Source organism: Pseudomonas abieticivorans (genome assembly GCF_023509015.1).
GTDB classification, from domain to species: Bacteria; Pseudomonadota; Gammaproteobacteria; order Pseudomonadales; family Pseudomonadaceae; genus Aquipseudomonas; species Aquipseudomonas abieticivorans.
This window is the reverse complement of sequence record NZ_CP094975.1, coordinates 5,172,177-5,402,862: the sequence shown is the minus strand read 5'-3', so window position 1 is coordinate 5,402,862 and position 230,686 is coordinate 5,172,177. Positions and strand designations below refer to the sequence as shown.

The window sequence follows — 230,686 nt, the reverse complement described above, 5'->3', positions numbered from 1 at the left end:
CACCTGGCCCAACGTGCGCAGGCCCATGCGCGCAAAGGCGGTGGCCGCATCGCGGGGCAAACCGATGCGCTCGATCGCCAAAGGCGCCAGGGCATGGCCCAAGGCGTGGGGGCTGTCGATGGCGAGGCCGTCACGGGCATTGGCCAGCATGCGCGCCGCCGCAGGGTTGGGCGCCAGGCTGATGCGATGGCTAAACCCAAGCTCGGTCAGCTCGGCGCGCAAGCGGGCCTCGAACACCGGCCAAGGCCCGAACAGGCCAAGGCTTGCACCCACCTCCAGCAACAGCACCCGGGGGTAATGCAGGCTGACCTGGGAGCTGAAGCGGTAGGCCCAGGCGGCCAGGAATTGCTGCCAGTGCTCGACCTGCGCCGCGTCGTACTCCTCGGTGGCAAAGTCGCGGGTCATGGCATGGGCCGCAGTCAATAGCTGCCCAGGCTTGAGGCCCAGGGCGCGGGCCGCCGGGTTCACCGCCTGCAGCACGCGCCGCTGCGCGGGGCCGGTGACCAGCGCCAACGGCGCCTGGGGCGTGTCGCGGCGGCGCAACACCCCGTCGAGCGCCAGTTGTGGCAATACGATACAGGCCCAGAGCATGGCAACCTCAAGCCCCGCCGGCAAAAGCCAGCGGCAAGGCCGGGGCCAGGCCGCCACGGCACTTGAGCACGCGCAACTGCGCCGGGCGCACATCGATGGCGATGCGCAGGGCCGCCGGGGACGGGTTGTGCGCGGCCTGCTGCGGGCGGCAGGCAAAGGCCAGGGTTTGCCCGGTTTCGGCGGCCACCTGCAAGCGACGCAAGGCGCGGTCGTCGACGGTTTTCGGCCAGCACAACACCGCGCCGCAACTGCCCGAACGCAGGCATTGCTCGGCCGCCCACAGGGCGTCGGTGCCACTGGCGCTGATCAATGACACCTGGCGCAGGTCCACCCCCGCCGCCGCCCAGGCCTGAGGGTAGGGAATGAACGGGGCGCCCACCAACACGATGCGCTCACCGGCCTGGGTCAGCCGCGCCAGGGTTGGCCACAGCAGGCGCAACTCGCCGCTGCCGTCGCTGGGGATGAGGATTTCACTCAAGGCCCCCGCCGGCCAGCCTGCCGTGGGCAAGGCCCGGTCCAACAGCGCATGGCCGGTCGGCTGGGCGCTGACCGGCTGGGCCGGCGCGCGGCCTTTCCAGACCCGCCGCTCGTCCAGCAGGCCGTCGAGGCTGACCACGGCGCCCATCAGCGGCGCACCAGGCCGCAGAAGATGCCTTCGATCATGAATTCTTGCTCGGGGTCGACCACGATCGGCTCATAGGCCGGGTTGCGCGGCAACAGGCGCAGGTGCTCGCCCTTGAGTTCGAAGCGCTTGATGGTCACCTCGCCGTTCAGCCGGGCGACCACGATCTGGCCGTTGCGCGCATCAAACTGGCGCTTCACGCCCACCAGGTCGCCGTCGAGGATGCCGTCGCCGATCATCGAGTCACCCTCTACCTGCAGCAAAAAGTCCGGTACACGGGCAAACATGCGCGAGTCGAACACCAGGTGATCGCGCACGCCCACATCCGGGTCGATGGGCATGCCGGCCGCCACCCGGCCCAGCAGGGGGATTTCCAGAAGTTGCGGCTTGCTGCCGTGCTCTACCAGCCGAATGCCCCGCGCCTGATTGGCGGTGACCGCAATAAACCCGGCCTCGGTCAGCGCCACGATGTGCTTGCGCGCCACGCTGCGCGAGGCAAACCCGAAGGCCTCGGATATTTCCGCCAGGCTCGGCGGCTGCCCCCGATCGCCGATGCGCTCGCGGATGAAAGACAGGATGGCACTGCGTTTGGGAGATAAAATAGTCATGGAGTACATTTGTACTCCATTGGCAAATATTTGACCAGTGCCCTTGGTCAGGGCGCTTTTCCAGTTTCAGAATCTCCCTCATTGCGTAGCGAAATGCCCTACATATTTATGCTGTCTGAAGCCGTACCGTGCCCTTCCCCTCAAGAGAAAGGATTCCACGGCCATGGGTGAACTCTTCAATTGGCTGCTCGGCCGTCCCAGCGCGCCGCCTCCCCCGGTATACCCAGCCCCCGACACTCGCCCGATCCCACCCGCATCCGTGCAGAGCAACGCCAACCCGTTACCAGTGGTAAAAAACTGGAGCCATCCGTTCAAGGATTCGCGCCACCCGCTGCTGCAGTTGACCCATTTGGCCAAGGCTATGGCGGGCACCTACCCATTAGGGTTCAACGGCCTGTGGCACGGTGGCGTGCATTTCGACGGCGGCACCGCAGGCACCCTGGACCAATCCAGCGTGCACTCCGTGGCTGATGGCGAGGTGGTGGCATACCGGTTCGACACCCAAGCACCAACCACCGCCTATTTCGTCAACAAGCTCTCGGTCAATAAGCCCTTTTCGCGCAATTTCGTGCTAGTGCGCCATCGCCTGCAACCTCCAAAAATAAACGGCAACCCGCAGCAACCGCCCAGCCTGATCGTTTACAGCCTGTACATGCACATCCAGGGCTGGGGGGAGTATCAGGCAGATGCGGCTCAAGCTCGGCCGGTGTATTGGCCCGAGGGGGCTGTGCGCCATGTCAAGGCAACGGCCAATGACGCCTTTCCGCGCGACCCCGAGCGCAAGGGCCTAAACCTGCGCCACCAGGCCCTCCAAGGGACGGTCATCGGCAGCTTGCCGCCAGGGGCGCAGATAAAAGTGAGCGGCACCGGCGAGTATCGCAAATTGGAAAACGTGCTCGGCCCGCACGTTTTGCTGGATGAGCCGGGGGCCCTGCGCGGCTACCTGTCCATGAGCTTTCTACAGCCCGTGGAAGGTGACGAGTATCGCCTGCTGCGTGAACTGAATGTGCGCGCCGAAGCCAATATCCACAGCGCCAGCATCGGTCGGCTGCCGGCCGGCACGCAGGTGGCCGTGCGTGGCGAGGGCGAGTTTCGCTAGCTGGAGCGGGTCAACCAGTATGTTCATTTCGACGCCTTGCAAGGTATCCGCGAGCCCCTGGCCACAGACCGGGTGGTGGTGCCGGATGAACCGATCGCAATCAAGGCTGGCGACCTGATCGGCCACCTCGGCCAATACCACTGCGGCCTGGCCGAACAGCCGGAAAAAAAATTGCACCTGGAAATGTTCAGCGACGACGACGTCGAAGCATTCCTCGAGTCCAGCCGCACGTGGGCCAAAGAGCTGCCTGATAAAGAAATGACCTGGCTCAAGTTGACCAAAGGTACTGCCGTGGTACCCCATCAAGCCCATTACAGCGCAAAGCAGCCTCCCAGCATTTCGCCAAGCAGCCCACAAAGCGATGCCGACCTGCTCCTACCCAAGAGCCTGCTCGACGACTTGCCTGCCGATCAAAAAATTAGTGTACCAGCCACACCGGGTCGGGAAGCACACTGCTGGTATCGCCTGGAGGGGCTGTTCCATGGCGCCGACAAGCACCCGCTCGACGGCTGGGTACGTGAAGACGTGGGCATCACCCCTTGGGTCAGCCCGTGGTCATGGGACGGCTACGATGTCGTCCACGACTACACCCCACCTCGCACCCTACTGGCCTCGTTCCTACGCGGCATCAACTCCTTGACCGATGCCCGCTTCCCCTTGGCCGACAGCGGTGATAACTGCGCTATCAAAAATCGCCTCCACGCGTTGATCGATCCGCAGCGTGATGGCGCAATGAGCGCAGAGAAAATTCAGGCGGCGATCCAATTGCCCGCCCACGCCCAGTCCATTTCACAACTGATCGTTCAGATTGAAAGCGAGTGGTTCGACAAACCGCGCAAGTGGGACGCACTGGATGAAATGCTCGGCCATAGCGGCTCCACGCCGCACTTGAACTGGTTGGCGGAAAAGACGCGGATCAAGGCGTTGAGTTGGTGGGGTGAGGTGGCGGCGAAAGTCGGTTTGCCGGTGGATGGGAAGGTGTATCACTTTCATCCCATTGGGCTGTCTGGGCGTTTTGGCTCAAAGGTTATCAATATCATCACCTACCGGATCTATCATAACGGATTGATTGAAAAAGTAGTGCCGGGTAATGCGACTGAGGCGCAGCTAAGAGATGCCCGCTATCTTTATACTGACAACACAGGGCGGGAGTTTGACTTTGGGATATTTAAAGGTACCCAGGCTACCCGCTGGACAAAAAAAGATATCAAGGGCACTGAAACCATTTATCTGATGGATGCCTCAGATTTAGGTCGAAATCCGGAGAGGCAGTTTGGATTCAGATTTGTCACTGGTACTTCGAGAACATACCTTAGCCAATCCGCCCTTGCCAGCTTTATTGGCGTGCTAATGGAGTTAAACTATCAGGATGTAGCATCGACAGGATTTAGCGATTCCGATGGATCACCTGGCGCAAGCAAGTCCCATATAAATGGAGAAAACGGCGACTTTAGGTTTCTAAGAACAGATCACGATTGGAGTCAAGGAACCGATTTAAGCCTTCCAGACGGCGTCGCCGCCTTGGATGAAGCCAGGCAAACCAACATGAGCGAAGCGCTTTACAAGTTCGGCTGGAAACAACAACTGGCATGGACCTACTTAAAAGACAAGAAACCAAAAACTCTGCCCCGAACGATACATTTCGAAAACCACCATCATCACCTACACGTGGGCAAGTACGCCCCCGCCATAAAAGAAATAAAAAAATGAAAGCCATCTTCTTGCTCGCGACCAGCATCTCACTAGCAATAGTAATGGAATGCAGCGCACATACAGAACACAATGAGCGTTCAGTGAGCACGGTTTTTGTCGCCACTGAAAAATCAGAAAAGATGCAGCCCAACGAACATACCAAACTCTGCCTTTCCGATTTAAAAACAGCGGCATCCGACACGAAAGCGAGGAACGTAAGCGCTTTTCGGGAGTTTAATCATTACCCACCGACCCCTGGTGTTGACTTAGACCCACACAGCGTTGACCTATCAAAAGTAAAAAAAATAAGTATCACAGAAAAATGCCTAGAGCAAACCCCTCTAAGCTTCATCATCGAAACAGGAGGAATATCACACAATGGCAACGCTCGCGACCTCAACCCAATAAAAGCATGGCGAACCGACAACGGCTTTGCCGTAATTTATCTATATAAAGGTTACAAGGAAGCTGATGGCACGGGACATACAATCAACCTCTCAGCCGCTTTTTATAACGACGAAGGAATGCCTCTAGATTATATCGACAATATTTCAACATGGTACAATAACGAGGGAACCGTCCATATCCGCGACGCCGAACTGACAGATAGGAAGATCACTGTCAGCAAGGTAGTTTTTGACCCAGAGCGACTCACCCGAAACGGAAAGGTTTTAGAATACAGCCAACTCCATGACAAGCAAATAGTACTGGAGTTTGCAAACCATGAAGGACATTACATAGAGCAACCCAATACGCGAATAGACTATCCCTGATCACGTGAGCGATCAATTCACTTTCCTTTGCTGAGCGCTGAAAAAACTTGTTTGCAGAACGGGAAAAATGAACACTACACATTAACGCCAAAACACACAAAACACCTCAAAACGAAACAGCTCTCAAAAAGTACACGATTGAGCCACACGACCCCACCAACAAAAGCGGACATACATTCCTATGCTTATCTAACCCGAACCACCCTTATACAAAATCGCTTACCCCAGTGGGCCCCTCGCCTGGTCGCTCGGTCAATGTATCCTCCACCCCCAACGCATCAATCAACTGCCGCGCGTCATACGGCGCGCGCACTTTCAGGTCATTATCGAAATAGCAATACACCTCGCGCCCGGCGCGCTTGCGCGGGGTTTTGCGCTCGATCAACACCGCATCCTCAGGCTGCCCGCCCTGCTGCCAACATTCGATGCGCGCCTGCCAATGCTTGAGCGCCTTGGGCGTGTAGCCGCTGGCATAAAGTTCGGCGTCGCCATGCAGGCGCATATAGATGAAGTCGGCGGTCAAGTCCTCGGCATAGGGCCACTTGCCTGCCGTGTCAGCCATCACCAAGGCTACCTTGTAGCGCCGCAGCAGCGCGATGAACTCAGGCACCGCGAAGCTTTCATGGCGAATCTCCACGGCATGGCGCAGCGTGCCCCGCGCTTTGCCCAAATCCAGGTAGCCGGGTTTGCGCATGCGCGCATCGCAACCCTTGGCGCAGGCCAGCGCGGCCTTGCAGGTGTGGGGCAGCAAGCTGAGGAAGTGCTCGAACAGCGCCGGGTCGAACTTGAAGCTGGGCGGAAATTGCCAAAGGATCGGCCCCAGTTTTTCCCTCAACTGGAAAACCCCCGAAGCAAAAAAGTTCGACAGCGGTGTTTCCACCTCCCGCAGCCGTTTGACGTGGGTGATGAACCGCGGCCCCTTGACGCTGAAGATGAACCCCTTGGGTGTGTCGGCGTACCAGTGCGCGTAGCGATCCGGGGTTTGCAGCGCATAGAACGAGCCGTTGATCTCGATGCTGCCCACTGCCCGCGAGGCAAACTTCAACTCGTCCTTGTGGGTCAGCCCTTCGGGGTAAAAGTCACCGCGCCAAGGCGCGTAGCGCCAGCCCGACATACCGATGTGCACGTGATTCATCGCCGCGCCCGCCTTGCCTTGATAACGCTGTGACCGATCCCGGCAAACAGAGGTTCAGCGGATTATCTGACCTGCGGTACGCGCACCTCGATAACACTAACTAGTCTTAAGCCTCATCAATTCACCCCCCCAAGGCACCCCATGAAAACCCCAGGCCCCGACCACCCCATCACCCTGACCCCGTTCAAGGGCCGCATTACCGTGCGCTTTGCCGATGAGGTGGTGGCCCAAAGCGACCAGGCCATCAAGCTACAGGAAGCCAGTTACCCGCCGGTTTTCTACCTGCCGCGAGAAAGTGCGAACCTGGCGCTTTACCAGCAGTCACAACATCAGACTCACTGTCCTTACAAGGGCGACGCCAGTTACTACGACCTCATGGCAGGCGAACAGCGAAGCGCCAATGTGGCGTGGAGTTACGAGGCCCCCTACCCGGCCATGCAGGCCATCAAGGGTTACCTGGCGTTTTACCCCGACAAGGTCAGCTTTGAGATACAAGAACACGCCGACCCCGCAGGTTGATGCCAGGCCTGAAACTCGGTGAGCCACCCTCGTCCCCCATCGTCGCCATCGACGGAGCCGTCGGAGCCACACCTGATGACCAATCTTGCCAACGAAATGCTGCTGCCCTTGTCGACCCTTGAAGACCGCCAGCAGCGCTACCGCGACATCCGCCAGCACAGCGAACGGCTTGCCAGCCCCCTGAGCCCCGAGGACATGGTGGTGCAGTCGATGCCCGATGCCAGCCCGACCAAATGGCACCTGGCGCACACTACCTGGTTTTTCGAGACCTTCTTGCTGCAGGCACTGCATCCAGATTATCGGCCCTTCGATGCGGCCTTCGCCTACCTGTTCAACTCTTATTACGAAGCCTTGGGCCCGCGCCAACCGCGCCCTGAACGGGGCTTGATGACCCGCCCGGCAATGGAGCAGATCACCGCTTACCGCCAGTACGTGGACCTGCACATGCACAGTTTGCTGGCGCAAGACCTGGACGATCAGACCCTGGCGCTGGTCGAACTGGGCCTGAATCATGAACAGCAACACCAGGAACTGCTGTTGATGGACATCCTGCACCTGTTCAGCCGCTCGGCCATCAAACCCACCTACGATGCCCAATGGCCACGTGATGCCGCTGGCCGCCAGGGCCGCTTCAAGCCGCTGCACGGCGGGCTGGTGGAGATCGGCCACGACGGCGACGGCTTTGCCTTCGACAACGAAGGGCCGCGGCACAAGACCTACCTGCAACCCTTCGAGATCAGCGACCGGCTGGTAACCAATCAGCAATGGCTGGCCTTTATCGAGGCCGGCGGCTACCAGCAGGTCGGTTTATGGCTGTCCGACGGCTGGGCCCAGGTGCAGGCACAAGGCTGGCAGGCGCCGCTGTACTGGCAGCGCGACGGTGACGGCTGGGTGGAGTTGACGTTGCGCGGCCTGCACCCGCTGGACCCGAACGCGCCGGTGACGCACCTCAGTTACTACGAGGCCTGCGCTTTCGCCCAGTGGGCCGACGCACGCCTGCCCAGCGAGGCGGAGTGGGAACTGGCGGCCTGCAGCGGCCTGCTTGAGCAAGTCGACGACGTGGCCTGGCAATGGACCCACACCGCCTACTGCGCCTACCCAGGCTTTCGCCCCGCCGAAAGCGCGGTGGGCGAGTACAACGGCAAATTCATGGTCAACCAGATGGTGCTTCGTGGAGGCGCCAGCATCACCTCGCCCGGCCATTGCCGGCCCACCTACCGCAATTTCTTCACCCCAGCCTCGCGCTGGATGTTTTCAGGCCTGCGCCTGGCCCGCGACGCCCGGCAACCTGGGGCCTTTGAGGGCAACACCGAGTTCGCCCGCGACGTGATCGCCGGCCTGTCGGCGCCGCAGAAGTCGCTGTCGCCCAAGTACTTCTACGATGCGGCTGGCTCGCAGTTGTTCGAAGACATTTGCAAGACCCCGGAGTACTACCCGACCCGCGCCGAAACCGCACTGCTGACCGCCGTAGCCCGCAAGATCTCGGCCAACATCCCCGAGGGCGCCGCCCTGGTGGAGTTTGGCAGCGGTGCCAGCGACAAGACCCGCATGGTGCTGGACGCAGCCCCGCAGATCGGCGTGTACGTGCCCATCGACATCTGCCAGGACGCACTGGACAAGGCTGCCAGCGGCCTGCACGCGCTGTACCCCAACGTGGTCATTGCCCCCCAGGTCGACGACTTTACCCGCGCCCTGCACTTGCCGCCTGCCGCCAAGGGGCGCGCCCGGGTCGGCTTTTTTCCCGGTTCCACGATTGGTAATTTCACCCGCAGCCAGGCCGTGCAATTTTTGCGCTCGGCCCACACGCTGCTGGGGCGCAACGCCCGCTTCATTATCGGCGTGGACATGGTCAAGGAGCCTGCCACCCTGGTGGCGGCCTATGACGATGCCCAAGGCGTGACCGCAGCATTCAACAAGAACCTGCTCAAGCGCATGAACCGCGAGTTGCACGGTGACTTCCAGTTGGATGATTTCGATCACCTGGCGCAGTGGAACGCCGAACTGCAGCGCATGGAGATGCACCTGGTCAGCCGCCGCGAACAGGTGGTGCAGGTGGCCGGGCAAGCGTTTCACTTCAGCGAGGGCGAACGGCTGCACACCGAGAACTCGCACAAGTTCACGGTGGAGTCCTTTACCGAAATCGCCGCCCTGGGCGGCTGGCGGGTGTGCCAGCAGTGGGTGAGCGAGGCGCCGCAGGTCGCGTTGTTTTGCTTGTGTTAAGGCGGCGTTAGCCCTGTAGGAGCGGATTAATCCGCGAAGAATGCGATGCGGTGGGCCTGCTACACCGCGAAGGATTTCTTCGCGGATAAATCCGCTCCTACAGGGGTGGAACATCTGGAAAACATCGACACAGATCAAACGGTAGCAAACAGGTTTTTTTGAGCACCAAATAATCGAACCCAAGCTATGAGTGCCGCTCGTCATGCCGATCAAAACTGACTAAACTTTTGCTTCGCCCTCCTTTCACAAACAGTGTGAGACCTAACGCTCACACTCAATAAAAAGAGGATGTGCATCATGGCTAACACAGGCAAGTCCAACCCAGGCAATTTCTCTAACGACCGCGAAAAAGCATCGCAAGCCGGCAAAAAAGGTGGCCAGGCATCAGGTGCGGAAAATGCAGGCAACATGAGTAATGACCGCGCCAAAACGGCGGACAAAGACCGCGCCGACACTTCGAAAAAAGGCGGCCAAGGCAGCCACGGTGGTGGCCGCAGCTAACCACTGAGTCAGGGCCGGGGCATCATGCTCCGGCCGCATCAATGCCGGGGGATGCACAGTGAGCCAACACATTGTCCATTTCCATTGCCAGATCGATCAAAGTACCCACGAACGCCTGCGTGACCGTTGCCTGGAAGCCATTGACCAAGGCGCCACTTCGTTGTGGCTGAACATGTCCAGCTCCGGCGGCAGCACCAGTTATGGGTTCGCCGCGTATAACTTCATCAAATCCCTGCGCGTACCGGTACGGGTGATCAATACCGGCAATATCGAGTCCATGGGCATCGTCATGTACCTGGCCGGTGGCGAACGCCTCACAGCCCCCCATTCGCGCTTTCTGATCCACCCCATGAACTGGTATTTCAACCAGAGTTCGGTGGACCATTCACGCTTGCGCGAATACCTCTCCAGCTTAAACAACGACCTTGAGCGCTACGTGAATATCTTCACCGAAGAAACCCGTGACGCCGCGCAAAAGCTCGATATTTTCAAATGCCTGTCGGCCGAAGAAAAGGTCATTGCACCCGACGATGCAGTGTCGTGTGGCATCGCCCATCGCGTGGAACAGATCGTGTTCCCCGAAGATGCCATTCACTGGAAAGTCAGCGGCGAATAGCGCCGCCACGACCTTCGAGCGGCGTGTAGGACAATCCAACTGAATTTTTCCAGCACCACAGGATCATTTGAAGGGTCACTGGAAGGATTTCGGTATTTATGAACAACGCTAAACTCTACGTCATCGACTACACCCTGCACGGGGCGGCGAAGTCATTCATCATCCGCGCGCCCAACATGGACAACGGCGAAGCCTGGCATTGGGCGAGCTGTGACGCGGGCGTGGGCCGCATTGGAAAATTCGGCCGGGACCAGGTGAAAAAAACCAGCAAGCCGGTGGCGGAAAAGTTCGGCATTGAATCGGTGACTTGGCGGCAGGCATGAAGGCCGCTGCAAGTTGTGAGCTACACGCTGCAAGCTGATGTAGTCTTGAGCCTATCGTTCACAGCCTGCAGCTTGCGAGAGCCACCATGCCCACCGCGCTGACGTTTACCCCCCTGCTCGATTGCTCCGTGGCTGTACAAGCGCACGTGCGCGACCTGCGCAACCAACCCCAAGTGCGGCAATTCATGTACACCGAACATGAAATCAGCGAGGCCGAGCATCAGGCCTGGCTCAATTCGCTACGGGGCAATGAAAGGCAATCGGTGTTCGTGGTGATGGTTGACGAGCAGCCGGCGGGTGTTGTCTCGCTCAATGCCATCAACCGCGTCCACCACACCGCCGACTGGGCGTTCTACCTCGACAGCGCGCTTCAGGGCAAAGGCTATGGCAGCCAAGTGGAATGCTGGCTGCTGGACCATGCATTCGGCGAGGCGGGCCTTGCCAAACTCAATTGCGAAGTCTTGGCCAGCAACCCGGCGGTGATCCGCCTGCATCAGAAATTCGGCTTCAACCTTGAAGGTGTGCGCCGCCAGAACGTGCTCAAGCACGGTGAGCGCATCGACGTGATGCTACTGGGCATCACCGCGCCCGAATGGCAGGCAAAGCGCCCGCAACTATTGGACACCCTGCGACGCCTGGCACGCTAAATACCCCTTCGGCGGGGAACCTCACACGCTTTACGGGGGTCGACTCAAGTTCATACCCTGGCAAAGAGCGAACCCTCTCATGGAAAAACTATTGCCTGAGGAATGGCTCTCGCGCCTGTCCGAAACCTGGCTCAACACCCTGATGGTGGCGCTGGTGGCCGTGGCCGTGACCCTGCTGGTGCGCTGGGTGGGCCTGGCGATCCTGCGCAAGGTGGCCAACGGTTTTATCCTGGCTCGCCAACTGATCCTGCGTGCCGAACAACCCTCGCTGTGGCTGATGCCGGCCCTCACCCTGCAAGCGGTATGGACCTCGGCCCCCGATGACCTGCCCATGATCCGCAGCGTGCAACACCTCAACGGCCTGTTGGTGGTGGCCCTGGTGACCTGGCTGGGCCTGCGCTGCGTTACGGCGATCGCCGACACCGTGAGCATCCGCCACCCCTTGGACATCGAGGACAACCTCAACGCCCGGCGCATCCAGACCCAAGTGCGGGTACTGGTGCGCTGCCTCAATTCGCTGGTATTGATTTTCGGCACCGGCCTGATCCTGATGAGCTTCCCGGCCGTGCGCCAGATCGGCACCAGCCTGCTGGCCTCGGCGGGGCTGGCGGGCCTGGCGGCCGGTTTTGCCGCAAAACCTGTGCTGGGCAACCTGATCGCCGGGCTGCAGATCGCCATTTCCCAGCCTATTCGACTGGACGACGTGGTGATCGTGGAAGGTGAATGGGGCCGTATCGAGGAAATCAGCGGCACCTACGTGGTGGTCAAGATCTGGGACGAACGCCGGCTGGTGGTGCCCCTGCAATACTTCATCGAAAAGCCCTTCCAGAACTGGACCCGGGCCACTTCGCGGCTGATCGGCTCAGTGTTTCTCTGGGTGGACTACACCGTGCCGCTGGAGCCTTTGCGCGATGAGGTGCAACGCATCTGCGAAGAGATCCCGCACTTGTGGGACGGGCGCGTGTGCGTGTTGCAGGTGACCGACAGCAACGAACGGGCGATGCAATTGCGAGTGCTGCTCAGCTCCGTCGACTCGTCGCGCAACTGGGATGCACGCTGCCACCTGCGCGAGCGGCTGATCGCCTTTATCAATGGCCACTACCCCAATTGCCTGCCCATGCTGCGGGCAGAGATCGCCAGCAAGAGCGTGCCGCAGGTGCAGGAGCCCGAGGCGGCGGTGGACGTGGCGCGCCAACCGCCGGTTTGAGCAGCCCGCAGGCTTTGGTAAGCTGGCGGCCTACTCATGGAGGCTCAGAGGCGAGGATGTCTGTGTTCAATACGAAAGTAACGCTACCTTCGCGCATCGTGCTGTGTGCACAGGCGAGCGACGGGATGACGGATGCGGTGTTCCAGGAGCACCTTGAAAAGGTCTACCTCCAAGTCACGAAGGATAAAAACCCTATCCTGTGCAATTGCAACGTGACGCCCCGCCTCAAGCTGACCATCAGGCAGCGTAATCGATCGGATGGCACTACCCGCTATTATCTGGCGCGTTATCCAAAAACATCCGACAAACACGTCAAGTGCTGGTTCTACGCCCTGCCCAACGAGGCCAGTGGCCGTGCCGGGTATACCGACAGCGTCATTGAGGAAACCGAGGACGGCTTCAGCATTCGGCTTGCCCACCCACTGGTTTCCAGGCTAGCCAAAGGTACCCAAAAGGCTCCTGCTTCCACGCCAGCCACGCATACCGGGCCGGGAACACCGCGAAAAAACAAGATGACCACCCTTGGATTTCTCAATTTTCTGTGGGAACAGGCAAACCTGCATGACTCAGGGGACCTGTTGGCCAAAGAACGAAAGGAAGCCTCGGTTATCTGGCGTTTGCAAAACGCCACGCAACACATCAGCGCGGGTGATGAATCGGTCAGTGATCATTTCCTCGCACTGCCTACGGCGCCCACCAAGGAACACCGTGATCGTTTAGAGAAACTGGTCGAACGCCAAACGGCACTCAAGACCGACAAAGACCGCACCCTGTGCATTATTGTCGGTCACCTCTCAGACCTCTATGCCACTCAAATAACCTGCACGGGTGCCAAGCAGCTCGAACTCCAGTTGGTCATGACCAGCGCTCTGAGCAAGGCACTGAAGGTCGCTGGGGGCATTAGCGCCCAGGCGTTGACAGCACTGGCTACGAGAAAGGCCGCTCGCGCGGATGTGGTCCGCCTTAACAAGCAAAAGTACGATGAGAATCGGCCCGCCTTTACACCCAGCGAACAACTCGCGCTGGATGCCGCCCACGCAAGATCCGCGAAAGCACCCCACGCCATATTCTGCTGCCTGGCGTACCTGGAAAAAACCGCATCGGGCGTTGTTGCCAACGTCGTTGATGCCGCGATCATGCCCGTCAGCGCCCACTGGATTCCCTATGCGAGCAGTTTCGAACTACAGGTAAGCGATGAGTTGGTTCAGCAAAAACGCCACTTCATAAAGCCCTTGAGGTATGACGCCGCCACCGACCTCATATTCCCTGACTTCATCCTTAGCGACACCCAAACACCGACCCCCATGGAAGTGTTTGGCCGTACCGATGAAACGTATCAACAACGCAAGGCGGAAAAAACCGCCTACTACCAACAGCACTTTTCCACCTGCCAGTGGTGGCATTGGATTGCTCAAGGTGTTGGCAGCACGCCGATCATCCCGGTATTTCCACCCAAGGTATGAATGCCCACAGCGTGACCGGCGCTACACTTGCGGTGGCAAGGTTCGCGGCAAGGTTTCCAGCAACTCCAGCATCGCCAGCAAATTAGGCGAACGCAGCCCGCGCCGCCACGTCAGCCACGTCTGCATGCCGCGGAACGCTTCCTTCAGCGGCCAGGCGCTCACGTTGAAACTGCCCGGCATGCTTTCCAGCATGCTGCGCGGCATCAGCGCAAGCCCGGCACCTGCGCTGACGCAGGCGAGCATGCCGTGGTAGCTCTCCATCTCGAAAATTTTCCCCGGCGCGGCATCGTCGTCCACGAACCATTTTTCAAAATGCCGCCGGTACGAACAGTTGGCGCGAAAGGCGTAGATGGTTTCACCGTGCACGTCACGGGCGCAAGTTACCGGGGCATGGCCCTTGGCGGTAACCAGCAACATCTCTTCGTCGTACACCACCACGCCATCGAGTAACGGGTTGAGCGGGCCATCGACGAAGGCGGCGGCAAACCGACCGGCCAACACGCCGTCGATCATCTCACCGGAAGGCCCGGTGGACAGGCCCAGCTCTACCTTGGGAAAGCGTTGGTGGTAGGCCGCCAGCAACGGTGGGATACGCACCGCGGCGGTGCTTTCCAGCGACCCCAGGGTGAACACACCCGCAGGCTCGCCGCCCGACACTGCCTGCTTGGCCTCTGCCACCAGGTCGAGGATGCGCTTGGTGTAGTCCAAAAAACTGTAGCCGTTGGCTGACAGGCGCAGGCGCAGTTTCTCGCGGATAAACAAGTCCACACCCAATTCACTTTCCAGTTGCTTGATGCGCGTGGTCAGGTTGGACGGCACCCGGTGCACCCGGGCAGCGGCCGCAGTGATGCTGCCCTCCTCGGCCACGGCTTTGAACAGCTCCAGCTGTGTCAGGTCCATACATTCTCCAAACGTGAGCATTTGTGTCTTTATTATTCATTATTCAGGAAAGACCTGCCAGTCTATCGTGGCGCCATCTACTTGCACTTCCTAGGGAATACTGATCATGTCTTATGCACTGTCGTTGAACCCCGCCACTGGCGAAGAACTGGCGCGCTACCCCTTCCAGACCGCCGAGCAATTGGACCAGGCGCTGGCCCGTACCCACACGGCCTACCAACAATGGCGCACCACCCCCGTGGCTGAACGTGCCGCCGTGTTGGTCAAAATGGCCGCCGTGCTGCGCAGCGTCAGCGAGCCGATGGCGCGCATGATGACCCTGGAAATGGGCAAGCCGATCGCCCAGGCCCGCGCTGAAGTCGAGAAATGCGCCGGCCTGTGCGAATGGTACGCCGAGCAAGGTCCCACCCTCCTTGCCCCTGAAGCCACCCAGGTGCCGGACAACAAGGCCCACATCGAATACCGCCCGTTGGGCCCGATCCTGGCGGTGATGCCGTGGAACTTCCCGATCTGGCAAGTGCTGCGCGGCGCGGTGCCGATCCTGCTGGCGGGCAACACCTACGTGCTCAAGCATGCGCCGAACGTGATGGGCTGCGCCCTGTTGCTGGCCGATGCCTGGCGTGATGCCGGCCTGATCGACGGCGCCTTCGAGGTGCTGAACGTGGGCAACGACGGGGTGTCCAGCAGCATCAACGACCCACGCATCGCCGCCGTGACCGTGACCGGCAGCGTGCGCGCCGGTGCTGCCATCGCTTCCCAAGCCGGGGCCGCCTTGAAGAAATGCGTGCTGGAACTGGGCGGCTCCGACCCGTTCATCGTGCTGGCCGATGCCGACCTGGATGAAGCCGTGAAGGCCGCCACCATCGGCCGTTTCCAGAACGTGGGCCAAGTGTGCATCGCCGCCAAGCGCTTCATCATTGAAGACAGCGTGATGGCCGAGTTCACTCGCAAGTTCGTCGCGGCGGTCAGTGCGTTGAAGGTCGGTGACCCGCTGGTGGCCGAGAACTACGTCGGCCCCATGGCCCGCTTCGACCTACGCGATGAACTGGACGGCCAGGTGCAGCAGACCATCGCCGAAGGTGCCCGCGTACTGCTGGGCGGCGGCAAGGTCGAAGGCGTGGGCAACTACTATCAGCCCACCATCCTGGCGGACGTGACCCCGGACATGACCTCGTTCAAACAGGAGCTGTTTGGCCCAGTGGCCTCACTGATCACGGCCCGCGACGCCGAGCATGCCGTGGCCCTGGCCAACGACAGCGAGTTCGGCCTGGCTGGCAGCGTGTGGACGGCAGACGTGGCCTTGGCCCGGCAAATGGCCGCCCGCCTGGAAACCGGTGGCGTGTTCATCAACGGCTACTGCGCCTCGGACCCCCGCGTGGCGATTGGCGGCGTGAAGAAAAGCGGCTTTGGCCGCGAGCTGTCGCACTTTGGTCTGCTGGAGTTCTGTAATGCGCAGACCGTATGGGTAGATCGCCGCTAGGCTCTATCCGAAATGTATCCCAGCTCGGCCATGCTGCGTTGAAAACAGGCTCGCAATGCTCATGACAACCAGTCAACTGCGCTTACTCGCCCGTTTTCGCCTTGCCTGGCCTTCGCTGGAACACATTTCGTACAGAGCCAGTCGACCATTGGTCGCCCGGCCGGCACCATCGTCGTGGTGCGCCCCACCAATATAAGTATCGACTCACATTGGATGGAGACGCACCATGATCAGGAAAACCTTCACCACCCTGGCCCTTGCCAGCCTGCTGACCACCGCTTCACTGAGTGCTTTCGCCGCGACCGGTGAAGGTGTGAATGGCGGCTCCACCGCCGTGCCGCCAGGCGCCGACCCCCGCACCCAAAGTGCCGACCCTGGCCGCCAAGGCGGGGCCAGCATGGGCGACAACAACGCCACCGGCCCCGTGACCGGTGGCAATACCAGCACCAACGACAACGACGCCAGCTCCGGCAACCAGGGCGCAGGCGGCGGCACTGCGGGCGAAGGCGCCGGCGTCGGCAATGGCACGCAGTCCGGCGGTTCCCAAGGGGGCGGCGGTGCCAGCAAGTGAATGAGCACATTGAAAAAAGCCCGCGAACGCGGGTTTTTTTTCACCTGGCCAAATCAAAGGTAGGACAGTTACTTACAGTTTAGCGCTAGAGCAAAGGCTTCCCTGATGGCTACCCTACACAAAGAGCATAACCCCAGAGGTATATTTTTATTGTAAAATAAATAACCCCAGGGTTATGTTTAACCTGTCAGACAAGGAGTCCGACGTGCAGAGCAGACAACTGATCAAGGAGCTTGAAATGGCAGGGTGGGTATTGAAACGGGTCACTGGCAGCCATCACATTTTCAAGCACCCTTGGCACAGAGCCTCACTCCCGGCACCACACCCCAAAAAGGACTTACCCTTGGGCACGGTGAAAAGCATCAAGGCCCGGGCGGGTTTGCTATGAACGCCCGCTCACCCTCGCAGGAGAACGCCATGCAATATCCCATCTGTATCGAATGGGGCGACGAAGGTACCGCCATCGGTATCCAGATCCCCGACATTCCTGGCGCCGTCACCGCCGGCGATACCTTCGAAGATGCCTACAATGCGGCCATCGAAGTGGCGCACATCATGCTCGAAGAGATCGTCGCCGACACCGGCGAAGTGCCCATGCCCACCTCGGCTGCCCAGCATCGCAGCCACCCGGACCTGGCCAACATGGGCTGGGGCATGCTGGAGATCGACATTACGCCGTACCTGGGTAAAACCGAGAAGGTCAACGTGACCTTGCCCGGTTTCGTGGTCAAGCGTATCGACCGTTTCGTGCGTGACCACAGCGTCAAGAGCCGCTCCTCGTTCCTGGCCGATGCGGCACTTGAGAAGCTGGGCAGGGCCTGAGGCTGATCAACCCATCAAGGCTGCTGGCACCCGGCCTTGCGCCTCATGCACTGCGCGATGCGCCTGTTTATTCCTGGGAGTCATGGCTGGGCATAACCGGCGGCTGCGCAATGGCCGCTGCCAATACCCTGCCCAACTCCTCCACCGAGTAGGGCTTGTGCAGCAGATCGAAGCCGCCGGTGCCTTGCTGCGCCAACACATGGCTGTAGCCGCTGGTCAACACCACCGGCAGCGAGGGGTATAGCGCGCGAACGGACTTGGCCAACTCCAGGCCGCTGATGCCCGGCATCACCACATCGGAAAACACCACGCTGTAACGCTGGGCATTATCGGCCAATTCGGCCAACGCTTCGGCGGCGCACTTGACCCAGACGCTGGTGTAACCTAATTCCTGCAGGGTTTCGCTGGCAAAGGCGCCCACGTCCAAGTTGTCTTCCACCACCAGCACGCGGGCGGTGCCAGGCAGTCGCGGTGCGACCTGTGCGCTTGTCGCAAGCACCAGGGGTGCCTGGGGCGCCGAGGCCATGGGCAAGTACAGGGTAAAGGTGGTGCCGCTGCCCACGTCGCTGTCCACCAACACGTCGCCACCGGACTGCTTGGCAAACCCGAACACCTGGGACAACCCAAGCCCGGTGCCTTGGCCGAATGGTTTGGTGGTGAAAAACGGCTCGAACACCTTGGTCAGCGTGGCAGGCTCGATGCCGGTGCCGGTGTCGCTGACCGACACGGCGATGAAGTCCCCGGCCCGCTCGGCTTCCAGTGGGTGCCTTGGGATGCCGTTGACCGCCGACAGCGACAGGGTCAGGCGCCCCTGCCCGTTCATTGCATCGCGGGCATTGACCGCCATGTTGATCAGCGCCGTGTCGAACTGGCTGGGGTCGGCAAGAATGAAACACGGGGCCTGTGGCACTTGCACCGTGATACTGATGCGCGACCCGGCCAGGGTGCCGATCATTTCACGCAAGGCGGCGACACTGGCTGCCACATCGAACACTTGCGGTTGCAGGGCCTGGCGGCGGGCGAACGCCAGCAACTGGCCGGTCAGGCGCGCGGCACGCGACACGGTACTGGAAATCGCCTCCACGTAGCGCTTGCGCCGCGCCTCGGGCAGGTCGGGCCGGGCCAGCAGGTCGATGGAGGAGCGGATCACCGTCAACAGGTTGTTGAAGTCATGGGCCACGCCGCCGGTCAACTGACCCACCGCCTCCATTTTCTGCGCCTGGCGCAAGGCCTCCTCGGTGGCCATCAAGGCCTGGGTGCGGGACTCTACCTGCTGCTCCAGGGAATCGGTCAGCACCAGCAGGTTGATCTCGGCGCGCCGGCGCGCCTCCGCCGTGCGAATCCGCGCCGCCACCTCGCGGACAAAGGCGATGTCGCCTTCGGGCCAGTCGCGAGGGTGGGCATGGTTGAGGTACAGCAACGCCACCAGCCCACCTTCCTCGTGCACTGGCATGTTGATGAAGGCGTGGGCGCTGATGGCCTTGAGCGAATCGCTGGTGCTGGCCGTGCGTGGGTCATGGTCAGCGTTACTGACGAACACCGTGTTGCCACGCTTGAGGTCATCGATGTAGCTGCCATATTCACGGAAATTGAGCACGCCGGCGATGGTCTTGATGCCGGGGGCATTCCAGTCGCGCTCGATGGTGATGGTTTCGGCCAGCGGATCGATCAGCCCGTAGCCGACGCGGCTGACCCCCAAGGCGCGGCCAATGATTTCACAGGCGTTGTAGGCCAGTTCCACCGGATCGGCCGATTCGCTGATGCGGTGGGTCAGGTCGGCCAGGGCCAGGCGCAGGCCAAGCTCGTTTTCAGGCGGGGCAGGCAGCACCACAGGCAGCGCGCCGGAGCCCTGCAGCAACAGGGAAAAACCCTGGGCAAGGCCGTTGCCATCGCGCCACGCCAACAGCTCGATCAGTACCGGCACCTGACGGCCGTCGCCACACCGGCAACAGCCCTGGACCGTCAGTTGCCCTGCCGCCAGCGCCTGCTGCAACACCGCCGGCAACGGCCGATCAGCCGACAGCACGCGGCTGGCCGGGCCGCGGCGCAGTTCATCGGCGCGCCAACCCAGCCAATGCTCGGTGCCGGCGCTGATATCCATCACGTCACCGGCCAGGTCCAGGGTGATCAGGGCGACTTCGCCACGTGTACTCAAGGGGTGATCACCGTACGCATATCAGGTTGCTTTCAAGGGTTGGCAGTGTGTCCAATCTCTGGACAATGCTCAAGCGCAAAGGTTTTGAAAATACCACCCGCAGGCCCGTGGAACTTAGCACGAAGCTCGCCGGTCACTGGCGTAACGCGTGCGCTTTTCGCGACAGCTCGAGCCCTGGCGGGACCCTATCTTGGCACTCACCTCTGCACGTCGGAACGCCTTGTCCCTGGACGGCTTGAACTTTTTTTTGGCCGACGTGCGCGACGGCCTGGGCCCTTACCTGGCGATCTACCTGCTGGCGGTACACCACTGGGAGCCGGCCAGCATCGGCCTGGTGATGACCCTGGCCGGCATTGCCGCCCTGCTGACCCAGACTCCGGCGGGTGCCTGGATCGACCGCACCCGACGCAAACGCGCGGTGGTGGCGGCGGCCGCGCTAGTCGTCACCCTGGGCTGCCTGGTACTGCCCTTTATCAGTGGCTTTGCCTGGGTCACCTTGACCCAGTCGCTGAGCGCCGCCGCCGGGTCTATTTTCGCCCCGGCCATCGCCGCGATTTCGCTGGGCATCACCGGGCCCAAGGCGTTCGCCCAACGCACCGGGCGCAATGAAACCTTCAACCACGCCGGCAACGCCGTCGCGGCCTTGCTGGCCGGCGGCTTCAGTTACCTGTACGGACCGGTGGCGGTGTTTTACCTGATGGCCGCCATGGCCTGCGCCAGCCTGATCGCCCTGGCATGCGTGTCGGCCGCGGCCATCGACCACGACGTCGCTCGCGGCCTGGACCCCATCGCCGTGGCCGGCCCCGAGCAGCCTTCAGGGTTAAGCGTGCTGCTGCACAACAAACCCCTGCTGCTGTTTGGCGTGTGTTGCGCACTGTTCCACCTGGCCAACGCGGCGATGCTGCCCCTGGTCAGCCAGAAACTGGCGCAGACCAACCTGCAGGCGGCCACCCCGCTGACCTCGGCGTGCATCGTGGCGGCCCAGATGATTATGGTGCCAGCGGCCCTGTTGGTAGGTGCCCGGGCCGATCGCTGGGGGCGCAAGCCGTTGCTGTTGGCCGGCTTTGTGATTTTGCCGGTGCGCGGGGTGCTCTACACCCTGTCCGACGATATGTACTGGCTGGTGGCCGTGCAAACCCTGGACGGCATCGGCGCCGGCCTGTTCGGCGCCCTGTTCCCGCTGGTGGTCAATGACTTGACCCGCGGCACGGGGCGCTTCAATGTCAGCCTGGGTGCGCTGACCACGGTGTTTGGCCTGGGCGCTGCGTTAAGCAACAGCGTGGCCGGGTTGGTGGTCCAGCAGGCCGGCTACAGCGCGGCCTTTTTGAGCTTGGCGGTGATTGCCGCCGCAGCCTTCGGGCTGCTGTTGGTCGCCATGCCGGAAACCGCCTTTCTCAAACCTTCCCCTACCGCCCAGGCCGCCCCGGCCACCTGACGAGCCTTGCCGATGCCCTTACTGGCACCTTCTACTGTCATCTGGTGCGTGGCCGCCTTGGCCACCGCCGGCGTCATCCTGCGGCCCTGGCGCGTAGCCGAATGGGTTTGGGCCTTGAGCGGCGCCCTGATACTGGTGCTGACCGGGCTGATCCCGCTCGGCGCAGCCATGTCCGCGGTGGCCAAGGGCGGCGACGTGTACCTGTTTCTGATCGGCATGATGTTGCTGGCCGAACTGGCCCGCCAGCAAGGCTTGTTCGACTGGCTGGCCACCCGCGCCGCGCAGCATGCGCGCGGCTCGGCGCAACGGTTGTTCAACCTGGTGTTCATGGTGGGTATCGGCGTGACCGTATTGCTGTCCAATGATGCCACGGCAGTGGTCCTAACCCCCGCCGTGTACGCGGCGGCGCGGGCGGCCAAGGCCGAGCCCCTGCCCTACCTGTTTATCTGTGCGTTCATCGCTAACGCGGCGAGTTTCGTGCTGCCGATTTCCAACCCGGCAAACCTGGTGATCTTCGCCAGCCACATGCCGCCGCTGCTGGAATGGCTGGCGCGCTTTAGCCTACCGTCCATTGCGGCCATCGGCCTGACCTACGGCGTACTGCGCCTGACCCAACGCAGGCATTTGCAGGCGCCGTTGGCGCTGGACATCCCCTTGCACCTGCTGCCCCCAGGGGCGCGGTTGACGGCATGGGGCATCGGTTTGACGGCGGGCGTGCTGTTGCTCGTCTCGGCATTGGACCTGCCCCTGGGCCTGCCGACCTTCATCACCGGCCTTGCCACCGGCGCAGGGGTACTGTTGCGCCAGCGGGCCAACCCATTGCAGGTGCTCAAGGGTGTGTCCTGGGGCGTGTTGCCATTGGTGGCGGGGTTGTTCGTGCTGGTGGAGGGTTTGATCCTGACCGGCTTGATCGACCGCCTGGCGCATGCGCTGCAAGGCCTGGCCGAGCGCAACGCGGCGCAAGCCACCTGGGGCGCCGGGGTGGTGGTGGCGTTTGCCTGCAACCTGCTCAACAACCTGCCTGCCGGGCTGATCGCAGGGTCGGTGGCGCACATCGCGCCGCTGCCGGCGCACACCACCAGTGCACTGCTGATCGGCGTGGACCTGGGCCCCAACCTGTCGATCACCGGCTCCCTGGCAACGATCCTCTGGTTGATTGCCGTGCGCCGCGAAGGCGAGCACGTGAGTGCCTGGGCGTTTCTGAAACTGGGGGTGCTGGTAATGCCGCCGGCCTTGTTCGGGGCTTTGGCGGCGCTGACGATCACAGGTCATTGAGCCCAGCGTTTACTGCCAGCCAACCGCTGTTTTCAAGCAGCAAATGCGGCCATGCCCAGCGTGTTTTGGTGATTGTACCGAATGCTGCACCCGCCCTTGCCAGGCCGCCTGGCAGGTGGGATACAAGCGCCTGCGCCGGGCATTTTCCGCCTGGCAACAGGAGACCTTCGCCCATGTTGAACCCCACCGCCCTGCTGCTGGCCTGCGCCGATGGCAGCCCGGCCCCGACCGCTTTCCACTCCTCGGCCCTGAGCGCCAATGACCCCTTTGCCCGCGAGCGCAAAGTGGCCTGGCACGGCGACGACGGCATAGCCGCCGGCATCGTCCAGGCCAGCGGGACCTTCGTGGTAGACGCCTACCCCTATGCGGAAATGCTGGTGGTGCACGCAGGCTTCGTGACCGTGCAAAGCGAGACTGGCAGCCTGGAACTGGCTGCTGGCAGCAGTGCCGTGATCGGCCGCGGCACTGCGGTGCAAATTCAAGCCCTGGCCGGTAGCCTGTGGGCGTTCTGTGCCAATACCGCCGCCAGTGAAAACCAGCCCGGCCTGACCGCGCTCGACCCGCGCGCACTGCTGCAACCGTCGGCTGCGCCGGAGCCTGCGATCCTGATCGGCCACACGCCCCAGTGCCGCGCCCAGGGCGTGTATGAAGACAGCAACGAGCTGCGCATCGGCGTCTGGGATTCAACCCCCTACCGCCGCCACGGCCGCCCGCACAAACTGCACGAGCTGATGCACCTGGTGGAAGGCAGCGTCACCCTGCAGGCACCCGACGGCAGCGGCCTGGTGGTGAACCCCGGTGACACGGTGTTTGTGCCCAAGGGCGCGGACGTGGCGTGGATCAGCACGGTGTATGTGCGCAAGTACTATGCAGTGATCTGAAGCCCCCCACACTGATTGCGTTCACACTGTAGGAGCGGATTCATCCGCGAAAAGGTCAACGCGGTATGCCTGATGCGCCGCAACATGGCCTTCGCGGACCGCCTGCATACAGGGCGGGCGACTTGGGCTATTTACCGCGCATCGCCGCCACCAACTGATCGACGTTGTAGCGGAACATCTTCAGGTAAGTAGGCGCCGGGCCGTTGGCCGGCGACAGCGCTTCGACATACAGCTCACCACCCGGTTGCGCACCGCTGGCCGCGGCAATCTGCTTGACCAGGCGTGGGTCGCCGGAGTTCTCGAAGAAGTAGGCGCTGACGTGCTCGGCCTTGATCTGGCGGATCAGCTTGGACACATCGGCCGCCGACGGTTCGGCTTCGGTGGAAAAGCCCAACGGCGACAAGAACGTCACGCCGTACGCATCACCAAAATAACCAAAGGCATCATGGCTGGTCAGCACCTTGCGCTGCGCCGCCGGGATGGCTTGCACCTGGGCCCGGGCATAGCTGTCCAAGGCCTGCAACTGAGCGATGTACTGGTCACCGTTGGCCTGGTAAACACTGGCGCCGGCCGGGTCGGCCTTTTTCAGCGCGGCAATGATATTACGCACGTAGATCACGCCATTGGCCGCGCTGTTCCAGGCATGCGGGTCGACGATCTGCGCGCCGTCCTCCTCCATGGTGCGGGTCTTGATGCCGTCGGACAGCACCACCGGCTGGCCCTTGTAACCGGACGCGGTGATCAGCCTGTCCAGCCAACCTTCCAGGTGCAGGCCACTGACGAACGCCAGGTCTGCGCCTTTCAAGGCCTGGGCATCGGCCGGGGTAGGCTCGTACACATGCGGGTCGCCATTGGGGCCGATCAGCGAGGTGACGTGCACACGATCGCCGCCCACGCTATGCACCATGTCGGCGATCACCGTAAACGAGGCCACCGCCTCCAGTGGCTTGGCCTGCGCCAGGCTGGCAAAGGCCGACAGCGCCAGTGCCGCGAGTGTTCCTTTCAAAGTGACGTTCATGAGTGTCCTTCAGTTGGCCAAGTGAGGTTGGGGAAACAGCCGGCGCAGGATTCCACTGCGGCCGAAAATCAACGAAAAGGCATAGAACGCGCTGGCGGTGAGCACGATGGTGGGACCCGATGCCACGCCTGCGTGATACGAAATGATCAGGCCAATCAGCCCGGACAAGGTGGCCACCACCGTGGAAATGATCATCAGCGCGCTGAGCGAGGTAGCCCAGAAGCGGGCGGCGGTGGCCGGCAGCATCATCATGCCCACCGCCATCAACGTACCCAGGGCCTGGAAGCCGGCCACCAGGTTGAGCACCACCAGCAACAAAAACAGCACGTGGTACAGCGAGCCCCGCCCGCCCACCGCACGCAGGAAGCCTGGGTCAAAGCACTCCAGCACCAGCGGGCGGTAGATCAAGGCCAGCAGCAGCACGGTGAACGAGGCGATGCTGCCGACCATGTAGATGGCCGTGGAGTCGATGGCCAGAATGGTCCCGAACAGCACGTGCAGCAGGTCGACGTTGGAGCCGTGCAGCGACACGATCAGCACGCCGGCGGCCAGGGACGTCAGGTAGAAGCTGGCAAAGCTTGCGTCTTCACGCAGCGCCGTCAGGCGGCTGACCAGCCCGGCCAGCAACGCCACCGCAAGGCCGGCGATCAGCCCGCCAAAGCCCATGGCCGGCAACGACAGGCCACCGAACAAAAAGCCCACCGCCGCCCCCGGCAGCACCGCGTGGCTCATGGCATCGCCCACCAGGCTCATGCGCCGCAACATCAACAACACGCCCACCGGCCCCGAACCAATGCCCAAAGCCAGACAGGCCACCAGCGCGCGACGCATGAAACCGAACTCCACGAAAGGTTGCACCAAGGTGCTGTAAAGCATCATGACTGCGCCCCCTGGTCGAGCGCGCACAACTCGGCGTCGGCACTCCAGAACTCGGCCATGTTGCGCGCGCGGCGCAGGTTATCCACGCTCAGCACCTCGCCGGTCGCCCCCCAGGCGATCACCTCGCGGGCCATCAGCAAGGTCTGCGGGAAGTGCTGGCGCACTTGCTCCAACTCATGCAACACGGCGATCACCGTGCGCCCCTGGCCGTGCCACACGCGCACCAGCTCGAGCAAATCCTGGGTGGTGCGTGCATCGATGGCGGTGAAAGGTTCATCCAGCAAAATCACTTGGGCGTCCTGCAGCAGCAAGCGGGCGAACAACACCCGCTGGAACTGCCCTGACGACAGCGAGCCAATGCTGCGCCCCTCGAAGCCCTCCAGCCCCACCGCCCCCAAGGCATCCTGGGTGCGCTGCGCCTGAGCACGGCTTAGCCCGCGAAACGCGCCGATGCTGCCCCATGCGCCCATGGCCACGATGTCGGCGACACTCAACGGAAAGCTGCGATCGATCTCCGCCGCCTGCGGCAGGTAACCGAGCTTGCGCGTGGCCAACTGGCCGCGATCAACCTTGCCGGCAGCCGGTTTCAAGGTGCCAGCGATGGCCTTGATCAGGGTCGATTTGCCCGCCCCGTTCGGCCCGACGATGGCCGTCAGGCTGCCGGCCGCGAAACGGCCACTGAGGTGATGCACGGCCGGCCGGCGTTCGTAGGCGATGGTGAGGTTGTCCAGGGAAATGGCCGCGCTCATGGCACCGCTACCGCCCAGGTGATGGCCAGCCACAACAGGGCAAGCACAGCAACAGCCAACAGCAGGCGCTTGCCGGCAGACAGGGCCAGCGCAGAGCCGGCAATGGAACGTACGGTGGGAGCTTTCACAGGATCGGTGACTCGATGCGATTTGTTACACTATAACATCCTGTTTCTATTTATTTCATGAAATCTGCACGCACCGCGCAAAACCGTGCGATAGACGCCCGCGCCGAAACACCGAAGCAAAGATCTGCTGCTACGCTTCGAGCATCAGCTCCTATTCAAGAGGCCGCCATGCCCGATCAGACGCGCGAAATGCACCAGTGGAACCAGCGGTGGGTGCTCAATGGCGATCATCTGCAATGCGCCACGTGCGCAATTTGCCAGTGGCCATGGAATGCCGGGGTGCCGTTCAGGCATGCCGAAGGCTGTGCCTTGAAACCTGCGCAGGCGCAGTTCCCGTGGAAGGAGTTGGCGTTGATCATGGGCCGGCGGGTGCAGGCCAATGATGATTGAAGGTGGGCACCTGGCGTGAAATCCAGGTGCCCCACGCATCAGCCTTTGATAAACGCCAACAATGCCGCGTTGATCACATCGGCATTCACCGCGCACATGCCATGGGAGGCCCCTGGGATGATCTGCAACTGCGCATCCGGGATCAGCTGCGCCGAACGCTTGCCCGACGCATCGATCGGCACGATCTGATCATCGTCGCCGTGCAGCACCAGGGCCGGCACGTCAAACTTCTTCAAGTCTTGGGTAAAGTCCACCGCCGAGAACTGCTCGATGCAGTCGTATTGGCCCTTGACGCTGCCCTGCATGCCCTGGCGCCAAAAGGAGTCGATCTGGCCCTGGGAAACCTTGGCACCGTCGCGGTTGAAGCCGAAAAACGGCATGGCCAGGTCCTTGAAGAATTGCGAGCGGTCATCGGTCACGCCCTTGCGAATGCCGTCAAACACCTCGATCGACAGGCCGCCAGGATTGCCGGCGGTTTTCAGCATCAAGGGCGGCACGGCGCTGATCAGCACGGCCTTGGCCACGCGCTTCGTGCCATGGCGGCCGATGTAGCGCGCCACCTCGCCGCCGCCGGTGGAATGCCCCACCAGCACCGCATCCTTCAAGTCCAGGGCTTCGATCAACGCCGCCAGGTCATCGGCGTAGGTGTCCATGTCGTTGCCACCCCAGGTTTGCCCCGAGCGGCCATGGCCACGGCGGTCATGGGCGATCACACGGTAGCCCTGGCCGGCCAGGAACAACATCTGGCTGTCCCAGGCGTCAGCGCTCAGCGGCCAGCCATGGGAGAACACGATCGGCTGGCCAGTGCCCCAGTCCTTGTAGAACAACGGGGTACCATCGGGGGTGTTGATAAAAGGTTGAGTCATGGTCGGCGCCTCTGGGTGTATGGAAGGGTTTCCCCATCTTGCACGGGCGTACGTGACATAAATTGAACGGGCGTGTGCAAAAGGCGTGAGGTGCGAGGAGTGTAGGCGCCAAACCACGGCGGCGTGCCTGATACACTGTCAGCGTCCTTTTTGCCCCACAAGGCCTGCCATGATCAACATCCGCACCATGACCGCCGCTGACTTCCCGGCGTTCTGGCCCACCTTCAGCGCCGTGGTCGGCGCCCAGCAAACCTACGCCTACGACCCGGCGCTTACCCAGGCGCAAGCCCAGGCGCTGTGGCTGGACCTGCCCCTGCACACCCTGGTGGCCGAGGAAGACGGCGTGCTGCTGGGCAGCTATTACCTCAAGGCCAATGCCGCCGGCCCCGGCAACCACGTGTGCAATTGCGGCTACATGGTCACCGAGGCGGCACGGGGCCGGGGCGTGGCGCGGCTGATGTGCGAGCACTCGCAGCAACTGGCCCTGGCCAGCGGCTTTTTGGCCATGCAGTTCAATTCGGTGGTGTCCAGCAATGAAGTGGCCGTGGCGCTGTGGCACAAGCTGGGCTTTGAAACCGTCGGCCGCCTGCCCCGGGCCTTTCGCCATGGGCAGCTGGGCCTGGTCGATTGCCTGGTGATGTACAAGTGGCTGCAGGCGCCGGCCAAACCCTTGTTGATCGGGCGCAAAAACATCGAGTCGGTGGTGTCACGCCCACGGCGCGGGCGATAGGCGCGCAGGCGTCACGGGGTTTGACGCGCGGGGTGCTTGACTTCATTCTGTATTTGGCGCCTTTATGAGCCAACTCAACGGTTTGCAGCGCTTCACACCGCGCCCACCGGCCGGTCTAACAGCGGGTAGTGAGTCACGCCCTAAGGAATAAAGTATGGCATCAAGACACGTCATCAATGCTTCGGTCAGCCCAAAAGGCAGCCTGGAGACGCTGTCCCAACGCGAAGTGCAGCAACTGAGCGAAGCCGGCTCAGGCAGCATCTACACACTGTTCCGCCAGTGCGCCCTGGCCATCCTCAACACCGGCGCCCACATCGACAACGCCAAGACCATCCTTGAGGCCTACCAGGATTTCGAAGTTCGCATCCACCAGCAAGACCGCGGCGTGCGCCTGGAACTGCTGAACGCCCCCGCCGACGCCTTCGTCGATGGCGAAATGATCGCCAGCACCCGCGAAATGCTCTTCAGCGCCCTGCGCGACATCGTCTACACCGAGAACGAGCTGGACAGCCAGCGCATCGACCTGAGCAACTCCCAGGGCATCACCGACTACGTGTTCCACCTGTTGCGCAACGCCCGCACCCTGCGCCCGGGCGTCGAGCCCAAGATGGTGGTGTGCTGGGGCGGCCACTCGATCAACAGCGAAGAATACAAGTACACCAAAAAGGTCGGCCACGAGCTGGGCCTGCGCCGCCTGGACGTGTGCACCGGTTGCGGCCCGGGCGTGATGAAGGGCCCGATGAAGGGCGCCACCATCGCCCACGCCAAGCAACGCATCAGTGGCAGCCGCTACCTGGGCCTCACCGAGCCTGGCATCATCGCCGCCGAAGCGCCCAACCCCATCGTCAATGAACTGGTGATTTTGCCCGACATCGAGAAGCGCCTCGAAGCCTTCGTGCGCGTCGGCCACGGCATCATCATCTTCCCGGGCGGCGCCGGCACGGCCGAAGAGTTCCTCTACCTGCTGGGCATCCTCATGCACCCGGACAACGCGCAACTGCCGTTCCCGGTGGTGCTCACCGGCCCGAAAAGTGCCGCGCCGTACCTGCAGCAACTGCATGCCTTCGTCGGCGCGACCCTGGGCGAGGCCGCCCACCGCCACTACCAGATCATCATCGATGACCCGGCCGAAGTCGCCCGGCAAATGACCGCGGGCCTCAAAGAGGTCAAGCAGTTCCGCCGCGAGCGCGCCGACGCCTTCCACTTCAACTGGCTGCTGAAAATCGAAGAAAGCTTCCAGCGCCCCTTCGACCCCACCCACGAAAACATGGCCAGCCTGCAGCTGCGCCGCGATTTGCCGCCCCACGAACTGGCCGCCAACCTGCGCCGCGCGTTCTCCGGCATCGTCGCCGGCAACGTGAAAGACAAGGGCATCCGCCTGATCGAGGAGCACGGCCCGTACGAGATCCACGGCGACCAGGCGATCATGCAACCCCTGGATCACCTGCTCAAAGCCTTCGTCGACCAGCACCGCATGAAGCTGCCCGGTGGCGCGGCCTACGTGCCGTGCTACCGCGTGGTGACCTGACCCGAGCGCCCGGCGCACCCTGCGCCGGGCTTTCCCCCTGCTCAATCACGCGAGGGTGGCCATGAAAACCATCGTCAGCAAATGCACCGTCCCAGCCCTCTCCAGCGTCAACCAATACGTCCAAGGCGCCGACTTCGTCGACTGCCAAAGCGCGCGCGTGGTCGATGTGCAGCGCACCGCCCTGGGCCATGCCCTGACCATCATGGCCGCCACCCCGGCCTGGATCGACAGCCTGATGAAACTGCGCAACCGTGCGGTCAAACTGGTGGGCTTGAAGGACCTGGGCGGGTTGAAACGCATCGATTTGAAACGCGACGAGGCCAGCTACCAACCGGGCCAGCGGATCGGCATCTTCACGCTGGTGTCCAGCACCGACGACGAGGCGCTGATGGTGGACCGCGACAAACATCTGGATGTGTATGTGGTGCTCAATCGGCTGCCGATTGATGCCGATGGCAGCAGGACCGTGGTGTTGTCGACGGTGGTGCGTACGCACAATCTGTTGGGCAGGGTGTACATGGTGCCGGTGGGGCCGATGCATCGAGTGATTGCGCCGCGCACGTTGGCGAATATCAATGGGTGATGGTTGCTTGTTAAGGCTTGCGACGACGTCTGGTGTAGGAGCGGATTTATCCGCGAAGCATTCCCCGCACATTCCCCTGAAATAACGCGCTGACCTTTTCGCGGATAAATCCGCTCCTACAGGGGGTGCGTGGCCGTTTCGAAGGCCACCAGCGGGGCAAAAAAAAGCCGCCATCACAAACGCGATAGCGGCTAAAACATTTCACCAAAGAGAGCAAACAGGGAGCTGGCCTTCGACGCAGGGCATGCATCGCCGGCCTTCTGTTCACTGGAAACAATCCTAACAGCCGCCTAACGATCCCCGTCATCGTTTCTATTGATATTCATTATCAATGACTTAGCTCGCGGCGGTTTTCCTCAGCATCACCGGGATGGACAAGGCGATCAGCGCCGCGATCACGCACAGCATGCCGGCCACGAAAAACGCTGGCGTATAGGTGGCCAGCAACGTGCGGGTCAGCCCTGCGCCATAGGCGGCGAAGGCTGCGCCCAGTTGGTGGCCGGCGAACACCCAGCCGAAGACGATGTTGGCGCGCTCGCCGCCGAACTTCTGTGCCACCAGCTTGACCGTGGGGGGCACGGTGGCGATCCAGTCCAGGCCATACAGCACGGCGAAGAACGACAAGCCATACACGGTGAAATCGGTGAACGGCAACAGCATCAGCGCGATGCCGCGCAAGCCGTAATACCAGAACAACAGCCAGCGGTTGTCGAAGCGGTCCGACAGCCAGCCGGAGCCCACGGTGCCGAAAAAGTCGAAAATGCCCATCATCGCCAAGATGCCGGCCGCGGTGGTGGCCAGCAGGCCGAAGTCACCGCACATGCTGATGAAGTGGGTTTGCACCAGGCCGTTGGTACTGGCCCCGCAGACGAAAAAGGTCAGGAACAGCACCCAGAAGGTCCAACTGCCCGACACGTCGCGCAGCACCTTGAGCGGGCTGATCAGCATCTGCAGCAGGCCGCCCGGATTGCGTGGCGCGGGCAAGACTTCTTGCTCGCCGTACAAGGGCAGGTTCATGTCCACCGGCCGGTCGCGCAGCAGTGCAATCACCGCCAGCACCACCAGCGCCATGGCACCGCAGATAAACAGCAGGGCCATGCGCCAGCCATAATGCTCGGTCAGCGCCGCCATCAGCGGCATGAACAACAACTGCCCGGTGGCGGAACTGGCCGACAGCAACCCCACCACCAGGCCCCGCCGGTGGGAAAACCAGCGCGTGGCTACCGTGGCGCCCAGCACCATGGCGGTGAGCCCGGTGCCGATCCCCACCACCACACCCCACAGCAATACCAGTTGCCAGAAGCTGTTCATGAACATTGAGCCGAGCAGGCCACCCAGCACGATCACCAGCGCCGCCAGCACCACCCGACGCAGGCCGAAGTAGTTCATGAAGGCCGCGGCAAACGGGCCCATCAGGCCATACAGCATGAAGCGGATGGCCAGGGCCGAGGAGATCTGCGCGCTGCTCCAGCCAAACTCCTGCTCCAGCGGCTTGATGAACACCCCGGGCGCACCCATGGCACCGGCCATCACCAGCATGGTCAGGAAGGTGACGGCGGCCACCACCCAGCCATAGTGAACCTGGCGCCGCGCCAGGCGGCTTGCAACCAACGTAGACAACATGGAGCGTTCCTTATGCTTGCGGGGCGTACTGCATCTCGCCGTTGCCGAATGACCAGTCTTCGCGTTTCACGTCCACCAGGCTGATCCACACGTCCTCTTTACGCAAGCCGGTGCGCGCGTGGATGCCTTCGGCCACGGCCTGGTAGAAGGCTTGCTTGACCTCGACCGTGCGCCCGGCATTCCAGGTGATCTGGATAAAGACGATATCAGGCGTATAGGTCAGCCCCAGATAGCCCTCGGCCGGGTACACCAGTTCGTCGCTGGCATGGCGGTTGATCACCTGGAATTTGTCGTGGGGCGGCACATTGGCTGTGTCCAGCATGGCCTGGTAAACCACGTCGCTGATCGCAGCAACGGTTTGGGTGGGGGTATCGGCGGCGACGTCGATTCGGGCAAGTGGCATGGTGATGCTCCTGGGGCGGCTTAAAATAGATGTCGACCAACCTTTATTTAATAGATGTTTTACATCATGTATTATGACTTGGCAAGACAGGCGAATCGTCGCCATATATGATCGTAGTCATGTATTTCAAGCACCGTGCGAGGTCAGCATGCCCAGGGTTTCCAAGCAGCAGAGCGAACAGAACCGCGCCACCATTACCGAAACCGCCAGCCGGCTGTTCCGCCAGCGCGGCATGAATGGCGTCAGCCTGGCCGAGGTGATGAAGGCCAGCGGGCTGACCCACGGCGGGTTCTATGGCCACTTCGACTCCAAGGAAGCGTTGGCCAACGAAGCCTGCGCCAAGGCCTTCGAGCTGTCGGCCAAAGCCTGGCAGGAGCGCGTGGGCGCGCACCGTAAAAAGAGCAAGGCGCGCCAGGCCATCATCGACCACTACCTGTCCGACGGCATGCGTGCCCGCCAGGCCGAGAGCTGCCCGGTGATTGCCTTTGGCGGCGACCTGCCGCGCGAGCCTGAGTCATCGGCCCTGCAACAGACCTACGTCCAGGGCCTGGAACACTTGCTGGCGACCTACCAAGGCACCCTGGACGATCCCGACGCCGACAGCACTCGGCAAACCGCCTTGGTCGAGTACGCGCTGATGGTCGGGGCCATGACCTTGGCGCGCGCCACCGAGGGCTCAACGCTTGCCGATGAGTTGATCAAGGCCACCAAGGCCTTCTTGAAAACGGACCGCCCAACATGAGCCTGACGTGCCAGACCCTGCCCTCCCCGGTCGGCGAGTTGACCCTGGTCGCCGACGGCCCGCACCTGGTGGCCGTGCTCTGGGAGAACGACAAGCCCGGTCGCGTACGCCTGGGCCCGCTGCTGGCCGCGCCCGACTGCCCGGTGTTGGGCCAGGTCGCGCGGCAACTCGACGAATACTTTGCCGGCAGTCGCCAGCAGTTCGCGCTGGCACTTGCCTTCAAGGGCACCGAGTTTCAAAAAAAGGTCTGGCAGGCCTTGCTCACCATCCCCTTCGGCCAAACTCGCAGCTACAGCGACATCGCCGTGCAGATCGGCCACCCCCAGGCCGTGCGAGCAGTGGGGGCGGCCAATGGGCGTAACCCCATCTCTATCATCGCGCCCTGCCACCGGGTAATCGGCGCCAGTGGGCAGCTCACCGGTTTCGCCGGCGGGCTGGCGGCCAAGGAGCGTTTGCTGATGCTCGAAGGGGCCTTGCCCGGGCGCCAAAGCGAGCTTAACTTTCTGTAAGCTTCAGTGGGCGGGGGCGACGATACGGAACTTGATGTTGATGTCATCGGACACCACGCTGGAACTGGCCCACTCGCCCTCACCGATCTTGAAATCGCTGCGATTAAGCAGGAAATCGCCGTCGAACACGCCGATGTCATTGCCCGGTTTCAATTCCATGTGCAGGGTAATGTCGCGCGTCTGGCCCTTGAGGGACAACTTGCCGGTCACTTCATAGTGGTTGTCGCCCAAGGCTTTGGTGCTGACGGCCTCGAACACCGCCACGGGGTAATCAGCGGTGTTGAACCAGGCAGACTCCTGCAATTGGCTATTGGTCTCGGGGCTGCCGGCGTCGATGCTGGCCAGTTGGATGATCAGCTTGGCATGGGCGGTGGCCAGGTTGTCAGGGTCGAAATCCAGGCTCGCCTCAAAGGTGGCGAAGCGGCCATATACGCTGTTGCCCATCACCGAATAATTGAAGGCGATCTGGCTGGCCGTGGTATTCACCCGGGTGTACTCCACGGCCTGGGCAAAGGGCATGAAGGCCAGCATGCCCGCGAACAGTAAAACTCGGCCCATGACCTTCTCCCGCGCGCACAAACCTTAGGTTTAGCACCGTTTGGCGGCATGCCGCAGGCTTTTTCGTGGGGAACGTGAAAGCGCTACGGCAGCAGAATCACCTTCTGACTGCTGCCCCCATTCACTTCGGCATACCGCGCCACCCCTTCAACCAACGGCGACGCCTGTAAATCCACCGGCAACGGCAGCAAGCCATCATCGAAATGCTGGCCAAAATGCTCCAGCATCCGCGCGCACTCGGCGCAGGTGTACAGCAAGGAGTTCACCCCCACCAACACGCCGCCACGGCGATAGAGGGCCAGCGCAGGCAGTTGCACCAGGCCGTCCACCGGTGCGGCAATGATTGCCAGCCGGCCAAAGGTGGCCAAGGCCGACACCGCCGCCGGCAGCCAGGCGCCGGTGGTGTCGAAGACCACTTCGGCACCGCCCTTGAACACCGCGTCCACTTGCGCCCCCAGGGCGTCTGCCGCACCCAGTACCAGGGTGCGGTAGCCCGCTGCCTGCAACCGCGCGGCCTCTGACTGGCGGCGCACGGCCACCAGCACCTCGGCACCGCGGGCGCGGCCCAACGCCATGGCAGCGTCGCCGACGGCACCGGAGCCAATCACCAGAAAGCGCGTACCCGCCGCCACTTGGCTGCGTTCCAGCGCATCCCACGCAGTAGTGTACGGCACGCCCAGGCTGGCGGCCTGCACGAAGCTCAGGCTTTTGGGCATCAGCGCCACCCCGTCGGCCGTCACGGTCAGGTACTCGGCATGGCTACCGTCGTTCATGAAGCCCAGGTTCTTGCCCGTGCCCCATACCGATTGCCCGAGCAAATGCGCCGGGCCTTCGACCACCACGCCGGCGAAATCCCGGCCTGGGATGCGCGGCAGAGTGGTGTAGGGAAAGCGGCCCAACACGTTTTTCACGTCGCTGGGGTTGAGCCCGGCAGCTTTGATCTGAACCAATATCTCACCTGCGGCGGGTACCGGCTTTGGCACATCGACCAGGGCCAAGGCGGCGAGGTCGCCGGTACGGGAAAATTGCAGTGCTTTCATGAGGGTGCCTAAGGCTGTTGACGATGGGTTCAGTCTATGGCCTGCACACCGTGGCATCCGGCCAATCACTTCTGTCTGCCGGCCATCCAGTACGGCTTATGCTAAGGCAGCTAATCATTCAACCACCGATTAAAAAATGTTTCACACACAAACTTGCAAGGGCGAAATTCGCTGCTAACTTCAACTAGCGATTCCTTGGGGGTTATTCTCCCTCGCCGCTGCATTGGATTAAGGCGTTGAAGAATACTATGGACAGATTATTCACCCGCACCGCGCTGGGCGTGGCGTTGAGCCTCCAAGCTGGCCAATTTGCCCTGGCCGACAATGCCGATACCGCCAACAAAAGTAATAACCCGCTGAACTTGGCGCCGGGTCTTAACCTGCAGGACTATTACACCCCGCAGTTATATAACAGCAACCTCCATACTAACGACACGCTATTACGTGGCACTTTGCCAGTTGCCCCGGGCGACTTTATCGGCGTGCCGCAATTACTGCGCGCCACCTTGCCGATCAGCACCCGCCCCGACCCAAAAGGCGGCTACAGCACGGGCATGGGCGACCTGAACCTGTTCGACATCTTCTTGCTCAAGACCGAAGGTGTGCAACTGGGCATCGGCCCGCAAATCACCGCGCCCACCGCCGCGCACGACGAACTGGGCACCGGCAAATGGCAGGCGGGCCTGGCGGCGATTGCCATCGACGCCTCCCCGCGCGGGTTGCTGGGCGCCCTGGTGCAATACCAGAGCTCGTTCGCCGGCGACAGCGACCGCGAACATGTCGAATCCGCCACCTTCCAGCCCTTTGTCATTCACAACCTGCCCAAGGGTTGGTACCTGCGCTCCACCGGCACGTGGACGTTCGATCTGAAAAACGACACCCACTACATCCCCATCGGTTTGGGCGTGGGCAGGGCCTGGAAGGTGGGCGTCAATATTTTCAACGCCTATGTCGAGCCCCAATGGACGGTGCAACACGAAGGCGCAGGCGTGCCGCAATTCACGCTATTTGCGGGCATCAACGTCACCCTCGGTAAATGATTGTCGCGTTAACAAGGATCCGTTCACATGAAGTCTTTGAACCTGTTGTTGATCCCGTCACTGGCCTTGATGATCAGCGCACCGGCACTGGCCGAGTTCAGCGCCACCCCCAGCGAAGCCGAGGCACTGGCCAAGCAAGCCTACCTGTACGGCTTTCCGGTGGTGGAGATGTACAAGACCCTCTACGCCCAAGCGGTGGATAAGGACGGCCCCGACTACAAGGCACCGTTCAACCAGATCGGCAACACCGCCCGGGTGTTCACGCCCAAGGACACGGCATTCATCACGCCCAACTCGGACACGCCCTACTCGTTCGTGTGGCTGGACCTGCGCGCCGAACCGCAAGTGCTGACCCTTCCGGCGGTGGACGGCAGCCGCTACTACTCCACCCAATTGATCGACCTGTACACGCAGAATTTCGCCTACCTGGGCACCCGCACCACCGGTAACAAAGGCGGCCACTTCCTGGTGGCCGGCCCCCATTGGAAAGGCCCCAAGCCTGCCAATGTCGACAAGGTCGTGCGCAGCGAAGGCGACATCGTCTATGGCCTGTATCGCACCCAATTGTTCGATGACAAGGACTTGGACAAGGTCCAGCAAATCCAACAGGGCTATAAGGTTCAACCGCTCAGCGAATACCTCAAGCAACCCGCGCCGCCCGCCGCCCCCGCCATCGACTGGCCAGCGCCCCAGGCCGACATGAGCGACAGCCCGGCGCTGTTCCGCTACCTGGATTTCATGCTCGGCTTCGCGCAACCGGTGGCCAGCGAAACCGAGCTGTTCAAGCGCCTGGCGAAAATCGATGTCGGCCCAGGCGCTGCCTTTGACGAAAAAAGCCTGAGCCCCGAGCAATTGGCTGCCTTGCAGCGCGGCATCGAAGCCGGCAAGGCCGAATTTGCCGATTTGAAGAAGACCAAGATCGACACGCACCAGCTCACCAGCGGCGACTTCTTCGGCACCCGTGAGCACCTCAAGAACAACTACCTGTACCGCTACGTGGGCGCCAACATGGGCATCTTCGGCAACTCGGCCGCCGAAGCCAATTACCTGGGCTACTTCACCGACGCCAAAGGCCAACCGGCCAACGCCGCCAAGCAGAACTACACCCTGCATTTCAAAAAGGGCGAGCTGCCCCCTGCCAAGGCCTTCTGGTCACTGACGATGTACGACGCCAAGACCAAGCTGCTGGTGGACAACCCACTGGATCGCTACCTGATCAACTCGCGCATGCTCGGCCAGCTGCACAAGGACGCCGACGGCGGCCTGACCCTTTACGTGCAGCACGACTCGCCCGGAACAGACAAGGTAAGCAACTGGTTGCCGGCACCGGACGGCCCGTTCTACGGGGTGTTGCGCGTGTACATGCCCGGGCCGACATTGGCCAATGGCCAATGGAAACTGCCGCTGCTGATCCCGACTGCCCGCTAGATTTTTGAAGGAGCAAAACCATGGGGTACCGTACGCATTTGGGTCGACTGACCGCCCTCACCCTGGCCGCCACACCGTTGGTGAGCCAGGCCGACAACGCCCGCGACTGGCAAAACACGCCCACTGACCTGAACATGGTGTTCGGTTATTACGCATTGGTGGACACCAACACCCCGATCGACACCTCGGTGCCATTGGACGGCCTGTCGCTGAATGCCGACGTGTACATTTTTCGTTATGCCCGCTCGTTCTCGGTAGACGGGCGCAATACCGCCATCCAGTTCCTGCAGCCCTACGCCGACCTCAGTGCCTCGTTCGACAATGCGCAGTTTTTCAGCGGCACCAAGCACAACAGCGGCATGGGCGACAGCCAGGTGGTACTGGCCCACAACTTTTTCGGTGGCCCGGCCCTGAGCGCCGAGGAGTTCATGAACTGGAAGCCCGAGACCTTCCTGTCCGGCGCCGCCTGGCTGACCGTGCCCACCGGTGACTACGACAAGAAAAAAGTCATCAACATCGGCGCCAACCGATGGGTGTTCAAGCCGGAGATCGCCTTCGGCACCCCCATTGGCCCTACTTGGCTTGAGTTCAACACCTATGTCTCGCTGTACGGCGACAACGATGACTACCTGGGCAACAACAAGCTTGAGCAAAAACCCCTGTACGCCGTGGAAGGACACTACAGCTACACCATTAACCGCGCCCTGTGGGTATCGCTGGACGCCACCTACAACGTCGGCGGCGAAACCCGCATCAACGGCGACTGGCAAGACAACAAGAAGGAAAACTCCCTGGCCGGCGCCAGCCTGGGCTTCATGTTGTCACCCCAGTTCGGCGGATTGGTGGCCTATTCCGACACGGTGTCGGAGCGCGAAGGCTCGCCTGACGTGAACGTGTGGACGTTCCGCCTGCAATACGTCTGGTAACCGGGAGCGCACCATGAACTACACCCGTATCGCGTTGCTGCTGGGCCTGTGCCTGGCCGGCAGCGCCCATGCCCAGGCACCAGCAGAAATGGATAGCCGCGCCCTGGGCGTACTTGAGACCATGGGCCGCTACCTGCACGCCCTGCCCCATTACGCCTTGAGCGCCGAGAGCGCCACCGACCAGACCCTGGAGACCGGCCAGGTGGTGGAGTTCCATCACCGCACCGACGTGCTCACCGTGCACCCGGACAAACTGCACGTCAGCGTCGACCAGGGCACGTCGGCACGGCAGTTCTTTTATGACGGCAAAAGCTTCACCTTGTACGACGGCCATTACGGCTACTACACCAACGGCCCGGCGCCAGCGACCATCGATGCGTTGCTCGATGACATTGCCGACCGCTACGGCATCGAACTGCCACTGTCGGACCTGTTCCGCTGGGGGCCGACCACGGCCAAGGACGTGGGCATCAGTGAAGCGTTGGTGATTGGCGACGAGCGCCTGGGCGCCTACACCTGCACCCATTACGCCTACCGTCAGCCCGACATCGACTGGCAGCTGTGGGTGCGCACCGGTCCCGACCCGCTGCCCTGCCGCCTGGTCATCACCCGCCGTGACACCCCTGAGCTGCCGCGCCACAGTGTCGACTTCAACTGGGACCTGAAGGCCCAGATCCCGGCCAATACCTTCACCTTCATCCCGCCGGCCAAGGCGCAGCAGGTGCCCCTGCGGGTGATTCAAGCGCCCGTGCCAGCGCCTGCAGGAGAGCAGCCATGAAACCCATGCGCCTTCTGCTGACCGCCGGCCTGATCGTCAGCCTGCTTGACCCCCTGGCCGCCAACGCCTGGCAAATGCGCGGCGGTGGCGGTGGCCGCAGCTTCGTGATGCCGCATGGTGGCAACTTCCATGGCGCACCACCGCCCGCGCCTCGGCCAATGCCTGCACCCCAGCCGCACCCCATGCCTTCGCCGCAGCCACATCCGATGCCCGCGCCGCAACCGCATCCCATGCCGGGGCCACAGCCGCATCCGATGCCACCTGGCCCGGCGCCGCACCCGATGCCGCCGCCCGGTCCGCACCCCGGCCCCTACCCAGGACCTGGCCCGGGCCCGCATCCGATGCCGCCGCCCCCACCACCGCCGCCACCGCATGGCGATGACTGGTACCACCCTTGGGCCGCTGCCGCCGTCGTGGCCGGCACCACGGCAGCCATTATCGCCGTGGGCACCCGGGTCACCACCATCCCGGCCGATTGCGTGTCGGTGGTGGCCAATGGCGTGGCCTACCAGCACTGCGGGCCCACCTGGTACCAGCCGCAATACGTGGGCAGCAGCGTGCAATTCATTGTCGTGCATTCGCCATGGTGACCCTATGAGCACACTCGATGACATCAAGGCCTTGCACGCAAGCGTCGCCGAAGGCGTGCTGGGCCAGGACGCGGTGATCCGCCAGGTGCTGCTGGGCCTATTGGCCAATGGGCACCTGTTGCTGGAGAGCCTGCCGGGGCTGGCCAAGACCCGCACGGTCAAGGCACTGGCCCGGCACCTGGATGCCCAGATGAGCCGCATCCAGTTCACCCCTGACCTGCTGCCTTCGGACATCACCGGCGCCGAAGTGCTGCACCAGGCCAACGGGCAGAACCAGATCCAGTTCCAGCCAGGGCCCTTGTTCGGCAACCTGATCCTGGCCGACGAGATCAACCGCGCCCCGGCCAAGGTCCAGGCCGCGTTGCTGGAAGCCATGGAAGAACGGCAGATCACCGTGGCCGGCAAGAGCCATGTGTTGCCGCCGCTGTTCATCGTGATCGCCACGCAAAACCCCATCGAACAGGAAGGCACCTACCCGCTGCCGGAGGCGCAGATGGACCGCTTTTTGATGAAGGTACTGCTCGACTACCCCAAGCCTGAAGATGAAGCCCAAGTGCTGCGCCTATTGCGCAACGAAGAGCAGGCCGCCGAGCTGGCGTCAGCGTTCAAGTTGGGCCAGCAAGTGATTTTTGCGGCGCGCGAGGAGGTCGCGGCGATCAGCGTGGCACCGGCCATCGACCGTTACCTGATCGACCTGATCAACGCCACCCGCCACCCCGCCGACTACGACGCCGACCTGGGCCGCTGGATCAACATAGGAGCCAGCCCTCGCGGCGGCATCGGCCTGGACCGCTGCGCCCGCGCCGATGCCTGGCTCAAGGGCCAAACCTTTGTCACGCCCGACAACGTGCGCGCGGTGCTGCACCCGGTGCTGCGCCACCGCCTGCAGTTGAGCTACGACGCGGTGGCCGACGGCATCAGTGCCGACGCCGTGCTGGATCGGCTTCAGGAAAAAGTGGCCCTGCCGGCCTGAGGAGTGCGTGATGCAGGTGCCCGAGCAGGCGGTAGACGGGCTGGTCTATATTTCGCTGAGCCAGTTGATGGGCTTGGCCGAGCAAAGCCGTGGCTTGAGCTTTTTGGCCCGCCAGCCGCGCCACAGCCTGTTGGCCGGCAACCATGCTTCGCGCTTGCGCGGGCGCGGCCTGAACTTTGACGAACTGCGCCGCTACCAGCCGGGCGATGACCTGCGCCACCTGGACTGGCGCGCCTCGCTACGCACCGGAAAAGCCGTGGTGCGCAGCTTCACCGAAGAGCGCGACCGCCCGGCCTTGATCGTGGTGGACCAGCGCATGTCGATGTTTTTCGGCTCCAGACGCAGCTTCAAGTCGGCCTTGGCGGCCGAGCTGGGTGCGCTTGCGGCGTGGATGGTATTCAACAGTGGCGACCGGGTTGGCGGGCTGGTGTTCAACGACCAGCGCATCGACAGTGTCGCCCCCTTGCGCAGCCGCGCCCGGGTGCAGGCGTTGTGCGCGCACCTGGTCCAACACAATCAGCAACTGTCGGCCAGCAATCCCGACAGCGAGGGCGAACAGCAACTGGACAACGTGCTGCAGCGTTGCCTGGCCTTGGCCGGGCACGACCATTTGATTTGCCTGATCAGCGATTTTGCCGGTGCCACCCCGCGCACCTTGCAACTGCTTCGCCAATTGCGCGCGCACAACGATGTGCTGGCCTTGCAGGTGTATGACCCCATCGCCCTGAACGTACCCGACAAGGGGCGGTTGCTGGTTACCCAGGGGCAACTGCAGATCGAGCTGGCCGTCGGCAAACGCCAGGTGCACAAACCCCTGGGCGAGTTCCTCGGCGGGCGGCTGCAGGAAGTCGCCAGCCTGTTGCGCCGCAGCCAGGTGCCGCTGCTGATGTTCAGCACCGAGTTCCCGGCCCTGGAACAACTACGTTCGGAATTGGGGAGGCAACAATGAACCCCTGCAGGAGCGGATTTATCCGCGAAAAAATTACCGCGCCGTACCTGATGTACCGCAGCGCGGCCTTCGCGGATAAATCCGCTCCTACAGCCGCACCCCCGACGCCCTGTAGGAGCGGATTCATCCGCGAAAAAATTACTGCGCCGTACCTGATGTACCGCAGCGCGGCTTTCGCGGATAAATCCGCTCCTACAGCCGCACCCTCGCCCCCCTGTAGGAGCGGATTCATCCGCGAAAAAATCGCTGCGGTATGCCTGATGTACGGCGGCGCGGCCTTCGCGGATAAATCCGCTCCTACAGCCGCACCCCCGCCCCCCTGTAGGAGCGGATTCATCCGCGAAAAAATCGCTGCGGTATGCCTGATGTACGGCGGCACGGCCTTCGCGGATAAATCCGCTCCTACACAGCGGCCTGACATTGAACAACTGCGGGAAATGGCCCTGCCGCCCGCCATCAGCTACACCCCCCAGACTTGGGGTTGGGCCGCTGTGGCCGTGCTGTTGATCATCGCGCTCATCGCCTACGCCGCCTGGCGCCTGTGGCAGTGGCGGCAAAACCAGTACCGCCGTGACGCCCTGCTGCGCCTGGCGCAAATCGAACGCGCCGGCACCACCGGGGCCCTGCGCGAACTGCCTGAGCTGCTCAAGCGCGTCGCCCTGTCCATGCCCGGCAACCCGGCCGTGGCCACCTTGCAGGGCGAGGCCTGGCAGCAGTTTCTGCAGGCCCACAGCAAACAACCGCTGCCAGCCGACTTCAGCCAGCAACTGGCCCAATTGGCCTACGCACCGCTGCCGGCCGATCTGGCCACCCGCCAACTGTTGCAGCACAGCCGCCAATGGGTGGAGGGCCACCATGTGGCAACTTGAAGCCCCGTGGCTGCTATTACTACTGCCCGCCGCCTGGCTGGGCTACCGCTACCTGCCCGAATACCGCGAGGCGCGCAGCGCCGTGCGCGTACCCTTTTTCGCCGCCATGAGCCGCGCCATCGGCCAGCGCCCCAGCGCGCCAGGCCTTCGCAGCAACCGCTGGCAACAACTGCTCAACCTGCTGGCCTGGGCCCTATTGGTACTGGCCGTGGCCCGCCCGGTGTACGTGCAAAAGCCCATCGAGCAACACCAGCCGGTGCGCGACCTGATGCTGGCCATCGACCTGTCGCAGTCCATGCAAACCACTGATTTCAAGAACGCCGCCGGGCAGCAGATCGATCGCCTGAGCGCCGTGAAACAGGTGGTGCAGGGTTTTATCGAGCAGCGCAAGGAAGACCGCCTGGGCCTTGTGGTGTTTGGCAGCGCCGCCTATCCGCAAGCGCCCTTGACCCTGGACCACGCCAGCCTGTCGCTGCTGCTGGCGCAGACCGGCATCGGCATGGCCGGGCCCAACACCGCCATCGGCGACGCCATCGGCCTGAGCCTGAAGTTGCTGGACCAGGCCCACGAACAACAGAAAGTGCTGATCCTGCTCACCGACGGCAACGACACCAGCAGCGCCATCACCCCCACCCATGCCGCCGAAATGGCCGCAGGCAAGGGCGTGGTCATTCACACCATCGGCATCGGTGACCCCTCGGCCGAAGGCGAAGCGAAGGTCGACCTCGACGCCCTGCAAAAAATCAGCAGTGCCACCGGTGGGCGCTTCTTTCGCGCCGACAGCCGCGATGCCCTGAGCCAGGTCTATGCCACGCTGGACGCCATCACCCCGCACCAGGTCAACACCTTGAGCCACCAGCCCAAGCGCGAGCTGTTCTATTGGCCGCTGGGCGCCGCGCTGGTGCTGCTGACCCTGTACCACTTGGGCGCCCTGTTGGGCAGCCGCTGGCAAGCGGGGGCACGATGGACATCGACCTGAACGCCCTGCACTTACTGCGCCCCTATTGGCTGCTGCTGATAGTGCCTGGCATCCTGCTGCCCCTGGCGTGGCGTAACCACCATGACCTGCAACGGCGGCTGCGCGGCAACATCGCCCCGCACCTGCTGGCGCACCTGATCATCAAGACCCACGAGCAGCAACGGGTGCGCCCGGTGCACCTGCTCGCCGCCCTGTTGATCATCGGCGCCCTGGCTGCCGCCGGGCCGACCTGGGAGCAGGACCGCCCGGCGTTCGTCGACAACCGCGCGCCGCTGATTTTTGCCTTCGACCTGTCGCCCTCCATGGACGCCACCGACCTGGCCCCCAGCCGCCTGGAAGCCGCCAAGCACAAGGTGCACAACCTGATCGAACGCCGCGGCGGCGCGCGCACCGCCTTGCTCGCCTACGCCGGCAGCGCCCACTTGGTGCTGCCACCCACCGATGACCCGGCACTGCTCGACACCTTCGTGCAGGCCCTTTCCACCGACCTGATCGCCAAACCCGGCAAGAACGTGCTGGCGGTGATCAGCCAGGCCCGGCAATTGATCGATGTCGAAAAGACCCCGGCCACCCTGGTGCTGATCACCGACGGCGCTGACAACAGCCAGTTCGACGCCTTACCCAAGGCACTGGGCGATGCGCCGCTGCAAGTGCTGGTGCTGGCTGCCGGCAGCGCCAACGGCGGCATCATCCGCAATGCCGATGGCCAGCCGCGCACCGACGACAACGGCCGCCCGCAATTGGGCGCCTTCGACAAGGCTGGCCTTGAGCAATTGGCCAAGGCCCTGGATGCCCCCCTGGGCAGCCTGACGCTGGACGACAGCGACCTGGACTGGATCGAAGGCCATGCCCAACAGCACTTTCAGGCCGCCAGCGACCCCGACCATCAGTTGGCCTGGAAGGACGCCGGTTACTGGCTGTGCTGGCCGCTGCTGCTGATCGCCTTTTTCAGCGTGCGCAAAGGCTGGAGCCTGAACTGGGTGGCCGGCCTGGTGCTGGCGGTGAGCCTGGCGCCCAGCCCGGCCCAGGCCGGCGCCCTGGCCGATGCCTTCATGACGCCCGACCAGCAAGGCCGCTGGGCCTTCGACCACGGCCACTACCCGGCCGCCGCCGCCCATTTCAACGACCCTTACTGGAAAGGCGTCGCCGCCTACCAGGCGGTGGACTACGACTTGGCCCTGGCCAGTTTCGCCAGGCTGGATACGCCGCAAGCGTACTTCTACCTGGGCAACATCTACACCCGCCGCTATAAGTTCGACCCGGCCATCGCCGCCTACCAGCAGGCACTCAAGCTGCAACCCGACTTCCCCGAGGCCCAGGCCAACCTGGCCCTGGCCATCGCCTTGCAAAAAGACACCGACTCGGCGCAACAGAACGCTCCAGACACCAAGGCCGACGCGGTGAAATTCGACAATACCCAGGACAAAGGCAAGAGCCAGACGGTGCAAACCCAGCAGGCCGCCAGCGACGCCCAATGGCTGGAGAACCTGACCACCTCGCCGGCACGCTTTCTCAAGCACAAGTTCGCCCTGCAGGACCTGGCCACGCAAGGGGCCACGCCATGAAGCCATTGTTGCTGCTGGGCCTGTGCCTGCTGGCCCGCTTTGCCTGCGCCGAACCGCTGCTGCAGGTACAGGCGCACCTGGTGCCGGCGACCGGCGTCGTGGTCGGCCAGACCGTGGCACTGCAAGTGGATGTGCTGACCGACACCTGGTTCAGCAGCGCCCCGCAGCTGCCCACCCTGGACCTGCCCGGCGCACGGGTGCTGCCCCCCGACGACCAGGCCCAGCACCTGACGCTAAAGGTCGATGGCAAAACCCTGTTCGGCATGCGCTACACCTGGCGCATCACCCCGCAGCAAGCGCAGGCCCTGCGCATCCCGGCGTTGACCATACAGGCCACGCCCGGCCAGGCCAGTGCGCCGTTGAGCGCGCGCAGCCCGCCGCTGCAACTTGAGGTAAGCCTGCCTGCCGGCGCACCGGTCGGCAAACCGCTGCTGGTGGCCCAGGCCCTGACCTTCACCCAGCAAATCAGCTACAGCGCCACGCCGCCCAAGGCCGGCGACAGCGTGACCCGCACCTTGACCTTACAGGCCGAGGGCGCCCTGAGCCTGTCGTTGCCCACGCCCACGCTGGCCGAAGTCAACGGCTTGAGCCGTTACCTGAAAACCCCGCAGGTGCTGGCCCTGGACGACGGCCGTGGCCACGTGCGTGGCGGCCAGCGCATCGACAGCGTGACCTACCGTATCGACCAGGCCGGGCGCTTTGAATTGCCCGCCATCAACCTCGCCTGGTGGAACGTTGCCAGCCAGCAGATGGCGACCGCGCAGCTGCCCGCCGTCGCGTTCCAGGCCGCCGCCGCCACGAGCGCACCACCGGTGTTTTCCATCCGCGAAGACCTCAAGCAATTAGGCAGTGGCGCGCGCTTGCACCTGGCGCGCTATTGGCTGGCGCTGGCCAGCCTGCTGGCCCTGGTCGCTGCGCTGGTGTGCGCCGCCCGCGCCTTCATGCCCCATGCCGCGCACTGTCGGCAACAGGCGCGCCTGCACTACCGGGCACTGCGCAAGGCCCTGGCGCCCCGTGAGTTACGCCCGCTCAACCCTCGACTCGACAAGGAATACCCATGAGACGCCTCGCTAACCGTCGACAACAACTGGCCCTGGCCTGCCTGCTGACCCTGCTCTGGCCGCTCTCGCTACTGGCCGCAGAGCCCTTGCCCTCCTGGCGCGACGGCCCGTCCAAGAGCGCCATCGAAACCTTCGTCAAGGCCGTGACCGACAAGGGCTCGCCCGACTACGTGGCGCCGGCCGAACGCATCGCCGTGTTCGACAACGACGGTACTTTGTGGAGCGAACAGCCGGCCTACTTCCAGATCCTGTTCGCCTTCGACGAGGTCAAGCGCATGGCCCCGCAGCACCCGGAATGGAAAACCACGCAACCGTTCAAGGCGGTGCTGGAAAACGACCACAAGGCCCTGAGTGCGACCGGCATGGACGGGCTGATGAAAATAGTCGGCGCCACCCACACCGGCATCAGCACCGAAGCTTTCATGAAAAACGCCAAGGCCTGGCTGGCCAGCGCGCGGCACCCGAAAACCGGGCGGCCCTACACCGAGATGATCTACCAGCCAATGCTCGAATTGCTGGACTACCTGCGCCAGGAAGACTTCAAGACCTACATCGTCTCGGGCGGCGAAGTGACCTTCATGCGCGCCTTCGCCGAGAAGGTCTACGGCATCCCACCGGAGCAGGTGATCGGCACCACCTTCGTCACCGCCTGGCAACCGGGCGCAACGCCGTCGATCTTGCGCACGCCCAAGCTTGCGCACAACGACGATGGCCCCGGCAAACCGGAAAGCATCGACAGCATCATCGGCCGCCGCCCGTTGCTGGCCTTTGGCAACTCCGACGGTGACCTGCAGATGCTGCAGTGGACCGCCGCCGGCAGTGGCAAGCGATTCGTCGGCCTGGTGCACCACACCGATGCCAAGCGCGAGTGGGCCTATGACCGCCAATCCAGCATCGGGCGCCTGGACAAAGCCCTTGATCAAGCGAAACAACAAAGCTGGACTATCGTAGACATGGCGGCCGAGTGGCGCAGGGTGTACCCCTTCGATGCCCCCGCAGATGAGCACGTGCAATGAGTGTACCGAGCGTTAAAGCAGTGATGCAGACAAGAACGTCGCCTACGGGCGGCTCATATCGCGAAAGGGAGGCAAGTCATATGACTCGCATACGCAAGTGGCTACCGAAACTCGCCGTGGTGGCGGCTTCGGTCATGGGGTTGGCAGCAGCGGCCGGGGCGGCCGAGAAGCCCAATATTCTGGTGATATTCGGGGATGACATCGGCCAGACCAACATCAGTGCCTACGGGCAAGGAGTGGTGGGCTACAAGACGCCGAACATCGACCGCATCGCCCACGAAGGCATGCTGTTCACCGACTACTACGCGGAAAACAGCTGCACCGCCGGGCGTTCAAGCTTTATCACCGGCCAGTCGGTGCTGCGCACCGGGCTGTCTAAAGTAGGCGCCCCCGGAGCACCGGTGGGCCTGCAGGACCGTGACATCACCATCGCCCAGGCACTCAAGGGCCTGGGGTACGCCACGGGCCAATTCGGCAAGAACCACTTGGGTGACAAGGACGAGTACCTGCCCACCAAGCATGGCTTTGACGAATTCTTCGGCAACCTGTACCACCTCAATGCCGAAGAAGAACCCGAGCGCCCGTACTGGCCACAGGACCCTAACGACCCTTACGTCAAGAACTTCAGCCCACGCGGAGTCATTCACTCGTTCGCCGATGGCAAGATCGAAGACACCGGCGCGCTGAACAAAAAGCGCATGGAAACCATCGACGACGAAACCACCGGCGCCGCCCAGGAGTTCATGAAGAAACAAGTGGCGGCCGACAAGCCGTTCTTCGTGTGGATGAACACCACGCGCATGCACGTGTTCACCCACGTGCGTGATTCGATGAAGGGCCAGAGCGGCATGCCCGGCAACGAATACGCCGACGGCATGCTGGAGCACGACGGTGACGTCGGCAAGCTCTTGCAAACCATCGACGACTTGAAAATCGCCGACAACACCATCGTCGTCTACACCACCGACAACGGGCCCAACCAGTTCTCGTGGCCGGACGCGGCGACCACGCCTTTCCGTAGCGAGAAAGATTCGAACTGGGAAGGTGCGTTCCGGGTGCCGGCAATGATTCGCTGGCCGGGCAAAATCAAGCCCAACACCGTCGGCACCGAGATGTTCTCCGGGATGGACTGGTTCCCTACCCTGCTGGCCGCCGCTGGCGATCCGGACGTGAAAAACAAGCTGCTCAAGGGCTGGTCGCCAAGCACCGGCGGCAAGAGCTTCAAGGTGCACCTGGACGGCTACAACCAATTGCCTTACATCACCGGCCAGCAACCTAAGGGCGCACGCGACGAGTTCTACTACTTCAACGACGACGGCGACCTGGTGGCCATGCGTTGGGGTGACTGGAAAGCGGTGTTCTGCGAACAGCGCAAACCGGGCGGTTTCGAAGTCTGGCAAGACCCCTTCGTGTGCCTGCGGGTGCCGAAAATCTTCAACCTGCGCATGGACCCGTATGAGCGCGCCGACGTTGTCTCTGACCAGTACAACGACTGGTTGGCGAAAAACGTTTACCTGACCGGTATCGCGACCATGAAGGCCTCGATATTCCTGCAGACCTTCGTTGAGTACCCGCCGAGCCAACACCCGGCGAGCTTCAGCATCGACCAGGTGCGCAAGCAGGTTGACGCCAAGATCGAACAGAAAATGAAAGAGCAAGGCACCAAGCAATAAGCGCTTTACCGGGATGGGGCCTTCAGGGCCCCATCACGGGCAAGCCTGCCCCCTGCACATGTACCCGCTTTATTCAGAATTTAAGGCATCGCATGACCTCTACTCCCGCAAACGCCCGCCGCAGTGCCGTTGCAACCCCCGTGAATGGAATCACCTTGTCGGCCCTGGTGCTGCTGGTGTCCGGCTGCGCCGCGCTGGTGTACCAGGTGCTGTGGATCAAGCAACTGTCACTGGTGGTGGGCGTGGAGGTGTACGCGATTACCACCGGCATCAGCGCGTTTTTCGCAGGCCTGGGCCTGGGTGGTTATTATTTTGGCCGCTGGGCAGATCGCCTGGCCCGCCCCGTGGCCCTGTATGCCGGGCTGGAGGTGGCCGTGGCAGTGCTGGGCGTAGCCTGCACCTGGTTGTTGACACCGGCGGCCGAATGGTTCGTGCGGCTGCAGGCCCAGGCCGGTTTGCTCGCCTGGCTGCTGCCCTTTGCCCTGGTCGGCGTGCCGGCGTTTCTGATGGGCGGCACCCTGCCGGTGCTGATCCGCGCGCTGGCCTTGGCGCTGCAAACCACCGCCCGCGCAGGCGGCCTGTTATACGCCGCCAACACCGCCGGGGCGATCGTCGGCACCCTGCTCGCCGCCTTTGTGTTGATCCCGCTGCTGGGTATCCGTGGCAGCGCCCTGGCGGCCGCCGTGCTCAACCTGATCGCCGCAGGCCTGGCCCTGGCATTGCTACGCCAAGCAGCGGTACCGGTGGTGAGCGGGCAGGCCCAGCCGCGCAGCGTCGAGGCGCGCCTGGCATTGCTGCTGTACGCCATCGCCGGCGGCGTGGCACTGGGCTATGAAGTGGTGTGGTCGCAGTCCATCGTGCAGTTCATGAGCACCCGCACCTACGCCTTCGCCGTGGTGCTGGCCACCTACCTGCTGGGGTTGGTGCTGGGCAGTGCCCTGGTGGCCCGGCGCAGCGCTCAGGTGCGTGACCCCTGGGGTCTGTTTGCCCTGCTGATCGCCGGGGCCGGGTTGATCGCGCTGGTCGAGATCGCCCTGCTGGGCCGCTGGCTGGTGGTGCTGCAAACCCAGGCCGAAGCCTTCGTCACCCTGCTGGGCGGCGACGAGATGGCCGGCATGCTCTCGCGTTTCACGGTGGCAGCCCTAGGCGTGGTATTCCTGCCCACCCTGCTACTGGGCGCCGCCTTCCCGCTGGCCTTGCGCCTGAGCGTTAGCCCAGGGCACGTGGGCCGCGACGTGGGCGCGGTGCTGGCGCTCAATACCCTGGGCGGTATCGTCGGCGTGCTGCTCAGCGGCCTGGTGCTGGCGCCCTGGCTGGGTCTGGTGCGCAGCCTGGGGGCGCTGGCGATTATCGCCGCGCTGATCGGCGTGGTTGCCGTGTGGAACCGCGCCAGCGTTGCCAAGGGCCGCCGCCAGGCCGTGGTGGCGCTGGCCCTGGTGTCCCTGGGCGTTGCCGTGCTGGCGCCAGTGGACAAGCTCGCCGGGCTGCTGTCCGGCGCCCGCACTGGCCACCTGGCGTTCTACCAGGAGGGCCGTGGCGGCACCGTCGCGGTGGTCACCCAAGGCAACGCCGCGCGTACCTTCAACCGCCTGTACATCCAGGGTGTCAGCAACACGGGGGATGCCATGCCGTCGCTACGCTACATGCGCATCCAGGCGTTGCTGCCGTTGTTGATCCATACCGGCGAGCCTAAATCGGCGCTGGTGATCGGCTTTGGCACCGGCATCACTGCCGGTGCGCTGCTGCAATACCCAGGCCTTGAGCGCCGGGTAGTGGCCGAATTGCTGCCCGGCGTGGTGCAAGCCGCGCCGCTGTTCAAGGGTAATTTCGGCGCTGGCAGCGATCCGGCCCTGGAGGTGCGCCTACGCGATGGCCGCCGCGAACTGCTCGGCAACCCCCAGGCCTACGACTTGATCACCCTGGAGCCGCCGCCGCCCTCCGCCGCAGGCGTGGTCAACCTGTATTCACGGGACTTCTACCAATTGGCCGCACGGCGCCTGGAGCCCAACGGGCTGGTCGCCCAATGGCTGCCCCTGCCTACCCAGAACCTGGAGGAGAGCCGCTCGCTGGTGCGCAGTTTCCTCGACGTGTTCCCCTACGCCACGTTGTGGACCAGCGAGTTCCACGAAACCCTGCTGGTGGGCTCGCTGGCCCCGATCACCCTGGACGCCGACATCATCACCGCGCGCTTCAACCAACCGAGCGTGCGCGACGCCTTGCAGGCCGTGGGCATCAGTTCTGCACCCGCGTTGCTGGCCACCTGGCTGACCGATCGCCAGGGCCTGGAACGCTTTGCCGGCGATGCCCCGGCGGTGACCGACGATCGCCCGCACATCGAATACGCGCCCTGGGTGCGCCCGGGCGAGATCACCCGCACCCTGCCGGCGCTGCTCGGCCTGTACCAGCCGCCGCCGATCAACAATGCAAACCCGATGTTCAATGAACGCCTGGCCACCCATACCCAGCGCCTCAGGCTGTTTTATCGCGCCAGCCTGCACGCCTACCAGGGCGAACGCAGCGCCTGGGCCCGGGACATGCAGGCGGTGCTGGAAGAGGACCGCACCAACCCCTACTTCGACTGGTTCATGGGCAATGCGCGTTGAAGGCTTGACAGGCACCGCGCACGCGACAAAGCTGCCTGGGTGATTCAGGCAGTTCACAGACATTGGAAGTCGCTATGCCCACAAAAAAACAACACCCAGGCCGCACCGATTCCAGCCCTCACCGCACTTCGCACAACCTCATCTACAGCCTGATCGCCGGCCTCGCCGTGGTGGCGGTGATCGGCTTGTGGTGGTTTATCCAGGCACCGCCCCCAGCCCCCGTGGTCGTCAAGGCCAGCCCGCCAGCAGCCGCCGCCCGCCCGGTGCCGCCACCTGCGGCACAGTGGGTGGACGAAAGCACCTGCCAGGGCTGCCACGTGCAACAGGTCAAGGACTGGCAAGGCTCGCACCACCAGATGGCGATGCAGGCGGCCACCCCCGCCACCGTGCTCGGCGACTTCAAGGACGTGACGTTCAAGGGCGACAAGGAAGCCGTGCGTTTCTTTGAAAAAGACCAGGCGTTCTGGGTCAATACACCCGGCGCCAATGGCCAGCCTGCCGACTTCAAGGTGGCCTATACCTTTGGCGTGGCGCCGTTGCAGCAGTATTTGCTGGAGGCCGAAGGCGGCCGCCTGCAGGCCTTGGGCGTGGCCTGGGATACCGAACACAAGCGCTGGTTCCACCTGTACCCCGGCCAAGGCGTGAACTTCAAGAACCCACTGCACTGGAGCAAGCCTTCGCAAAACGCCAACTTCATGTGCGTGGAATGCCACACCACCGGTTTCAAACGCAACTTCGATGCCGCCAGCAACACCTTTGCCAGCCATTGGAACAGCCTGGGCGTGGGCTGCCAGGCCTGCCATGGGCCTGCGTCCAATCACCTGGCCTGGGCGGCCAAGCAGTCACCCGTGGCCAACGCGGGCTTTGAGGTAAACCTGGCGGCCAAGGACGCCACCAGCGAAATCGAGACCTGCGCCCGCTGCCACGCCCGCCGCGCGCCACTGGACGACGGCTACGCCAATAAAAATCGGCTGATGGACGACTACCTGCCCGCCACCCTGACCCGCGAGTTGTATGCCCTGGACGGCAAGATCAAGGAGGAGGTGTTCGAGGACGGCTCGTTCAAGCAAAGCAAGATGTTCGACAAGGGCGTGCGCTGCAGCAACTGCCACAACCCCCACAGCAGCGAACTGAAGGCCAGCGGCAATGGCGTGTGCCTGCAGTGCCACAACACCGCCGGCAAAACGCCTTATGACACGGTCGACGGGCGCGGCTTGCAGGCCAAGAACTACGACTCGCCCGAGCACACCCATCACCAGCCCGGCCAACCCGGTTCCCAGTGCGTGGATTGCCACATGCCCGGCAAGCTGTACATGGTCAACGACTACCGCCATGACCACGGTTTCAGCCTGCCCAACCCCCCGCGGGCGCAAAAGCTCGGCACCCCCGATGCCTGCCTCGGTTGCCACCAGGACACGGCCGCCAGCAAGGTCAGCGAACAATTTCGCCTGTGGTACGGCGTCGACAAACCCCAGCCACCGCGCTACGACGAAGGCTTGTGGCTGATCCGTGGCGGCCAGCCCGGCGGCGCCCAGGCGTTGACCACGTTGCTGCAACAAAACAACCTACCGGCCATTCGCCGGGCCACGCTGCTGGCCGAAGTGCCCACCTACCCCACGCCACTGTCGCTCAAGTTGGTGGGCCGCGACCTGCAAAACCCCGCGCCGCAAGTGCGTGAAAGCGCCGTGCATGCCTTGAGCGCCCTGGTCGAGCCGATGCAGCGCAGCGCTTATCTGGTACCGCTGCTAAGCGATCCGGTGCGCGCCGTGCGCATCGCCGCCGCACGCGATCTGCTCAACCCCGGGCTGGTCGGGCTGGGTGTGGCGCAACCGGCCTGGGACAGCGCCATCGCCGAGTACGAAGCGGTGCAAAAAGCCTTGGCCGAACGGGCCGAGGCCAACCTCAACCTGGCCATGTTTTACCAGGCCAGCGGTCGCTCCAGCGAAGTGGAACCGGCCCTGCGCGCAGCCATTGTGCGCGATCCGGACTTCCTCCCGGCCACCGTCGCCCTGGGCCAGTGGCTGGACAACCATGGCCGCGGCAGCGAAGCCACCACGCTGCTCGATCAGGCCGTCAAGGCCCACCCCGAGTCCGGGTTGCTGCTGCACACCCGCGCCTTGCGCCTGATCCGCGCCAAACAGATGCCCGAGGCCATCGCCAGCCTGCGCCAGGCCGCCACGCTTGAACCGGACAACGTGCAATACAGCTTCGTGCTGGCCATAGCCTTGCACGACAGCGGCCAGTTGCAACCGGCCAACGACACCCTGCAGGCCGCCCTGGCGCGCCACCCGGCCAACCGCGACCTGCGCCTGACCCTGGCGCAGTACTACCAGGAACAGGGCAAGGGGCAGGCGGCGCGGCAACTTCTGCAAGCGCTGGCGCAGATCAACCCAGACGATCCGGTGTTGCAACCCCCACCAAAATGATGGGCTACGCTCTCCCTGACTCACACAGGGAGAGCGTCGCATGTTAAAAAAATGGTTGTTCGCCAGCACCCTGGCGACCGCAGTATTACTGGCGTTTGCGCTACACGCCAGCGCAGCCCCAACGACGGCGCAAACGCGCGAAATCGCCAAGCAGGCCTATCTGTTCGGCACGCCCATGGTCGACACTTATCGGGTGATGTACGCGTTCTCCATCGACAAGGACAGCCCGCAATACAAAGGCCCGTTCAACAGCATCCTGAATATCTCGCGGGTGTTCACCCCAGCCGACACCGCATTTGTCACGCCCAACTCCGATACCCCTTACTCCTTCATCGGCCTGGACCTACGCGCCGAGCCCATCGTGATCCATGTGCCTAAGATGGAAAAAAACCGCTATTTCGTGTTCCAGTTGATGGACCTCTACACCTTCAACTTCGACTACATTGGCACCCGCACCACCGGCAACCAGGGTGGCACCTACCTGATCGCAGGGCCCCGTTGGCACGGCAAAAAACCGGCCGGCATCGACAAGGTCATCGCGGCCGAAACCGACCTGGTCTCGGTGGTAGGCCGCACCCAGTTGTTCAACCCGGCTGACCTGGACAACGTCAAAAAACTGCAAGCGGGCTACACCGTACAGCCGTTATCAGCGTTTGCAAAAAGTAAGCCTCCCAAGCCCCCCGCCGACATCAAATGGATCAAGCCAATCGCCGCCAGCAACGAGCGCACCAACCTTGAGTTTTTCAACCAGTTGGCCTTCTTGTTGCAGTTCGCACCCACCCACCCCAGCGAAGCGGCATTGCGCAAACGCTTCACTGAAATTGGCATCGTGCCCGGCAAACCGCTCGACCTGAGTGCCCTGCCGCAAGCCCAGCAGGCGGCGCTGAAAAATGGCATGGAGGACGGCCAGAAGCAGATTGACGCCTTGCGTAAGTCCCTGGGTGGCAAGACCGATACGCTGTTCGGCACCCGCGCTTTCCTCAAGAATAACTACGTGACCCGCGCCACCGGAGCGCAAATGGGGATCGGTGCCAACTCTCGCGAGGAGGCGATGTACCCTATCTACGACAACGACGCCACGGGCCAGCCGCTAGACGGCAGCAAGCACAAATATCTATTGCGCTTTGCCAAGGGTCAGCAGCCACCGGTCAACGCCTTTTGGTCGCTGACGATGTACACCCTGCCCAGCCAACTACTGGTGGACAACCCGCTCAACCGCTACTTGATCAACTCGCCCATGCTGCCGGGGCTGGCCATGGATGCCGATGGCGGGCTCACCCTGTACCTGCAACACGAAAGCCCAGGCAAGGACAAAGAGGCCAACTGGCTGCCCACCCCCAATGGGCCGTTCATGGCAGCCATGCGCTATTACTGGCCCAAGGCAGCGCTGCTGGAGGGCAGTTGGAAATCGCCAAAGATCGAGCGCGTGGATTGAAGCCTGGCTATTGTTGCGCGAGGCGCAATGAATATTTACCGGAAGATAGCTAGCTAACTAGCTACCTCCCGCCTATCATCACTGCTGTCAGGAACGCGAAGCCCTGACTGCCCTTTGAATGGCCAACACCGGCGTACCCCCGCCCATGGTGCTGGCCATTTTTTTTGGCCCAGCACAAATGTGCGAGCGAGCTTGCTCGCGATGCGCCGCGTGGGCGGCGCGCGGTCTGAAGGGCAGCAAAAAACCCCAGGCATGCACCGGTTGGCCCTGTTGCGATCGCAAGGCAGACCTTTGTGAGTGCTTGTTCCAATAATCTTGAGATCGAGCGCCGCTCGCACGGCGCATCGCGAGCAAGCTCGCTCCCACCTCTATTGCAGCATGCCTTGGCCTGCCTTGTTACACCCTCACCCTTCCTGCCGGGTGCATCAGGCGCAAGGCGCTGGCCAGGCTGCCGCCCAGGGCAAAGGCACAGCCCAGCCACAGAGCCACTTGGGGCCCGCCGTTGTAGAACAGGTGGAAGCACAGCGCAACCAGGGAGGCCCCCAAGGTTTGCCCCGACAACCGCGAGATGGCGACGATGCCGCTGGCCCCGCCACTGCGCTCGGGCGGGGCGCTGGTCATGATGGCCTTGAGGTTCGGCGACTGGAAAAAGCCGAAGCCGGCGCCGCACAGGGCCATGCGCCAGGCAATGTCCAGGTCGCTGGCGCCCACGCTGAGCAGCGCCAACGCGGCCATGCCCAGGCTCATGGTGAACAGCCCGATGCCCGCCAGCAGCCCCGGTGCCACGCGGTCGGACAAACGCCCGGCCACCAGCGCCATCAACGCCACCACGGCCGGCCAGGGCGTCATCAGAAAGCCGGTGGCCACCTGACTGTGGCCCAGTTCGGTTTGCAGCATGAACGGCAGGGAGACAAACGCCAGGCCTTGGGCGGTGAACGAGCAGATCGCCGTGGCGCTGGACAGCGCGAACACCGGGCGGCGGAACAAGTCCACCGCCAGCATCGGCGCCGGGTGCCCGGCTTGGCGCTTGAGCAGCAGCACGCCGCAGGCCAGGGCCGCAGCCAATTGCACACCGGTCAACACGCCATGGCCGCCCTGCACCGCCGTGCCCAGGCCCAGCACCAAAAACGAAAACAGCCCGGAGCAGAGCACTGCGGCCGTGCGGTCGAACGGGTGGACCGCCCGGTCTATATGCGGCAGGTTACGCAGCCCAAGGCCCACGGCAAGCAGGCCTAGCGGTACATTGATCAGAAACAGCCAATGCCAGGTGGTGACCGACAGGATGGCTGACGCCACGGTCGGCCCGGCGGTGAACGCCAGCCCGACCACCAGCGAGTTGTAGCCCAAACCCCGCCCGAGCATCTTCGAGGGGTAGATGTAGCGCAGCAAGGCGGTGTTCACGCTCATGATCGCCGCCGCCCCCAGGCCTTGCACCACGCGCATGGCCGCAAGCGTGGGCAGTGACCAGGCCAGCCCGCACAAAAGTGACGACACGATAAACACCAGCAGCCCGCCCAGGTAAACGCGGCGGTGGCCCAGCACCTCGCCCAGGGAGGCGAACGGGAGCACCGTGGCAACCATCGCCAACTGATAGGCGTTGACCACCCAGATCACTGACGCCGAGTCGGTTCCGATGCCGCTGGCCAGGGTCGGCAGGGCCGTGTTGACGATCGCGGTGTCCAGCGTAGCCATGCCCACGGCAAGGGAAATAGCAATCACGGCGGGTATGCGTTGCTGGCTGGGCAAGCCGTCAGTTAAAAGGGGCATTGAGGCAGGTCATCCCTTGAAGGCAGTCAAACCGTAGAGACTACCGGGGGGGCGGATAAATTTCATCGCCCATATGCCAGGCAGCGCAATTATTCATGTGCTACCCACGCCCTGGCGCGGCTCCGTGAGCGCCTCGCGCACGCGGCTGGCCAAGGCCTCGGGGCTGTAGGGCTTACTCAGCAACAAAATCTCGGCGCCCCACTCATTGTTTTCGGCGATCAGGTCGCGGGTGTGCCCGGATGTAAACAACACCGGTACCGGTGGGGTACAGGCGCGTGCCCAATGGGCCAGGTCTGTGCTTTTGATCACGCCCGGCATCACCACGTCGGTGAAGATCAGGTCCACCTCAAGGCCGCCCCGCAGCAACGCCATGGCCTCGTCGCCATTGGCCGCCTCGTGCACCTGGTAACCCAATTGCTGCAACAACTCGACCGCGGCATTGCGCACCAAGGCGTCATCTTCCACCACCAGTAGCGTCTCGCTGCCGCCGGTCACCGCCTCGTCCACAGGCGCGTGTACCTGCGCCTGGGGGGCATGGCTGCGGGGAAAGAACATCTGCACCCGGGTGCCTTGGCCCACGCGGCTGGTCAGGTCGATAAAGCCGCCACTCTGCTTGACGAAGCCAAACACCATGCTCAGACCAAGGCCGGTGCCATGGCCCTGGGCCTTGGTGGTGAAGAACGGCTCGAAGGCTCGCGACAACACATCTGCCGCCATGCCGCTGCCAGCGTCCGTCACGGTCAGGCAAACGTGGTCGCCGGGGTGCAGTTCCTTGCCCCGGCAAAATTCACCGTCCAGCACTCGGTTTTCACCGCTGATCCAGATCGTGCCCTCGCCGCCCATGGCGTCGCGGGCATTCAGGGCCAGGTTGAGCACGGCATTCTCCAACTGGTTGCGGTCGACCCGCAGGCTCCAGGGCTCGACCGGCATCTGCACTTCCAGGTGGATGGTTTCGCCCAGCGCTCGTTGCAACAACTCGCCCAGGCCTTCGTGCAGCGCCGGCAGGGTGTATACCGCTGGCGTCAGTGGCTGGCGCCGGGCGAATGCGAGCAGTTGCGAGGACAGCTTGGCCCCGCGGTCCACCGCGGTGATCGCCGCGTTCACGCGCTTTTGCACCACCGGGTTATTGGCTTCTTGCCGGGCCAGCAGGTACAGGTTGCCGGCAATCACCTGCAAGAGGTTGTTGAAGTCATGGGCAATCCCACCCGTCAGGCCGCCGATGGCCTCAAGCTTTTGCGATTGACGCAATTGATCCTCGGCGGCCGAGCGCGCACGCACCTCTTGCGCCACCCGTTGCTCCAGGGTCCGTGACAGGGCGATCAACGCTTGCTCGGCCATCTTTTGCTCATGGATATCGACAATCACGCCGGGGAAGCGAAAGGGTTGGCCGTGCTCATCCAGTTCGCAGCGCCCGCTGGCCAGTACCCAGATATAGCCGCCCTCTGGGCGACTGATGCGGTACTCGGCGCGAAACGGGCCACCCTGTTGCGTGGCGGCATTTATCAGCAGGTTCAGGCGTTCGAGGTCGTCGGGGTGCACCACCTCGGTGACCACCTCAATGGGCAGGCCATCCTGTGAAAGCTCGAGGGGGTGCGAAAACGTGCGGGCAAAACGCTCGTCGCCCGACACCCGATTACCCGTAATATCCCAGACGAAACAGCCCAGCAGCGACCCGGCATTCAACGCCAGTTGCAGGCGTTCGTCGGCGGCCCGGTAGCCCTGCTCCGCCACTTGCCGGCCGCGCTCGGACAACACGTGGGCAGTGGTTTCCACCACGATGGCCATCACCCCGGCCGGCGCCTCATCGTCACCCGCCACGGGGCTGTAGTAGAGGTCCATCCAGACGTCTTCGGGCCGGCCGTTGCGCAGCAACACCAAGCCTTCGCTGAAATAGGTGAGCGTGCCACCGGCCAGGCAGGTGTCGACCACGTTGCGGTTGAACTCGGCCACTTCTGGCCAGCCCATCTCCACCGCTTTGCCCAACAGGTAAGGATGGCGAGCGCCGGCGAACAACGAATAGGCATCGTTGTAAATCATGTAGCCTTCGCGGCCCCAGAGCATCACCACGGGCAACGGTGAGGCCAGCAGGAACTGCACCGCAGTACGCAAACTTCTGCCCCAATCCGATATCGCGCCCAGGTCTGTGTGAGACCAGTCGTAGGTGCGAATCCGTTCGGCCATCTCGCTGCTCCAGCCGGAACAGCCATGGTTGTGTGCTAAAAAGTCCATCGAACGGCTCAATTGGAATACGGGCTGGGGAATGGGAGCAATAGTGCCAGTAACGCCTTGGGTTGCCTACACATTGGCTTTAATGCGCTTGCGCATCTGCGCGGTGATGCTCTGCCGGGTCTTGGTAAGCTCCGCCCACGGTGCATCGCCCACCTGCGCCTGGCGCTCATGCACATTGGCGATGTTCCAGCGATTGGCCTGCTTGATCTCGGCCACCTCCTCGCGGTAGATCGGCACCGACACCGGCAGGCCCTCGCGGGCGCGGGCGGCCCAGGTGCAGATGGTGGTGGCGCCCAGCCCGTTGCGCAGGTAGTCGATGAAGATCTTGCCCACGCGATTCTTGGGCCCGGAGACGGCCGAAAAACGCTCGGGCACCAATTTGGCGATGTGTTGCACGATGGCCTGGCTGAACGCCTTGACCTCATCCCAGCCCTGTTTGCGCGTGATCGGCACCACGATGTGCAAGCCCTTGCCGCCGCTGGTTTTGAGAAACGACACAAGGCCCAGCTCATCGAGCACCGTCTGGGTCAGTTGAGTGGCCTCCACCATGGCCTTCCACGGCAAGGCCGGGTCGGGGTCCAGGTCGAGAATGAAGCGGTCTGGCCGCTCCAGGTCCTTGGTGGTGGCGTTCCAGGTGTGCAGCTCCACGGCATTCATCTGCACCGCCCCCACCAAGGCCTCGACGTTGTTGATGACCATCGCCGGGTGGCCGGCCTGCGCCTTGTCGATTTGAGTGATACCGGGAATGGCCAGGTGCTCGGCGTTCTTCTGGAAGAACAACTCACCGGCGATGCCATCTGGGGCGCGCACCAAGGCCACCGGACGGTCCTTGAGGTGGGGCAGGATCCAGCCCGAGGCACGTAAGTAATACTCGGCCAACTGGCCCTTGGTGATGCCGCTGCTGGCGTCGATCACCCGGTCGGGGTGGGTGATGCGCACGTCGCTTGGGCTGATGGCTTTTTTGCTGGCGGATGCGGCAGGCATGGTGGGTTTCTCCTCGGTGATGGCCCGGGCCGGTTTATCGGTGCGCAGGCCATGAAACACCGCGTGGCGCACCGAACCTTCCTGGGTCATTTCGGCGAAGGCCACTTCGGCCAGCAACTGTGGCTTGAGCCAGTGCACGCCCTTGGCCTCGACGCCCTTGGGTGGGTTGGCCACTGGAATCTTTTTCACCTCCAGCGCCACCAACTGCTCATGAATGCTGCGCAGGGTGGTCTCGTTGAACCCCGTGCCGACTTTGCCGGCATAGCGCAACTGGCCGTTGGTTTCGTCATGCAAACCCAGCAACAAGGCACCAAACGCACTGCGGCTGCCCTTGGGCTCGGTAAAGCCCACCACCACGAACTCCTGGCGGCGCGTGCACTTGAGCTTGATCCAGTCGCTGCTGCGGCGTGATACGTAAGGGCTGCCCAGGCGCTTGCCAATCAGCCCCTCCATCTGCATTTGGCAGGCGCTGTTCATCAGCGACTCGGGCGATTCGTCGAAGTCGTCGGAGAAGCGCAAGGTGTGGCCCTTATAGCCCTTGAGCAATTTTTTCAGCGCGCCTCGGCGCTGCTCCACCGGTGTCTGGCGCAGGTCCACACCGTTGAGGTAAGGCAGGTCAAACAGGTAATAGAGGATGTGGCTGCTGTGCCCGGCCTCGAAGGCGTTTTGCAAGGCCTGGAAGTCCGGCACGCCTTGCTCGTTGGCCACCACCATTTCGCCGTCGAGCCAGGCTGACGCCAGGCCCAGTTTGGCCAGGGCCTTGGCTTGTTCCGGCATTTTCGCCGTCCAGTCATGGCCGTTGCGGGTGAACAGGCGCACCTGATCGCCCTCGACCCGCGCCATCACCCGGTAGCCGTCGAACTTGATCTCGTAGCGCCAATCACCCTCGGGGGCTTGGTCCACCAGGGTTGCCAACTGCGGCTTGAGGGTTGCAAACAACGCCGCCTTTTGCCCCCCCGTGATCTGGGTGCTGCGCGATGGGCGGGACGGCGCCGGTTGCTTCACCTCTTGCTTGGGCGCCGCCGCTTTGTGCCGGGGCACCAGGGTGCGCTCGCTGAGCACGCTGTCGGGCTGCGCCTGGAGCACATCGTATTGGTCCTGCGGCCGCGCTTGGTCGTCGCCGTGCTTGATCAGGAACCACTGCTCCTTTTTGCCCGGCATGTGCGTGCGCACCAGGTTCCACAGGCCCGCAAGCTTTTCGCCCTGCAGCTCGAACTTGAGCCGGCCCTTGGCGTAGCTGTCGGCGGGGTCACCCTGGGGCACCCACACGCCGCGGTCCCAGACGATCACCTCGCCGGCCCCGTAATGCCCTTCCGGAATGCTGCCCTCAAACGTCGCGTAGTCGAGCGGGTGGTCTTCCACGTGCACGGCCAGGCGCTTAACCTTGGGGTCCAGCGACGGCCCCTTGGGCACCGCCCAACTTTTCAGGGTACCACCCAGCTCCAGGCGAAAATCGTAATGCAGGTGCGAGGCGTCGTGCTTCTGGATGCAGAATTGCAAGGCGTGGGCGGTCTTGCCCGAGCGCCGCCGCGCCTTGGCACCGGAGGGCTCCGGGGTGGCCTCGAAGTCGCGCTTGCGCGCGTAATCGTCCAGCGCCTTGGTCATCATCGTGCCTCACGCTCAGGGGTATCACACTTTGAACCTGGCCTTGCGCGCTTGTTCAAACAAACACGGCATACATCACGATGTGATATAAATAGCCATCAAAAAAATCCAGCATTGGTACACCCCTTGAAATCACTGCCCCCTTCCCTGCTGCGCTGGTTGCGCAGTTTCGTCCCCGGTTCCCTGCACGTGACGCGCCGCGAAAGCCTGCGCGCCTGCGTGGGTGCACTGCTGGGCATTGCCCTGACCAGCCTGATCACCACCTGGGCCGTGGGCCTGAGTTCCGACCTGCCGCTGTTGATCGCGCCCATGGGCGCCTCTGCCGTGCTGTTGTTCGCAGCCCCGGCAAGCCCCTTGGCGCAGCCGTGGGCATTGATCGGCGGCAACTTGCTGGCGGCGCTGGTGGGCGTTACCTGCGCACTCTGGATAAGCGACCTGGTGATTGCCGCTGCCGTGGCTGTGGGCAGCACCATCGCACTGATGCTGGCGCTGCGTTGCCTGCACCCACCGTCAGGCGCCGTGGCCTTGACCGCGGTGCTGGGCGGCCCGTCGATCCATGCCGCCGGTTACCACTTCGTGTTCGACCCGGTGCTGCTCAACTCCTTGGCCCTACTGGGCTGCGCGCTGGTTTACCATGCACTCACGCGCCACCCCTACCCCCACGCCCACGCAACGCCTGCGGTGAGCGCCACCGCCCAGGGCAGGCTCACCCACCAGGCCGTGCGCCAAGCGCTGGAGCAAGTCTTGGAGGAGCGCGACGAGTTGCTGGACATCGATACCGAAGACCTGCAAACCATTATCGAGCAGACCCTGGCTCGTACCGATGCCCTCATGCCCAAGGCGGCCTGACCCATGCCCGATACCGACCCGCTACACAAGCAGGATTTCGAAGCGCTGTCGGAGTTTCGCTACCAGTTGCGACGCTTTCTGCGCTTTAGCGAAGAGGCCGTCCAGGCCCATGGGGTGACCCCGCAGCAGTACCTATTGATGCTGCACACCCAAGGCTTTGCCGAGCGTCACTGGGCCACCGTGGGCGAATTGGCCGAGCGCCTGCAAATGGTGCCCCATGGTGCCGTCGCCTTGGTCAAACGCTGCCAGGCCCAGGGCCTGGTGCAACGCCAGCGCGGCGAACTGGACCGTCGTGAAGTGCAGGTCAGCCTGACCGAGAAAGGTTGGGCGGTGCTGGCAAAGCTGGCCGCCATACACCGCGAGGAACTAAAGACTTCGGGGAATCGCCTGCGTTTGCCGTTCTCCGGCTAGCTGTTTGCGGGTGCGAAAAATTTTACGGAACTGGCACATTGCCCTCTCGGTCAGAACCCCATCTTTTGGAGTGATGACATGCAACGATTGCACAGTTTCGAAATTCGCTACCGCCTGCACGGTCGCCATCATCGGTTTGTTCAGAGGGACTCATTGATGAGTGACGCCGATGCGGTCTATTACGCCTCGCTGCACTCCGGCGTAGGCTTGGCCACTGGCTTGAGCTTCGAGCGCAGCACGGCCAGCGCCATGAAACAACAGGCGCTGGCTATCGGGCTGGACCAGGTCAGTTGGTCGCCCCTTCCCCTGTAACGGGGTTGCAGTGCTGCACCGCTGAACGGATGTCCCGACGCCTCAGCTCGCCGAACTCAGGAAAGGCAGTGCCAAGTACAGCTTGATGACGATCGCGTTGGTGATATCAATGAAAAACGCCCCCACCATCGGCACCACCAGAAAGGCAATCTGCGAGGGGCCATAGCGCTGCGTCACCGCTTGCATATTGGCAATGGCGGTGGGCGTGGCACCCAGCCCGAAACCGCAGTGCCCGGCGGCCAGGACTGCCGCATCATAGTTGCGCCCCATGACCCGGAACGTCACGAAAATAGCGAACAGGGCCATCATCAACGCTTGCGCCGCCAAGAGGATGAAAATCGGTAACGCAAGCGCGGCCAGGTCCCAGAGTTTGAGCGACATCAACGCTATGGCCAAGAACAACGACAAACTGACGTTGCCCAGCACGGACACTTCACGTTCAAACACCTGATGCCAGCCCAACGCCGACAGGCCATTGCGCAGCACTACGCCGACGAACAAGACACACACGAACGTGGGCAACTCAAACGCCGTGCCTTGAATAAACCCACTCAGGAATGTACCCACCTGCAGGCTTATCGCGAGCAACGCCAGGGTCTCGATAAACGAGAACGACGTGATCATGCGTTCCTGGTTCGGCTGTTCGAAGCCCTTTGGCAGGCGCGGCTCCACTTGCCCACCGCCAGGTGTCTGGACGCGCTTGATGAGCAGGCGAGCCACCGGCCCCCCAATCAAACCACCCAGTACCAAGCCAAAGGTGGCGGAGGCAATGGCCAGTTCCGAGGCCGAGGCCACACCATATTTCTCGCTGAATACCGCCCCCCACGCAGCGCCCGTGCCGTGCCCGCCCGACAAGGTGATGGAGCCGGCCAACAACCCCATGAGCGGATCAAGCCCCAATGCCTTGGCCAAGCCGATACCCATGGCGTTCTGCACCAACAACAGCGCCGTTACCACCAGCAGGAAAATACCCAGTACCCGCCCACCCTTCTTGAGGCTGGCAAAGTCTGCGTTCAAGCCAATGGTGGCAAAAAACGCCAACATCAAAGGGGCCTGCAAGGAAGAGTCGAATCGAACTTCGATATCGGCAAGCACGCGTAACGCCAACAGCAACATCGCGACCACTAGCCCACCGGCCACAGGTTCCGGAATGTTATAAGTGCGTAAAAAGCCGACCCGAGCGACTAGCCCACGCCCAAGCAAAAGTACCAAAGAGGCGGCCACTAACGTTGAATACAAATCGAGTTGAAGCATTGGAACAGTCCTCTCTATTTCATGAAGAAGCGGACTCGCTCCTTGTTCCCGCCTGTGGATGGGATGTCGTATCCTCACCCCTGTTTAGTATTGGAGTTTCAATGTTCAGGACGGATATTAAATTGAATCAAAGAACACGCTTGATCGGCCGATTGACTAACTTCTGTGTTTTTCAAAATACTACCAGTGACGAACGCGCAGCACCTTACCCCAATCACCACGAACTCTCTAGGCACGCGACACTACTATTATGTAACATTTTTAAAGTGTTACGAACGACCGTCGATGAGTTCGTAATACCGGCGCCTTAAGTTACAAAACATTTCGATATTATCGATGCTCCGCTTGCTGAATGCCCGTAAAAGCCCCCATGCTAAAGGCCACTTCTTTCCAAGGCCGTGCGTGCTGATGTCCGTCCCCCTGCCCCGCTCAACCAGCAGCACGTTGCACCGGTGCGCCATGGCCCTGTCGCTGACCGTGTGTGTGAGCCTGGGCGCCCAGGCAGCGCAATTTCTAAGCGTGGAGCCCCTGCCCGGCCACGGTACGCTGCATTACTACAGCTCCCTGACACCGGGCACTGCGGCCAGCCGCGCGCTGATCGTGTTGCACGGCCACCCGCGTGATGCCCAGCGCACCTTTGAGGCGGGGCTGGCCACCCAGTCTTCGCCACTGGTGATTTCGCCGCTGTTCCAAGTGCCGGCCGCGCAAGCGGCCAAGTGCCAAAGCCCAGGTGAACCGAGCGCACAGCCCGGCGACCTGCTGTGGTCTTGCGGCGCGTGGCTGGCCGGGGCGCCCGCCAGCAATGCGCCCCAAGTCACCGCGTTCAAGGCCATGGATGCGTTGATTGCCGAGGTGCATCGGCAATGGCCACAGGTCGACCAGATTACCCTGGCCGGCTTTTCGGCCGGGGCACAAATGGTGCAGCACTACATCGGCTTCGCCGCCATGGCCCCCAAGGGGGTGACGGTGCGCTACGTGGTCGCCGACCCCGGCACCTGGCTGTACTTCAGCGATCAGCGCCCCTACCCGAGCGCGGACTGCCCGGCCTTGAACCAATGGAAATACGGCACCGCGCAATTGCCCGACTGGCTGGGCCGCAGCGCCGAACAGGCCCGCGCGCAGTACGCGGCGGCCGACATACATTACCTGCTGGGGGAATTAGACCAAGGCACCGGCAAGGGCACCGCCAACCGCGTGCTGGACCGCAGCTGCGCGGCCATGGCCCAAGGCCCGTATCGTTTGCAGCGGGGGCAGGCCTATGCCCAGCAAGACCCCAACCACCCGCTGACCCTGGTGCCCGGCTGCGCCCACGACGTGCGCTGCGTGTTCCCTTCGGCTGCCGCGCGCGCCGCTTTCAGCCACTAAGCATTCAAGAGCAATACGATTCGCGCTGGTCCTCGATCAAGGTCAACGCCGCCGCCCAGGCCATGGCGATGATCGTCTCGATGCCCTCGCTTTCGAACTGCTTGGCGGTGTGCTCGCACACCTGGGGCGAGGGATAGGTCAGTTTGCTACCGCCGGCCAGGGCCTGGATCTGAGCCTGGCAGGCACGCTCCAGAAAGTGGATCTCGTGCCAGGCCTCGGCGACGTTGCCGCCCCCCACCAGCAGGCCGTGGTTGCGCAATATCATCGCCCGGTGCGGGCCGAGGTCGGCGATCAGCCGCTCGCGCTCATCGAGCGACAGGGCAATGCCTTCGTAGGTGTGATACGCCAACTTGCCGTGAAACTTCAGCGCGTGTTGGCTGATTGGCAACAACCCCTGTTCTTGGGCAGAGACGGCGATGCCGGCGGCCGTGTGGGTGTGGATCACGCAGTTCAGGTCCGGGCGCGCCATGTGCACCGCCGAGTGGATCACGAAGCCTGCGGCGTTGACCGCAAGTGCCTGCCCGGCGGCATCCACCGCCTTGCCATGCTGGTCGATCAATACCAGGTCACTGGCACGCATGCGTTCGAACAGCACACCGTAGCGGTTGATCAAAAAATGGTGCTCGGGGCCCGGCACACGCAGGGTCAAGTGGGTGTCGATCAGATCGGTCATGCGAAAGTGCGCGATCATGCGGTACAGCGCGGCCAAATCGCAGCGGGCCTGCCATTCGACATCACTGATGGTTTCGGGCTTGCTCATTGTTGTTGTCCTGAGGCTGGGTCGGGAGCGCTCTGTGGCGTCTGCCTGTTTTATCCTCCTGGCGGCCCGGCGCCGTCAATCGATGTCCTTTTAACTCCGCCACCATTGACTTGCTGAATGACTGGCTATATATACAGCCATACCCGTCAACGGTACAACGGCCTGAACCCTATGCGAATCATCGAAAAGAGCGGTGCCTTGGTGCGTACCCTCACCCCGGCCGAACAGGTGCTGGTGGAAGGCTTCGTCCAGGGCCAACTGGAAGGCCACCGCCTGCTGCAGGCCAACCAGTGGCTGCTTAAAATCCGTGGCCAGGGCCAGTGGCTGGCGTGCGATTGCCAGCCAAAGGCATTGCCGGTGATGAACGTGACGCTCAACAGCAGCACCGGCACGTTGTTTTTAAAGAACAACCCGGGCACCGCCGAGCATGCGCCCGACTGCCCCTTCATCAAGGATGAACGTGACCCGGGTGCACCGCTTAACGATCAAGACGCCTTGCCCGCTGCCTGGTTGCCACCGGACATGCCGCTGCGGCTGATCGGTGACTTTCGCGCAGCCCAAGACGGCGAGAGCACCGGCAACGGCAGCACTGCCCAACGCAAGGAACAGCACCGCCTGCTGTCCTTGCTGGTGACGCTGATCGAAGCCAGCGGGCTGAACGTGTTTGCCTCGCACCTGAAAAAAGACCTGACCCAGCAGTTCGCCGACCTGCGCGGCGTGGCGGCGCGTTACCCCTTGGTTGAGCGTGTACCGGCCAGCCATTACCTGGAAACGCGCATCGACATGAAGCACATGATGATGCTCAAGGGGCGGCTCAAGGACTCGACGGCCTTCGGCGAGCAGCGCCGCCATGGCCTGCTGCTGGACTGCGTGAGCGACATTCGCACGCGCAAGGTGCTCAACGAGCGCAGTGCCAACGGTTTTGACTTCCAGGGCCACCACCTGCTGTGGGGCGGTGCCCGTACCAGCGGCCCGTTGCTGGCCTTGGCCATTTACTCACCCACCACCGCCGGCAGCCAGTTTTACGAAATGGTCCACGTGGCCACGGTGCCGGTATTGTCGCGCGGGCACTTGTTTCCCGTTTACCGGGACGAGGAACGCGAACCGCTGAAAATGCTGGTGTCGTTGATCGACTGGATGGCCAGCAAGGGCGTGGCGGTGATCATGCGCCGCCCGGTGATAGGCGGCGAGGTGATGGACGAGTTGGTGCTCAGCTCCGACCGCGACCGAGTGCTGTCGGTGTCGCTGATGAAAGAGCCCCTGGGGCCGGAACCAAGCAGCGACACCTTCAAGCGCCTGGCCGATTTCAAGAGCCTGGACACCTTTGGCAAGTACGTGGCCGGGTTCTTCATGCGCGAACGTGATTGACCGCCCCTGCAACGCCCCACCGATCCCCGTAGGAGCGGATTTATCCGCGAAGGCCGCACTGCGGTATGCCTGATTCAATGCGGTGAATCTTTCGCGGATAAATCCGCTCCTACAGCGCCCACACCCGCATCACATCCCGCGCCCGGTCGCGCAACAGGGGCGCGGCATTGCGGCATGCCTGCTCCAACGTCATGGGCCCGCTGGTGACGGAAAACGCCGCATGGATGCCGTGCTCGTACAGGTGCTCGTACCCCTCGCCCAAGGTGCCGGCAATGACGATCACCGGCACGCCCTGGGCCTGGGCCACGCGGGCCACGCCCAAGGGGGTCTTGCCATTGAGTGTTTGCGAGTCCAAGCGCCCTTCCCCGGTGATCACCAGGTCGGCGCCGGTCATGGCTTCGGCCAGCCCCGTCAGTTCGGCCACCACTTCCACGCCCGGTCGAAAGGTGGCGCCCAAAAAGGCCTTGGCCGCAAAGCCCATGCCCCCGGCAGCGCCACTGCCCGGTTGATCACGCACATCGTGTTGCAACGCCTGGGCGCACAGGTCGGCGAAATGCCCCAGGGCGCTGTCCAGTGCCAAGACTTGACCAGGGTTGGCACCTTTTTGCGGGCCGAAGATATGCGAAGCACCGTTAGGCCCGCACAAGGGGTTGCTGACGTCCGCCGCCACCTCAAAACGCACCTGCGCCAGGCGCGGGTCCATTTGCGCGACGCACAGGCGCCGTGCCTGGGCCAAGGCCAGGCCACCCTTGGCCAAGGGCCGGTCTTGGGCGTCCAACAACCCCAAGCCCAAGGCCCGGAGCATGCCGGTACCGGCATCGTTGGTGGCACTGCCGCCGATCGCCAGGATGATGCGCTTGGCGCCGGCATCCAACGCTGCGCCAATCAACTGGCCAGTGCCGAATGTGCTGGTCAACGTGGCGTCACGCTCGGCGTGCTTGAGCAATTGCAGGCCACTGGCCTCGGCCATTTCGATGATCGCCGTGGCGCTGTCGGCCAACCAGCCCCACCGCGCCAGCACCGGCGCGCCCAGTGGGCCCTCGACGCTCAAGCTACGGCATTGCCCATCGCAGGCGGCCAGGATAGCGTCCATGGTGCCTTCACCGCCGTCGGCCATGGGGCACTGCACGATCTGCGCCTCTGGCAAGGCCTGCGCCACGCCTTGGGCAATGGCCGCGGCCACACCTGCGGCGCTCAAGCTGTCCTTGAACGAGTCTGGGGCAATGACGATTTTCATGATGACGGCTCCGATTCTTGTTGTAGCCCATGTTGCCAGTGACTACCGCGACCGGCGTCTGGCCGCTGCACAAGGGCGGCCCGGCATTATTGTTCATTCCTACAAAGCCCTTTCAGGGCGCGGCCGGCAATAGCTGCACGCCCAGGTACAGGGTCAGCATGCCCTCCAGGCGGTTGGGGTCCACGCCACTCAACTCGGCGATGCGCTCCATGCGGTAGCGCAGGCTGTTGCGGTGGATACCCAACGCGTCGGCGCAGGTCTGGCTCTGCCCATCGTGTTCGCACCAGGCGCGCAAGGTGCCCAGCAACTGGCCGTTGCTGTCTTTGGCAATGATCCTGCGCAGTGGCAGCAGCCATTCGTCCAGGGTGTCGTCGCCGCGGTGGCGCCACAGCATGGCCGGCAGCCGATAGCGGGCCAGCGTCAGGCATTGCTCGGCGGGCAGCACGTCGCGACCATAGGCCACCAGGTCGCGCACCCAGCGATAGCCACGGCGTAGCGCCTCGAGGTTGTCGGCAGGCAACGCCAAGGCCATGCGCTGCACACTGAAGCCTGCGCCGGCCAATTTAGCCAGCAGGCGTTGCGCATCGAACGCCGGGCCAGGCGGGCACCACAACAGCGAACCCGGCGCCGGGCTTACGCACCAACTGTCGGGGTAGCGGCCCATCAGCCAGGTGGCCAGGCTGTCGCCGCCCTGCCCGCCGGTCCATTCGAGCAGGCACGGGGTACGTGCCAGCTGCGGCTTGAGCCCCAGTTGCCGGGCCTCTTCGAGCAGCCGCTGCGAATCGCCGGAAGACCCCAGCAGCAAGGCCAACAGATCGTCGCAACGTTGGCGACGCCACTGCTGTTCGACCTGCTGGCGGCGCTGGCCCAGCAACATTTCGGCGGTCATGCGCACCAATTGCGCCGAGGTGCGCAACTGCTCCGGGTCGCCGGTCAGGCCCAGCACGCCGATCAATCGCTCGTCGAGCATCAACGGCAGGTTGACCCCGGCCTGCACGCCTTTGAGGCACTTGGCGGCCTGCGCGTCGATCTCCACGTTGCGCCCGTTTGCCAAGACCAGTTGCGCACCTTCGTGGCGGGTGTTGATGCGCTCCGGTTCACCGCTGCCCAGGATCAGCCCCTGGCTGTCCATCACATTGACGTTGCACGGCAAAATGGCCATTGCCCGGTCGACGATATCTTGCGCCAGGTCATGATCCAGTTCGAACATAAGCTCAGCATCCTCGGCATTTTCTGTATTGTCGCACTACGCGGGATCCGCCGCCCTGTGCAACCGCACAAAGACAGCTCGCGCACAGTGGTCGAAACTCTTGTAGTGACCAACGATCACGCACTACACCATAAAAATAGAGAGAAACCCATGTCTGCAAGCCTCGCCTCCCCCACGGGCACCGACAGCACCCGGAACGCGGTGTACAGGCGCATTACCCTGCGCCTGATCCCCTTCATCTTCATCTGCTACCTGTTCAATTACCTGGACCGGGTGAACGTCGGGTTTGCCAAGTTGCAGATGCTCGACGCGCTGAAATTCAGCGAGACCATCTACGGCCTGGGCGCCGGTATTTTCTTCATCGGCTACGTGCTGTGCGGCCTGCCCAGCAACCTGGCGCTGAACCGCTTCGGGCCAAGGCGCTGGATCGCCTTCATGATGATCAGTTGGGGCTTGCTGTCGACCTGCCTGCTGTTCGTCACCACGCCCATGGAGTTCTACGTGCTGCGCCTGTTTACCGGCGCGGCCGAGGCCGGTTTCTTCCCAGGCATCGTGCTGTACCTCTCGCAGTGGTTCCCGGGGGCACGCCGCGGGCGAATCATGGCCCTGTTCATGTCGGCCATCCCGGTGTCGGGCTTGCTCGGCAGCCCGTTCTCCGGCTGGATTCTCAACCACTTCGCCGTCGGCCAACACGGCCTGGCCGCCTGGCAGTGGATGTTTCTGATCCAGGGCATCCCCACGGTGATCCTTGGCTGCCTGGCGTATTTCCTGCTCAGTGACAGCTTTGCCAAGGCCACCTGGCTGACCGCTGGCGAGCGCCAGGTGGTGGAACACGACCTTGCAGAAGAGGCGCGCAACAAACCGGTGTACGCCAACGAATCGCTGGGCGCGGTGTTCGCCAACCCGCTGATCTGGACCTTGGGCTTTGTCTACTTCTGCATCCAGAGCGGCGTGTACGCGATCAACTTCTGGCTGCCGTCGATCATCAAGAACCTGGGCTTCAACGACGCCTTGGTGATCGGTTGGCTGAGCGCCATCCCCTACCTGCTGGCGGGCGTCTTCATGTTGCTGGTGGGCCGCTCGGCGGACCTGCGCAACGAACGCCGCTGGCACCTGGTGGTGCCGATGCTGATGGGCGCCGTGGGCCTGGTGATCGCGGTGAACTTCGCCACCACGCCAGCCATTGCCATCCTGGGCCTGACCATCGCCACCATGGGCGCCCTCACCGGCCTGCCGATGTTCTGGCCGCTGCCCACCGCCTTCCTGAGCGCGGGCGTGGCTGCCGGGGGGTTGGCGATCATTAACTCGGTGGGGCAAATGGCAGGCTTTTTGAGCCCTTACCTGATCGGCTTCATCAAGGATTCGACCGGGTCCACTGATGCGGCACTGTATGCGTTGGCGGCCTTGATCGTGGTGGGCAGCCTGGTGGCGTTGAAGGTCAGTGCGCGCAGGGTTTAAGGGCTGGCATCCCTTTGCAGAACTGTGTAAAAAAGCCTGAAGGTTTTTCATCGTCAGTTCAGCAAAGGGACGTCATTCAATGAATTATCGCGCACTCGGCAACAGCGGTCTCAAGGTGTCCAGCCTGACCCTGGGCACCATGATGTTTGGTGAACAGACCAGCACCGAAGACTCGCTGCACATCATCGACAAGGCCTGGGACCAGGGCATCAATTTCATCGACACCGCCGATGTGTACAACACCGGCCGCAGCGAAGAAATCGTCGGCGAAGGCATCGCCCGCAACCGCCACGATTGGGTGCTGGCAAGCAAGGTGGGCTTCGGCCCGGTAGATGGCGTGCCGAACCGCGCAGGCCTGTCGCGCAAGCATGTGTTCAATGCCATCGAAGCCAGCCTGACGCGCCTGGGCACCGACTACATCGACATCTACTACCTGCACCGCGATGACCTGAACACCCCCCTGGACATTACTGTGAGCGCAATCGGCGACCTGCTGCGCCAAGGCAAGATCCGCCATTGGGGGGTGTCCAACTTCCGTGGTTGGCGCATTGCCGAGATCTGCAACGTGGCCAAGCAACAGGGCGTGGATTTGCCCGTCGTCAGCCAGCCGCTGTACAACATCGTCAACCGCCAGGTGGAAACCGAACAGCTGACTGCTGCCGCCTACCACGGCCTGGGCGTGGTGCCGTTCAGCCCCCTGGCCCGTGGCGTATTGAGTGGCAAGTACACGCCTGGCGTCGCCCCCGACAGCAGCAGCCGCGCGGGTCGCCAGGACAAGCGCATCCTGGAAACCGAATGGCGGCAAGAATCATTGGAGATCGCCCGCAAGATCCAGGCCTACACCGAGGGCAAGGGCGTGGGCATCGTCGAGTTCGCCATCGCCTGGGTGCTCAATAATGCGCTGGTCAGTTCGGCCATCGTCGGCCCACGCACCGAAGCGCAGTGGGACACGTATGCCAAGGCCTTACAGGTGTCGGTCAGTGCAGAGGATGAGGCGTTCATCGATTCGCTGGTCACGCCGGGGCACCCTTCCACCGCTGGCTACAACGATGTCAGCCATTTCGTCAGTGGCCGCATCGTGCGCTGATTCAGCGCAGTGCAAAACCTGAGTCATTGGCCGCCGGTTTTTTCACGACGGCGGCTGCAACTTTGATGATGACCTCGGACTCATAGACGACAAGTGGGGGCCGGTCATTGCCGCCAGGCTTCTTTGTATCGGACATTTTGAACCTCCTTGTAGGAATTTTCGTACATTGCACCTCAAGAACCTTGCGTTGCCAACTGCTAGAAATGACAGTTTACAATCGTGAAAAATAAGAGTTCCCCTATTTTCACCACCTGCGGCCACGTAAATATTCGCCCCAATAGCTGAATAATACTTATAAATCAAAGGCCTAAATGCCGTTCCCGAACCTCGCCCGCACCCACCCACGACTGACCAGCGCCGCGATAACTGGCGCGTTGATCGGTTTTTTTCTTCCATTGGACCCGATGATGCGTACGCTTGTCGGCTGGAACGCAGGTATTTGGCTGTATTTGTTGTTGTTCGGTTGGCTGACCGTGACCGCCAAAGCCGCCAAGGTCAAACGCACCGCCCAGGTGGAAGACGAAAACGCCGGGCTTGTGCTTTTCACGGTGTGCCTGGCCGCCATCGCCAGCCTGGCCGCCATTGGCGTGGAGCTGGCCGGCAGCAAGGCCCTGCCCCCTGGCACCCGGACGCTGCACTACGTGCTCACAGGGCTCACCATCGTCAGTTCCTGGCTGCTGATCGGGGTCATCTTTGCTCTGCACTACGCCCGGCTGTTTTACACCGATCAGGGCAAAGTGCCGACGCTGAAATTCGCCGACGAGGAGAAAGCCCCCGACTACTGGGACTTTCTGTACTTCTCGTTCACCATCAGCGTGGCCGTGCAAACCTCGGACGTAGGGGTGGCCTCCCGAGCATTGCGCCGGGTGGTGCTGGGGCATTCGCTGATCGGCTTTGTGTTCAATACGGCGATATTGGGCTTTTCGATCAATATCGCCGCAGGCTTGCTCAATTGAGCGCTTGCCCTAGCCCTTTAACTGCGCCCAGGCCTCATCGGGGCCCACGTCCGATGGGCAACTAAAACCCTCCCTACACGCCTGGGTCGAGCCAGGCGCCACCAGCGAGAGTTTCACATAATCGAGCTCGGACACACCGTAGCCGCCATCGGTCTTGGTCAGCTCGCACACCACCGAGGCCGACCCATCGGGGTTGGTACTGCCCGGCATTTCAGGCTTGGGCATGGTCGCGATGGGCACGATCCACTGGTCGTAGGACTCGATCAGAAACTCGACGTATTGCCCCGTCAGGTCGGCGGCAACCAGCACCTTTTCAAAGGTGTTGACCATGCCCGCCACGGGGTGGACCAGATTGGTGGACTGGTAGCCCTTCCACTGAACACCCAGGGTGTCGCCCACCTCGAACCGGCTATCCATGGGCACGCGTACGCGGATGCCCAGCCAGGGACGGTAAGCGGTGCAACAGTTGATGTAGAAGTTGTTGCTACGGTCGGGAAACTGCGGGATAGGCAGGTTGGGCAACAACGCGCTCCTCACCACGACCGCAGTATTGCGCGACTGCTGTGGGTTGGTGCCATTGGTGATGGTGTAGTACACCGGCACCGGGCTGCTCGCGCCGTCGATCAGCGCCCAAGGGATGATGAACGCAATCGGCTTGAACTCGCTATCCCCCGCCTGCACGGTGTACTGCGCACCGGGCACGGGCGCGCCGGCCCAGAACAGTTGCATGACCTCGTCAGGCTGGGGGTTTGCATACAGCAGCACCGTGGCCGTGGCAGGCAGGTTGATGTCTGCCGGGCGGATGAGGTTGAGCACCGGGTTCGCACCGCCGCCATACACATCGACCAGCGCCAGGGCCGGGTTGATGGGATCGGGGTCGGGGTTGGGCGGGCCTGGGATGCGCAAATCCACATTGAAGGTATTGGCCGGGGATGGCGGTTCGCTCGCGCCGCGGCGCACCCGGTAGGTCACGGTGGCGCCATAGGGCGCATCCTCACCGTAGGCCCGAATCGTACTCCACGGCACGCTGAACTCCACCGGGAAGGCACTCGCCCCCGTGACCGGCACGGTCCCCAGATCAGTGCTGTTCCAACTGGCGGTGACCTCGTCGCCTGGCTCCGGGCTCGTATAGGCATCCACCAATACCCGCACGCCCGCAGCCGCATCGGCGCGATTGATCAAACCGTCGACGTCGGCCAGCGGCACGCGCGGGCGCAGCAGGTCGGCGGGGGGTTGCGTCAGCGCTACCGCAACGCGTTCGACCACCGACTCGTCATTCTCGTTACCCGCCCGATCAAACAGCACGTAGGTGGCGTTGAAATTACCGTTACCCTTGCCTCGGATCATGTCACCGGTGAACGTCACGATGATCGGATCACCGTTGACGTGGCGCGGTTCGATGGTCAGCGTCGTCACCGGTGTTTCTGCATCGATGGCCGACACGATTGGCGAGAACCAGTAGCACTCGACCCGATCCTGCTCCTTGAGGTCTGGCCAGCGCGGTACTTGTGCCTGCACCTGGTCGCTGTTGGCGGCCAGGTAGGCGTCGGTCACGCCGCCTGCGATGACCTGCGCAGGGAAGATGAGGGGCCCGCCACGCGCGCCGAAGTTAGGGGCTTCCTTGTCAAGGTTTACCCATATCGGATCTGAAATTGCGGGGTTAGGGAGAGGCTCCAGATAGACAACATAGTGCAACTTGAAGATCCCGGGACGAGATAGGTCGATTTCCGGAATCGTGAAAGTTTGCGGGAAGTCCCCTGCCTGGGGCAAGTGCAAGCGCACTTGCGCTCGATAAATGTCGTCCCAAAAAAATTCGATCCGGTGCCATTCCGCAATGCCTGGCGCCCAAAAATTGGGCAAGGTTATGCGTAAAGACTGCGTTTGAAAAAGGCGAGGTAGCAACCAAGCGGTTTCACCGCTCAATGGAGCAAGGCCGTCGGGGATCTCCGGCCCGCTCAGCAAGCGCCCGACCGAGCCGTCAGGGAAGGGAGTATCTGTCATGATAACGCCTCTATCTCATAGGGAATTGAACCCCATTAAATAGCCCTGCCCGATGCTCGGTAACTGTCATAAATACCAGTTAAGACGAACGGTCTATAGCCACTAAAACAGCGGCCCCATTGTTAAGCCTGCCTCACCAGGCGAACCTGACCCCGATATTGCCGCCCCAAGGCTGCTCAACCCCATTGCCATTGCTGTAGTCGAAGTCTGCGTGTACTTGCGCACGCTCGGACAGTGACAGCGCAACGCCGAAACCCAGCTCACCACGCGAGCCTGACAGATCATTGTTGAACACATTGTTATTGACCTGAACCTCGTTGTTTTTCGCAAACTCATGCACCCATGCCGCCTTCACGTAGGGTTGCAGGTAGCGCCCAGGGCCCAGGTCGTATGTACGGCCGACCGTTGAGCCAACCTTACTCAGCAAAGACCGCGCACGATCTCCCTGCGCCTGCATGCCGTTGTCCAAAGAATAATTGCGCCCTTGGATGACCACGCCGGAAACCTGCCCGAAAGGTTCGATGAAGTACTGGTTCGACAGTGCAATGTGCCTTCCGAATTCGACCGAGGCGCCCACACCGGAATTGTCATATTTGCCATCACTGATAGAGCCATCACTTAATGCGACATCGGCCTGGTTACTGAAGCGGTTAACCTTGACCACGCCATCGAAGTAGTAACCGTTTTCTGGGTCCAGCCAAGTTGAATAAAGGCCTGCATAATAGCTGTGGACAGTTCCGGATGTACCGCGATCAAGGTCTAGGTCCGACTTGCTGTAGCCGCCCAATACCCCGATCAACCATTGCCCATCACCCCATGGCAGGGGTGCATCGGCGCCCAAGGAAATCCCTTGCTGGGTTTGCTGGTAGCCGACCCCAGAAGCATCGGAAATATTGTATTTGTTACCGTAGGTGCGAACCCAGCCACCTGCCTGCCCGCCATTGAGTCGCAACTCGCCCATGCGACTACGAAGTGATGACAACTCGCCATACCAGACCGTTGGCGCCGTATTGAACAAAGCGATCACTGACCGAGCGCCAGGTGTCAACGCGGTGGTGGCCTCCAGGTACCAATCGTTGTCATGGCGCGCAAGGTTGTATTGGAAGGCACCCAGATCCACAGTGCCCCCCACTAAACTGAACTGGGCATTGCCGCCTCCGGTCTCGACGACCTTAAGGCTGGTGTTCGTCTGAGGTTCCGCGCCACTACTGCTGAAGGCCAGCCCATACTGGCCGTTGGCTTGGCCGCTGACGGAGAGAAGGTCCTTGAGCCCGCTGACAAAATCGCCGCTCATGGCGAATGTCCCGGCGCCTTCAAGGCTTTGCAATGACAACTGGTAAAACTGCGCGGTGGTCCCTAACGCCACAGTGCCGCCACTCATGGTCAGCGCGTTGACTGTGCTATCGCCGGTCAAAAGCCATTGGGCATTGCGCTCGACCGTCAGGCCGCTGACGTTACTCATCTGCCCGGTCAATCGCGCCTGATCTTGAAGGATGACAGTGGTGCTGCTGCCCACTTCATTCACGACATTACCCTCCACCGCACTGTTATTGACGCTCAACAGCGCAGTGGAGCCGCCTGCCACCGAAAGCAGGTTGCCATCCGCCCCCTTGAGCGTGGATTGGTTATTCACCTGAATGCTCGCACTGGCCCCCTCGACCACGCTGATCGCAGAGCTTGCTTCACCCACTGCCTGGCTATGATCCAATACCAACGAGCCTTCGCCTTCGAAAAGGCTGCCATCGAAACTGACACCGCTTTCACGCCCCCGCAAAACGCTGTTGTCACTGGCGCTGACAATGCCCCCGCCTTGAATAGCCACCCCGTCACCCTCGCTGGCACGCACGGTGGAGTTGCTTAAATTGAGCGTGCTGCCGAGGGTGACCACAGCGCCGCTGGTCGTACCGGTGATGGTGCTGTCCGCTACATTCGCGCTGGAGCGCACGGTAGAGCCGGCAACGCTAGCCACGCGTATGCCGATGCCATTGCTGGCCATGATGGTGGAGTTGGCAATCGTCGCATTACTGGAGGAAAGCCCCAGCCCAATGGTTGCCGCGCCCTGGGTATCAACCGTACTGTCCGTCAAGATGACGGTAGAGTCCTGTGCCAAAATACGCTCGGCACTGGCGCCAGCGCTCAAATTGACGGTAGAAGCTGCCTGGCTGCTGACCCACGCAACTTTGCCGCCGGCAGTCACATCCAACTGCGACTGAGTAAATAAACTGTAATCCAACCCCGTTGCGGTATTCACGGTTCGCTGTTCGTTAACCAACACCTCTGCGGCCCGGGACGTCGCAGTAAAACCACCGGCGAACATGATCACCGCCGCACAACAAACCGGGAACTCCTTCCCCTTGATAAATGTATACATGACACTGCACCCTGTCAGTTAGCTTCGCTTATGAACTATTGAACCTCATCGAAACAGCCTCATGAAAACAAATATTCATGCACACCAAGAACGAGCTTTTAATTGCATCGAACGGTATCTGCCACTCCAACTTAGGCGCACATCATAAAGCGACATGGGCATACCAAATGTAAGAATATTCCCACAGGCTCGTGGGAATATTCTTTTTGCCAGGTTTATTCTAACGAGCCCAACTACACTGAGCGCTGTGTTTTGCCGCCAACAACATTGCCCTCATCAAAACTGGCGCGGCAGGCGGTGGCCGACGTGCAGAAGCAACCCGCGGCGTTCATCAATGCAATCCACACTTCGGTCGTGGACGACTCCTTCTCACTGACTGGGTTAACCTTGGTCAGTTTGATTCTTGCCCGCAGGAAACCAGCCCCCAATGGCACGGTACCAATAGTCTGGACACTGCCGGCAAACGGGATAGTCCGGGTAAACCCTTCGCGCGCCTCCGCAGCCGTTAATGTCACGGCCAAACTGCCCTCGGAGCCGGGAATCAACGCGTCCGCCCCATAGTCCCAGCCATCCCAAAGCACTTCCACCAAATCGTTGGCATCGAAATTGTCCAGATCACCGTCGACTCTCACGCGGACACCGTTCCAGGGTGCCTGAGCACAGGCGATAAGATCGCTGTATTCGCCCGCTGCATCTGGAAAGCTGGGGGGGGACAAGGTTCCAATCGAGAATGTCGAGATCAAAACCTGCTCAATCGGGGAGAGATTATCATTGGGAATCGTTGGCGAACCGTAACGATACTGCAAGGGAACATCCGGGCGCTGCCCTGCGGCTGCGATCAAATCCTTGTCCAAGACAAAATCAAATTTCTGCCCGGCCGCCTCAGTGCCATCGAACACATAGCGTCCAGCGGGTAACGGCACTTCCACGCCATCCCAAATCAACTGGATGTATTCATCTAGTACCGGGGAAGGTCCCGGGGCAGGCCACAGCGTTACGCTGACATCTGCGTCCAAGTCCTTGTCCGCCGCCAACAGTTGGTTAGCAGGGGATGCGGGAATGCCCCGACCCTGCAGAACGGGAATGAGCAAGTTGGGGTTGATTGGATCAGGGTCTGGGTTGGGAATGCCCGGCACACGCATATCCACGGTGACCGGGAAGTCGTCCGAATCCCAATTCTGCCGACCCCGCACAATCTTGTACCAGGCATTGACAGACTTGGGCCCAAGACCGCCCTCGACAAGGTTGCCGTAAGTCACCAACCCACTGAGAGGGAATTCACTCGCCAAAATCGGGGTGACCGTCCTGATTTCCCGAGTGCCCCAGTAAATAATAATGGTATCGCCGCCCGCCAGCCACTCATCGTAGTGGTCGACCTCAACAGTGGTTGGGAAGAACGCATCTTCACGGTCGATAAGATATTCTGGTGGCTCAGCCAAATCGACTCGCGGAGCCGCCGGGTTCAACGGCTGGGCGCTCAAGGACAAGTCGAATGCGACCACTGGCGAGTAATTGGGGTTAAAGTTCCCCACCCGATCACGCAACCGGTAGCGGGCGTACAACGTGCCATCCTGAAAACCGCGCAGGGCGGCGCCCGGAATTTGCAGGCGCAGCGGGTCAGTGACCACCACGACCGTCTCAGTGGCAACCTCCGCACCGTTCAATGACTCCTGCGAGCTCAGATATACGATCCCTATATCGCCGATTCGCTTGTCATTGTAGGTGGGGATCGTTACCGGGAAGGCATTGCCGTTGGCGTTCAAAAAATCTTCAGTGACGGTGAACACACCGCCCAAGTCCAGTGGGTTGAGCTCTTGACCTGCGTGGGGGGGCATCAAGTCGACGGTGCAGATGGTGGTGTCTGAATCGACATTGTTATCGTTGCCCGTGACCACTTTATAGTTCAGGCGATAAGCCTTGGAGCTTTGAAAACGCTCGATGTCCGCAGTGAACTCCAATGGGAACGAGTTGGGTACTTCGCGAGAAGGAATCTGTCGAGTAAAGATGGGATCACGTTCATCGCCGTCCACGAACACGGTAAGCGTATCGAACCTATTGGGGACTGGCGATGATTCCCACGCCGTCTCGATCATCAACCTCAACGGCTCTTGCAGCTTATCCAATGGTAATAAATTGACATGCCCATCGCCATTGTCGGCCAACGCATCACGCACCACGATGTTCGGTACAACCGTCACCGCATTTGATTGAATAGACAATTCGTCACGCTTGGTTTGACGCGCGTTAGCCGCCAGTGTCTTTATACTTTCAATTTCACCGGGCGTGTATTTTTTGAACATATTCATCGTCAGTACTCCGTTACGATCAAGAGGCAGTCGGACGCCGCAGCGTCTGAGTGCAGGTGCGAAAATTGCCATGTTTAGATTCTTTCAGCGATTCCGTTACCGCTGCATCATTAGAGATTCAATTCGGTAAACTGCCTACTGTTAGAAATGACAGTTGACGACACTTTTTCTTGTATAGGCGACCAACGGTCGCTGGTTAAAGGGTACTCAAACAGCAAGCGCCCTGGGCACAGGTCAAGGCACCAAGGCCAGGATCAAGGCTTTTTCGATCGAGCCTACCGTGGCGACATTTCCGGCACGATCCTCCAGCATATAGGTGGCATACAGCGGGCCATTGGCAAAAGCGCGCACATGATCACCCGGCACGGGAAGGTTGATGGGGCTGCTGAAGTCGCTCGCTTGAGCCGTGGCCACTTGAAGCCCACGCACCCCTTGTACGGTGCTGAAATACAGGACGGCTGTGTCGCCTGGCCGTTGCTCCGTGTAGGGCGGCACGGCCGTTGGGAGGCTATTGGCGTGGGCGAGCAGCAAGGCTTCGTCCACCACGGTCACGCCGAAGGTTTCCAGTGGGTAACCCGACTGATTGCAATTGGGCGCCGTTGTGTCAACGGTGAAAATGCTGGGGTCTCCATTCCTCACATTACCTGCGCCATCTATCACTTCATAGGTCAGAACATGTTGCCCCTCACGTCGAAAATGTTCACTCAGAAGAGTGATCGACAGGGGAAACTCCACCCCTATTAGCCCTGCTGGATAGGAGCCAATGAAAACCGGGGAAAGTAAGTCGTTATCAAGGTAAACACTCAACCGGTCAAAACGGCCAGGAATTGGCGATGATGGCCAAGCCGCCGGCACCGCAACGTTTAAATTCCCCCCTAACGCCGCCACTGGCAAAAGATTTTCTAAGCCATCGCCATTATTTGGCAGCGCGTCGACGATGCTGAGTGGTGGAGCCCCTGCCTCAGTCACGGCTGCTCTCGAGTTGACCATTTCTATACTCCTTTACTTGAAAAATAAGCGAGCGCGTGCAGCAACTCAGCGCCAGTGCCCGGGTTAATAATTCGGATGAAGCTCTTTTATTTAACTGTCTGTTCGGCGCGCTGCCTACTGTAAGAAATGACAGTTCTGCCCCCCCTTCTTGTATACTCGACGCACGGCAGGGCTTGACAGCCCGGCCCGCCTGGTGTCTTCTGAAACCGGTTTCAACCGTATTCGACGCCGCCTGGCGATAAGACCCATAAGAGGAATCAGGCCCGTGAGCAGTACCCCTGCCCTGCACCGCCCCCGCGTGACCATGCTCGACGTGGCTGAACGCGCCGGCGTGTCCAAAGCCAGCGTCTCGCGCTTTATCGGCGATGACCGCGCATTGCTGTCCGACGCCATTGCCCTGCGCATCGAACAGGCCATCGACACCCTGGGCTACCGCCCCAACCAAATGGCCCGCGGGCTGAAACGCGGGCGCACGCGCTTGATCGGCATGCTCATGGCCGACATTCGCAACCCCTACTCCGTGGCCGTGATGCACGGCGTCGAAACCGCCTGCCGCCGCCACGGCTATAGCCTGGTGGTGTGCAACACCGACCGCGACCCCGAGCAGGAACGCCTGCAACTGGCAGCCTTGCGCAGCTACAACATCGAAGGGCTGATTGTGAACACCCTGGGCAAGCACTTGGACGAGTTGCGCGAGCTGCACGCCGAACTGCCGATGGTGCTGGTGGACCGCAAGGTCGACCATTTGCCCAGCGACCTGGTGGGCCTGGACAACGACGGCGCGGTGCGCATGGCCCTGGAGCACTTGCAGCAGCGTGGCTACCGCGACCTGGCGCTGGTCAGCGAGCCCCAGGACGGCACCAGTTCGCGTACCGAACGCATCAGCGCCTTCACAGCCCTGATCGGCAAAAACAAGGCCCTGCGCGGCCAAGTGCTGCAAACCGGCGAAGACCTGGCCGCCAGCGTGCAAAGCTTCATGGTCGCACCCGGCCCCGGCCCCAAGGCGCTGTTCTGCGCCAACGGCGTGGCGGCGTTGGCGACCACCCTGGCGTTGCGCGAACTGCATTGCACGCTGTTTGCCGACATCGGCCTGATCGCCCTGGATGACCTGGATTGGTACCCGCTGGTGGGCGATGGCATCACCGCCCTGGCCCAGCCGACCCACGACATTGGCGTGCGCGCGTTCGAGTGCCTGCTGGGCCGCCTGCGGGGCGACACGTCCCAGGCGCAGAGCCTGGACCTGCCCGCGCAACTGATCGTACGCGGCTCTACCCCGCCGAAAAAATGAACCCCGCACTGGCCGTCACCGTCAGTGTTATTGATCAATATGTAACCGGTTTCAGAGGCCAATAATAATGAATCTCTACCCCGTGTCCATCAGCCTGTCCAGCTACGGTGCCGACCTTGTTCGCGAACAAGGCCAGGCGGCCTTCATCGACGTCTTGAAGCGCGCCGGCGCCAGCATCATCGAACTGCGCGAAGAGCTGTTCACCGAGGTCGACCTGCCAACCCTGAACCAGGCCATCTCAGCACAAGGCCTGGCGTGCGTGTACTCCTCCCCTATCGAGTTGTGGCAAGTGGAACGCACTGCCCCCAACCCGCTGCTGGCCGCGACACTGGCCAAGGCCGCCGACGCTGGCGCGCGCTGGTTGAAGGTGTCGCTGGGGGTGTTTACCGCCCAGTGTGATTTCGCCGCGCTCAATGCGCTGTTGGCGCACCAGCCGGTGCGCCTGTTGGTGGAAAACGACCAGACCAACCCCGGCGGCCACATCGAGCCCATGGCGGGTTTCTTCGCCAAGGCGCGTGAACAGCGAACGCCGGTGGGCATGACCTTCGACATCGGCAATTGGCAATGGCAGGCGCAGTCAGTGCAAGGCGCTGCCCGGCAACTGGGCCAGTACGTCGAATACGTGCACTGCAAGGGTGTCAAACGCAACGCAGCCGGCAAGCTAGTGGCCACCCCACCCGATGCCCAGGACCTTGAGGACTGGACGCAACTGCTCGGCAGCATGGCCCCGGGGGTGATGCGCGCCGTGGAGTTCCCCTTGGTGGGCGACGACCTGGTGGCCGTCACCGGCGAGCAGGTGCACACCTTGGCCCGCCTGGGCCAACCGGCGCAGGAGGTGGCCCGCCATGGCTGATCTCGACATCCTGTGCTTTGGCGAAACCATGGCCATGCTGGTAGCCGAACACACCGGTGACCTGGCTGCGGTCAGCCACTACCACAAGCGTATTGCCGGGGCCGACAGCAATGTCGCCATTGGCCTGTCGCGGCTGGGCTTCAACGTGGCCTGGCTGAGCCGCGTGGGCCAGGACTCCCTGGGCCGCTTCGTGGTCGACACCCTCAAGGGCGAGGGCCTGGATTGCAGCCACGTGGGCCTGGACACGGCGCACCCCACCGGTTTTCAATTCAAGTCCAAGGTCGAGGATGGCAGCGACCCGGTGGTGGAATACTTTCGCAAGGGCTCGGCCGCCAGCCACCTGAGCGTGGCCGATGCCCACCCTGCCCTGCTTGGCGCCCGGCACTTGCACGCCACCGGCATCCCCCCGGCACTGTCGGCGAGCACCGCCGAGCTGTCACGCCACCTGATGCAAACGATGCGTGGCCAGGGCCACAGCGTCTCGTTCGACCCCAACCTGCGCCCGTCGCTGTGGCCCAGCCAGACGCGCATGGTCAGCGAGATCAACGCGCTGGCCAGCCTGGCCGACTGGGTGCTGCCGGGCCTTGCCGAAGGCCAGTTGCTGACGGGCCATGAGGCCCCTGCGGACATCGCTGCCTTTTATCTGGACCGCGGCGCCGAGGCCGTGGCGATCAAGCTGGGGGCCCATGGCGCCTATTACCGCACCCAGCAGGATGCCGGCTTCGTGGCCGCCTGCCGGGTGGATAAAGTGGTGGACACAGTGGGCGCCGGTGACGGCTTTGCCGTGGGCGTGGTCAGTGCCCTGCTGGAAAACCTGGGGTTTGCCCAAGCCGTGGCCCGCGGCAATTTCATCGGCAGCCGCGCGGTACAAAGCCAGGGCGACATGGAAGGCCTGCCAACCCGCGAGCAACTGCAATCGGTGGAAAAGCTGCGAACTGCCTGACCCGTTCAGGCGTCATAGCTTTACGTACCGGTTGCCCATAACGACAAGATGCTCGGGAGCAAGACCATGCACACCCTGAAATTGGCCACCCGCCGTTGGTGGTACATCATGCCGATCGTGTTCATCACCTACAGCCTGGCCTACCTGGACCGGGCCAACTATGGTTTTGCCGCAGCCTCCGGCATGGCCGACGATTTGAAGATGACCCCTGGCCTGTCCTCGCTGCTGGGGGCGCTGTTTTTCCTCGGCTATTTCTTTTTCCAGGTACCGGGGGCGATTTACGCGCAGAAAAACAGCGTGAAGAAGCTGATCTTCGCCAGCCTGATCGCCTGGGGCGTCCTGGCCAGCCTGACCGGCATGGTCGACAGCGCCTATTGGCTGATCGCCATCCGCTTTATGCTCGGTGTGGTCGAGGCCGTGGTGATGCCCGCCATGCTGGTGTACCTGTGCCACTGGTTCACCCGCGCCGAACGCTCGCGGGCCAACACCTTCCTGATCCTGGGCAACCCGGTGACCATGCTTTGGATGAGCGTGGTCTCGGGCTACCTGGTGCAGCATTTCAGCTGGCGCTGGATGTTCATCGTCGAAGGCTTGCCTGCGGTGATCTGGGCGTTTATCTGGTGGCGCCTGGCCGACGATAAGCCCAGCGAGGCCAAATGGCTGAGCGAAGGCGACAAGCAAGCCCTGGCCCAGGCGCTGGAGGCCGAACAGGCTGGCATCAAGCCGGTGAAAAATTATGCTGAGGCCTTCCGCTCGATCAAGGTGATCGTGCTGTCGATCCAGTTTTTCTGCTGGAGCATCGGTGTGTACGGCTTCGTGCTGTGGTTGCCGTCGATCCTCAAGCAAGGCGCGCAGATGGACATGGTCGAAGCCGGCTGGCTGTCGGCCCTGCCCTACGGCGCCGCAGCCCTGGCGATGCTGGCGGTGTCCTGGGGCTCGGACAAGATCCAGCGGCGCAAGCGCTTCGTCTGGCCGCCACTGCTACTGGCGGCGTTGGCGTTTTATGGCTCGTATGCGCTGGGCAGCGAACACTTCTGGTGGTCGTACTGCCTGCTGGTGATCGCCGGGGCCTGCATGTACGCGCCCTATGGGCCGTTCTTTGCCATCGTTCCGGAAATCCTCCCGGCCAACGTCGCCGGGGGCGCCATGGCGCTGATCAACAGCATGGGCGCCCTAGGCTCGTTCGGCGGCTCCTACCTGGTCGGCTACCTCAACGGCAGCACCGGCAACCCCGGCGCCTCGTACCTGCTGATGAGCGGCGCGCTGCTGGCCTCGGCCATCCTGACCCTTTGCCTGAAAACCAAAGACGCCCGGCAACCGGCCCTCCCGCCGCACCCCACCCACGCGTGAACAAGGCCTATTCATGAAAAAGCATGTTGTGCTGTACAAAAAGCTCTCGCCCGAACTGCTGGCCCGCCTGCAGGCCGAGGCCCAGGTAACGTTCGTTGACACCACAGGCCCCGAAGGCCGTGAACGCCTGCGCCAGGCCCTGCCCCAGGCCCACGGTTTGCTGGGTGCCAGCCTGAAGCTGGACGCCAACCTGTTGGCCGGTGCCAGCCAATTGCAAGCGGTGTCGAGCGTCTCGGTGGGCGTGGACAATTACGACCTGGCCTACCTCAAGCAACGCGGCATCGTGCTGACCAACACCCCGGACGTGCTGACCCAGACCACGGCCGACACCGGCTTTGCCCTGGTATTGGCCGCCGCCCGCCGGGTCGTGGAGCTGGCCACCCTGGTGCGCAACGGTGAATGGACCAAAAACATCGGCCCGGCGCAGTTCGGCACCGACGTGCACGGCAAGACCCTGGGCATCATCGGCATGGGCCGTATCGGCGAGGCATTGGCCCAGCGCGGGCATTTTGGCTTCGACATGCCGATTATCTACAACAGCCACTCGCCCAAGCCCGCCGTGGACCAGCGCTTCAACGCCCGCCACGTCAGCCTGGACAGCCTGTTGCAGCAAGCCGATTTCGTCTGCCTGACCCTGCCCCTGACCGCCGAGACGGAAAAACTGATCGGTGCCCGCCAGTTTGCCCTGATGCGCCCGGGCAGCATCTTCATCAACATTTCCCGGGGCAAGGTGGTGGACGAAGCGGCGCTGATCAACGCCCTGCAAAGCAGGCAGATCCGTGCCGCCGGCCTGGATGTGTTCGAGCGCGAGCCCTTGGACCCGCACTCGCCGCTGCTGCAACTGGACAACGTGGTCGCCACGCCGCACATCGGCTCGGCCACTGAAGAAACCCGCGAGGCCATGGCGCGTTGCGCGGTCGACAACATGATCGCAGCATTGCGCGGCGAGACACCGCCCAACCGCGTCCAATGATATCGCCCCCCTGTAGGAGCGGATTCATCCGCGTAAGCCGCGACGCGGTATGCCTGATGAGCCGTGGCGGCCTTTTCGCGGATGAATCCGCTCCTACACAGGCACGCCTGGGATTCACCCTGCGGATTCATCCGCGAAAGCCGCGACGCGGTATGCCTGATGCACCGTGGCGGCCTTTTCGCGGATGAATCCGCTCCTACACAGGCACGCCTGGGAATCACCCTGTAGCGGATTTATCCGCGAAAGCCGCGACGCGGTATGCCTGATGCACCGTGGCGGCCTTTTCGCGGATGAATCCGCTCCTACACAGGCACGCCTGGGAATCACCCTGTAGGAGCGGATTTATCCGCGAAAGCCGCGACGCGGTATGCCTGATGCACCGCGGCGGCCTTTTCGCGGGGGAATCCCGTCCTACTCAGGCACGCCTGGGATTCACCCTGTAGGAGCGGATTCATCCGCGAAAGCCGCGACGCGGTATGCCTGATGCACCGCGGCGGCCTTTTCGCGGATGAATCCGCTCCTACACAGGCACGCCTGGGAATCACCCTGTAGGAGCGGATTTATCCGCGAAAGCCGCGACGCGGTATGCCTGATGCACCGCGGCGGCCTTTTCGCGGGTGAATCCGCTCCTACACAGGCACGCCTGGGATTCACCCTGTAGGAGCGGATTTATCCGCGAAAGCGGCGACGCGGTATGCCTGATGCACCGCGGCGGCCTTTTCGCGGAGGAATCCGCTCCTACACAGGCACGCCTGGGATTCTCCCTGTAGGAGCGGATTCCTCCGCGAAAGCCGCGACGCGGTATGCCTGATGCACCGCGAAAGCCGCGACGCGGTATGCCTGATGCACCGTGGCGGCCTTTTCGCGGATGAATCCGCTCCTACACAGGCACGCCTGGGATTCACCCTGCGGATTCATCCGCGAAAGCCGCGACGCGGTATGCCTGATGCACCGCGGCGGCATTTTCGCGGATGAATCCGCTCCTACACAGGCACGCCTGGGAATCCTGAGAGGCACGCAATTTCAAGACAGTTACAGGGGGCTGATCACTGCTCCAATATTTCCACCGCGCACGCTGCGATCCGCCGGCATGCCTCCTCCAGCCGCTCGCTGTCCAGCACCAGCCCCAGGCGCAAATGCCCCGCCGCGCTGGGCCCGAACGCCTCGCCTGCCAATACCGATACGCCGTGACGCTCCAGCAGGCGATCGGCGAAGGCCTGGGCGCCGATCCCGGTTTCACGGATGTCGATCATCACGAACATGCCGCCGTCAGGCTTGAGTGCGCGCAGCCCCGGGCAACCTTCCAAGGCCGCGCACACCCGGTCGCGGCGCTCGCGATAGGTGTCGCGCATGGCGTCGACTTCCGGCAGGTGACTGTTGATCGCCACTTCGGCTGCGTGCTGGACGAAGTCCGGCAGGCCATAAAGCATGCACAGCGCCAGGTGAGTGAGGTGATCGGCCAGCGCCTGCGGGGCGATCACCCAGCCGACACGCCAACCACTCATGGCGTGGGACTTGGACAGGCTGTTGATGGTCGCCGTGCGTTCGGCCATGCCCGGCAGGCTCGCGGGGCTGATATGTTCGCCTTCATACAGCAGCTCGCTGTAGACCTCGTCGCTGATCAACCACAGGTCGTGCTCGATGCACAGCGCTGCCAATTGCTCCCAGGTCGCCCGTGGCAGGCTGGCGCCGGTGGGGTTGTGCGGGCTGTTGATCAACAGGGCCCGGGTCTTGGCGGTGATGCGCGCGGCCACATCGGCGGCCTGCACCCGAAAACCCTGCTCGGGCCGCACCGGGACCGGCACGATGGTCGCGCCACACGCGCCGAACACCGCCTCGTAGGTGACGTACATGGGTTCGGCCACGAGGATCTCATCACCGGGGTCCAGCACGCAGTGTGCCACCGAATACACCGCGCACTGGGCGCCGGCCAGCACCAGCACCTCGCCCGGGTCAACCAGCCGGCCGCTGCGCTGGCCGTGGTGGCCGGCAATGGCCTGGCGCAGCGAGAGGTTGCCGCGCACCTCCGAATAATGGGTGTCGCCGGCCTGCAGGCTGGCCACGGCCGCCTCGACGATCGGCGCCGGGGTGTCGAAGTCCGGATCGCCGACCGACAGCAACAACACCTCACGGCCCTGCGCCATCAGTTCCAGGGCGCGGTAGTGAATGTTCCAGGCGGCGGCACCTTCGCCGGCGATTCGTTGGGTCAGGGCTGAATAACGCATGCTGTTCTCCTTACGCATGAACGCGGTGCCTGACCCTACCACTGTGCGAACCAGGCTTAAATCACAAAGCGTGCAACCATGCCGCTCAGGTCCACGGCCAAGCGCGACAGTTCGTGGCTGGCCGCGCTGGTCTGGTGGGCGCCGGCGGCCGATTGGTTGGCCAAATCGCGAATGTTCACCAGGTTACGGTCCACTTCGCGGGCCACCTGGGCCTGCTCTTCGGAGGCGCTGGCGATGACCAGGTTGCGCTCGTTGATCAGCGAGATGGATTCGGTGATCTGCTGCAGCGCTGTGCCGGCCTGGCGGGCCAGGTCCAAGGTGCTCTGGCTGCGCTGGCTGCTTTGCTGCATCGACTGCACCGCTTCACCCGTACCGTTCTGGATGCCGGCGACCATCTGCTCGATCTCGCGGGTCGATTGCTGGGTGCGATGAGCCAGGGCCCGAACCTCGTCGGCCACCACGGCAAAACCACGCCCCGCCTCACCGGCTCGCGCAGCCTCGATGGCGGCGTTAAGCGCCAGCAGGTTGGTCTGTTCGGCAATCGCCCGGATCACATCCAGCACTTGGCCAATGTCGCGCCCTTGCACCGCCAGGCCCTCGACCAGCACCGACGTCTGCTGCACGTCCTGGGTCATGGACTGAATCGCACCCACGGTATCGACCACCCGATCACGGCCCTGCACCGCCACCTGGCTGGACTCCTGGGAGGCCTGGGAGGTGGACACCGCGTTGCGCGCCACTTCTTCCACCGCCGCAGTCATTTCGTTGACAGCGGTGGCCGCCTGTTCGATCTCGTTGTTTTGCTGGGCCAAGCCCTTGGAGGCCTCTTCAGTAACGGCGCTCAACTCTTCGGCAGCCGAAGCCAGCTGGGTGGCGGAGCCTGCAATTTGCTGGATGGTGTTGCGCAGATTGCCCTGCATGTCAGCCAAGGCCGCCAGTAGCCGCGCCGGCTCGTCACTGCCACGGGCATCGATGGCCTGGGTCAGGTTGCCCCCGGCAATCGACTGGGCCGCCTTCACCGCCAGGTTCAACGGGTTGACGATACTGCGGGTCAGCAACAGGGCCAACAAAACGGTGGCCAAGCAGGCAAAGACCGACACCACCACCACGCCCCAATTAGCCGCGCTGTAATCTGCCGCCGAGCTGCTGTTGGCCTGTTGCGCACTGGCGCGATTGATGGCAACCAGACGATTGAGCTGATCGCCCATCTTGTCGGTACCGTCCTTGATCGCGCCATTGATCAGTGCGCGCATCTCGTCGACCTTGTCTTGCTGCGACAGGGCTAGCATCTGGCTCTGAGCATTCAAGTAGTTAGCCAGGGTATTGGAGAACTCACGATAAAGCGCGGCCTCTTCATTGCTTTGTGGCAAACCTTCATAATTGGCTTGGGCTTTCTTGATATTACCCACTAGTTCGTTAATACGGTTTTGCGTCTCCAGCAGCGCCGAGGGGTCGCGATTGACCAGCGTGCGAAACGAGACAATACGTAAACGCAGTACCCCTTCAACCAAATTACCCAGATAGCCCACGCTGGGCAACGCGTTGGTTTGTACATCAACCGCTGCTTGGCGGATCAGCGACATGCGGTTGGAGGAGAAGATGCCCAAGGCCACCACCAGCAAGGCGATGAAGGCAAATCCAAGGAAGGCGCGCGGCGCGATATTCAGGCTTCGTAGGCTCATGGCGATACTCTCAAATGGAGACGGCAAGCATCCATGCCATTGATCCAATGCACTGGCGAGCGCGTCCGGGTAAGCCACTGCCATACTCCGGATATCGGCTAAACTTTAGAAACATGAGTTACTTATTGAAAATATTTAAAGCTGGCCAACAGCGTAAAAATATGAACTTAGCGCGCAAACGTTGGCTTAAACGTTTAAGCCGAAACATGGCGTAACAGTGGCACTTCCATTGGTCGGGCATTTTATGACGTGGATCAAAAAACTGGACTTAAACTGCCATAACTCTTAAAAAACACGCATGCCGTTCACACGCCGATGCTATTTTTAACTTCAGTTTTGCGCTCGGCTCACCCTTGCAAAGGCCCCCTGCCCGCACCTCATTCACGGTTGCGAAAAGTTGCACGACGCATAAGGTAGGCACCATGAACAAAATGACCTTTCCCAACGCCTGCCAAGTCATGCGCTGGCATTTCCACCCGATGGGTTTCGAGGCGAGCATGGACGCGCCCAGCAGCATGATCGCCCGGCTGTTTGATCGCGCCAGTGGCGAAACCCTGATTGCCATCGCCGGGCTGCCGTGCGCCACGGTCATGAATGCCGCCGACGTTGAGCGCATCATCGAGGCCGTGGAGGCGGAACTGGAAGCCTTTATTCCGCCGCACTCATTGTCGGCACTTGGCTGATCAGCGCCTCTTTGCCGAGGGGGAAGGTTGCGGTGAAGGGGACCTGAGCGTACGCACATCCTCGAAAAACGCTTTATCACCCGCGACCTGGTCACTGGCCTTGGCCACCCCCGGGTTGTCTTGGGCCGGCTCATCGATGTACCAGTAACAGTGGCTCACCGCCCGCGTGACCGCCACGTAAGCCAGGCGCAATACCTCTTCCTTCTGCGCGTTGTCGTAAGCCTCGCTGTCCCCGGCCTTGCCTAGCCCCGCCAAGCGGTAGGCCTGGTTCTTCCAGGGCGAGCGAGTCACGTGCTGGCAGTCGCCCAGCAAGAACACCGCGTCGGCTTGCAGGCCTTTGGAGCTGTGGTAGGTCAGTTGCTTGAGTCGCCGGTCCTTGGCGGCCAGCGCCTGTTCCTGATGGATGAGCCCTTGCAGATAGGGCCCGGCCAGCGCGCGATCGCTGCCCTTGCGGTACAGCAGCAGGATCGAATCGCCGGCCTGGTAATGCGCGGTGATGCGCTGGGCCATGGCCTCGTCGTTACGGTCTAGCACCCTGACCGGGATCAATTCACGCTCGCCGCCTGCGGCCTTGGCCTTCTTGCCGGTGATGGCCGGCGCCGGGCGCACCAGGTGTTCGGCGGCGTCGATGATGTATTGGTGGCTGCGGTAATTGTCGCTGAGCATCACCTTGGTGGTGGCTGGCGAGGCGAACTGCTTGGGGAACTCCATGAAGTACTTGGGCGAACTGCCGCGCCAGCCGTAAATGGACTGCCAGTCGTCGCCCACGCACAATAGTGACGAGTGCTGCGCCGCCCAACCGGTGTGCAACTGCGGCCCGCGGCTGCGGATCTCGCGCAGGCAGGCACGCAGCCAGGAAACGATCTGCGGCGACACATCCTGGAACTCGTCGACCATCAGGTGCGACAGGCCACGCAGGCTGTCATTGCTCAGTTGCTTGAGGTTTTCCGGGCTGGTTTCGCCAAACAGGGCGAACATGCGGTTGTAGGTCATCACCGGAGGCGACTGCTGCAACAGGTGCGCCTCGAAGGCTTTCCAGTACAGGCTCAGCGCTTCGAAGAAATACCGGTCGCTGTCCTCGCTGGCAAAGCTCATCTGGCCAACGGTGGCGGACACGTCCAGGCCCAGGTTCTCGATAAACCCGGCGGCGCCCACGAAGCAGTCCAACAGCGGCGCGGTCACCAACTCGCCCTTGACCTTGTAGTCGAACCCCGGCCCCGCCACCGCATCGCCGGCCAGCGATTGCAGCAGGCGCTTGGCGGCCGCGTAGTTTTCCAGCCAGATCACCGGTTTGCTGCAGAACGCCTGGAACAACGTGCGCTTGATCACCCACTCGGCCCACACCGGCAATTTGGCACCGTTGCGCTTGATCTGCTGGTTTTCACCGGGGTCGAAGCCCAGCACCACCCAGGCGTCCATTTGCGCGATGTAGCCATGGCAGTGGAAAGCGCTGCCATTGATTTGCACCGGCGTACGGTTGGGCTCGATACCCTTGATCGGCCACGCTCCAGCGGCAAACCACAGGTCTTCGATGGTGTCGCACAGCTCTTCGTCACGCTTGGAGGACAACTCGGTCACCGCCACGCGCTTTTGCACGTCGGGGTGGTCGCGGTCCAGCTCTTTGAGCTGCAAGGCCTGGCGGCGCAGCGTGGCGATCAGCTCGGCGAAACGCTCGCTGCTGCCCAGCAAGTCGCGGTAGCACAGGTTCATCTGCTGGCGCTGGGCGTCGTTCAGGCGCAAGTCGAAGGGGTTGCTGTCGCTGTCCTCCTCCCCCGCGGTGGCCTGGTTGCTGAGGTTCTCGAATGCGCGCAACTGGCCGAAGCCCGGCAGGCTGCGCACCATCGGGAAAATCCGCGAGTGGAAGGTGCGCACCACGTCACGGGCATCCTTGAGCGCCAAGGCGTAGCCCCACAACGCGAACACCTGGATCAGCTTGTTGATGAAGTCTTTGCGTGACTCGCGGGTAAAGGTAACCACGGTCATGGCGCCCAACTCAAAGCCCAGGTAATGGTTAAGCAATAGCACCCGCAGCACCAGCGAGGTCGACTTGCCCGCCCCGGCCCCGGCAATCACGTAGGTGGCAGGCGTTTCGCTGAAAATCATCTTCCACTGCGCCGCGCTCGGCTGCGCATGGGCTGGCAGGCGCTGCGCCACGTCGGCCTTGATGCGCTTTTTAAGCTCGGCGGTCAGGGGCAGCTTCCAGTCGTCGAACAGGTAGTCATCCACCCCCGGCACGCCATGGCCTTCGGGGCGGGTGTCACGAATCAGCAGCACTTGGCGGCCCTCTTCGTAACCGTCCACCCGGCCCTCGTCGTAACCGTCCTTGACCCCTTCGGCGTGCCCGTTGCGCTGGCCCACGGCATGGCCATGGAACCAGGAGTCGCGATGCTGGGCCCGCAGCCGGCTCAAACCGCGGCCCAGCAAACGGGCGGTCAAGCGCTTGAACAACGACAACTGGGCAGGTGGCAACAATTCGGGCGGCTGCTGGAGCGGGGATGACGGCACGCGGACCTCATGAGGTGTCAATCGACAAACCTCATGTTCGCCTGATTCCTCACCTGAGGCCAGCTATTGCTTGCATATCAGCCATTTAGCGGACGAACCGGAGACATCGTCCCACTTGAAACTATCGATGAAGCTGATCATATCATCAAAGATTTTACGCTTTTTTTCGATAGGAAACCGGCCGATCATTAAGCCTTGAAAGCCCATCAACTCAGGAGATGACCATGCTTGAATTACGCCCCTTCAAATCCCTGGGCGGTGCCAACCACGGCTGGCTGGATGCGCACCACCACTTCTCGTTCGCCGAGTACCACGACCCCAAGCGCATGCACTGGGGCAACCTGCGCGTTTGGAACGATGACGTCATCGCCCCCGGCACCGGTTTCCCGCAACACCCGCACCGCGACATGGAAATCATCACCTATGTTCGCGAAGGCGCGATCACCCACCAGGACAACCTGGGCAACAAGGGCCGCACCGAGGCCGGCGACGTACAAGTGATGAGCGCGGGCACCGGCATTGCCCACAGCGAGTACAACCTGGAAACCAGCGCCACGCGTATTTTCCAGATCTGGATCATTCCCGATGAAAGCGGCGCGGCACCGTCGTGGGGCGCACGGCCGTTCCCTAAAGGTGAACGCAACGAAGGTTTCGTGACCTTGGCCAGCGGCAAGCCCGATGATGACGTGAGCCTGCGCATCCGCGCCAACGCACGCCTGGTGGCCGCGACGATCAAGGCCGGCGAAACCGCCGAGTACGTGCTGGCGGCTGGCCGCAAGGCATACTTAGTGCCAGCCAAGGGCGTGATCGAAGTCAACGGCCTGCGCGCCGAAGCCCGCGACGGCATCGCCGTGCAAAACGAGCACAGCCTGCGGGTCACGGCCTTGGAAGACGCCGAGATCGTGCTGGTAGACGTCGCCTAAGCACAGCCCCGAGCAGCGGCAAAGCCAGCGTTGGCAACAACGAAATTGGCTTTCCAAACAAGGGGCTAAAGTGCCATACCTCATGGTATTATGCCGCCGCGGTCCCGTACCGCCATCGGGTGAAACGAACTTCGAGCCTCACAAAACCCACTGCACGCACCATAGCGCAGGGGCGAAGCTTCGTCGGATCCATTCAATCCGCCACCCCGTGAAGTACAAAAGAATTAGTGTCACCCAAGTAGCTGAATCCAATAATGAACAAAAAGTCAGCACAGGTGGGACATATCAGCGAAGTCGATAGTGTCCTATCGACTTCATGTCCAGCCTCACGTGTTTGCCGAGTGCGTAAACCTTTGTCGACGGTATCTAGCCTGCCGTGAAAAGGTGCACCTCTTGGTCAGGCAGGGCGGGCGGACGGCGTTTATTAGAGGGATACACTGTGTTGAACAAAATGAACACGGCCTTGTTTGGCCTTGCGCTGTCAATGACGCTGGTGCCTGTGCACGCAGCCGAAACTAAAAAAGTCGATGTGTTGTTGGTTGGCGGCGGCATCATGAGCGCCACCCTGGGCGTGTGGCTCAACGAACTGGAGCCGGATCTGACCATGGAAATGGTCGAGCGCCTCGATGGCGTAGCCCAAGAAAGCTCCAACGGTTGGAACAACGCCGGTACCGGGCACTCCGCCTTGGCCGAGTCGAACTACACCCCCTACGGTAAAGACGGCAAGATCGAGATTACCAAGGCGATCGAGATCAACGAGGCCTTCCAGGTCACGCGTCAGTTCCTGGCCTGGCAGGTCAAGTCGGGCGTCTTGAAAAACCCGCACTCGTTCATCAACTCTACCCCGCACATGAGCTTCATGTGGGGTGACGATAACGTCAAGTTCCTGAAGGCCCGTTACGAGGCGCTGCAAACCAGCCCATTGTTCCGTGGCATGCAGTACAGCGAAGACCAAGCGCAGATCAAGCAGTGGGTCCCACTGATGATGGAGGGGCGTGACCCCAACCAAAAGATCGCTGCCACCTGGTCGCCGATCGGTACCGACGTCAACTGGGGTGAAGTGACCCGCCAGTACGTCGCTGCCCTGCAGACCAAGCCTAACTTCAGCCTGAAGCTTGGGAGCGAAGTCGAAGAGATCACCCGCAACAAGGATGGCGGCTGGCACGTCGAGTACAAAAACCTGAAAGACGGCACCACCCACGGCACCGACGCGAAATTCGTGTTCATCGGCGCTGGCGGCGGCGCGTTGAAGCTGCTGCAAAAAGCCGACATCCCTGAAGCTCGCGAATACGGCGGCTTCCCGGTAGGCGGCTCGTTCCTGGTGACTGATAACCAGGACATCGCCCTGCAGCACATGGCCAAGGCCTACGGCATTGCCTCCACCGGCGCACCGCCCATGTCCGTGCCGCACCTGGACACCCGCGTGCTGGACGGCAAGCGCATGATCCTGTTCGGGCCATTCGCCACCTTCTCCACCAAGTTCCTCAAGCAAGGCTCGTACCTGGACCTGCTGTCGACCACCACCACGCATAACGTGTGGCCGATGACCAAAGTGGGCGTTGAGCAGTACCCGCTGATCGAGTACCTGGCCGGCCAGTTGATGATGTCCGATGACGACCGCTTCAATGCACTCAAAGAGTACTTCCCACACGCCAAGAAAGAAGACTGGCGCCTGTGGCAAGCCGGCCAGCGCGTGCAGATCATCAAGCGCGATGCCGAGAAAGGCGGCGTGTTGAAGCTGGGCACCGAAGTCGTGTACGCCCAGGACGGCACGATGGCTGGCCTGCTGGGTGCCTCCCCAGGTGCCTCGACTGCAGCCCCGATCATGATGGGTGTGCTTGAGAAGATCTACAAGGACAAGGTCGCCACCCCGGCCTGGCAGGAAAAGCTGCACCAGATCGTGCCTAGCTATGGCACCAAGCTGAACGACAGCCCTGCCGCCGTACAGAAAGAATGGAACTACACCGCCGAGGTGTTGCAACTCAACACCCCACCGGTGATCGACCAGACGGTAACCGTGCAACCTGCGGCCCAAGACAAGGCAAAAGCAAAAGAGAGCAATCCTGCTGCTGACATGGCCTTGTAATCTGTAACTGAAAAAGCCCCGCGCAGCCTTGGCTGCGCGGGGCTTTTTTGTGCCCTAGCGGAACCTGGGCAACGGCCGATCAACCTTCAGCGACGTCAGGGTCCTGTTGACCAACTGCTCCTCTGCCTCTACCGCCTTCAGGCTGTCGCGAATCTTCAGGGCGGCGGGCGAATCGCCCTGGCGGTCGATCCAGTCGGCGATGACCTTGCAGGCCGAAGTCAACTCGCTTTGGCGGTGATTGATGACCGTGAGCAACGTGGTGATGTTTTCTTTGTCATACATGGCGGCTTCCTCTGTTCTGCGAAGCAAGTATAGCAGCGGGTTCGAAAAGCCCATGGCGAGCTGAACACCCCCATGCTTCCAGGCGCGCTCGCAGGCGACCGGGGGCCTGGGCCGTCAAAGCTTGAAGGTGCCCACCAAACCCTGCAGGTGAACCCCAAGGCGCGCCAACTCGATGCTCGAGGCGGCGGTTTCTTCGCTGGCCGCCGAGGTTTGCTCGGAGATGTCGCGCACGTTCAACACGCTGCGATTGATCTCTTCGGCCACTGCCGCCTGTTGCTCGGCCGCCGCCGCGATCTGCTGGTTCATCGACTCGATGGACGACACCGAGCGGCTGATGTTCATCAGTGAGGAACCGGCGCGGCGGGTCAACTCGACGCTGCTGTCGGTCAACGTGCGGCTGTTCTCCAGGATGCTGGCCACCTGTTGGGTACCGCTTTGCAAACCGCCGATCAAGGCCTCGATCTCCTCAGTAGAGGCCTGGGTACGCTGCGCCAGGCTGCGCACTTCATCAGCCACCACGGCAAAGCCACGCCCTGCCTCACCGGCACGCGCCGCCTCGATGGCAGCGTTGAGCGCCAGCAGGTTAGTTTGCTGGGCCACCGCCTTGATCACATCCAGCACGGTGCCGATCTTGTCGCTTTCACGCTTGAGCTCACTCATGGCATCGGTGGAGTTGCGCACCTCGGTGGCCAGGCGCTCGATCTGGGTCATGGCCTGGGCCACCACCTCGTCGCTGTCGCGGGCATCCTGGCTCGCCGTCACTGCCGCGTGGGATGCCTGTTCGGCATTGCGCGCCACCTCTTGCACGGTGGCGGCCATCTCGTTCATGGCGGTGGCCACTTGGTCGGTCTCGACTTTCTGGCTGTTGACCCCGGCGCTGGTCTGCTCGGTCACCGCCGACAGCTCTTCGGCGGCGCTGGCGATCTGCACCACGCCGTCGCGGATACCACCAATCAGCCCACGCAGGCTCACGGTCATGCTCTGCATGCTGGTTTGCAGTTGCCCCAACTCATCACGGCGGGTCACGTTCAGGTCATGGCTAAGGTCACCACCGGCCACGCGCTCGGCAGCCTTCAGGGTGTCCATCAGCGGGCCCACGATCAACCGGGTGATCAACCAGGCGGCCAAAATGCCGAACACCAACGCCAAGGCCGCGGCCCCACCCAGCCACAGATTGGCCTGGTTCACGTCATGATCACGCTTGGTGGTCTGCCCGGTCGCCAGCTGCTTGCTGGCCTCCAGCAAGCTGGCAATGTCGGTATTGAGCGCATCCTGGGCCTGGCGCGATTTATCTTCGCTACCGGCCACCCCGATGGCCTGGGAGAAATCCTTGAAATGGGCCCGGTACTGGTCCAGCGCGCGATCGGCTTGATCCACCCATCGCAGGCTTTCGGGTGTTTCCAGTTGCGCGCGAACATCGTCGACATGGCGGTCCAGGATGTCGATGGACTTGACCACGCCACTGGCATGCTCGCCATCGGGTTTCAGGGTGTAGGACAGGCGCGCAATGCGCAGGTCGCGGGCTTGCTCGTTGAGTTTGGAAATTTCCGCCAGCTTGTCACCGCGGTCACTCAGCGAGCTGAGCCCCTGCCACCCGGTGAACGCGATCAGCACCGTCAGCGCCAACACAATCGCAAAACCCAGCGTGAGTTTTGCCCGAACGCTGATATTCCCCAGCCCTTGTGTGATCGATCCCAACATCAAGCAGTCTCCGCCATAAAAAGTGTCAGTGTGCGAGGGCGGTCCGGCGATTGTCGGGCCCCTCCATGAGCAATGAGCAGTAGCGCTACGTGATTGCCATGATATCAAACTGACACTATCTAAATCGGGCGGTTCCAGACCCATGTCGAAAGATTTTAAGTTTTTGTCGAATAATCGTAACTATCTGCTACCGAAAGGGTTTTTCAGGAGCAGCTGCTCGCGACAGCCCCAATCGAGTCGATAGGCCGAGCCTGATCTGATCTTGATCTTGATCTTGATCTGCTTTTGATCTTGATGGTGTGCCCCGTAAAGCGCCCGGGCCGACTGGAGGCGTCGCTCAAGGGGCGGCCCGCAGGGCCCGAGGCGTAGCCGAGGGAGACGGCAGCCGGCAAGCTTCTATAGCCGGTGCCGTCTGCCCCTTGAGCGACGCCGGAAGGAGGGGACCCGCAGCGCAGCGGAGGGCCCAAGCAGGGGCAAGCCCTTTTTGCTTACTTTTTGTGGCGTTTGACAAAAAGTAAGACGCCGTAAGGGCGGACAGGTGAAGTGGCCTCTCCCGAAATAATGGATATGCTCACGACCCTCAGAAGCGGGATTCGGATGCCTTACACATATCCATTGGTTAGGGTGATGCCGAATCACCTTTCCGGCCTTACGCCGGCTCACTTTTTGTCAAACGCCACAAAAAGTAAGCAAAAAAGGCTTGCCCCTGCTTGGGCCCTACGCTGCGCTACGGGTCCCCTCCCTCCGGCATCGCTCAAGCGGACGACGGCCCGGAATAGAAGCTCCTCCGGCTCCGTCTCCGGCGGCTACGCCTCCGGCCGCTTGATCGACGCCTCCAGTCGGCCCGGGCGCTTAATGGGGCATACAATCAAAATCAAAAGCCAAGCAGATCAAGAGCAGATCAAGAGCAGCCGTGATCCTGATCCTGATCTTGATCCTGATCTTGATCTTGATCTTGATCTTGATCTTGATCTTGATCTTGATCTGCTTTTGATCTTGATTGTATGCCCCGTAAAGCGCCCGGGCCGACTGGAGGCGTCGATCAAGGGGCGGCCCGAAGGGCCCGAGGCGTAGCCGAGGGAGACGGCAGCCGGCAAGCTTCTATAGCCGGTGCCGTCTGCCCCTTGAGCGACGCCGGAAGGAGGGGACCCGCAGCGCAGCGGAGGGCCCAAGCAGGGGCAAGCCTTTTTTGCTTACTTTTTGTGGCGTTTGACAAAAAGTAAGACGCCGTAAGGGCGGAAAGGTGATTCGGCATCACCCTAACCAATGGATATGCCCACCGTCCTCGGAGCATGCTTCAAAAATCATGTACATATCCATTACCAAGGGCGCGGCCACTTCACCTTTCCGGCCTTACGCCGGCTCACTTTTTGTCAAACGCCCGGTGTGCCGGCCCAGCCAAAAAATAAGCAAAAAAGGCTTGCCCCTGCTTGGGCCCTACGCTGCGCTACGGGTCCCCTCCCTCCGGCATCGCTCAAGCGGACGACGGCCCGGAATAGAAGCGTCTCCGGCTCCGTCTCCGGCGGCTACGCCTCCGGCCGCTTGATCGACGCCTCCAGTCGGCCCGGGCGCTTAATGGGGCATACAATCAAGATCAAAAGCCAAGCAGATCAAAAGCCAGAGCCAAAGCCGAAGCAGAGCCAGAGCCAGAGCCAGAGCCAGAGCCAGAGCCAGATCGGGCCATCAGTTACCCCGAGACCTGGTCCTTGCCTGCCGCTTTGGACTGGTAGAGGGCTCGGTCACAGCGCGCCACCAATTCGGCTTGGGTCTCGTTGTCGGCGCGCTCCACCACGCCCACGCTCAGGCTCACCTTGAAGTGCCCCGCCGCGAGCCACGCCTGGCGGATTTTCTGTGCCACCACGCGGGCAGCGTCCAGGGTGCTTTCGGGCAATACCACCATGAACTCGTCGCCACCCCAGCGGGCCACCAAGTCCACCTCACGCACGCAGCCCTTGATGCTATCTGCCACACGCATAAGCGTCTCATCACCTTGGGCATGGCCATGGGCGTCATTGATCAGCTTGAAATCATCCAGGTCAACCAGGATCAGCGAAAGCGGGTGGCGGAAGCGATTGGCTCGCTCGCACTCGTGCAACAGCACGGTTTCCAGGCGGTAACGGTTGGCAACCCCAGTAAGGGTATCGCGCTCGGCCAGATGGCGGTTTTCGTCGAGTTGAAGCTGCAACTGCCGGTTGACCTCGGACAGCTCACGGGTACGCTGCGCCACCACCGCTTCCAGTGACTGGGCACGGCGCTCCAGCTGTTCGACCAAAAGCTTGCGGTCGTGGATGCTGCGATGGGCGCCGAACATGCGCGCCACGCTGCCATCGGGGTTACGCGCCAGCACCTCGCCGCGGTCTTCGATCCACAGGTAGCTGCCGTCCTTGCACAGGCAGCGGTACTCCACTTGGTACTGCGGGGCGCGCTGATGGATGTAGGCGTCGAACGCCGCCATCACCCGTGGAAAGTCATCCGGGTGGATCACCTTCTCCCACGTGAACACGGTATTGGCCAAGGCGTGGGGCGAGTAGCCGAGCATCCGGTACCAGCCCGGGTTGCGGTAGACAAAACCACTGTTGGCGTTCCAGTCCCAGATCCCGTCACTGATCAGCTCAAGAATGCTGTGCAACATGTCCTCGTTGAGGTCAGCGGCATCGATCTTCAACCCGTTATTGGATTCCTCGTTCATCGCAGCGCTCCTGCTGACCTGAAATAACCCACGGGGAATTTAGCAGGTCGAAGGTTGAGGCGACAGCCAGCAACTGCGTTCGCTGATCGCACACATCCGCCTCAAACGGTTAAAGCCCTTGCGCCTGAAGGCGATAAACCACTCAGCGGACCCTTCTGACAACAACAATCCAGAAGCGCCTGGCCCCCTTTGGGTAGGTGACGAGTTCGCACACACTTTCGATCCCTGGAGTTGGTCGTCATGCTTGCTCATCTGAAAATTCGTACGGGAATGTGCGTGATTTTGGCGCTGTTCGTGGTTGCACTGCTGTTTTCCACCGTCAGCGCCTGGCGCGCTGCCGAAGAAAGCGATGCCCAGGTACAGGAACTGCACCGCACCGCACTGCAGGCCGACCGCCTGAACAACGCCTTGCTGATGGCCATCCGTACCAGCGCCAACGTGTCGTCCGCCTACTTGGAAAACCTCGGCGGCCAGAGTGAAGCGTCCAAGGCGCGATTGATTCGCTCGCAAGACATCTGGCGCTCGGCCATGGAACTGGTCAACCATTACGCCGCCACGCTGGCTCCGCAAAACACCGCCTTGGGGCAGCAACTGGAAAGTTCGTTCAGCGAGTACGGCAAAGCCATCGACGGCCAGCGCTCGGCCACCAGCAACAATGACTTGGCGGCCTACTTTCGCGCCAATCAGGACGCCACCGTGGCCATGGGCAAGCTGCAGGAACAACGCAACGCACTGATGCAGGCGCTCAACACCCGCAGCGAAGCGTTGATGGCCACCACCGATACGCGCCTGAACCAGGCGAAGATCATCGCCAGGGTGCTGTTGCTCACCACCGTGTTGCTGGCGGCCCTGTGCTGGACCTTCCTGACCGCCCGCGTGCTGCGCCCCTTGAGCCTGGCTGGCCAGCACTTCAAGCGTATTGCCGGGGGCGATCTGCGCGAACCGATCCAGGTGCAAAACCGCAATGAAATCGGCGAGCTGTTTGCCGAACTGAGCCGCATGCAGGACAGCCAGCGCCAGACCATCGCGCACATCAGCGCCTCGGCCCAGCAATTGGCCAGTGCCGCCCAGCAGCTCGATAGCGTGACCGAAGAGGCCAACCGTGGCGTGCAGCAGCAAGACCAAGAGCTGGAACAGGCCGCCACTGCAGTCACCGAAATGACCACCGCCGTTGAAGAGGTGGCGCGCAACGCGGTATCGACCTCCCAAGCGGCCGAAGCCTCCAACGCGCTGTCCCAGCAAAGCCGCCAGCAGGTGCAGGACACCATCGACGGCACCCATGCCATGGCCGCGGACATTCAGGGCAGTTCTGAACTGATCCAGACCCTGGCCGGCGAAACTCGCGACATCGGCAAGGTGCTCGACGTGATTCGCGCCATCTCCGAGCAAACCAACCTGCTGGCCCTCAACGCCGCCATCGAAGCGGCCCGTGCAGGGGAAGCCGGCCGCGGTTTTGCGGTGGTGGCCGACGAGGTGCGCACCCTCGCCCACCGCACCCAGCAATCAACCCGCGAAATCGAGGCGATGATCGCCCGCCTGCAAAATGGGACCGAGGCGGCCGTCAGTTCCATGCGCTCAAGCACCGAAAAGGCTCAGGTCAACCTCACCCTGACCCAGGCCTGCGGCGAGGTGCTGGAGCAGATCTACGCGGCCATCGGCGAGATCAACGAGCGCAACCTGGTGATCGCCAGTGCCGCGCAGGAACAATCCCACGTGGCGCGGGAAGTGGACAGCAACCTGATCAACATCCGCACCCTGTCGATCGAGTCGGCGGCGGGTGCCAGCAAAACCCGGGCGGCCAGCCAGGCGTTGTCGGGGTTGGCGGGTGAATTGAATACGCTAGTGGCGCGGTTCAGGGCGTAGGCCTCAAGCATCACTGCGTTTTCATTGCCTCAACGCGAAAGCCCGCGCTGCACCGCGTACGACAACGGCAACGTCAGCAACAGCATCACTGCAAGCGTCACCATGGCCACCGGCACCCCGGTGGCATCCCCCAGCCGGCCGAACACCACCGGCGCCAGCGCGCCGCCGCCGATGGTGCCGGTGTAGAACAGCGCGAAGGCTTGTTCGCGCTTGTCTGGCCCGGCCAGATCCGGCACCACGCCGTACAGTACCGACGAGGTGCCGTTCAAGGCCAGGCCCAGCAGCGGCAGCATGGCCATCAAGCCGAAATAGGGTAAGAACACCGCCAAGATGATCATCAGCGAGGTGGCCGACTCGGTCAGCCATACGGTTTTCATCATGCCGATGCGCGCCCCCAGGTAGCCGCACAGCAACTTGCCGAACGCGCCCCCGATGAACAGCAGTGTCAACGCCAGGCCAATGCCCGCGGTGCCGGCGCCTTTACTTTTCAGCAAAAACGGCAGGAAGGTCAAAAAGCCCATGCGCACCGCGCTGTCCAGGGCGCCGGTGGCCAACAAGGCACGCAGGCCGCCGGGCGAACCTGCGCTGGGGGCGGTGTTGGCGGCTTTTGATGAACGCACGTGGGCCGGCTCGCGCGCCGGGATCAGCCACCACAACAGGGCCGCTGCGGCCAGGCCAAGCAGGCCCATCAAGGTGACGCTGGTACGCCAGTCGACCACGATCAGCAGCAGGCCGATCAAGCCAGGCAACAGGGTCTTGCCAATGTCGCCAGCAAAGTTGTACTGCGACAATGCCTCCTTGACGCCACCGCCAGGCTCATAGGCATCAGTGATCAGCGAAGACGCCAACGGGTGCTGGGTACTGGCACCCAGGCCACCGACCATCAGCGCCAGCAGCAGCACGGTCAAGCCACCTGCCTGGCCCACCAACAGGTAAGCCAGCCCCGCGAGTGCAGTACCGCCGACCAGCAGGCGCTCGCGCCCCCAGCGTTTGGCGGCGCGGCTGGCCAATAGCTGGAAACCGGCCATCATTCCTGAATAGGCACCGCGCAGCAGCCCGACCTGGGCCAGGCTCAGGCCGAACTGCACCTGCCATATCGGCAGCAATACGTAGATCAGATCGGTCAGGCCATCGTGTACCGCGTGGGCGCTGCAACCGGCGAGCAAGGCGCGGCGGCGTGTGTTGGTCTGCATGGCAGGTTGTTCGCGCAAAGCTGCTGGGTTGTTCATCAGGTCGCCAGGCTTTTTATGGGTTTATCACTGAACACTGGGAAACATTTGGCAACATCATGGCGATCCAAAGCCCAGGACACAAGGCGAATAAGGCAGTCTGACAGGCCATGGCACGGTACAACTCACTGTGGGAGCAGAGCTTGCTCGCGATGCGCCATGGCCTGTGTGCCTGGGGTGAATCTTCATTTCCCCTCAGGCTGCTTCGCCGCCCTTGTAGACCAACTGGTAGCCGATCCCGAACACCGTCTGAATAAGCGGCACCTCGAACGGCTTGTCGACCGCCTGGCGCAACAAATACAAGTTGGTGCGCAGGCTGTCGCTGTTGGGCGGGTAATCGCCCCACACCGCCTGTTCCAGTTCACGCCGGGTGACCACCGCCGGGCTTCGGCGCATCAACAGTTCGAGCATTTTCAGGCTGGTGGGCGTCAGGCGTAGCGATGTGCCCTGGCGGCTAACGTGCAGCGTGTCCAGGTCATAGGCCAGGTCATGGATACTCAGCACGCGCGAGTTGCGCCGCTTGAGCCGCCACACCAGCGCCTCGATGCGCGCCATCAACTCGGCCAACGCGAATGGCTTGACCAGGTAATCGTCGGCACCGGACCTGAAGCCTTCCAGGCGATCGGATAAGGCATCGCGCGCCGTGAGCATGATCACCGGGGTGTCTGCGCGCGAGCTTTCGCGCAAGCGCTGGCATACCTGGGTGCCGTTGATGCCGGGCAGCATCACGTCCAGTATCACCATGTCGAACGCCCGGGTGGCCGCCAAGTGCAGGCCGGTCAGGCCATCCTCGGCGCCGGTCACCTGGCAGCCGCGCGACTGCAGGTACTCGGTCACGTTGGCGAGAATATCGCGGTTGTCTTCTACCAGCAGAATCTGCATGCCGCCTTCCTTCTCATTGTTCTTTTGTTCATTGCGTATGCGCACTCACCGTTTCCCGAGCCCTGCCCTGGCGCAGGCGCTCGAACCACAGGTAGACCACCGGCGTTGTATACAGCGTCAGCACCTGCGACACCAGCAGGCCGCCGACAATGGCAATGCCCAGGGGCTGGCGCAACTCCGACCCAGGACCATGGCCGAATGCCAAGGGCACTGCGCCCAGCAAAGCCGCCAGCGAGGTCATCAAAATCGGCCGCAAGCGCAGCAGGCAGGCTTCACGCACCGCCTGCGCGGGGCTCATGCCGCTGGCCTGGGCCACCAGGGTGAAGTCCACGATCATGATCGCGTTTTTCTTGACGATGCCGATCAACAGGATAATACCGATCATGCCCAGCACCGACAGGTCATGGCCACTGAGCATCAACGCCAACAACGCGCCAAAGCCTGCCGAAGGTAAGGTGGAGATGATTGTCAGCGGGTGGATGGCATTTTCGTACAGCACGCCCAGTACGATGTACACCGTGAGAATCGCCGCCAGGATCAGCCAGGGCTCGGACTTAAGCGAGTCCTGAAAGGCCTGGGCCGCGCCCTGGAAGCTGGCATTGACGGTGTCCGGCAAGCCGGCTGCCAGGGATGCCTGGTTGATCGCCCCGACTGCCTCGCTCAGGGCATGGCCAGGCGCCAGGTCAAAGGACAGGGTAATCGCCGGGAAGATGCCCTGGTGGTTGATGACGATGGGCACCAGCTCCCGGTGGATGCTCGCCAGCATGTTCAGCGGCACCAAGGCACCGTTGTCGGCCCGCACGTACAGGTGCTCCAGGGTCGACAGCGACACCTGCCATTGCGGGTCCAGTTCCAGGATCACGTGGTTCTGGTCCAACTGGGTGAACATCGTCGCCACCTGGCGCTGGCCGAAGGCGTCGTACAGCACGTCGTCGATGGCCTGCACCGACACGCCCAGGCGCGAGGCCGTGGCGCGGTCGATCTGCAGGGTGGCCTGGGGGATGCCGCTCTGCTGGTCGGAGGTCACATGCACCAGCTGCGGCAGGGCTTGCAGGCGCTTGAGCAGTACCTCGCTCCAGTGGTTCAGTTCGGCGGTGTCGGGGTCTTGCAGGGTGTATTGATACTGGGTCTTGCTGGCCCGGCCGCCGATCTGGATGTCCTGGTTGGCCTGCATGTACAGCTTGATACCCGGCACCCGGTTCAACGCCGGCTGCAGCCGCGCGATGACCTGGGCGGCGCTGGCCGTACGCTCGGCAAACGGCTTGAGGTTGACCATCATCTTGCCTTGGCTGATGGTGGGATTGGCACCAATCCAGAAGTACACCTTGGCCACGGCCGGGTCCTGGCGCACGATCTCGGCCAGGCGCGAGACATCGGCACGCATGGCCGCCGGCGATGCATCGGGCGCGCCCTCGGCGATGGCGGTGATCAAGCCAGTGTCTTGCTGGGGGAAAAAGCCCTTGGGTATGCCGGTGTACAGAAAGCCTGTGGCCACCACCGTGGCAATCGCCACGGCCAGGGTCAGGCGCTGATGGCCGAGCACCCAGTCCAGGCTGTCGCGGTAGCCGTCTTGCAGGGCCATGAAGGCGCGCTCGCAAGCCTGGGCCAAGCGCCCCTCCTCGCCCGCCTCGGCGTGGGGTTTGAGCAACCAGGCGCACAGCATGGGTGTCACGGTCAGGGAAACGATGCACGACATCACGATCGCGACGCTCACCGTCACGGCGAACTCACGCATCAGGCGGCCAACAATGCCGCTCATCAACAGGATGGGCAGAAACACCGCGATCAAAGACACGGTCATCGAGACGATGGTGAACGCCACTTCGCGCAGGCCCTCCACCGCCGCCTGCAACCGCGACTTGCCCATCTCCAGGTGGCGCACGATGTTTTCCATCACCACGATGGCGTCGTCCACCACAAAGCCCACGGCAATCGCCAGGCCCATGATCGATAGGTTGTCCAGGCTGTAGCCCAGCACGTACATCACCGCGAAGGTGGCCAGCAACGACAGCGGGATGGTCATGGCCGGGATCAGCGTGGCCGTGGCCTTGCGCAGGAACACGAAAATCACCACCACGACCAGGGCGATGGACAGCAACAGGGTGAACTGCACGTCGTTCACCGAGGCCTGGATGGTTTGGGTACGATCGCCCACCACCTGCACCTGCACGTCGGCCGGCAACGACGCCATCAGCGTGGGCAGGCGTGCCTTGATGTGGTTGATGGTGTCCAGCACGTTGAAGCCCGGCTGCTTGTGGATGTCGGCGATCACCGTCGGCTGCCCGCCGATGTCGGCCGACTGCTCGGTGTCTTCGGCGCTGGCCACCACCTCGCCCAGGTCGCTGAGTTTGATCGGCACGCCACTTTTGTACGCCACCACCTGGTCACGGTAGTGCTGGGGGTCGAGCAACTGGTCGGTGGCCCCCAGGGTGATGGAGCGGCCAGGGCCATCGAGGTTGCCCTTGGGCTGGTCGAGGGTGCTGATGCCGACGATGCTGCGCACATCCTCCAGCGTCAGGCCGCGGGCCGCCAGGCGGTCCGGGTCGATGCGGATGCGCACGGCTGGTTTTTGCTCGCCGTGGAAGTCGATCATGCCCACCCCAGGCATCTGCGACAGTTGCTGGGCCAGGTAGTTGTCCGCGTAGCGGTCCAGCTCCGGCAAGGTACGCACCGGCGAGGTCAAGGCCAGGGACAGCACCGTGGCTTCGGTGGGGTTGACCTTGTTGAAGGTCGGCTGGCTGGTCATGGTCTTGGGCAGGTTGGAGCTGGCCGCATTAATGGCCGCCTGTACATCCTGCGCCGCGCCGTCGATGTTGCGCGACAGGTCGAACTGCAGGGCGATCTGGGTTTTGCCGGCGGCGCTGGACGAGGTCATGGAGGTCACCTGTGGCACGGCGGCAAAGGCCCGTTCAAGCGGTGTTGCCACGGAGCTGGCCATGGTCTCGGCGCTGGCCCCGGAAAGCTTGGCGGTGACCTGGATGGTGGGAAAGTCCACGGTCGGCAGCGGCGCCACGGGCAGGTTGAAATACGCCGCGCTACCCAACAGCAATACGCCCACCGCCAATAGGCTCAGGCCCACGCGACGCGGGATCAGGCTGGCCAACCCGTTCATCGCCCTACCCCCTCGTCGCTGGCCTGGGCCATGGCGTCGCTGTCCACGCCGGTGACTTTGACGCCCGGAGCGATGCGCGACTGGCCCACGGTGACCACGGTCTCACCGGGCTTTAGCCCATCGCGAATCCATTGCTGGCCATCCACCACGACATTCGATGCACGGACCTTGCGCGGTTGGGCCTGCTGGTGGGCATCGACCACGTACACGTAATCGCCGTCGCGGCCCAGTTGCACCGCGCTGACGGGCACCACGGTGGCGCTCTTTTCGGTGTCCAGCAGCAACCGCGCGCTGACCAGCTCGCCGGGCCACAGTTGGTTCTGGCCATTGTCGAACTGCGCCTTGAGCTGCACTTGGCCGCTGGCCGTGGCCACTTGGCTGTCGATGAAGCTCAAGCGCCCACGGGTGATCTCACGGCTGCCGTCACGACTCATGGCCACCACCTGCAACGGGTGCTTGGCGTTTTGCGCGAGGATCTGCGCCAAATCGTCCTGGGACACGGCAAACGCCACGGTGATCGGGTTCATCTGGGTCAGCGTCACCAAGCCACTGGCCTCCGCGCCGTGGACGATGGCACCCACGTCCAGCAAGCGTTGGCCGGTGCGCCCGGTAAAGGGGGCGCGCACCTCGGTAAAACTCAATTGCAGGCGCGCGTTTTCCAGCGCCGCCTGGTCGGCCTGCACCGTCGCGACCTGTGCGGCCAACTGGGCCTTGTAGGTGTCCACGTCCTGGGTCGGGCCGGCTTTCGCGTCGGCCAAATGCACCGCACGGTCCAGGCTGACCCGCAGGTTGGCCAGTTGCGCCTGGTCCTTGGCGACCTGGGCCTGGGCCTGGGCCACCTGGGCCTGGTAGGTGCGCGGGTCAATCTGCGCCAACAGGCTACCTGCCGTCACCATCTGGCCTTCTTCGAACAGCACGTTTTGCAGCTCGCCGTCGGCGCGCACGCGCACGTTCACGCTGTTGAGCGGTTGCACGTTACCGATCGCCGACAACCACACCGGCAGGTCCATCTGGCGGGCGGTTTGCACATGCACCGGCACTGCCTGCGCTTGAGCCTTGGGGGCGGCAGCTTGGGCATATTGCAGCCAGCCATAGTGACCGGCGCCGATGGCCAGCAACGCGGCCAGGCCCAACAGCGACACGCGCAGGGTACGGGAGGTGGGAAGGCTCATGGCTGGGCATCCTGGGTGACGGGGTTGGAAGCAAGGGCAGTGCCTGGCGCGGCGGTAAAGTCGCCGCCCAGGGCGCGAAACAGGCCCACGGCGGCTTGCAAGTGCTGCAGGCGCACTTGCAACAGGGTGTCTTCGGCCTGGTACTGGGTACGCTCGACGATCAGCAGGGTCTGGAAATCCGTGGAGCCCAGGCGATAACGCACCTGCGCCAGGCGCGCCGCTTCGCGCGCCGAGGTCACTGCGGCCTGGTTCAGCGCGTAGCTTTTGTCCAGCTCTTGGGTGGCGCTGATTTGGGTTTGCACGTCTTGCACCGCCTCGATCACCGACTCTCGGTAACTGGCCACCAGCTCACGCGCATGGGCTTGGTCCAGGTGCAATTGGCCTTTGAGTTGGCCGCCGGCGAACACGGGCTGGCCGAGGGTGCCGATGGCGCTCCAGACCTGCCCGCCGGCCAGGGTGTCGAGGCCACCCAGCAGGTCCAGCGACAGGTTGGGCAAAAAGGCTGCGCGAGCCACGCCAACGTCGAAGTTCGCCGATTGCAGGCGCGCCTCGGCGGCCTGGATATCTGGGCGCTGGCGCAGCAGGCCGATGGGCAAGCCGGCCGACGGCGCGGGCACCTGCACGCTGTCCAAGGCGGTGTCGTGCAGGCTGAAACCTTGCGGGGATGCGCCGGTCAACACGGCCAGTTGGTACAGCGCCTGGTCACGCTGTTGGCGCAGCGGCGGCATGGCCGCCTGGAAGGTTTGCAGGGCGTTGCGTTGTTGTTCAACCTCAAGGTTGGACACCGCGCCCTGGCTGGCTTGCACCTGAACCAGGTCCAGCACTTGCTGCGCGTCATCGGCGATCGATTGCGCCAGCTTCAGCCGTTCCTCCAACGACAAGACCTGGAAGTAGGCGTTGGCGATGTCGGCGCCCAAGGTCATGCGCAGGGTCTGGGCGTCGAACACGCTGGCACGGGCCAAGGCCTGGGCCGAGTCCGCCGCGGCCCGCTGCTTGCCCCAGAAGTCAACCTCGTAGGTGGCCTCGGCGAACACGCTGCGCTTGGCCGTGGTGCCATAGTTGTTCTGTCGTTGAAAGTTGCCGCCCAGGTTCCATTGCGGGTACTGCGCGGCCCCCGCGACCTGCGCCGAAGCCTGGGCCTCGTCGATGCGTGCCTTGGCCGCCTGCAAGCTGAAATTGCCGCCCAGGCCCTTATCGACCAGTTGGTCCAATTCGGTACTGTGGAACTCTTGCCACCACTGGCCGCCGGGTGCGGGCGCACTGTTCAGCGCCTGCCCTGCCGTCCAACTGCCGGTCACCGGCACGCTGGGTTGATGATAGGTTGGCACCAACGAGCAACCGCCCAGGGCCACGGCGAGCCACAGGCAACAGGGTTTGAGCAGGGCTAACCGCAAGGGTACGGCAGACATGGGCGTGGGGTTCTCCGTCAAGGCCTGTGCGGACGATGTCCACGAATGCCCCAACGGTAACGCCGCCTCGCTGGCACGGCGTTCCCCGGCAGGTAAACTTAAATTTAACCGGCGCTGACCGCGGCTTCGTCAAGGCTATAGCCTGCCCCGGCCACCGTGCGAATCAGCGACCGTTCAAAGCCGGCATCGAGTTTGCGGCGCAGGCGGTAGATGTGTTTGTCGATGACGTTGTCATTGGGGTCGAAGGCATAATCCCAGGCGCTTTCGAGCAGCATGTCGCGGGTCACCACTTCGCCGCTGTGGCGCATCAGCTTGGCCAGCAACAGCGACTCGCGGTGCTGCAGGGCAATTTCGCGGCCCTCGCGCCGGGCGGTGCGTGCGGCGCAATCGAGCTCTAACTGGCCCACCCGCAACACCTGCCCTGCGCCCTGGGCGTGGGTCTTGCGCAGCAGCGCATCCAGGCGCGCCAGCACCTCGACAAAGGCATAGGGTTTGGCCAGGTAGTCATCGGCACCGGCGCGCAGGCCTTCGACGCGTTGCTCGGTGGACGCCAAGGCACTGAGCATCAGGATCGGGGTGTGCAGGTCATCGGCCCGCAGTTGCCGCACCAGCGCCAGGCCATCGAGGCTGGGCAGCTTGCGGTCGATGATCAGCGCATCGTAGATACCCTCCTCGGCCATCTCCAGGCCCTGGCGGCCATCGGCGACGCTGTCCACCACATGCCCGCTTTCACTCAGGCCACGCACCAGATAACCTGCTGCCAGGGTGTCATCTTCGATCACCAATATCCGCACGGCCATGTTCCTGTATCTAAACTTTAATTTAGCAAGCGACGACCTGCCTGCCGGGCCGTAGTGGGCACACTATGCCATCTGCCGCCGAGGAAAGCCCATGACACATGTTCTGGTTGTCGAGGACGACCGCACCACCGCCCGCGAAATCGAAGCGGCCCTGCAGGATCACGGTTACCAGGTGACCGTTGCCGAAGATGGCCGCCAAGGCATCGTTCAGGCCCTGAGCGCAAGCTTCGACCTGGTGGTGCTGGACCGTATGCTGCCAGGTGCCGTGGACGGCCTGGGCGTGCTGACGGCCTTGCGCGCCTCGGGCGTGACCACCCCGGTGCTGATCCTCAGTGCCCTGAGCGCGCTGGATGAGCGCGTGCGTGGGCTACGCGCCGGCGGCGACGACTACCTGACCAAACCCTTCGAGTTCATTGAGCTGACCGCGCGCCTGGACGCCCTGCTGCGCCGTCGCGGGCTGCCGGTGAGCGCCGAGCAACCCAACCAGTTGAAGGTCGGCCCCCTGCTGATCGACTTGCTGCGCCGCAGCGTGACACGCGGTGAGCGCCCGGTCGATTTGCTGCCGCGCGAATACGCTCTGCTCGAACACCTGGCCCGCAATGCTGGCCAAGTGGTCACCCGCACCATGCTCTTCGAGGCCGTGTGGAACTACAGTTACGACGAGCGCACCAACGTGATCGAAGTGCACATCGGCCGCCTGCGTCGCAAGATCGACGCCGACGGCGAAACGCCGCTGCTGCAGACCATTCGGGGAGCCGGCTATGTCCTCCGTGCGCCTGAGTGAAATCCCCCGCACCAGCGGCTTTCGCACCGGCCTGATGTTCCTGGGGTTGTTTGGCTTTTCGTTTCTCGCGCTGTTTGGCTACATCTACTGGCAAACCGCGGTGTACCTCAAGGCCGAGGCCGACGTGGGGCTGTACCGCCAAGTGGAAAACCGCCGCGTGCAGTCGCCCCCATTGCGCCTGGAGGAAATCCGCAAGCACGCCCGCCAGGATGTCGAGGCGCGCCTGCCCCATTCGCTGTTCGACGCCCAGGGCAACTACCTGGCCGGGGCCATCCACCAATTGCCGCCAATCAAGGCCTACGACAAACCTGACGAATTCCGCTGGCTGGGCCCCCACCAGCACCATCGCCCTGTGCGCTTCATCGTCCACCGCCTGGAAGACGGCAACCAATTGTTGGTGGCCCAGGACGTGCACGATATCCATGAGTTCGACGAGTTGCTGGTCAATGCCCTACTCTCGGGCGGCGCATTGCTGTTGCTGGTGGGCCTGCTGGGGGCGATCTGGCTGGGCAACTCCACGCGCCTGCGGCTCAACGCCCTGAGCAACGCGATAAAAAGCATCATCGAGGGCGACCTGAGCCGGCGTCTGCCGGTGCGCGGCAGTTTTGACGACATCGACCGCATCGCCTCGGTGGTCAACGATATGCTTGATGAACTGGAGCGCTTGATGAGCGAGGTCAAGGGCGTGTGCGACGACATCGCCCACGACCTGCGCACCCCGCTGACACGCCTGATCGCAGGGCTTGAACGGGCCCAACGACGCGGCCTCAAGGCCCAGGACTACGCCCAAACCCTGGACGCGGCCCTGACCGAAGCCAAGGGCCTGCTGATGACCTTCCGCGCCCTGCTGCGCATCTCCGAAATCGAGGACAGCGCCCGCCGCAGCCATTTCGCCGCCGTGGACCTCAACCACATCGCTGCCGACGTCGTGGAGTTTTACGAGCCCCTGGCCGAAGAACGGCAGATCGACCTGCTGCTGACCTGCCAGCCCACCGAGGCGATGATCGCCGGCGACGCCCAACTGCTGTTCGACGCCACCTGCAACCTGGTGGACAACGCCATCAAATTTTGCCCGGACCAGGCCCGCGTGCACGTCACGGTGCAGGCCCAGGGCGACCACGTGCTGCTGCAGGTGGCCGACACCGGCCCCGGCATCCCGGCGCATGAACGTGAAGCGGTGTTTCGCCGCCTGTACCGCAGCGAAAGCAGCCGCCACACCGTGGGCAACGGCCTGGGCCTGAGCATGGTGGCCGCCGTGGCCCGCCTGCATGACCTGCAACTGGCGGTGAAGGACGCCGCCCCCGGCTGCATCATCGAACTGAGCGGCAAGGCCTTGCCCGCCGGACATATCCCGCAACATATGCTGTAGATGTTTTTACGAAATTTTACCTTTTGCCTTGTTAGTTTTCGCCGCCTCGGTGGGGCGCAATGCCCGTCGGCAAAAACAAGACAAAAGGAAATGTTCCCATGGGCTTCGTCAACACGGCACCTGCACGCTTTCTGTGGCTGGTCACCGGCACCTGGCTGGCGATCTTCGCCGTCACCCGCAGCGTGCTGCTGTTCAGCCACCTGAGTGAAGCCGGCGGCCCTGGCCTTGCGGTGTACCTGACGGGGTTGGTGTACGACCTGGCCTTTCTGGCCTACGCCGCCGTGCCCTTGGCGCTGTACGCGCTGTTGTGCCCGGCGCGCCTGTGGCAAGCCCGGGCGCACCGGCTGTGGCTGCAAGGCCTGCTGGCCCTGAGCGTGTTCCTGATGCTGTTCGTGGCCGTGGCCGAATGGCTGTTCTGGGACGAGTTTGGCGTGCGCTTCAACTTCATTGCCGTGGACTACCTGGTGTATTCCGACGAGGTGCTGAACAACCTGCTGGAATCCTACCCGATGGGCACCCTGCTCAGCGCGCTGGCCGTGGCGGCGGTGGTGGTGAGCCTGGTCCTTCGTCGCCCCCTGCAACGCACGTTCGCCGCACCCGTGGGTGATTGGCGCCAACGCCTGGCACTAGTGGCCAGTGTTGCCGTACTGGCCGGCGGCTGCGTGTTGTGGGTAGACCAGGACCAGCCGCGCGGCCGGGGTGGCAATGCCTACCAGAACGAGTTGGCAAGCAATGGCCCTTACCAGTTCTTCGCCGCCTTTCGCAACAATGAACTGGACTACGGCCAGTTCTACGCCAGCCTGCCCGCCGCGCAAGCGGGCGCCTTGATCCGCAGCGAACTGGCCCAAGGGACCGGCCCATTCGGCAACCCCGACCCGCTGGACATCCGCCGCCAGGTCACTGCCGACGGCCCTGTGCGCCGCCCCAACATCATCCTGGTGACCATCGAAAGCTTGAGCGCCAAATACCTGGGCAGCAACGGCGACACGCGGCAACTGACCCCCAACCTGGACTTGCTGCGCAAGCACAGTCTGTATTTCAGCAACTTCTACGCCACCGGCACCCGCACCGATCGGGGGCTGGAAGCCATCACCCTGTCGATGCCGCCCACCCCGGGCCGCTCCATCGTCAAACGGGTGGGTCGTGAAAGTGGCTTTGCAAGCCTGGGCCAACAGTTGCAGCACGTGGGCTACGACCCGGTGTTCGTCTACGGCGGGCGCGGCTACTTCGATAACATGAACGCCTTTTTCAGCGGCAACGGCTACCGCGTGGTCGACCAGAGCAGCGTCAACGAGGCCGACATTCACTTCAAGAACGCCTGGGGCATGGCCGATGAAGACCTGTACACCCAGGCCCTGAAACTGGCCGACGCCGACCACGCCAATCAGGTGCCCTTCCTGCTGCAACTGATGACCACCTCCAACCATCGGCCCTACACCTTCCCCGACGGGCGTATCGATATCCCCTCGGGCAACGGCCGCGACGGCGCAGTGAAGTACACCGACCATGCCATCGGTCAATTCCTGCAACAGGCGCGCAGCAAGCCCTGGTTCGACAACACCCTGTTCGTGTTCGTCGCCGACCACACTGCGGGCAGCGCCGGCAAGGAAGACCTGCCGGTGACCAACTACCAGATACCGCTGTTCATCTATGCGCCAAAACTGATCCCTGCGCGCGAAGATGCGCAACTGGCCAGCCAGATCGACCTGGCGCCTACCCTGCTGGGCCTGCTGAACCTGAGCTACACCTCGACCTTCTTCGGCCGCGACCTGCTCAAGCCCAGTTCACTGCCGCCCCGGGTGGTGATCGGCAACTACCAGCACCTGGGCCTGTTCGACGGCCAGGACGTGGCCATCCTCAGCCCACGACAAGGCTTGCGCCGGCACGACCAGGCGCTGAGCCAAAGCCAGGAAAGCGTGGTCAGCATTGACGACCCCCTGGTACGCCGGGCCATTGCGTATTACCAGGCGGCCAGCCATGGGTTCACGCAAGGGTTGTTGGATTGGGTGGTGCCTGCGGCGCCGTGACCGACACACGGGCGGCCTGGCGTCCCGCTTCATCCGCGCAAAGGCCGCCGCGAGCACGGGCAGCCTTTTTCACCCGCGCCCCCCTTGTAAAAGCCGCCAGCAAAACCTGCAAAACTGGTATTTCTGCCAGTAGCCGCCAGGCTTTTCGAGGTATTGAATAAGTGTCCATTGCCTAAAAAACACGGACACGCCCCCCATGAACATTGCCCGACTATTCCCTCGCTCGCGCCTGCAGGCCTTCAACGCCCCACTCGCCTCTCTGTCGGCGGAACAACTGCACCGGGCCGCCATCCCTGTTTCACCCCGCCTGCTGGCGCCGCTGGGCATCCCCATCGGCGAGAACATCCCGGTCATCGTCGACGACGGCCTGGGCAATGAGGTGCCGGGCCAGGCCGGGGTCAACATCGCCCTGCTGTCCAGCGGCAACGGCCTGCTGGTGCGGGTGCCCACCTGGTTGACCATGAACCAGGGCGACGTGGTCCATGTGTTCTGGGGCAGCAATTCGGTACCAGCGGTGTCCAAAATCCTCGAGCCGGAAGACGTCAACAAAGAAAACTTTCTGTACGTGCCGCACGCCGTCATCCAGGGCGGCCAGGCCAGCGTCTTCCACCGGGTGATCCGCACCGACGGCGGCGTGGCCGATGAGTCCACGCCCATTCAGGTGCTGGTCAAGCTCACCCTGCCCGGCGGCTACGACCCCGTGGCCGGCGAACCTGGGCATCAAAACCTGCTGCCACCCACGGTACCGGTCGACAAGGTGCTGCCAGAGCATCTGGTCAGCGGCCTGGACATCACCCTTGCGCGCTACCAGAACATCCGCATCCGCGACACCATCACCCTCAGTTGGGGCGGGCAGCCGGTGACCTACACGCTGACCCAGGCCGACATCGACGGCAACGCGCCGATCATCGTGCACGTGCCCGGCAGCGTGATCCGTGAGGCCAGCGACAGCCTGCGCCTGGAAGTCATCTACAAGATCATCGACGAGGTGCAAAACCAGTCCATCGACGGCAATGACCTGCCGTGGTCGATGGCCCGCTACGTCGAGGTGGAGGTGGGCCAGGACCTGCTGGAAGAGCCGTACAGCGAAGAGTTTTACCAAGCGGTCATCGACCTCGACGTGCTCGGCACCCGCGACCTGGACATTGAGATTTACCTGGCGCCAAGTCAATTCACCCCCGGCGATTCCGTGACCCTGACCTGGGCCGGGCGCACCGTCGACGATGCCCCGGTGGAGTTTGACCGAACCCAGACCGTGCCCGCTGGCCGGGTCATGCATTTCATCATCGAAAACGCCGAGGCGCGCAAACTGCCCAGTGGCCGCGTGCGCCTGAGCTACACCCGCACCAAAGCCAGCAACGGCAGTGTCAACCGCTCGCGCAGCGCCACCTGGCGCATCGTCGGCCAGGTGCTGGAGCTGCCCGCGCCCAGCGTACTCGAGGCTCGCGGCAGCGCGCTCGACCCGTCACTAACCTATGCCACCGTGCAGATCCCGCCCTGGCTAGGCATGTACGCCGGCCAACCCCTGACCATGATTTGGACCGGGACCACGCTGGGGGGTAGCCTGATCTATTTCGAGGACCATACCGCGGTGTCGAGCAACGAGGTCGATACCCTGATCGACCGCCTCACCTTCGCCAAAGACATCTTGCCCCTGGGCGGCAGCACCGTGCAGGTCTACTACCTGGTGACCATCAACGGCACCGTGCGCCAATCGGACGCCTTGACCCTGAACGTGGGTATCGTCCCGGGCACCTTGAAAGCCCCGAGCGTGCTAGAAGAGTTCGACGGCTACCTGGACCCTGAAAAGCTCATCGGCAACCGCGCTACCTTGCTCATCGAGCATGATGGCGTCATCCGGGCCAACGACAAACTAACCGTCTACTGGACCGGCAGCACCACGCGGCTGTACTCGGACAACACCCTGGCCGGCAGCGGTACCAGCAGCCAAATCTACATCCCCATCTCACAGATCAGCCCCAACCTCAATGGCCTGGTCATTGCCCTGTACCGCGTGGAGCGCGCCGGCGCGATCATCGGCACCTCGCGGGAATTGATCCTGCCCGTGGGCTCTGGCACCCAACAGCCGTGGTTGGCGCCCACTGTGGAGGATGCCAGCAATCTGCCGGCGAACCCGCTCGACCCGATCATTTCGGGGCCGCCGGTGCAGGACAACACGGCAACCGTCGTGGTGCGTGACAGTCGGATTTTGGCAGGCGATACCGTCGGGGTGGCGTGGATTTTGCCCGACGGCACTGGCCTGTCCGTGCCCTACCAGAACGCCGTGGCCGGCAGCGCGGGCCTGCCGGTGCCGGCGCTGGTGTTGACCCAAAGCATGGGCAGGATCGTGCAGGTGGGGTATGCGATTTACCGCGAGCCTGGGCAGCAATTGATCGGCACGTCAGCGGTGCTGGCATTGCAGGTGCTGCAGATGCCCTTCGGTGAACTGCCCGCCCCTGCCATAAGCGAGGCCGACGCTACCGACGTTCTGGACCTGGGCACATTCCAAGGGGATGCCACCGTCACCGTCGCCAAGTGGCCTCGCAGCGCCACGGGGCAACGGGTGTGGCTGGAGGCCCATGGCACCTTGGCGTCCAACAATGCCGCGATCAGAATTGAGCTTCTCACTCGGCAAATCACCCAGAACGAGGCCACCAATGGCTTGAGGGTGGCCTTTTCGCGCAACACGCTTGAATCACTCAAAGAAGGGACGCTGACCCTCAAGCTTTGGGTCGCGTACAATGGCGCCACCAGCAGTACCGAGGCCCTGGCGTTCCCCGAGGCCACCTTTACCTTGCGCCAAGGGCTTGTGAGCTTACCCGCGCCCACCGTCGTCGGGGCGCCCAACGGCAGCCTCAACCCGATCGACGCACTGAACGGTGCGACCGTGCGGGTGACCTACGCCGACATGCGCACCACCGACACCATTACCGTCACCTGGACGGGCACCCCAGGCGCGGGCACGCCCGTTATCGGCAGTAAACCCGGCCTGCTCGCGGGCACCGTGGAATTCGCCATCCCGGACAGCGCAGTAGGGGCAAACGTCGGGGCAACGGTCAGGGTGCGCTACAGCGTGTTGCGCGGCAACACACCCCTTGATTCGGCAGAATTGCCGTTGGCCGTCTCGACCATCCCCGCCACCTACTTGCCCAAGCCGGCCATCATTCAAACCAACGGCGTGTAGCCGAACAGGGCGCCGAGCCAAGCGCCCTGCCTCGTTGCCAGCCCCTGCAGGAGCGTCGGTTTGCCGCGCCTGCGGGGGGCTGGCCAAGGCACGCAAGCCTTGATCCAAGCGCCTCTGCCATGTTAAGTCTAAAAAGGAAACCCAAACTTCACGCAGGAAACCCCCTTTACCCATGCTCGGAATCACACGTATCCATCGCCCTGAAGGCTCACTGTCCGCCGCCCTGATGGCGCACCGTGAGCCTAACGTAAAAGACGGCGAACACGCCGCCACAGGGCCTGTCACTCCCCTCTGCACCCTCCTCGCCTCACCCCGCCGGCAACGCGTTTTGCCAGGCATTTGCACCGAACGGCGTCTGCGCCACGTGCCTCAACCTGCCTATTTCTGATCGTCAGCCTGTGCGCTGGTGCGTCAACCCGTCGCTTTTTTAAAGGAGCGTTTGCTCGCCCGGCGTTTGTGCCCGGCCAGCCCTCCCCCGTCACAAGGAGTATCAGCCCATGATTTTTTTCCAGGGGAAAAGAATATTCAGCGCCATCTTCGACATGGACGGCACAATGTTCGACACCGAACGCTTGCGTTTCAAGACGCTCAAGCAAGCCTCCAGCGAAATCTTCGGCAAGCCCCTCAGCGAACAGACCCTGATCGGCTCACTGGGCCTGAGTGCCAAGAAAGCCGAAGCCCTGGCCAAGGCCCACAACGGTGAAGACTTCCCGTATGCGCAAATCCGCCAGCGTGCCGACGAACTGGAACTTGAGTACGTGCGCAACCACGGCGTGCCGATCAAGGCCGGCCTGCTGGAAGTGCTGGAGCGCTTGCGCAAGTGCGGCCTGACCATGGCCGTGGCCACCTCCAGCCGCCGGGCCATCGCCGAGGAGTACCTGATCAACGCCAACGTGCTCAAGTACTTCGACATCACCGTGTGCGGTGACGAAGTCAGCCAGGGCAAGCCCCACCCCGAGATCTTTTTGCGCGCCGCCAGTGCGCTCAATTGCGAGCCCGACCGCTGCTTCATGGTGGAGGATTCGGAAAACGGCCTGCTCTCGGCCATCCGCGCCGAAGGCCAGCCGATCCTGATCGAAGACATCAAGCCGCCTGCCGCCGAGGTCAAGGCCGGTGCGCTCAAGGCATACGCCAGCATGCATGAGTTTCTCGCCGACCTCAGCGAATGCATCCCGCACCTGGGCACGCCCGAACTGAGCGAGCCGTTTCCGCAAGCACTGAACCAGTTTCGCGTGGGCATCCATGGTTTCGGCGCCATCGGCGGTGGCTACCTGACCCAGGTATTCTCGCACTGGGACGGTTACACCCGCCCTTGCGAAATCATCGCCGCTACCCGCTCGCGGATGCTGCGCGAAACCGTTTCGGCATTCGGCCGTTATAGCGTGCGCTATGGCGCCACGTCCTTCGACCAGACCATCGAAAACCTGCGCATGATCGACATGGACGACGCCGAAGCGGTGATCAACCTATACGACGTGGCCGAGATTGTCGGCCTGAGTTTGCCCGAACAGGCCATCCGCCAACAGGCCCACGTCATCGCCAAGGGCCTGGTGCGCCGCTTTGAACGCCGTGGCCGCGAGTTGACGATATTGATTGTGTTGAACAAGGTCGGCGGCGCCGCTTTCGTTCGCCGGCATGTGCAAGCCGAATTGGCGCTGCTGTGCTCGCAAGACATCAGCCGGCAAATCCTCGACAAGACCCATTTCGCCGAAACCGTGGTCAGCCGCATCGTCTCCAAGATCAGCAACGACGCCTTGGTGCGCCAGTTGCGAATCAAATCGCAGATGTTCCAGAACAGCATGGAAGACGAAGCCCCTGCGCGGAAAAAACCCAGCACGCCGGTGCCCGAGTACGAACGCCTGATCGGTCGCTTCCGGCCCTTCGCGCAATCGAGCAACGCGCTCAGCCAATTGCACCTGATTTTGTTCAACAGCGAGCCCGACATGCCGCTGTACGTGGAGCGCGGCAGCGATTTGCTGGAACGCTTGCGCCAGGTGAAAACGGTGGACGACATCGCGCAGATCCAGGTGATCAAGAACCGCCTGTGGAATGGCCCCCACGCGATCATCGCCTGGTACGCGAGCCTGCTTGGCTATTCCTGGGTGGGCCAGGGCATGGGCGACCCGCGTGTGGCGGCGCTGGCCGAACGCTTGATCCGGCAAGAGGTGGCACCGGCCCTGTTGGCCGACAATGAGCAGATGAACGAAGCCGTGGCCGGGTTCGCCCAAACCTTTCTGGAACGCTGCAAAACCTCATTCAAAGACCCCTGCGCCCGCGTGGCCCGCGACCCGCTGCGCAAGTTGCAGCGCGACGAGCGCATCCTGAGCAGCATTGATTTGGCCAACAAGCACGCCATCGATACCCCGGCCTTGGCCTACGGCACGGCATTGGCGATTCACTACGCCCTGCGCGCAAGCGACGGCAAGGACCAGGAGTGCCTGGTGATGAGAAAGCTGTACGAGGAGACGGGCAGTGTCGAGGCGGTGCTCACCCATACGGGCAGTTACAACGGCAAGCCCTACCTGGGGATGGACCCGGTCAATGATGCGGTGTTGATCGAGACGATCGCGGGGCATTTCGAGCGTTTGAAAGCGCCGGACTCGGGGCACTGGGAGTGGCCATTGCTGGCCACGGACCGGTAGCCCTGCCCACCCCAGCCCGCTGCCAGGGCTGGGGTGTGCGCCTTAGGCCGACAAATGCTCGTACAGAATGGTCGCGCCCACCAACATCAACACCACCCCGCCAAGGATCTCTGCCCGCTTGCCCACCACGGTGCCCAGCACCCGGCCCAGCATGACGCCAATGGTCACCATGGTCATGGTCGCCAGGCCAATCGCAGCGGCCGCCACAAAGATGTTCACGTCCACGAACGCCAGGCCCACCCCCACCGCCAGTGCATCAATGCTGGTGGCAAAGGCGGTGACCGCCAGAATCATGAAAGAGTGCTGCGAAGGTTTTTCCTCTTCCTCATCGTCGTGCTTCACGCCGTTGTAGATCATGTGCAGGCCCAGCACCAGCAACAAGCCGAAGGCGATCCAGTGGTCCCAGCTTTCCACCCAGCGGGTGGCAGCGTGCCCGATGGCCCAGCCGATCATGGGCGTGATGGCTTCGATCACGCCAAAGATCAAACCGGTGCGCAAGGCTTCGATCAGGCGGGGTTTGTGCAGGCTGGACCCTTTGCCGATCGCGGCGGCGAACGCATCGGTGGACATGGCCAGGGCCAGGAAGATAAGCGAAATAGGATTCACGGTGTACGTCCAGTCGGGCTATGAGTCAACGACACCACCACACGCCCGACTTTAGGCATGGAGGTGTCGCTGGTCTCACCAACCACGAATGGTGTTCGTACCACGGCAGGTTGCCGAGAATGTTGATACGAACGCTGCCAAAAGGCTTGGCAGCAGGTTACTCCCCAACGAAGTGGAGGATAATAGTCAGGGCAACATGAAAAATATGTTAAAGCCCTGAAAAAAATCAGATTTTAGTGTGCGCCAGGGCATAGCGCCGGCAATGCTCCAGGTAACCCTGTTCATGGCTGCCCACCAACTGCACCACACTGGACCACAGCCAGGACGGCGCCTCCAGGGTTTTTGAGCGGTTGAGTTGCAGGTCGCTGATCCAGGCTTTGCGGGTAACCTTGTCCATTTGCCGGGCGTGGGCCTGGCCCACCACGGTGGCCAGGTAACCGGCCGCCTGCATGGCTTCGCGCGCGCTGAGTTGGTCCAGTTCCAACTTCATGTCCTGGGGCAGCAGTTCGCGAATGAAAAACCCACGGTCCAGCAGCCGCGTCGCCAGCATCCGCTCACCCAGGCCCGGTGACAGGTGCCGAGCGCCCTCCACCACCCGACGGCCGTTGTCGCGCGGCATGTGGGCCCGGGCCGAACGCGGCGCGGCGGCACCAACCGCCTCCTTGATGTCGATCAGGCAATAGTCTTGCTCGTCATCGTCGCCCACGCCCAACAGCACGGCGTAGCGTGACAGGCCAAGCGAACTGCAGCCCTTGACCCAATAAGCGCAGTCGAGCATTTGCACCTCGTCATCCTTGGAGCGGCCTTTGAGCGCGGTCACCAGGCTGTGAATTTGCGTCGTGGCGCACAGGGTTTTCAGGGCGCTGCGCTCGGCTCGGGACAGCGACCAGAAGTGCTTGCCCAAGGGGATAGTCGGACGTGTGTCCTCGATGCGCTCCTCGGCCAAATGCTTCCAGGTGCGCTGCACGGCGCTGCGCATGCTCGCCTTCACCTGAGCCGGGCGGGTGGGTTGTTCACCGTCGTTGTCTGCAAAAGCCTGCTCATAGCCGCGCATCACCTCTTCAAGCATGCGTGCAGTGGTCACGCCGGGCAAGTCGGAGCCACGCGCGGCGGTGGCCAGCGACAGCGCCAGGCGCACCAGGTCGTGGGCGGGGTTGCCGATCACGGTCTGGTCCAAGTCGCGGATATGAATATCGATGCGGCCTTTCAAGTCGCCCGTGGGGCCCAGGTTGCCGGCGTGGCAGTCACCGCAAATCCACACCGGCGGGCCCTTGGGCAAACGCCGGCCGGATTGGCTGTGCAACCATTCGTAGAACTGCACCGTGCTGCCCCGCACGTAGGCGTGGGCCGACCTCGCCATTTTCAGAGTGCGCAGTTGCGCCAGGGGTTCCTGTCGAGCGGACGGGCGAGGTGTTTTCATGGGGTGTTCTTAAGGCGGAGGAACCCGGTTGACCCCTGGCGCGGCCAGATGTTTCAAAATATTACAATAGCTGCTCGCCCGGACGGCTTGTCAAAACCGAGGCTTGAGGGTTTTCCACTGCGGCTTATAGCGCTGCATTTGCCGCACATCGTCACGCTGGCGAATCCCGCACGTCAGGTACTGGTCATGCAGCTTGCCCAACTGATCATGATCAAGTTCCAGGCCCAACCCCGGCGCGCGGGTGATTTTCACGCAACCATCGACGATCGGCAGCTTGCCGCCTTTGATCACCTCTTCGTCCGGTTCCTGCCAGGGGTAATGGGTGTCGCAGGCGTAGTCCAGGTTTGGCACCGAGGCGGCCACGTGGGCCATGGCCATCAGGCTGATACCCAGGTGTGAGTTGGAATGCATCGACACGCCGACGTTGAAGGTCTGGCACATCTTGGCCAGCGCCTGGGTGTCACGCAGGCCGCCCCAGTAGTGATGGTCGGCGAGCACGATTTGCACGCTGTTGAGCTCGATGCTGCGGCGAAATTCGTCGAAGTCGGTGACCACCATGTTGGTCGCCAGCGGCAAGCCGGTGCGTGTATGCAACTCGGCCATGCCTTCCAGGCCCGGCGTCGGGTCTTCGTAGTATTGCAGGTCGTCACCCAGTAACTCGGCCATGCGGATGGCAGTGTCCACCGACCAGTTGGCGTTGGGGTCGATGCGCAGCGGGTAGCCGGGAAAGGCCTTTTTCAGGGCCTTGATGCAGGCCACTTCGTGCTCGGGCTCAAGGGCCCCGGCCTTGAGCTTGATGCTTTTGAAACCATACGCCTCGATCATGCGCCGGGCCTGGGCAACGATCTGCTGTTCACTTAAGGCCTCGCCCCAGCTGTCCGGCTTATAGGGCGCGTCGATGTGCTGCGCGTACTTGAAAAACAGGTAGGCACTGAACGGCACTTCGTCACGAATCGCACCGCCCAGCAAATCCACCAACGGCACATTCAGGTAATGGGCCTGCAGGTCCAGGAAGGCCACTTCAAAGGCTGAGTAGGCGTTGCTCACCGCCTTGCTGGCGTGGGAACCGGGGGCCAGTTCCGCGCCGGCCAGGCTGTCGGTCTTGTTCGCCGCCACGGTGGCTTGCACCAGGCGGCGCAGGTGGTTGAGGTTGAAAGGGTCCAGGCCGATCAACTGATCCTTGAGTTGCAACTGGATCGCCAGCGCCGGGGCATCGCCGTAGCTTTCGCCCAGGCCGATGTAGCCGTTGTCGCTTTCAATCTCGATAATCGAGCGCAGCGCGTAGGGTTCATGAATACCACTGGCATTGAGCAGCGGTGGGTCACGAAACGCGATGGGGGTGACGGTGACGCGTTTGATTTTCAAAATAGCAACTCCCAGGGTCCAGGGCTTAATGAGTAATGGCAGGCTTGGGTGCCGACAGCGGGCCAGCTTGGGGGCGTTGGCGGCCGGTGCCAGGGGCGGTGCGCGCGAAAAAGATCACCACGGCCGCCACCAGCGAGGTCGCAGCCAAGCCGTACAGCCCACCCTCGATGGAGCCGGTGCTTTGCTCCAGCAAACCGAAGGCGGTGGGCGCGACGAAGCCGCCCAGGTTACCGATGGAATTGACCAGCGCGATCACCGCCGCAGCGATGCGCACATCCAGGTAAGCCTGGGGGATGGGCCAGAACAGCGCCGAGGCGGCTTTGAAACCAATGGCGGCAAAGCAGATGGCAACGAAGGCGAACACCGGCCCGCCGAAGGTGGACATGAACATGCCAATGGCCGCCACCACCAAGGTCAACGCGACCCAGGCCTGCTGGAATTTCCATTTGCTGGCCATGGCCGCGAAGCCATACATCGCAGCAATGGAGATGATCCAGGGCACCGAGTTGAACAGCCCCACTTCCAAGTCGCTCAAGCTGCCCATTTTCTTGATCATGGTCGGCAGCCAGAAGGTCGCGCCGTAGATGGTCAAGGTGATGGAAAAATAGATGAAGCAGAACAGCGCGATCTGCTTGTCGGCCAACAGCTTGAACATCGACGGTTTGGCCACTTGTACTGCTTCACGGGCACGCTGTTCTTCGGCAATGGCGTTGACCAGCACCTCCTTCTCTTCTTCGCTCAACCATTTGGCCTCGCGGGGGTGGGACTGCAGCCAGAACCAGACAAAGCCGCACAACACGATGGAGGCAAAGCCCTCGATCAAAAACATCCACTGCCAACCGTGCAGGCTCAGGCCGCTGACATTAAGCAACGCGCCGGACACCGGCCCCGAGATCACCGAGGCGATGGCCGAACCGCTGAGGAACACGGCCATGGTTTTGCCGCGCTCAGAGGCGGGCAGCCACTGGGTGAAGTAATAAATGATGCCCGGAAAGAACCCCGCCTCCGCCGCGCCCAAGATAAAGCGCAGCACGTAGAAGCTGGTTTCACCGCGCACGAACGCCATGGCCATGGCCGCGGCGCCCCAGGTGAACATGATGCGGGTGAGCCAGGCGCGGGCGCCAAAGCGCTGCAGCAGCATGTTCGACGGCACTTCGAACAGTGCGTAACCGACGAAAAACAACCCGGCGCCCAAGCCGTAGGCGGCAGCGCCAATGCCCAGGTCGGTTTCCATGTGGCTGCGCACGAAACCGATGTTCACCCGGTCGATGTAGTTGACGATGAACATCACCACGAACAGCGGCAACACATGGCGCTTCACCTTGGCGGCCGCTTGGGCAAGCACCGTGGGTGGCGGACTTTGGAGGGTTTTCAAAGGCGACTCCCGTCATTGTTTTTTTAGGGACAGGCCGATCATGGACGCGCGCATTGATCCCGTCTAATCTAAACTGGCATTCGATTGATACCAGGATTAGATCAATGTTCGAGCTGACACAGCTCCGTTGCTTCACCACCGTGGCCACCGAGCTCAACTTTCGCCGCGCCGCAGAACGGCTGAACATGACCCAGCCACCGCTGAGCCGGCAGATCCAATTGCTGGAGCACCACCTGGGGGTGGCGCTGTTCACTCGCTCCACCCGCAGCGTGGCCCTGACGGCCGCAGGCCGTGCCTTCTTTGTCGAAGCGCAAAACCTGCTGGAGCGCGCACAGCAGGCCGCCGTGACCGCCAGGCGCTTTGCCGAGGGCGACATCGGTTCGGTCAACATCAGCTTCGTGGGCAGCGCGGTGTATGAGTTTTTGCCCAAGGTCATCGCCGAGGCGCGACTCAAGCAACCCCACGTCAAAATCGACCTGGCGGAAATGAACACCTACCAGCAACACGAAGCGTTGCGCGCCAACCGGATCGACTTGGGTATCGCCCGCGCGCCGTTGCTGGAAACCGGTTATGCCACCGAATGCCTGGTGCGCGAGCCCTTTGTGCTGGCCGTGCCCAGCGCCCACCCGCTGGCCACTGCGCACACAGTGAGCGTGCAGCACCTGGACGCCCAGCCCTTCCTCATGTACTCCCACGCCGCCTACCCGCCGTTCAACGAACTGCTCACTGGCATGCTGCGCTCCGCCCGCGTGGCCCCCGACTACGTGCAATGGCTAGGCTCATCGCTGACCATCCTGGCCCTGGTCAACGCCGGCATGGGCCTGGCCTTGGTGCCACGTTGCGCCACCAGCGTGGTGTTCAAGCACGTGGTGTTTCGCGAGATCGAACTGGGTGAAGGGGTGCAGAGCGAATTGCACCTGATCTGGCGGGAGAACAACGACAACCCGGCGTTTGCAATGTTGCTGGAAGGGATCAGGACCGCGGTGCGGGAGGGGTGGGGGACCTGAGGGGCGGCAGATCCCGGAGACTATTCAGGCATAGTGGAAGCGGCACTGCAAAATAGTCAGCACGCCGTTCTCGTAGAGATACACCAGCCGATGCTCCTTAGTGATTCTTCGCGACCAGAAACCAGAGAGATCGCCTTTCAACGGTTCGGGCTTGCCTGTGCCTTTGAAAGGGGTACGAAGGCATTCATTGACCAAGGTATTGATAGCGTCGAGGACCTTGGTATCAGCCTCGCGCCAGTGCAGATAGTCATCCCAACCATGGGGCGTAAAAGACACCCTGACGCCCTGACGCGCGTTAGTCTTGTTTTGCTGTTTCGCTTTCATCATCAATCAGAAGTTCCATCGCTACAGCCGCTCCGCCCTTGAGCTGTTCAATGGATTCACGCAACCGAGTCGCGTTAGCCGATGAGCTCAGCAAATAGAGCGTTTCGGTGATCCCGTTGTAATCGTCCAAGGACATCATCACAACGGGCTCGCCACGCTGGCGTGTGATAACCGCCGGCTCATGATCTCGGCAGACATCATCCATTGCTTGCTTCAGGCCGGCGCGAGCCTGGCTGAAAGTCAGTACATGCATATTCTTTCCTTCCTGGGCTAAACCCAGGCCTCCCAGCCTTTGGCTGTCAGGTTTGAAGGGGGCCCAAGCTAAAGCGTTGGGTTGAAAACGTCTGGCTTATGCTAGACGCAATCATTGTACAAGGTTCTGTACATCCATGTAAGTCGAAATGGAGCGTGTACCCAGTGAGGAGGCACGGAGTATTGGGCTAAATCTCTGTGGTTGCAGTCAGCCCGTGAGAAACTCTGCGTAGGACTACTCCGAAAGGCGGCGCAGCATGGGCCCTTTCGCGAGTCGGCCGCACCACACGCCATCCAAAGACCAGTTGCACATAGCCCCCACCTTCGATTCAATCCCCGCTCCACCGATTGACCCAGGAAGGCGCCATGCCCGCAGAAACCGATTACCAGGTGATCACCGAAGACGAACTGGCCAGCACCGCCCTGCCCGCCTTGATCAAGGCCCGCCAACGGCCGTTCTCGTTCACCGGCATCGATTTCAGTGGCCAGGACCTCTCGCGCCTGGACCTGAGCGGCACGCGCTTCGAGCGTTGCCAGTTCAGCGAAACCAACCTCAGTGCCGCTGACCTGAGCCAAACCCATTGGCAAAGCTGCCGCGCGGGCCTGGCCGTATTTCGCTCGGTCAACCTGGAAGAGGCCCGGTTCAACCAGTGCGACCTGAACAACACCCTGTGGCAAGGCAGCAAACTGGCCCAGGCCACGTTCCAGGGCTGCAAGTTGACCGGCGCCAACTTTGCCGACACCCGCACCCTGGGCCTGACCTTCACCGACTGCGTGCTACGCAGCGCCTGCCTGTCGGGCATGTCGTTCTACAAGAACACCCTGCACAACCTGGACTTCGCCGAAGCCGACCTCAGCTACTGCGACTTCCGCCAGGCAGTGTTCGTCGAGGGCGGCAGCCTGTCGCTGGCGCGGGTGAACAACGCACGCTTCGATCAGGCTGACCTGCGCGAGGCCAGTTTGCACGGGCTGCGCCTGACCGACGCCAAGCTGTTCAAGGGTGCGATCATTTCCAAAGCCCAGGCGGGCATGCTGTTGGCGGGCCTTGGACTACAAGTTCACTAGGCTTCACAACTATTTCTGCTTTGGGTGTGAGGTGTTTGCGCTCGGCGCCCGTGTAGTGAATGTAACGAAATCTAATTCGCATTCACTACCGGCAGAGCACCCGCATGACATCCAGGCAGCAGCAGGCAACAGCCCCCCACACCCTTCCCGCCCTTGGCTACCGCAGTGCCTGCGCCAGCGGCGTGCTGATGCTCAGCCTGGCGCAACCGCTGTGGGCAGCCGACAGCCTGGAACTGGGCGCGGTGAACATCGACAGCACCCGCACCAACCCTACCACCACGGAAAAAAGCCAGGTCAGCTACCAGGCCGTGGCCTCCACCGTGGCCACCCGCACCGAACAGCCGCTGATCGAAGTGCCGGCCTCGGTGAACGTGGTCACCCACCGCGCCATCGAAGACCGCAGCCCGCAGAGCCTGGACGAGGCCATCAACACCGTGAGCGGGGTCAAGCAGGGCAACACCCTGGGGGGCACCCAGGATGCGATCATCAAGCGTGGCTTTGGCACCAACCGCGACAACTCGATCATGCGCGATGGTATGCAATCGGTGCAGGCCCGCAATTTCACCCCCACCACCGAGCGCGTGGAGGTGCTCAAGGGCCCGGCCTCGATGCTGTATGGCGTGCAAGACCCGGGCGGGGTGATCAACGTGGTCACCAAAAAGCCGCAACTGACCCAGGCCACTTCGGTGTCAGGCTGGGGCACCAGCTTTGGCGGCGGCGGCGGCCAGTTCGACACCACGGGGCCGGTGGGTGACACCGGGCTTGCCTACCGGTTGATCTACGACAAGCAGCAATACGATTACTGGCGCAACTTCGGCAGCACCGACCAGGAAGTCGTCGCGCCGTCGTTGTCCTGGTTTGGCGACGACACCACGGTGACTGCCGCCTACGAGCACATGGAATACTCGGTGCCGTTCGACCGTGGCACGCAAATCAACACCACCACCGGCAAGGTGCTCGACATTCCGCGCTCGCGCCGCCTGGACGAACATTTCAACATCACCACCGGCCGCTCCGACGCCTTCAACCTGACGGCCGAACATCGCCTGAACGACCAGTGGACGCTCAAGGCCGGTTACGGCTACAGCCGCAACTACTACAACGACCACCAATCGCGCTACATCTCGGCCAACTTCACCACCGGCAACGTCACCCGCCGCGGCGATGCCACCCGCGATGCGCTGCAAGTAGCCCACACCGCCACGGTCAATGCCCTGGGCGACCTGGAGTTCGCCGGTATGCGCCATGAACTGCTGGTGGGTGTTGACTACATGAAAAACGACCGCACCCTGGGCGACCTGATCCGCAACGTCAACGACACGGGCTTCAATTACAACGACCCGGTGTACGGCCAGGTGCCGGTGCCCAGCCGCGTGAGCGCGGCCAACAGCGACCAGACCGACCTGCTGCACACCCACGCGCTGTTCGTGCAGGACGCCATTCACCTGACCGACCAATGGATTTTGCAAGCTGGCCTGCGCTACGAGTCCTTCACCGAGTACACCGGCAAGGGCCGGCCGTTCGTGGTGGGCGCCGATGTCGACCGCAGCAAGGCCGTGCCGCGCCTGGGCCTGGTGTACCTGATCCAGCCGGACTGGTCGGTGTACGGCAGCTACACCGAGTCGTTTCGCCCCAACACCTCGATCGCCAGCGTGATCGGCGACCTGGAGCCCGAAGAGGCCAAGGCCTACGAAATCGGTACCAAGTTCCAGAACGACTACCTGACCGCCAGCCTGGCGGCGTTCACCATCACCAAGCAAAACGTGCAAACCAGCGCCACCTGCGGCACCGAAACCTGCACCCGGCTGGGTGGCGAAGCGCGCTCGCGCGGCATCGAGTTGGACGTGACCGGCCAGCTCGACGAGTTCTGGAGCCTGAGCGGCAGCTACGCCTACACCGACACCGAATGGACCAAGGACCCGATCCTGCAGGGCCAGCCCCTGGACGGCGTGTCGAAGAACACTGCGGCGCTGTACCTGACCCGCGACTTCGGCCAGGTCGGCATCGGCGACCTGCGCGCCGGCGTGGGCGGCCGCTACATGAGCAAATGGGGCGCCAACGATGGCTCGGGCACCGAGTACTGGTTGCCTTCGGCCAAGGTGGCCGATGCCTTCGTCAGCTACAAGATGAAACTTGAGCAAAAAGACCTGACGCTGCAGTTGAACGTTAAAAACCTGTTCGACGAAACCTACTACGTGTCGAGCAGCGGCCTGGGCTCGCCGGCGATCGTGATTGGCGAGCCGCGCCAGGTAATCGCCAAGGCGACGCTGGCCTTCTGATGCTTCGTGTACCCGGGGGCGGCCCTCTGCGCCCCATCATTCAAGGACTGTTCATGAATAGCCTCTTCACGGGCGCCGTTGCCGGCACCCTGCTGCTCACCAGCATTGCCCACGCCGGCCAACTTGCGCCCTACCAGCCGCAACCGATCGACGTCACCCCAGGTGCCCCTTACCTCACCGACGACGGCGCCATCCGCATCGGCGGCGCCGAGCACGTGCGCTACATCGTCGAGCGCTTCAACGCTGCATTGAGCAAAAGCCACCCCGCCTGGCGCTTCCAGGACGAGTCCAAGGGCACCACCAGCGCCGTGCCCCTGTTGACCCATGGCGTGACCCTGTTCGGCGCCATGGGCCGCGAGATCAACCCGCTGGAGATCGCCGCCTACCGCAAGATCGTCGGCAGCGCGCCGCTGGAGATCCGCATTGCCCTGGCGGCCAACGACACCTCCCAGCACCTGGCCACCTCGCTTGCGGTATACGTCAACCGGGCCAACCCGCTCACCCAGGTCAGCGCCGAGCAAGTCAGCCGCGCACTGAGCGTCGGCAACCCCACGGGCGATCTGTCCACCTGGGGCCAACTGGGCCTTGGCGGTGACTGGCGCGAGCGGCGCATCCACCCTTACGGCACGCCGCAGTTCACAGGTTTTGGCACCTACCTGCAAGGCAGCCACCTGCAGGGCCGTGCGCTGACGCCCAGCTACGAGGCCTACGGCAACACCCAAGCCATCCTCGCCCGCCTGGCTGCAGACCCGGCCGGCCTGGCCGTGGCCGCCATTGGCCTGGCCAACCAACAGATCAAGCAACTGCCCATCGTCAACCCCAAAAACGGCAGCCTGAGCACCGGTACCGAGGCCCAGGTGCGTGACGGCAGTTATCCCTACGGGCGCTTCCTGTACCTGTACTTGCGCCGCGAACCGGGCAAGGCGCTCGACCCGGTCGCCCGCGAATACCTGCGCTTTGTACTGTCGCGCCAAGGCCAGCAGATCATCGCCAGCCAACCCAAGGGTTATTTCCCCTTGAGCGCCGAACAAGCCCAGGCAGAACTGGCCAAACTCGATGAGGTAGCCCCGCAATGATCGGTTTTATCAAACGCAACACCTGGTGGGCGCTAGGCGCCTGCCTGGCCATTAACTCAGCCCAGGCCGATACCCTGCAACCGCCCGCCAAGGCCAGCTACCTGACCGCCGACGGCGCCATCGCCATCATCGGCAACGACGGTATGCAAACGCTGATCGAACAGCTCAACGCGCTGTTCATACGCCAGCACCCAGGCTTTCGTTTCGCCGTTTCGGCCCAAGGCTCATCCGTGGGCCTGCCAGCGCTGACTGCCGGCGCCACGGCCATCGCGCCGCTGTCGCGCGAACCATGGTTGGGCGACCTGAACGGTTACAAGCAAGTGTTCGATCGCCCGCCACTGGATATTCGCATCGGCTACTCAGGCTTCGGCCCGCGCGACAACGGCAAGACCCCACCGGCCGTGTACGTGCACCCGGACAACCCACTCAAGCAATTGACCCTGGAGCAACTGGCCCGCCTGGCCACCGCCGGCCAGCCCGGTGGCGACCTCAACACCTGGGGCCAACTGGGCCTGACCGGCGACTGGGCCCAGCGGCGCATCCACGTGTACGGCCTGCGCGATGACGGCAGCTTTGCCACCAACCAGCGCCTGGACCGGTTCGCAGGCTTGCCCTTCAGCCCGCACTACGAACCCCTGGACAACGCCGCCGCCGTGCTCAAGGCCGTGGCAGGCGACAGCCACGGCATCGGCCTGACCGGCTGGTTCGCCGCTGGCAAGCTGGCCCCCACCCTGCGCATCGTGCCGTTGAGTACCAAGGCCGGCGAGCCGGCCCACGGCCCAAGCCTTGCCGAGGTAGGCAAGGGCCAATACCCGCTGTCCTCCTACCTGCACCTGTTCGTCAATGCGGCACCTGGGCAACCACTGGCGCCGTTCATCAAGCAATACCTGCGCCTGGCGCTGAGCGACGAAGGCCAGGCACTGGTGCGGGCGCAAACGGACAGTGCCGAGGGGTACGTGCCGTTGGATGCGCGCCAGTTGGCGGTGGAGCGCAGCAAGCTCGACGGGCTATAGGCGGCCGCTCCAGCAGCCCACTGCGCGCTGCAGCCCAGGAGACCTGCATTTCACACTGCGCCAGTGATTTTCTGGCAGTCTATGGCCGTCGAGCCGTTTACTGCCAAAGAGAGAATCACCATGCAGCACGTCCTGCTGAACCGCTGGTGCGCGGGCCTGTTCGCCCTGTTGCTGTGCATTGCCCTGCCGACCCATGCCCAGGCGGCCGCGCCCAAGGCCGGCACGGCCAGCGCCCTGCCGGTGTTGGCCGACGGCGCGGATCTGGAAGCGCTGAATGACCAGTTGGACCTGATTCGCCAGAAAGTCACGGTAAGCGCCAATGACGACCTGCTGTCCAGTTTGCGCCAGGCGGCGATGCAGGTGCAGAGGCAGGCCGACGGCCTGGTGGCACAGCGCACCATCGATCTGGAAAAATTGGGCGATCAACTCAAGGTGCTGGGCCCGGCACAGGAGGAAGAGGCCCCCAGCCTGACCAGCCAGCGCCGCGCATTGACGACGCAGAACACGGCCCTGCTCGACGACCAGAAGCAGGCCACTACCCTGAGCCAATCGGCGCGGGACCTGGCCACGCAAATCGTCAACCTGCGCCGCAGCCTGTTCAACTCACAGATCAGCACGCGCTCTGCCAGCCCCTTCAGCCCGGTGTTCTGGTCCAACCTGATCCGCCCCACCGACGACGACCTGGGCCACTTGCGCAGCCTGGCGAACGACGTTGGCAATGCGCTGGATACGGCACTGGCACCCGGTAACCGCGGGCTGTTTATCGCCTCGCTATTGATGGCCGTGCTGGTGTGGATAGGGGGGCGGCACCTGCTGGAACGTTTGTTGATGTGGGCGATGGTGCGCTGGCTTCCCGAGGGCCGCCTGCGCCGCAGCGCCCTGGCGCTGACCGTGGGGCTTGCCACGGTGATCACCATTGCCGCCGCCACCGGCCTGCTGCGCTGGGGCCTGGTCAACAGTGCCGTGCTCAGTGACGATGTGCTCAACTTGATCGACCAGTTGCTGACGCTGGTGCTGTTCTGCGCCTTTATCGTCGGGCTCAGCCGGGCCCTGCTGATGCTGGCCCACCCCTCCTGGCGCTTGCCAAAAATCCCCGACGAGATCGCCGAAGCCCTGCGGCCCGTGCCAGTGGCGTTGGCCCTGGCACTGATGATCATCGGCACCCAGGAACGCATCAACAGTGTGATTGCCAGCAGCCTGGCCTTGACCGTTGCGGTCAACGGCCTGACGGCACTGGTGGTGTCGCTGGTGTTTTTCTTCGCGCTGTGGCGTTACCACAGGGCCCGTCATCGCTTCGAGCTTGAGCGCCTGCCGGGCGTGGCCGGGCTGATTCCGTTCGTGGTGACGGTGTGGGTCGGCGCGACCCTGCTGGCGTTGCTCAGCGGTTACCTGACGCTGGCCTACTTTCTCACGGTGAAACTGCTGTGGATGAGCGTTGTGGCCACCACGGCCTACCTACTGATCGCCTGGTTCGGCGACGTCTGCGAAACCCTGCTTTCACCCAAGCAACCCGGCGGCCTGGCGCTGGCGTCGGTGCTGGGCCTGTCCACCCGTCACCAAGCCCAGGCCAGTACGGTGCTGGCCGGCATCGGCCGCACCCTGATGCTGTTTGCCGCAGTGTTGCTGGCATTCATGCCATCGGGCTCCAACCCCAGCGAATTGTTCGAGGGCATCAGCCAACTGGACCTGGGCAACAAGACCCTGGGTAACCTGAACATCGTGCCGGGTGACATTTTGCTGGCCCTGGTGTTCGCCGTGGCGGGCCTGCTGGCTATCCGCGTGTTGAAAAACTGGCTGAGCGAGCGGTTGCTGCCGGAAACCAACATGGATGCCGGCATGCGCGCCTCCCTGGTGACGCTGGTCGGCTACCTGGGCTTCGTATTGCTGGGCATCGTGGTGATGTCCACCTTGCGCATCAACCTTACCAGCCTGACCTGGGTGGTGAGCGCCTTGTCGGTGGGCATCGGCTTCGGCCTGCAGGCAATCGTGCAGAACTTTATCTCCGGTTTGATCCTGCTGACCGAACGGCCGGTCAAGGTGGGGGACTGGGTCAGCCTGGCTGGCGTTGAGGGTGACATCCGCCGCATCAACGTGCGCGCCACCGAAATCCAGATGTCCGATCGCTCCACGGTGATCGTGCCCAACTCGCAGTTCATCACCCAGAACGTGCGCAACGTGACCATGGGCAATGCCCTGGGGGTGGTCGGCATAACCCTGACCTTGCCGTTGGAAACGGACGTGCTGCAAATCCGTGACCTGCTGCTGCACGCCTTCACCGAGCACGAGGCAATGCTAAAGGCCCCGGCCCCATCGGTGTCGTTCAAGGACCTGACCAACAACGGCTTGATCATCAGCGTCAGTGGCTATGTGAACAGCCCACGCTCGGTATCGGGGGCTCGCAGTGACCTGCTGTTCACGATCCTGGGGCGCTTGCGGGACATGGGGATTGCGTTGTCTTCGCCCCAGAGCATGGTGCTGCGTAATGAGGAAGTGGCCAAGGTCGAGGGGCCAGGCTTGCCCTCAGCCCCGCCCTCTCCCGGGGGGAAAGGGGGCTAAAAACAGATCGCGTTTATAAACCAATTGGGGTGAGGGCCGCCGTCATGAGGAAGCCCGCATCCCCTCGATCACCGCGATCAAATCGTCATACGCCACCGGTTTGCCCAAGTGCCGGGTAAACCCCGACTCGCCGCTTTTGTTGATGTCGGCCTGGGTGCCATACCCGGTCAGCGCAATGCTTGGGGTGTGCTTGCTGGTAGGCAATTGGCGCAGCGCATGCATCAGTTGATGGCCGTCCATGCCTGGCATGCCGATGTCGGAGATGATCACGTCATAGCACTCGCCCTTCGCCGCCTCCAGCGCCTTGTGCGGTTCGGCGTAGGGGCACACCTGCGCATCTTCCATTTCCAGCAGCAGGGTCAAGGCTTCCAGCACTTCGGGGGAATCGTCCACCAGCAAAATCCTGACCCCGGCCAGCCGCCCGGCCATCTCTGCCGGCGCGCTGCTGCTCGGCGCCTCTGCGGCATGAATGCTCAGCGGCAAGCTGATGGTAAAGGTGCTGCCCAACCCTTCGCCTGGGGAATGCACTTCGACGGATCCGCCATGGGCCTCGGTGAGTTGCCGCACCAGTGACAGGCCAATCCCCAGGCCCTCACGATGATGTGCGGAATGCGGGCTATCGCCCTGGTCGAACAAGTCGAAAATTTTGCCCAACTGCTCACCACTGATGCCGGGGCCGTTATCAATGACTTTCAATTTGGCGTTATCGCCATAACGCTCGGCCACCAACTGCACTTGGCCCTCGGGCGGGGTGAACTTCAGCGCGTTGTTCACCAGGTTCCAGATGATCTGCTCGACCCGGGTAGGGTCGGCGTCAATGATCAACGGCTCGGCCTGGGGGTCGGGCAGCTGGAGCACAACCTCGGCGCCCTGGCGATCAACCGCCAACACGCGGTAAATGTCCTGCAGCAGGGCCACCAGGCTCACGGTGGCACGCTTGAGTTGCAGCTTACCGGTGCGCACCCGCGCCACGTCCAGCAGGTCGTCGATGATCCGTGCCTGGCTGGTCACGGCGTCGCGGATGGTCTCCACGGCGCGCGACGCATTGCCATTGCGGTGCATCATCGGCAGGCGACGGAGCATCTCGGCGTTCAGCTGGATCAGGTTGAGCGGGTGCTTGAGCTCGTGGGACATCACCGCGAAAAACTCGTCCTTGAGGTGGCTGGTGTTTTGGGTGTCGGCAAGTTTTTGCGACTGTTGCTGCTGGATCTCGATATGGCTGGTCAAGTCGCGGGCAATCATCACGAAGCCCTGCACGCTGTCGCCTTGCAACGAGGTCACCTCGCAACTGCAATAGAACCGCGTGCCGTCGCGACGTATGTGCCAGCGCTCGTCCTCGACCCGGCCATTGTGGCGGGCATTGGCAAGCTCGGCATGCGGCAACCCGGCGGCGCGATCCTCCAGCGTGAACAAGAAATCCATCGGGCGCCCTTCGGCTTCGGCCTTGGGGTAGCCAAATATCAGTTCGGCGCCGGTGTTCCAGCTGGTGATCACGCCCTGTTCGTCTTCGACGATGATCGCGTAGTCACGGGTGTTCTCCGCCACCAGGCGCATGCGTTCCTCGCCCAGGCGCAACTCCTCCTCGGCCTCGCGGCGCTTGGTGATGTCGATGAACGTCAGCACCATGCCGTCGATGTAGTTTTCTGCCGAGCGATACGGCAACAACCGGGCGATGTACCAGCGCCCATCGGCACTGCTGACTTCGCGCTCGATGGTGCTCAGGGTATCGAACACCGTGGTCGCGTCCTTGACCATTTCGTCGTAGGCCAGGCGGTGGGTGATGTCCAGCAGCGAGCGCCCGGTGTCCACCGGCAGCATGCTGAAAATATCAGTGGCACGGGGGGTGAACCACTTGATGCGCAGGGTGCGGTCGACAAACACCGTGGCGATTTCGGTGGAGGCGATCAGATTGGTCAGGTAATCGTTGATCTTGTCGGTCTCTTCCACCTTGGTCTTGAGCTCGGAGTTGACCGTCAGCAACTCTTCGTTAATCGACTGCAATTCCTCCTTGCTGGTTTCCAGCTCTTCGGTGGCCGAGCGCAACTCCTCGTTGATGGCCTGCATTTCTTCGTTGGAGGCCTTGAGCTCTTCGCTGGAAATTTCCGACTGCTCGATGGTGTCCTGCAACTGCAGCTTGGTACGTTGCAAATCACGCTCAAGGCTGGACAGCACCTGGTTTTCCGAGAGCGCCACCGACCTTGCGTCGGTATCCGCAGCGTCCACTTCGGTTTCCTCGAACAGCACCAGCACGCACTCGCTTTCGGTTTCTGCGTCGGCATAAGGGTGGGCGGTGATGTCCACGTGAAAGTGGCGGCCATCGCGGCTGAGGCTGATGTGCCGCGAACGCACCACGCTGCCGCTCTGGTGTGCCTGGAACAGCGCCGTGCGCAACTCCAGGCGCAGTTCCGGTAGCACCAGGCTCACCAGGTTACGGGTCATCTCGCCGGCCACGTGGCGCAAGTAGCGCCCTGCCCCCTCGCTCATGTGCATGACGTCGGCGTTGCTGTCCACCACCATGCTGGACGGCGTGGTGTGCTCGATGGCGCGCTGGTGGATGTCGGCGAACGACAGCTTGCGTGGCGTCGGCACGGCGGGCGCGCTGAGGCTGGTGCTGGCACGGGTGTAGCCGCCACGGGGCATGCTGGGCATGCGCCGGGCCGTGGGAATGCCGGTTCGGGCGCGGAAAATACGGTTCTTCTTGTCCACCGCGGTGAACAGGTCGGGGCACAGGTCGGCCGACTCCGAAGAGCCCAAAAACAGAAAGCCGCCCGGGTTCAGCGCGAAGTGAAACATCTGCAGGATTTCACGCTGCACGTCGCGGTCCAGGTAGATCAGCAGGTTGCGGCAGACGATCAAATCGATCTGTGAGAACGGCGGGTCGGCCAGCAGGCTGTGCTTGGCAAACAGCACTTTTTCACGGGCCTCCTTGCGCACCCGGTACACGCTCTCTTCCTTGATGAAGTACTGGCGCAGGCGCGAGGGCGGGATGTCGGTAACGATGGCTTGTGGGTAGGCACCCGCACGGCCAACGGCCACGGCGCGTTCGTCGATGTCGGTGGCAAACACCTGGATCTTTGCCGTCGAGCCGCAGACCAGTTGCTGATCGTTGAGCAGCATGGTCAGCGAATAGGCTTCCTCGCCCGTGGAGCTGCCAGCCGACCACACGCGCACCTCTTCGCGGGCCTGCCCGATGGCATCGCTGTGGCTGAACAGCAGCGGCAGCACATCGCGCTCCAGCGCCTCGAAGGCCTCGCGGTCACGGAAGAAGTTGGTCACGCCGATCAGCATGTCCGCCAGCAGCGCCTTGGTCTCGGCCGGGTTGGCCAGCAGGTATTGATAGTAGGCGCGCAGGTCCGGCTGGGCGGTCACCTGCATGCGCCGTTCAATGCGGCGCAACACGGTGGCGCGTTTGTAGTGCTTGAAATCGTGCCCGGTACCGGCCCGCAGTTGAATCAAAATCTCATGCAGCAACTGCTCGGCCATCGCGGCCTCATGCTCATTGCTCGGCGCCATGGCAGCCGTGGCATCAATGTCTGCGGGTAACTGGATGTGCTGCGAATTGCGCCACAGGTCGATAATTTTCTGCGGCATTTCCACCACGGGCAAAACAAGGTCGACCATGTGCGTGGCGATGGCGGCCTGGGGCATGCCATCGAATTCGGCGTCATCGGGCGACTGCGCAAAAGTGATGCCGCCCTGCTCCTTGATCCGCGACAGGCCCACCGCGCCGTCGGAACCTGTGCCCGAGAGCACCAGGCAAAAGGCCCGCTCCTTGTGCACATCGGCCAGGTCGCGAAAAAACAGGTCGATGGCCACATGCCCCCCGCGCCGGGGTTCGGGCGTGGCCACGTTCAAGTAACCGTCGCTCATCGACAGGGTGTGCGCCGGCGAAATCACGTAGACGTGATTAGGCTCGATCGCCACGCGTTCGGTCACCTGCACCACGGTCATGCGCGTGGTTTCCTGGATGATCTTGCCGGCGATGCTCTGGTGGTCGGGGGACAGGTGGAAGATGATCACGAAGGCCATGCCACTGTCGGACGGCATGTGCTCGAAAAAGCGCTTGACCGCCTGCAGGCCACCGGCCGAAGCGCCGATCCCGACGATGGGAAACGCCAGGTGGCTGGGCTCAGGTTCCGCTCGCTGAGGGGCGTTGGGCGAGGGTTCGCGGGAACTGGCCATGGTTTTCCTTGAGGCAGCAAAGAGAGATCGGCGAACTGCTGCACAGCACGCGGTGTAGATGACTTTTCATAGTAAATCCGAATGCGGCCAAGGGCGACCGAAATTCGCTCGCGGGGGCGCTCTCAGTGTACCGATTTAAGTGCACTGATTTACTAGCCAATACCTGAATGGGCAAGCTGTATGGGAGGTGGCAAAGCTGGGACATCGGGTTCGGTCTTGAATTCAATGAGCACCGGAATATCTGGGCCCGGCGACGGAAAAGATTGAACCCCCAAACCGCACTCCACCTCCATACCTGTAAAGCGCAGCCCCATGGAGGAGAACGATCATGACCCTGCACGCCGTCGCCCCTCTCAACGAACTGCCCGAGGACCGAGCCACTCGGTTCGAACTGGGTGACCTGGCCGTGGTGCTGGTGCGCCAGGCGGGACAGGTCAGCGCCTACCAGGCTGACTGCCCCCATGCCGGCGCACCACTGGAGGACGGCGCGGTGTGCGAGGGCTTTCTGATCTGCCCCTGGCACAAGGCGGCATTTGCCATAGACGATGGGCGCGTGTGCGAGCCGCCCGCCCTGGTCGACCTCAAGCGCTATGCAGCCCGCGTGGTGGGCGATACGGTGTGGGTGGACGACCAGCCCATGGCGAATCGACCCACGCCCACCCGGCCCGACAAACGCTGCCTGGTGGTGATTGGCGCGGGCGCCGCGGGTACGGCGGCCGTGGCCACCTTGCACAGGCAAGGCTTCGCCGGACGGCTGGTGTGGCTGGACCGCGAACCGCAGCCGGCCTACGACCGCACCGCATTGAGCAAATTCGTGATCGCCGGGCAGCTGCCACCCCACGAGGTCCCGCCGCTGTTGGACGAGGACGCGCGCCAAGCCGCGCACATCCAGCAGGCCGAGGTGAAAGCCATCGACATCCAGGCCCGCACCCTGCACCTGAACGACGGCCAGGCACTGACCTATGACGCGGCCCTGCTGGCCACGGGCGGTATCGCCCAGCGACCGGACATGGAAGGCGCCACGCTGCCCGGGACTTTCGTGTTGCGCTCACGTGCCGACGCCGAAAAGATCCTCGCAGGCGCCAGCCCCGGCTCCACGGCGGTGATCGTTGGGGACAGCTTCATCGGCCTTGAAGCGGCCTCGGCCTTAAGCGAGCGGGGGTTGAAGGTGCACGTGGTCTCGCGCCATGCCGTGCCGTTGGCGCGCCAAGTGGGCGAGCGTATCGGCCAGGCACTCAAGGCGTTGCACCAGCAGCACGGCGTGGTATTCCATGGCCCTTGCGAGCCCGTACGCCTTGCCGGCAATGACCACGTGCACGCCGTGCACCTGGACGACGGCACTGTGCTTGCGGCCGACCTGGTGCTGTTTGGCACGGGCGTCAAGCCGGCCACCGCCTGCGTGCAGTCCCTGCGCTTGGCTGAAGACGGCTCGGTCAACGTCGACGCCCATTTGCGCGCCGCCGAAGGGCTGTGGGCCGCAGGCGACATCGTGACCTTCCCGCTGGCTGGCAAACCGGTGCGTATCGAGCACTGGCGCGTGGCCCAGCAGCATGGCGTGCTGGCCGCCTTGAACATGCTGGGCGAGCGACACCGCTACGCCGACGTGCCGTTTTTCTGGACGTACCACTACGGCCAGAACCTTGAAGTGCTCGGCCACGCCACGGGTTGGAGCCGCATCGTTTACCACGGCGAGCCGGAGCACGGCGCCTTCATCGCCCTGCTGTGCGAGGGCGAACAGGTGGTGTCGGTGGTGGCCCGCGACGAGTCACGCGCCATGGCGGTGTTGGCGCAAAAAATGAAACGCGCGCTGACCGTGCCCCTGGCCCTGGCGATGATAAAAGCGGTGCATCGATGACCGGGCGGTCGTTGGCCGTGCGCAAAATTCTCGAACTCCCGGCCAATCCCCTCCTCCAATCCATACACCCCTTGAGGATCACACCATGAGCAATCAAGACCGCGACGCCGAAAACAACCCACCCACCGACACCTCGGGTAAGCCTGTCAACGTGGTGCAACGGGACCTGCAGGACGCCGACGATGACACCAAGGCGGTGGACGAAGTGATCACCCCCTCCTCCACCCGCACCAAGGAGCAGGACGCTGAGGCACTCAATCGCAAGACCGCCGAGATCGAGCGCAAGGTCGCCGACGGCAACTGACGCACCCCGCCGCCGTTGGTTTGATCAGGGATCAACCTGGGCCATCAACTCAGGCACCGATTCCTGGCGTTTGGCATAGCGCTGGGCCAGCACCGCGCAGACCATCAACTGGATCTGGTGGAACAGCATCAGCGGCAGGATCAACACGCCGATGGTGCTGCCGGCGAACAGCACCTGCGCCATCGGCACGCCGGTGGCCAGGCTCTTTTTAGAGCCGCAAAACAGGATGGTAATACGGTCTTCCTGGCTGAAGCCGAACAGCTTGCCCAACAGAGTGGAGGCCGCCAGCACCAACGCCAGCAGGATGCAGCACACCACCACCAGGCCGCCCAGGTCCCACAGCGGGATTTTGTGCCAGATGCCTTCGTTGACCGCCTCGCTGAACGCGCTGTAGACCACTAGCAGGATCGAGCCTTGGTCGACGAACTTCAGCCAGTTTTTGTTGCGGCCTACCCAGGCGCCGATCCAGCGCCGCGCGATCTGCCCGACGATAAACGGCAGTAGCAGTTGCACGCTGATTTTCAGGATCGCATCCAGGGTGTTGCTGCCCTCGCCGTGCACGTTCAACAGCAGGGTCACCAGCAACGGCGTCAGGAAGATCCCGAACAGGCTGGAAGCCGCCGCGCTGCAAATCGCCGCCGGGATGTTGCCGCGTGCCAGGGAGGTGAAGGCAATCGCCGACTGCACCGTGGCCGGCAAGGCGCACAGGTACAGCATGCCCATGTACAGGTCTTTGCCGATCAACGGCGACAGCACCGGCTTGAGCGCCAGGCCCAGCAACGGGAACAGGATGAAGGTCAGGCTGAACACCAGCAGGTGCAGGCGCCAGTGGCCAGCACCGGCGATGATCGACTCGCGCGACAGCTTGGCGCCGTGCAAGAAAAACAGCAGGGCAATGGCCAGGTTGGTCAGCCAGCTGAAACCGACCGCGACCTGGCCACTGGCGGGCAGGAAGCTGGCGATGATCACCACGCTGACCAGGGTCAGGGTGAAGTTGTCGGGTAAAAAACGAGGGCGCTTCATCGGTATTGATATCCGGGGGTTGCCAAGAACATGAAGACGACTTTAACGTGCCTGTCGATTACCGACTAACGCCAATGAGCCAGCAGATGCCGCCTAAAGGACATGACAAGAGTATCAGGCGCAGCGTCCCTGGGCTTCCCAGCCTGCCACGCCCGGTGTACGGGCGCACCGAATCGCTGCCCAATCGCGCGCTGACCCGTCGCCACAGCCACCCCTGGGTGCAACTGTCATACGCGGTGCAAGGCGTGCTGGAAGTGCAGACCAGCGCCGGGCGCTTCGTCGCCCCGCCGGAACGCGCGGTATGGATCCCGGCGGGCATGCCGCACCGGGTGTTCAGCTCGCCACGCACCGAGATGCGCAGCCTGTACCTTGATTGCAGCGTGACCGGTTGGGCGCAGCCGCGCTGCCATGTGCTGGGCGTGAGCGACTTGCTGCGCGAGTTGATACGGGCGTTCAGCCTGATCCCGGTCGAATACGACGAGGGCAGCGCCCACGGGCGCCTGGCCCAGGTGCTACTCGACCAATTGGCCGCCGCGCCACAGATCGACCTGATGCTGCCCCTGCCCCAGGACGCCCGCTTGCAGCAAATCTACCGCAGCCTGCAGCAACACCCCGAGCAGGCAACCACCTTGGGCCACTGGAGCGAGGTGCTGGGGGTGACCGAAAAAACCCTCAGCCGGCTGTTCCTGCGCGACACCGGCCTGACCTTCCGCGCTTGGCGCCAGCGCCTGCGCCTGCTGGGGGCACTGACGCCGCTGGAACAGGGCGCGCGGGTGACCGACGTGGCATTGGCCTGCGGGTATGACTCGACTTCGGCGTTTATTGCCGCGTTTCGCCAGCAGTTTGGCGAAACGCCGGGGGAGTTCTTTCGTTAGACCTGGGTTTGATCTGATAGAGCGCGTCGTTCTTTTCGCGGATAAATCCGCTCCTACGGGGTGACGGGTGCCGGTAGGAGCGGATTCATCCGCGAAAAGGCCGCCGCGGTGCATCAGGCATACCGCGTCGCGGCCTTCGCGGATAAATCCGCTCCTACGGGGTGACGGGTGCCGGTAGGAGCGGATTTATCCGCGAAAAGGTCGCCGGGGTGCATCAGGCATACCGCGTCGCAGCTTTCGCGGATAAATCCGCTCCTACGGGGTGACGGGTGCCGGTAGGAGCGGATTTATCCGCGAAAAGGCCGCCGGGGTGCATCAGGCATACCGCGTCGCAGCTTTCGCGGATCAATCCGCTCCTACGGGGTGACGGGTAGGCCGGTAGGAGCGGATTTATCCGCGAAAAACGTCCCCCTTCAATTACCTTACCAAGACCCAACGCCTGCATCTGACGAGGCTCTACAACCACGTGGCCTGACCGAATGAAAAGCCATACACAGCGGCCAGGGAAGTTTTTTGAATTTTTCAGCGCGGCCTCAATCAACCTTTTATGTAAAAAAGGGAGGTCGCTATGGCGCAGCTTTACGTTATCGAGTACTTGCTACACGGCGAGCCAAAATCATTCGTGATTCGATCGGATGCGATGAACAATGCCGAGGCGTGGCATTGGGCAAGTTGTGATGCAGGGGTGGGGATCATCCCGAAATTTGGCCGGCAGAAAATCAAGCAAGTGAGCAAACCCATGGCCGAGCGCTATGGCATTACCGAGGTGCGATGGCGCTTGACCGGGGCGCCGCCGCCAGCGCTGCGCTCGGAGGGCACGGCTGCAACGTGAAACCTTTTGCCCCGGCGTTCGTCGGGGCAAGGCTTGCCTGACAGGCCGTACCTGATTCCTATCGGATAGGTAGCGGCAAATTCCAAGTGCTTGGTTTATTTCAAATTTCCCGTCGCCCACCGTCACAGTGGCGATCAAACCTGCGACAAACGCTGATCGATAGCCCGCAATACCGGCCCGTACCCCAGCCAATCCAACCTGTGTACAGCCTGGCGAATCGTTTGCAAAAAGGCTGGAGTCGCCGTGCGCGTGGCGCGGGTCAGCCACTGCACCGCCTCTTCGCGCCGCCCTTGGCCGATCAGCATCGTTGCGTAGCTGCACTGGCCACGAAAGTCACCCGCCAGGGCCGCGCGCTGGAACCACTCGAAGGCCACCGCCAGGTTCTGCGGCACCACCCAGCCCTCTTCGTGAAAACGCCCCACCAGGTTCATCGCCTTGGCATGCCCGCTGTCGGCGGCACGCTGGTACCACGCCAGGGCCTGGGGCATGTTCTTGTTAACGCCGCGGCCCTGGCTGAGCAGGTTGGCGTAGTTGTACTGGCCCCAATCAAGGCTGCGTTCGGCGGCCGCCTGGTAATGGCGTGCGGCGCCTGGCAAGTCGGGGGCGCAGCCCCAGCCCAGTTCCAGGCAACGGCCCACCATGTTCAAGGCACCCAGGTGGCCGGCACTGGCGGCGATGCGAAACCAGCGCAGGGCCAGCGCCGCATCCTGGCCAATGCCGTGGCCGTCGAGCAGCGCCTGGCCCAGCCGCGCCTGGGCCTCCAGGTTGCCGGCAGCCGCCTGGTCCAACAACAACCGGGCCACGGCGCCACGGCCCTGCACGCCCAGGCGCAGGACGGGATCGGCCAACATCAGAAGCGGTACTCGCCAGTGACGGTGGCACCGCGGCCGTCACCCGGTAGGCCATAGCCTCGGCCGTTGTACTCGCTCCAATAGTGCTTGTTGAACAGGTTGGTGATGTTCAGGCGCACGTCCATGTCGCGGTTGATCGCGTGGGTGAAGGCCATGTCATGCACCACGTAGTCGGGCACGGTGGTCTTGGTGGCGGAACTGGTGACCGAGTCGGCGCCGGTGCCGGTGCCTTGGTAGATGTCCACGGTGTCGACGTACCGCACGCCGTAGCTGAGGCTGTTGTCGCCCGGCAGCTTCCAGGTGTTCCAGACGCTTAAGGTGTGCTTGGGCGTGTTGGCGATGCCGACGCCATCGTCAGAGCCTTCGTTGGCGGCCTTAAGCGTCTTGCTGTCCTGGAAGGCGTAGCCTGCGTAGATCGACCAGTGCTCGGTGATGTTGCCGGCCACGCCCAACTCCAGGCCACGCACGCGTTGCTCACCGCCCACGTCGAGGGTGGCGCCGGTGTCGTCGTCGGTGTAGGTCAGGCTGCGCTTGGTTTCGTACAGGGCGGCGGTCAGGCTCAGATTCTCGTCGAACAGGTCCCACTTGGTGCCCAGTTCGTAGGTCTTGCCGCGCTGGGTACTGTCGCCGGTATTGCTGCCGGTCTGGGCAATGGCGGTCAGGCTGTTGGGTTGGCGGGCGTTGGCGTAGCTCAGGTAAATACTGCCGTTCTCGACCGGCTTGTAGACCAGCGCGGTGTGCACGCTGTTGATCTTTTCCGAGGCCGACGAATTGCCGCCGTCCACCCAGGCGGCGGTTTGGCTGCTGCGCGAATAGTTGCCGGTGACACGCGACTCGTAGTGGTCCTGGCGACCGGCCAAGTGCAGTTGCCAGTGCTCGTCGAACTTCAGGGTGTCGAGTACGTAGAAGGCCTTGTCGACCTGCTCGGCAGCGATCTCGGAGCTGGTGTAGGTGTCGGCCGAGTACGGGTACTTGGACCAGGTGTTGCTGGCCGAGGTCAGGTTGTTCATCTGCGTGGCGTCGGCGGCGGTGAGTTTGCCGATGTTCGATTGCAGGGTTTGCTTGCTGTACTCCACGCCCGTGACCAGGGTGTGGCCGATGCCGTAGGTATCGAAGTTGAAGGTCAGGTTGCTCTGGTCGCTCCAGGTGGCGTTGGTCTGGTCGCGCGACGGGGTGTTGATGGTGCGTCGGTACACGCCCTTGTTGGCATGCACGCCGGGCGCCGGGCTGTTGGGGCCGTAGTAGGTGCCACCAGGGGTGGTCACGAAGTAGTCGTGGTCCAGGTGGAAGTAGGTCAACTGGTTATCGAAGCTGACCGTGTCATTGAAGTCGTGGGCGAACTTCAGGTTCAGGCGGTGCGACTCGTTGTTTTCCTTGTCCAGGTTGCGCCAGCCCCAATAACTGTTCCAGCCGGCCAGGCGGTGGGGGGCACTGCCATGGGTGCCGTTGACGGTGGGGATGCCGTAGTCGGTGTTGCCGTTGTCGTGCAGGTATTCGTAGGCAAGGGTGAAGCGGGTGTCGGTGCCCAGCCCCAGGGCCAGCGACGGCGCAAAGCCGTTGCGCTCGCGTTGTATCCAGTCACGGCCGTTGACGCCGCCCTTGTAGCCCACCACGTTCAAGCGAAACGCCGCGCCTTCGCCCAGGCCGTCGATGGTGTGGTTGATGTCCAGGGTGGAGCGCTTGTAATCGGCAGTGCCCACGCCCACGTCCAGGGTGTTGAAGTCCTTGAGCTCCGGGGTCTTGGTCACCAGGTTTACCGCGCCGCCGATGGCGCCCACGCCCCAGCCTGAGCTGCTGGAGCCCTTGAGCACTTCCACCTGCTCGGTGTTGAACAGTTCGGAGTGGGTGTACTTGGCCGGGTCACGCACGCCGTCACGGTAGATGTTGCCGTCGGCATTGAAGCCGCGAATGTTGATGCTGTCCCCTACCCCACCGCCGCCTTCGCCGGAGTTGAAGGTGATGCCCGGCACGTTGCGCAACACGTCTTTCAAGTCCTGGGCGTTCTGCTCCTGGAGCACACGCTTGGGCACCACGCTGATGCTTTGCGGGGTGTCGCGCAGCGCTTCGGTGAATTTGCTGCCCGACAGCCGCTCGGTCTGGTACGGCGTGCCATTGTCCTGCGCCGCGTCGATCACGGTCTGCTGCAGTTGCAGGGTGTTGGGCACTTCATCGGCGGCGTAGGTCAGGCCGCTGAGGGTGGCGACAGCCATGCCTAAGGAAACGTCCAGGCGGGGGTGAAGGGCGGTGGGGCGGTTCATGAGGTTCTCGCACTTGGAAGGGGAGCGGGTTAAAGTAAACGGCAACGATTCGCTTTCGCGCATTCTGCGGCATGGCTTCTCAAGTTCTCGTTAAGAAGATTTCACCCCTGACACATTCACCTTCACGGCCCTACCCATGCGCATTCTGGTAATCGAGGATGACCTCGACATTCTCAACAACATCACCCGCTACCTGAGCCGCCGCGGCTACATCCTCGATTGCGCGGAAAACGGCGCCCAAGGCCTGGAGATGGCCCGCAGCGGCGAGTTCGACCTGATCGTGCTCGACCTGATGCTGCCGCGCCTGGACGGCTACACCCTGTGCCGGCGCCTGCGCGAGCACAGCGGGCGGCGCACGCCGGTGATCATGGTGACCGCCCGCGACACCCTGGACGATCGCCTGGAAGGCTTCGAAGCCGGTGCCGACGACTACCTGGTCAAGCCCTTTGCCCTGGCCGAGTTGGCCGCCCGGGTGAATGCCCTGTTGCAGCGCAGCAGCCCCCAGCAATCGGCCGTGCTGCAAGTGGCCGACCTGCGCCTGGACACCGCCACCCTGGCGCTGAGCCGTGCCGGCCAGCCATTGAAACTGCCACCGGCGCCCTTGCGCCTGCTGACCGCCTTGATGCAGGCCAGCCCCGCCGTGGTGGCGCGGCGTAAACTCGAAGAGCTGCTGTGGAGCGACTCGCCGCCCGACAGCGACAGCCTGCGCACCCACATCCATCAACTGCGCCACGTGGTCGACAAGCCCTACCCCCAGCCCCTGTTGCGCACCGTGCACGGCATCGGCTACCGGCTGTGCGCCGATGGCTGAGCCACGCCGCTTCAGCCTGGGGCGGCGGCTGATCCTCACCTACGGGCTGGTCAGCCTGCTGACCGGCGCCGGGGTGCTGGGGCTGTCCAACTTCAGCCTCAACCGCCTGGAAATGCGCCTGCAAGACATCGACATGGGCATCGGGATCCAGCGGGTGCGCAGCGAAATCGCCAGCGGCGGCGCGGGCCGGCCCGGTCGGTTTTTTGCAGGCTTACCCGGCTCCCCAGTGTTCCCGCCGGACTTGCGGCAATTGGCGCCCGGCTTCTACAAACTGATGCGTGGGCAACGCCTGTGGCACGTGCGGGTGTTGGACGACGGCCCGCAGCGCTTTTTGTTGATGCGTGACTACACCGACTACGAACATGGCCAAACCACCATGCTGATCGTCGGCGTGATCAGCCTGGGGGGCATTGTGCTGCTGGCGGTGGCGCTGGGCCTGATCACCAGCCGGCGCCTGGTGCGGCCCATCGAGCGCCTGGCCGCCAGCATGACCGAGCGCAGCGGCCAGCCGCCGTCCAGCCGCCTGGCGCCGGATTTTCCAGCCAACGAAATCGGCACCGTGGCCCAGGCCTTCGATGACACCTACAACCACCTGGAACTGGCGTTGCAGCGCGAGCGGCTGTTTACCGCCGACGTCGGCCATGAGCTGCGCACGCCAATGATGGCGGCGCTCAGCGCGTGCGAAGTGCTGCAGGATGAGGAGCCACTGAGCCCCGATGCCAGCGCGCAGCTGCGCCGCATCCAAGCCTCGATCCAGGACATGCGCCAGCGCCTGGACACCTACCTGATGCTGGCCCGCGGCGAACGCGACTGCCTGGGGTTTGCCCATGGCACCCTGGCCGACACCGCCGCCGAACAGGTCGCCCACAGCAATGCCCAGGCCAGGCGGCTGGGCCTTGAGTTACAACTGCAGCAGCTACCAGACGAAACCGAACCACACGGCTACCCCCTGCCCTTGCTGCGTACCGTGTTGGGCAACCTGCTGCGCAACGCCCTGCAGTACGCCGGCAGCGGCAGCCAGATCCACGTGCGCGTGGGCGCAAACTGGCTGGAGGTGGAAGACAACGGCCCGGGGGTGCCGGCCGATCAGCATGGGGCGATCTTCTTGCCGTTTACCCGGGGGTCGCAACCCAGCGTTGATAACCTTGGGTTGGGCTTGTCGCTGGTCAAGCGGATCTGCCTGCATCAGGGCTGGACCATCGACGTGAGCTCGCCGGTGGGTGGGCCGACGTGTTTCCGCCTGGTGTGTTCGGTTTGAGATCGGGAGGGCTGGGGTGAAGGGCGTTGCGCCGCTCACAAAAAAACCCGCTGCCACCCCAAAGGGCAGCAGCGGGTTTTTCAGCTAAGGCGACTTACTTGCTGTCTGGCAGCGCGTAAGCGATCACGTAGTCGCCACGGTCAGCCGACTGGCGAGCACCGCTGGCGGTGATGACCACGTACTGCTTGCCGGTTTTCGGCGAGACGAAGGTCATCGGGCCACCTTGGCTGCCCACGGGCAGGCGGGCTTTCCAGGCTTCTTCACCGTTGGCCGAGTTGAAGGCGCGCAGGTAGTAGTCCTGGGTGCCGGCGATGAACACCAGGCCGCCTTGGGTCGACAGCGTGCCGCCCAAGGTTGGCATGCCGATCGGCAGTTGCAGGTGCATCTTGATGCCCATGGGGCCGGTGTCCTGCACGGTACCCACCGGTACCTGCCAAGCGATCTTCTGAGTCTTCATGTCGATCGCGGTCAGGGTGCCGAATGGCGGTGCCTGGCAAGGGATGCCGGCTACCGACAGGAAGCGGTTCTTGTTCACGGCATACGGGGTGCCCTTGAGCGGTACCGCGCCCATGCCGGTGTTCAACGCTTCGCCACCGGAAGAGGCCTTGGCGTCTTTCTGTTGCGGCACCATCTGGCTCCACAGGCCCAGACGCATGTCGTTGACGAAGATGAAGCCGTGCACCGGGTCAGTCGACAGGCTGCCCCAGTTCATGCCACCCAGCGAACCCGGGAAGCTCAACGAGACGTCGGTACCCGGTGCGGTGTACAGGCCGTCGTAGCGCATTTTCTTGAAGGCAATCCGGCACAGCATCTGGTCGAACGGGGTGGCACCCCACATGTCCGACTCGGTCAGGGTTTGCGCGCCGATCTGTGGCATGCCCACCGATTTTGGCTGGGTCAGCGAGTACGGCTCGTTAGGGATGTTGGACGCCTTGACCGGTACTTCTTCAACCTTGGTCAACGGCTGGCCAGTGTGGCGGTCCAGCACGTAGATCTGACCGGCCTTGGTACCAATCACAACGGCCGGGACTTTGCTGCCGTCAGGCTTGGCGAAGTCGATCAGGCTTGGCTGCATCGGCAGGTCGAAGTCCCACAGGTCGTTGTGCACGGTCTGGTAGACCCACTTCTCTGCACCGGTGGTGGCGTTCAACGCCAAAATCGAGGCACCGTACTTGTGGTTCAGGGCGGTACGTTCCACACCGTAGATGTCGGTGGACGAGCTGCCCATCGGCAAGAACACGGTGTTCATCAGCGGGTCGTAAGACATCGGCGCCCAGCTGTTCGGCGTGCTGCGCACATAAGTGCTGCCATCAGCCGGGGCTTTTTTGTCTTCAGGGTTGCCTGGGTCGAATGCCCAGCGCATGGCGCCTGTGACCACGTCAAAACCGCGGATCACGCCACCTGGCATGTCGGTTTGCACGTTGTCGGCGACACGGCCGCCCACCACCACGGTGGTCCCGGCCATCAGCGGCGCGGAGGACAGCTGGTAGTAGGAGTCCGGGACGTTACCCAGGCCAGCCTTCAAGTCGACCTGGCCATGGGTGCCGAAGCCCTCGCACAGTTTGCCGGTGTCGGCATCCACGGCGATCAGGCGTGCATCAATGGTGTTGGTCAGCAGGCGGCGCTCACAAGCGGCGCCGGCAGGCACGGCAACGGGAGCGGCCGGGGTGCTGCCATCGGTTGGGCTGGCTACGGCTGCGGTTGCGTCGAAATACGCCAGGCCCCGGCAACGCTGCCAGACAGCCGACTTGGCATTGATTTCGTTTTTCCACAGCTCTTTGCCGCTGTCGGCGTCCAGCGCAATGATGTTGTTGTGCGGGGTACAGATAAACACCTTGTCGCCCACTTGCAGCGGGGTCATCTGGTCTTCGGCACCGTTGCCGTCGCTGATGGCGATGTCACCGGTGTGGTAGGTCCACACGGGCACAAGCTTGGCGACGTTGCTGCGGTTGATCTGGTCCAGCGCTGCGAAGCGGCTGCCACCTTCGTCGTTACCGTAGTGCTCCCAGTTCTTCTGCGCCTTGGCCGGGTCGACCTTGGTCAGGCCAGGGCCGTCGCCAGTGGGGGCCACCGAAGCGTGGGGCTGGAACATGCCCCAGGCACCGACCACGATGCCGATCAGCAGCAACAGGCTCAACGCGTAGCCACCGTTGCCGGTCAAGCCGTTGACCTTGCGCAGGCTTGGGTAGGCCAAGGCCACCACCAAGCTCAACACGGCCAGGGCGAACAGGCGCGACACCAAAGGCCAGAACACCCAACCGGCGTCGACCACCGCCCAGATAATGGACAGCACCGCGACCAGTGCGAACAGCCAGGCACCGGCCAGGCGCTGTTTGAACAACAGCACGGCGGACACCAGCATGCCGAGGCCGGCCAGCACGAAGTACAGGCTGCCACCCAGGGTGGCGAGGTAACCGCCAAGGCCTGTGAAGAGTAAGCCGAAGAGCAGAACGCCAAGGCCGGCGACCCAATTGGGCCAACGGGCAGCGGATGCCGAAGGTTGTGATCTAGTCATGTTGTGCATGATCCTACTGACGCATGAACGTGTGTGGGGAAAGGTAAGCGTAGTAGAGGCGACCGCGTTTTGGGCGGTTGTCTGGACGCACAAGCCCTGGAAGCCGTGCGACGCCGCAGCCACATTACCTGGGGTGACAAGTACGAATAACGCCTGAGCAGGCGTTAACTAATTAGTTAGTTCGTATTGCAAGGATAACAAAAAACGCAGGGCCTGCGACAAGTTGTCATTCTCGAAGGGGGAAAAACACTGTTGTGGCGTTTGTAACAATCAGGCCAGCCGCCCGCAGAATCGGGCTCGGCTGGCCTTGACCTCAGGCGCTGACGGCAGTCTGTGTGCCCAGCGTTGGTGCATCAGCCTCTTGCGCCTGGCGCTGATCGGCATCGCGGTACTGCAGGTAACTGCGCTGGATGGCGATCTGGTCGGCAACGTATTTGGCGTCGTGCCACACGCCCCAGATGAACGACGAGCCACGGCGTGACTGCCACGGCAGGCCAAGGAAATAAATGCCATGCTCGGCAGACACGCCGCGCTGGTGCTGCGGTTTGCCGTTGGCGTCCAGGGCGTTGGCCGGCAGCCAGCTGTAGTCCACGGCAAAGCCGGTGGCCCAGATGATCGTGGTCACGCCCGCCTCCACCAGGTCCAGTTCGCGCAATGGCTGGCGCACGCACTCGGGGTCGGCAAAGCGCTCGCGCGCCTCGGGTTCCAAGGGCAGGTCCAGGCCGTTGCGCTCGATGTAGGCATCGGCGGCGTCCAGCAATGCCAGGTAGTTCTCGTCGCCGCGGTTGAGGTTGTCGACCAGGTCAGGCCGGAACGTCGCCGTGCTGCCCTCAAAAGCCTGGGTCAGTCCCACCAGGATCATGCCGCGATGGGCCAGGCCGCGAAAATCCACGGTACGCCCGCCATGGGCGCCGCTGACGGCGATGGTCACGTGCTCGCGGCCCGGCTTCATGGCCGCAGCGTCCCACTCGCCGAGCACCCCCAGCCACCAGCAGAAATCACGGTTGCGGTAGGCGCGTGGCGGGCGGTCGTGCTGGCCTACCGAGAGGTAGACCTGGCGGCCGGAGCGCTGTAATTCATCGGCGATCTGCACACCCGAGGAACCGGCGCCCACCACCAGCACCGCGCCTGCCGGCAGTTGCGCCGGGTTACGGTAGTCGGCCGAGTGCAGTTGCGTGACGCCGTCGATCTGCGGCGCGATGGCCGGGATCACCGGGCGCTGGAACGGACCTGTGGCGGCCACCACCCGGCGGGCTTCGATCACGCCGTCGCTGGTTTGCACGGTAAAGCCTGGGCGGCCGACATTGCGCTGCACGCTTTTGACTTCAACGCCGGTGCGGATGGGCGCGTTGAACTTACGCGCATAGGCTTCGAAATAATCGGCCACGCGTTCCTTGGGGGCGAAGCCGTCGGGGCTCAGGTCGTCAAACTCAAGGCCGGGGAAGCGATCGTGCCAGGCCGGGCCATTGGCAACCAACGAATCCCAGCGGCCGGTGCGCCAGCGCTCGGCGATGCGGCTGCGCTCCAGCACCAGGTGCGGTACGCCCAAGGTGCTCAAGTGTTCGCTCATGGCGACGCCGGCTTGACCGGCGCCCACAACAAGCGTGTCTATTTCGATTTTCCCAACGGTCATGGCTCTGTCCTCCAGCGATGCGGTTCGCTGCATTCTGTTCAGATACCGGGGTGAGCGAAATGATGATTTTTGTGGTCGCAAGGCAGGAAAAACCTTGGGGTCAGCTTTCCAGCAGGCCGTGGCACAGCAGCCCCAGCACGCTGCGCATGTGCCGGGCGTGGGCTGGCGTGTCGGGCGTGGCCTGGGTGGCCAGCTGAATGAAGGCAAGATTGGCGTACTGGTTGAACAGCGTGGCGGCCACCTCGATGTCCACCTGGGGCTTGACCTTGCCCTGGCGCTGGAAGTGCACCAGCAAGGCTTTGGTTTCGGCGATGACTGCCGCATTCCAGGGCCCGAACGCTTCCGAAAACTCGCCGGTGAACAGGAAAGGGGCCAATTCGCGCCACAACGACGCCGGCATGGCGCGCAACTGATAGGCGGTCATCAGCCCCTCCAGCTCACATAGCGCATCGAGCGGATCGCACGTTGCGCCCAGCCGCGAGCGAGCTTCGCGCATCGCCTGCTCGTCGGGTTGCTTGAGCAAGGTCAGCAGGATCTCTTGCTTGCCGCCGAAATAGTTGACCACGGTGGGTGCCGAAACACCGGCCTGCTGGGCAATCTGTTCCAGGGTGGTGGCGACAAAGCCATTGGCTTTGAACAGCACCAGGGCGGCATCGGCGATCAGCTGGCGGCGCTGTTCTTTTTGTCGTTCTCGAAGTCCGGTCATGGGGGCTCTGCACGGCGCTGTTGAATCGGTTCAGGCTACGGAGATTTATTTTTAACCACAAATATTTTCTTTACAAAAATATTTTTAGGTGCCAAATATTAACCACCCTACCCGGCACTCATCAGGAGCACGGACATGACCACCGCCCCCCGCAGCACCCAGGATTTCCAGGCCGCCGACGCCGCCCACCACATCCACGCCTTCGTCGACCAAAAGGCCTTGAACGAGGAAGGCCCGCGCGTGATGGTGCGCGGCGACCGCCTGGCCCTGTGGGACAACGACGGCAACCGCTACCTGGACGGTATGTCGGGCCTGTGGTGCACCAACCTGGGTTACGGCCGCAAGGACCTGGCCGCCGCCGCCACCGCCCAGTTGGAACAGCTGCCGTACTACAACATGTTTTTCCACACCACCCACCCGGCGGTGATCGAGCTGTCGGAGCTGCTGTTCAGCCTGCTGCCCGGCCACTACAGCCACGCGATCTACACCAACTCCGGCTCCGAAGCCAACGAGGTGCTGATCCGCACGGTGCGCAAGTACTGGCAGGTGATGGGCCAGCCCGAGAAGAAAATCATGATCGGCCGCTGGAACGGCTATCACGGCTCCACCCTGGCGGCCACCGCGTTGGGCGGGATGAAGTTCATGCACGAAATGGGCGGCACCATTCCCGACGTGGCGCACATCGACGAGCCGTACTGGTACGCCCACGAGGGTGACCTGAGCCCCGAAGCATTCGGCCTGCGCGCGGCCCGCCAGTTGGAAGAAAAAATTCTCGAACTGGGCGCCGACAAGGTCGCAGCGTTTGTCGCCGAGCCCTTCCAGGGCGCCGGCGGCATGATCATCCCGCCGGCCAGCTACTGGCCGGAGATTCAGCGCATCTGCCGCCAGTACGACGTGCTGCTGTGCGCCGACGAAGTGATCGGCGGGTTTGGCCGCACCGGCGAATGGTTCGCCCACCAGGCGTTGGGCTTTGAGCCGGACACCCTGTCCATCGCCAAGGGCCTGACCTCTGGCTACATCCCCATGGGCGGATTGATTTTGAGCCGGCGCATGGCCGACGCCCTGGTGGAACGCGGCGGTGTGTTCGCCCACGGGCTGACCTACTCCGGCCACCCAGTAGCGGCCGCCGTGGCCATTGCCAACCTCAAGGCGCTGCGTGATGAAGGCGTGGTCAACCAGGTGAAGACCGACACCGGGCCGTACCTGCAGCAGTGCCTGCGCGAGGTGTTCACAGACCACCCCTTGGTGGGCGAAGTACAAGGCATCGGCCTGGTGGCCGCGCTGCAATTTGCCGAAGACAAGGCCACCCGCAAGCGCTTTGCCAATGAAAACGACATCGCCTGGCGGTGCCGCACCATCGGCTTTGAAGAAGGCCTGATCATCCGCTCCACCCTGGGCCGCATGATCATGGCACCGGCCCTGGTGGCCACCCGCATGGAGCTTGACGAGTTGATCGACAAGACCCGCATCGCCGTGGACCGCACGGCGCGCGAGTACGGGCGCCTGTAAACCACACCGCCCCCTGTAGGAGCGGATTGATCGGCGAAAAACCCACCGCGGTGCCCCCTCCGCACCGCGGTGTTTCATTTCATGGATACCTGCAACCCAACCCATCTTTTACCTAATCAAGCACCACAAAAAACCTCGTTTCGCCCTCCCCCCCGCATCGACAGAATGGTGCCATCCGCAATCACCGAGTGAACCGCCCATGGCCACCCCGACCCACACGCGCATTCGCATGTTCAACACCAAAGAAACCTACCCCAACCAGAACCTGGACAACGACCTGTGCCAAGCCGTGCGTGCCGGCAACACGGTGTACGTGCGCGGGCAGATCGGCACCGACTTCGAAGGCAACCTGGTGGGCCTGGGCGACCCACGGGCGCAGGCCGAGCAGGCCATGCGCAACGTCAAGCAACTGCTGGAAGAGGCCGGCAGCGACCTCAGCCACATCGTCAAGACCACCACCTACCTGATCGACCCGCGCTACCGCGAACCGGTTTACCAGGAAGTCGGCAAATGGCTCAAAGGCGTGTTCCCGATCTCCACCGGGCTGATCATTTCCGGCCTTGGGCAGCCTGAATGGCTGATGGAAATCGACGTCATCGCTGTCATTCCCGAATAACCAGGAGGCACATACCATGACGTTTTCCATCGTCGGCCGCTGCGCCGAAACCGGTCAACTGGGCATCGCCATCAGTTCTTCCAGCATCGCCGTGGGTGCTCGCTGCCCGTGGCTGCGGCCGGGCGTGGGCGCGGTGTCCACGCAGAACATCACCCTGCCCGCCTTAGGCCCGCAGGTGCTCGACCTACTGGAAAGCGGGCAGCTACCGGCCCAGGCGCTGGACCAGGCCCTGACCAGCAACGGCTACAGCCAATTCCGCCAGATCACTGCCATCGACCATCTGGGCCGCACCGCGCATTTCAGCGGCAGCGAAACCCTGGGCACGCACAATGCCCTGGCCGGCGAGCAGTGTGTGGGCGCCGGCAACATGCTGGCCGATCGCGCCGTCATCGAAACACTGGTGCACACCTTCGAACACAGCGGTGGCCAGTTGGCCGATCGCCTGTTGGCGGCCATGCAAGCGGCCGTGGCCGCCGGTGGCGAAGCAGGCCCGGTGCACTCGGCGGCCCTGGTGGTGGTGGGCGAGCTGACCTGGCCCATCGTCGACCTGCGGGTGGACTGGGCCGATGAAGACCCCATCGGCCAGCTGGAACAGTTGTGGACGGCCTATCGCCCCCAGATGCAAGACTACATCACCCGCGCCCTGGACCCGACCAAGGCGCCCAGCTATGGCGTGCCTGGGGATGAATGAATGAACCGCAGCCGTGACCTGCTGGCCCGGCTGGTGGGGTTCGACACCACCAGCCGCGAATCGAATTTGCAATTGATCGAGTTCGTACGCGACTACCTGGCCGAACATGGCGTGCCGTGCGCACTGATCTTCAACGTCGAGCGCAGCAAGGCCAACCTGTTCGCCACCTTGGGCCCGGACGACCGCCCGGGCATCGTGCTGTCGGGCCACACCGACGTGGTGCCGGTGGACGGCCAAGCCTGGACCGTGCCGCCCTTCGCACTCAGCGAACGCGAGGGCAAGCTCTACGGGCGCGGCACCGCCGACATGAAGGGCTACATCGCCTGCGTGCTGGCCGCCGTGCCGGCCTTGCTGGCCGCGCCGCTGCGCATGCCGGTGCACATTGCCTTGTCCTATGACGAAGAAGTCGGCTGCCTGGGCGTGCGCTCGCTGCTCGCAGAACTTGAGCAGCGCCTGCACAAACCGCTGCTGTGCATCATCGGCGAACCCACCGAGCTCAAGCCGGTACTGGGCCACAAGGGCAAGCTGGCAATGCGTTGCGACGTGCACGGCGCGGCCTGCCACTCGGCCTACGCGCCCCAGGGCGTCAACGCCATCGAGTACGCCGCCGAGCTGATCGGCGAACTGGGCCGCATCGGCTCGCGCCTTCGGGCGCAGCAAGACACGCGCTTCGACCCGCCCTTCAGCACCGTGCAAACCGGCGTGATCAGCGGCGGCAAGGCGCTGAACATCGTGCCGGCGGACTGCCGCTTCGACTTCGAAGTGCGCGCCCTGCCCGCGCAAGATCCTCGTCAGGTGGCCGAGCAGCTAGAGCGCTATGCCCAGCAGGAAGTACTGCCCAGGATGCGTGCGGTCAGTGCCGACAGCGCCATTCGCTTTTCCGAGCTGTCGGCCTACCCGGGCCTGGCCACCGATGCCCATGGCCAGGCGGCGCAACTGATCGCGCAGTTCTGTGGCAGCAGCGATTTTACCACCGTGGCCTTTGGCACCGAGGGCGGCCTGTTCGATGCCATCGGCATCCCCACCGTGGTGTGCGGGCCGGGCAGCATGGACCAGGGGCACAAGCCCGATGAGTTTGTCAGCCTGGAACAGTTGCAAGGCTGTGACGCAATGCTGGGGCGCATCACCCAAGCCCTGCGCCGTTGACCTCAGGTGCCCACCTTGGGCGCCAGTACTTCCCGGCAATGATCCACAAACAACTGCGCCGGCTTGGTCAACTGCGAGCGGCGCAACCAGGCCGCCGAGAGCCCGGAACCGGTCACTTGCTCGGCCAGCGGCACGCACACCACCTTCTGCCCGTCGTAGGTGTACTCCGAATGCGGCCGGGTGACCAGGATCGAAAAGCCAAACCCACGCCCTACCATGCCCCGCACCATCTCGATGGACGGCGAGCTGAACAGGATGTTGGGGGTCAGCCCGCGCTCCTCGAAAATGCTCACGAAGTAGGTACGGCTAGGCTGCACGTCCAACAGCACCATGGGCTCGAGCACCAGGTCGTTGAGCGACACCTTGGCCTGGTGAGCAAAGCGATGCCCTTCGGGCAGCAGCGCATAGGGCTGCTGCGGAGCCATCAGTGGCGCGGTGTCGATGGTGCTGTCCAGGTCGTGTTCATACAGCATGGCCAGGTCGATGCTGCCCGAGGTCAAGGCCTGAACCAGTTCCTGCTGCTCGCCATCGCGAATGCGGATTTCCACTCCCGGCCAGCGGTCACGAAAGCCTGCGATCAGGCGCGGCAGGTACAGCGGCGCCACCGTCTCAAAGCACCCGATGTCGATTTGCCCGGCCACCACGTCGTTATCGGCCAGGGCGTTTTGCTCGAATTCGTGAGCCACCCGCAGCAGCTCCTGGGCCTTGCGATAGAAGCGTGCACCACTGGGGGTCAGTGAAACACCCTGGGCGTGGTGGCGAATGAACAACTGTACGGCAAAACTTTCTTCCAGGTGCTTGATCGCGGTGGAGACCGAAGGCTGCGCGATGTACAGCTTGCGCGAGGCTTCGGCGACGCTGCCGCACTCCACCGTAGTCACGAAATATTTGAGCTGGCGCAGGTTGTAAGCGGCCATGGCGTCCTCGACGGGGGTGGCTGGATCGTGCGCGTTATTCTGCGTGGTTCGCGCGACGGGCGAAACAAGCGATTTCTTCAAGCTTGATGCTAAAAAAAATGGCCTGCCCAACTTCGCCCGAGCGCACCAAAGCGGTGCGCTGCGGGTGAGCTTTTTTATCGATCAAGACCACATTTTTACTAATTTCCTGCCTGTGCCGCTTGGCCCACTATCGGCCTCACTGATCATGGACATGGCTGCTGACCCGGCCATTTGGGAGACTGCAGTGACCGACCTGAACCACTGGCAAAGCCTTGCACGCACGCAGCGCTTGATCGCGACTTCAAGCATTGACGGGCGCGCCCACGCAGCCCTTGAAGGGCAGACCTTCGCGGTCATCAACCCGGCCACCAACGCCTTGCTCGCCCACGTCGCGGCCTGCACCGACGCCGATGTCGACCTGGCCGTGGGCGTAGCCCGCAGTGCTTTCGAAAACGGCCCCTGGGCCCGCATGGCACCACGCGAACGCAAGGGCATCCTGTTGCGACTGGCCGAGCTGATCCTGGCCCATCGCGAAGAATTGGCGCTGCTCGACTCGCTGAGCATGGGCAAGCCGGTGATGGACGCCTACCAGGTCGACGTGCCGGGCGCCGCCCAGGTGTTTGCCTGGTACGCCGAAAGCCTGGACAAACTCTACGACCAGGTGGCCCCCACCGGCCCCGGTACCCTGGCCACCATCACCCGCGTGCCATTGGGCGTGATCGCCGCAGTGGTGCCGTGGAACTTCCCGCTGGACATGGCCGCCTGGAAAGTCGCACCGGCCCTGGCCGCCGGCAACAGCGTGATCCTGAAACCCGCCGAGCAGTCGCCCTTCTCGGCCCTGCGCCTGGCTGAACTGGCGCTGGAAGCCGGCGTGCCTGCAGGCGTGCTCAACGTGGTCACAGGCCTGGGCGAACAGGCTGGCCGCGCCTTGGGCCTGCACCCGGACGTGGACGCACTGGCCTTCACCGGCTCCACCCAGGTGGGCAAGTACTTCATGCAGTACTCGGCGCAGTCCAACCTCAAGCAGGTGTGGCTGGAATGCGGCGGTAAAAGCCCGAACCTGGTGTTCGACGACTGCCAGGACCTGGACCTGGCTGCCGAAAAAGCCGCCTTCGGGATTTTTTTCAATCAGGGCGAGGTGTGCTCGGCCAACTCGCGGCTGTTGGTGCAACGCTCCATTCACGACGAATTCGTCGAGCGCCTGGTCGAAAAAGCCCAGCAGTGGCAACCCGGTGACCCGCTCGACCCAGCCAGCAAGATGGGCGCCATCGTCGACGCGCAACAGGCGCAGAACATCATGGGGCATATCAGCCACGCCCACGCTGAAGGTGCCCGCTTGGTCGCGGGCGGTGAACGGCAGGTGATCAATGGCTCGAACAACTTCATCCCACCCACACTGTTCACCGGGGTGACCGCCGACATGCGCCTGAGCCGCGAAGAGGTCTTCGGCCCGGTGCTGGCCATCAGCGCTTTCGATGACGAAGACCAGGCCGTGCGCCTGGCCAATGATCACATTTACGGCCTGGCTGCCTCGCTATGGAGCGATGACCTGAACCGCGCCCACCGCGTGGCCAGCCGCCTGAACGCCGGTACCGTGTCGGTGAACACGGTGGATGCGCTGGACGTGTGCGTGCCCTTTGGTGGCGGCAAGCAATCGGGTTTTGGCCGCGACCTGTCGCTGCATGCCTTCGACAAGTACACGCAACTGAAAACCACCTGGTTCCAACTGCGCTGAACGGTCGCGCCACTGCGGCCCAGAAACTGCTTGTGCAGTGACAAAGCCGGCTGCCAAAACGCCGGCACGTCCAGCTTCAACCTTGATGCCCCCTGCCCGCAATTGCTGCCCGGGTTTTAAACCTGGGCACTACAGAGTGATCGAACGCATGAATAACAACGACTCCAGACCGGCAACCCTTGAACTGAGCACCATCCAGCCCATCGCGCACGATCAGCGCCATGGTCGTGCCCGCGACCTGTTCACCATCTGGTTCGGCTCCAACATCATGTTGCTGACCGTAGTCACCGGCGCCCTGGCGGTGACCGTGTTCAAGCTGCCGTTCATGGCGGCCATGCTGGCGCTGATCGCCGGCAACTTGATCGGTGGCATCTTCATGGCCCTGCACTCGGCGCAAGGCCCGCAACTGGGCGTGCCGCAAATGGTGCAGACCCGCGGCCAGTTCGGCTCATACGGCTCGTTGCTGGTGGTGGCCCTGGTGGTGATCATGTACCTGGGCTTCTTTGCCTCCAACCTGGTGCTGGGCGGCCAGTCGCTGCACAGCCGCTACCCGCTGTTCAGCACCAACCAGGGCATCGTGCTGGTGGGGGTGATCAGCGTGATCGCCACGGTGTTCGGCTACCGGCTGATCCATGCCTACACGCGGGTGATGTCGTACCTGTCGGGCGCCATATTACTGCTGTGTTTCATCTGGATCGTCGGCGTGCACGGCTTGCCGGCCGACTTCCTGCAGCGTAACGCGTTCAACATCCAGGGTTTCCTTGGCACCCTGTCGATCGCCGCCCTGTGGCAGCTGGCCTACGCGCCGTATGTGTCCGACTACTCGCGCTACATGCCGGCAGACACCGGCAGCCGCTCGGCGTTCTGGTCCAGCTACTGGGGTTGCTGCCTGGGTTCGATCCTGCCCATGGCACTGGGGGTGGTGGTGGGCTTGTGCGTGGAAGGCGACATCATTGAAGGCTTGATCGAAATGACCGGCGGCCTGGCCACCCTGGTGGTCGCGGTGTTCTCGGTGGGCATCGCCGCCACCAACGCCATGAACCTGTACTGCGGCACCCTCTCAGCCATTACCGTGGGCCAGACCCTGGTGCCGAAATGGTCGGCGGGCGCCCTGTCCCGCGCCGTGACCGCGCTGGTGCTGTTCTCGATCTCCCTGGCCCTGGCGCTGCTGGGCCAGGATGACTTCATGGCCAACTACACCAACTTCATCCTGTTGCTGCTGTACGTGCTGGTACCGTGGACGGCGATCAACCTGGTGGACTACTACCTGATCGCCCACGGCAGCTACGACGTGGACTCCTTCTTCCGCCGCGACGGGGGCATCTACGGCTACTTCAACTGGACCGCCGTGGGCTGCTACGTGCTGGGCATCCTGGTGCAGATCCCGTTCATGGCCACCGAGCTGTACACCGGGGTGATCGCCAAGGCCATGGGCGGTGCCGATATTTCCTGGATCGTCGGTTTGCTGGTGATCTCGCCGGTGTACTACTTCGCCAGCCGCCTGCGTCGCCAGCCGGCATTCAAGCCTGCCGGGAGAAACGCATGAACACCGAGTTCGACTACCTCATCGTCGGCGCCGGCTCCTCCGGCTGTGTGTTGGCCAACCGCTTGAGCGCGGACCCGGCCGTGAGCGTGTGCCTGATCGAGGCCGGCAGCCACGACAACAGCCCGCGCATCCAGACCCCGGCCGGCACCATCACGCTGTACAAAAGCAAAAAATACAGCTGGAACTTCCTCTCGGCACCGCAAAAGCACCTCAACAACCGTACCATGCACACCCCGCGCGGCAAGGCGCTGGGCGGCTCCAGCTCCATGAACAGCATGATCTACATTCGCGGCCACGCCAGTGACTACGATCGCTGGGCCCAGGCCGGCTGCCCCGGCTGGGACTGGAACAGCGTGCTGCCGTATTTCAAAAAGTCCGAAAACAACCGCCTCGGCCAGGACCCACGCTTGCACGGCACCGTGGGCGAATTGAACGTGGAAGCGGCGCGCGACCCCAACCCGGTGTCGGCGTTGTTCGTGAAGGCGGCGCAACGGGCCGGCTTGCGTCGCAATGATGACTTCAATGGCGCGCAGTTCGAAGGCTGTGGCCTCTACAACCTGACGCAAAAAGACGCCAAGCGACTGTCCAGCTACCGGGCCTTCGTGAAGCCGATACTGGATCGGCCCAACCTGACCGTGGTCACCGACTGCTCGGTCGATAGCCTGATCCTTGAACAGAAGGTCGCCAAGGGTGTGAACGTGCGCGTGCAAGGCGTGCAAAAGGCCTTGACCGCACGCCGCGAAGTGCTGCTGTGCGCCGGTGCCATCGGCAGCCCGCAGCTGTTGCTGGCCTCCGGCATCGGCCCGGCGGCCGAGCTGGAACAGGCCGGCGTGCAGGTTGCCCATGACCTGCCCGGCGTGGGCAAGAACCTGCAAGACCACCTGGACGGGCTGATCACCATCCGCTCCAAAAGCCCGCTCACGCTGGGGTTTTCCCTGGGCTCGCTGCCCAGCATTCTGATGTCGCCGTTGCGTTACCTGTTCGGTAAAAAAGGTTGGCTGACCACCAACTACGTCGAGGCCGGCGGCTTTGCCCGCACGCCCCTGTGCGGCGAGGTGCCCGACGTGCAATTTCACTTCGTGCCGGGCTACCGCAGCCACCGTGGCCGGCTGTTCGAATGGGGCCATGGCTACGCCCTGCACACCTGCATCCTGCGCCCCAAGAGCATCGGCGAGATCCGTTTGCAGCGCGGCGGCCAACTGGCCATCGATTTCAACTTCCTGGCCGACCCCGCCGACGCCCAGGTGTTGATCGAGGGCTTGAAACTGGCGCGGCGCGTCCTGGCCGCCAACGAATTCGACGGCATCCGCGGGGTCGAGATGCTGCCGGGCAAGCAGGTGCAAACCGACGAGCAATGGATGACCTACGTGCGCGAATACGCCGCCACCGTGTTCCACCCGGTGGGCACCTGCAAGATGGGCGTGGATGCGCTGAGCGTGGTCAGCCCGCAACTGAAGGTACACGGCGTGCAAGGCCTGCGCGTGGTCGACGCCTCGATCATGCCGACACTGGTGAGCGGCAACACCAACGCGCCGTGCATCATGATCGGCGAGAAAGCGGCCGAGATGATCCTGGCCCCGACGCGCGCCCCCGTAGGCGCGGATTTATCCGCGAAGGCCACACCGTATACGGCCTGATGCACCGCAGCGGGCTTTTCGCGGATCAACTCTACAGGCGATCGCATTCCTTCTGTAGGAGCGGATTCATCCGCGAAAAGGTCACCGCAGTGTGTCAGGCAAATTGCGTCGACTGCTTCGCGGATGAATCCGCTCCTACAGGTGGGGGCGATTTTGTGCGCGATAGGCCCGCCCGAGGGACAAAGCTTTTTCCTCATCAGCAACCACATATTTCCTCGTTTTCCTGCCCCCCGATATCAGCCACCATCAACCCTGCCCCACCGAGGCAAAAGGTCCGTCAGAGACCGCACGCGCAACACGTTTTTGGCGTTCAGCCCCACTGCCCCGAAATACGAATTAAAAAACCATCATTCCGGGAGTGTTCAATGATCAAGTCTTTCGTATCGCGCTGCATGCGTCCGCTGGCCCTTACCGCCTTGGCCGCAGGTGTCGCCAGTGGTGCCCAGGCCGGGACCCTGTCGATCGGCCACACCACCTGGGTGGGCTACGGTACTTTGTACCTGGCGCAAGACCTGGGTTACTTCAAGGACAAGGGCCTGACCGTTGACCTGCCCACCATCGAAGAAGCCTCCATGTACATGGCCGCCCAGGCCTCGGGCAAGTTGTCGGGCTCGGCGTCCACCCTGGATGAAATCCTCAAGTACCGCCCGCAGTTCTGCTTCAAGGCCGTGGCCGCCCTGGATGAAAGCCATGGCGGGGACGGCGTGCTGGTGGGCAAGGACGTCAACAGCCTGCAAGACCTCAAGGGCAAGGCCGTGGCCGTGAACGAGGGTTCGGTGAGCCAGTTCTGGCTGAACTACCTGCTCAAGAACGCCGGCATGAAAATGAGCGACCTGACCATCCAGAACATGACCGCCGACGACGCCGCCACCGCGTTCATCGCCGGCCGCGTGCCTGCCGCCGTGACCTGGGAGCCGCACCTGAGCACCGTGCGCAACAAGCAGACCGGCAAGGTGCTGGTCGACAGCAGCAGCACCCCTGGGGTGATCGTCGACGTGGTGGCGCTGAGCTGCGATGTCATCGAAAAACAACCCGACGACGTCAAGGCGCTGGTGGCCGGGCTCTACAAGGCCGTGCAATACACCCAGGAGCATCCCAAAGAGGCCTACGCGATCATGGCCAAGGGCGTGGGCGGCTACCTGGCCGACCCGGCGGAACTGGCCGCGGCGGCCAAGGGCGTGCGTTTCTATGACCAGGCCATGAGCGAAAAACTGTTGGGCAGCAATGGCAGCACCGGTGATGCCGCCGCGGTGATCAAGCTGGCCAACGAAACCGCCAGCGAACTGCAGGGCAAGCCGTACAACGTGAGCTACAGCGACCTGATCGACAACCGTTTCATCAGCCCTAAATAGGAACCCAGGTCATGTCCAAGCGCAATTCGTGGCTCAACCGCTGCCTGACGCCCAAGACCAGCTTGCCCATCCAGGTGATCTGGAGCGCCAGCGCCCTGGCCTGGACGCTGTTGATCGGCCTGTGGGCCTTTCTCTCCTACGGTGGCGTGGTGCCGGCGATGTTCTTGCCCACCCCCGGCGCAGTACTGGAGGCCGCGATGCGCCTGGCGCGTGACGGCACCCTGGGCCCACATGTGTGGGCCAGCGTGGAAGTGGTGATGGTCGGCTTTGTGATTTCGTCCGTCGTCGCCGTGCCCATTGGTTTGCTGATGGGCAGCTTTCGCGTGGTGCAGGCGTTCCTCGAACCCTTGGTGAACTTCATCCGTTACCTGCCGGTGACCTCGTTCGTGCCGCTGTTCATCCTGTGGATTGGCATCGGCCTGGAACAGCGGGTATCGATCATCATTTTCGGGGTGTTCTTCCAGCAACTGGTGATGATCGCCGACGTGTCCAAGGGCATCTCCAAGGACCTGATCAACGCCTCCTACACCTTGGGCTCCAGCCGCGCAGACGCGGTGATCCACGTCATCGCCCCGGCCTCGTTGCCGGGGGTGCTGGACACCCTGCGCGTGACCATGGGCTGGGCCTGGACCTACCTGGTGGTGGCCGAACTGGTGGCGGCCTCCAGTGGCCTGGGCTACCTGAGCCTCAAGGCCATGCGCGGGTTCCAGGTGGATGTGATTTTCCTGGCGATCGCGGTGATTGGCCTGCTGGGCCTGATCACCGATCAACTGTTCCGATTCCTACGTTTGAAGGTGGCCGCATGGGCTCAGTAACCGCAACGTCCCCTCGGCTGGTCACCCCGTTGAACCTGGCGGCCAACGGTGCGCCCAGGCTCAAGGTGGACAATGTCAGCCTGCACTACAAGACCCCCTCGGGCAGCACCTTCACGGCCTTGGACAAGGTCTCGTTCGAGGTGCCCGACCAGCAGTTCGCGGTGCTGGTGGGCCCCTCGGGGTGTGGCAAGTCCAGCCTGCTGTACCTCACCGCCGGCCTGGCCGAGCCCTCGTCCGGGGAGATTTACGTCGGCGGCCAACAGGTCGACGGCCCCGGCGCCGACCGCGGCATGGTGTTCCAGGGGTATACCTTGTTCCCTTGGCTGACCGTGCGCCAGAACATCGAGTTCGGCTTGAAACGCCGCGGCATGCCGGCCGGCGAGCGCAAGGACATCGTCGAGCATTACCTCAACGAAGTCGGCCTGCAGCGCTTTGCCGACAACTTTTCCAAGCAGTTGTCCGGCGGCATGATGCAACGGGTGGCCATCGCCCGGGCCTTGGCGAACGACCCGCAGATCTTGCTGATGGACGAGCCCTTCGGCGCGCTGGACAGCCAGACGCGGTTGCAGATGCAGCAGTTGCTGTTGAAGGTGTGGGAGCACAGCAAGAAGACCGTGCTGTTCGTGACCCACGACATCGACGAGGCGATTTTGCTGGGCGATCGGATCTTCGTGATGGGCGCACGGCCCGGGCGAATCAAGGAAGTGCTGGACGTGCCGATCGGGCGGCCGCGCAACCTGGACATGGTGATGGACCCCGAGTTTATCCGGATGAAAAGGAATATCTTCCATTTGCTCCACGACGGGCCCCAGGAGCATTGAAACCGGTGGCAGGCTGCGGTAAACGCAGCCTGCCACTACCCCTCCCGACACCACCACGACTGCGCATACAACGCCCCCTCGACCTCCTCGATCCCCGTCAAATTGAACCCCGTGGTCGACATCCCGGTCAGCATCGCCTCCAGCAAATCAGGTATCGGCGCGCTCCCCAGCGGATCCACCGGCAACACCCTCGCCACGTTGGTTTCGCGGCCCAGGCACGGCACCTTGCAACGGGCCAATTGCAGGTCGCCCTTGACCGGTTGCATGGCACGCACGGCTGTCGCCTCCAACGCCTGGCCAAGGTGGCGGCGCCGCGTCACAAGTAACTGCATGGCTACCCCTGCAGCCGGTTCAACGCGGCCCTCAAGCGGTCGCGCTCGCCGGTCAGTTCATCGGCCATGCGCACCAACTTGGCAATGCGCTGACGGCAGTGGCGCACCTCCTGGTAGGAGTCGGCCAGTTCGGTTTCCAGCAAGGCGCACTGTTGCTCGTAGATCTCCCCTCGGGTGGGCAGGCCCAAGGCGAAGGCTTCATCGTCGGTGGCATCGTTCATCGGGGCTACTCGAAAATACTGTATATGCACACAGTATTATCCAAGCGGATTTGTTCGGTCAACGTTCCCGTGCGCGCCGTCATGGGTGAGTTGACGAATGGAGGTCTGGTTGAACATGCTAGATGCCCGGCCTCGAAGGCCCCCTCCCCTGCATGGAAGGTTTGTGTTGGACAGCATTGCGCGCAAGAACCGCCTGAACCACGTCGCCGAACTGGCGGGCGTCAGCCTGAGCACCGTGGACCGGGTGCTCAACGAGCGCGGCAGCGTGTCGGATGCCAAGCGGCGCAAGGTGCTCAATGCCGCCCGGGCGCTGGGGCTCAAGCGCTTGCTGCCCTCCCCCGTGCATGGGTTGCTGCGGTTTGACGTGCTGATGGTGGACAGCACCACCGACCATTACCGCCGTGTTGCCGCAGCCTTTGCCCGCCAGGCCCAATTGCTGCGCGCGCGCCTGGTGCTGCAACGCCAAACCTGGGATGAGCGTAACCCGCAACAGTTGCTCGACTTTATCGCCACGCCCAAGACTGCCCGCCAGGGCCTGATCGTGGTGGCCCACGACCTGCCGGCCATCCGCACGGCGCTGCAAGCGCAAATCGACCAGGGCGTGCCGGTGGTGTTGCTCACCAGCGGCCTGTCAGGGCTGCCGGGGGCCACCTACATTGGCATCGACAACCGGGTGGCCGGGCGCACCGCCGCGCGCTTGCTCAGCCAATGGGTATTGCCCAGCGCCGGGCGCGTGCTGTTGATCACCAACTCGCTGCTTTACCACGCCCACCAGGAACGGGTCGAAGGTTTTCTGCAGGTGCTGCGCGAGCGCGCGCCGGGGCTGGTGGTGACAGGGCCGGTGGCATGCCATGACGACGACCTGCAAACCGCACAGGCGGTGCGTGATGCCTTGGCCGGTGGCCAGCCCCTGGCGGCCATCTACAACAGTGGCAGTGGTTCGGCAGGCATCGGCAAGGCGTTGCTGGAACAGCCCGCCCGGCCCGTGTGGATCACCCACGAGGCCAGCGAGCAACACGCCGGCCTGCTGCGCGAGGGCCTGCTGTCGCTGGTGCTCGACCAAGACCCGGAATGCCAGGCCGAAGCCGCCATCCAGCACCTGCTGTACGCCAACGGCGACCTTGAGACGCCGGCCCAGGTCAGCCCTCAATTGCGTATCGTCATCGACGAAAACCTGCCCAACTGAATGGTTTTTGACGCAAACACGTCAATTTGTTAATGGCGTGGCGAGTTGTCGCACCCTAGACTCGCCTGCGCCGGCCGATAGGTCGCCCCTCCCCCTCTTTGCGTGGCAGTTGCCGGGCACCGTCGCGCCTCCAATTCCCCTTTCACACAGGATTTACTATGCAACGCAGAAGCTTCCTTTCATCGGCGTTGGCATTGGCGGCGGCCTCCACCCTGCCGGCTGCGCGAGCCGAAGTGGTCAGCGGCGGCCAGCCCTGGGAGCCGGGCAAGGTCAGCCTGCCGCCCCTGGCCGCGCCGCGCCAGGGCGGCCTGGCGTTTTTCACCCAGGCAGAACTGGACACCACCGGCGCCATCGCCGACCGCTTGATCCCGGCCGATGAGCTGAGCATCGGTGGCAAGGAAGCCGGCTGCGCCGTGTTCGTCGACCGCCAGTTGGCCGGCGACTACGGCAAAGGCGCCACCCTGTACCGCCTGGGGCGCTTCGTCAAAGGCACCCCCGAGCAAGGCACCCAGTCGCCATTGACCCCGGCCGAGCGCTGGCGCAACGGCCTTGCCGCCATCGATGCGCATTGCCAGCACGCTTTTGCCAAACCCTTCGTGCAGCTGGATGGCAGCCAGCAAGACGACCTGCTGCGCGCCCTGGAAAGCGGCAAGTTGGACCTGGGCCCCAGCGTCGAAACCAAAGAGTTGTTCGAGCAGATCCTGGCCAACGTGCGCGAGGGCTTTTTTGCCGATCCTATCTACGGCGGCAACAAGGGCATGGCCAGCTGGAAAATGATCGGCTTCCCCGGCGCGCGCTATGACTTTCGCGACCTGATCGCCAAGAAGGGCCAGAAGCTGCAGATCATCCCCACCAGCCTGATCGACAACACCCTGTAACCGCCTGAAAAAATGTGAGCAGTGCGGCCCGCCGACACTTGCCGTTATGTCCGTGATTGACGCTGTATTGAAGAGGTATTGTGCATGGCCACTGTACGCCCCAAAGCCGACGCTGTGATCGTCGGCCTCGGCTGGTGCGGCTCCCTGATCGCCGAAGAGTTGACCCGTGCCGGGCTCAACGTGGTCGCGATCGAACGCGGCCCCTGGGTCGAAACCGCCACTGATTTCCCGCCCTCGGTCGACACCGACGAGTTGCGCTGGGACACCCGCCGCAGCCTGCTGCTGCCACCGGCGATCGAAACCACCACCTTTCGCAACAACCGTTCGCAAACCGCGCTGCCTACCCGCGACTGGAGCTTGAACGAGTTGGGCTACAACGTCGGCGGTTCCGGCACCCACTGGGCCGGCATGGCCTGGCGCTTCTTGCCGTTCGATTTCGAGCCCTACAGTTACACGCTCAAGCGCTACGGCAAGGCGCAACTGGCCGACGGCCTGATCGTGCAAGACTGGGGCGTGACCTACGATGAGCTGGAACCCTTTTACGAGCGCTTCGAGCGCATCGCCGGGGTGTCGGGCAAGGCCGGCGTGCTTAACGGCGAGAAAATCGAGGGGGCGAACATCTTCGAGGGCAACCGCAAAAGCGAATTCCCACTGCCGCCGCTGGCCACCACGCGCCTGACCGACCTGTTCACCGAGGGCAGCAACACGCTGGGCCTGCACCCGTTCATGGTGCCGGCCGGCCAAGCCTCGCAGGCCTACACCAACCCGCTGGGCGTGCGCATGGGCCCGTGCACCTACTGTGGTTATTGCCTGTACTACGGCTGCGGCAACTTCTCCAAATCCAGCCCCAATGCCTGCGTGGTGCCGGCACTGATGCAGCGCAGCAACTTCACCGTGCTGACCGAGTCGGCCGTGTTGCGCGCCAACCTGGCCGAAGACGGCAAGACTGCCACCGGCGTGACCTACCTGGACCGCAACAACCAGGAATGGGAACAGCCCGCCGATATCGTGATCTTCTCGGCGTTCCAGATGCAAAACGTGCGCTTGATGCTGCTCTCCAAGATCGGCACGCCGTACAACCCCCAGACCCGCGAGGGGGTGGTCGGCCGCGCCTACTGCTTCCAGACCGTGTCGGGTGCCAACCTGTTTTTCGAAGACGAGCAGTTGAACCAGTACATTGGCGCCGGCGCCTTGTCGGCCCAGGTAGATGACTACAACGGCGATAACTTCGACCACACCGGGCTTGGCTTTATCGGCGGTGCTGGCATCCTCGTGGTGGCCCGCGGCGCACGCCCGATCGGCAACGCCGACGCGGTGCCCCCGGGCACACCGCGTTGGGGCAGCGACTGGAAAAAAGCCTACACCCACGCCTTCCAGAACGGCACGTTCATCTTCGGCCAGGGCACCAGTTACTCCCACGTCGACAGCTACCTGGACCTGGACCCGGAATACAAGGACGCCCACGGCGACCCCTTGATCCGCGTGACCTTCGACTACAACGACAACGACCGCCGCTCGGCCAAGTTCATCGAGGACAAGAGCGTGGAAATCGGCAAGGCCATGGGCGCCAAGATCGTCAACGGCTTCGACTCGGCAGCCATCAACTACGGCCCGTACCTGCCGGCCAGCGACCACACCATCGGTGGCGCGGTGATGGGGCTGGACCCGCGCACCAGTGCCCTGAACCGCTATCAGCAGAGCTGGGACGTGCACAACGTGTTTGTCCTGGGCGCGTCCTCCTTCCCCAACAACGCCGGCTATAACCCCACCTCCACCATCGGCGCCCTGAGCCTGTGGACGGCCAAGGCCATCCTGGAACAGTACCTGGCCAAACGTGGCCCATTGGTGGAGGTACCGGCATGATCATGCGCAAACACCTGGCTACCGGCACTTGCCTGGCGGCCCTGCTGCTACTGAACCTGGGCACGGCCCAGGCCGCCGACGCGATCGCCAGCCCCGGCCAGCAAACCGATACCGGCCTGGGCATCAACGCCCCGGCTACCACGCAAGACCCCGCCGTGACCCGTGGCCGCTACGTGGCCATTGCCGGTGACTGCGCCGCGTGCCACACCGACCCGCACCAGGGCAAACCGTTCGCCGGTGGCTATGCCTTGGAAACGCCGTTCGGCAAGCTGTTGGCCAGCAACATCACCTCGGACAAAAGCACCGGCATCGGCGCCTGGACCGAGGCCCAGTTCACCCGCGCCGTGCGCGAAGGCCGTGGCCGCGACGGCGAAAACCTTTACCCGGCCATGCCCTACAACGCCTACGTGAAAGTCAGCGACCAGGACATGCACGACCTCTGGGCCTACATGCAAACCGTGCCGGCCATCGACAACAAGGTGGTGTCCAACCAGTTGCCGTTCCCGTTCAACATTCGCTTGATGATGATGGGCTGGAACCTGCTGTTCTTCGACAAGACGCCGTTCGTGCCCGTGGCCGGCGCCAGCGCCCAGGTCAACCGTGGTGCCTACCTGGTGCAAGGGCTGGGGCATTGCGCAGCCTGCCACACCGCCAAGAACTTCCTGGGTGGCGACAAGGGCGCAGCCTTTTTGCAGGGCGGCGACCTGGCCGGCTGGCATGCGCCCGAGATCACCGGCAACCGCTACGTGGGCGTGGGCGGCTGGTCGCAGGCGCAGATCGTGCAGTACCTGAAAACCGGCAGCAACGACATTGCCGTGGCCTCGGGGCCGATGGCGGAAGCTGTGACCAACTCCACCCAGCACATGACCGATGACGACCTGCTGGCCGTGGCCGCCTACCTGCACAGCTTGCCAGGCTCCAGCACCACCCGGCCCGAACCCTTGCCGGCCACCGACAGCGCCATGAAACAAGGGGCCAACGTGTACGCGGTCAACTGTTCGGCCTGCCATAACAGCGACGGCAAAGGCATCAACGGCATCGCTGCGGGCCTGGCCAACAACCCCGCGTTGCAATCGGCCAACGCCCAGACGCTGATGACCACCGTGCTGCAAGGCGGGCGCGGCGCCGTGACGCTGAACAACCCCACCAGCGGCGCCATGCCCAGCTTCGCCTGGAAGCTGTCCGACCAGCAAATTGCCTCGCTGCTGACCTACACGCGCAACAGCTGGGGCAACGCCGCCTCGGCGGTCAGCGCGGCGCAAGTAGCCCAAGTGCGCAAAGACCTCAAGCTGCCAGCGCAACTGGGCGCCAGCAACGCTTCCAACTAAAGGGAATTGACCATGCAACGTTCCACAGCCCGCCGCCCGCGCCAGGCCCTTACCCTGCTGATGTCGGTCTGCGCCGCGTCCGGTTGGGCCATCACCGCTCACGCCGCCGATGCCTTCGCCGTCGACTCGCCCTGGATGACCGGCGACTGGGGCGGCTTGCGCACCGAGTGGCTGAACAAGGGCATCGACATACAGATGGGCTACACCGGCGAATCGGCGTCCAACGTGAAGGGCGGCTACAGCCACGACCGCGTCACCCGCTACGCCGACCAGTTCAACCTGGGCGCCAACCTCGACCTGCAAAAACTGCTGGGCTGGAACGATGCCGCCTTCAGCATTTCCCTGACCAACCGCAACGGCGACAACATCAGCGAGAAGGTCAGCGACCCACGCGCCACCAGCCTGGGCTCCACCCAGGAGATCCAGGGGCGCGGCAGCGTCACCCGGCTCAGCGAGCTGTGGCTGAGCAAAGGCTGGTTCGACGACCGGCTGAACATCAAGGCCGGTCGCTTTGCCGTCAGCGATGACTTTGCCGTCGAGGATTGCGCCTTCCAGGGCCTGGCCTTTTGCGGATCGCAACCGGGCAACTATGTCGACAGCATCTACAACGGCCCCATCAGCCAATGGGCCGCACGCGTGCGCTACCGCTTGAGCAGCGAGGTGTACGCGCAAATCGGCGCCTTCAACATCAACCCCTCGGATCTGGATAACGACAACGGCTTCAAGCTCAACGGCAGCGGCACCACCGGCACCCTGGTCCCGGTCGAGCTGGTGTGGGCGCCCACGGTCAACCAACTGCCGGGCGAATACCGCATCGGTTACTACCACAGCAGCGCCAATGGCACCGACGTGTACAAGGACGCCAACAACCAGCCCGCCGCGATCACCGGCAACGACTACCGCAGCGACAGCAGCCGCCACGGTTTCTGGCTGGTGGGCAAACAACAACTTGACCTCGGTGGGCGGCGACACCTCCCGCGGCCTGACCCTGACCGCCAGCGCCACCTTCCAGGACCGCGCCACCACGCCGGTGGACAGCTACCAGAAGCTCAGCCTGGTGTACAAAGGCCCGTTCGACGCCCGCCCCACCGACACCCTGGGGTTTGGCGTAGCGCGCATCCATGCCAGCTCGCTGTTTTTGCGTAACGCCAAGACGGCCAATGCGCAGAGCGGCCTGGGCTACGACGCCGCCGGGTACATCCCCGAACAGCATAGCGAGTACGCCACGGAGCTTAACTACGGCATCCAGGCCACCAAATGGCTGAACGTGATGCCTAACCTGCAGTACATCAAGCACCCAGACGGTGTGCGTGAAGTCGATAATGCGTTGGTGGTGGGCTTGCAGGTGCAGTCGCAGTTTTAGCCACGCCCACCCTACTGTCGGCCGTATCCGCCTGTGTAGGAGCGGATTTATCCGCGAAAAATACACCACGGTAGACCTCATTCACCCCGTCGTGCTTTTCGCGGATAAATCCGCTCCTACACAGGCCGGGGTCAGGTCCGCAACAACCCCTCCACCTGCTCGATACTCGGGATGCCCTGCCCGGAATGCGCCAATGCCAGCCACGCGCGCACTTTGGGGATATCAAAGATCTGCCCCTGTTCCATCAGCGACAGCACCAGTGCATCGGCAATGCGGTAGTGCCCGCACTGCGAACATTTGCACTCCTCCCAGCTCCCGGCGCATGGGATGCGCTCTGCAGGCCCTGCGCAAATAAGGCAGCTCATTCAATGCTCCGTTTCTGATTATTGTTGCCATCGGCGACATCACTCTTTTCAATCGACCGGCAGATCGCCGGGTAATTCGATCGCCCATTGACTTCCCTGCTTCAAACTCGAATCGCCGGGAACGATCTTCGGCGAAAAGCAGGTTATAACCTAGGTAAAGTGCTGCATTCAATCGGATTGACGGCAGATGAGCCGATGGCGGCCTCTCCCGCCACAGTCCGATAATCGCACCGATTTCGCCGCAGACGCTCCCCGAAACGCCCCACTTGCGGCACGCTATAGGCCATGACGACAAGCGCCGCGCAACGGCCGCCTGGCGCCTTGGCCGACTGCGTGTCGGCTACGCTAATAACAAGGGAAGAAGACGTGGCCATCCGCTGGCCCGTGCCTTGATCCACTCACACTCCAGGAACAACCAGGAGCTCGCTTTGATCAATAAAACGTTTGAGTCCATCGCTGCCGCAGTGGAAGGGATCGCCGACGGCTCCGTCGTCATGGTAGGTGGCTTCGGTACCGCCGGCATGCCGTCGGAACTGGTCGATGGCGTGATCGCCACCGGCGCCCGCGACCTGACCATCATCAGCAACAACGCCGGCAACGGCGACCTGGGGCTGGCAGCACTGCTCAAGGCCGGTAGCGTGCGCAAGGTGATCTGCTCCTTCCCGCGCCAGTCCGACTCTTATGTGTTCGACGAACTGTACCGCGCCGGCAAAGTGGAACTGGAAGTGGTGCCACAAGGCAACCTGGCCGAGCGCATCCGAGCGGCGGGCTCGGGCATCGGCGCGTTCTTCTCGCCCACAGGCTTCGGCACCCTGCTGGCCGAAGGCAAGGAAACCCGCGTGATCGACGGGCGCAACTACGTGCTGGAAATGCCCCTGCACGCCGACATCGCGCTGATCAAGGCCTACAAGGGCGACCGCTGGGGCAACCTGGTGTACCGCAAGGCTGCTCGCAACTTCGGGCCGATCATGGCCATGGCCGCCAAGACGGCCATTGCACAGGTCAACGAGATCGTCGAACTGGGTGAACTGGACCCCGAGCACATCATCACGCCGGGCATCTTCGTCCAGCGCGTGGTTGCCGTGCAGAGCTACCCCATTTCTTCGTCCGCCAAAGCTGTTTGAGGCCTGCCATGACCGTCATGAAAAAACTTTCGCGCAATGAAATGGCCCAGCGCGTGGCCGAAGACATCCTTGAAGGCGCCTACGTGAACCTGGGCATCGGCGTACCCACCCTGGTGGCCAATTACCTGGGCGACAAGGAAGTGTTCCTGCACAGCGAAAACGGCGTGCTGGGCATGGGCCCAAGCCCGGCAGCGGGCGAGGAAGACGATGACCTGATCAACGCCGGCAAGCAGCACGTGACGCTGTTGACCGGTGGCGCGTTCTTCCACCACGCCGACTCGTTCTCGATGATGCGTGGCGGCCACATCGACATCGCCGTACTGGGCGCCTTCCAGGTGTCGGTCAAAGGCGACCTGGCCAACTGGCACACCGGCGCCGAAGGCTCGATCCCGGCCGTGGGCGGCGCGATGGACCTGGCCACCGGCGCACGCCAGGTGTTCGTGATGATGGACCACCTGACCAAGACCGGCGAAAGCAAGCTGGTGCCCGAGTGCACCTACCCGCTGACCGGCATCGGCTGCGTGAGCCGGATCTACACTGACCTGGCCATCCTGGACGTGACCCCCGAAGGGCTGAAAGTGCGCGAGATCGTCGCCGACATCAGCTTTGACGCACTGCAGGAACTGAGCGGCGTGCCGCTGATCAAGTAACCGCGCCCCAAGGCCGTGCTCCCCAGGGGGTACGGCTTTTCAGACGGCAAAAAAAAACCCGCCGAAGCGGGTCGTTTTTCTCATCAATTGCCCTTCCAACATCCTGTCGGTTGCCATCATGGCGAGGGTCGATCTTCCGTGACCGCCGAAACGCTGCCTGCGTTTCGGTTGATGGGGCTAATGTACGGCGTGGCGGGCGTTGGGTATACGGCCAAAATGCTGAAGTACGTGTAAGCCTTTAGCTATCCCCAAAGCTAACCCCCCCCTTCCAACAAGCCATGGCGTGGGAGCGAGCTTGCTCGCGAAGCGCCGCACGGGCGGCGCTCGGTTTCATGGGCGCCAAAGCACCCCAAGGCAAGCACCTGTCAGCCCCAGCGCGATTTCAAGACAGGCTGACTGGTCTCGCGTCAAGAGCCCCCAGCTAGAACCGCAGCAAAGCTGCCAAAGGCTAGCCGATGTTGTTGCATTGCCCTGCAGATCGCGCTCCGTCACACGGCGTTTCGCGAGCAAGCTCGCTCCCACAATGGCCTGCGCAATTGAGCCGAACCAGGCATACAAGTCTGACACCCCAACCCAACAAGCCATGGCACCTTGACCTGTTAGATCGAGCGGTCAGCCAGCCGCATTGGTACTCAAAGGCACCATCCACCGCGCCAATACCCCGCGCTGCAACAGCCAGCCATCAATCGAAAATTTGCCCGCCCCGGTCAACATCACGCCGCCAAACACCACCAGCAGCATCATCACGTACTCCCAGCCGCCGCCACCGGGCGAGGCCCAGGCATAGCCGCGGCTCCATTCGCCGCCAAACCCCAGGGTGGCCACCAGGAAATAGACCAGGCTGACCGCAGCCCCTAGCCTTGCAAACAACCCGAGCCCTACGCTGATGGCCGAGGCCAGCTCGATCAGCCCACCCAGCACCACGAACAACGCGGCGCCCTGAGTAATGCCCAGGCCCTCAAAGCCGTGCTCCAGCGTGTGAAACGAACCTAAACCGGCAAAGATTTTTTCGCTTGCATGGCACAACTCATTGAGCCCGAAACACAGGCGCACGAGGGTCATCTGCCACAGTAGCCTGCCCAGCCATGCCCCTTGCCGGCTTTGGTTGCGGCGCGTGTCACTGACCACGCAATCGATAAACTGCAACAGCAAGGGGATGGCCGTGAAGCTTGCGGCCCACACCAGCACCTGCGCGCCGTTCATGGCGCCCACGCGCCAGCCGATCAGGAACGCCAGCAGCGAGATGAGGTAACCGACGGTGAATACGCGCGGGGTGATCAACACCGCCGAGACCAGTGCCAGTGCCAGCCACAAGGTGCTGGACCAGGCGGCAAAATCCGGCAGCGTGTGGTCGATCAAACTGCAATACAGCGCGGCGAAGAGGGTTGCGGTGAGGCCGGTGACGGCCAGCCACGCCGGTGTTCGCGTGGGTTTGAGGAGGTTGTAATCGGCGGCGTAGGCTCCGTCGACGACGGCAGGTTGCACGAATGGAGTGTTCATCGAATGACCTTGGTTGGGAAACCAGGCTCGCCCGGCCACGTAAGCCGGGCGGGCTCCAGTGCTTATGGGAAAGTTGCGGCCAGGTCTTCAGCCAGCTTTTGCTCGGTCAGGTCGGTGGCACCGCTAATGCCCACGCTGCCGACCACCGCACCGTCGTGCTTGAGCACCACCCCGCCCACCGCTGGCAAAATGCCCGGAATGGTGCCGATGGCCAGGTTCTCTTTGCGGGCCAGGTCATAGAAGGTGATGGTGTTGATGGCAAAGCGCGCCGCCGAGGTGGCCTTGGCCATCGAGGCATCCACGCAACCTGCGTAGGCACCCTGCATGCGAGTGAATGCGAGCAAGTGGCCGTCGGCATCGGTAACGGCGATGCAGATGTTCATGTTGCGCGAGGCGGCCAACTGCGTGGCCCGCTCGGCCAATTGCAGGGCGGCGGCGGTGGACACGTTGGGTTGGTTCACCACTTGGGCCGTGGCAGGGGCCTGGGCCAAAGCAAGGGCGGGCAGCAAAGCGGTCAAGGTCAGGGCAGCCAGTGTCAGTGTTGTTTTCATTGTTGAACGTCTCTTGGGTTAAAAATGGGCAACAGTTTCCCTGCCCCGCTGGCGAACACGCAGGTCATGGAAGGGATACGGGTGAAAATCGGCGAGCGGTTTAACCGGGCAGGGGCGCACCGACCAGTGCTGGCACCGCCTCGCGGCTACCGAGTGCCGGCGGCAGTTGCACCTTGTAGATCTTGAACGGCAGTTGCAGGCCGTTGACGCCGCCTGGTCCCCGATTGGCGGCCATGCGCGCGCTCTGTGGCACAGGGATGTACAGCTCGCGTTGGCGCGAGATGAACAGCGCATCGGGGTTCCACAAGCGCGGGTCCTCGACCACCACCCGCAGGGTGCCGTCGGGCGACAACACGGTGACCCGTGGTTTGTCGTATTCGGCCAGGTACAGGTTGCCGGCGCTGTCGATGCCGGTGCCGGTCAAGGGGCCGGTGTCGTAGACAAACTGCACCTGCTCGCCCAGGGCTTTTTCCGTGAGCTGGGTATCGCGCAACCCGGCGGTGGGCACCCGCCACAACGGCCCGCTCAGTGCCTGGTAATACAGCCACTGGCCGTCGGGGCTGATCTCGATGGGGTCCGAATGCACCTGGTGGTCGCTGCCATCGGGCATCAACAGCACCTGGCCGTCTTCGCCGATGGGCCGGCGTTCGGGCAGCATTTTGGTCGACGGGTGATCGGCCAGGCGCCGCACCGAGGCACCGGTGCGCAGGTTGACGACGATGATCGCGCCCAAGCCCGAGTCGGTCACGTAGGCATGCTCGGCGTCCAGGCGCAGGTCGTTGAGGTTGGCTCCCGCCGGCAGCACGCTGGGCGGCAGGCTGATGCTGCGCAGCAGCTTGCCGGTGTGGGTGTCGAACTGCAGGATTTTCTGCGCCGGGTTGATGCCCTGGGGGCCGGCGTCCTCGCCTTGGTCGATGGCCCACAAGGTATCGTCGTCGAAGATGTGGATGGTGTTGACCTTCACCAGTGCCTGGGCGCCGGGCTTGCCGGGCGCCCAGTTATTCCACTGGCCGCCCGGGAATGGCTTGAGGCTGCCGTCGGGCAATACCTGGGCAATGGATGGGGTTTTCTCGAAGCCCGGCCAGCGTGGCAGGCCCACGAACAGGCGCCCGTCCGAGGTCAGCGCCACCGCGTTGCACAACCAGTCAAGGCTTGCGACCTCGGTCAACGGCTGGCCTGCCCGCAACAGCGCAGCCGCATGAGCCAGTGGGCCGCCCGCCAGGGCAAAAGCACCACCGGCGATTACCGAGGCACGGCAGAAATGTCGTCGATTCAGCATATTTTTATTGTCCTTGTGAGGTGAAACGTAAAACCGTTGTGTCAGCGCGCCGGCAAGCCTGGCGCCAGTTTTTGCTCTGGCGCCGCAGCGGCGGCGTCGTCAGGGCGATGCAAGGGCCCGACGATAAACAGGTAGCTGATGAAGGCCCCTGCCGCATTGAGCGCCACATAAATCAAGGCGCCGTTGAACGAGCCCATGGACTGCACCATGTAGCCGATGACCACCGGGGTGACGATGCCGGCCAGGCTGCCGAAGGTATTGAAAATCGCCCCGTTCATGCCCGCGCTGCGCTTGGGCGAGACGTCGGCGATGATCGCCCAGCCCAGGGCGCCCATGCCCTTGCCGAAAAACGCCAGGGCCATGAACACCACCACCAGCGCGTCGGTCTGCACGTAGTTGCACAGGATCATGCTCATGGACAGTGCCATGCCGATGAAGATCGGCAGCTTGCGCGCCAGCGTCAACGACAGGCCCTTGCGCAGCATCCAGTCCGAGACCAGCCCGCCGCTGATGCCACCGATAAAGCCGAAGATGGCCGGCACCGCGGCCAGCAGGCCGGCGTTGAGGATCGACAGGCCGCGCTGCTGCACCAGGTACACCGGAAACCAGGTCAGGAAGAAAAACGTCAGGGTGCTGATGCAAAACTGCGCCAGGTAAATACCCAAGAACATCCGCTGGCCCACAAGGGCCCGGGCGCTGGCCCAGGTGTCACGCCAGTTGTGCGGCTGGCCGGTTTGCGTGGGTTGCTCCTGCAAGCTGGCGCCACCGCTGCGGATCTCGTCCAGCTCCACGCGGCTCAGCGCGCCATGGTTCACCGGCGCCTTGATCCGCACGATGAACACCGCGCCGATGGCGACCCCGACCACCCCCATCACATAGAAGATCCACGGCCAGCCCCAGCGGGTGGAGATCCACGCCAACAAGGGGGTGAACACCACCGCGGCAAAATACTGCGAGGCATTGAAGATCGAGGTGGCGGTGCCGCGCTCAGCGGCGGGGAACCACATCGAGACGATCTTGCTGTTGGCCGGAAAACACGGCGCCTCGGCCACCCCCACCAGAAAGCGCAAGGCAAACACGGCGAAAAACGCCACGCCCACCGGCATCAACGCGACGCTGCCAATGGCGGCAGTCAGCAACGACCAGGCAATGATCGCCACGCCCAGCACCTTGATGCTGCCAAAGCGGTCGATGGCAATGCCGCCCGGTAATTGCAGCAGCATGTAGGCCCAGGCGAACGCCGAGAACAGCCAGCCCATTTCGCCATGGCTCAGGCCCAGTTCCAGGGACACACTGGCACCGGCCACCGACAGCGTGGCGCGGTCGCCCTGGTTGACGATCATCATGATGAACAGCAGCGCGATCACTTCGTAACGGCGATGCTGGGCAATGAAGCGGCGAAGAGAATCTATTTTTTTCATTGTGTTCTCGATCCCGGACAGCAGTGGTCAATCAGCGATGGGTTTCCCGGATGATGGCGTCGGGGCGCTGCTTTATTTCCGGTCGCAGTGCCGTGCCCAAACCAGGACGGGTGGGCGCGGCCGCGAACCCTGCGCTGATCTCGGGCAGGTGGGTGACCAGCTCGCCATACCAGGTGGACAACGACGCCCGCACCACTTCCTGCAATACCGCGGTGGGCGCATGCAGGCCCAGTTGCAACCCGGCGAACAAGGCCACCGGCCCGGTGCAATCGTGGGGCGCCAACGGTTTGTTGTAGGCCTGGGCGAGCGCCGCGATCTTGCGCGCCTCGGTAAAGCCACCACACCACACCAGGTCCAACATCAGGTAGTCCAGGCTGCCGGCGTTGAGCAGATCGCGGTAGGCCACGCTGCCGCCCAGGGTTTCGCTGGCGCAGATTGGCACCCGGGTGCGCCGGCGCAGGTCGGCCAGCGCTTGGGCGTCGTCCATCTTGCACAGCGGGTCTTCGACCCAGTAGGGCTCGAACTCTTCCAGCGCCTGGCAGATGCGCAGCGCCGCCGCGCTGTCCCACAGGCTGTGCAGTTCGCACATGATTTCGATGCGATCGCCCACCGCCTGGCGGATCTGGCGAAAGGCTTCGACCCCTTGGCGTACTTCGGCCAGGCTGATGGTATTGGCACCCGCTTGCCGTGCAAACCGGTCGAAGGGCCAGATCTTCATGGCCGTGTAGCCCTCCTCCACCAGGCTTATGGCCAAGGCGCCGGCGTCGCGGCTGAAGGCCAACTGGTCGTCGTAGGGGCCTTGGGTGCGGTCCGATTCGCCGATTTCACGGCGCGCTCCTTGCTGGGTGTTGAAGTCGTAGCCGGCGCAGGTGTTGTACACCCGGATGCGATCGCGACAGGCGCCGCCGAGCGCTTCGTGGATAGGGATGCCGTGGCGCTGGCCCTTGAGGTCCCACAGGGCAATGTCCACCGCACTGGCGGCGCGGATCTCGGCGCTGGCGCTGTGGTAGCCGACGTAGGGGGTGGTGAGTTCCAGCGAGATGGCCTCGATCTGCCGCGAGTCACGACCGATCAAGCCAGGGGCGATCAGCTCGTGTACTGCCGCTTCAACGGTGGCGGCGCCACGAAAGGTTTCACCGAGGCCAATCAGGCCTTCGTCGGTTTCGATTTCAAGCCATATCAGCTTGGGGCGTTGCGGCAGGCGCAGCGTTCTTACGCAGGTGATCGTCGACATTGTTGTTATTCCCGAGACTGCTTCAGGGGTAATGGTATCGTTACCATTTATGCTTTTAACGCTAATCCTCGAATTGGCGCAAGGCAAGCGCTAATTATCTAAATGAAGGAAAACCGTCAAATGGTATCGATATCATATAGCCGCACCACAGCGTCCCCCCGGGGGAACGCTGTGGTGCGCGCCCGGGGGAAACTCAGGTCAAAACATCAGCCGTGCTCTCGCGCTGCACCAACACAAAGCCAATATCCCTGACCGCCCCAGCACTGCCCTGCCCCTGCAACCGCTCCAGCAACATCTGCGCTGCCGTGTCGCCCATCAGCGCGCCATCGATTCGCACCGTGGAAAGTGCAGGAAAGGTATGGGCCGCAAAACTCATGTCGCCAAAGCCCATCACCGCCAACTGCCCCGGCACTTGAATGCCCCGCGCCGCCGCTTCGGTCAGCACGCCGTGGGCGATGGTGTCGGAGGTGCACACCACGGCCAACGGCGTACCCGGCTCAATGGCTTGTCGGGCAAGCAAGGCGCTCAACCCCACGCGGCCTTGGGCCAGCGTGGGCGTTCCCTGGAAGATCTGCTGGTGCACATCGACAATGCCGCTTTCTGCCAGTGATTGGGTAAAACTGGCCGCCCGGCGCAAGCCGCGTGGGTCGTCCACCGCCAGCAAGGCAAACTGCCGATAGCCTTGGCCGAGCAACTGGCGGGCCACCCCGCGGCCGGCCTGCTCATGGGAAAAGCCCACCAGCATGTCGATGGGTTCCGGGGTCAGGTCCCAGGTCTCCACCACCGGCACCCGGGCGGCGCGCAGGCGGTTGCGGCTGGCGGGCGTATGCAGCGTGCCGGTCAAAATGATGCCGTCGGGTCGGCGGCTGAGGATCACTTCCAGCAGCTCCTGTTCCTGCTCGCGCTCATAGCCCGAAACCCCCAGCAGCACCTGGTAGCCCGCCTTGGCCAGGCGCTCGTTGATGGCCTGGAAAGTGTCGGAGAAGATCGGGTTGGTGACCATCGGCATCACCACCGCCACCAGCCGGCTGCGGCTGGACTTGAGCGCGCCGGCCAGGCGATTTTGCACATAGCCGGTCTGTTCGATGGCGCGCTGCACCTTCAGCCGCGTGGCGCTGCGTACCGTTTCAGGCTGGTTGAGGTAGCGTGACACGGTCATCGGCGCGACGCCGGCCAGGCGCGCGACATCACTCAAGGTAACCGCGCCGCGCGAGGGATCGTTGTGGTCTGGTGGCATGCCCGCCATGGTGTCGTGGGTTCCCGCGCAGGTTAAGAATGCGTTGTGCAGCGGATGCTATCAGGTGCAGCCGCTTCACAGTGATTGCGTTGACGTAAAACCGTCAAAGCGTTTGTGGCGTGGTGAAGTGTCGCACCCCTAGAATCGCCGGGCGTGGCCGTGCCATCCCGTCTGGAACGGGGCCTGAGCACTGCCCGTCCTGCAGCGGCGTACTGCACCGTGAGACCTGAGGAATTCATCAACATGAACAGACGAGACGCCTTGATCTCGCTCGTGCAACTGACTGCACTGGGCGTGGCCGGCACCGCAGGGGCGAGCGTGATCACCGCCCGCACCCCGATGCCCGTGGGCACCCGGCCGGATGCCCTGCCCAAACCGCCGCGCGCAGGCGCCCTGGTGTTTTTCACCGCGCAAGAAGCCCGGGAAGTGGCGGCGATATTCGACCGATTGATCCCCGAGGACGAACTGGGCATGGGCGCCAGCGAAGCCGGTTGCGTGACCTTTATCGATCGCGAGCTGGCCGGCGATTTCGGCCAGGCCGCCAGTGTCTATCGCCTGGGGCCCATCGTGCCCGGCACACCCGAGCAAGGCCCGCAGTTCAAGCAAACGCCAGCCGAGCGTTACCGCACCGGCCTCAAGGACCTGGCCGCTTACTGCCAGGCCCAGCATGGCAAACCCTTCAGCGAACTGGACGGTGACACCCAGGACGCGCTGTTGCGCACCCTGGAAAGCGGCACGCTGAAACTGCCCGCTACCGGGGCTGCCGACTTTTTTGCCCTGCTGCTGCAAAACGTGCGCGAAGGTTACCTGGCCGACCCGATGTACGGCGGCAACCGGGGCATGGTGGGTTGGAAGCTGATCGGTTTTCCCGGCGCGCGCTATGACTACCGCCCCTACCTCAACAAGAAAGGCATGGCGCTGAACATCGAACCGGTGAGCCTGCTCGACAACGCCGGCTAGCGGCGCACCGCCCTCCCCTGCACGCCCCCCATTTTATTGCGAGTCGAGTACACGGCCCTGCACGGCACTCGGCTGCGCGCTACACAGGATTGACCCATGGCAAACGCAAGACCTAAAGCAGACGTGGTGGTGATCGGCCTTGGCTGGTCGGGCTCGGTGATCGCCGAGGAACTGGCCCGCGCGGGCCTGAAAGTGGTCGCCATCGAACGGGGCGCCTGGCGCGACACCGCCACCGACTTTCCGCCGTCTGTGGACACCGATGAACTGCGCTGGGCCACGCGCAAAGAGATCCTGCAACCGCCCAAGCTTGAAACCTACACCTTTCGCAACAACGCCTCGCAGCAAGCGCTGCCAGTGCGCGAGTGGAGCAACCTGACCCTGGGTTATAACGTCGGCGGCGCCGGCACCCACTGGGCCGCAGCCTCCTGGCGCTTCAACCCGTTCGACTTCCAGCCTTACAGCAAAACCATCGAGCGCTACGGCAAGCAGCAGTTGGTGCCCGGCCTGCAAGTCCAGGACTGGGGCATCACCTATGACGAGCTGGAGCCGTTCTACGACCGCTTCGAACGCATTGCCGGCACCAGCGGCCAGGCCGGGGTGATCAAGGGCCAGATCATCCCCGGCGGCAACCCGTTCGAGGGCTCGCGCAGCCGTGATTTTCCGACACCGCCGCTGGTGCCCAGCCGCTGGAATGACATCTTCACCCAGAAGACCACCCAGATGGGCCTGCACCCCTTCCCCGTGCCGGCCGGTACCATATCGCGCGCCTACGTCAACGCCCTGGGCGTGCACATGGGCCCCTGTACTTACTGCGGCTATTGCCAACTGTTCGGCTGCGGCAACTGGTCCAAAAGCAGCCCCAACGCCTGCGTGGTCCCGGCGTTGATGCGCCAGCCCACCTTCGAGGTCATGACCGAGACCGAAGTGCTGCACATCAACAAGGCGCCCGACGGCAAGACCGCCACCGGGGTGACTTTCGTGGGCAAGGACGGCGTGGTGGGCGAGCAACCGGCCGACATCGTCATCGTCGCCGCCTACCAGCTCGACAACGTGCGCCTGATGCTGCTGTCAGGCATAGGCGAGCCGTATGACCCGCGCACTAAAAAAGGCGTGATCGGCCGCAATTACAGCTTCCAGACCCTGTCCTACGCCTACCTGTGGTTTGAGAACGAACACCTCAACCCGTTCATCAACACCGGTTGCCTGGCCATCCAGATCGATGACTACAACGCCGACAACTTCGACCACAGCGGGCTGGGCTTCATCGGTGGCGCAGGCATTCAGTCGCTGTCCAACAACGGCCTGCCGATCGGCATGGCCGGCGTGCTGCCCAAGCAAGCGCCTACCTGGGGCAAGGGTTGGAAAAAAGCCTTCCAGCACAGCTATCAGAACTGGGCGATGGTGCAGGGCCAGGGCACCAGTTACTCCCATCAAGACATGTACTTCGACCTGGACCCCACCTACAAGGACAACTACGGCCGGCCGCTGATGCGCATGACCTTCGACTACAACCTCAACGACAAGCGCTCCGGCGAATTCGTGCGACAAAAATGCGAGGCCATCGCCAAGGCCGTGGGGGGCACGCACATCGAGTCGTACAACTTTGCCGACGACCACTACACCCCGTTCCGCTCCAACGATTCGTCCCACACCATCGGTGGCGTGGTGATGGGCACCGACCCGAACACCAGCGCCCTGAACCGCTACCAACAGAGCTGGGAGGTGCACAACGTATTCGTGCTGGGTGCCTCGTCGTTCCCCAACAACGGCGGTTTCAACCCCACCGTCACCATCGGCGCGCTGGCGCTGTGGACGGCCAAGGCGATCAAGGAACAGTACCTGAAAAGCCCAGGCCCCCTGGTTCAGGCATAAGGACGCACCCCATGAAAAACACGATAATCGCAGGGCTGGCCATCGTCGCGGTGGTAGGTGTGGGCACGGCGCTTTACCTCAATGGCAGCACCCGGGCAGACGATGCAGGCGACAACCAGATCCGCGCGGCAGAGGCCTCTGCGCCGGACCCCGCGGCCATCCAGCGCGGCGCCTACGTGGCCGTGCAGGGTGACTGCGCAGCCTGCCACACAAAGCCTGGCGGCCAGGCGTTTGCCGGTGGTTATGGTTTGCAGACGCCGTTTGGCGTGATCAACTCGACCAACATCACCCCAGACACCGACACCGGTATCGGCAGCTGGACCGAGCGTGATTTCATGCGCGCCGTTCGCCATGGCAAACGCAAGGACGGGCAACTGCTTTACCCGGCCATGCCCTACAACGCCTACGTGAACATGAGCGACGGCGACCTGCATGACCTCTGGGCCTACCTGCGCTCACTGGCCCCGGTCAAGCAAGCACCCGAGCCAAACACCCTGGGTTTCCCGTACAACATTCGCCTGGCCATGCTGGGCTGGAACCTGCTGTTCTTCAAAAACGCAGGCTACGTGGCCGCGCCCAAGCAATCGGCGCAATGGAACCGCGGCCGCTACCTGGTCGATGGCGCAGGCCACTGCGCCGCCTGCCATACCGCCAAGAACGCCTTGGGCGGCGACACCTCGGCCTACCTGCAAGGCGCCGACCTTTTGGGCGGCCATGCACCGGAAATCACCAACGACCCGCACCTGGGGCTGGGCCATTGGAGCGGCGAACAAATACAGCAATACTTGAAGGTGGGCAGCAACCACCAGGCCGTGGCTGCCGGCGCCATGGGCGAAGCGGTCGAGCATTCGACGCAATACCTCAATGACGCGGACCTGGCCAGTATTGCCCTGTACCTCAAATCCCTGCCAGGTTCCGGCACGCAAGCCCCGGCCGCCCTGTCGGCCAACAGCCCGGTGATGCAGCGTGGTGCCCACGTCTACGAAACCCACTGCATGGCCTGCCACAACGTGCAGGGCGAAGGCATCAACGGCATGGTGCCGGCATTCGCCGACAACCCAGGCATGCGCGCCAGTAGCGGCGCAGGCCTGATCAGCGCGGTGCTCAAGGGCGGCCGCGCGGCGGCGACCGAAGGCAACGTGACGGCTGCGGGCATGCCTTCGTTTGGCTGGAAGTTAAATGACGGGGATATTGCGGCGGTACTGACCTATGTGCGTAATAGCTGGGGTAATGCGGCGCCTGGGGTTAGCGCGCAACAGGTGGCCAAGGCGCGGGCGGCGTTGGAGGTGGGGCCAGTGATGGCGGGGCCCGGCTAATGGGCAGCAGCGGCGCGAGGCCCCGTTTTGCCAAGTGGTTGCGAAAAACATGGAATTATGACTGTAATACCTAAGTCATCCCTCTCGTGGAGTTCACCATGAAATACGCAGCCTTCGGCAAGACAGGCCTCAAGGTGTCCCAAGTCGCCTTGGGCACCGGTAACTTCGGTACCGGCTGGGGCTACGGCGCCGACCCCGCCGCCAGCGAAGCGATTTTTAACGCCTACGCCCAAGCCGGCGGCAACTTCATCGACACGGCAGACATCTATCAATTCGGGCAATCGGAGACACTGCTCGGCACGTTGCTTGAGGGGCGACGCGAGGAATTCGTGCTGGCCAGCAAGTTCACCAATGGCGCGGCCGCCGAGGCCAATCGGCTGGTGACAGGCAACAGCCGCAAAGCCATGGTGGCCTCGGTCGAGGCCAGCTTGAAGCGCCTGAACACGGATCGGATTGATATCTACTGGGCGCACCACCCCGATGGTGTGACGCCCGCCGAAGAGCTGGTACGCGGCTTTGAAGACCTGGCACGCGCCGGCAAGATCCTCTACGCGGGCCTTTCAAATTTCCCCGCCTGGCAACTGGCCCGCGCGGTGACCTTGGCCGAGTTGACCGGCGCGGTGCCGATTGCAGCCGCACAGTTCGAACACAGCCTGGTGCATCGCGAGCCCGAGGCGGATCTGTTTCCCGCCTGCCAGGCACTGGGGCTGGGCGTTGTCACCTGGTCACCACTGGGCGGCGGCATGCTGACCGGCAAGTACCGGCAAGGTGAAAAAGGCCGCGCCGAAGGTTTTGGCGGCCGGGTGTTCCAGGCGGAAAACTCAGCCCAGCGCACGCAGGTACTCGACACGGTGCTAGCGGTGGCCAAAGAACTGGGCGTTACCGCAGGCCAGGTGGCCATCGCCTGGGCCGGTACCCACGGCGCGACTCCCCTTATCGGGCCGCGCACGGCAAGCCAATTGAACGACAACCTGGGCGCCCTTTCGGTGGCGTTGTCTTTGGAGCAGATTGGCCGGCTGGATGCGGTGAGCCTCCAGGTGGAGGCCGCCGCAGGCAGGGTACCGAAGGCGTGGGCATAGTGGCCGGACAAGCTGGCCGCAAGGCATCCCCTATAAAGGCGGTGGCTGTACATGCTTGAACTCAAGCCCCTGGCTGTGGGTAATCTGCCAGGGGTTGGCAGTGCCCTGTTCACTGAACTCCACGTTTTCAAAGCGTGAGTCTTTCAATTCCTCGATGCGGACTTTGCCCTGCCCGCTGAAGCGCACGCGCTCAAAGGCCAGGCCTTGGTGGAACACCGGGCCGTGGCTATCGCCTTTGACCTGGATCGCCATGCCCCGGGCATTTTCGACAGTCACGTCGCTGACTTGCACGTCCCTGAATTGCCCGGAGACCGCTGAGCGCCGGTAATCGAGCTTGGCATTCGGGTCGTTGTAGTCGAGGGTAAAAATGAAAGCCTGCTTGACCGTGTTGCGCAGGGCCGAATCGCGGAAGATGACCTGCCTTGCACCGCCGCCCATGAACGTGGTGCTTTTCATGCGCAGCCCGGCATCGGTGCCGTCCGCGACATTGTCCTCTGCCAGGATGTTCTGAATCCAGGCGCCCGTGTGGCTGCCGGCAACCACCATGCCATGGCCCCTGGCGAAGTAATTGTTGAAGATCCAGGCATCTTCCTGAGGTTTTTGATGCACCGCATCGGCGCCGGTACCGGCCGCGAAGTTGACACAATCATCACCGGTGTCGAACACGTTATTGAAGACCATCGCCCCTTTGCTGTTGGCAAACTCGATACCGTCACCGTTGTTGGCGTCGTAGGTCCTGAGGGTGGCATTGGCCAACACCACGTTTTCGGATTCCAGGTTCATGATCCCGTGATACGCCGGGTTCTGCAGGGTAAAACCACCGTAGAACACGTTCTTCACATGGCGCAGGGTGATCAGCGACGAGCGCATCTGCCCGTAGGCATCTTTGACATTCATGCCCCGTGCCACCGCCTGCTCGACCTGAGCCTTGGCCAGGATGCCGTCCTGTGGGTAGCGCGTGTTATCGCTGGGGAGGTAGAACGGCGTGGGCTGGCCACGTTCGTCCACGCCATCGGCGCCGCGCTTCCAACCATTACCGTCAAGGGTGCCCTTGCCCACGATGCGGATGTTTTCGAACGCCTGATGCTGGCGTGGGTCGCGTGGCAAGGCATTGATCAGCGAGGCCGGGCGCACGGTGGTCGAGTACGGATATTGACGGTAACCGGCCAGCGGGTAGTCTTCGGCACGCTGCGAACCCAGCAGCGTCGCGCCTTCGGCGATTTCCAAGGTCATGTTACTTTTGAGGTACAGCGCGCCGCTCTTGTACACGCCTTTGGGCAGTAAGACTTTGCAACCTGGGGTACACGCATCGATGGCCCGTTGGATGGCCAGGGTATCGAGATGGGTACCGTCCCCCTTCGCACCGTACTGTTTCACGTCAAACAGCGCCGCAACCCGCGTGGTGCGCTGCACCAACGCCTGGCTGTCGGCAGATTCCTGGCCGTCGGCGCCCACCGCGCGCACGGTGAAACGGTACTCGGTATCGGGCTTGAGCCCTTGGGCGGTGTAGCTGTGCAGGCCGATGCGGTAGTGAAAGTGCCGGGTGTCCTGGGCGTAAAAGTGGTCGAAGTAAGGCTTGGCTGGCGAGACGTGGTCGTTGTTGGCATTGCTGCTGCCCAGCAACACGCCATTGGCGTAGACCCGGTAATCCTTGATGTCGGCATGGGCCGGCGGCTTGTCCCACACCAGGATGACCTGCTGATCATCGACCGCCAGGGTCGGCACTTGCAGGCGCGTCGGCGCTTGCAGCGCCCAGGCTTGCATACTGCAACTCAAGGCCAGGGCGACCAGCAACGGTCGCGCCAGACGGTACGTGGAGGGTGCCACGGCACAAGGTTCACACGGCATTAAAAACTCCTTGGGCTCAACCAGCACGCTGTTGCTCGGTTTCGTGGCTGAAATCACGGCTGGCCTGCACTAGCATCCGGGTGTAGGCATGAGTCGCCAGCCCTTGGCTGAGGGCCTGGCTGTCGAGCAACTCGACGATCCTGCCTTGCTGCATCACCGCCACCCGATCACACAAATGCGTCACCACACCCAAGTCGTGGGTCACCATCAGATAGGTGAGCTTTTCACGCTGGCGCAGGTCCGCCAGCAGGTTGAGGATTTCGGCCTGCACCGAAACATCCAACGCCGACGTCGGCTCGTCGAGCAGCAATACCCGGGGCTGAAGAATCAACGCACGGGCAATCGCCACGCGCTGGCGTTGGCCCCCCGATAATTGATGCGGGTAACGATAGCGGTAACTGTCGTTCAAGCCGACTTTGAGCAAGATCTCGTGGATGCGGTCGTCCTTGTCGCTTACCCCGTGAATCACCAGCGGCTCACGCAACGCGGTGTCGACCGTGTGGCGCGGGTGCAGGGAGCCATAAGGGTCTTGAAACACCATCTGCACATGCTGGAAGTGGCTCTTGGGCGGGGCGTGCTGCAGCGCGACACCGGCAATGCTCAACTCGCCGCTCCAGTGCCGATATTGCCCGGCCAGGCAACGCAGTACGGTGGTCTTGCCCGAACCGGACTCCCCCACCAGGCCAAAGGACTCGCCATCGGCAACGCTGAGGCTGACATCGTGCAGCACTTGGTTAAGGCTGGGCCCCGAGCCAAAGCTGAGGTCAAGTGCACGTGCGTGGATCATAGGCATGGTCATTTCCTCAGCAAGTCAGCCAGAGTGGGTCGCGTTGCAGCACGGGCAGGCGCTCGCGGCGATTGTCCATGCTCGGCAGCGCCGCCAGCAGGCCACGGGTATAGGGGTGTTGGGCATGTTTCAGGTCACAGGCGGCCAGTGATTCCACCACCCGCCCGGCGTACATGACCAGCACTCGGTCACAGTAGTTGCGTACCAGGTTGAGGTCGTGGCTGACAAATATCAGCCCCATCTCCTGCTGCTCGACCAGCTCCTGGAGCACGCTGAGTACTTGCTGGCGCACCGAGACATCCAGGGCCGACGTCGGCTCGTCGGCAATAATGATTTCGGGGCGGGTGATGACCATCATCGCGATCATGATGCGCTGGCCCATGCCACCGGAGACTTCATGGGGGTACAGGTCGTAGACCCGCTGCGGGTCGCGGATATGCACCTTCGCGAGCATCTCCAGGACCCGCTCCCGGGCCTCGGCGCGGCTGGCCTTGTGGTGGGCCAGGTACGCCTCGGCGATTTGCTGGCCCACCCGCACCACCGGGTTCAACGAATACTTGGGGTCTTGCATCACCATCGAGATGCGCTGACCGCGGATCTTCTGCATGACCTTTTCGTTGGCCGACAACAGGTCGACATCACCGAACTGCATGGCCTGGGCGGTGATGCGGGCGCTGCCAGGGTGCAGCTTGAGCAGGCTGCGCCCCACCGTCGATTTGCCCGAGCCAGACTCGCCAACGATGGCCAGCTTTTCGCGCCCCAGGGTAAAGGACACGTCCCGTACCGCATGGGTTTGCTTGTGACCATTGACGAAGCACACATTGAGCCCTTCGACCTTCAATTTGATTGCAGACATATAGCCTCCGGTTACTCGCTGCGCGGATCGAGAATATCCCGCAGGCCATCGCCCAGCAGGTTGAACGCCAGGCTCACCAGCATGATCGCCGCGCCTGGTACCGCCACCAGCCACCAGCACTCGAGCATGTAGCGCCGGCCGGTGGAGATCATTGCGCCCCACTCCGGCGAGGGTGCCTGTGCCCCAAGGCCAAGAAAGCCCAAGGCGGCAGCGGTGAGAATGATGCCGGCCATGTTCATGGTCAGGCGGATAATCACTGAGGACAGGCACATCGGCACAATGTGCCGCACAATGATTCGCGATGACGAAGCGCCCTGCAGCTGCACCGCCACCACAAAATCTGCGTTGCGCAGTGCCAGCGTCTCGGCCCGCGCCAAACGCGCGATCGGCGGCCAGGACGTCAAGGCGATGGCCACCACCGCATGCTCCAGGCCAGGGCCCAGCGCGGCAATGAACGCCAGCGCCAATACCAGGCTGGGGAACGAAATGAAGATGTCGGTCAAACGCATGAAAACCGTGTCTACCCAGCCACCGAAGTAACCGGACACCGTGCCGATGAACAGGCCGATGGGGCCCACGATCACCGTGACCAATGTGATGATGTAGAGGGTGATGCGTGAGCCGTAGACCAGCCGGCTGAAGATATCGCGGCCATATTCGTCGGTGCCGAACCAGTGGGCGGCACCCGGTGCCTGCAGCGCAGTGGCAAGGTTCTGCGCCACCGGATCATGGGTGGCGATCCAGGGCGCGAAGGCGGCGACCACGACCAACAGCATCGCGACCAGCAACCCGGCCAGGGTCATGGGGTTACGCACCAGGTGGCGCAGCACTTTCAAAGCGCTTTTGCAAAGCGCGTCGAAGCTGGAGCCTGGGCTATGGTCCAGCCGCCGCTGGGCACTGGAATCGGAGGGAGACACGTCGGCAATCATGAGCAGGTTCTCGGGTAAAGGTGAAAATCACCCGGCGTGCGCGCACGCGCAGCCGGCAGCCTTCAACGTTGTTTGTAGACACCCAGGTAACGCGTCGCCTCGGCATCGTCGCCAGCGAAACCCTTGACATCGGCGGCGCTGACCACGGTGTCGGTCATTTGCGAAATCATCAGGATCGGCCCTACTTGCTGGTCGTAGAGTGCCTGTGCCTGGTGATACAGGCTGAGCCGCCGAGCCCCGTCGCGTTCCACCCCGGCCTGGTCGATCAGGCTGTTGAGCTGCGGGTTGAAAAACGAGGCACGCCAGCCCTGAAAGTTCGGCAAGCCCGCGTCATCGCTGTTGTTGGGGTTGTAGGCAAAGGTGCGCAAACTGAAATAGGGGTGCGGGTAGCGCTCTGCGCCCCGGGCAACGATGATCTCGAAATTGCGCGCGCGCATGGCGCCGTACACCTGGTTGCCGGTGCCCGTGACGATCGTAGCCTTGATCCCGCCTTCGGCCAACGTGGCTTGCAGGCGCGCGGCGATGTCAATGAACGGCGGCTCGGACAGCGTGCGGATGGTGGTGCTGAACCCCTGCGGGTAGCCCGCTTCGGCGAGCAGTTTTTTCGCCTTGGGCACGTCCATGTGGTAACCCGGGTCAGGCAGGCGCGCTGCCAGGCCCAGTTGCATGGGTTGCTGGTTGAGCCTGCCGTAGTAGGGCATCACTTGTTCATCCAGGCCCTTGTAGTCGATCAGGTTGCGCACCGCTTCGCGCACCTGGGGTTTGGCGAATTGCGCTTGCTTCATGCTCAGGGCCACGTAGTACATCGTGCCGCGCGGCAATGACTGCACGTGCACGTTCTGCTCGCCGTCCAGGGCCCGGATGTCCGGTGCCGCCATGCCGTAGGCAAGGTCCAGGTCGCCGCGCTCGAGCATCAGGCGCAGGGATTGGGACTCGGTCATGTTGCGCACCACCACGCGCTTGAGTTGCGCCGCACCGCCCCAGTAGCCATCGAAACGGCTGAGCAGCAGCACGTCGTTGGCGCTCCATTTGCTCAGCACGAACGGCCCGCTGCCGGCTTCGTTGGTCACCAACCAGCTTGCGCCCAAGTCGCCGTTCTTCTCGTGGGCCAACACCGTTTCGCGGTCCACCACCACGGCGCTTGGCGAGGTGGCCAACGAGTCGATCAACAGCAGCGGGTCCGTCGTGTGCGGCAAGTCGATGACCAAGGTCTGGGCATCACTGGCGCGGATCAACGAGCGAATATTATCGACACTGTAGCCGTAGGCTTTCCAGGTGGTCGCCAGGCCGTAGTTGAGCTTCATCACCCGGTACAGCGACCAGGCCACGTCTTCGGCGGTCAGGGGGTTGCCGGAATGAAACGTCACCCCCGGGCGCAGATGAAACGTCACCTGCTTGCCGTCCTCGCTGACGTCCCAGCGCTCGGCCAATTGCGGCAGGTGTTTTTCCGGGTTGCCTTGGTCACGTTTGACCAGGGTGTCATAAAGGTTGGCATTGACGCCGGAGGCATCCAGGCCCGGCGCATTGGCCGGGTCGATGGAGAACAGGTTGACCATGCTCATGCCTACGATCAGTTGGTCTGCCGGGGTTTTGGCAGTGGCCACGGTAATCGGCCCCAATGCCAAGAGGGCGGCCAGCAAGCCCAGGTGCAGTTTCGACAGTGCAGTGTTCATTCAAGAATCCTTCTTTTTATAGTTTTACCGGTACCGCCGCCCCGTTACGGCTTAACGGGTGCGCGGGTCGAACACCTTGTACAGGGCATCGCTGATCAGGTTGAGCGCAACGAAAATCAAGCCGATGACCAGCACGCAGCCCATCACCGCGTTCATGTCGCCCAGCATCAGGCTGCTGGTCAGGTACTGGCCGAACCCGGGCCAGGCAAACACGGTTTCGATCAGCACGGCACCTTCGAGCAACGAGCCATAGGCCAGCGCCACCACCGTGAGCAGTTGCACGAGGATATTGCGAAAGGCATGCCCCCAGACCACCTGGCGGCGCGACAGGCCCTTGACCCGAGCGGTGATGATGTATTCCTGGGACAACTGCTCAAGCATGAAGCTGCGGGTCATGCGGCTGATGTAGGCCACCGAATTGAGGCCCAGAATCAGCGCCGGCAAGACGATGTGGCGCAGCGCACTGGCAAGTGCTTCCCAGTCTCGCGCCAGGCTGGTGTCGATCAGCAACAGGCCGGTCACTTCGGGCACCATGCCGTCATAGGCCAGGTCGATACGCCCGGCACCGCCGGCCCAGCCCAGCCAGGCGTAGAACACCAGCAGGCCCATCATGCCCAGCCAGAAAATCGGCGTGGAGTAACCAAACAGCGTGATCACCCGGGCAACATGATCACCCAGTCGCCCTTGGTTGCTGGCCGCGCACACGCCCAGCGGCAGGCCGATCAGCACACCAAACAGGATGGCCAAGGTGGCCAGTTCGATCGTTGCCGGAAACACCCGCCGGATGTCATCGAGCACTGGGTGGCCGGTCAACAGGGCGTTGCCGAAATTGCCGTGCAGCAGGTCATTGAGGTACAGGCCGAACTGGGTCCAGATCGGCTTGTCCAGCCCCATCGCCTGGTAAACCTGGTTGTAGGTGGAACTGTCGGCATCCGGCCCAACCACCGCCAGTACCGGGTCCAGCGGCATGACCCGGCCAATGACGAACGTCAGTGCCAGCAGGCCAAGCAACGTCACCAGCACCGTGCTGGCGCGCCGGGCAGTCGTGGAAGCGCGAGCGCCCATGGCAGAGGCAGTCATGACAAACATAGTGAGCTCCTGATAAATCGATCACCGGTGCACCAGGCACGCGAATTTCATCCGTGCGTCTCAGCGTTTCTTGTAGACGTCTTTGTAGCGCGTGGTCGCGGCGCTATGGCCTTGATAGTCAGCCACGTCGGCGTAGACCAACACGGTATCGGTCATCTGCGACACCGGCAAAATGGCCGCCACTTGCTCATCGAGTTGCGTCTGGATTTCTCGATACTCGGCCAGTTGCCGTTGGGCGTCGGGCTCAACTTCAGCCCGCTCGATCAGTTGGTTCAGCGCGGGGCTGTAGAAGGAGGTGCGCCAGCCCTGGAAGTTGGTCAGCTTGGCCTGGTCGCGGTTATCCGGGTTGTACACCAGGGTGCGCAGGCTGGAATGCGGGTGCCGCTCTGCCCCGCCGCCACCGCGGCCCACGATGATGTCGAAGTTGCGATCACGCATGGCGCCATAGATCTGGTTACCGGTACCGGTGATGATGCTGGCCTCGATCCCCGCCTGGGCCAGCGTGGACTGCAGGTTGGAGGCGATGTTGATAAAGGGCGGTTCGGCCAGCACCCGCACGGTGGTCTTGAAGCCATTGGGGTAGCCGGCTTCGGCCAGCAACGCCTTGGCCTGCTCGACGTTCAACCGGTAACCGGGGTCGGGCAGGCGTGCCGCCAGCCCCAGTGGCACTGGCCGCTGATTGGGCACGCCGTAATAAGGCATGACGGTCTGATTGATGCCTTGGTAATCGATCAGCGAACGCACGGCCTTGCGCACCCGCAGGTCGGCAAACATCGGTTGTTTCACGCTCAACGCGACGTAATAAATCGTGCCGCGCTGCAAGCTCTGGGTGCGCACCTTGTCATTTTTCTGCAAGGCGGCGATGTCCGGCGCCGACATGCCCTTGGCGATGTCCAGGTCCCCGCGTTCGATCATCAACCGCAACGACTGCGATTCAGTCATGTTGCGCATGACAATGCGTTTGAGCTTGGCCGGCCCGCCCCAATAACCGTCGAAGCGGCTCATCAGAATCACGTCATTGGCACGCCAGTCATTGAGCACGAAGGCACCACTGCCAGCGGCGTGGGTCACCAGCCAGGCGGCGCCAAGGTCGTTGTTTTTCTGATGTTCGAGGACTTTCTTGCGGTCCAGGATAAACGCACTGGGCGACGTCGCCAGGGTGTTGAGCACCAGCAGTGGGTCGGTTGGCCGTGGCAGCTCGATGACAACGGTGTTGTCATCCAGGGCCCGCAGGTAGCGCTCGGCGTTTTCGGCCGTGAAACCATAGGCTTTCCAGGTCGAAGCCAGTGCCAGGTTTAGCGTGAGTACCCGTTGCAGTGACCAGGCCACGTCTTGGGCGCTCAAAGGGTTGCCCGACTGGAACCGCACGCCCGGGCGCAGGTTAAAGGTCAAGGTCTTGCGGTCATCACTGACCTGCCACCGCTCGGCCAGGGCCGGCAACAAGCGGTCTGGCTGGGCGGCGTCCTGCACCAGCAACATGTCATAGAGATTGGCATTGACCTCGGACACATCCAGCCCGGTAGCTGCCGCCGGGTCCAGGGACAACAGGTTGACCATGCTCATGCCGATAATCAATTGGTCGGCCGGCGTTTTGGCATGGGCCAGCGGCACAGCGCCAGCCATCAGGGCGGCTGCCAGTACCCGCGCCCACAGCGAAGCAAGAATGTTCATAACCAGAGTGCCTTTTTTATATTTATAGGGCGCTCGGGCTAACCGGCCTGTACCGGGTAGCCCGTGTACACGTCAGAAACTGTTTAGGGTGTGGGTCTCGATGTAGTCGAAATCAATGTCTTCGCCCAAGCCCGGCAAGTCGCTGAGGTGCACCAAACCTTCGTTGTCCATAGGGTCGACCAGGCGTTTGAGGTACGCCGGCACCTCGTCGTAATCCAGGTAGGGGTGCAGCAACCCGCGCTCATACCAGGTGCAGTTCTTGATTGCCCCGACCACCGCCAGGTTTGCCGCGCCATTGCCATGGATCTCGCAGTCCATGCCAAAGGATTCGGCCAGGTGCGCCACCTTCAGGCACGGACCGATCCCCCCGACCCCGGCCACGCCCGCCCGCAGGATGTCGCACACATCGTGCTTGACCCAACTGGCGCGGCTCAAATGCTTGCCCGACAAGGTTTCCGGCCCCAGCACAGGTATATCCAACTGCCCCGCCAGCCAGCCGTAGGACTCGGCAGACTCCTCCATCATCGGCTCCTCGAACCAGGCAAAGTCGAGCTTCTCCAATTCCCGCCCGATGTACAGGGCATCGGTGCGGCTGTACCAGTGGTAACCGTCCAGCATCAAGGCGATGCCTGGCCCTACCGCCTCGCGCACCGCGGCACATGCCTTGACGTCAATGCGCGGGCTTGGCGCGAAAGACACCGGCGGCATCCACGTGTGCAACTTGATGGCCTTGTAGCCACGCTTGACCAATGTTTCGGCAAAGCGCCCATAGTCTTCCGGTGTCGCCAGGCCGCCAGGCAATTCATCGCCGCACATGGTGGACCCGTAAGCCGGCACCTTGTCGCGAAACCCGCCTATCAACTTGTGCACCGGCACGCCGAGTTTGCGCCCTGCCCAGTCCCACAAGGCTTGATCTACCAAGGCCAGCGCGCGGTCGGTCAACTGGCTGGCGCTACCGCGCTGCCAGTGAGCCAGGTCGTGCCAGATTTTTTCGCGATCAAACGCGTTCTGCCCCACCAGCACTTTGCGCACGAAGCCATCCAGTACATAGGGACGGACCAGTTCCGGAGCACCGAAGGCATAACCTTCGTCACCGCCTTCGGTGCGGATGCGCAGCAGAGCCATCTGGGCCTGGGTGACGTCGCCGGGGTGTGCATGGCCCGCGCTGTCGACTGCGCGGCGGGTGGGGTAGGAAAAAACCTGGACATTGACTGCGGTGATTCTCATGGGCGTGTTCAGCCTTTTTATTGGATTTTTGACAGGAGCATCGTCTGTTGCCGCTGATCATATGTCATCGTACAACGATTGAAAACCCCCTCTAAAACCTGTCACATCCTGCCCTTGAAGCACAAAACACCGTAAATCCGCCTACCATCCCAATAACCATCACTCAAAACACCTCATCTAAAACACCCTATTTATCGGGACAGAAACAAAATATCAGCTTAAAAACGTTGAGAGATGCTAGACGAGTCATCTTGTCGTACGATAACGTATATCAAAATCACAAATGAGATTTGAACGCAACACCACACAGCCCGCCGCGCCCTTCAAACGACCCTAACAAAAACAAAAAAGAAGACCGTATGAACACCACCCTACGCACCCTCGTCGCTGCCGCGACCCTCGTCTTGCCTTTCCACGCGCACGCTGACACGGCCAGCCTCGACTATCGCCACCAATACACCGATGAAGACCGTGCCCACGCCGACCGGATCAAGCTCAATTACCGAATGGACAGTGGCCTGGGCTTTGAAGCGGAAATGAAATACCGCACCGCCGGCGATCGCCAGGACATTGCCTACGACAACATGGTCAACAACGGCCATGAGTTCTCGGTGAACTACAACTACCTGCTCAGCCCTCGATCGACGTTGACGCCCGCCTTCCAGATGGACAGCTCAAGCGACGCCACCACCTACAAGTTCGGCCTCAAGTACAAATACAAAATCAACGATGCGTTCTACATGGCCACGCGCTATCGCCTGGACACCAAGAAGCTGGACCGCGACAAGATTGATGAAGACATGGCCGACCACGCCAAGGACGACCAGCACATCAACCGCTTCGAAGGGTGGCTCGGCTACACGCCGGCCAGTCGGTGGGCATACGAATATCAGTTCATCTACTTCAAGACCGATTACATCCGCTACGACAACAAGAAAAGCGATTACGAACAGAACCTGTCCATCAAATACAAGCTCACCCAGCAATGGGTTCCGTTCATGGAAATCGGTGACATCAAAGTCAACACCACCTCTGACGACCGCCAGGCCCGCTGGCGGCTGGGTGTGCAGTACAACTTCAAGTAATGCCTGCCTGGCGCTTGCCTCACCTACCCGGGCAAGCGCTCCCTCAAATGCCACGCGAACACCGCCCCAAGGAAGACCCGACCATGACCCAACACCCCGCCACGCCCAAACCTTTCAACCGGATCCTGCTGACCGGCGCCGCCGGCGGCCTGGGCCGGGTACTCAGAGAAGCCCTGCCAACGCACGCACACATAGTGCGGGCCTCGGACATCAGCCCCATGACGCCCAGCCGTGGCAAACACGATGAAGTGGCCTACTGCGACCTGGCCGACAAAGCCGGTGTTGCCGCCTTGGTCAAAGACGTCGATGCGATCGTGCACCTGGGCGGGGTTTCCGTGGAGCGGCCGTTCGAACAGATTCTGGAAGCCAATATCCGCGGCACGTTTCATGTTTACGAGGCGGCCCGACAACACGGGGTCAAGCGCATCGTGTTCGCCAGCTCCAACCACGTCACCGGGTTTTACCCCCAGGGCGTCGAAGTGGATGCACATTCCCCGCGCCGGCCGGATGGTTATTACGGCCTGTCCAAGGCTTACGGCGAAGACATGGCAACGTTTTACTTCCACCGATATGGCATCCAAACCGTCAGCGTACGGATCGGCTCGTCATTCCCGCAGCCCCGCAACCGGCGCATGCTCTCGACCTGGCTGAGCTACCCGGACCTGGAACATTTGGTGGCCCGCGCCCTGCTGGCCGATCAGGTCGAACACACCGTGGTCTACGGTGTTTCCAACAACCGCGACCCGTGGTGGAACAACCGCCACGCCGCCCACCTGGGGTTTGCCCCGCAAGACAACTCGCAGGTCTTTCGCGCACAGGTAGAACAACAAACCAAACCTGCCGAGCAACAGCCCGGCAGTGGATTTCAAGGGGGGCCATTCACTGTGGCGGGGCCGTTCGGCGATGATTGAGTGTTTCGCCGGGGCGTGTGCTTGAGGCAGGGCTCAGCCGTTCAACGCCTCGGCATCGGCAGCCTCATAGGCGCACCGCATCCGCTCGCGGCTGTTGGACAGGTGCAGGCGCATCGCGGCCCGGGCCGCGTCGGCATCGCGCCGGGCGATGGCGCGGTAGATGTCTTCATGCTCGCGGCTCAGGCGCTCCAGGTAAGGCTCTGAATTGTTATTGACCACCCGCGTGGAGTGCCTGCGCGCGCGCGGGAGGATGCTGACCCCCAGGTGCAGCATGATGTCGGTGAAGTAACGATTACCGGTGGCCAGCGCGATCTGCTGGTGGAACTGGAAATCCGCAGACACCGCATACTCCACGCTGATAACCCTGGAGTTCAGGGCGTCCAGCGAGTCGCGCATCAGTTGCAATTGCTGCTCGGTACGTCGTGAACAGGCCAGGCCTGCGGCCTCGACCTCAAGGCTGATGCGCAATTCCAGCACCGCCAATACGTCCTGCAACGTGACAATGCTGCCCGGCTCGATCAAAAAACCGCTGGGGCTCGGCACATCCAATACGAACGTACCCACGCCATGCCGGGTTTCCACCAAGCCTGCCGCCTGCAGGCGTGACATGGCTTCACGCACCACGGTGCGGCTGACACCGTGCTCCTGCATCACCTCAGACTCGGTGGGCAACTTGGTGGCGCGCCCCATCTCACCACTGCAAATGCGCCGGGAAAGTTCGGTGACCAGGTCCTCCGCCAGGCTGCGATGCCGGCGGCGAACACTGGATTGGGCGTCTGGGTTGTCCTTCAAGAACAGGTTTCTCGATCTTCGAATGAGCGCCCATCATAGCTCATTTGGTTGTACGACAACGCATCAGGCCGGGCGTACCTTGGCAAACGCCGTCCTAGACGCTTTGGCCGCCGCTTCGCTATCATCGATGGTTTTACCTTTTGCAACAATTTGACAACGGAGCGACGCATGTCCATCCAGCAAACACCCGGGGTTGTGCTGCCCGCGCGCGCCGCTGCCAAAATGGAAGCGGCCATGGCCGTGGGCAGTTTCGCCATCGGCACGGGCGAGTTCGCCATCATGGGCCTGATGCCCGACATCGCCAACAACCTGCACCTGAGCGAGCCGCAGGTGGGCCATGCCATCAGCGCCTACGCCTTGGGCGTGGTGGTGGGTGCGCCGCTGCTGGCCATCCTGGGCGCCAAGCTGCTGCGCAAACACATGCTGATGTGGCTGATGGCACTGTATGCCTTGGGCAACCTGGCCACCGCATTTACGCCCACCTTTGGCAGCCTGGTGATGTTCCGCTTCATCAGCGGCCTGCCGCACGGGGCCTACTTTGGCATTGCAGCGGTGGTGGCCTCCAGCATGGTGCCGGCCAACAAGCGCGCCGGCGCGGTGGCGCGGGTGATGATGGGGCTGACCCTGGCCATGTTGCTGGGCAACCCGATCGCGACGTTTCTGGGGCAGTTTTTTGGCTGGCGCTCGGCCTTTGCGCTGGTGGGGGCTATTGCCCTGTGCACCATCGCCTTGGTCTGGCGTTACGTGCCGGACCGCCATGACGAGCCGCGCAGCGATCCGCGCAAGGAACTGAGCGCCTTCACCAAGCCGCAAATCTGGATGGCCCTGGCCATCGGCGCCATCGGTTTTGCCGGGATGTTCTGCGTGTTCAGCTACCTGGCCCCGACCATGCTGGAGGTGACCCACGTGACACCAGAGTGGATTCCATTTGGCCTGGCGGCCTTCGGGGTGGGCGGCATCATCGGTAACATCGCCGGCGGCAAACTGTTCGACCGCCTGCAATTTCGCGCGGTGGGTTTGCTGTTGGTGTGGTCGATGATGGTGCTGTTGCTGTTTCCCTTTCTGGCAGGTTCGCTGGGGGGCGTCATGCTGGGGATCGGCCTGGTCGGTACGATGGTGGCCTTGGCGGCGCCCTTGCAGATCCGCCTGATGGACATCGCCCATGAAGCACCGAGCTTGGCGGCGGCGTCCAACCACGCGGCGTTCAACATGGCCAACGCACTGGGGCCATGGTTTGGCGGCATGGCGATTACCGCAGGGTTGGGCTGGACCAGCACCGGCTACATCGGCGCGGCGACGGCATTGGTGGGGCTGGGGATTTACCTGCTGGCGCGGCGGATGAAGGGTGGGGATTGAGAGCCACTTGGCCTGACGGGCCATGTGTGGGAGCGAGCATGCTCGCTCCCACGTTTGCTGCAGCGTGCCATGGCCTGTCAGATCAATAGGCCAGCCTTGGGGGTTGGGCTTTAGGTCGCCGTAATGTTCCCCCTCACTTTTTGATCAAGACCGTTTTCGGGTTAGTAAACAGCAACCGCCCCTCATGCCCATGCTCGGTACCCAGCCCTGACTGCTTGTGACCACCAAACGGAACGTCGATGCCCTGGGTGTGAATCTCGTTCACCCACACCATGCCGGTTTCCAACCGATTGGCCACGGCCACCGCTGCTTGTGTATCACGCCCCCACACCGAACCACCGAGGCCGAACGGGCTGACGTTGGCGCGTTCGATCACGTCTTCGATGTCGTCGTACACCAGGATCGGAACGATCGGCCCGAACTGCTCTTGCTGCACGATCATGGCGCTTTCCGGCGGGTTGTCGACCACGGTCACGGGGATGAAGTAACCGGACCTGTTGTCGTCCACTTCACCGCCCAACGCTACCGTGTAGCCATTGCGCTTGATGTCGTCGAGGAAGGTCTTGACCTTGTCGAACTGCATCTTGTTTTGCACCGGGCCCACCATGACTTCGTGGTCCAGGCCGTTGCCCATTTTCTGCTGCTTGGCATAGTCGACAAAGGCGGCGGCGAACGCTGGGTGGAACGAGCGGTGCACATACAGGCGCTTGATACCCACGCACCACTGCCCGGAGTTACCGATCGCCCCCCAGAACAATTGCGCGATGATCGCCTGCCAATCGGCGTCCGGCATGACGATAGCCGCGTCGTTGCCACCCATTTCCAGGGTCAAGCGCTTGACCGTGGCGGCCGCCGAGCGAATCACGTGTTTGCCGGTTTCGGTCGAGCCGGTAAAACTGATCTTGGCGATGTCGGGGTGCGCGGTCATTTGCGGGCCCAGTTCGTTGCCACCCGAGACGATGGACAACACGCCTGGTGGCAGCACACTTTGGGCGATCTGACCGAAGCGCAGGGTGGACAGCGGCGTGAACGGCGAAGGCTTGATCACCATGGTGTTGCCGGCAATCAGGGCGGGCGCGACTTTCCAAAGGGCCAGCAGCACCGGGAAGTTCCACGGGGTGATGGCACCGATCACACCCAGCGGGGTGTGGTGCAGCTCGACCCTATGGCTGTCGTTGTCTTCGACGATCTCGACCGGGATGCGCCGTGCGGCAATCTGGCGGATCCACGAAATGGACATGTCCACCTCAGGTTCCGCCATGGTCTTGAGTGGCTTGCCCTGCTCCAGGGTCAGCAACTGGGCCAGTTCGTCGCGGTGCTGCTGCAAGGCGTCGGCGTAGGCATTGAGGTAGATTTCACGGCGGTCATAACCCAGCGCCGCCCAGCTTTTGAAAGCCTTTTTGGCGGCCGCCACCGCGCTGTCCAGTTGCTCGGCGCTGGCCGCGGGGGCATGGGCGAACACTTGGCCGGTAGCGGGGTTGATCACCGGAAAAGTATCGCTGGTTTGCACCAGTTTGCCGTCGATGCTGAGGTAGTAAGGGCCGTCGAAAATCGGCGAGGTCACGGTTTTTTCAAGCACAGTAGCCATGGTGTCTAACTTCCTGGGTAAGCTGATTTTTGAGCGCAGCCATCCGCCGAACAGACTTTTGAGGCGTCTGTTCGAGGATGACGTTATGACGGAACTCGGGGCGTTAGCGCCGGTGAATCAGGACAGGGCCTTGATCAGCGCCTTGGCGGCCGCTTCGGAGCTGGCCGGGTTTTGCCCGGTGATCAGCAAACCGTCTTCGATGACGAAGGGCAGCCAATCGGCACCTTTCTCGTACAGGCCACCCAAGGCCTGAAACTCGTCTTCGATCAGGAAAGGCACCACGTCCGTCAGGCCAACACCCGCCTCCTCCGAATTGGTGAAGCCGCTGACGCGTCGGCCCTTGACCAACGGTTGGCCATTGGCTGCCTTGACGTGACGCAGCACGCCGGGTGCATGGCAGACGAATGCGATCGGCTTGCCGGCGCGCTCGAACGATTCGATCAGCGCGATCGAGGTGCTCGATTCGGCCAGGTCCCACAGCGGGCCATGGCCACCGGGGTAGAACACCGCGTCGAAATCGCTGGACGCCAGGGTGTCAAGTTTCACGGTGTTGGCCAGGGCCTGCTGGGCGGCCGGGTCGGCCTTGAAGCGCTGGGTCAGTTCGGTCTGGAAGTCCGGCTCGTCGCTTTTCGGGTCCAGGGGCGGCTGGCCACCGGCCGGTGACGCCAGCACGATCTCAGCGCCGGCATCCTTGAAGGTGTAGTAAGGGGCCGCGAACTCTTCAAGCCAGAAACCGGTTTTCTTGCCGGTGTTGCCCAGTTGGTCGTGGGAGGTCAAAACCATTAATACTTTCATCGTTGCTTCCTCGATAGTGATTAAGTTCAAACAGGGTTGAGCATCAAACGGGTCATCGACAGCGCTTCATCGAAGGGCTGGGCGGTACGGGTAATCTTGGCCATTACGCTGGCGCCCAGCCACAGTGCATACAGTTGCGAGGCCAGCGCCTGGGGCGGTGGTTCAGGCTTGAGTGAGCCTTGCTGCTGGCCCCGCTCAATGGCATCGGCCAGGCAGTGAATGATTCGTGCCGTACCGCGGTTCAGTGCCAGGCGCATGGGTTCGGAGAGGTCGGCCACTTCCGCACCCAGCTTCACCGCCAGGCACTTGCCGGCATCGCTGCAGGCGGTTTGGTTGTCGATCCAGTGTTGCCAGTAAACGAACAACTTGTGACGCTCAGGCATGGCGCTTTGGAAGACCTGCTGCATGTGCGCCAGGTACGTTTCGAAGTAATCCTCCAGCAGCGCTTCACCGAAGGCGTCTTTGGAGCTGAAGTAGTGGTAGAACGAGCCTTTGGGCACCTGTGCCGCTGCCAGCACTTCGTTCAAACCCACCGCCGAAAAGCCTTTCTTGCCGACGATCTGCTGGGCGATGTCGAGAATGTGCTGCCGGGTGTCTCTGTTTTGAAAAGTGTTCATCGCGCATCGCCGCTTCAGTAGACCAGTCGTCTAGGCCGTTGAGATGAATGGTAGGGGCGGCGGCAAACCCTCACAATGTCGTATCCGCAAGGATTTCGGACATGACGGACACGTGCATTGCCAACCAACGCCCATGCGCCGACAATCAACCGATTGCACACCCCCGCGCAGAGGCCCCATGCACAGCGTTGCCCTGGTCGTTTACCCCAACTTTCAATCACTGAGCTTGTCCATTGGCTCGGTGTTCGAGTGCGCCAACCTGTTGCGGGGTGAACCGGGCCTACGACTTTCACCTGATCTCGGAAACCGGCGGCGCGGTGATGTCATCCCAGGGCTTCTCGGTGAACACCGCGCCGATACGGCCCGAGGGCTATGACTCGCTGATCGTCAGCGGCTACCTGGAATTTCGCTTGCCCGACGCCAGCCTGCTGGACGTGGTAAAGCGGGCGTCGGCGCAGTCGCGGCGGGTGGTATCGCTGTGCATGGGCATCTTCGTGCTGGCCGAAGCCGGCCTGCTGGCGGACAAACGCGCGACCACCCACTGGCTGCATGCACCGGCGTTCAAAAAGCGCTACCCAGACATACAACTGGATGAAGACAAGCTGTTCGTGATCGACGGCCAGATTTGGACGGGCGCGGGCATGAGCGCCGGGGTCGACCTTGCCTTGGCCATGGTCGAGAAAGACCTGGGCAGCGACCTGGCCCGCCAGGTGGCGCGCAAGTTAGTGATCTCGCAACGCCGGGGCAGCGAGCAATCGCAACTGTCGGCGCTGCTGGAGCTGGACCCCAAATCCGATCGCGTGCAGTTAGCCTTGGCCTACGCCCGGGAAAACCTGCGCGACGACTTGTCGGTCGAGGCGCTGGCCGCCGTCGCCCGCCTCAGCCCACGGCAATTTAGCCGGGTGTTTCGCGAGGAAACCGGGCAGACGCCGGCCAAGGCCATCGAATCGCTGCGGGTTGAAGCGGCCCGGGCGATGATGGAAACCAGCCGGCACCCGGTGGAAGTGGTGGCCAGGGAGACAGGTTTTGGTGATCGAGAGCGCATGCGCCAAGCGTTTTTGCGGGCGTTCGGGCAGCCGCCGCAGGCGTTGCAGAAGGTGTTTTTTGACGGTGTGGCAGGCTTGTCATGAGCGGCGCGGACACCACTGCAACCCCACCCGCCCTCACGGCAAGGGAGGTGTGCCAAGTACTCAGGGAGGCCATTTTTGGCCGCCGTACCCTGACAAACGCCTGCCACCGGTCGCGGGATGAAACCGATGCCGGTGTGTGCATCGTCGAAATCGATGGCTGGCGCCTTTCGATTGACAACGAGGGCGACGCGCTGGGCCACTGCGAACAGTGCACGGCTGCGGACGGCCGCACTTGGGCCTTCAACAGCGGTGATCGGTATGGCACAGACCCTATCGCCATGCTTTCCCAGTGGGAGCACACGACCCTTGAGCGGCTGCTCAAACAGCGATGAATTTGCCAGCCGCCCTCACCCCGCAGGCCTGCCGTCGGATTAACCGATCGGGCTGATCTTGATGCGATCAATCAACCAACGCCCCGCAGGCCCAGGCAAGGTGTCGGTCGCGTGAACCGCAGAAATATCGATCTTCACCCCTTCTCTGGGGATGCTTTGGACATCCAGTACCACCAGCGAGCCCGTCGCCAGGTCCTGCTCAACCATGTGCAACGGCATGCTGCCCCAGCCCACCCCGTCTTTTAGAAAAGCGTACTTGGTCGACAAATCGGCCAGCCGCCAGGTGAGGGGCGACAGCACGCCATAGTCTTGCCCTGCCAGCATTTCCGAGCGATCGGTCAGTACCAGTTGGATGTGATTGGCGAGCTCACGCTTGGAAATTCTGCCTACCCGGCGCGACAGCGGATGATCGTTGGCCGCGACCATGACCAGCGAAAACTCACCGAGGCGCTCGCTGGACAATGTGGGGAAGGTGATGGGCAACGAGGCAAGCAGGCCCAGGCTGCAACGCCCATCCAACAGCGGTTGATAGCCGGCGCCCAGGCCCTCGACGAAGATTTTCAGACGGGTCAGCGGGAAGCGTTCGGCGAACTCCTTTACTACAGCGGTAATCGCCGAAGTGGGGAAAAACACGTCCACCACCACTGACAATTCGGGTTCAAGCCCCGAGGCCAGTAGCTTGGCACGCGCCTTCAGGGTATCGACGCCAGCAATGATGTTACGCGCATCCGTGAGCAACAAAGCACCCTGAGGGGTCAGTTTGGGGAAGCGCGCGGAGCGGTCGAACAGCACCACGCCGATTTGATCCTCCAGGCCACCGACCCAACCACTGACCGCTGACTGCACTCGATTGAGCTTTCTAGCGGCGGCAGAAAAACTGCCTTCATCCACCGCCGTGACAAAGGTTCGCAGCTGATCCAGTGATACGCCGTCGAGCATCTCGCCCCGCTCCATCCCGATTATAGATACATACCATCTCAATATACCGTCTTTTCAGATGCAGCGTAGTGGATCATCGTGTTCGTGAGGTTTGACCTTTACCCTTCCCTACATCGCTAACGAGGCACTCGACATGACTTATTCCATCATCGGTTCTGGCAAAGTGGGTACCGCCCTCGCCCGTCAATTCGCCCGGAACGCCATCCCCGTCGGGATTGCCAATACCCGTGGCGCGCTTAGCCTCGCTGCGCTCACCGACGAATTGGGTGGGTACCTCATTGCGCAAACCCTTGAGCAGGCCCTGAGCGCAGACGTGGTGATCCTGGCCATACCGTTCAGCGCTCATCGAGCCATTGGCCGCATGTTTCCCGACTGGCACAACAGGACCATCATTGATGCGATGAACACCTATGGCGTTGCGCTTGAGGAGCTTGAAGGTCAAGCGTCAACCGACGTCGTGGCCCGCGCATTTGCCGGCGGTCACGTGGTGAAAACCTTCAACCAACTGCCCGCAGCCTTGTTAGCCAAAGACCCGGCACAGGATGGCGGGCGGCGCGTGATGTTCGTGTGGGGGCGAGATCAGCAGGCCAACACCCGCGTTACCGAGCTCGTCGAACGGCTAGGCTTTGCACCGATCTCCCTGGGGACGATTGATGACGGTGGCACGTTGCTCGGTTTGGGCGGCCCGCTGATCCTTCAGAACATTATTAAATATCAATAACCGGGCCTGGCCTGGCCCGATGGAAGGGCCGCACGCGCGGCCCCGTTTTCAGTCTTGTTGCCTGCGCAGCAGCACCCTCGTCACCCGGCGCTCTTGAACCCCGGCAACGGTGATGCTCCACGCTTGCCACTTGAGCGTGTCGCCAATCACCGGCAAGCGATCCAGCAAGCTCATGACCAGGCCCGCCAATGTCTGGTAGTCATCGGTGGCTTTGGCTTCAAAGCCCAGCTGTTCACGCACCAGGCTCAGGTTCAGCGCACCGCTGACCAGAAAACCGCCTTGCTCGGCAACGATGTTGGGGCCTTCGATTTCGCTGGCATCGGGCAGCTCGCCGGCGATGGACTCAAGGATGTCGGTCATGGTGAGCATGCCGATGAAGTCACCGAATTCGTTCACCACGAAGGCGATGTGGGTCGACTCCTTGCGCATCTGCTCCAAGGCGTTGAGGATCGTGAAGCTGTCCAGCAAGTTGATGGCCTGGCGGCCCATGGTTTCCAGGTTGGGCGGGGTGCCGGCCAGCAGTTCCTTGAGCAGCTCCTTTTTGTGAACGAAGCCCAGCGGTTCATCAATGCGCCCGTCACGGATCAACGGCAGCCTTGAATAAGGCGAATGCATGAGCGTGGTGCGGATGGTCTCTGCAGAGTCGGCCAGGTCAATGTGGTCGATTGCAACCCGTGGCGTCATCACGCCGCGTATCGGGCGCTCCGCGAGTTGAAGCACGCCACTGATCATCACGCGCTCACGTCGGTCAAACACCTGCTTTGCAGGGTCGTCAGCCAGCATGTCGGCGATGTCCTCGCCCACTTCATCGGCGCCCAACGTGTGGCCACCCAACAGGCGCAACACGGCGTGGGCCGTTCGCGCACGCATCGGGCGCTGGCCTTGCAAGGTTTTCTTGCGGCGCTTGCGCGCCAGCTGGTTGAACAGCTCGATCAAAATCGAGAAGCCAATGGCGGCGTACAGATAGCCTTTGGGAATGTGAAAGCCCAGGCCCTCGGCCGTGAGGCTGAAGCCGATCATCATCAAAAAGCCCAGGCACAGCATGATGACCGTTGGGTGACGGTTGACGAAGGTGGTCAGTGGCTTGCTGGCGATGATCATCAAGCCGATGGAGATCACCACCGCAATCATCATCACGGCCAGGTGTTCCACCATGCCGACCGCCGTGATCACGGCATCCAGGGAAAACACCGCATCCAGCACCACGATCTGCGCGACGATCGGCCAGAACAGCGCGTAGGCCGCATTGCCGGTGCGTTCTGCCACGTGGCCTTCCAGCCGCTCATGCAACTCCATGGTGGCCTTGAACAACAGGAACACGCCACCGAACAACATGATCAGGTCGCGGCCCGAGAAGGTCTTGTCGAACACCTCGATCAAGGGTTCGGTCAGGGTGACCATCCAGGAGATGCTGGCCAGCAGGCCCAGGCGCATCAGCAATGCCAAGGACAGGCCGATGACCCGTGCACGGTCACGCTGCGCGGGCGGTAGCTTGTCGGCCAGAATGGCAATGAACACCAGGTTGTCGATGCCCAGCACCAACTCCAGCACGATCAACGTCAACAAGCCAAGCCAGGCCGTGGGGTCGGCGATCCATTCCATCAGTGGGCCTCCCGCTGCATCAAGGCGAATAAGCGAGCAACGGGCTCGGGTGCAACGAAGCGACTGGGAGGCTCCAACAGGGTGTTCATAAAGGCCTGAAATGAATTGGGGATAAAATCCTACAATGTTTCAAGACCTTTCACACAAGACGAACTATTACAGGATTTGACCGGCCCGTTCGCGCATGGGCGGGCGTGCCACTACAGCGCGTTGAACAGGTAGCTGACGATCAATCGGTTTTCGTCCATGTCACGCCCCTCATCACTGCGGTAGGTTGCGTTGCGCCAGCGCACGGACAAGCCCTTCAGGCCCGCCTGGAACGCATAGGCCACATCCAGGTCACGCTCCCACTCCTGGTCGGCGCCGGGTTTTTTCAGGCCATCGCCCTTGATGTAGGCCGTGAAAAACGTCAGGCCTGGCAGCCCCATGGGCGCGAAATCATAACCGTAGCGCACCTGCCAACTGCGCTCCCCGGCGCTGCCGAAGTCGTGGTACTGCACGTAATTGGGCAGGTAAGGGTTGTTGATGTAGGGGAAGCCCGTGGTGCCCTGCATGACTTGGTAGGCGGCCATCAGGCTGTGCCCGGTGTCGAAGGTGTAGCTCAACGCCGCCGCATACGCGCGGTTGTCGACCTCCCCCGCCTTGGCCGCGCCCACCTCGTTGCTGGCGAACGCGCGTAGATCAGTCAGCAGCCCGCCGCGCCCCACGCGCGTGGTGTAGGCAAGGCCCAGGAACTGCTGGCGGTACACGTCGGTGAGTTCACCGTAGTAGTAACTGCCCACCCAATGCCGGTCAAACGTGTAGCTGCCACCGCCATAGCGAAAGTGATCGCCGATGCCCGTGGCCGGGTAGCGACCGTCCTTTACGGCCAGGTTGATGTCTTGCCGGTTGGTCGAGTCTGGAGTGATGGTTTGGTCGAACTGTGCCAGGTTGACGTTCAAGTGCTGCACATCAGTGGAACTCACTTGCCAACCCTGGAACGTCTGCGGCAACAGCCGGCTATTGTTGTATTGCAATACCGGCACCTTGGGCAGGGCCATGCCATAGCGCACCGTGGTGTTAGACACCTTGAACTTGAGCCCCCCGCCCGCCTTCGCGTATTGGCCCACTGCCTCACCGGAGGCGCGCCGGGGCAGCAAGCCACTGGCGCTGCGGTCGGGGCTTGAGTCCAGCTGAAACCCGGCGAACGCCAGCGCATCCAGCCCAAACCCGACGCTGCCGCGGGTAAAGCCCGACTCGTAATTCATCAAGAAGCCTTGCGCCCACTCTTCGCGCTTGGAGACACCGGCGCCGTCGCGAAAATCACCGTTGTAGTAGAAGTTGCGCGCTTCAAGCCGCACGCGGCTGTCGTCGATAAAACCCTCGGCCCAGCAAGTGTTCAGGCTGAACAGGCTGGTGCCGAGGAGGATGCGATACAGGGTTGGATTCATTTTTATTATGGCCCAGGCGCAGCGCGTCGCTGTTCGGTAAAAAACCGAACAGGACACTGATCATTGTTTTAGGTGAGGGGTGTTACAGGTCAGGCGTGACGGCCCAGCTCCTGGGCCAATTGCTCGCGGTCCAGCTCTTTTTCCCAGGCAGACACCACCAGCGCGGCCACGCCGTTGCCCACCAGGTTAGTCATGGCAAGCCCCGTGCCCATGAAGCGGTGGATACCCAGGATCAGTACCATCCCGGCCACCGGCACCAGCGGCACCACCATCAGGGTGCTGGTGAGCATCACGAAGGCTGCACCCGACACGCCGCTGGCGCCTTTGGATGTCAGCATCGCCACCAGGATCAGGGTCAATTGCTGGGACAACGACAGGTCGATGTTCAAGGCCTGGGCAATAAACAACACGGCCATGGTCAGGTAGATGTTGGTGCCGTCCAGGTTGAACGAATAACCCGTCGGTATCACCAGCCCCACCACCGGCTTGGAGCAGCCCAGGCGCTCCATTTTCTCCATGATTTGCGGCAGTACCACTTCCGATGAGCTGGTGCCCAGCACCACCAACAGCTCTTCCTTGATGTAACCGATGAACCGCAGGATGTTGAAGCCACACACCTTCGCCACCGCCCCCAGTACCACGATCACGAACAGCGCGCACAGCACATAGAAGCACGCCACCAGCTTGAGCAGTGGCAACAGCGAGCCGACGCCGTAGGTGCCCACGGTGAACGCGATGGCGCCGAACGCCCCGATCGCCGAGAGCTTGGCAATGATGTGCACAATGCGAAAAAACACCCCGGACAGGCCCTCGATCATGTCGTACACCGGCCGGCCCTTTTCGCCCATCGACGACAGCGCGCAACCGAACAGCACCGACACCAGCAGGATGCACAGCACGTTGCCTTCGGCGAAGGCCTGCACAAAGGTCGAGGGGATGATGCCCATCAGAAAATCGACCATGTGCAGGTGTTGGGCCTTTTCCGCAAAGCCGGTCACAGCCGAGGCATCCAACGTGTTGACGTCGACATTGAAGCCGCCACCCGGGTTCATCAGGTGGCCGCCGATCAGGCCGATCACCAGCGATACCGAGGAGATGACTTCGAAATAAAGCAGCGCCTTGCCGCCCACCCTGCCGACTTTTTTCAAGTCCTGCATGCCGGCGATACCCGTGACCACGGTGCAGAACACCACTGGCCCGATGATCATTTTGATCAGCCGGATAAACGCATCACCCAGCGGCTTGAGGTCGGCGGCAAAGGTGGGCCAGAAGTGGCCCACGGCGACACCGGCCAGAATCCCCAGCAGTACCTGAAAATACATGGCGCGGTAGAACGGCTGCCGGGCCTTCACACCCGGCACGGGGGGCGATTTTAATTGAGCGGAAACGGGGCTGGGGTTCATGGCTTTGGACTCGGTGGCAATCTTATTGTTGGAGGTGATGCGAGCTCGGCGTTGGTCATGCCCCGTAGAGTTTGAGGGGGTTGTCGACCAACAGCTTCTGGCGCAGCGCAGGGTCTGCGCAAAACGCGGCCATCAGGTCGACCAATGCGCCGTCGTTGGGCATGTCCTTGCTGATGTTCGGGTGGGGCCAGTCGGTCCCCCACAGCACGCGCTCGGGCGCAGCCTCGATCAGCCGCTCGGCAAAGGGGATGGCGTCTTCAAACGGCCTGCGCCCGGCAGAAACCCGTTCCGCGCCGCATACCTTGACCCACGCCAGCGGGTTTTGCATCAGTTCCAGCAAGGCCTGGAAGGCCGGTTGCTGCAAGCCGTCCTGCGCCTTGATGCGGCCCATGTGATCGATGATGAAGGGCACCGGAATGCGCTGCAAGCGCTCGGCGTAGGTGAAAATATCCTGGGCGTCCAAGTGCAGCACCACATGCCAGCCCAGGTCTGCCAGGCGGTCGACGGTCTGGTCGAACACGTCCAGGTCTGGCGCGCCGCCCAAGTGCGCAACGAAGTTGAAACGCACGGCGCGCACCCCACCGGCGTGCAGCGCTGCAAGCTGGGCATCGGACTCGCTGCCATCGACAATGGCCACGCCACGGTAGCGCCCTTCACTGCGGGCGATGGCGTCGAGCATGGCGCTGTTGTCACTGCCATGGCAGCTGGCCTGCACGATCACGCCCCGGCTAAAGCCCAGGTAATCGTGCAGCGCGCGCAACTGTTCATAAGGCGCGTCGGGTGGCGTATAGCTGCGATCGGCGGCATAAGGGAACTGCGCCGCAGGGCCGAACACATGGCAATGGGCATCCCAGGCACCCTGCGGCAGCGTCAGTTGCGGCCGCACGGGGTGGGCGTCAGGGGCTAGGCAGCTGTTCATCGTGAGTCCTTTGGTAGTGTTGTCACAAGCGATACGCAATGGTCGCGTGATCGGTTTGTGGCAACAACCGGACGGCGTTTCTAGCTGCTATGCGTGTTTTGCATAGCTAAGCACCCGGCATGCAGATTTCACGCACCATGGCCAAGGCCTGATCCGCCAGGCGCGACAGCGGGCGTTGCTGCGCCGTGGCGATAAACAGATGCGTCTGTATCAACGGCTCGACGATCTGCGCCACCTTGAATCCCTCCAGCGAATCGTCGCACCGAGCCAGCGCCGACTGGAACAACACCCCATAGCCCATGCCCAGGTGAATCAGTTCCAGCAGCGCCGGGATGCTGTCGATCTCAAGGCTAACGTTCAGGGCCAGCGAGTGGCGAACCGCCTCGGCCTCGATCAGCCGGCGGATGGAGTGCGGCTCGCTGGGGGTGATCAGCGGGTAGTTGGGCAGGTCACGCATCGGCACCTGCCCGGGCAGGTTGGAGTCGGCGCTGCCGATCAGCATCAACGGCTCGGCATGCAGGTGCTCATAGTGAAGCTGCGCGCTTTGGCTGGGGTTGAATAACAGGGCGAAGTCCAGCCGCCCCAGCAGGAGCCATTCGCGCATCGAATGGCTCAGCCCCTCCTTGATGCCCAGCGTGCACAGGGGGAACCGTTCGCGGAACGCCGATACCAACGCCACCGTGTGGCGACGGGAAATACTCGGTGGCAGGCCGATCACCACTTTGCCCGAAAGGCTGCCACGCTGCTCGCGCAACTCCTCGCGCGCCACTTGCACCTGGCGCAGGATGCCTTGGCCATGGTTGAAAAACCGCCGCCCGGCGTCGGTGAGCAGCACACTGCGGCCGTTGCGCAACAGCAGGTGCTCGCACAGCTCCACTTCAAGCTGGCGAACCTGGCGGCTGACGGCCGACTGCGACATATTCAATACGGCGGCAGCGCGCGTGAAGCTGCCGAACTCCGCCACCCGAACGAAACACTCCAACTGCTTGAGATCCATGCCCGGCGCCTGGCTAGAAAATGACGTTAACGCGTTTGCGAGCGCGCCGCCTGGAGGGACGGCTTGCCGGCCATCAGCCTTCGACGATCACGATGTAATCCATGCCTGCAAGCTGGCCGCCTTCCTGCGGCAATTGCACGGCAATGCCCATGAACTCGCCGTCGACGTATTCCTTGGAACGCGTGATGGCCTCCACGGCGGCCTTGGACCACAGGTGCAGTTCCACCACCTTTTCGCCGTCACGGCGGTGCTCTGCGATCTCGGCCAGGATGCGTTGTTTCATGGGATACCTTTGAATGAGTGAGTCGAGGCCCGCGACGAAATGCAGGCGACAGGCCCCATCATAACATGGCGATGCCCGCCCTTTTTGCCGCGCCAACACCTCATCACCCCGGCATCACAACCGGCGCAGGCTCAAGGCCGTGCCCGTTCAAGCGCCGCGCCAACAACCCACTGAATGCCAGCACGGGGATCACCGCGCAACCGGCCGCCAGCCACAGCACTGCGCCAAACCCCTGGCCAAGCAGTTGCCCCGCCATCGCCGGGCCCACCATGGAACTCAAGGCAAATGCCCCCGGGATCAGCATGATCGAGCGGCCACTGCGGTCCAGGCGGGCAATCGCGGCGGTCTGGTAAATGCAGCCCCAGGTAAACCCCACCTCCCAGATCCAGGCGCCGGCGGCATACATCAGGAAGCCATCGGCCTTGCCCAGCAACAACAGCCCCGTGCCCAGCACCAGTAAAACGATGACATGGGGCACGCGCACGCCCAGACGGTCGCCCACCACCGCGAGTGCCAACGCGGCGGCACCGCCCAGTAACTTCAGCACGGCAAAGACGATACCCAGTTCCGTCGGTTGCAGCGCCAAGCCATGGCCCAGGCGTTCGAGAAACGCCCACAGGCCAATTTGCCCTGCACCGAACAGGAAGAAAAAAGCCAGCGCTGCGTAAGCCGCTGGCGAAAATCGAAAGCGTGACAGCAGCGAACCCCCACGCGAGGGTTCACCTTCACCCATGAAATCCTGGCGCTGGGGCAATGCGAAAGCGCTCAGGCTCAACAGCAGGATGATCGCCGCCAGCATCAGGGCCGCACCGGTGTAGTGGAAGTGCGCAATCACCCACGATGGCAAGGTGAACAGCACGGCGGCCACCACCGCCAGCTCGATGCCCAAACGCATGCCCAAGGCCCGTTCTTTATTGGCCATTTCGCCCATGATGCGCATGCCCAGGCACGTCATCAGCGCGGCGAAAAAGCCGACGACCGCCCACAACGGCAACTGCGCCGTGGCCGGTAGCCACGAAGACATCGCGTACGCCGCCGCAGCACCGCTGGCACAGCCCAGGGTCAGCCAGCGCCAGTTCAAGTGGTCTATCAGTACCACTGCCACCAGCGTGCCCAGCAGGTACCCGGCAAAACACAGCGAGCCGAGCAAACCGATCTGCTCGACACTGAACCCCAGGCTGTCGACCATCGCCCCCAGCAGGATCGGCAAGGTATTGAACGGCAGACCACCAATCGCCGAGGCGAAACTGGCGGCCAGCATGATTGCCAGTGTTTTACGGCCACTCATCTTCATTGCACGCTCCTGCCCAGATGATGATCAGCGCTGGCCGACCGTGATGATTTCTCGGCGTTCAGCCATGGCAGCCGGCACGCTGGCCTCGTCCATGAAGAACTGCTCGTACCATTCGCGCAGTTGGTAGACCGGGCCATCGCCTTCGGCCAGTACCGGGTTGTTGACGCGGACCTTGTGCGCCCAGATGTCCACGTCCTGGTAAAAGGATTCGCGGTTGCGCATCACATAGTCCTTGGCCATTGCCTGGCATTGCTCGTTGCTCCAGCCCGGGATCTTTTTCACCATGCAACCAAAACGCAGTTCAAAGCTGTTAGCCGTGATCGGTACATGGCAGTTGAGCAGGATCGAGTGCACTTCCATGCCCTCGAACACCGCGCGCATGCGGGTGAGGTGAGTGGCAGGGCCGTAGTAGGCCGACTCGGCCACCAGGTCGCCGCCCAGACGTTCGGAGTCCCCATGGAAAATCTGCTGGGCAATGTGCCCTTCGAAGACGTTCGCAAAGTACTTGGTCGGGGTATCATGGACAGGCCCGAAATGCTGGGCATCGGCGAGGTTGTCGACCAGCTCCCGTGGGTTGGTCTCGATCACCAGCGTATCCATGTGCCAGTCGTGCAGCCACTCGTCACTGTCCTGCTCGGGCAGATGCGGGATCACGACCTGGTCGGCCGGCGCCTTGCCTTCCGGGTTGTTCCAGATGAACAACAGGTTGTTCTGTTCACAGGTCAGCCAGCGGCGGGACTTGGCTTTGGGCGGGATGCGCTTGCAGTACGGGATCTCGACGCACTTGCCGGTGGCATCGTATTGCCAATGGTGAAAAGGACACACCACGCGGTCGTTTTCCAGGGTGCCACGCGAAAGGTCCGCGCCCATGTGCGGGCAATGCGCATCAATGACACTGACCTGGCCGGTTGACGTGGCAAACGCCAACAAGCGCGTGCCAAAGATGTTCAGTGTGTGCAACTGGCCGTCACGGTAGTCGGCCGTCTCCCCCAGGCAGTGCCAGCCTCGGCCAAAGCGAGGGGCCAAGGCAGTTTCGACATTGATTGCGGCGAGCTTGGTCATTGTTATTGTTCCTCGTGTGGAATCTGCGGTGACTTGCCCGGTCAATGTTCACCGAGCAAGCCATCAACGCTCATCCTCCGCATGGACTATATAAGCCCTACACAATGACTTCAGTGCGCCAGTCGGCAACGATCGCGTGCTCCAAAGCAAACGCCTGCGCGGCAATCGTGCGCCGCTGAAAGCGTGGCGCTTGCTCGGCGGTGGCCAGCCACACCATCACCTGGGCAGGCACCTGCGGCGGGGCGATGCCGTTGCGCAAGGCCAACACGCCGCGCTCGCCGATCGTGGCTTTCAGCGCGTCGGTGCTGACCACCCCGGGGTTGAGGGTGAAGGCGCGGATGCCCTGCCCGCCCAGCTCGGCGGCAAGCACCCCGGACACCCTGGACACCGCCGCCTTGCCCGCCCCATAGGCATAACCCCAGCCGCCATCGACGGCCGCCACTGGCGGGTCGCCCTCGCCGGCGCCGGAGGTGACATTAATCACCACCCCCGAGCCCTGCTCGAGCATGGCGGCCAGCACCCTTTGGGTGAGCAACATCGGCGCCAGCACATAGCCCTTGAACACGCGTTCCAGGGTCTGGGGCTGAAGCGCCATGAACGATGCGTTCAGGTCGTTGCCCTGGTAGATGGCGTTGTTGACCAACACATCGATGCGCCCGAACGCCGCCAACACCGCCTGACCTGCGGCCACCACCGAGGCACTGTCGAGCAGGTCCATCGGCACCACCAGCGCCTCGCGTCCCAAGGCGCGGATCTGAGCGGCGGTACTGTCCAGGCTGCCCGCCAAGGGCACGCCCTGGGCATCGCACAAGCGATGTGCCGACGGCTCGCCCTCCTGCACTGTTCGCGCGCTGATCGCCACATCAAATCCGGCCCGGGCGAAGGCCAGGGCGGTCTCCCGGCCGATACCACGGCTGGCACCGGTGATAAATGCCACTTGGGTCATCGTTCCGCCTCCTCGGCGCAAGCGTTAGAAACGCGCCGGGCGAACCATCGCATCCATGCCACCATCGACAAACATCACGCTGGCGTGGATGAAGCTGGCCTGGGATGACAGCAAGAACGCCACCACCTGAGCGATCTCCTCCGGGTGGCCGGCGCGCCCCAGCGGCGCGACGAACTCACGCACGGCCTTGGCGAAGCGAGGGTCGTTCAGCGAGGCCTGGTGCAACGGCGTCTCGACCGCCCCCGGCGCCACCACGTTCAGGCGAATGCCCTGTTTGGCCCAGGGCACTGCCCTGCTGCGCACGTTACAGGTCACTGCATATTTAGAACTGGCATAGGCCACGCTGGATTTCTCCAGGGCATTGGCGTGCTCCAGGGTCAGCGCTTCGTTACCCGCCAGCATGGCCGCGACCATCGGTTGCAGCTCGGGATTGCCGTGGGTCGCAGCAACCGAGCCGATCACCACCGCAGCCGGTTCGTGCCCCTTGGCCAAGGCACCGACGAGGCCGTCGAGCAACTCGGTAACGCCGAAGTAATTGACCGCGACGATGGTATTGGACAGCGCGCTGGAGCCCACGCCTGCACAGCACACCAGGCCGTCCAGCACCCCTGCGCTCTGCTCGAGTACCGCGCTGATGGCGGCTTGACGCCCGGCGGCGCTCGACAGGTCGGCGATCACCTCGGCATGTTCACGGTCGATCCCAATGATGCGGTGCCCGGCTGCGCGAAGCGCCTGGCAGACTGCCGCACCGATACCGGATGCAGAACCGCTGACCGCTGTAGTTGGCATAGTGTTTTTCCTTGTTCGGTTAACGTGCTGGCAAGTATTGGTGGCCCGCATGGCCGCCGACATCGTCCGCACGGACTAAAACGCCCCGGCCTGCAAGCAGCACCGGGGCGTTGGGGGCAAGCGGTCACATCGTTCAGGCGCTGTGCCGCACCGGCTGGGCCAACTTCAGCGACGGCTTCACCAGCTCATCGTTGGCCAGCATGGCCAACTTTGGCTTTCCCAGGGCGACCACACTGTTGAGGATGATGCGCACCAACTCGGTTTGCCGACGCACACCGGTCTTGGAGAAGATCGAGCGCAAGTGCGCTCGGGCCGTGTTGCGGCGTACGTTCAATGCTTCGGCGGCCTCTTCCAGCGACAGGCCGTTGGCCAGTTCCATCGCCAACGCGGTTTCGGCCCGGGTCAGGTTGAACAGCTGCTTGGTCACGGTTTCGCTGGCCAGCGAGCGGCCAACGGCATCACGGATGTACACCACGACCGCCGGCTTGCTCTTGCCTTCGGCCCAGTCCTGGGTAGGAATGGCCTCGACCACCACACCAAGGTTGACTTGCCCCGAGGGCCTGGCCACCGACATCGCTTCAGCGCCAGTGCTCAGTTGTTCGCTTTGGGTGTCACGGGCAAAGGCGTTGCGCACCAGGCGCTGCAGTTCACGGTTGTCGCTGGGATAGGTGGCCTCCAGGCGCCCGCCGACCAGTTTCAAGCCATCGGCCCGCTCCAGCAGGTCACTGGCCACCGGGTTCAGGCGCAATACACTGCCATGCTGGTCCAGCACGATGGTCGCCACCGACAAGCGGCTGATGGCTTGGGCGTACAGTTCGCTGATCGATTCGCTGCGGTCGAGCAGGTTGTGCACATGCATGGCGCGGCGCAAATGTGGCAGCAACGATTCGCACAGCGTGCGCTCGGAGGCAGTGAATTTCGGCGCGGCTTTGGGCCGGGTGATGCGAAAACGCAGCTTGCCGCCATCGGCCGTGGAAATATTGGCGCCCATGATGTGGTAGGTGTCATGGACGGTGCCGTAGGTCTTGAAGTAGACCGAATTTGTCCACTCGGCCTCGGTCATCACATCGTCGACCGTGAACACCTTGTCCATGGGTGGGTTATTGAACGGGGTGACGGCTTGTGGGTAGGCCCAGTAGCTCACCTCGCCCTCGCCTTCGATGTCGCCCACCACAATCATCAGGCCCAGGTCCGGCTGCTCGGGCACCCGCAAGATCAAGGTGACGTAGTTGGCCTGGAACAGGCTACGCACATGGCGCAGGGTCTTGGCCATCAGCTTGGGGTCGAGCGCACCGTCGTAGAACTCGCCAATGAGCCGGTCGTATTCAGCCAGCTCCAAGCCCATGTCCGCCAAGGCCTGAACACTCAAGCTGGAAGTTTCCATCACTCGTCTCCTTGCGGGACACAGCCCAGGCTGCGCCCGTTATTATTGTTATGGTTGCAACACCTTTGCCACAGCACCTGGCGGCGCGCGGTCAGGCTTGACCGCCACCAGGGGTTTGCCCAGGTTGAACCAGGCGGCCAAGGCCGGGAGCAGAAAAATCGCCCCCAGTACATTGACCAGAAACATGAACGATAGCAACACCCCCATGTCCGCTTGAAACTTCAGCGGGGCGAAGGCCCAGGTACACACCCCGATCGACATGGTCAGGGCGGTGAACACCGCCGCCGTGCCCCGTTGGCACATGGCTTGGTAGAAGGCATGGCGCAGGTCGGCGCCCTCGGCCATTTCGTGCTGGATGCGCTCGTACAGATAGATGCCGTAGTCCACCCCCACGCCGACCCCCAGGGCCATCACCGGCAGCGTCGCCACCTTCAGGCCGATGCCGAGCATGGCCATCAGCGCATTGCACAACACCGCCACGATGGCCAGCGGCACCAGTATGCACAACACCGCTCGCAGCGAGCCGAAGGTCAGCCAACAGAACAACAAGCACCGAACCAAACAAGGCCACCAGCATCAACACCTCGGCGCGCTTGACCGCATCGTTGGACGCGGCCATGACCCCCACGTTGCCACCGCCCAGCAGGAACTGGATTTCCGGCACCTGGACCTGCGCGATGATGCGCTGGGCCTCCTTGACCACATGGGCAACGGTTGCGCCATCGTGATCGGTGAGGAACACCAGAATCTGCATCTGCTGGCAGCCATCGGTGACCAGCCCGTCCTCCGGCACATAGGCGCGCGAGCCCTGGCTCAAGCCCCGGGCCGAGCCTGGGATGGCCGCCCAGCGCGGGTTACCTTCGTTGTTGCCGGCAATCACCGTTTTGCCAAAGCCGGCCACGCTCTGCACCGACTGCACGCCGCTCACGCTGCGCATGCGAAAGTCAAAAGCCTCCACGGCACGCATCACCGCCGGTGACAGGCACGCCTCTTCCACGCCCTGGGCCTGCGCGAACACCGCCAGCACATCAAGGCCGATGGCATAACTGCCGACGATCTGGGCGTTGTCCTGGTTGTAACGCGAATCGCTGCGCAGCTCCGGGGCGCCGGCACCGATGTCACCGACTTCCAATTGGCGCGCCTTGAACACCGCGGCGCTCAACAACATCAGGCTGACCACCATCACCACCAACGCCGGGCGTGGCTCGGCCAGGGCCGACAGCCGCCACCACAAGGGGTGCTTGCCCTGCTGCTGAACGCGCGCCTTGTTCAACACGCCACGCTCCAGGCGCAGGTGGGAAATGATGATCGGCAACATCAGTTTGTTGGTGATGATCATCAGCATCACGCCAATGCAAGCCGTCACCCCCAGCTCATGCACGATCGGGATGTCGATCAGCATGATCACGGCAAAGCCCAAGGCGTTCATCAACAGCGCCAGGGAACCTGGAATAAAGATTTTGCAGAAGGCCGCGTGTGCCGCCTGCACCGAATCCTTGCCGGCCAACACTTCCTGTTTCCAGGCGTTGGTCATTTGCACGGCGTGGGAAACGCCGATGGAGAAGATCAGGAAGGGCACCAGAATCGACATCGGGTCGATGCCCAGGCCTATCAACGGTAGCAGGCCCAACAACCAGACCACCGGCAACAGCGCCACCAGCAGGGCCACCACGGTCAGGCGCAGCGAGCGCGAGTACAGCCACAGCAACAGGCCGGTGATCAGGAAGGCGACGACAAAAAAGCCGATCACGGTCATCAGCCCATCGACCACATCGCCGACCAGCTTGGCGAACCCGACGATGTTGATGTCGATCTGCTCGCTGCTGTACTTGGCACGGATGGCTTCCAGGCGTTGCGCCACTTCAACATAACTGACTGATTTGCCGGTTTGCGGATCGACGTCCTGCAGGTCGGCGCGCACCATCGCCGACTTCAGGTCGTTGGCCACCAGGCGCCCGACTTGCCCGGCGCGCGCGGCATTGCTGCGCACCTGGGCGAGGTCCTCGACGGTGGCGGTGAAGCGCGGCGGTACCACCACATCGCCAAAGAAGCCGTCTTCGGTGATCTCGATGTAGCGCACGTTGGCGGTGAACAACGAGGTGACGCTGGCGCGGTTGACCCCGTTGATAAAGAACACATCGTCGGTGACTTTGCGCAACGTATCGAGAAACTGCGGGTTGTAGATATCGCCCTCGCCCTTCCATTTCACGCTGACCAGAAAGCGGTTGGCCCCGGTGAAATACTGACTGAAGTTGAGAAAGTTGAGCATGTATTCATGCCGCACCGGGATTTGTTTATTGAAACCTGGGTCGAGTTGGGTCCGGGTGGCGCTGTACCCCAACCCCAGGGTCAGCAACAGGAACACCGTCAATAGCAGCCTACGCCGTGCCAGCAACAGGTCGGCACAACGCTCGACCAGGCGCTTAACCCCGCAATTAGCGTTTTTCATGAAGCAATTCCCCTTTGCCCAACGCGGCAACGCGGTCACCGCTGCCCTGGTAGACCCCTCGTTCACCGGCCAGCAATACCTGACCGCTGCTCATCACAATGGCACTGGTCAACGTGCCCAAACCGGCCTGGCGACTGCTGCCGACCAACCGCCCCTGGCCATCCAGGCGCACCAGCGAGCTACCGGCGCCGACCATCAGCACCCCGGCGTTGTCCGGCAGCAGCACATGGCCGTAAAGCGGCTGGGTATTGCCCACGTCGATGGCGTGCCACTGCTCGCCAAAGTCATCGCTGACAAACACATGGCCGCGCATGCCGTAGGCCACCCAACGCTGGGCACTGAGGCGTACTACGCCAAACAGCGAGCCGTTGTAGAAAGTCGGCAGTTGCTGCCAGTGTTCGCCGTTGTCCGCGCTGCGCAGCACCAGGCCCTGCTCGCCGACCAACATGCGCCGGCCATCGCGGCCGCCGTCCATGGCGTTGAGGTGCGCCCGGTCCACTTCAAGGGCCTGCACGCGCCAGCTTTGCCCGGCGTCATCGGAGCGGTAGAACTTGCCGTAACTGCCGAACGCAAAGACCTGCTCGCTGCCTGCCGCCCAGGCGCCCAACAACGGCTCACCGACATCGGCCTCATAGTGCATCTCTTGCCAACTGTTGCCGTTGTCCCTGGAGTGCAAGATCCAGCCATCCTGGCCGACGGCAACCAATTGCCCGGCATCCAGCGCGGCCAGGGCATTGAGGGAAAGATGGCGTTGGGGCTCGACCGTGGCAGGTTGCCAAGTAAGCCCCTGGTCGTCGCTGAGCAAAATCGTCCCGCGCTCGCCCACCGCCACCTGGCGCTTGCCCAGGTTAAGCAGGCCGTTGATTTGCAGGCGGTCGGTGTTCAACGCCGTGTCGGCAATGTTCAGTGCCTCACGCGGGGCAAAAGCCAGCGCCACCACGGCAGCAACCGCGATGCACACCAGGTAGGCAATCAGCCGGCGCATGGGCGACTCCTTGCAGCACGGTCCAGGCGCTCGACACTCTCCATACGGCTCACCCTCTTATTCTTGTCGTAGTGAATCACTGCAGCACTCGATGAGTAGATAGTCCGTCTGCAAGGTCCCCGGGGCATCGTCCAAACGGCCTACCCCGGGACCCAACAGCGCAATCGGTGGTCAGCCAAGCTCGAACAGGCCCGCCGCCCCCATGCCGCCACCAATGCACATGGCCACGACCACGTAGCGCACGCCGCGGCGACGCCCTTCCAGCAGCGCGTGACCGACCATGCGCGCCCCCGACATGCCGAACGGATGACCGATGGAAATCGCCCCGCCGTTGACGTTAAGACGCTCGGGCGCGATGCCCAGGGCGTCGCGGCAATGCAGCACCTGGCTGGCAAAGGCCTCGTTGATTTCCCACAAACCGATGTCCGCCACGCTCAGGCCAAAGCGCTTGAGTAGTTTGGGCACTGCCAGCACCGGGCCGATGCCCATTTCTTCAGGCGCACAACCGGCCAGCGCGATGCCGCGATAAGTCCCCAATGGCTGCAGGCCGAGCTGCGCTGCCTGGGCGCGGCTCATCAGCAAGCTGGCCGAGGCACCATCGGAAAACTGCGAGGCGTTGCCGGCGGTGACGAACTGGCCCTGCGCCACCCACTGGCCGTCCTTCCACACCGGCTTCAGGGCCGCCAGGTCTTCGCGCTGGGTGGATGGCCGGTTGCATTCGTCACGGTCGGCCAGCACTTGCTCATGGCCATCGGGCTGGCCGTCCTTGTCAAAGCGCAGTTTGCTCGCCTGCAACGGCACGATTTCTTCATCGAACAAACCGTCACGCTGGGCGGCCGCCGTACGCTGCTGGCTTTGCAGGGCGTAATCGTCCTGGGCGGCACGGCTGATGCCATAGCGCTGCGAGACAATCTCGGCGGTTTCGATCATCGGGATATAAGCGCTGGGCATGCACGCCAGCACCGCCTGGGATTGGTTGCGGTAGGTGTTCTTGTACTTGTTCTGGGTCAACGACAGCGACTCGACGCCGCCGGCGATCGCGATGTTCATCTCACCGGCCAGGATGTTCTTGGCCGCCACGCCGATACTGATCAGGCCCGAGGCACACATGCGGTCCAGGGCCATGCCCGGCACGCTGTCCGGCAAACCACCGGTGTAGGCACACAGCCGGCCAATGTTGTAGCCCTGGGTGCCCTGCTGCACCGCCGCGCCCATGATCACGTCTTCCACCAGGCCCGGCTCGATCCCGGCGCGCGCCACCACGGCCCGCACCACATGCCCCCCCAACACCGGCGCTTCGGTGTCGTTGAAAGAGCCTCGAAAGGATTTGGTCAGCGCGGTACGCGCGGTGGCAACAATCACAACGTCATTCTTGTGCATGGACAGGCTCACTCGGTAAGGGGGTTGAAGGTGTAGCGGCTGATGGTGTCGACCACGCAACCGGGGCGTTCGGCGCCTTCGATTTCGACGCTGATGCGCACCACCAGCTGGACCGCCGTGCCCATCGGCGCGGCGCTGACCACCTGCCCGCGGCCACGTACCCGCGCGCCGACTTTCACTGCTGCCGGAAAGCGCACGCGGTCGGTGCCGTAGTTCACCCCCATGGCCAGGTTGTCGAGGGTCATCAGTTGCGGCATGAACAAATTGGCCAGGGCCAGGGTCAGGTAGCCGTGGGCGATGCACACCCCAAACGGGCCGCTGGCCGCGCGTTCGGGGTCGACATGAATCCACTGCCGGTCGCCGGTGGCTTCGGCAAATTGGTTGATCCGTTCCTGGGTCATGACCAACCAGTCGGTCACGCCCAGGTCCAGGCCTTGTGCCGCGAGCATCTGCTCGGCGCTATTGAATCGGGTGCTCATCGTCTGTCCTCAGGCTTGTTGGGAACTGGCCGACAGCACTTCGCCCACCAGGTAGGAGGCGTAGTCGCTGGCAAGGAAAATCATCACGTTGGCCACCTCCCACACCTCGGCGGCGCGGCCAAAGGCTTCACGGTCGGCAAGTTGTGCCAGCAGCGCTTCGCTGGAGGCTTTCTTGAGAAAATCGTGCAGGGCAATCGAAGGCGCCACGGCGTTGATACGCACGCCGCTTTCGGCCGCCTCCAGCGCACTGCAACGGGTCAGGGCCATCACCCCGGCCTTGGCCGCGGCGTAGTGCGCCTGTTCCTTTTGGGCCCGCCAACCGAGCACCGAGGCGTTGTTGACGATGGCGCCCGTACCGCGACGCTCCATGTGCGGCAACATCGCGCGGGTCATGCGAAAGGTGCCGGTCAGCGTCACATCGATCACCCGCAGCCATTCCTCGTCGCTCATCTCGGTCACCCGCTTGGAACCCCCCAGGCCTGCGTTATTGATCAGCACATCGACGCCGCCAAGGGCCTGCTCGGCGCTCGCCACCAATGCCTGCACCTCGGCCTCCACGGTGACGTTGCACAGTTGGCCGTACACCGCCTGCAATCCGGTATCGGCCTTGAGCTGCTCGACCGCCTGTTCAAGGCGTCGGGGGTGAACATCGGAAATCATCAGGGCGCGGCAGCCTTCTTCGGCGCAACGCTTGGCGGCGGCGTAACCGATGCCTGCGCCGGCGGCGGCGGTGATGAGCACGGATTTGCCAGCCAGCAACTGGTGGCCTGGAACATAAGGAGGGGCTTGTTTCACGGTGTATACCTCTGACAGAAAACAGGTTGTCGACAGGTATAAAGGCCTCGGGGGCCAGGCACATCGTCAAAACGGACGGGGTAGCACCTTGCACAAAGGCGCCACGTTGGCCGGCGCCTTTGAATCAGGCCGGTTTCAACTGCCCCAGACCTTCTGCGCCTTGGGCGCTTCTTGCAGGATCGCTTCGACCGCCGCGCCCACTTCAGTCACCTGCCAACGCGCGCCCTTGTCGCGGGTGACGCCGGTGCGCCAGCCATCGCCCAGGGAAATGCGCCCGCCCTGGCTTTCGAACAATTGGCCGCTGACATGCCCGGAAGCCTCGCTGCCCAGCCACACCACCAGGGGCGCGACGTTTTCCGCAGCCCAGGCATCGAAGCTGTCGTCCTCGGGTTTCTTGACCATGTCCGGCATGGCGCTTTCGGTCATCGCGGTGCGCGCCGCCGGGGCCAAGGCGTTGGCGGTGACGCCATAGCGGGCCATTTCCGCTGCCTGCACCAGGGTCAGGGAAGCAATGCCGCCTTTGGCGGCCGAGTAGTTGGATTGGCCGATCGAGCCCTGCAAGCCGGCCCCGGAGCTGGTATTGATAATCCGCGCCGACACCGGCGTACCGCCCTTGGCCAAGTCGCGCCAGCGCCGCCCAAGGATATTGGCCAGGCAGTAATGGCCTTTGAGGTGCACGCGCATCACCATGTCCCAGTCCTCTTCCGAGAGGCTGATGAACATGCGATCACGCAGTACCCCGGCGTTGTTGACCAGCACATGCACTTCGCCAAAGGCTGCGAGCGCCGCATCGACGATGCCTTGCGCGCTGGCCAAGGTGGTGATGTCACCATCGTTGGCGATGGCCTGGCCACCGTTTGCGGCGATCTCGTCAGCCACCGCCTGCGCCGCCTCGCGACGAATGTCGTTGACCACCACGTTGGCACCTTCAGCGGCAAAAGCCAGCGCATAGGCGCGGCCCAACCCGCCACCGGCACCGGTGATGATCGCAGTACGGCCTGCACAGATTCCCATAGGGTGTTTTCCTGTTGTTTAAATGTGGGTGGCTTCAGAGCCGTTCGATGATGCTGACGTTGGCCTGGCCGCCGCCTTCGCACATGGTTTGCAGGCCATAGCGCCCGCCGGTGCGTTCCAGCGAATGCAACAAGGTGGTCATCAGCCGTGCGCCGGTCGCGCCGAGCGGGTGGCCAAGGGCAATGGCGCCGCCATTGACGTTGGTGCGGGCCGGGTCGTAGTCGAGCTCCTTGGCCCAGGCCATGACCACCGAGGCAAAGGCTTCGTTGATTTCCACCAGGTCGATGTCGGCCATGCGCATACCGGCCTTTTTCAGCGCCGCACGGGTGGCCGCGATCGGTGCGGTGAGGTGCCA

General features: G+C 62.8%; 192 protein-coding genes, 5 pseudogenes and 1 riboswitch (2 of these 198 only partly in view). Of the genes and pseudogenes, 103 read left to right on the top strand and 94 right to left on the bottom strand.

The features are described from left to right. The 3 genes in view from L9B60_RS24550 to lexA are tightly spaced (at most 7 nt apart) and all read right to left on the bottom strand, a layout consistent with a single transcriptional unit that may run on beyond the window. Positions 1-591: the 5' end (the start) of a Y-family DNA polymerase gene (locus L9B60_RS24550; protein WP_249673561.1), read on the bottom strand. 822 nt of this gene lie to the left of the window's left edge; only the first 591 of its 1,413 coding nucleotides appear in the window; it begins with the start codon at positions 589-591; the stop codon falls past the left edge of the window. A gap of 7 nt (positions 592-598) precedes the next feature. Continuing rightward, positions 599-1,216 carry a translesion DNA synthesis-associated protein ImuA gene (gene imuA, locus L9B60_RS24545; RefSeq protein ID WP_249673560.1) on the bottom strand — a complete coding sequence of 206 codons (618 nt, stop codon included), beginning with the start codon at positions 1,214-1,216 and terminating at the stop codon, positions 599-601. After that, entirely contained in the window at positions 1,216-1,830 is a 615-nt protein-coding gene (gene lexA / locus L9B60_RS24540) for a transcriptional repressor LexA (RefSeq protein WP_249673559.1), read from the bottom strand. Before lexA ends, imuA begins: the two co-directional genes overlap by 1 nt. A 154-nt stretch (positions 1,831-1,984) precedes the next feature. Here lexA and L9B60_RS24535 point away from each other — a divergent pair, with 154 nt between their 5' ends. From L9B60_RS24535 to L9B60_RS24525, 3 genes are all read left to right on the top strand, one after another. Next, positions 1,985-2,920, top strand: coding sequence for an SH3 domain-containing protein (locus L9B60_RS24535; protein ID WP_249673558.1), 936 nt, complete (start codon positions 1,985-1,987; stop codon positions 2,918-2,920). A gap of 75 nt (positions 2,921-2,995) precedes the next feature. After that, the gene (locus L9B60_RS24530) at positions 2,996-4,630 is read left to right on the top strand and encodes a hypothetical protein (protein WP_249673557.1); all 1,635 of its coding nucleotides are present in this window, start codon (positions 2,996-2,998) and stop codon (positions 4,628-4,630) included. After that, positions 4,627-5,385: a hypothetical protein gene (locus L9B60_RS24525; protein ID WP_249673556.1), complete on the top strand. Its 759-nt coding sequence runs from the start codon at positions 4,627-4,629 to the stop codon at positions 5,383-5,385. Before L9B60_RS24530 ends, L9B60_RS24525 begins: the two co-directional genes overlap by 4 nt. 205 nt (positions 5,386-5,590) lie before the next feature. Here L9B60_RS24525 and L9B60_RS24520 read toward each other — a convergent pair whose 3' ends face one another. Continuing rightward, positions 5,591-6,520 carry a DUF72 domain-containing protein gene (locus L9B60_RS24520; RefSeq protein WP_249673555.1) on the bottom strand — a complete coding sequence of 310 codons (930 nt, stop codon included), beginning with the start codon at positions 6,518-6,520 and terminating at the stop codon, positions 5,591-5,593. A gap of 141 nt (positions 6,521-6,661) precedes the next feature. Here L9B60_RS24520 and L9B60_RS24515 point away from each other — a divergent pair, with 141 nt between their 5' ends. From L9B60_RS24515 to L9B60_RS24480, 8 genes are all read left to right on the top strand, one after another. After that, positions 6,662-7,039 (top strand): DUF427 domain-containing protein, encoded by a 378-nt coding sequence (locus tag L9B60_RS24515; RefSeq protein ID WP_249673554.1) that lies wholly within the window; start codon positions 6,662-6,664, stop codon positions 7,037-7,039. Positions 7,040-7,114: 75 nt separating this feature from the next. After that, positions 7,115-9,259, top strand: a complete 2,145-nt coding sequence (gene egtB / locus L9B60_RS24510; protein ID WP_249673553.1) for an ergothioneine biosynthesis protein EgtB — start codon at positions 7,115-7,117, stop codon at positions 9,257-9,259. Between the two features lie 297 nt (positions 9,260-9,556). Then, positions 9,557-9,760 (top strand): KGG domain-containing protein, encoded by a 204-nt coding sequence (locus tag L9B60_RS24505; protein WP_249673552.1) that lies wholly within the window; start codon positions 9,557-9,559, stop codon positions 9,758-9,760. A gap of 58 nt (positions 9,761-9,818) precedes the next feature. Further along, positions 9,819-10,376: an ATP-dependent Clp protease proteolytic subunit gene (locus L9B60_RS24500; protein WP_249673551.1), complete on the top strand. Its 558-nt coding sequence runs from the start codon at positions 9,819-9,821 to the stop codon at positions 10,374-10,376. Between the two features lie 98 nt (positions 10,377-10,474). Beyond that, a complete protein-coding gene (locus tag L9B60_RS24495; protein ID WP_249673550.1) occupies positions 10,475-10,699 on the top strand; it encodes a DUF6555 family protein in 225 nt (74 codons plus the stop codon). A 98-nt stretch (positions 10,700-10,797) separates the two neighbouring features. Continuing rightward, positions 10,798-11,346, top strand: coding sequence for a UDP-4-amino-4,6-dideoxy-N-acetyl-beta-L-altrosamine N-acetyltransferase (pseH, locus tag L9B60_RS24490; RefSeq protein ID WP_249680080.1), 549 nt, complete (start codon positions 10,798-10,800; stop codon positions 11,344-11,346). A gap of 79 nt (positions 11,347-11,425) precedes the next feature. Beyond that, positions 11,426-12,553, top strand: a complete 1,128-nt coding sequence (locus tag L9B60_RS24485; protein WP_438866009.1) for a mechanosensitive ion channel family protein — start codon at positions 11,426-11,428, stop codon at positions 12,551-12,553. A 56-nt stretch (positions 12,554-12,609) separates the two neighbouring features. After that, positions 12,610-14,016, top strand: coding sequence for a DUF1173 family protein (locus L9B60_RS24480; RefSeq protein ID WP_249673549.1), 1,407 nt, complete (start codon positions 12,610-12,612; stop codon positions 14,014-14,016). 21 nt (positions 14,017-14,037) lie between these two features. Here the strand turns inward: L9B60_RS24480 and ptrR are convergent, their stop codons facing one another. Next, the gene (gene ptrR / locus L9B60_RS24475) at positions 14,038-14,916 is read right to left on the bottom strand and encodes a putrescine utilization regulator PtrR (protein ID WP_249673548.1); all 879 of its coding nucleotides are present in this window, start codon (positions 14,914-14,916) and stop codon (positions 14,038-14,040) included. Between the two features lie 106 nt (positions 14,917-15,022). On the opposite strand from ptrR, the gene L9B60_RS24470 reads away from it, so the two are divergent. From L9B60_RS24470 to L9B60_RS24455, 4 genes are all read left to right on the top strand, one after another. After that, positions 15,023-16,396: an aldehyde dehydrogenase family protein gene (locus L9B60_RS24470; protein WP_249673547.1), complete on the top strand. Its 1,374-nt coding sequence runs from the start codon at positions 15,023-15,025 to the stop codon at positions 16,394-16,396. Positions 16,397-16,622: 226 nt separating this feature from the next. Further along, positions 16,623-16,967 (top strand): hypothetical protein, encoded by a 345-nt coding sequence (locus L9B60_RS24465; protein ID WP_249673546.1) that lies wholly within the window; start codon positions 16,623-16,625, stop codon positions 16,965-16,967. A 205-nt stretch (positions 16,968-17,172) separates the two neighbouring features. Beyond that, entirely contained in the window at positions 17,173-17,355 is a 183-nt protein-coding gene (locus L9B60_RS24460; protein ID WP_249673545.1) for a type II toxin-antitoxin system HicA family toxin, read from the top strand. Positions 17,356-17,384: 29 nt separating this feature from the next. Next, a complete protein-coding gene (locus tag L9B60_RS24455; protein ID WP_249673544.1) occupies positions 17,385-17,789 on the top strand; it encodes a type II toxin-antitoxin system HicB family antitoxin in 405 nt (134 codons plus the stop codon). Between the two features lie 67 nt (positions 17,790-17,856). Here L9B60_RS24455 and L9B60_RS24450 read toward each other — a convergent pair whose 3' ends face one another. Continuing rightward, a complete protein-coding gene (locus L9B60_RS24450; protein WP_249673543.1) occupies positions 17,857-19,944 on the bottom strand; it encodes an ATP-binding protein in 2,088 nt (695 codons plus the stop codon). Positions 19,945-20,134: 190 nt separating this feature from the next. Here L9B60_RS24450 and L9B60_RS24445 point away from each other — a divergent pair, with 190 nt between their 5' ends. From L9B60_RS24445 to L9B60_RS24435, 3 genes are all read left to right on the top strand, one after another. Continuing rightward, positions 20,135-21,379 (top strand): MFS transporter, encoded by a 1,245-nt coding sequence (locus L9B60_RS24445; RefSeq protein ID WP_249673542.1) that lies wholly within the window; start codon positions 20,135-20,137, stop codon positions 21,377-21,379. 12 nt (positions 21,380-21,391) lie between these two features. Further along, positions 21,392-22,654 carry an arsenic transporter gene (locus L9B60_RS24440; protein WP_249673541.1) on the top strand — a complete coding sequence of 421 codons (1,263 nt, stop codon included), beginning with the start codon at positions 21,392-21,394 and terminating at the stop codon, positions 22,652-22,654. A gap of 173 nt (positions 22,655-22,827) precedes the next feature. After that, a complete protein-coding gene (locus L9B60_RS24435) occupies positions 22,828-23,535 on the top strand; it encodes a cupin domain-containing protein (protein WP_249673540.1) in 708 nt (235 codons plus the stop codon). Positions 23,536-23,662: 127 nt separating this feature from the next. Here the strand turns inward: L9B60_RS24435 and L9B60_RS24430 are convergent, their stop codons facing one another. Genes L9B60_RS24430 through L9B60_RS30500 form a run of 4 tightly spaced genes read right to left on the bottom strand, consistent with a single transcriptional unit; the run spans position 23,663 to position 26,309 of the window. Next, complete coding sequence (locus tag L9B60_RS24430; RefSeq protein ID WP_249673539.1) at positions 23,663-24,553, bottom strand: metal ABC transporter substrate-binding protein; 891 nt, start codon at positions 24,551-24,553, stop codon at positions 23,663-23,665. A 9-nt stretch (positions 24,554-24,562) separates the two neighbouring features. After that, positions 24,563-25,432, bottom strand: a complete 870-nt coding sequence (locus L9B60_RS24425) for a metal ABC transporter permease (RefSeq protein ID WP_249673538.1) — start codon at positions 25,430-25,432, stop codon at positions 24,563-24,565. Then, entirely contained in the window at positions 25,429-26,181 is a 753-nt protein-coding gene (gene aztA / locus L9B60_RS24420) for a zinc ABC transporter ATP-binding protein AztA (protein WP_249673537.1), read from the bottom strand. Before aztA ends, L9B60_RS24425 begins: the two co-directional genes overlap by 4 nt. Then, positions 26,178-26,309 carry a hypothetical protein gene (locus tag L9B60_RS30500; protein ID WP_283780534.1) on the bottom strand — a complete coding sequence of 44 codons (132 nt, stop codon included), beginning with the start codon at positions 26,307-26,309 and terminating at the stop codon, positions 26,178-26,180. Before L9B60_RS30500 ends, aztA begins: the two co-directional genes overlap by 4 nt. Positions 26,310-26,477: 168 nt before the next feature. On the opposite strand from L9B60_RS30500, the gene L9B60_RS24415 reads away from it, so the two are divergent. After that, the gene (locus L9B60_RS24415; RefSeq protein WP_249673536.1) at positions 26,478-26,699 is read left to right on the top strand and encodes a hypothetical protein; all 222 of its coding nucleotides are present in this window, start codon (positions 26,478-26,480) and stop codon (positions 26,697-26,699) included. A 38-nt stretch (positions 26,700-26,737) separates the two neighbouring features. On the opposite strand, the gene L9B60_RS24410 is transcribed toward L9B60_RS24415, so the two are convergent. Continuing rightward, positions 26,738-27,565 carry an alpha/beta fold hydrolase gene (locus L9B60_RS24410; protein WP_249673535.1) on the bottom strand — a complete coding sequence of 276 codons (828 nt, stop codon included), beginning with the start codon at positions 27,563-27,565 and terminating at the stop codon, positions 26,738-26,740. A 169-nt stretch (positions 27,566-27,734) separates the two neighbouring features. On the opposite strand from L9B60_RS24410, the gene L9B60_RS24405 reads away from it, so the two are divergent. The 3 genes from L9B60_RS24405 (at position 27,735) to L9B60_RS24395 (ending at position 30,406) form a co-directional block, all read left to right on the top strand. Beyond that, positions 27,735-28,295: a GNAT family N-acetyltransferase gene (locus L9B60_RS24405; RefSeq protein ID WP_249673534.1), complete on the top strand. Its 561-nt coding sequence runs from the start codon at positions 27,735-27,737 to the stop codon at positions 28,293-28,295. A gap of 154 nt (positions 28,296-28,449) precedes the next feature. Beyond that, entirely contained in the window at positions 28,450-29,823 is a 1,374-nt protein-coding gene (gene ppnN, locus L9B60_RS24400) for a nucleotide 5'-monophosphate nucleosidase PpnN (RefSeq protein ID WP_249673533.1), read from the top strand. A gap of 61 nt (positions 29,824-29,884) precedes the next feature. Next, positions 29,885-30,406, top strand: coding sequence for a DUF2867 domain-containing protein (locus L9B60_RS24395; protein WP_249673532.1), 522 nt, complete (start codon positions 29,885-29,887; stop codon positions 30,404-30,406). Between the two features lie 336 nt (positions 30,407-30,742). Here L9B60_RS24395 and L9B60_RS24390 read toward each other — a convergent pair whose 3' ends face one another. After that, positions 30,743-32,029 (bottom strand): MFS transporter, encoded by a 1,287-nt coding sequence (locus tag L9B60_RS24390; protein WP_249673531.1) that lies wholly within the window; start codon positions 32,027-32,029, stop codon positions 30,743-30,745. Positions 32,030-32,039: 10 nt separating this feature from the next. Then, complete coding sequence (locus tag L9B60_RS24385) at positions 32,040-32,432, bottom strand: tautomerase family protein (RefSeq protein ID WP_249673530.1); 393 nt, start codon at positions 32,430-32,432, stop codon at positions 32,040-32,042. Between the two features lie 148 nt (positions 32,433-32,580). Between L9B60_RS24385 and L9B60_RS24380 the strand changes: the two genes are divergently transcribed. Beyond that, positions 32,581-33,174 carry a TetR/AcrR family transcriptional regulator gene (locus L9B60_RS24380; protein ID WP_249673529.1) on the top strand — a complete coding sequence of 198 codons (594 nt, stop codon included), beginning with the start codon at positions 32,581-32,583 and terminating at the stop codon, positions 33,172-33,174. After that, entirely contained in the window at positions 33,171-33,683 is a 513-nt protein-coding gene (locus L9B60_RS24375) for a methylated-DNA--[protein]-cysteine S-methyltransferase (protein ID WP_249673528.1), read from the top strand. Before L9B60_RS24380 ends, L9B60_RS24375 begins: the two co-directional genes overlap by 4 nt. Positions 33,684-33,686: 3 nt before the next feature. Here L9B60_RS24375 and L9B60_RS24370 read toward each other — a convergent pair whose 3' ends face one another. Beyond that, positions 33,687-34,241: a YceI family protein gene (locus tag L9B60_RS24370; RefSeq protein WP_249673527.1), complete on the bottom strand. Its 555-nt coding sequence runs from the start codon at positions 34,239-34,241 to the stop codon at positions 33,687-33,689. Positions 34,242-34,324: 83 nt separating this feature from the next. Beyond that, the gene (locus L9B60_RS24365) at positions 34,325-35,281 is read right to left on the bottom strand and encodes a quinone oxidoreductase family protein (RefSeq protein ID WP_249673526.1); all 957 of its coding nucleotides are present in this window, start codon (positions 35,279-35,281) and stop codon (positions 34,325-34,327) included. Positions 35,282-35,529: 248 nt separating this feature from the next. Here L9B60_RS24365 and L9B60_RS24360 point away from each other — a divergent pair, with 248 nt between their 5' ends. The 16 genes from L9B60_RS24360 to L9B60_RS24285 all read left to right on the top strand — a co-directional run bounded on the left by L9B60_RS24360 (position 35,530) and on the right by L9B60_RS24285 (position 55,592). Beyond that, the gene (locus L9B60_RS24360; protein ID WP_249673525.1) at positions 35,530-36,321 is read left to right on the top strand and encodes a hypothetical protein; all 792 of its coding nucleotides are present in this window, start codon (positions 35,530-35,532) and stop codon (positions 36,319-36,321) included. 27 nt (positions 36,322-36,348) lie between these two features. After that, the gene (locus L9B60_RS24355; RefSeq protein WP_249673524.1) at positions 36,349-37,749 is read left to right on the top strand and encodes a DUF1254 domain-containing protein; all 1,401 of its coding nucleotides are present in this window, start codon (positions 36,349-36,351) and stop codon (positions 37,747-37,749) included. Positions 37,750-37,769: 20 nt separating this feature from the next. Next, on the top strand, positions 37,770-38,675 hold the full coding sequence (locus L9B60_RS24350; RefSeq protein WP_249673523.1) for a transporter: 906 nt from the start codon (positions 37,770-37,772) through the stop codon (positions 38,673-38,675). 13 nt (positions 38,676-38,688) lie between these two features. Next, positions 38,689-39,453 (top strand): DUF2092 domain-containing protein, encoded by a 765-nt coding sequence (locus tag L9B60_RS24345; protein WP_249673522.1) that lies wholly within the window; start codon positions 38,689-38,691, stop codon positions 39,451-39,453. Next, positions 39,450-40,043, top strand: coding sequence for a hypothetical protein (locus L9B60_RS24340; protein WP_249673521.1), 594 nt, complete (start codon positions 39,450-39,452; stop codon positions 40,041-40,043). Before L9B60_RS24345 ends, L9B60_RS24340 begins: the two co-directional genes overlap by 4 nt. Before the next feature lie 4 nt (positions 40,044-40,047). Further along, positions 40,048-41,016, top strand: a complete 969-nt coding sequence (locus L9B60_RS24335; protein WP_249673520.1) for an AAA family ATPase — start codon at positions 40,048-40,050, stop codon at positions 41,014-41,016. Between the two features lie 10 nt (positions 41,017-41,026). Beyond that, positions 41,027-41,965 carry a DUF58 domain-containing protein gene (locus tag L9B60_RS24330; RefSeq protein WP_249673519.1) on the top strand — a complete coding sequence of 313 codons (939 nt, stop codon included), beginning with the start codon at positions 41,027-41,029 and terminating at the stop codon, positions 41,963-41,965. Between the two features lie 437 nt (positions 41,966-42,402). Beyond that, entirely contained in the window at positions 42,403-42,834 is a 432-nt protein-coding gene (locus tag L9B60_RS24325; protein ID WP_249673518.1) for a DUF4381 domain-containing protein, read from the top strand. Beyond that, complete coding sequence (locus L9B60_RS24320; protein ID WP_249673517.1) at positions 42,821-43,813, top strand: vWA domain-containing protein; 993 nt, start codon at positions 42,821-42,823, stop codon at positions 43,811-43,813. Before L9B60_RS24325 ends, L9B60_RS24320 begins: the two co-directional genes overlap by 14 nt. After that, complete coding sequence (locus L9B60_RS24315) at positions 43,798-45,378, top strand: VWA domain-containing protein (protein ID WP_249673516.1); 1,581 nt, start codon at positions 43,798-43,800, stop codon at positions 45,376-45,378. The genes L9B60_RS24320 and L9B60_RS24315 overlap by 16 nt, the downstream gene beginning before the upstream one ends. Beyond that, the gene (locus tag L9B60_RS24310; RefSeq protein WP_249673515.1) at positions 45,375-46,439 is read left to right on the top strand and encodes a BatD family protein; all 1,065 of its coding nucleotides are present in this window, start codon (positions 45,375-45,377) and stop codon (positions 46,437-46,439) included. Before L9B60_RS24315 ends, L9B60_RS24310 begins: the two co-directional genes overlap by 4 nt. Continuing rightward, positions 46,436-47,455 (top strand): HAD family hydrolase, encoded by a 1,020-nt coding sequence (locus L9B60_RS24305; protein ID WP_249673514.1) that lies wholly within the window; start codon positions 46,436-46,438, stop codon positions 47,453-47,455. The genes L9B60_RS24310 and L9B60_RS24305 overlap by 4 nt, the downstream gene beginning before the upstream one ends. 80 nt (positions 47,456-47,535) lie before the next feature. Then, entirely contained in the window at positions 47,536-49,128 is a 1,593-nt protein-coding gene (locus tag L9B60_RS24300; RefSeq protein WP_249673513.1) for an arylsulfatase, read from the top strand. A gap of 92 nt (positions 49,129-49,220) precedes the next feature. Further along, positions 49,221-51,731 (top strand): fused MFS/spermidine synthase, encoded by a 2,511-nt coding sequence (locus tag L9B60_RS24295; protein ID WP_249673512.1) that lies wholly within the window; start codon positions 49,221-49,223, stop codon positions 51,729-51,731. 74 nt (positions 51,732-51,805) lie between these two features. Next, positions 51,806-54,157: a tetratricopeptide repeat protein gene (locus tag L9B60_RS24290; RefSeq protein WP_249673511.1), complete on the top strand. Its 2,352-nt coding sequence runs from the start codon at positions 51,806-51,808 to the stop codon at positions 54,155-54,157. A gap of 40 nt (positions 54,158-54,197) precedes the next feature. Then, the gene (locus L9B60_RS24285) at positions 54,198-55,592 is read left to right on the top strand and encodes a DUF1254 domain-containing protein (protein ID WP_249673510.1); all 1,395 of its coding nucleotides are present in this window, start codon (positions 54,198-54,200) and stop codon (positions 55,590-55,592) included. Positions 55,593-55,988: 396 nt separating this feature from the next. Here L9B60_RS24285 and L9B60_RS24280 read toward each other — a convergent pair whose 3' ends face one another. The 3 genes from L9B60_RS24280 to ligD all read right to left on the bottom strand — a co-directional run bounded on the left by L9B60_RS24280 (position 55,989) and on the right by ligD (position 62,177). After that, the gene (locus tag L9B60_RS24280) at positions 55,989-57,359 is read right to left on the bottom strand and encodes an MFS transporter (protein WP_249673509.1); all 1,371 of its coding nucleotides are present in this window, start codon (positions 57,357-57,359) and stop codon (positions 55,989-55,991) included. 93 nt (positions 57,360-57,452) lie between these two features. Next, the gene (locus tag L9B60_RS24275) at positions 57,453-59,588 is read right to left on the bottom strand and encodes an ATP-binding protein (protein WP_249673508.1); all 2,136 of its coding nucleotides are present in this window, start codon (positions 59,586-59,588) and stop codon (positions 57,453-57,455) included. Between the two features lie 66 nt (positions 59,589-59,654). Next, complete coding sequence (gene ligD, locus L9B60_RS24270) at positions 59,655-62,177, bottom strand: DNA ligase D (RefSeq protein WP_249680044.1); 2,523 nt, start codon at positions 62,175-62,177, stop codon at positions 59,655-59,657. Between the two features lie 126 nt (positions 62,178-62,303). On the opposite strand from ligD, the gene L9B60_RS24265 reads away from it, so the two are divergent. The 3 genes from L9B60_RS24265 to L9B60_RS24255 all read left to right on the top strand — a co-directional run bounded on the left by L9B60_RS24265 (position 62,304) and on the right by L9B60_RS24255 (position 63,749). Continuing rightward, positions 62,304-63,026, top strand: a complete 723-nt coding sequence (locus L9B60_RS24265; protein ID WP_249673507.1) for an HPP family protein — start codon at positions 62,304-62,306, stop codon at positions 63,024-63,026. Between the two features lie 3 nt (positions 63,027-63,029). Then, a complete protein-coding gene (locus L9B60_RS24260; RefSeq protein WP_249673506.1) occupies positions 63,030-63,437 on the top strand; it encodes a MarR family winged helix-turn-helix transcriptional regulator in 408 nt (135 codons plus the stop codon). 78 nt (positions 63,438-63,515) lie between these two features. Further along, positions 63,516-63,749: a DUF6555 family protein gene (locus L9B60_RS24255; RefSeq protein WP_349631956.1), complete on the top strand. Its 234-nt coding sequence runs from the start codon at positions 63,516-63,518 to the stop codon at positions 63,747-63,749. Positions 63,750-63,791: 42 nt separating this feature from the next. Here L9B60_RS24255 and gltS read toward each other — a convergent pair whose 3' ends face one another. Then, positions 63,792-65,003 carry a sodium/glutamate symporter gene (gene gltS, locus L9B60_RS24250; protein ID WP_249673504.1) on the bottom strand — a complete coding sequence of 404 codons (1,212 nt, stop codon included), beginning with the start codon at positions 65,001-65,003 and terminating at the stop codon, positions 63,792-63,794. Between the two features lie 408 nt (positions 65,004-65,411). Between gltS and L9B60_RS24245 the strand changes: the two genes are divergently transcribed. Next, positions 65,412-66,368 (top strand): alpha/beta hydrolase family protein, encoded by a 957-nt coding sequence (locus L9B60_RS24245; protein ID WP_249673503.1) that lies wholly within the window; start codon positions 65,412-65,414, stop codon positions 66,366-66,368. A 4-nt stretch (positions 66,369-66,372) separates the two neighbouring features. On the opposite strand, the gene L9B60_RS24240 is transcribed toward L9B60_RS24245, so the two are convergent. Next, positions 66,373-67,128 (bottom strand): class II aldolase/adducin family protein, encoded by a 756-nt coding sequence (locus tag L9B60_RS24240; RefSeq protein WP_249673502.1) that lies wholly within the window; start codon positions 67,126-67,128, stop codon positions 66,373-66,375. Positions 67,129-67,299: 171 nt separating this feature from the next. Between L9B60_RS24240 and L9B60_RS24235 the strand changes: the two genes are divergently transcribed. After that, on the top strand, positions 67,300-68,496 hold the full coding sequence (locus tag L9B60_RS24235) for a DUF8534 domain-containing protein (RefSeq protein WP_249673501.1): 1,197 nt from the start codon (positions 67,300-67,302) through the stop codon (positions 68,494-68,496). A gap of 109 nt (positions 68,497-68,605) precedes the next feature. Here the strand turns inward: L9B60_RS24235 and L9B60_RS24230 are convergent, their stop codons facing one another. Further along, entirely contained in the window at positions 68,606-69,733 is a 1,128-nt protein-coding gene (locus L9B60_RS24230; RefSeq protein ID WP_249673500.1) for a glycerate kinase, read from the bottom strand. A gap of 112 nt (positions 69,734-69,845) precedes the next feature. Further along, the gene (locus L9B60_RS24225; RefSeq protein ID WP_249673499.1) at positions 69,846-70,943 is read right to left on the bottom strand and encodes a sugar diacid recognition domain-containing protein; all 1,098 of its coding nucleotides are present in this window, start codon (positions 70,941-70,943) and stop codon (positions 69,846-69,848) included. A gap of 150 nt (positions 70,944-71,093) precedes the next feature. On the opposite strand from L9B60_RS24225, the gene L9B60_RS24220 reads away from it, so the two are divergent. Both L9B60_RS24220 and L9B60_RS24215 read left to right on the top strand, forming a co-directional pair. Beyond that, positions 71,094-72,401, top strand: coding sequence for an MFS transporter (locus L9B60_RS24220; protein ID WP_249673498.1), 1,308 nt, complete (start codon positions 71,094-71,096; stop codon positions 72,399-72,401). Positions 72,402-72,480: 79 nt separating this feature from the next. Further along, entirely contained in the window at positions 72,481-73,488 is a 1,008-nt protein-coding gene (locus tag L9B60_RS24215; RefSeq protein ID WP_249673497.1) for an aldo/keto reductase, read from the top strand. Position 73,489: 1 nt separating this feature from the next. On the opposite strand, the gene L9B60_RS30495 is transcribed toward L9B60_RS24215, so the two are convergent. Further along, positions 73,490-73,624, bottom strand: coding sequence for a hypothetical protein (locus L9B60_RS30495; RefSeq protein ID WP_283780532.1), 135 nt, complete (start codon positions 73,622-73,624; stop codon positions 73,490-73,492). 175 nt (positions 73,625-73,799) lie between these two features. On the opposite strand from L9B60_RS30495, the gene L9B60_RS24210 reads away from it, so the two are divergent. After that, a complete protein-coding gene (locus L9B60_RS24210; RefSeq protein ID WP_249673496.1) occupies positions 73,800-74,444 on the top strand; it encodes a DUF1345 domain-containing protein in 645 nt (214 codons plus the stop codon). Between the two features lie 9 nt (positions 74,445-74,453). On the opposite strand, the gene L9B60_RS24205 is transcribed toward L9B60_RS24210, so the two are convergent. The 4 genes from L9B60_RS24205 to L9B60_RS24190 all read right to left on the bottom strand — a co-directional run bounded on the left by L9B60_RS24205 (position 74,454) and on the right by L9B60_RS24190 (position 82,112). Next, complete coding sequence (locus tag L9B60_RS24205) at positions 74,454-75,998, bottom strand: hypothetical protein (RefSeq protein WP_249673495.1); 1,545 nt, start codon at positions 75,996-75,998, stop codon at positions 74,454-74,456. A gap of 580 nt (positions 75,999-76,578) precedes the next feature. Continuing rightward, entirely contained in the window at positions 76,579-78,816 is a 2,238-nt protein-coding gene (locus L9B60_RS24200; RefSeq protein ID WP_249673494.1) for an autotransporter outer membrane beta-barrel domain-containing protein, read from the bottom strand. Positions 78,817-79,049: 233 nt separating this feature from the next. Beyond that, a complete protein-coding gene (locus L9B60_RS24195) occupies positions 79,050-81,122 on the bottom strand; it encodes a hypothetical protein (protein ID WP_249673493.1) in 2,073 nt (690 codons plus the stop codon). 234 nt (positions 81,123-81,356) lie between these two features. Then, on the bottom strand, positions 81,357-82,112 hold the full coding sequence (locus tag L9B60_RS24190) for an Ig-like domain-containing protein (RefSeq protein WP_249673492.1): 756 nt from the start codon (positions 82,110-82,112) through the stop codon (positions 81,357-81,359). A 304-nt stretch (positions 82,113-82,416) separates the two neighbouring features. Here L9B60_RS24190 and L9B60_RS24185 point away from each other — a divergent pair, with 304 nt between their 5' ends. The 5 genes from L9B60_RS24185 (at position 82,417) to L9B60_RS24165 (ending at position 87,519) form a co-directional block, all read left to right on the top strand. Then, complete coding sequence (locus L9B60_RS24185) at positions 82,417-83,400, top strand: LacI family DNA-binding transcriptional regulator (RefSeq protein WP_438866156.1); 984 nt, start codon at positions 82,417-82,419, stop codon at positions 83,398-83,400. Positions 83,401-83,467: 67 nt separating this feature from the next. Then, entirely contained in the window at positions 83,468-84,253 is a 786-nt protein-coding gene (locus L9B60_RS24180; protein WP_249673490.1) for an AP endonuclease, read from the top strand. Continuing rightward, complete coding sequence (locus tag L9B60_RS24175; RefSeq protein ID WP_249673489.1) at positions 84,246-85,196, top strand: sugar kinase; 951 nt, start codon at positions 84,246-84,248, stop codon at positions 85,194-85,196. The genes L9B60_RS24180 and L9B60_RS24175 overlap by 8 nt, the downstream gene beginning before the upstream one ends. 66 nt (positions 85,197-85,262) lie before the next feature. Beyond that, positions 85,263-86,546: an MFS transporter gene (locus L9B60_RS24170; RefSeq protein WP_249673488.1), complete on the top strand. Its 1,284-nt coding sequence runs from the start codon at positions 85,263-85,265 to the stop codon at positions 86,544-86,546. Positions 86,547-86,559: 13 nt separating this feature from the next. Further along, a complete protein-coding gene (locus L9B60_RS24165; RefSeq protein ID WP_249673487.1) occupies positions 86,560-87,519 on the top strand; it encodes a 2-hydroxyacid dehydrogenase in 960 nt (319 codons plus the stop codon). 1,046 nt (positions 87,520-88,565) lie between these two features. Here L9B60_RS24165 and L9B60_RS24160 read toward each other — a convergent pair. Both L9B60_RS24160 and L9B60_RS24155 read right to left on the bottom strand, forming a co-directional pair. Then, positions 88,566-89,744: a pyridoxal phosphate-dependent aminotransferase gene (locus L9B60_RS24160; RefSeq protein ID WP_249673486.1), complete on the bottom strand. Its 1,179-nt coding sequence runs from the start codon at positions 89,742-89,744 to the stop codon at positions 88,566-88,568. A 56-nt stretch (positions 89,745-89,800) separates the two neighbouring features. Then, entirely contained in the window at positions 89,801-91,426 is a 1,626-nt protein-coding gene (locus L9B60_RS24155; RefSeq protein ID WP_249673485.1) for a methyl-accepting chemotaxis protein, read from the bottom strand. Positions 91,427-91,848: 422 nt separating this feature from the next. Between L9B60_RS24155 and L9B60_RS24150 the strand changes: the two genes are divergently transcribed. Continuing rightward, positions 91,849-92,109, top strand: coding sequence for a DUF1652 domain-containing protein (locus L9B60_RS24150; RefSeq protein ID WP_249673484.1), 261 nt, complete (start codon positions 91,849-91,851; stop codon positions 92,107-92,109). Here L9B60_RS24150 and L9B60_RS24145 read toward each other — a convergent pair whose 3' ends face one another. After that, positions 92,110-94,614, bottom strand: a complete 2,505-nt coding sequence (locus L9B60_RS24145; protein WP_249673483.1) for a UvrD-helicase domain-containing protein — start codon at positions 94,612-94,614, stop codon at positions 92,110-92,112. It lies immediately after the preceding gene. A 224-nt stretch (positions 94,615-94,838) separates the two neighbouring features. Here L9B60_RS24145 and L9B60_RS24140 point away from each other — a divergent pair, with 224 nt between their 5' ends. Next, on the top strand, positions 94,839-95,537 hold the full coding sequence (locus L9B60_RS24140; protein WP_249673482.1) for a pirin family protein: 699 nt from the start codon (positions 94,839-94,841) through the stop codon (positions 95,535-95,537). Positions 95,538-95,988: 451 nt separating this feature from the next. Next, positions 95,989-97,623 (top strand): malate dehydrogenase (quinone), encoded by a 1,635-nt coding sequence (gene mqo, locus L9B60_RS24135; RefSeq protein WP_249680033.1) that lies wholly within the window; start codon positions 95,989-95,991, stop codon positions 97,621-97,623. A 54-nt stretch (positions 97,624-97,677) separates the two neighbouring features. Here mqo and L9B60_RS24130 read toward each other — a convergent pair whose 3' ends face one another. The 3 genes and pseudogenes from L9B60_RS24130 to L9B60_RS30750 form a co-directional block, all read right to left on the bottom strand. After that, positions 97,678-97,905, bottom strand: a complete 228-nt coding sequence (locus L9B60_RS24130; protein ID WP_249673481.1) for a hypothetical protein — start codon at positions 97,903-97,905, stop codon at positions 97,678-97,680. 114 nt (positions 97,906-98,019) lie between these two features. After that, entirely contained in the window at positions 98,020-99,093 is a 1,074-nt protein-coding gene (locus L9B60_RS24125) for a methyl-accepting chemotaxis protein (RefSeq protein WP_438866155.1), read from the bottom strand. Between the two features lie 135 nt (positions 99,094-99,228). Then, positions 99,229-99,606 (bottom strand): annotated as a pseudogene (locus L9B60_RS30750) (methyl-accepting chemotaxis protein); the annotation flags it as partial. Between the two features lie 822 nt (positions 99,607-100,428). Between L9B60_RS30750 and L9B60_RS24120 the strand changes: the two are divergent. Next, positions 100,429-100,680 (top strand): hypothetical protein, encoded by a 252-nt coding sequence (locus L9B60_RS24120; protein WP_249673479.1) that lies wholly within the window; start codon positions 100,429-100,431, stop codon positions 100,678-100,680. A gap of 613 nt (positions 100,681-101,293) precedes the next feature. Here the strand turns inward: L9B60_RS24120 and L9B60_RS24115 are convergent. Next, complete coding sequence (locus L9B60_RS24115) at positions 101,294-102,295, bottom strand: sensor domain-containing diguanylate cyclase (RefSeq protein ID WP_249673478.1); 1,002 nt, start codon at positions 102,293-102,295, stop codon at positions 101,294-101,296. A gap of 240 nt (positions 102,296-102,535) precedes the next feature. Here L9B60_RS24115 and L9B60_RS30745 point away from each other — a divergent pair. Both L9B60_RS30745 and L9B60_RS30740 read left to right on the top strand, forming a co-directional pair. Further along, a pseudogene (locus L9B60_RS30745) lies at positions 102,536-103,297 on the top strand (Tar ligand binding domain-containing protein); the annotation flags it as partial. After that, complete coding sequence (locus tag L9B60_RS30740) at positions 103,295-104,158, top strand: methyl-accepting chemotaxis protein (RefSeq protein WP_438866154.1); 864 nt, start codon at positions 103,295-103,297, stop codon at positions 104,156-104,158. The pseudogene L9B60_RS30745 and the gene L9B60_RS30740, both read left to right, overlap by 3 nt. A gap of 29 nt (positions 104,159-104,187) precedes the next feature. Here L9B60_RS30740 and L9B60_RS24105 read toward each other — a convergent pair whose 3' ends face one another. The 6 genes from L9B60_RS24105 to L9B60_RS24080 all read right to left on the bottom strand — a co-directional run bounded on the left by L9B60_RS24105 (position 104,188) and on the right by L9B60_RS24080 (position 112,756). Then, complete coding sequence (locus L9B60_RS24105; protein WP_249673476.1) at positions 104,188-105,387, bottom strand: MFS transporter; 1,200 nt, start codon at positions 105,385-105,387, stop codon at positions 104,188-104,190. A 195-nt stretch (positions 105,388-105,582) separates the two neighbouring features. Then, positions 105,583-106,269: a response regulator transcription factor gene (locus L9B60_RS24100; protein WP_249673475.1), complete on the bottom strand. Its 687-nt coding sequence runs from the start codon at positions 106,267-106,269 to the stop codon at positions 105,583-105,585. Positions 106,270-106,297: 28 nt separating this feature from the next. Further along, entirely contained in the window at positions 106,298-109,381 is a 3,084-nt protein-coding gene (locus tag L9B60_RS24095; protein WP_249673474.1) for an efflux RND transporter permease subunit, read from the bottom strand. Continuing rightward, a complete protein-coding gene (locus L9B60_RS24090; protein WP_249673473.1) occupies positions 109,378-110,553 on the bottom strand; it encodes an efflux RND transporter periplasmic adaptor subunit in 1,176 nt (391 codons plus the stop codon). The genes L9B60_RS24095 and L9B60_RS24090 overlap by 4 nt, the downstream gene beginning before the upstream one ends. Further along, complete coding sequence (locus L9B60_RS24085) at positions 110,550-111,962, bottom strand: efflux transporter outer membrane subunit (RefSeq protein WP_249673472.1); 1,413 nt, start codon at positions 111,960-111,962, stop codon at positions 110,550-110,552. The genes L9B60_RS24090 and L9B60_RS24085 overlap by 4 nt, the downstream gene beginning before the upstream one ends. Positions 111,963-112,066: 104 nt before the next feature. Beyond that, entirely contained in the window at positions 112,067-112,756 is a 690-nt protein-coding gene (locus L9B60_RS24080; protein WP_249673471.1) for a response regulator transcription factor, read from the bottom strand. A gap of 97 nt (positions 112,757-112,853) precedes the next feature. Between L9B60_RS24080 and L9B60_RS24075 the strand changes: the two genes are divergently transcribed. The 5 genes from L9B60_RS24075 (at position 112,854) to mtlD (ending at position 122,768) form a co-directional block, all read left to right on the top strand. Then, complete coding sequence (locus L9B60_RS24075) at positions 112,854-113,546, top strand: response regulator transcription factor (RefSeq protein WP_249673470.1); 693 nt, start codon at positions 112,854-112,856, stop codon at positions 113,544-113,546. Further along, on the top strand, positions 113,524-114,915 hold the full coding sequence (locus L9B60_RS24070; RefSeq protein WP_249673469.1) for a sensor histidine kinase: 1,392 nt from the start codon (positions 113,524-113,526) through the stop codon (positions 114,913-114,915). Before L9B60_RS24075 ends, L9B60_RS24070 begins: the two co-directional genes overlap by 23 nt. Before the next feature lie 98 nt (positions 114,916-115,013). Next, positions 115,014-116,942, top strand: coding sequence for an LTA synthase family protein (locus L9B60_RS24065; protein WP_249673468.1), 1,929 nt, complete (start codon positions 115,014-115,016; stop codon positions 116,940-116,942). Between the two features lie 196 nt (positions 116,943-117,138). Then, positions 117,139-120,126 carry a hypothetical protein gene (locus L9B60_RS24060; protein WP_249673467.1) on the top strand — a complete coding sequence of 996 codons (2,988 nt, stop codon included), beginning with the start codon at positions 117,139-117,141 and terminating at the stop codon, positions 120,124-120,126. 497 nt (positions 120,127-120,623) lie between these two features. Further along, a complete protein-coding gene (gene mtlD, locus L9B60_RS24055; RefSeq protein ID WP_249673466.1) occupies positions 120,624-122,768 on the top strand; it encodes a bifunctional mannitol-1-phosphate dehydrogenase/phosphatase in 2,145 nt (714 codons plus the stop codon). A 42-nt stretch (positions 122,769-122,810) separates the two neighbouring features. On the opposite strand, the gene mntP is transcribed toward mtlD, so the two are convergent. The 4 genes from mntP to L9B60_RS24035 all read right to left on the bottom strand — a co-directional run bounded on the left by mntP (position 122,811) and on the right by L9B60_RS24035 (position 127,534). Next, the gene (mntP, locus tag L9B60_RS24050) at positions 122,811-123,374 is read right to left on the bottom strand and encodes a manganese efflux pump MntP (protein WP_249673465.1); all 564 of its coding nucleotides are present in this window, start codon (positions 123,372-123,374) and stop codon (positions 122,811-122,813) included. 9 nt (positions 123,375-123,383) lie between these two features. After that, positions 123,384-123,552: riboswitch (yybP-ykoY riboswitch) on the bottom strand. Between the two features lie 48 nt (positions 123,553-123,600). After that, positions 123,601-124,794: a DUF2252 domain-containing protein gene (locus L9B60_RS24045; RefSeq protein ID WP_249673464.1), complete on the bottom strand. Its 1,194-nt coding sequence runs from the start codon at positions 124,792-124,794 to the stop codon at positions 123,601-123,603. Between the two features lie 90 nt (positions 124,795-124,884). Further along, complete coding sequence (locus L9B60_RS24040) at positions 124,885-126,159, bottom strand: glucarate dehydratase family protein (RefSeq protein WP_249673463.1); 1,275 nt, start codon at positions 126,157-126,159, stop codon at positions 124,885-124,887. 25 nt (positions 126,160-126,184) lie between these two features. Further along, a complete protein-coding gene (locus tag L9B60_RS24035) occupies positions 126,185-127,534 on the bottom strand; it encodes an MFS transporter (protein ID WP_249673462.1) in 1,350 nt (449 codons plus the stop codon). Positions 127,535-127,638: 104 nt separating this feature from the next. On the opposite strand from L9B60_RS24035, the gene L9B60_RS24030 reads away from it, so the two are divergent. Next, the gene (locus tag L9B60_RS24030; RefSeq protein ID WP_249673461.1) at positions 127,639-128,541 is read left to right on the top strand and encodes a LysR family transcriptional regulator; all 903 of its coding nucleotides are present in this window, start codon (positions 127,639-127,641) and stop codon (positions 128,539-128,541) included. A gap of 24 nt (positions 128,542-128,565) precedes the next feature. Here L9B60_RS24030 and L9B60_RS24025 read toward each other — a convergent pair whose 3' ends face one another. Then, complete coding sequence (locus L9B60_RS24025) at positions 128,566-128,871, bottom strand: Txe/YoeB family addiction module toxin (protein ID WP_438866008.1); 306 nt, start codon at positions 128,869-128,871, stop codon at positions 128,566-128,568. Further along, positions 128,837-129,118 carry a type II toxin-antitoxin system Phd/YefM family antitoxin gene (locus L9B60_RS24020; RefSeq protein WP_249673459.1) on the bottom strand — a complete coding sequence of 94 codons (282 nt, stop codon included), beginning with the start codon at positions 129,116-129,118 and terminating at the stop codon, positions 128,837-128,839. Before L9B60_RS24020 ends, L9B60_RS24025 begins: the two co-directional genes overlap by 35 nt. Positions 129,119-129,483: 365 nt before the next feature. Between L9B60_RS24020 and L9B60_RS24015 the strand changes: the two genes are divergently transcribed. The 5 genes from L9B60_RS24015 to L9B60_RS23995 all read left to right on the top strand — a co-directional run bounded on the left by L9B60_RS24015 (position 129,484) and on the right by L9B60_RS23995 (position 137,106). Next, positions 129,484-130,182, top strand: a complete 699-nt coding sequence (locus L9B60_RS24015) for a pentapeptide repeat-containing protein (RefSeq protein WP_249673458.1) — start codon at positions 129,484-129,486, stop codon at positions 130,180-130,182. Positions 130,183-130,370: 188 nt separating this feature from the next. Next, positions 130,371-132,461: a TonB-dependent siderophore receptor gene (locus tag L9B60_RS24010; RefSeq protein ID WP_349631967.1), complete on the top strand. Its 2,091-nt coding sequence runs from the start codon at positions 130,371-130,373 to the stop codon at positions 132,459-132,461. Positions 132,462-132,514: 53 nt separating this feature from the next. Next, on the top strand, positions 132,515-133,537 hold the full coding sequence (locus L9B60_RS24005; RefSeq protein ID WP_249673456.1) for a PstS family phosphate ABC transporter substrate-binding protein: 1,023 nt from the start codon (positions 132,515-132,517) through the stop codon (positions 133,535-133,537). Beyond that, on the top strand, positions 133,534-134,550 hold the full coding sequence (locus L9B60_RS24000; RefSeq protein ID WP_249673455.1) for a PstS family phosphate ABC transporter substrate-binding protein: 1,017 nt from the start codon (positions 133,534-133,536) through the stop codon (positions 134,548-134,550). Before L9B60_RS24005 ends, L9B60_RS24000 begins: the two co-directional genes overlap by 4 nt. Before the next feature lie 120 nt (positions 134,551-134,670). Then, complete coding sequence (locus L9B60_RS23995; protein ID WP_249673454.1) at positions 134,671-137,106, top strand: DUF3772 domain-containing protein; 2,436 nt, start codon at positions 134,671-134,673, stop codon at positions 137,104-137,106. A 42-nt stretch (positions 137,107-137,148) separates the two neighbouring features. Here L9B60_RS23995 and L9B60_RS23990 read toward each other — a convergent pair whose 3' ends face one another. After that, positions 137,149-141,288: a CheR family methyltransferase gene (locus tag L9B60_RS23990; protein WP_249673453.1), complete on the bottom strand. Its 4,140-nt coding sequence runs from the start codon at positions 141,286-141,288 to the stop codon at positions 137,149-137,151. A gap of 328 nt (positions 141,289-141,616) precedes the next feature. On the opposite strand from L9B60_RS23990, the gene L9B60_RS23985 reads away from it, so the two are divergent. After that, positions 141,617-143,143, top strand: a complete 1,527-nt coding sequence (locus tag L9B60_RS23985; protein WP_249673452.1) for an FAD-dependent oxidoreductase — start codon at positions 141,617-141,619, stop codon at positions 143,141-143,143. A gap of 85 nt (positions 143,144-143,228) precedes the next feature. Next, positions 143,229-143,447: a hypothetical protein gene (locus tag L9B60_RS23980; protein ID WP_249673451.1), complete on the top strand. Its 219-nt coding sequence runs from the start codon at positions 143,229-143,231 to the stop codon at positions 143,445-143,447. A 24-nt stretch (positions 143,448-143,471) separates the two neighbouring features. Here the strand turns inward: L9B60_RS23980 and L9B60_RS23975 are convergent, their stop codons facing one another. After that, positions 143,472-144,470: a bile acid:sodium symporter family protein gene (locus L9B60_RS23975; RefSeq protein WP_249673450.1), complete on the bottom strand. Its 999-nt coding sequence runs from the start codon at positions 144,468-144,470 to the stop codon at positions 143,472-143,474. Positions 144,471-144,556: 86 nt separating this feature from the next. On the opposite strand from L9B60_RS23975, the gene L9B60_RS23970 reads away from it, so the two are divergent. After that, positions 144,557-145,345, top strand: coding sequence for an AraC family transcriptional regulator (locus L9B60_RS23970; RefSeq protein WP_249673449.1), 789 nt, complete (start codon positions 144,557-144,559; stop codon positions 145,343-145,345). Between the two features lie 568 nt (positions 145,346-145,913). Next, positions 145,914-146,177, top strand: coding sequence for a DUF6555 family protein (locus L9B60_RS23965; protein WP_249673448.1), 264 nt, complete (start codon positions 145,914-145,916; stop codon positions 146,175-146,177). A 134-nt stretch (positions 146,178-146,311) separates the two neighbouring features. Here the strand turns inward: L9B60_RS23965 and L9B60_RS23960 are convergent, their stop codons facing one another. Further along, positions 146,312-147,028, bottom strand: a complete 717-nt coding sequence (locus tag L9B60_RS23960) for a tetratricopeptide repeat protein (protein ID WP_249673447.1) — start codon at positions 147,026-147,028, stop codon at positions 146,312-146,314. After that, entirely contained in the window at positions 147,028-149,286 is a 2,259-nt protein-coding gene (locus L9B60_RS23955; RefSeq protein ID WP_249673446.1) for a TonB-dependent receptor, read from the bottom strand. Before L9B60_RS23955 ends, L9B60_RS23960 begins: the two co-directional genes overlap by 1 nt. Before the next feature lie 136 nt (positions 149,287-149,422). Between L9B60_RS23955 and L9B60_RS23950 the strand changes: the two genes are divergently transcribed. Both L9B60_RS23950 and L9B60_RS23945 read left to right on the top strand, forming a co-directional pair. Continuing rightward, complete coding sequence (locus L9B60_RS23950) at positions 149,423-150,097, top strand: response regulator transcription factor (protein WP_249673445.1); 675 nt, start codon at positions 149,423-149,425, stop codon at positions 150,095-150,097. Beyond that, entirely contained in the window at positions 150,090-151,355 is a 1,266-nt protein-coding gene (locus L9B60_RS23945; RefSeq protein ID WP_249673444.1) for a sensor histidine kinase, read from the top strand. Before L9B60_RS23950 ends, L9B60_RS23945 begins: the two co-directional genes overlap by 8 nt. Before the next feature lie 94 nt (positions 151,356-151,449). Here the strand turns inward: L9B60_RS23945 and L9B60_RS23940 are convergent, their stop codons facing one another. From L9B60_RS23940 to L9B60_RS23930, 3 genes are all read right to left on the bottom strand, one after another. Next, positions 151,450-153,870 (bottom strand): glucose/quinate/shikimate family membrane-bound PQQ-dependent dehydrogenase, encoded by a 2,421-nt coding sequence (locus tag L9B60_RS23940; RefSeq protein WP_249673443.1) that lies wholly within the window; start codon positions 153,868-153,870, stop codon positions 151,450-151,452. 313 nt (positions 153,871-154,183) lie between these two features. Beyond that, positions 154,184-155,536 (bottom strand): flavin-containing monooxygenase, encoded by a 1,353-nt coding sequence (locus L9B60_RS23935; RefSeq protein ID WP_438866006.1) that lies wholly within the window; start codon positions 155,534-155,536, stop codon positions 154,184-154,186. Between the two features lie 67 nt (positions 155,537-155,603). Then, positions 155,604-156,209, bottom strand: coding sequence for a TetR/AcrR family transcriptional regulator (locus L9B60_RS23930; RefSeq protein WP_249673442.1), 606 nt, complete (start codon positions 156,207-156,209; stop codon positions 155,604-155,606). Positions 156,210-156,344: 135 nt separating this feature from the next. Between L9B60_RS23930 and L9B60_RS23925 the strand changes: the two genes are divergently transcribed. From L9B60_RS23925 to argE, 4 genes are all read left to right on the top strand, one after another. Beyond that, the gene (locus tag L9B60_RS23925) at positions 156,345-157,718 is read left to right on the top strand and encodes an aspartate aminotransferase family protein (RefSeq protein WP_249673441.1); all 1,374 of its coding nucleotides are present in this window, start codon (positions 156,345-156,347) and stop codon (positions 157,716-157,718) included. Positions 157,719-157,917: 199 nt separating this feature from the next. Next, entirely contained in the window at positions 157,918-158,334 is a 417-nt protein-coding gene (locus L9B60_RS23920; protein ID WP_249673440.1) for a RidA family protein, read from the top strand. Between the two features lie 16 nt (positions 158,335-158,350). Then, on the top strand, positions 158,351-159,025 hold the full coding sequence (locus L9B60_RS23915) for a DUF1028 domain-containing protein (RefSeq protein ID WP_249673439.1): 675 nt from the start codon (positions 158,351-158,353) through the stop codon (positions 159,023-159,025). Further along, a complete protein-coding gene (gene argE / locus L9B60_RS23910; RefSeq protein ID WP_249673438.1) occupies positions 159,026-160,171 on the top strand; it encodes an acetylornithine deacetylase in 1,146 nt (381 codons plus the stop codon). A gap of 2 nt (positions 160,172-160,173) precedes the next feature. Here the strand turns inward: argE and L9B60_RS23905 are convergent, their stop codons facing one another. After that, a complete protein-coding gene (locus tag L9B60_RS23905; protein ID WP_249673437.1) occupies positions 160,174-161,088 on the bottom strand; it encodes a LysR family transcriptional regulator in 915 nt (304 codons plus the stop codon). Positions 161,089-161,320: 232 nt separating this feature from the next. On the opposite strand from L9B60_RS23905, the gene L9B60_RS23900 reads away from it, so the two are divergent. The 6 genes from L9B60_RS23900 to L9B60_RS23875 all read left to right on the top strand — a co-directional run bounded on the left by L9B60_RS23900 (position 161,321) and on the right by L9B60_RS23875 (position 169,015). Then, complete coding sequence (locus L9B60_RS23900) at positions 161,321-162,844, top strand: aldehyde dehydrogenase (RefSeq protein ID WP_438866005.1); 1,524 nt, start codon at positions 161,321-161,323, stop codon at positions 162,842-162,844. 148 nt (positions 162,845-162,992) lie between these two features. Next, entirely contained in the window at positions 162,993-164,390 is a 1,398-nt protein-coding gene (locus L9B60_RS23895) for a purine-cytosine permease family protein (protein ID WP_249673436.1), read from the top strand. Then, positions 164,387-166,027, top strand: coding sequence for a GMC family oxidoreductase (locus tag L9B60_RS23890; RefSeq protein WP_249673435.1), 1,641 nt, complete (start codon positions 164,387-164,389; stop codon positions 166,025-166,027). Before L9B60_RS23895 ends, L9B60_RS23890 begins: the two co-directional genes overlap by 4 nt. A 365-nt stretch (positions 166,028-166,392) precedes the next feature. Next, a complete protein-coding gene (locus tag L9B60_RS23885) occupies positions 166,393-167,379 on the top strand; it encodes an ABC transporter substrate-binding protein (RefSeq protein WP_249673434.1) in 987 nt (328 codons plus the stop codon). An 11-nt stretch (positions 167,380-167,390) separates the two neighbouring features. Then, complete coding sequence (locus L9B60_RS23880; protein ID WP_249673433.1) at positions 167,391-168,194, top strand: ABC transporter permease; 804 nt, start codon at positions 167,391-167,393, stop codon at positions 168,192-168,194. Continuing rightward, positions 168,182-169,015 (top strand): ABC transporter ATP-binding protein, encoded by an 834-nt coding sequence (locus L9B60_RS23875; protein ID WP_249673432.1) that lies wholly within the window; start codon positions 168,182-168,184, stop codon positions 169,013-169,015. Before L9B60_RS23880 ends, L9B60_RS23875 begins: the two co-directional genes overlap by 13 nt. 35 nt (positions 169,016-169,050) lie before the next feature. On the opposite strand, the gene L9B60_RS23870 is transcribed toward L9B60_RS23875, so the two are convergent. After that, entirely contained in the window at positions 169,051-169,347 is a 297-nt protein-coding gene (locus L9B60_RS23870; protein WP_249673431.1) for a hypothetical protein, read from the bottom strand. A gap of 2 nt (positions 169,348-169,349) precedes the next feature. After that, on the bottom strand, positions 169,350-169,568 hold the full coding sequence (locus tag L9B60_RS23865) for a hypothetical protein (protein WP_249673430.1): 219 nt from the start codon (positions 169,566-169,568) through the stop codon (positions 169,350-169,352). Between the two features lie 163 nt (positions 169,569-169,731). Here L9B60_RS23865 and L9B60_RS23860 point away from each other — a divergent pair, with 163 nt between their 5' ends. From L9B60_RS23860 to L9B60_RS23840, 5 genes and pseudogenes are all read left to right on the top strand, one after another. Next, positions 169,732-170,754, top strand: coding sequence for a LacI family DNA-binding transcriptional regulator (locus tag L9B60_RS23860; RefSeq protein WP_249673429.1), 1,023 nt, complete (start codon positions 169,732-169,734; stop codon positions 170,752-170,754). 158 nt (positions 170,755-170,912) lie between these two features. Next, a complete protein-coding gene (locus L9B60_RS23855) occupies positions 170,913-171,632 on the top strand; it encodes a gluconate 2-dehydrogenase subunit 3 family protein (RefSeq protein ID WP_249673428.1) in 720 nt (239 codons plus the stop codon). An 84-nt stretch (positions 171,633-171,716) separates the two neighbouring features. Beyond that, positions 171,717-173,495 carry a GMC family oxidoreductase gene (locus L9B60_RS23850; RefSeq protein ID WP_249673427.1) on the top strand — a complete coding sequence of 593 codons (1,779 nt, stop codon included), beginning with the start codon at positions 171,717-171,719 and terminating at the stop codon, positions 173,493-173,495. After that, positions 173,492-174,823, top strand: a complete 1,332-nt coding sequence (locus L9B60_RS23845; RefSeq protein WP_249673426.1) for a c-type cytochrome — start codon at positions 173,492-173,494, stop codon at positions 174,821-174,823. Before L9B60_RS23850 ends, L9B60_RS23845 begins: the two co-directional genes overlap by 4 nt. Before the next feature lie 12 nt (positions 174,824-174,835). After that, a pseudogene (locus L9B60_RS23840) lies at positions 174,836-176,186 on the top strand (carbohydrate porin). 131 nt (positions 176,187-176,317) lie between these two features. Here the strand turns inward: L9B60_RS23840 and L9B60_RS23830 are convergent. Beyond that, the gene (locus L9B60_RS23830; protein WP_249673424.1) at positions 176,318-176,551 is read right to left on the bottom strand and encodes a hypothetical protein; all 234 of its coding nucleotides are present in this window, start codon (positions 176,549-176,551) and stop codon (positions 176,318-176,320) included. A 428-nt stretch (positions 176,552-176,979) separates the two neighbouring features. Here L9B60_RS23830 and L9B60_RS23825 point away from each other — a divergent pair, with 428 nt between their 5' ends. After that, positions 176,980-177,675 (top strand): 3-oxoacid CoA-transferase subunit A, encoded by a 696-nt coding sequence (locus L9B60_RS23825; RefSeq protein WP_249673423.1) that lies wholly within the window; start codon positions 176,980-176,982, stop codon positions 177,673-177,675. 8 nt (positions 177,676-177,683) lie between these two features. After that, complete coding sequence (locus tag L9B60_RS23820; protein ID WP_249673422.1) at positions 177,684-178,325, top strand: 3-oxoacid CoA-transferase subunit B; 642 nt, start codon at positions 177,684-177,686, stop codon at positions 178,323-178,325. A 612-nt stretch (positions 178,326-178,937) separates the two neighbouring features. On the opposite strand, the gene L9B60_RS23815 is transcribed toward L9B60_RS23820, so the two are convergent. The 6 genes from L9B60_RS23815 to L9B60_RS23790 form a co-directional block, all read right to left on the bottom strand. Further along, positions 178,938-179,825: a DoxX family protein gene (locus L9B60_RS23815; RefSeq protein ID WP_249673421.1), complete on the bottom strand. Its 888-nt coding sequence runs from the start codon at positions 179,823-179,825 to the stop codon at positions 178,938-178,940. Positions 179,826-179,887: 62 nt separating this feature from the next. Then, a complete protein-coding gene (locus L9B60_RS23810) occupies positions 179,888-180,376 on the bottom strand; it encodes a GlcG/HbpS family heme-binding protein (RefSeq protein WP_249673420.1) in 489 nt (162 codons plus the stop codon). A 100-nt stretch (positions 180,377-180,476) separates the two neighbouring features. Then, entirely contained in the window at positions 180,477-181,655 is a 1,179-nt protein-coding gene (locus tag L9B60_RS23805; protein ID WP_249673419.1) for an L-dopachrome tautomerase-related protein, read from the bottom strand. A 41-nt stretch (positions 181,656-181,696) separates the two neighbouring features. Beyond that, on the bottom strand, positions 181,697-183,076 hold the full coding sequence (locus L9B60_RS23800) for an MFS transporter (RefSeq protein ID WP_249673418.1): 1,380 nt from the start codon (positions 183,074-183,076) through the stop codon (positions 181,697-181,699). Positions 183,077-183,107: 31 nt separating this feature from the next. Continuing rightward, positions 183,108-184,310 carry a mandelate racemase/muconate lactonizing enzyme family protein gene (locus tag L9B60_RS23795; protein WP_249673417.1) on the bottom strand — a complete coding sequence of 401 codons (1,203 nt, stop codon included), beginning with the start codon at positions 184,308-184,310 and terminating at the stop codon, positions 183,108-183,110. A gap of 193 nt (positions 184,311-184,503) precedes the next feature. Then, a complete protein-coding gene (locus L9B60_RS23790; RefSeq protein ID WP_249673416.1) occupies positions 184,504-185,556 on the bottom strand; it encodes a LacI family DNA-binding transcriptional regulator in 1,053 nt (350 codons plus the stop codon). A gap of 234 nt (positions 185,557-185,790) precedes the next feature. Here L9B60_RS23790 and L9B60_RS23785 point away from each other — a divergent pair, with 234 nt between their 5' ends. From L9B60_RS23785 to L9B60_RS23770, 4 genes are all read left to right on the top strand, one after another. After that, on the top strand, positions 185,791-186,507 hold the full coding sequence (locus tag L9B60_RS23785) for a gluconate 2-dehydrogenase subunit 3 family protein (protein WP_249673415.1): 717 nt from the start codon (positions 185,791-185,793) through the stop codon (positions 186,505-186,507). A 96-nt stretch (positions 186,508-186,603) separates the two neighbouring features. Next, positions 186,604-188,379 carry a GMC family oxidoreductase gene (locus L9B60_RS23780; protein WP_249673414.1) on the top strand — a complete coding sequence of 592 codons (1,776 nt, stop codon included), beginning with the start codon at positions 186,604-186,606 and terminating at the stop codon, positions 188,377-188,379. Positions 188,380-188,390: 11 nt separating this feature from the next. Then, complete coding sequence (locus tag L9B60_RS23775; protein WP_249673413.1) at positions 188,391-189,695, top strand: c-type cytochrome; 1,305 nt, start codon at positions 188,391-188,393, stop codon at positions 189,693-189,695. Positions 189,696-189,793: 98 nt separating this feature from the next. After that, positions 189,794-190,774 (top strand): aldo/keto reductase, encoded by a 981-nt coding sequence (locus tag L9B60_RS23770; RefSeq protein ID WP_249673412.1) that lies wholly within the window; start codon positions 189,794-189,796, stop codon positions 190,772-190,774. Positions 190,775-190,804: 30 nt separating this feature from the next. Here L9B60_RS23770 and L9B60_RS23765 read toward each other — a convergent pair whose 3' ends face one another. The 8 genes from L9B60_RS23765 to L9B60_RS23730 all read right to left on the bottom strand — a co-directional run bounded on the left by L9B60_RS23765 (position 190,805) and on the right by L9B60_RS23730 (position 200,854). Next, positions 190,805-192,622, bottom strand: coding sequence for a glycoside hydrolase family 28 protein (locus L9B60_RS23765; RefSeq protein WP_249673411.1), 1,818 nt, complete (start codon positions 192,620-192,622; stop codon positions 190,805-190,807). A gap of 16 nt (positions 192,623-192,638) precedes the next feature. Then, entirely contained in the window at positions 192,639-193,415 is a 777-nt protein-coding gene (locus L9B60_RS23760; protein ID WP_249673410.1) for an ABC transporter ATP-binding protein, read from the bottom strand. A gap of 10 nt (positions 193,416-193,425) precedes the next feature. After that, positions 193,426-194,265 carry an ABC transporter ATP-binding protein gene (locus L9B60_RS23755; protein ID WP_249673409.1) on the bottom strand — a complete coding sequence of 280 codons (840 nt, stop codon included), beginning with the start codon at positions 194,263-194,265 and terminating at the stop codon, positions 193,426-193,428. 11 nt (positions 194,266-194,276) lie between these two features. Beyond that, positions 194,277-195,194 carry an ABC transporter permease gene (locus L9B60_RS23750; protein ID WP_249673408.1) on the bottom strand — a complete coding sequence of 306 codons (918 nt, stop codon included), beginning with the start codon at positions 195,192-195,194 and terminating at the stop codon, positions 194,277-194,279. Positions 195,195-195,256: 62 nt separating this feature from the next. After that, a complete protein-coding gene (locus tag L9B60_RS23745) occupies positions 195,257-196,867 on the bottom strand; it encodes an ABC transporter substrate-binding protein (protein WP_249673407.1) in 1,611 nt (536 codons plus the stop codon). A gap of 51 nt (positions 196,868-196,918) precedes the next feature. Continuing rightward, positions 196,919-197,932: an ABC transporter permease gene (locus L9B60_RS23740; protein ID WP_438866152.1), complete on the bottom strand. Its 1,014-nt coding sequence runs from the start codon at positions 197,930-197,932 to the stop codon at positions 196,919-196,921. Positions 197,933-198,016: 84 nt separating this feature from the next. Beyond that, positions 198,017-199,627, bottom strand: a complete 1,611-nt coding sequence (locus tag L9B60_RS23735; protein ID WP_249673405.1) for an ABC transporter substrate-binding protein — start codon at positions 199,625-199,627, stop codon at positions 198,017-198,019. 72 nt (positions 199,628-199,699) lie between these two features. Next, positions 199,700-200,854, bottom strand: coding sequence for a mandelate racemase family protein (locus L9B60_RS23730; protein ID WP_249673404.1), 1,155 nt, complete (start codon positions 200,852-200,854; stop codon positions 199,700-199,702). Between the two features lie 359 nt (positions 200,855-201,213). Here L9B60_RS23730 and L9B60_RS23725 point away from each other — a divergent pair, with 359 nt between their 5' ends. Continuing rightward, positions 201,214-201,939, top strand: coding sequence for an oligogalacturonate-specific porin KdgM family protein (locus L9B60_RS23725; RefSeq protein WP_249673403.1), 726 nt, complete (start codon positions 201,214-201,216; stop codon positions 201,937-201,939). A gap of 83 nt (positions 201,940-202,022) precedes the next feature. Then, a complete protein-coding gene (locus L9B60_RS23720; protein ID WP_249673402.1) occupies positions 202,023-202,850 on the top strand; it encodes an NAD-dependent epimerase/dehydratase family protein in 828 nt (275 codons plus the stop codon). 33 nt (positions 202,851-202,883) lie between these two features. Here the strand turns inward: L9B60_RS23720 and L9B60_RS23715 are convergent, their stop codons facing one another. Continuing rightward, the gene (locus L9B60_RS23715; protein WP_249673401.1) at positions 202,884-203,642 is read right to left on the bottom strand and encodes a FadR/GntR family transcriptional regulator; all 759 of its coding nucleotides are present in this window, start codon (positions 203,640-203,642) and stop codon (positions 202,884-202,886) included. Positions 203,643-203,810: 168 nt separating this feature from the next. On the opposite strand from L9B60_RS23715, the gene L9B60_RS23710 reads away from it, so the two are divergent. Further along, entirely contained in the window at positions 203,811-204,998 is a 1,188-nt protein-coding gene (locus L9B60_RS23710) for an MFS transporter (RefSeq protein ID WP_249673400.1), read from the top strand. 133 nt (positions 204,999-205,131) lie between these two features. On the opposite strand, the gene L9B60_RS23705 is transcribed toward L9B60_RS23710, so the two are convergent. From L9B60_RS23705 to L9B60_RS23695, 3 genes are all read right to left on the bottom strand, one after another. Then, positions 205,132-206,586, bottom strand: a complete 1,455-nt coding sequence (locus tag L9B60_RS23705; RefSeq protein WP_249673399.1) for an aldehyde dehydrogenase family protein — start codon at positions 206,584-206,586, stop codon at positions 205,132-205,134. Positions 206,587-206,703: 117 nt separating this feature from the next. Further along, the gene (locus L9B60_RS23700; RefSeq protein ID WP_249673398.1) at positions 206,704-207,381 is read right to left on the bottom strand and encodes a type 1 glutamine amidotransferase domain-containing protein; all 678 of its coding nucleotides are present in this window, start codon (positions 207,379-207,381) and stop codon (positions 206,704-206,706) included. A 26-nt stretch (positions 207,382-207,407) separates the two neighbouring features. After that, a complete protein-coding gene (locus L9B60_RS23695) occupies positions 207,408-207,998 on the bottom strand; it encodes a TetR/AcrR family transcriptional regulator (RefSeq protein ID WP_249673397.1) in 591 nt (196 codons plus the stop codon). A gap of 178 nt (positions 207,999-208,176) precedes the next feature. Here L9B60_RS23695 and L9B60_RS23690 point away from each other — a divergent pair. Further along, positions 208,177-209,128: pseudogene (locus L9B60_RS23690) on the top strand (GlxA family transcriptional regulator). After that, a complete protein-coding gene (locus L9B60_RS23685; protein WP_249673396.1) occupies positions 209,125-209,460 on the top strand; it encodes a DUF7693 family protein in 336 nt (111 codons plus the stop codon). Before L9B60_RS23690 ends, L9B60_RS23685 begins: the two are co-directional and overlap by 4 nt. Before the next feature lie 39 nt (positions 209,461-209,499). Here the strand turns inward: L9B60_RS23685 and L9B60_RS23680 are convergent, their stop codons facing one another. Further along, positions 209,500-210,399 (bottom strand): LysR family transcriptional regulator, encoded by a 900-nt coding sequence (locus L9B60_RS23680; protein ID WP_249673395.1) that lies wholly within the window; start codon positions 210,397-210,399, stop codon positions 209,500-209,502. A 133-nt stretch (positions 210,400-210,532) separates the two neighbouring features. Here L9B60_RS23680 and L9B60_RS23675 point away from each other — a divergent pair, with 133 nt between their 5' ends. Next, the gene (locus L9B60_RS23675) at positions 210,533-211,120 is read left to right on the top strand and encodes an NADPH-dependent F420 reductase (RefSeq protein ID WP_249673394.1); all 588 of its coding nucleotides are present in this window, start codon (positions 210,533-210,535) and stop codon (positions 211,118-211,120) included. 48 nt (positions 211,121-211,168) lie between these two features. On the opposite strand, the gene L9B60_RS23670 is transcribed toward L9B60_RS23675, so the two are convergent. The 18 genes and pseudogenes from L9B60_RS23670 to L9B60_RS23585 all read right to left on the bottom strand — a co-directional run. Further along, the gene (locus tag L9B60_RS23670; RefSeq protein ID WP_249673393.1) at positions 211,169-212,722 is read right to left on the bottom strand and encodes a TerC family protein; all 1,554 of its coding nucleotides are present in this window, start codon (positions 212,720-212,722) and stop codon (positions 211,169-211,171) included. Positions 212,723-212,922: 200 nt separating this feature from the next. Then, entirely contained in the window at positions 212,923-214,152 is a 1,230-nt protein-coding gene (locus L9B60_RS23665) for an OprD family porin (protein ID WP_249673392.1), read from the bottom strand. Between the two features lie 89 nt (positions 214,153-214,241). Further along, a complete protein-coding gene (locus L9B60_RS23660) occupies positions 214,242-215,555 on the bottom strand; it encodes a dicarboxylate/amino acid:cation symporter (RefSeq protein WP_283780531.1) in 1,314 nt (437 codons plus the stop codon). A 55-nt stretch (positions 215,556-215,610) separates the two neighbouring features. After that, positions 215,611-216,474 (bottom strand): amidohydrolase family protein, encoded by an 864-nt coding sequence (locus L9B60_RS23655; protein ID WP_249673391.1) that lies wholly within the window; start codon positions 216,472-216,474, stop codon positions 215,611-215,613. A gap of 106 nt (positions 216,475-216,580) precedes the next feature. Continuing rightward, complete coding sequence (locus tag L9B60_RS23650) at positions 216,581-217,471, bottom strand: LysR family transcriptional regulator (protein WP_249673390.1); 891 nt, start codon at positions 217,469-217,471, stop codon at positions 216,581-216,583. Between the two features lie 73 nt (positions 217,472-217,544). After that, entirely contained in the window at positions 217,545-217,754 is a 210-nt protein-coding gene (locus tag L9B60_RS23645) for a hypothetical protein (protein WP_249673389.1), read from the bottom strand. Positions 217,755-217,857: 103 nt separating this feature from the next. Continuing rightward, positions 217,858-219,048, bottom strand: coding sequence for an MFS transporter (locus L9B60_RS23640; protein ID WP_249673388.1), 1,191 nt, complete (start codon positions 219,046-219,048; stop codon positions 217,858-217,860). 24 nt (positions 219,049-219,072) lie between these two features. Then, positions 219,073-220,110 carry a 3-ketosteroid-9-alpha-monooxygenase, oxygenase component gene (locus L9B60_RS23635; RefSeq protein ID WP_249673387.1) on the bottom strand — a complete coding sequence of 346 codons (1,038 nt, stop codon included), beginning with the start codon at positions 220,108-220,110 and terminating at the stop codon, positions 219,073-219,075. 97 nt (positions 220,111-220,207) lie between these two features. Further along, positions 220,208-221,056 (bottom strand): SDR family NAD(P)-dependent oxidoreductase, encoded by an 849-nt coding sequence (locus tag L9B60_RS23630; protein ID WP_249673386.1) that lies wholly within the window; start codon positions 221,054-221,056, stop codon positions 220,208-220,210. Positions 221,057-221,080: 24 nt separating this feature from the next. Next, a complete protein-coding gene (locus tag L9B60_RS23625; RefSeq protein ID WP_249673385.1) occupies positions 221,081-221,845 on the bottom strand; it encodes an SDR family oxidoreductase in 765 nt (254 codons plus the stop codon). Positions 221,846-221,978: 133 nt separating this feature from the next. Continuing rightward, positions 221,979-223,229 carry a helix-turn-helix transcriptional regulator gene (locus L9B60_RS23620; protein ID WP_249673384.1) on the bottom strand — a complete coding sequence of 417 codons (1,251 nt, stop codon included), beginning with the start codon at positions 223,227-223,229 and terminating at the stop codon, positions 221,979-221,981. A gap of 48 nt (positions 223,230-223,277) precedes the next feature. Continuing rightward, positions 223,278-225,678 (bottom strand): annotated as a pseudogene (locus tag L9B60_RS23615) (efflux RND transporter permease subunit). After that, a complete protein-coding gene (locus tag L9B60_RS23610; RefSeq protein ID WP_249673383.1) occupies positions 225,665-226,663 on the bottom strand; it encodes a WD40/YVTN/BNR-like repeat-containing protein in 999 nt (332 codons plus the stop codon). Before L9B60_RS23610 ends, L9B60_RS23615 begins: the two are co-directional and overlap by 14 nt. 171 nt (positions 226,664-226,834) lie before the next feature. Next, entirely contained in the window at positions 226,835-228,043 is a 1,209-nt protein-coding gene (locus L9B60_RS23605; RefSeq protein WP_249673382.1) for an acetyl-CoA C-acyltransferase, read from the bottom strand. An 8-nt stretch (positions 228,044-228,051) separates the two neighbouring features. Further along, complete coding sequence (locus L9B60_RS23600; protein WP_249673381.1) at positions 228,052-228,522, bottom strand: MaoC family dehydratase; 471 nt, start codon at positions 228,520-228,522, stop codon at positions 228,052-228,054. Positions 228,523-228,531: 9 nt separating this feature from the next. After that, the gene (locus L9B60_RS23595; protein ID WP_249673380.1) at positions 228,532-229,317 is read right to left on the bottom strand and encodes an SDR family oxidoreductase; all 786 of its coding nucleotides are present in this window, start codon (positions 229,315-229,317) and stop codon (positions 228,532-228,534) included. A 135-nt stretch (positions 229,318-229,452) separates the two neighbouring features. Continuing rightward, complete coding sequence (locus L9B60_RS23590) at positions 229,453-230,331, bottom strand: SDR family oxidoreductase (protein ID WP_249673379.1); 879 nt, start codon at positions 230,329-230,331, stop codon at positions 229,453-229,455. A 34-nt stretch (positions 230,332-230,365) separates the two neighbouring features. Further along, on the bottom strand, positions 230,366-230,686 hold the end of the coding sequence (locus tag L9B60_RS23585; protein WP_249673378.1) for an acetyl-CoA C-acetyltransferase. 831 nt of this gene lie beyond the right edge of the window; 321 of the gene's 1,152 nt are visible here — the last part of the coding sequence; the start codon falls outside the window, past its right edge; the stop codon is at positions 230,366-230,368.

Coding starts and splice junctions, on each gene's coding strand:
- imuA (WP_249673560.1), bottom strand. CDS start 1,216: ATGGGCGCCGTGGTCAGCCTCGACGGCCTGCTGGACGAGCGGCGGGTC.
- lexA (WP_249673559.1), bottom strand. CDS start 1,830: ATGTACTCCATGACTATTTTATCTCCCAAACGCAGTGCCATCCTGTCT.
- L9B60_RS24535 (WP_249673558.1), top strand. CDS start 1,985: ATGGGTGAACTCTTCAATTGGCTGCTCGGCCGTCCCAGCGCGCCGCCT.
- L9B60_RS24525 (WP_249673556.1), top strand. CDS start 4,627: ATGAAAGCCATCTTCTTGCTCGCGACCAGCATCTCACTAGCAATAGTA.
- L9B60_RS24520 (WP_249673555.1), bottom strand. CDS start 6,520: ATGAATCACGTGCACATCGGTATGTCGGGCTGGCGCTACGCGCCTTGG.
- L9B60_RS24515 (WP_249673554.1), top strand. CDS start 6,662: ATGAAAACCCCAGGCCCCGACCACCCCATCACCCTGACCCCGTTCAAG.
- egtB (WP_249673553.1), top strand. CDS start 7,115: ATGACCAATCTTGCCAACGAAATGCTGCTGCCCTTGTCGACCCTTGAA.
- L9B60_RS24505 (WP_249673552.1), top strand. CDS start 9,557: ATGGCTAACACAGGCAAGTCCAACCCAGGCAATTTCTCTAACGACCGC.
- L9B60_RS24495 (WP_249673550.1), top strand. CDS start 10,475: ATGAACAACGCTAAACTCTACGTCATCGACTACACCCTGCACGGGGCG.
- L9B60_RS24485 (WP_438866009.1), top strand. CDS start 11,426: ATGGAAAAACTATTGCCTGAGGAATGGCTCTCGCGCCTGTCCGAAACC.
- L9B60_RS24480 (WP_249673549.1), top strand. CDS start 12,610: ATGTCTGTGTTCAATACGAAAGTAACGCTACCTTCGCGCATCGTGCTG.
- ptrR (WP_249673548.1), bottom strand. CDS start 14,916: ATGGACCTGACACAGCTGGAGCTGTTCAAAGCCGTGGCCGAGGAGGGC.
- L9B60_RS24470 (WP_249673547.1), top strand. CDS start 15,023: ATGTCTTATGCACTGTCGTTGAACCCCGCCACTGGCGAAGAACTGGCG.
- L9B60_RS24465 (WP_249673546.1), top strand. CDS start 16,623: ATGATCAGGAAAACCTTCACCACCCTGGCCCTTGCCAGCCTGCTGACC.
- L9B60_RS24455 (WP_249673544.1), top strand. CDS start 17,385: ATGCAATATCCCATCTGTATCGAATGGGGCGACGAAGGTACCGCCATC.
- L9B60_RS24440 (WP_249673541.1), top strand. CDS start 21,392: ATGCCCTTACTGGCACCTTCTACTGTCATCTGGTGCGTGGCCGCCTTG.
- L9B60_RS24435 (WP_249673540.1), top strand. CDS start 22,828: ATGTTGAACCCCACCGCCCTGCTGCTGGCCTGCGCCGATGGCAGCCCG.
- L9B60_RS24430 (WP_249673539.1), bottom strand. CDS start 24,553: ATGAACGTCACTTTGAAAGGAACACTCGCGGCACTGGCGCTGTCGGCC.
- L9B60_RS24425 (WP_249673538.1), bottom strand. CDS start 25,432: ATGATGCTTTACAGCACCTTGGTGCAACCTTTCGTGGAGTTCGGTTTC.
- aztA (WP_249673537.1), bottom strand. CDS start 26,181: ATGAGCGCGGCCATTTCCCTGGACAACCTCACCATCGCCTACGAACGC.
- L9B60_RS24415 (WP_249673536.1), top strand. CDS start 26,478: ATGCCCGATCAGACGCGCGAAATGCACCAGTGGAACCAGCGGTGGGTG.
- L9B60_RS24410 (WP_249673535.1), bottom strand. CDS start 27,565: ATGACTCAACCTTTTATCAACACCCCCGATGGTACCCCGTTGTTCTAC.
- L9B60_RS24405 (WP_249673534.1), top strand. CDS start 27,735: ATGATCAACATCCGCACCATGACCGCCGCTGACTTCCCGGCGTTCTGG.
- ppnN (WP_249673533.1), top strand. CDS start 28,450: ATGGCATCAAGACACGTCATCAATGCTTCGGTCAGCCCAAAAGGCAGC.
- L9B60_RS24395 (WP_249673532.1), top strand. CDS start 29,885: ATGAAAACCATCGTCAGCAAATGCACCGTCCCAGCCCTCTCCAGCGTC.
- L9B60_RS24390 (WP_249673531.1), bottom strand. CDS start 32,029: ATGTTGTCTACGTTGGTTGCAAGCCGCCTGGCGCGGCGCCAGGTTCAC.
- L9B60_RS24385 (WP_249673530.1), bottom strand. CDS start 32,432: ATGCCACTTGCCCGAATCGACGTCGCCGCCGATACCCCCACCCAAACC.
- L9B60_RS24380 (WP_249673529.1), top strand. CDS start 32,581: ATGCCCAGGGTTTCCAAGCAGCAGAGCGAACAGAACCGCGCCACCATT.
- L9B60_RS24375 (WP_249673528.1), top strand. CDS start 33,171: ATGAGCCTGACGTGCCAGACCCTGCCCTCCCCGGTCGGCGAGTTGACC.
- L9B60_RS24370 (WP_249673527.1), bottom strand. CDS start 34,241: ATGGGCCGAGTTTTACTGTTCGCGGGCATGCTGGCCTTCATGCCCTTT.
- L9B60_RS24365 (WP_249673526.1), bottom strand. CDS start 35,281: ATGAAAGCACTGCAATTTTCCCGTACCGGCGACCTCGCCGCCTTGGCC.
- L9B60_RS24360 (WP_249673525.1), top strand. CDS start 35,530: ATGGACAGATTATTCACCCGCACCGCGCTGGGCGTGGCGTTGAGCCTC.
- L9B60_RS24355 (WP_249673524.1), top strand. CDS start 36,349: ATGAAGTCTTTGAACCTGTTGTTGATCCCGTCACTGGCCTTGATGATC.
- L9B60_RS24350 (WP_249673523.1), top strand. CDS start 37,770: ATGGGGTACCGTACGCATTTGGGTCGACTGACCGCCCTCACCCTGGCC.
- L9B60_RS24345 (WP_249673522.1), top strand. CDS start 38,689: ATGAACTACACCCGTATCGCGTTGCTGCTGGGCCTGTGCCTGGCCGGC.
- L9B60_RS24340 (WP_249673521.1), top strand. CDS start 39,450: ATGAAACCCATGCGCCTTCTGCTGACCGCCGGCCTGATCGTCAGCCTG.
- L9B60_RS24335 (WP_249673520.1), top strand. CDS start 40,048: ATGAGCACACTCGATGACATCAAGGCCTTGCACGCAAGCGTCGCCGAA.
- L9B60_RS24330 (WP_249673519.1), top strand. CDS start 41,027: ATGCAGGTGCCCGAGCAGGCGGTAGACGGGCTGGTCTATATTTCGCTG.
- L9B60_RS24325 (WP_249673518.1), top strand. CDS start 42,403: ATGGCCCTGCCGCCCGCCATCAGCTACACCCCCCAGACTTGGGGTTGG.
- L9B60_RS24320 (WP_249673517.1), top strand. CDS start 42,821: ATGTGGCAACTTGAAGCCCCGTGGCTGCTATTACTACTGCCCGCCGCC.
- L9B60_RS24315 (WP_249673516.1), top strand. CDS start 43,798: ATGGACATCGACCTGAACGCCCTGCACTTACTGCGCCCCTATTGGCTG.
- L9B60_RS24310 (WP_249673515.1), top strand. CDS start 45,375: ATGAAGCCATTGTTGCTGCTGGGCCTGTGCCTGCTGGCCCGCTTTGCC.
- L9B60_RS24305 (WP_249673514.1), top strand. CDS start 46,436: ATGAGACGCCTCGCTAACCGTCGACAACAACTGGCCCTGGCCTGCCTG.
- L9B60_RS24300 (WP_249673513.1), top strand. CDS start 47,536: ATGACTCGCATACGCAAGTGGCTACCGAAACTCGCCGTGGTGGCGGCT.
- L9B60_RS24295 (WP_249673512.1), top strand. CDS start 49,221: ATGACCTCTACTCCCGCAAACGCCCGCCGCAGTGCCGTTGCAACCCCC.
- L9B60_RS24290 (WP_249673511.1), top strand. CDS start 51,806: ATGCCCACAAAAAAACAACACCCAGGCCGCACCGATTCCAGCCCTCAC.
- L9B60_RS24285 (WP_249673510.1), top strand. CDS start 54,198: ATGTTAAAAAAATGGTTGTTCGCCAGCACCCTGGCGACCGCAGTATTA.
- L9B60_RS24280 (WP_249673509.1), bottom strand. CDS start 57,359: ATGCCCCTTTTAACTGACGGCTTGCCCAGCCAGCAACGCATACCCGCC.
- L9B60_RS24275 (WP_249673508.1), bottom strand. CDS start 59,588: ATGGACTTTTTAGCACACAACCATGGCTGTTCCGGCTGGAGCAGCGAG.
- ligD (WP_249680044.1), bottom strand. CDS start 62,177: ATGACCAAGGCGCTGGACGATTACGCGCGCAAGCGCGACTTCGAGGCC.
- L9B60_RS24260 (WP_249673506.1), top strand. CDS start 63,030: ATGCCCGATACCGACCCGCTACACAAGCAGGATTTCGAAGCGCTGTCG.
- L9B60_RS24255 (WP_349631956.1), top strand. CDS start 63,516: ATGCAACGATTGCACAGTTTCGAAATTCGCTACCGCCTGCACGGTCGC.
- gltS (WP_249673504.1), bottom strand. CDS start 65,003: ATGCTTCAACTCGATTTGTATTCAACGTTAGTGGCCGCCTCTTTGGTA.
- L9B60_RS24245 (WP_249673503.1), top strand. CDS start 65,412: ATGTCCGTCCCCCTGCCCCGCTCAACCAGCAGCACGTTGCACCGGTGC.
- L9B60_RS24240 (WP_249673502.1), bottom strand. CDS start 67,128: ATGAGCAAGCCCGAAACCATCAGTGATGTCGAATGGCAGGCCCGCTGC.
- L9B60_RS24235 (WP_249673501.1), top strand. CDS start 67,300: ATGCGAATCATCGAAAAGAGCGGTGCCTTGGTGCGTACCCTCACCCCG.
- L9B60_RS24230 (WP_249673500.1), bottom strand. CDS start 69,733: ATGAAAATCGTCATTGCCCCAGACTCGTTCAAGGACAGCTTGAGCGCC.
- L9B60_RS24225 (WP_249673499.1), bottom strand. CDS start 70,943: ATGTTCGAACTGGATCATGACCTGGCGCAAGATATCGTCGACCGGGCA.
- L9B60_RS24220 (WP_249673498.1), top strand. CDS start 71,094: ATGTCTGCAAGCCTCGCCTCCCCCACGGGCACCGACAGCACCCGGAAC.
- L9B60_RS24215 (WP_249673497.1), top strand. CDS start 72,481: ATGAATTATCGCGCACTCGGCAACAGCGGTCTCAAGGTGTCCAGCCTG.
- L9B60_RS30495 (WP_283780532.1), bottom strand. CDS start 73,624: ATGTCCGATACAAAGAAGCCTGGCGGCAATGACCGGCCCCCACTTGTC.
- L9B60_RS24210 (WP_249673496.1), top strand. CDS start 73,800: ATGCCGTTCCCGAACCTCGCCCGCACCCACCCACGACTGACCAGCGCC.
- L9B60_RS24200 (WP_249673494.1), bottom strand. CDS start 78,816: ATGTATACATTTATCAAGGGGAAGGAGTTCCCGGTTTGTTGTGCGGCG.
- L9B60_RS24195 (WP_249673493.1), bottom strand. CDS start 81,122: ATGAATATGTTCAAAAAATACACGCCCGGTGAAATTGAAAGTATAAAG.
- L9B60_RS24190 (WP_249673492.1), bottom strand. CDS start 82,112: ATGGTCAACTCGAGAGCAGCCGTGACTGAGGCAGGGGCTCCACCACTC.
- L9B60_RS24185 (WP_438866156.1), top strand. CDS start 82,417: ATGCTCGACGTGGCTGAACGCGCCGGCGTGTCCAAAGCCAGCGTCTCG.
- L9B60_RS24180 (WP_249673490.1), top strand. CDS start 83,468: ATGAATCTCTACCCCGTGTCCATCAGCCTGTCCAGCTACGGTGCCGAC.
- L9B60_RS24175 (WP_249673489.1), top strand. CDS start 84,246: ATGGCTGATCTCGACATCCTGTGCTTTGGCGAAACCATGGCCATGCTG.
- L9B60_RS24170 (WP_249673488.1), top strand. CDS start 85,263: ATGCACACCCTGAAATTGGCCACCCGCCGTTGGTGGTACATCATGCCG.
- L9B60_RS24165 (WP_249673487.1), top strand. CDS start 86,560: ATGAAAAAGCATGTTGTGCTGTACAAAAAGCTCTCGCCCGAACTGCTG.
- L9B60_RS24160 (WP_249673486.1), bottom strand. CDS start 89,744: ATGCGTTATTCAGCCCTGACCCAACGAATCGCCGGCGAAGGTGCCGCC.
- L9B60_RS24155 (WP_249673485.1), bottom strand. CDS start 91,426: ATGAGCCTACGAAGCCTGAATATCGCGCCGCGCGCCTTCCTTGGATTT.
- L9B60_RS24150 (WP_249673484.1), top strand. CDS start 91,849: ATGAACAAAATGACCTTTCCCAACGCCTGCCAAGTCATGCGCTGGCAT.
- L9B60_RS24140 (WP_249673482.1), top strand. CDS start 94,839: ATGCTTGAATTACGCCCCTTCAAATCCCTGGGCGGTGCCAACCACGGC.
- mqo (WP_249680033.1), top strand. CDS start 95,989: ATGAACACGGCCTTGTTTGGCCTTGCGCTGTCAATGACGCTGGTGCCT.
- L9B60_RS24130 (WP_249673481.1), bottom strand. CDS start 97,905: ATGTATGACAAAGAAAACATCACCACGTTGCTCACGGTCATCAATCAC.
- L9B60_RS24115 (WP_249673478.1), bottom strand. CDS start 102,295: ATGAACGAGGAATCCAATAACGGGTTGAAGATCGATGCCGCTGACCTC.
- L9B60_RS30740 (WP_438866154.1), top strand. CDS start 103,295: ATGCAGGACAGCCAGCGCCAGACCATCGCGCACATCAGCGCCTCGGCC.
- L9B60_RS24105 (WP_249673476.1), bottom strand. CDS start 105,387: ATGAACAACCCAGCAGCTTTGCGCGAACAACCTGCCATGCAGACCAAC.
- L9B60_RS24100 (WP_249673475.1), bottom strand. CDS start 106,269: ATGCAGATTCTGCTGGTAGAAGACAACCGCGATATTCTCGCCAACGTG.
- L9B60_RS24095 (WP_249673474.1), bottom strand. CDS start 109,381: ATGAACGGGTTGGCCAGCCTGATCCCGCGTCGCGTGGGCCTGAGCCTA.
- L9B60_RS24090 (WP_249673473.1), bottom strand. CDS start 110,553: ATGAGCCTTCCCACCTCCCGTACCCTGCGCGTGTCGCTGTTGGGCCTG.
- L9B60_RS24085 (WP_249673472.1), bottom strand. CDS start 111,962: ATGTCTGCCGTACCCTTGCGGTTAGCCCTGCTCAAACCCTGTTGCCTG.
- L9B60_RS24075 (WP_249673470.1), top strand. CDS start 112,854: ATGACACATGTTCTGGTTGTCGAGGACGACCGCACCACCGCCCGCGAA.
- L9B60_RS24070 (WP_249673469.1), top strand. CDS start 113,524: ATGTCCTCCGTGCGCCTGAGTGAAATCCCCCGCACCAGCGGCTTTCGC.
- L9B60_RS24065 (WP_249673468.1), top strand. CDS start 115,014: ATGGGCTTCGTCAACACGGCACCTGCACGCTTTCTGTGGCTGGTCACC.
- L9B60_RS24060 (WP_249673467.1), top strand. CDS start 117,139: ATGAACATTGCCCGACTATTCCCTCGCTCGCGCCTGCAGGCCTTCAAC.
- mtlD (WP_249673466.1), top strand. CDS start 120,624: ATGATTTTTTTCCAGGGGAAAAGAATATTCAGCGCCATCTTCGACATG.
- L9B60_RS24045 (WP_249673464.1), bottom strand. CDS start 124,794: ATGAAAACACCTCGCCCGTCCGCTCGACAGGAACCCCTGGCGCAACTG.
- L9B60_RS24030 (WP_249673461.1), top strand. CDS start 127,639: ATGTTCGAGCTGACACAGCTCCGTTGCTTCACCACCGTGGCCACCGAG.
- L9B60_RS24020 (WP_249673459.1), bottom strand. CDS start 129,118: ATGCATGTACTGACTTTCAGCCAGGCTCGCGCCGGCCTGAAGCAAGCA.
- L9B60_RS24015 (WP_249673458.1), top strand. CDS start 129,484: ATGCCCGCAGAAACCGATTACCAGGTGATCACCGAAGACGAACTGGCC.
- L9B60_RS24010 (WP_349631967.1), top strand. CDS start 130,371: ATGCTCAGCCTGGCGCAACCGCTGTGGGCAGCCGACAGCCTGGAACTG.
- L9B60_RS24005 (WP_249673456.1), top strand. CDS start 132,515: ATGAATAGCCTCTTCACGGGCGCCGTTGCCGGCACCCTGCTGCTCACC.
- L9B60_RS24000 (WP_249673455.1), top strand. CDS start 133,534: ATGATCGGTTTTATCAAACGCAACACCTGGTGGGCGCTAGGCGCCTGC.
- L9B60_RS23995 (WP_249673454.1), top strand. CDS start 134,671: ATGCAGCACGTCCTGCTGAACCGCTGGTGCGCGGGCCTGTTCGCCCTG.
- L9B60_RS23990 (WP_249673453.1), bottom strand. CDS start 141,288: ATGGCCAGTTCCCGCGAACCCTCGCCCAACGCCCCTCAGCGAGCGGAA.
- L9B60_RS23985 (WP_249673452.1), top strand. CDS start 141,617: ATGACCCTGCACGCCGTCGCCCCTCTCAACGAACTGCCCGAGGACCGA.
- L9B60_RS23980 (WP_249673451.1), top strand. CDS start 143,229: ATGAGCAATCAAGACCGCGACGCCGAAAACAACCCACCCACCGACACC.
- L9B60_RS23975 (WP_249673450.1), bottom strand. CDS start 144,470: ATGAAGCGCCCTCGTTTTTTACCCGACAACTTCACCCTGACCCTGGTC.
- L9B60_RS23970 (WP_249673449.1), top strand. CDS start 144,557: ATGCCGCCTAAAGGACATGACAAGAGTATCAGGCGCAGCGTCCCTGGG.
- L9B60_RS23965 (WP_249673448.1), top strand. CDS start 145,914: ATGGCGCAGCTTTACGTTATCGAGTACTTGCTACACGGCGAGCCAAAA.
- L9B60_RS23960 (WP_249673447.1), bottom strand. CDS start 147,028: ATGTTGGCCGATCCCGTCCTGCGCCTGGGCGTGCAGGGCCGTGGCGCC.
- L9B60_RS23955 (WP_249673446.1), bottom strand. CDS start 149,286: ATGAACCGCCCCACCGCCCTTCACCCCCGCCTGGACGTTTCCTTAGGC.
- L9B60_RS23950 (WP_249673445.1), top strand. CDS start 149,423: ATGCGCATTCTGGTAATCGAGGATGACCTCGACATTCTCAACAACATC.
- L9B60_RS23945 (WP_249673444.1), top strand. CDS start 150,090: ATGGCTGAGCCACGCCGCTTCAGCCTGGGGCGGCGGCTGATCCTCACC.
- L9B60_RS23940 (WP_249673443.1), bottom strand. CDS start 153,870: ATGACTAGATCACAACCTTCGGCATCCGCTGCCCGTTGGCCCAATTGG.
- L9B60_RS23935 (WP_438866006.1), bottom strand. CDS start 155,536: ATGCAGCGAACCGCATCGCTGGAGGACAGAGCCATGACCGTTGGGAAA.
- L9B60_RS23930 (WP_249673442.1), bottom strand. CDS start 156,209: ATGACCGGACTTCGAGAACGACAAAAAGAACAGCGCCGCCAGCTGATC.
- L9B60_RS23925 (WP_249673441.1), top strand. CDS start 156,345: ATGACCACCGCCCCCCGCAGCACCCAGGATTTCCAGGCCGCCGACGCC.
- L9B60_RS23920 (WP_249673440.1), top strand. CDS start 157,918: ATGGCCACCCCGACCCACACGCGCATTCGCATGTTCAACACCAAAGAA.
- L9B60_RS23915 (WP_249673439.1), top strand. CDS start 158,351: ATGACGTTTTCCATCGTCGGCCGCTGCGCCGAAACCGGTCAACTGGGC.
- argE (WP_249673438.1), top strand. CDS start 159,026: ATGAACCGCAGCCGTGACCTGCTGGCCCGGCTGGTGGGGTTCGACACC.
- L9B60_RS23905 (WP_249673437.1), bottom strand. CDS start 161,088: ATGGCCGCTTACAACCTGCGCCAGCTCAAATATTTCGTGACTACGGTG.
- L9B60_RS23900 (WP_438866005.1), top strand. CDS start 161,321: ATGGCTGCTGACCCGGCCATTTGGGAGACTGCAGTGACCGACCTGAAC.
- L9B60_RS23895 (WP_249673436.1), top strand. CDS start 162,993: ATGAATAACAACGACTCCAGACCGGCAACCCTTGAACTGAGCACCATC.
- L9B60_RS23890 (WP_249673435.1), top strand. CDS start 164,387: ATGAACACCGAGTTCGACTACCTCATCGTCGGCGCCGGCTCCTCCGGC.
- L9B60_RS23885 (WP_249673434.1), top strand. CDS start 166,393: ATGATCAAGTCTTTCGTATCGCGCTGCATGCGTCCGCTGGCCCTTACC.
- L9B60_RS23880 (WP_249673433.1), top strand. CDS start 167,391: ATGTCCAAGCGCAATTCGTGGCTCAACCGCTGCCTGACGCCCAAGACC.
- L9B60_RS23875 (WP_249673432.1), top strand. CDS start 168,182: ATGGGCTCAGTAACCGCAACGTCCCCTCGGCTGGTCACCCCGTTGAAC.
- L9B60_RS23870 (WP_249673431.1), bottom strand. CDS start 169,347: ATGCAGTTACTTGTGACGCGGCGCCGCCACCTTGGCCAGGCGTTGGAG.
- L9B60_RS23865 (WP_249673430.1), bottom strand. CDS start 169,568: ATGAACGATGCCACCGACGATGAAGCCTTCGCCTTGGGCCTGCCCACC.
- L9B60_RS23855 (WP_249673428.1), top strand. CDS start 170,913: ATGCAACGCAGAAGCTTCCTTTCATCGGCGTTGGCATTGGCGGCGGCC.
- L9B60_RS23850 (WP_249673427.1), top strand. CDS start 171,717: ATGGCCACTGTACGCCCCAAAGCCGACGCTGTGATCGTCGGCCTCGGC.
- L9B60_RS23845 (WP_249673426.1), top strand. CDS start 173,492: ATGATCATGCGCAAACACCTGGCTACCGGCACTTGCCTGGCGGCCCTG.
- L9B60_RS23830 (WP_249673424.1), bottom strand. CDS start 176,551: ATGAGCTGCCTTATTTGCGCAGGGCCTGCAGAGCGCATCCCATGCGCC.
- L9B60_RS23820 (WP_249673422.1), top strand. CDS start 177,684: ATGACCGTCATGAAAAAACTTTCGCGCAATGAAATGGCCCAGCGCGTG.
- L9B60_RS23815 (WP_249673421.1), bottom strand. CDS start 179,825: ATGAACACTCCATTCGTGCAACCTGCCGTCGTCGACGGAGCCTACGCC.
- L9B60_RS23810 (WP_249673420.1), bottom strand. CDS start 180,376: ATGAAAACAACACTGACACTGGCTGCCCTGACCTTGACCGCTTTGCTG.
- L9B60_RS23805 (WP_249673419.1), bottom strand. CDS start 181,655: ATGCTGAATCGACGACATTTCTGCCGTGCCTCGGTAATCGCCGGTGGT.
- L9B60_RS23800 (WP_249673418.1), bottom strand. CDS start 183,076: ATGAAAAAAATAGATTCTCTTCGCCGCTTCATTGCCCAGCATCGCCGT.
- L9B60_RS23795 (WP_249673417.1), bottom strand. CDS start 184,310: ATGTCGACGATCACCTGCGTAAGAACGCTGCGCCTGCCGCAACGCCCC.
- L9B60_RS23790 (WP_249673416.1), bottom strand. CDS start 185,556: ATGGCGGGCATGCCACCAGACCACAACGATCCCTCGCGCGGCGCGGTT.
- L9B60_RS23785 (WP_249673415.1), top strand. CDS start 185,791: ATGAACAGACGAGACGCCTTGATCTCGCTCGTGCAACTGACTGCACTG.
- L9B60_RS23780 (WP_249673414.1), top strand. CDS start 186,604: ATGGCAAACGCAAGACCTAAAGCAGACGTGGTGGTGATCGGCCTTGGC.
- L9B60_RS23775 (WP_249673413.1), top strand. CDS start 188,391: ATGAAAAACACGATAATCGCAGGGCTGGCCATCGTCGCGGTGGTAGGT.
- L9B60_RS23770 (WP_249673412.1), top strand. CDS start 189,794: ATGAAATACGCAGCCTTCGGCAAGACAGGCCTCAAGGTGTCCCAAGTC.
- L9B60_RS23765 (WP_249673411.1), bottom strand. CDS start 192,622: ATGCCGTGTGAACCTTGTGCCGTGGCACCCTCCACGTACCGTCTGGCG.
- L9B60_RS23760 (WP_249673410.1), bottom strand. CDS start 193,415: ATGCCTATGATCCACGCACGTGCACTTGACCTCAGCTTTGGCTCGGGG.
- L9B60_RS23755 (WP_249673409.1), bottom strand. CDS start 194,265: ATGTCTGCAATCAAATTGAAGGTCGAAGGGCTCAATGTGTGCTTCGTC.
- L9B60_RS23750 (WP_249673408.1), bottom strand. CDS start 195,194: ATGATTGCCGACGTGTCTCCCTCCGATTCCAGTGCCCAGCGGCGGCTG.
- L9B60_RS23745 (WP_249673407.1), bottom strand. CDS start 196,867: ATGAACACTGCACTGTCGAAACTGCACCTGGGCTTGCTGGCCGCCCTC.
- L9B60_RS23740 (WP_438866152.1), bottom strand. CDS start 197,932: ATGGGCGCTCGCGCTTCCACGACTGCCCGGCGCGCCAGCACGGTGCTG.
- L9B60_RS23735 (WP_249673405.1), bottom strand. CDS start 199,627: ATGAACATTCTTGCTTCGCTGTGGGCGCGGGTACTGGCAGCCGCCCTG.
- L9B60_RS23730 (WP_249673404.1), bottom strand. CDS start 200,854: ATGAGAATCACCGCAGTCAATGTCCAGGTTTTTTCCTACCCCACCCGC.
- L9B60_RS23725 (WP_249673403.1), top strand. CDS start 201,214: ATGAACACCACCCTACGCACCCTCGTCGCTGCCGCGACCCTCGTCTTG.
- L9B60_RS23720 (WP_249673402.1), top strand. CDS start 202,023: ATGACCCAACACCCCGCCACGCCCAAACCTTTCAACCGGATCCTGCTG.
- L9B60_RS23710 (WP_249673400.1), top strand. CDS start 203,811: ATGTCCATCCAGCAAACACCCGGGGTTGTGCTGCCCGCGCGCGCCGCT.
- L9B60_RS23705 (WP_249673399.1), bottom strand. CDS start 206,586: ATGGCTACTGTGCTTGAAAAAACCGTGACCTCGCCGATTTTCGACGGC.
- L9B60_RS23700 (WP_249673398.1), bottom strand. CDS start 207,381: ATGAAAGTATTAATGGTTTTGACCTCCCACGACCAACTGGGCAACACC.
- L9B60_RS23695 (WP_249673397.1), bottom strand. CDS start 207,998: ATGAACACTTTTCAAAACAGAGACACCCGGCAGCACATTCTCGACATC.
- L9B60_RS23685 (WP_249673396.1), top strand. CDS start 209,125: ATGAGCGGCGCGGACACCACTGCAACCCCACCCGCCCTCACGGCAAGG.
- L9B60_RS23680 (WP_249673395.1), bottom strand. CDS start 210,399: ATGCTCGACGGCGTATCACTGGATCAGCTGCGAACCTTTGTCACGGCG.
- L9B60_RS23675 (WP_249673394.1), top strand. CDS start 210,533: ATGACTTATTCCATCATCGGTTCTGGCAAAGTGGGTACCGCCCTCGCC.
- L9B60_RS23670 (WP_249673393.1), bottom strand. CDS start 212,722: ATGGAATGGATCGCCGACCCCACGGCCTGGCTTGGCTTGTTGACGTTG.
- L9B60_RS23665 (WP_249673392.1), bottom strand. CDS start 214,152: ATGAATCCAACCCTGTATCGCATCCTCCTCGGCACCAGCCTGTTCAGC.
- L9B60_RS23660 (WP_283780531.1), bottom strand. CDS start 215,555: ATGAACCCCAGCCCCGTTTCCGCTCAATTAAAATCGCCCCCCGTGCCG.
- L9B60_RS23655 (WP_249673391.1), bottom strand. CDS start 216,474: ATGAACAGCTGCCTAGCCCCTGACGCCCACCCCGTGCGGCCGCAACTG.
- L9B60_RS23650 (WP_249673390.1), bottom strand. CDS start 217,471: ATGGATCTCAAGCAGTTGGAGTGTTTCGTTCGGGTGGCGGAGTTCGGC.
- L9B60_RS23645 (WP_249673389.1), bottom strand. CDS start 217,754: ATGAAACAACGCATCCTGGCCGAGATCGCAGAGCACCGCCGTGACGGC.
- L9B60_RS23640 (WP_249673388.1), bottom strand. CDS start 219,048: ATGAAGATGAGTGGCCGTAAAACACTGGCAATCATGCTGGCCGCCAGT.
- L9B60_RS23635 (WP_249673387.1), bottom strand. CDS start 220,110: ATGACCAAGCTCGCCGCAATCAATGTCGAAACTGCCTTGGCCCCTCGC.
- L9B60_RS23630 (WP_249673386.1), bottom strand. CDS start 221,056: ATGACCCAAGTGGCATTTATCACCGGTGCCAGCCGTGGTATCGGCCGG.
- L9B60_RS23625 (WP_249673385.1), bottom strand. CDS start 221,845: ATGCCAACTACAGCGGTCAGCGGTTCTGCATCCGGTATCGGTGCGGCA.
- L9B60_RS23620 (WP_249673384.1), bottom strand. CDS start 223,229: ATGGAAACTTCCAGCTTGAGTGTTCAGGCCTTGGCGGACATGGGCTTG.
- L9B60_RS23610 (WP_249673383.1), bottom strand. CDS start 226,663: ATGCGCCGGCTGATTGCCTACCTGGTGTGCATCGCGGTTGCTGCCGTG.
- L9B60_RS23605 (WP_249673382.1), bottom strand. CDS start 228,043: ATGCACAAGAATGACGTTGTGATTGTTGCCACCGCGCGTACCGCGCTG.
- L9B60_RS23600 (WP_249673381.1), bottom strand. CDS start 228,522: ATGAGCACCCGATTCAATAGCGCCGAGCAGATGCTCGCGGCACAAGGC.
- L9B60_RS23590 (WP_249673379.1), bottom strand. CDS start 230,331: ATGGGAATCTGTGCAGGCCGTACTGCGATCATCACCGGTGCCGGTGGC.